This is a genomic window from Paenibacillus sp. FSL K6-1217, assembly GCF_045040735.1.
Lineage (GTDB): Bacteria > Bacillota > Bacilli > Paenibacillales > Paenibacillaceae > Paenibacillus_AQ.
Map to the genome: position 1 here is coordinate 2878301 of NZ_CP150271.1, position 230686 is coordinate 3108986.

177 protein-coding genes, 2 pseudogenes and 1 riboswitch (2 of these 180 cut by a window edge) are annotated in these 230686 nt (G+C 52.7%); of the genes and pseudogenes, 57 read left to right on the forward strand and 122 right to left on the reverse strand.

Going from position 1 to position 230686, the window contains the following annotated elements; translation table 11 throughout:
* The 4 genes from treC to MHH28_RS12835 form a co-directional block, all read right to left on the reverse strand.
* Positions 1-1089, reverse strand: the 5' portion of a protein-coding gene (treC, locus tag MHH28_RS12820; RefSeq protein WP_405115440.1) for an alpha,alpha-phosphotrehalase. 645 nt of this gene lie to the left of the window's left edge; only the first 1089 of its 1734 coding nucleotides appear in the window; its start codon is at positions 1087-1089; its stop codon lies off the left edge, out of view.
* A gap of 512 nt (positions 1090-1601) precedes the next feature.
* Positions 1602-1727 (reverse strand): hypothetical protein, encoded by a 126-nt coding sequence (locus MHH28_RS12825; RefSeq protein WP_405115442.1) that lies wholly within the window; start codon positions 1725-1727, stop codon positions 1602-1604.
* A gap of 118 nt (positions 1728-1845) precedes the next feature.
* Positions 1846-2949 (reverse strand): Gfo/Idh/MocA family protein, encoded by a 1104-nt coding sequence (locus tag MHH28_RS12830; RefSeq protein WP_405115445.1) that lies wholly within the window; start codon positions 2947-2949, stop codon positions 1846-1848.
* Between the two features lie 24 nt (positions 2950-2973).
* Positions 2974-3633, reverse strand: a complete 660-nt coding sequence (locus tag MHH28_RS12835) for a ThuA domain-containing protein (protein WP_405115447.1) — start codon at positions 3631-3633, stop codon at positions 2974-2976.
* A 224-nt stretch (positions 3634-3857) separates the two neighbouring features.
* On the opposite strand from MHH28_RS12835, the gene MHH28_RS12840 reads away from it, so the two are divergent.
* The 9 genes and pseudogenes from MHH28_RS12840 (at position 3858) to MHH28_RS12880 (ending at position 14545) form a co-directional block, all read left to right on the forward strand.
* Complete coding sequence (locus tag MHH28_RS12840; RefSeq protein ID WP_405115449.1) at positions 3858-4685, forward strand: helix-turn-helix domain-containing protein; 828 nt, start codon at positions 3858-3860, stop codon at positions 4683-4685.
* A 219-nt stretch (positions 4686-4904) separates the two neighbouring features.
* Positions 4905-5099 (forward strand): hypothetical protein, encoded by a 195-nt coding sequence (locus MHH28_RS12845; protein WP_405115451.1) that lies wholly within the window; start codon positions 4905-4907, stop codon positions 5097-5099.
* A gap of 503 nt (positions 5100-5602) precedes the next feature.
* Positions 5603-6448: a hypothetical protein gene (locus MHH28_RS12850; protein ID WP_405115453.1), complete on the forward strand. Its 846-nt coding sequence runs from the start codon at positions 5603-5605 to the stop codon at positions 6446-6448.
* A 385-nt stretch (positions 6449-6833) separates the two neighbouring features.
* Positions 6834-7865: an ROK family protein gene (locus MHH28_RS12855; RefSeq protein WP_405115455.1), complete on the forward strand. Its 1032-nt coding sequence runs from the start codon at positions 6834-6836 to the stop codon at positions 7863-7865.
* Positions 7866-7966: 101 nt separating this feature from the next.
* Positions 7967-9166, forward strand: coding sequence for an MFS transporter (locus tag MHH28_RS12860; RefSeq protein WP_405117050.1), 1200 nt, complete (start codon positions 7967-7969; stop codon positions 9164-9166).
* A 452-nt stretch (positions 9167-9618) separates the two neighbouring features.
* Complete coding sequence (locus MHH28_RS12865) at positions 9619-11334, forward strand: collagen-like protein (protein ID WP_405115457.1); 1716 nt, start codon at positions 9619-9621, stop codon at positions 11332-11334.
* A 104-nt stretch (positions 11335-11438) separates the two neighbouring features.
* Positions 11439-11597 (forward strand): annotated as a pseudogene (locus MHH28_RS12870) (collagen-like protein); the annotation flags it as partial.
* A 152-nt stretch (positions 11598-11749) separates the two neighbouring features.
* On the forward strand, positions 11750-12949 hold the full coding sequence (locus MHH28_RS12875) for an MFS transporter (protein WP_405117052.1): 1200 nt from the start codon (positions 11750-11752) through the stop codon (positions 12947-12949).
* A gap of 288 nt (positions 12950-13237) precedes the next feature.
* Positions 13238-14545, forward strand: coding sequence for a hypothetical protein (locus MHH28_RS12880; protein WP_405115459.1), 1308 nt, complete (start codon positions 13238-13240; stop codon positions 14543-14545).
* Positions 14546-14802: 257 nt separating this feature from the next.
* Here the strand turns inward: MHH28_RS12880 and MHH28_RS12885 are convergent, their stop codons facing one another.
* On the reverse strand, positions 14803-15483 hold the full coding sequence (locus tag MHH28_RS12885) for a GDSL-type esterase/lipase family protein (RefSeq protein ID WP_405115461.1): 681 nt from the start codon (positions 15481-15483) through the stop codon (positions 14803-14805).
* Between the two features lie 247 nt (positions 15484-15730).
* Between MHH28_RS12885 and MHH28_RS12890 the strand changes: the two genes are divergently transcribed.
* From MHH28_RS12890 to MHH28_RS12905, 4 genes are all read left to right on the forward strand, one after another.
* Positions 15731-16414 (forward strand): pectate lyase, encoded by a 684-nt coding sequence (locus MHH28_RS12890; RefSeq protein ID WP_405115463.1) that lies wholly within the window; start codon positions 15731-15733, stop codon positions 16412-16414.
* A 240-nt stretch (positions 16415-16654) separates the two neighbouring features.
* Positions 16655-17425 carry an amino acid ABC transporter substrate-binding protein gene (locus tag MHH28_RS12895; RefSeq protein ID WP_405115465.1) on the forward strand — a complete coding sequence of 257 codons (771 nt, stop codon included), beginning with the start codon at positions 16655-16657 and terminating at the stop codon, positions 17423-17425.
* Between the two features lie 29 nt (positions 17426-17454).
* On the forward strand, positions 17455-18114 hold the full coding sequence (locus tag MHH28_RS12900; RefSeq protein ID WP_405117054.1) for an amino acid ABC transporter permease: 660 nt from the start codon (positions 17455-17457) through the stop codon (positions 18112-18114).
* A gap of 15 nt (positions 18115-18129) precedes the next feature.
* A complete protein-coding gene (locus MHH28_RS12905; protein WP_405115467.1) occupies positions 18130-18873 on the forward strand; it encodes an amino acid ABC transporter ATP-binding protein in 744 nt (247 codons plus the stop codon).
* Positions 18874-19370: 497 nt separating this feature from the next.
* Here MHH28_RS12905 and MHH28_RS12910 read toward each other — a convergent pair whose 3' ends face one another.
* The 4 genes from MHH28_RS12910 to MHH28_RS12925 all read right to left on the reverse strand — a co-directional run bounded on the left by MHH28_RS12910 (position 19371) and on the right by MHH28_RS12925 (position 24776).
* On the reverse strand, positions 19371-20510 hold the full coding sequence (locus tag MHH28_RS12910) for an AI-2E family transporter (protein ID WP_405115469.1): 1140 nt from the start codon (positions 20508-20510) through the stop codon (positions 19371-19373).
* 144 nt (positions 20511-20654) lie between these two features.
* Positions 20655-21719, reverse strand: a complete 1065-nt coding sequence (locus MHH28_RS12915; RefSeq protein ID WP_405115471.1) for a suppressor of fused domain protein — start codon at positions 21717-21719, stop codon at positions 20655-20657.
* 247 nt (positions 21720-21966) lie between these two features.
* Positions 21967-23151: an NADP-dependent malic enzyme gene (locus MHH28_RS12920; protein WP_405115473.1), complete on the reverse strand. Its 1185-nt coding sequence runs from the start codon at positions 23149-23151 to the stop codon at positions 21967-21969.
* Between the two features lie 269 nt (positions 23152-23420).
* A complete protein-coding gene (locus MHH28_RS12925; protein WP_405115475.1) occupies positions 23421-24776 on the reverse strand; it encodes a 2-hydroxycarboxylate transporter family protein in 1356 nt (451 codons plus the stop codon).
* A gap of 183 nt (positions 24777-24959) precedes the next feature.
* Here MHH28_RS12925 and MHH28_RS12930 point away from each other — a divergent pair, with 183 nt between their 5' ends.
* A complete protein-coding gene (locus tag MHH28_RS12930; protein ID WP_405115477.1) occupies positions 24960-25853 on the forward strand; it encodes an NAD-dependent epimerase/dehydratase family protein in 894 nt (297 codons plus the stop codon).
* A 75-nt stretch (positions 25854-25928) separates the two neighbouring features.
* Here MHH28_RS12930 and MHH28_RS12935 read toward each other — a convergent pair whose 3' ends face one another.
* The 4 genes from MHH28_RS12935 to MHH28_RS12950 all read right to left on the reverse strand — a co-directional run bounded on the left by MHH28_RS12935 (position 25929) and on the right by MHH28_RS12950 (position 30713).
* Positions 25929-26636, reverse strand: coding sequence for a response regulator (locus MHH28_RS12935; RefSeq protein ID WP_405115479.1), 708 nt, complete (start codon positions 26634-26636; stop codon positions 25929-25931).
* 57 nt (positions 26637-26693) lie between these two features.
* On the reverse strand, positions 26694-28304 hold the full coding sequence (gene dcuS, locus MHH28_RS12940; RefSeq protein ID WP_405115481.1) for a DcuS/MalK family sensor histidine kinase: 1611 nt from the start codon (positions 28302-28304) through the stop codon (positions 26694-26696).
* An 85-nt stretch (positions 28305-28389) separates the two neighbouring features.
* Positions 28390-29979 (reverse strand): diguanylate cyclase, encoded by a 1590-nt coding sequence (locus MHH28_RS12945; protein ID WP_405115483.1) that lies wholly within the window; start codon positions 29977-29979, stop codon positions 28390-28392.
* A 176-nt stretch (positions 29980-30155) separates the two neighbouring features.
* Positions 30156-30713, reverse strand: a complete 558-nt coding sequence (locus MHH28_RS12950) for a 5' nucleotidase, NT5C type (protein WP_405115485.1) — start codon at positions 30711-30713, stop codon at positions 30156-30158.
* A 193-nt stretch (positions 30714-30906) separates the two neighbouring features.
* Here MHH28_RS12950 and MHH28_RS12955 point away from each other — a divergent pair, with 193 nt between their 5' ends.
* The gene (locus MHH28_RS12955) at positions 30907-31980 is read left to right on the forward strand and encodes an NAD-dependent epimerase/dehydratase family protein (RefSeq protein WP_405115487.1); all 1074 of its coding nucleotides are present in this window, start codon (positions 30907-30909) and stop codon (positions 31978-31980) included.
* Complete coding sequence (locus MHH28_RS12960; RefSeq protein WP_405115489.1) at positions 31977-32894, forward strand: FkbM family methyltransferase; 918 nt, start codon at positions 31977-31979, stop codon at positions 32892-32894. The genes MHH28_RS12955 and MHH28_RS12960 overlap by 4 nt, the downstream gene beginning before the upstream one ends.
* Positions 32895-33000: 106 nt before the next feature.
* Here MHH28_RS12960 and MHH28_RS12965 read toward each other — a convergent pair whose 3' ends face one another.
* Positions 33001-33150: a lmo0937 family membrane protein gene (locus MHH28_RS12965; protein WP_405115491.1), complete on the reverse strand. Its 150-nt coding sequence runs from the start codon at positions 33148-33150 to the stop codon at positions 33001-33003.
* A gap of 176 nt (positions 33151-33326) precedes the next feature.
* Here MHH28_RS12965 and MHH28_RS12970 point away from each other — a divergent pair, with 176 nt between their 5' ends.
* The gene (locus tag MHH28_RS12970; protein ID WP_405115493.1) at positions 33327-34352 is read left to right on the forward strand and encodes an alpha/beta fold hydrolase; all 1026 of its coding nucleotides are present in this window, start codon (positions 33327-33329) and stop codon (positions 34350-34352) included.
* Position 34353: 1 nt separating this feature from the next.
* Here MHH28_RS12970 and MHH28_RS12975 read toward each other — a convergent pair whose 3' ends face one another.
* From MHH28_RS12975 to MHH28_RS12990, 4 genes are all read right to left on the reverse strand, one after another.
* On the reverse strand, positions 34354-35010 hold the full coding sequence (locus MHH28_RS12975; protein WP_405115495.1) for a class I SAM-dependent methyltransferase: 657 nt from the start codon (positions 35008-35010) through the stop codon (positions 34354-34356).
* A gap of 144 nt (positions 35011-35154) precedes the next feature.
* Positions 35155-35811: a class I SAM-dependent methyltransferase gene (locus tag MHH28_RS12980; protein WP_405115497.1), complete on the reverse strand. Its 657-nt coding sequence runs from the start codon at positions 35809-35811 to the stop codon at positions 35155-35157.
* A 141-nt stretch (positions 35812-35952) separates the two neighbouring features.
* A complete protein-coding gene (locus MHH28_RS12985; protein WP_405115499.1) occupies positions 35953-37242 on the reverse strand; it encodes an MFS transporter in 1290 nt (429 codons plus the stop codon).
* A gap of 44 nt (positions 37243-37286) precedes the next feature.
* Complete coding sequence (locus tag MHH28_RS12990) at positions 37287-37742, reverse strand: CBO0543 family protein (RefSeq protein ID WP_405115501.1); 456 nt, start codon at positions 37740-37742, stop codon at positions 37287-37289.
* A gap of 164 nt (positions 37743-37906) precedes the next feature.
* On the opposite strand from MHH28_RS12990, the gene MHH28_RS12995 reads away from it, so the two are divergent.
* Positions 37907-38428: a DUF3231 family protein gene (locus MHH28_RS12995; protein WP_405115503.1), complete on the forward strand. Its 522-nt coding sequence runs from the start codon at positions 37907-37909 to the stop codon at positions 38426-38428.
* Between the two features lie 134 nt (positions 38429-38562).
* Positions 38563-39174 (forward strand): LysE family transporter, encoded by a 612-nt coding sequence (locus MHH28_RS13000; protein ID WP_405115505.1) that lies wholly within the window; start codon positions 38563-38565, stop codon positions 39172-39174.
* On the opposite strand, the gene MHH28_RS13005 is transcribed toward MHH28_RS13000, so the two are convergent.
* The 3 genes from MHH28_RS13005 to MHH28_RS13015 form a co-directional block, all read right to left on the reverse strand.
* A complete protein-coding gene (locus MHH28_RS13005; RefSeq protein WP_405115507.1) occupies positions 39171-40502 on the reverse strand; it encodes an amino acid permease in 1332 nt (443 codons plus the stop codon). The genes MHH28_RS13000 and MHH28_RS13005 overlap by 4 nt on opposite strands.
* Before the next feature lie 858 nt (positions 40503-41360).
* Positions 41361-42527 (reverse strand): DUF4573 domain-containing protein, encoded by a 1167-nt coding sequence (locus MHH28_RS13010; protein ID WP_405117056.1) that lies wholly within the window; start codon positions 42525-42527, stop codon positions 41361-41363.
* A gap of 1122 nt (positions 42528-43649) precedes the next feature.
* Positions 43650-44615, reverse strand: coding sequence for a DUF4573 domain-containing protein (locus tag MHH28_RS13015; RefSeq protein ID WP_405117058.1), 966 nt, complete (start codon positions 44613-44615; stop codon positions 43650-43652).
* Positions 44616-45087: 472 nt separating this feature from the next.
* On the opposite strand from MHH28_RS13015, the gene MHH28_RS13020 reads away from it, so the two are divergent.
* On the forward strand, positions 45088-47244 hold the full coding sequence (locus tag MHH28_RS13020; RefSeq protein ID WP_405115509.1) for a collagen-like protein: 2157 nt from the start codon (positions 45088-45090) through the stop codon (positions 47242-47244).
* Between the two features lie 180 nt (positions 47245-47424).
* Here MHH28_RS13020 and MHH28_RS13025 read toward each other — a convergent pair whose 3' ends face one another.
* On the reverse strand, positions 47425-48897 hold the full coding sequence (locus MHH28_RS13025; protein WP_405115511.1) for a glycosyltransferase: 1473 nt from the start codon (positions 48895-48897) through the stop codon (positions 47425-47427).
* A gap of 124 nt (positions 48898-49021) precedes the next feature.
* Positions 49022-49930, reverse strand: a complete 909-nt coding sequence (locus MHH28_RS13030) for a hypothetical protein (RefSeq protein ID WP_405115513.1) — start codon at positions 49928-49930, stop codon at positions 49022-49024.
* 290 nt (positions 49931-50220) lie between these two features.
* Here MHH28_RS13030 and MHH28_RS13035 point away from each other — a divergent pair, with 290 nt between their 5' ends.
* The 3 genes from MHH28_RS13035 to dmpG are packed head-to-tail and all read left to right on the forward strand — an operon-like array spanning position 50221 to position 53884.
* Positions 50221-51984, forward strand: a complete 1764-nt coding sequence (locus tag MHH28_RS13035; protein WP_405117060.1) for a thiamine pyrophosphate-binding protein — start codon at positions 50221-50223, stop codon at positions 51982-51984.
* Between the two features lie 5 nt (positions 51985-51989).
* Positions 51990-52880, forward strand: coding sequence for an acetaldehyde dehydrogenase (acetylating) (locus MHH28_RS13040; protein WP_405115515.1), 891 nt, complete (start codon positions 51990-51992; stop codon positions 52878-52880).
* A gap of 2 nt (positions 52881-52882) precedes the next feature.
* Positions 52883-53884, forward strand: coding sequence for a 4-hydroxy-2-oxovalerate aldolase (gene dmpG / locus MHH28_RS13045; protein ID WP_405115517.1), 1002 nt, complete (start codon positions 52883-52885; stop codon positions 53882-53884).
* 190 nt (positions 53885-54074) lie between these two features.
* Here the strand turns inward: dmpG and MHH28_RS13050 are convergent, their stop codons facing one another.
* The 15 genes and pseudogenes from MHH28_RS13050 to MHH28_RS13120 form a co-directional block, all read right to left on the reverse strand.
* Positions 54075-55574 carry a collagen-like triple helix repeat-containing protein gene (locus tag MHH28_RS13050; RefSeq protein WP_405115519.1) on the reverse strand — a complete coding sequence of 500 codons (1500 nt, stop codon included), beginning with the start codon at positions 55572-55574 and terminating at the stop codon, positions 54075-54077.
* Positions 55575-55710: 136 nt separating this feature from the next.
* Entirely contained in the window at positions 55711-56601 is an 891-nt protein-coding gene (gene rfbA, locus MHH28_RS13055; RefSeq protein ID WP_405115521.1) for a glucose-1-phosphate thymidylyltransferase RfbA, read from the reverse strand.
* Between the two features lie 152 nt (positions 56602-56753).
* The gene (locus tag MHH28_RS13060; RefSeq protein WP_405115523.1) at positions 56754-59075 is read right to left on the reverse strand and encodes a hypothetical protein; all 2322 of its coding nucleotides are present in this window, start codon (positions 59073-59075) and stop codon (positions 56754-56756) included.
* A 106-nt stretch (positions 59076-59181) separates the two neighbouring features.
* Complete coding sequence (locus MHH28_RS13065; protein WP_405115525.1) at positions 59182-61512, reverse strand: hypothetical protein; 2331 nt, start codon at positions 61510-61512, stop codon at positions 59182-59184.
* Between the two features lie 31 nt (positions 61513-61543).
* Positions 61544-62755, reverse strand: coding sequence for a hypothetical protein (locus MHH28_RS13070; RefSeq protein ID WP_405115527.1), 1212 nt, complete (start codon positions 62753-62755; stop codon positions 61544-61546).
* Between the two features lie 65 nt (positions 62756-62820).
* Entirely contained in the window at positions 62821-64041 is a 1221-nt protein-coding gene (locus tag MHH28_RS13075; protein ID WP_405115529.1) for a collagen-like protein, read from the reverse strand.
* Positions 64042-64357: 316 nt separating this feature from the next.
* Entirely contained in the window at positions 64358-65452 is a 1095-nt protein-coding gene (locus tag MHH28_RS13080) for a hypothetical protein (RefSeq protein ID WP_405115531.1), read from the reverse strand.
* 28 nt (positions 65453-65480) lie between these two features.
* On the reverse strand, positions 65481-66575 hold the full coding sequence (locus tag MHH28_RS13085; protein ID WP_405115533.1) for a hypothetical protein: 1095 nt from the start codon (positions 66573-66575) through the stop codon (positions 65481-65483).
* A gap of 182 nt (positions 66576-66757) precedes the next feature.
* Positions 66758-73582, reverse strand: coding sequence for a hypothetical protein (locus MHH28_RS13090; protein ID WP_405117062.1), 6825 nt, complete (start codon positions 73580-73582; stop codon positions 66758-66760).
* A gap of 776 nt (positions 73583-74358) precedes the next feature.
* Positions 74359-74946 (reverse strand): annotated as a pseudogene (locus MHH28_RS13095) (hypothetical protein); the annotation flags it as partial.
* A 15-nt stretch (positions 74947-74961) separates the two neighbouring features.
* On the reverse strand, positions 74962-76725 hold the full coding sequence (locus tag MHH28_RS13100; RefSeq protein ID WP_405115535.1) for a glycosyltransferase: 1764 nt from the start codon (positions 76723-76725) through the stop codon (positions 74962-74964).
* Between the two features lie 184 nt (positions 76726-76909).
* Positions 76910-77959, reverse strand: coding sequence for a sugar phosphate nucleotidyltransferase (locus MHH28_RS13105; RefSeq protein ID WP_405115537.1), 1050 nt, complete (start codon positions 77957-77959; stop codon positions 76910-76912).
* A gap of 18 nt (positions 77960-77977) precedes the next feature.
* Positions 77978-78751, reverse strand: a complete 774-nt coding sequence (locus tag MHH28_RS13110) for a hypothetical protein (protein ID WP_405115539.1) — start codon at positions 78749-78751, stop codon at positions 77978-77980.
* Positions 78752-78817: 66 nt separating this feature from the next.
* A complete protein-coding gene (locus MHH28_RS13115) occupies positions 78818-80044 on the reverse strand; it encodes a glycosyltransferase family 2 protein (RefSeq protein ID WP_405115541.1) in 1227 nt (408 codons plus the stop codon).
* Positions 80041-81144: a glycosyltransferase gene (locus MHH28_RS13120; RefSeq protein ID WP_405115543.1), complete on the reverse strand. Its 1104-nt coding sequence runs from the start codon at positions 81142-81144 to the stop codon at positions 80041-80043. Before MHH28_RS13120 ends, MHH28_RS13115 begins: the two co-directional genes overlap by 4 nt.
* Positions 81145-81345: 201 nt before the next feature.
* On the opposite strand from MHH28_RS13120, the gene MHH28_RS13125 reads away from it, so the two are divergent.
* The 3 genes from MHH28_RS13125 (at position 81346) to MHH28_RS13135 (ending at position 85563) form a co-directional block, all read left to right on the forward strand.
* On the forward strand, positions 81346-82542 hold the full coding sequence (locus tag MHH28_RS13125) for a glycosyltransferase (protein WP_405115545.1): 1197 nt from the start codon (positions 81346-81348) through the stop codon (positions 82540-82542).
* 185 nt (positions 82543-82727) lie between these two features.
* Positions 82728-84932: a glycosyltransferase gene (locus MHH28_RS13130; protein ID WP_405117065.1), complete on the forward strand. Its 2205-nt coding sequence runs from the start codon at positions 82728-82730 to the stop codon at positions 84930-84932.
* A 64-nt stretch (positions 84933-84996) separates the two neighbouring features.
* Positions 84997-85563, forward strand: a complete 567-nt coding sequence (locus MHH28_RS13135; protein ID WP_405115547.1) for an acyltransferase — start codon at positions 84997-84999, stop codon at positions 85561-85563.
* A gap of 677 nt (positions 85564-86240) precedes the next feature.
* Here the strand turns inward: MHH28_RS13135 and MHH28_RS13140 are convergent.
* Together MHH28_RS13140 and MHH28_RS13145 are read right to left on the reverse strand one after the other, a co-directional pair.
* Positions 86241-86981 carry a hypothetical protein gene (locus MHH28_RS13140; protein WP_405115549.1) on the reverse strand — a complete coding sequence of 247 codons (741 nt, stop codon included), beginning with the start codon at positions 86979-86981 and terminating at the stop codon, positions 86241-86243.
* Positions 86971-87237 carry a hypothetical protein gene (locus MHH28_RS13145; protein WP_405115551.1) on the reverse strand — a complete coding sequence of 89 codons (267 nt, stop codon included), beginning with the start codon at positions 87235-87237 and terminating at the stop codon, positions 86971-86973. Before MHH28_RS13145 ends, MHH28_RS13140 begins: the two co-directional genes overlap by 11 nt.
* 213 nt (positions 87238-87450) lie before the next feature.
* On the opposite strand from MHH28_RS13145, the gene MHH28_RS13150 reads away from it, so the two are divergent.
* The gene (locus MHH28_RS13150) at positions 87451-87813 is read left to right on the forward strand and encodes a hypothetical protein (RefSeq protein WP_405115553.1); all 363 of its coding nucleotides are present in this window, start codon (positions 87451-87453) and stop codon (positions 87811-87813) included.
* A gap of 135 nt (positions 87814-87948) precedes the next feature.
* On the opposite strand, the gene MHH28_RS13155 is transcribed toward MHH28_RS13150, so the two are convergent.
* The 5 genes from MHH28_RS13155 to rfbH all read right to left on the reverse strand — a co-directional run bounded on the left by MHH28_RS13155 (position 87949) and on the right by rfbH (position 92814).
* Entirely contained in the window at positions 87949-88347 is a 399-nt protein-coding gene (locus MHH28_RS13155; RefSeq protein ID WP_405115555.1) for a MerR family transcriptional regulator, read from the reverse strand.
* Between the two features lie 172 nt (positions 88348-88519).
* Positions 88520-89620: a glycosyltransferase gene (locus MHH28_RS13160; RefSeq protein ID WP_405115556.1), complete on the reverse strand. Its 1101-nt coding sequence runs from the start codon at positions 89618-89620 to the stop codon at positions 88520-88522.
* A 10-nt stretch (positions 89621-89630) separates the two neighbouring features.
* Positions 89631-90731, reverse strand: a complete 1101-nt coding sequence (gene rfbG, locus MHH28_RS13165; protein ID WP_405115558.1) for a CDP-glucose 4,6-dehydratase — start codon at positions 90729-90731, stop codon at positions 89631-89633.
* Entirely contained in the window at positions 90713-91489 is a 777-nt protein-coding gene (gene rfbF / locus MHH28_RS13170; RefSeq protein WP_405115561.1) for a glucose-1-phosphate cytidylyltransferase, read from the reverse strand. Before rfbF ends, rfbG begins: the two co-directional genes overlap by 19 nt.
* Complete coding sequence (gene rfbH / locus MHH28_RS13175; protein WP_405115563.1) at positions 91486-92814, reverse strand: lipopolysaccharide biosynthesis protein RfbH; 1329 nt, start codon at positions 92812-92814, stop codon at positions 91486-91488. The genes rfbF and rfbH overlap by 4 nt, the downstream gene beginning before the upstream one ends.
* A 237-nt stretch (positions 92815-93051) precedes the next feature.
* Between rfbH and MHH28_RS13180 the strand changes: the two genes are divergently transcribed.
* The 4 genes from MHH28_RS13180 (at position 93052) to MHH28_RS13195 (ending at position 101909) form a co-directional block, all read left to right on the forward strand.
* A complete protein-coding gene (locus MHH28_RS13180; protein ID WP_405115565.1) occupies positions 93052-95001 on the forward strand; it encodes a beta strand repeat-containing protein in 1950 nt (649 codons plus the stop codon).
* Between the two features lie 115 nt (positions 95002-95116).
* Positions 95117-97066: a collagen-like protein gene (locus MHH28_RS13185; protein ID WP_405115567.1), complete on the forward strand. Its 1950-nt coding sequence runs from the start codon at positions 95117-95119 to the stop codon at positions 97064-97066.
* 544 nt (positions 97067-97610) lie between these two features.
* Positions 97611-100733 carry an ATP-binding protein gene (locus MHH28_RS13190; RefSeq protein ID WP_405115569.1) on the forward strand — a complete coding sequence of 1041 codons (3123 nt, stop codon included), beginning with the start codon at positions 97611-97613 and terminating at the stop codon, positions 100731-100733.
* Positions 100734-100775: 42 nt separating this feature from the next.
* Complete coding sequence (locus MHH28_RS13195) at positions 100776-101909, forward strand: response regulator (RefSeq protein ID WP_405115571.1); 1134 nt, start codon at positions 100776-100778, stop codon at positions 101907-101909.
* Positions 101910-102173: 264 nt separating this feature from the next.
* Here MHH28_RS13195 and MHH28_RS13200 read toward each other — a convergent pair whose 3' ends face one another.
* Positions 102174-103346 (reverse strand): hypothetical protein, encoded by a 1173-nt coding sequence (locus tag MHH28_RS13200; protein ID WP_405115574.1) that lies wholly within the window; start codon positions 103344-103346, stop codon positions 102174-102176.
* A gap of 185 nt (positions 103347-103531) precedes the next feature.
* On the opposite strand from MHH28_RS13200, the gene MHH28_RS13205 reads away from it, so the two are divergent.
* The 6 genes from MHH28_RS13205 to MHH28_RS13230 all read left to right on the forward strand — a co-directional run bounded on the left by MHH28_RS13205 (position 103532) and on the right by MHH28_RS13230 (position 110444).
* On the forward strand, positions 103532-104059 hold the full coding sequence (locus tag MHH28_RS13205) for a cupin domain-containing protein (protein ID WP_405115576.1): 528 nt from the start codon (positions 103532-103534) through the stop codon (positions 104057-104059).
* Between the two features lie 170 nt (positions 104060-104229).
* Positions 104230-104985, forward strand: a complete 756-nt coding sequence (locus MHH28_RS13210) for a LytR/AlgR family response regulator transcription factor (RefSeq protein ID WP_405115578.1) — start codon at positions 104230-104232, stop codon at positions 104983-104985.
* Positions 104972-106273 carry an ATP-binding protein gene (locus MHH28_RS13215; protein WP_405115580.1) on the forward strand — a complete coding sequence of 434 codons (1302 nt, stop codon included), beginning with the start codon at positions 104972-104974 and terminating at the stop codon, positions 106271-106273. Before MHH28_RS13210 ends, MHH28_RS13215 begins: the two co-directional genes overlap by 14 nt.
* Positions 106274-106634: 361 nt before the next feature.
* Positions 106635-108674: a serine hydrolase domain-containing protein gene (locus tag MHH28_RS13220; RefSeq protein ID WP_405115582.1), complete on the forward strand. Its 2040-nt coding sequence runs from the start codon at positions 106635-106637 to the stop codon at positions 108672-108674.
* A 148-nt stretch (positions 108675-108822) separates the two neighbouring features.
* Positions 108823-108937, forward strand: a riboswitch (SAM riboswitch).
* Between the two features lie 69 nt (positions 108938-109006).
* Positions 109007-109600, forward strand: a complete 594-nt coding sequence (locus MHH28_RS13225; protein WP_405115585.1) for a DedA family protein — start codon at positions 109007-109009, stop codon at positions 109598-109600.
* A gap of 31 nt (positions 109601-109631) precedes the next feature.
* Positions 109632-110444, forward strand: a complete 813-nt coding sequence (locus tag MHH28_RS13230; RefSeq protein WP_405115587.1) for an undecaprenyl-diphosphate phosphatase — start codon at positions 109632-109634, stop codon at positions 110442-110444.
* Positions 110445-110541: 97 nt separating this feature from the next.
* Here MHH28_RS13230 and hflC read toward each other — a convergent pair whose 3' ends face one another.
* From hflC to MHH28_RS13265, 7 genes are all read right to left on the reverse strand, one after another.
* Positions 110542-111408 carry a protease modulator HflC gene (gene hflC / locus MHH28_RS13235; RefSeq protein WP_405115589.1) on the reverse strand — a complete coding sequence of 289 codons (867 nt, stop codon included), beginning with the start codon at positions 111406-111408 and terminating at the stop codon, positions 110542-110544.
* Positions 111405-112448, reverse strand: coding sequence for an FtsH protease activity modulator HflK (gene hflK / locus MHH28_RS13240; protein WP_405117068.1), 1044 nt, complete (start codon positions 112446-112448; stop codon positions 111405-111407). Before hflK ends, hflC begins: the two co-directional genes overlap by 4 nt.
* 384 nt (positions 112449-112832) lie before the next feature.
* On the reverse strand, positions 112833-113582 hold the full coding sequence (locus tag MHH28_RS13245; RefSeq protein WP_405115592.1) for an amino acid ABC transporter ATP-binding protein: 750 nt from the start codon (positions 113580-113582) through the stop codon (positions 112833-112835).
* A complete protein-coding gene (locus MHH28_RS13250) occupies positions 113582-114337 on the reverse strand; it encodes an amino acid ABC transporter permease (protein WP_405115594.1) in 756 nt (251 codons plus the stop codon). The genes MHH28_RS13245 and MHH28_RS13250 overlap by 1 nt, the downstream gene beginning before the upstream one ends.
* A gap of 42 nt (positions 114338-114379) precedes the next feature.
* Positions 114380-115711: a CapA family protein gene (locus MHH28_RS13255; RefSeq protein WP_405115596.1), complete on the reverse strand. Its 1332-nt coding sequence runs from the start codon at positions 115709-115711 to the stop codon at positions 114380-114382.
* An 18-nt stretch (positions 115712-115729) separates the two neighbouring features.
* The gene (locus MHH28_RS13260) at positions 115730-116578 is read right to left on the reverse strand and encodes a transporter substrate-binding domain-containing protein (RefSeq protein ID WP_405115597.1); all 849 of its coding nucleotides are present in this window, start codon (positions 116576-116578) and stop codon (positions 115730-115732) included.
* Positions 116579-116839: 261 nt separating this feature from the next.
* Positions 116840-117295: a MerR family transcriptional regulator gene (locus MHH28_RS13265; protein ID WP_405115599.1), complete on the reverse strand. Its 456-nt coding sequence runs from the start codon at positions 117293-117295 to the stop codon at positions 116840-116842.
* A gap of 186 nt (positions 117296-117481) precedes the next feature.
* Here MHH28_RS13265 and MHH28_RS13270 point away from each other — a divergent pair, with 186 nt between their 5' ends.
* Positions 117482-118333 (forward strand): aldo/keto reductase, encoded by an 852-nt coding sequence (locus tag MHH28_RS13270; protein WP_405115601.1) that lies wholly within the window; start codon positions 117482-117484, stop codon positions 118331-118333.
* 75 nt (positions 118334-118408) lie between these two features.
* Here MHH28_RS13270 and MHH28_RS13275 read toward each other — a convergent pair whose 3' ends face one another.
* From MHH28_RS13275 to MHH28_RS13320, 10 genes are all read right to left on the reverse strand, one after another.
* Positions 118409-121222 carry a polysaccharide lyase family 8 super-sandwich domain-containing protein gene (locus MHH28_RS13275; protein WP_405115603.1) on the reverse strand — a complete coding sequence of 938 codons (2814 nt, stop codon included), beginning with the start codon at positions 121220-121222 and terminating at the stop codon, positions 118409-118411.
* 413 nt (positions 121223-121635) lie between these two features.
* Entirely contained in the window at positions 121636-122676 is a 1041-nt protein-coding gene (locus MHH28_RS13280) for a leucine-rich repeat domain-containing protein (RefSeq protein ID WP_405115605.1), read from the reverse strand.
* Between the two features lie 92 nt (positions 122677-122768).
* Positions 122769-125090, reverse strand: coding sequence for a polysaccharide lyase 8 family protein (locus MHH28_RS13285; RefSeq protein WP_405115607.1), 2322 nt, complete (start codon positions 125088-125090; stop codon positions 122769-122771).
* 33 nt (positions 125091-125123) lie between these two features.
* Entirely contained in the window at positions 125124-127283 is a 2160-nt protein-coding gene (locus tag MHH28_RS13290; protein WP_405115609.1) for a GH92 family glycosyl hydrolase, read from the reverse strand.
* 38 nt (positions 127284-127321) lie between these two features.
* Positions 127322-128425, reverse strand: a complete 1104-nt coding sequence (locus tag MHH28_RS13295; RefSeq protein WP_405115611.1) for a glycoside hydrolase family 88 protein — start codon at positions 128423-128425, stop codon at positions 127322-127324.
* An 86-nt stretch (positions 128426-128511) separates the two neighbouring features.
* The gene (locus MHH28_RS13300; RefSeq protein ID WP_405115613.1) at positions 128512-130092 is read right to left on the reverse strand and encodes an ABC transporter substrate-binding protein; all 1581 of its coding nucleotides are present in this window, start codon (positions 130090-130092) and stop codon (positions 128512-128514) included.
* Positions 130093-130166: 74 nt separating this feature from the next.
* A complete protein-coding gene (locus MHH28_RS13305; RefSeq protein WP_405115615.1) occupies positions 130167-131078 on the reverse strand; it encodes a carbohydrate ABC transporter permease in 912 nt (303 codons plus the stop codon).
* A 16-nt stretch (positions 131079-131094) separates the two neighbouring features.
* Positions 131095-132030 (reverse strand): ABC transporter permease, encoded by a 936-nt coding sequence (locus MHH28_RS13310; RefSeq protein ID WP_405115617.1) that lies wholly within the window; start codon positions 132028-132030, stop codon positions 131095-131097.
* A gap of 83 nt (positions 132031-132113) precedes the next feature.
* Entirely contained in the window at positions 132114-133856 is a 1743-nt protein-coding gene (locus tag MHH28_RS13315; protein ID WP_405115619.1) for a sensor histidine kinase, read from the reverse strand.
* A gap of 31 nt (positions 133857-133887) precedes the next feature.
* Positions 133888-135252: a response regulator gene (locus MHH28_RS13320; protein WP_405115621.1), complete on the reverse strand. Its 1365-nt coding sequence runs from the start codon at positions 135250-135252 to the stop codon at positions 133888-133890.
* Positions 135253-135682: 430 nt separating this feature from the next.
* Between MHH28_RS13320 and MHH28_RS13325 the strand changes: the two genes are divergently transcribed.
* Together MHH28_RS13325 and MHH28_RS13330 are read left to right on the forward strand one after the other, a co-directional pair.
* Positions 135683-139381 (forward strand): glycoside hydrolase family 9 protein, encoded by a 3699-nt coding sequence (locus tag MHH28_RS13325; RefSeq protein ID WP_405115623.1) that lies wholly within the window; start codon positions 135683-135685, stop codon positions 139379-139381.
* Between the two features lie 368 nt (positions 139382-139749).
* On the forward strand, positions 139750-140676 hold the full coding sequence (locus MHH28_RS13330; RefSeq protein ID WP_405115625.1) for an ankyrin repeat domain-containing protein: 927 nt from the start codon (positions 139750-139752) through the stop codon (positions 140674-140676).
* A gap of 374 nt (positions 140677-141050) precedes the next feature.
* Here MHH28_RS13330 and MHH28_RS13335 read toward each other — a convergent pair whose 3' ends face one another.
* From MHH28_RS13335 to MHH28_RS13360, 6 genes are all read right to left on the reverse strand, one after another.
* Positions 141051-143171, reverse strand: a complete 2121-nt coding sequence (locus tag MHH28_RS13335) for a serine hydrolase (RefSeq protein ID WP_405115627.1) — start codon at positions 143169-143171, stop codon at positions 141051-141053.
* A gap of 70 nt (positions 143172-143241) precedes the next feature.
* The gene (locus tag MHH28_RS13340) at positions 143242-144624 is read right to left on the reverse strand and encodes a sigma-54 interaction domain-containing protein (protein ID WP_405115629.1); all 1383 of its coding nucleotides are present in this window, start codon (positions 144622-144624) and stop codon (positions 143242-143244) included.
* Between the two features lie 110 nt (positions 144625-144734).
* The gene (locus tag MHH28_RS13345; protein WP_405115631.1) at positions 144735-145688 is read right to left on the reverse strand and encodes a DUF561 domain-containing protein; all 954 of its coding nucleotides are present in this window, start codon (positions 145686-145688) and stop codon (positions 144735-144737) included.
* A gap of 54 nt (positions 145689-145742) precedes the next feature.
* Positions 145743-146981, reverse strand: coding sequence for an OFA family MFS transporter (locus MHH28_RS13350; RefSeq protein ID WP_405115633.1), 1239 nt, complete (start codon positions 146979-146981; stop codon positions 145743-145745).
* A gap of 48 nt (positions 146982-147029) precedes the next feature.
* On the reverse strand, positions 147030-148619 hold the full coding sequence (locus MHH28_RS13355) for an acyl CoA:acetate/3-ketoacid CoA transferase (protein WP_405115635.1): 1590 nt from the start codon (positions 148617-148619) through the stop codon (positions 147030-147032).
* A 175-nt stretch (positions 148620-148794) separates the two neighbouring features.
* Positions 148795-148962 (reverse strand): hypothetical protein, encoded by a 168-nt coding sequence (locus tag MHH28_RS13360; protein WP_405115637.1) that lies wholly within the window; start codon positions 148960-148962, stop codon positions 148795-148797.
* A 328-nt stretch (positions 148963-149290) separates the two neighbouring features.
* Here MHH28_RS13360 and MHH28_RS13365 point away from each other — a divergent pair, with 328 nt between their 5' ends.
* Positions 149291-150919: a xylulokinase gene (locus MHH28_RS13365; RefSeq protein ID WP_405115639.1), complete on the forward strand. Its 1629-nt coding sequence runs from the start codon at positions 149291-149293 to the stop codon at positions 150917-150919.
* A complete protein-coding gene (locus MHH28_RS13370; protein WP_405115640.1) occupies positions 150916-151485 on the forward strand; it encodes a hypothetical protein in 570 nt (189 codons plus the stop codon). The genes MHH28_RS13365 and MHH28_RS13370 overlap by 4 nt, the downstream gene beginning before the upstream one ends.
* 401 nt (positions 151486-151886) lie before the next feature.
* On the opposite strand, the gene MHH28_RS13375 is transcribed toward MHH28_RS13370, so the two are convergent.
* The 30 genes from MHH28_RS13375 to MHH28_RS13520 form a co-directional block, all read right to left on the reverse strand.
* Positions 151887-152693, reverse strand: coding sequence for a Nif3-like dinuclear metal center hexameric protein (locus tag MHH28_RS13375; RefSeq protein ID WP_405115642.1), 807 nt, complete (start codon positions 152691-152693; stop codon positions 151887-151889).
* 18 nt (positions 152694-152711) lie between these two features.
* The gene (locus tag MHH28_RS13380; protein ID WP_405115645.1) at positions 152712-153605 is read right to left on the reverse strand and encodes a carbohydrate ABC transporter permease; all 894 of its coding nucleotides are present in this window, start codon (positions 153603-153605) and stop codon (positions 152712-152714) included.
* A gap of 12 nt (positions 153606-153617) precedes the next feature.
* Entirely contained in the window at positions 153618-154541 is a 924-nt protein-coding gene (locus tag MHH28_RS13385) for an ABC transporter permease (RefSeq protein ID WP_405115647.1), read from the reverse strand.
* A gap of 71 nt (positions 154542-154612) precedes the next feature.
* Complete coding sequence (locus tag MHH28_RS13390) at positions 154613-156154, reverse strand: ABC transporter substrate-binding protein (RefSeq protein ID WP_405115649.1); 1542 nt, start codon at positions 156152-156154, stop codon at positions 154613-154615.
* Between the two features lie 229 nt (positions 156155-156383).
* Complete coding sequence (locus MHH28_RS13395; RefSeq protein ID WP_405115651.1) at positions 156384-157979, reverse strand: helix-turn-helix domain-containing protein; 1596 nt, start codon at positions 157977-157979, stop codon at positions 156384-156386.
* On the reverse strand, positions 157960-159693 hold the full coding sequence (locus MHH28_RS13400; protein ID WP_405115653.1) for a sensor histidine kinase: 1734 nt from the start codon (positions 159691-159693) through the stop codon (positions 157960-157962). The genes MHH28_RS13395 and MHH28_RS13400 overlap by 20 nt, the downstream gene beginning before the upstream one ends.
* A 328-nt stretch (positions 159694-160021) precedes the next feature.
* The gene (locus MHH28_RS13405; RefSeq protein ID WP_405115655.1) at positions 160022-160822 is read right to left on the reverse strand and encodes an alpha/beta hydrolase; all 801 of its coding nucleotides are present in this window, start codon (positions 160820-160822) and stop codon (positions 160022-160024) included.
* A gap of 26 nt (positions 160823-160848) precedes the next feature.
* Positions 160849-162315: a sucrose phosphorylase gene (gtfA, locus tag MHH28_RS13410; protein WP_405115657.1), complete on the reverse strand. Its 1467-nt coding sequence runs from the start codon at positions 162313-162315 to the stop codon at positions 160849-160851.
* Between the two features lie 11 nt (positions 162316-162326).
* The gene (locus MHH28_RS13415; RefSeq protein ID WP_405115659.1) at positions 162327-163283 is read right to left on the reverse strand and encodes a carbohydrate kinase family protein; all 957 of its coding nucleotides are present in this window, start codon (positions 163281-163283) and stop codon (positions 162327-162329) included.
* A gap of 97 nt (positions 163284-163380) precedes the next feature.
* On the reverse strand, positions 163381-164313 hold the full coding sequence (locus MHH28_RS13420; protein ID WP_405115661.1) for an alpha/beta hydrolase: 933 nt from the start codon (positions 164311-164313) through the stop codon (positions 163381-163383).
* Positions 164314-164359: 46 nt separating this feature from the next.
* Positions 164360-165334, reverse strand: coding sequence for a LacI family DNA-binding transcriptional regulator (locus MHH28_RS13425; protein ID WP_405115663.1), 975 nt, complete (start codon positions 165332-165334; stop codon positions 164360-164362).
* 409 nt (positions 165335-165743) lie between these two features.
* Complete coding sequence (locus tag MHH28_RS13430; RefSeq protein ID WP_405115665.1) at positions 165744-166733, reverse strand: LacI family DNA-binding transcriptional regulator; 990 nt, start codon at positions 166731-166733, stop codon at positions 165744-165746.
* Positions 166734-166806: 73 nt separating this feature from the next.
* Positions 166807-167634 carry a carbohydrate ABC transporter permease gene (locus MHH28_RS13435; protein ID WP_405115667.1) on the reverse strand — a complete coding sequence of 276 codons (828 nt, stop codon included), beginning with the start codon at positions 167632-167634 and terminating at the stop codon, positions 166807-166809.
* Positions 167634-168515 (reverse strand): carbohydrate ABC transporter permease, encoded by an 882-nt coding sequence (locus MHH28_RS13440; RefSeq protein WP_405115669.1) that lies wholly within the window; start codon positions 168513-168515, stop codon positions 167634-167636. Before MHH28_RS13440 ends, MHH28_RS13435 begins: the two co-directional genes overlap by 1 nt.
* A 189-nt stretch (positions 168516-168704) precedes the next feature.
* The gene (locus MHH28_RS13445) at positions 168705-170069 is read right to left on the reverse strand and encodes an ABC transporter substrate-binding protein (RefSeq protein ID WP_405115671.1); all 1365 of its coding nucleotides are present in this window, start codon (positions 170067-170069) and stop codon (positions 168705-168707) included.
* A 330-nt stretch (positions 170070-170399) separates the two neighbouring features.
* Positions 170400-170975: a hypothetical protein gene (locus tag MHH28_RS13450; protein ID WP_405115673.1), complete on the reverse strand. Its 576-nt coding sequence runs from the start codon at positions 170973-170975 to the stop codon at positions 170400-170402.
* A 185-nt stretch (positions 170976-171160) separates the two neighbouring features.
* Positions 171161-171862 (reverse strand): hypothetical protein, encoded by a 702-nt coding sequence (locus tag MHH28_RS13455; RefSeq protein ID WP_405115675.1) that lies wholly within the window; start codon positions 171860-171862, stop codon positions 171161-171163.
* Positions 171863-172184: 322 nt separating this feature from the next.
* Complete coding sequence (locus MHH28_RS13460; RefSeq protein WP_405115677.1) at positions 172185-173813, reverse strand: response regulator; 1629 nt, start codon at positions 173811-173813, stop codon at positions 172185-172187.
* Complete coding sequence (locus tag MHH28_RS13465) at positions 173767-175479, reverse strand: sensor histidine kinase (protein ID WP_405115679.1); 1713 nt, start codon at positions 175477-175479, stop codon at positions 173767-173769. The genes MHH28_RS13460 and MHH28_RS13465 overlap by 47 nt, the downstream gene beginning before the upstream one ends.
* Before the next feature lie 55 nt (positions 175480-175534).
* Positions 175535-177241, reverse strand: a complete 1707-nt coding sequence (locus MHH28_RS13470) for an extracellular solute-binding protein (RefSeq protein ID WP_405115681.1) — start codon at positions 177239-177241, stop codon at positions 175535-175537.
* A 94-nt stretch (positions 177242-177335) separates the two neighbouring features.
* Entirely contained in the window at positions 177336-178214 is an 879-nt protein-coding gene (locus MHH28_RS13475; RefSeq protein ID WP_036724075.1) for a carbohydrate ABC transporter permease, read from the reverse strand.
* Positions 178215-178232: 18 nt separating this feature from the next.
* Positions 178233-179192: an ABC transporter permease gene (locus MHH28_RS13480; protein WP_405117070.1), complete on the reverse strand. Its 960-nt coding sequence runs from the start codon at positions 179190-179192 to the stop codon at positions 178233-178235.
* A 927-nt stretch (positions 179193-180119) separates the two neighbouring features.
* Positions 180120-184451 (reverse strand): endo-1,4-beta-xylanase, encoded by a 4332-nt coding sequence (locus MHH28_RS13485; protein ID WP_405115683.1) that lies wholly within the window; start codon positions 184449-184451, stop codon positions 180120-180122.
* Positions 184452-184803: 352 nt separating this feature from the next.
* Entirely contained in the window at positions 184804-187185 is a 2382-nt protein-coding gene (locus MHH28_RS13490) for a glycosyl hydrolase family 95 catalytic domain-containing protein (RefSeq protein WP_405115685.1), read from the reverse strand.
* A gap of 92 nt (positions 187186-187277) precedes the next feature.
* On the reverse strand, positions 187278-188273 hold the full coding sequence (locus tag MHH28_RS13495; protein ID WP_405115687.1) for an ROK family protein: 996 nt from the start codon (positions 188271-188273) through the stop codon (positions 187278-187280).
* Positions 188274-188316: 43 nt separating this feature from the next.
* Positions 188317-189501 (reverse strand): ROK family transcriptional regulator, encoded by a 1185-nt coding sequence (locus MHH28_RS13500; protein ID WP_405115689.1) that lies wholly within the window; start codon positions 189499-189501, stop codon positions 188317-188319.
* Positions 189502-189682: 181 nt separating this feature from the next.
* Positions 189683-190294, reverse strand: a complete 612-nt coding sequence (locus tag MHH28_RS13505) for a GNAT family N-acetyltransferase (RefSeq protein ID WP_405115691.1) — start codon at positions 190292-190294, stop codon at positions 189683-189685.
* A gap of 64 nt (positions 190295-190358) precedes the next feature.
* Entirely contained in the window at positions 190359-190934 is a 576-nt protein-coding gene (locus tag MHH28_RS13510) for a TetR/AcrR family transcriptional regulator (protein WP_405115693.1), read from the reverse strand.
* A gap of 445 nt (positions 190935-191379) precedes the next feature.
* Complete coding sequence (locus tag MHH28_RS13515; RefSeq protein ID WP_405115695.1) at positions 191380-193326, reverse strand: alpha-L-arabinofuranosidase C-terminal domain-containing protein; 1947 nt, start codon at positions 193324-193326, stop codon at positions 191380-191382.
* Between the two features lie 36 nt (positions 193327-193362).
* Positions 193363-194376 (reverse strand): glycoside hydrolase family 5 protein, encoded by a 1014-nt coding sequence (locus MHH28_RS13520; RefSeq protein WP_405115697.1) that lies wholly within the window; start codon positions 194374-194376, stop codon positions 193363-193365.
* A 187-nt stretch (positions 194377-194563) separates the two neighbouring features.
* Here MHH28_RS13520 and MHH28_RS13525 point away from each other — a divergent pair, with 187 nt between their 5' ends.
* Positions 194564-195361 carry a helix-turn-helix transcriptional regulator gene (locus MHH28_RS13525; protein WP_405115699.1) on the forward strand — a complete coding sequence of 266 codons (798 nt, stop codon included), beginning with the start codon at positions 194564-194566 and terminating at the stop codon, positions 195359-195361.
* A gap of 40 nt (positions 195362-195401) precedes the next feature.
* Here the strand turns inward: MHH28_RS13525 and MHH28_RS13530 are convergent, their stop codons facing one another.
* Positions 195402-195776 (reverse strand): VOC family protein, encoded by a 375-nt coding sequence (locus MHH28_RS13530; RefSeq protein ID WP_405115700.1) that lies wholly within the window; start codon positions 195774-195776, stop codon positions 195402-195404.
* Positions 195777-195918: 142 nt separating this feature from the next.
* On the reverse strand, positions 195919-196368 hold the full coding sequence (locus MHH28_RS13535) for a macro domain-containing protein (RefSeq protein ID WP_405115702.1): 450 nt from the start codon (positions 196366-196368) through the stop codon (positions 195919-195921).
* A gap of 354 nt (positions 196369-196722) precedes the next feature.
* Here MHH28_RS13535 and MHH28_RS13540 point away from each other — a divergent pair, with 354 nt between their 5' ends.
* Positions 196723-197085: a pentapeptide repeat-containing protein gene (locus MHH28_RS13540; protein ID WP_405115704.1), complete on the forward strand. Its 363-nt coding sequence runs from the start codon at positions 196723-196725 to the stop codon at positions 197083-197085.
* Between the two features lie 21 nt (positions 197086-197106).
* On the opposite strand, the gene MHH28_RS13545 is transcribed toward MHH28_RS13540, so the two are convergent.
* The 8 genes from MHH28_RS13545 to MHH28_RS13580 all read right to left on the reverse strand — a co-directional run bounded on the left by MHH28_RS13545 (position 197107) and on the right by MHH28_RS13580 (position 209115).
* Positions 197107-198798, reverse strand: a complete 1692-nt coding sequence (locus tag MHH28_RS13545; RefSeq protein WP_405115706.1) for an ABC transporter ATP-binding protein — start codon at positions 198796-198798, stop codon at positions 197107-197109.
* Positions 198799-198868: 70 nt separating this feature from the next.
* Complete coding sequence (locus MHH28_RS13550) at positions 198869-200680, reverse strand: ABC transporter ATP-binding protein (protein ID WP_405115708.1); 1812 nt, start codon at positions 200678-200680, stop codon at positions 198869-198871.
* A gap of 171 nt (positions 200681-200851) precedes the next feature.
* Complete coding sequence (locus MHH28_RS13555) at positions 200852-203236, reverse strand: glycoside hydrolase family 2 TIM barrel-domain containing protein (protein WP_405115710.1); 2385 nt, start codon at positions 203234-203236, stop codon at positions 200852-200854.
* Between the two features lie 70 nt (positions 203237-203306).
* Entirely contained in the window at positions 203307-204893 is a 1587-nt protein-coding gene (locus MHH28_RS13560) for a DUF3502 domain-containing protein (protein ID WP_405115712.1), read from the reverse strand.
* A 93-nt stretch (positions 204894-204986) separates the two neighbouring features.
* Positions 204987-205898, reverse strand: coding sequence for a carbohydrate ABC transporter permease (locus MHH28_RS13565; RefSeq protein WP_405115714.1), 912 nt, complete (start codon positions 205896-205898; stop codon positions 204987-204989).
* 12 nt (positions 205899-205910) lie between these two features.
* Positions 205911-206879: an ABC transporter permease gene (locus MHH28_RS13570; protein WP_405115716.1), complete on the reverse strand. Its 969-nt coding sequence runs from the start codon at positions 206877-206879 to the stop codon at positions 205911-205913.
* A 267-nt stretch (positions 206880-207146) separates the two neighbouring features.
* Complete coding sequence (locus MHH28_RS13575; RefSeq protein ID WP_405115718.1) at positions 207147-208196, reverse strand: LacI family DNA-binding transcriptional regulator; 1050 nt, start codon at positions 208194-208196, stop codon at positions 207147-207149.
* 235 nt (positions 208197-208431) lie between these two features.
* Entirely contained in the window at positions 208432-209115 is a 684-nt protein-coding gene (locus MHH28_RS13580; protein WP_405115720.1) for a CPBP family intramembrane glutamic endopeptidase, read from the reverse strand.
* A gap of 203 nt (positions 209116-209318) precedes the next feature.
* Between MHH28_RS13580 and MHH28_RS13585 the strand changes: the two genes are divergently transcribed.
* Together MHH28_RS13585 and MHH28_RS13590 are read left to right on the forward strand one after the other, a co-directional pair.
* Positions 209319-210053: a response regulator transcription factor gene (locus MHH28_RS13585; protein WP_405115722.1), complete on the forward strand. Its 735-nt coding sequence runs from the start codon at positions 209319-209321 to the stop codon at positions 210051-210053.
* A complete protein-coding gene (locus MHH28_RS13590; protein WP_405115724.1) occupies positions 210050-211789 on the forward strand; it encodes a sensor histidine kinase in 1740 nt (579 codons plus the stop codon). The genes MHH28_RS13585 and MHH28_RS13590 overlap by 4 nt, the downstream gene beginning before the upstream one ends.
* Before the next feature lie 49 nt (positions 211790-211838).
* Here MHH28_RS13590 and MHH28_RS13595 read toward each other — a convergent pair whose 3' ends face one another.
* Positions 211839-212216, reverse strand: coding sequence for a hypothetical protein (locus MHH28_RS13595; protein ID WP_405115726.1), 378 nt, complete (start codon positions 212214-212216; stop codon positions 211839-211841).
* A 99-nt stretch (positions 212217-212315) separates the two neighbouring features.
* On the opposite strand from MHH28_RS13595, the gene MHH28_RS13600 reads away from it, so the two are divergent.
* The 6 genes from MHH28_RS13600 to MHH28_RS13625 all read left to right on the forward strand — a co-directional run bounded on the left by MHH28_RS13600 (position 212316) and on the right by MHH28_RS13625 (position 216514).
* Entirely contained in the window at positions 212316-212642 is a 327-nt protein-coding gene (locus MHH28_RS13600) for a DUF6809 family protein (RefSeq protein WP_405115728.1), read from the forward strand.
* 219 nt (positions 212643-212861) lie between these two features.
* The gene (locus MHH28_RS13605) at positions 212862-213722 is read left to right on the forward strand and encodes an alpha/beta fold hydrolase (protein WP_405115730.1); all 861 of its coding nucleotides are present in this window, start codon (positions 212862-212864) and stop codon (positions 213720-213722) included.
* Positions 213723-213785: 63 nt separating this feature from the next.
* The gene (locus MHH28_RS13610; protein ID WP_405115731.1) at positions 213786-214457 is read left to right on the forward strand and encodes an SOS response-associated peptidase; all 672 of its coding nucleotides are present in this window, start codon (positions 213786-213788) and stop codon (positions 214455-214457) included.
* A 590-nt stretch (positions 214458-215047) separates the two neighbouring features.
* Complete coding sequence (locus MHH28_RS13615; RefSeq protein WP_405115733.1) at positions 215048-215407, forward strand: hypothetical protein; 360 nt, start codon at positions 215048-215050, stop codon at positions 215405-215407.
* Positions 215408-215717: 310 nt separating this feature from the next.
* Positions 215718-216095 carry a matrixin family metalloprotease gene (locus MHH28_RS13620; RefSeq protein ID WP_405115735.1) on the forward strand — a complete coding sequence of 126 codons (378 nt, stop codon included), beginning with the start codon at positions 215718-215720 and terminating at the stop codon, positions 216093-216095.
* A gap of 20 nt (positions 216096-216115) precedes the next feature.
* On the forward strand, positions 216116-216514 hold the full coding sequence (locus tag MHH28_RS13625; protein ID WP_405115737.1) for a hypothetical protein: 399 nt from the start codon (positions 216116-216118) through the stop codon (positions 216512-216514).
* A 279-nt stretch (positions 216515-216793) separates the two neighbouring features.
* Here MHH28_RS13625 and MHH28_RS13630 read toward each other — a convergent pair whose 3' ends face one another.
* Entirely contained in the window at positions 216794-217051 is a 258-nt protein-coding gene (locus MHH28_RS13630) for a hypothetical protein (protein ID WP_405115739.1), read from the reverse strand.
* Positions 217052-217692: 641 nt separating this feature from the next.
* On the reverse strand, positions 217693-217968 hold the full coding sequence (locus MHH28_RS13635; RefSeq protein ID WP_405115741.1) for a hypothetical protein: 276 nt from the start codon (positions 217966-217968) through the stop codon (positions 217693-217695).
* A gap of 118 nt (positions 217969-218086) precedes the next feature.
* Between MHH28_RS13635 and MHH28_RS13640 the strand changes: the two genes are divergently transcribed.
* Positions 218087-218434, forward strand: coding sequence for a hypothetical protein (locus tag MHH28_RS13640; RefSeq protein ID WP_405115743.1), 348 nt, complete (start codon positions 218087-218089; stop codon positions 218432-218434).
* 162 nt (positions 218435-218596) lie between these two features.
* Here MHH28_RS13640 and MHH28_RS13645 read toward each other — a convergent pair whose 3' ends face one another.
* The 4 genes from MHH28_RS13645 to MHH28_RS13660 form a co-directional block, all read right to left on the reverse strand.
* The gene (locus tag MHH28_RS13645) at positions 218597-219136 is read right to left on the reverse strand and encodes a hypothetical protein (RefSeq protein WP_405115745.1); all 540 of its coding nucleotides are present in this window, start codon (positions 219134-219136) and stop codon (positions 218597-218599) included.
* 35 nt (positions 219137-219171) lie between these two features.
* Positions 219172-219708, reverse strand: coding sequence for a hypothetical protein (locus tag MHH28_RS13650; RefSeq protein ID WP_405115747.1), 537 nt, complete (start codon positions 219706-219708; stop codon positions 219172-219174).
* 49 nt (positions 219709-219757) lie between these two features.
* Positions 219758-220021 carry a hypothetical protein gene (locus MHH28_RS13655; protein WP_405115749.1) on the reverse strand — a complete coding sequence of 88 codons (264 nt, stop codon included), beginning with the start codon at positions 220019-220021 and terminating at the stop codon, positions 219758-219760.
* Positions 220022-220098: 77 nt separating this feature from the next.
* Entirely contained in the window at positions 220099-220281 is a 183-nt protein-coding gene (locus tag MHH28_RS13660; RefSeq protein WP_405115751.1) for a hypothetical protein, read from the reverse strand.
* A gap of 216 nt (positions 220282-220497) precedes the next feature.
* Between MHH28_RS13660 and MHH28_RS13665 the strand changes: the two genes are divergently transcribed.
* The 3 genes from MHH28_RS13665 to MHH28_RS13675 all read left to right on the forward strand — a co-directional run bounded on the left by MHH28_RS13665 (position 220498) and on the right by MHH28_RS13675 (position 221870).
* Positions 220498-220791: a phosphatidylinositol kinase gene (locus MHH28_RS13665; protein WP_405115753.1), complete on the forward strand. Its 294-nt coding sequence runs from the start codon at positions 220498-220500 to the stop codon at positions 220789-220791.
* 96 nt (positions 220792-220887) lie between these two features.
* On the forward strand, positions 220888-221133 hold the full coding sequence (locus MHH28_RS13670; protein WP_405115755.1) for a YuzF family protein: 246 nt from the start codon (positions 220888-220890) through the stop codon (positions 221131-221133).
* A 74-nt stretch (positions 221134-221207) separates the two neighbouring features.
* Complete coding sequence (locus tag MHH28_RS13675) at positions 221208-221870, forward strand: aldo/keto reductase (protein ID WP_405115757.1); 663 nt, start codon at positions 221208-221210, stop codon at positions 221868-221870.
* 98 nt (positions 221871-221968) lie between these two features.
* Here MHH28_RS13675 and MHH28_RS13680 read toward each other — a convergent pair whose 3' ends face one another.
* From MHH28_RS13680 to MHH28_RS13700, 5 genes are read right to left on the reverse strand one after another with little or no spacing between them, the layout of a single operon-like run.
* Positions 221969-223693, reverse strand: a complete 1725-nt coding sequence (locus tag MHH28_RS13680; RefSeq protein WP_405115758.1) for an ABC transporter ATP-binding protein — start codon at positions 223691-223693, stop codon at positions 221969-221971.
* Positions 223690-224547 carry an ABC transporter ATP-binding protein gene (locus tag MHH28_RS13685; protein ID WP_405115759.1) on the reverse strand — a complete coding sequence of 286 codons (858 nt, stop codon included), beginning with the start codon at positions 224545-224547 and terminating at the stop codon, positions 223690-223692. The genes MHH28_RS13680 and MHH28_RS13685 overlap by 4 nt, the downstream gene beginning before the upstream one ends.
* 9 nt (positions 224548-224556) lie before the next feature.
* On the reverse strand, positions 224557-225570 hold the full coding sequence (locus tag MHH28_RS13690; protein WP_340752396.1) for an iron ABC transporter permease: 1014 nt from the start codon (positions 225568-225570) through the stop codon (positions 224557-224559).
* The gene (locus tag MHH28_RS13695; RefSeq protein WP_405115762.1) at positions 225567-226592 is read right to left on the reverse strand and encodes a FecCD family ABC transporter permease; all 1026 of its coding nucleotides are present in this window, start codon (positions 226590-226592) and stop codon (positions 225567-225569) included. Before MHH28_RS13695 ends, MHH28_RS13690 begins: the two co-directional genes overlap by 4 nt.
* A 17-nt stretch (positions 226593-226609) precedes the next feature.
* Positions 226610-228583, reverse strand: coding sequence for an AraC family transcriptional regulator (locus MHH28_RS13700; RefSeq protein ID WP_405115764.1), 1974 nt, complete (start codon positions 228581-228583; stop codon positions 226610-226612).
* Positions 228584-228906: 323 nt separating this feature from the next.
* Here MHH28_RS13700 and MHH28_RS13705 point away from each other — a divergent pair, with 323 nt between their 5' ends.
* A complete protein-coding gene (locus MHH28_RS13705; protein WP_405117072.1) occupies positions 228907-230376 on the forward strand; it encodes an RICIN domain-containing protein in 1470 nt (489 codons plus the stop codon).
* Positions 230377-230428: 52 nt separating this feature from the next.
* Here the strand turns inward: MHH28_RS13705 and MHH28_RS13710 are convergent, their stop codons facing one another.
* On the reverse strand, positions 230429-230686 hold the final stretch of the coding sequence (locus MHH28_RS13710) for a YbfB/YjiJ family MFS transporter (RefSeq protein ID WP_405115766.1). The gene runs 975 nt beyond the window's last position; only the last 258 of its 1233 coding nucleotides appear in the window; its start codon lies off the right edge, out of view; its stop codon occupies positions 230429-230431.

Consider the following 230686-nt stretch of genomic DNA (forward strand, 5'->3'; position numbering starts at 1 on the left):
CAGCTTGGCGCTCTCCTCGCGGTACGCGGTATCGTCTGTGAACCGGGAGAGAGCACGCGGCTGATCATGATTGTTGAAAAATAAGGCGTTCCAGCCCCCGCCCTCCTGCATCCCGGTCTGCCACTCACTGAACAGCCGTTTCAACGCCTCGAAATCGTAGGGCATCAGCTCCCACTTCCGTCCGTTCGGATAATCCACCTTCAGATGATGGAAGTTGAAGGTCATCGAGAATTCCCGCCGCCCGGGATTGGAATAACGGATGCACTGCTCAAGTGTTGTAGAGGACATCTCACCCACCGTAATCAGCTCATGCGGGCCAAATACCTCGTCGTACATCTCCCGGATGTATTCGTGGACCCGGGGACCGTCTGTGTAATACTTCCGCCCGTCTCCCGGCGGCACACTCCCGTCATCGTCCGGGAAGCGCTGGTCCTTGGAGATCAGATTGATGACATCCATCCGGAAGCCGTCCACACCCTTGCGGGCCCAGAACAGCATCATCTCATTCACCGCTTTGCGGACCTGCTCGTTCTCCCAGTTCAGATCCGCCTGTGTTTTGTCGAAAAGAGTAAGATAATATTGGCCTGACGCCTCATCGAACTGCCAGGCCGGGCCGCCGAACTTCGACTGCCAATTATTCGGTACGCCCCCGCCTGGCGCCGGGTCCTTCCAGATATAATAATCACGGTACGGATTATCCCGGCTTGAGATCGCCTGCTTGAACCACTCATGCTCTGTCGAGGTATGGTTGACTACGATATCCGTCATCAGCTTCATTCCGCGCCGGTGCAGCTCCGCTACCAGCTCATCGAAGTCCCCCATCGTGCCGAATTCCGGGTTAATCCGCTCATAATCGGCCACATCGTAACCGTTATCATGTCCGGGCGAGACATAGACCGGCTGGAGCCAGACAATATCAATCCCCAGCTCCTGCAAATAATCCAGCTTCTCCGTCAGACCTCTTATATCGCCTGTTCCGCTACCTGTCGTATCCTTGAAGCTCTTCGGGTACACCTGGTACACCGTGGATCGCCGCCACCATTCCGAATCCCGGGTTTGGCTCACTTGATTCAAAAGAAGCACCTCCATGTAGAATTTCTATGTTGTCTCCAGGTTATCTCCAGCAATAATCGCTTTATTGTCATTCATTACACTTGTATATACAAGTTCAAACACCTTAGATAGTGTAAACCTGTATATACAGGTTGTCAATATGACTGGCTCTTGGAGTGAGATGCAGAATGTGGGAATATGATGCAATTGGAATATGATGCAGATGAAAAGAATAAACAGACTGCCCTAAGGGAAATGCAACGCAGTATGGCTGCCGCTGCTCCAATTTGGTTACCGATTATCATGATCTAACGCGTGATTGAGAATGTGGTTCAGCGAGTGGCTAAGCTGCTGAACATGTAAGGGATTAACGTCTGATTTGGTAGCTACAGTAGTGGGTGGAATTTGTACATTTAAATTCCGTTGAATAGGCTTCAGAAGGTATTTAATTGGATAAACAGCATCTGCTATGATCCATTTCCCTACCTCTGGACATTTCCGGCAGAATTAAATGTACTTTTTCCACTCGTTACCCTAATTTTGTGATTCTACGTTGAAGCAAGTGCCGTTTTTCCACTTGCTTCAAGCGCCAGTAGCGGACCGGAGCGGAGCTGGAGCGTGGCGAAGGACGCAGGAAGATTGGAGGTCAACGGCCGCTCGTTTAGGGCAAACAAAAACAGCGCCCCTCCCTCCGAATACCGGAGACAGAAACGCTGCCTGTTGTTCATCCTTTATATCTCTTTAAACCTCTTCATATCTCTGCTCATCTCTATAACTCTCTATAACTTCCGGTTACTCCAAATACCCCTTAACCAGACCCAGCGGCAGCAGCTTCGGCTGCTCACAGGTGGTGGTCAGCTCGGCATAGCGCTTCGAATCGGAGCTGGTGTGGAAGGCGTGCATCATCTCAAGCACATGATTCGCCAGCGCGCCGCTGGCGCGCGGGGTCTCTCCTGTCTCGATACAGCGGGCCATATCGGCCACGCCAATGCCCCGGCTGTTACCCTCATAGCTGTGGACCACAGGAATCTCTTTGAATTCTGCGCTATGCGCCGGACGCAGCAGGATCGGGCCGCCGAAGGTGTTCGGATCCGGCACAATCAGAGTACCGAGCGAGCCGTAGATCTCGATACGCGGCAACGTGCTGTGCCAGACATCGAAGCTGGTAATCATCGTTGCAACCGCACCGCTGGCGAACTGGATCGTTCCGGCCACATGTGTAGGCACCTCGACGTCCACCACCTTGCCGAACTTCTTCTCGCTGGTGATCGTCCGGGTGGGGAACGAGGTTTTGGTCATGCCGCATACCGTGGTGGCGGGACCCAGCAAAGACACCAATGCCGTCAGATAATACGGGCCCATATCAAACATTGGGCCGCCTCCGGCCTGATAATAGAATTCCGGGTCCGGGTGCCAGCTCTCATGCCCATGGCAGAGCATGAAGGCAGTGGCCGCTACCGGCTCACCGATATAGCCGTCCGCGATCAGCTTGGCGCAGGTCTGTAGTCCCGCTCCCAGGAAGGTGTCCGGCGCGCAGCCGATGAACAGCCCTTTGTCCTTGGCCAGCTCCACCAGCTCAGTTCCATGCTCAAGCGATAGTGACAACGGCTTTTCCACATAGACATGCTTACCTGACAGCAGCGCCTGCTTACACACCTCGAAATGATAATTAGGCGTTGTCAGGTTCACAACTATCTCAATCTCGTTTGAAGCCAGCAGTTCGGCTGTCGTCCACACATTCGGCACACCGTATTGCTCTGCCGCCTGCTGGGCGCGCTCCAGATTAAGATCCGAACAGGCATAGACCTCTGTATTCACGAAGGTTCCGGTCAAATTCTCAAAATAAATGCCGCTGATATTTCCGCAGCCAACAATCCCGATTTTTACTTTACGCACGCTGTTTCCCACCTTGTCCTTCGTTTATTTGGCTGCCCACAAGAAGCCCCGGCGCATCAGTTCCTTAGCCTCCGGAATATCGAATACATCCGCATGATGACCAAGCGCATTATAGAATACCTTGCCCTGGCCCCATTTCTTCGTATAGACCACCGGCATCGTAATCACGCCATTGGCCGAATGCTCCCCTTCGCTCATGACAAAAGTGGTGGTAGCCAGTACATTCACCGCCGGATCAACATGCAGATAATACTGCTCAGACTTCACCATGAAGTCCTGCATGCCTTCCACAATCGGGCTGGAGCCGGATTTCACGATATTCACTTCATAATCCACCCCATCGTTGAAGGGATGTGCCACCCACTGTGATCCGGTCAAAAATTGCCATTCCGTATTAGTACGGAAGGAGTCGCACATCCCGCCGTGACAGCCTGCGATGCCTACGCCGGAAGCCACAGCCGCGAGAACCGACGCACACTGCTCCCCCTTGATTTCGCCCATGGTCCACACCGGCACAATCAGATTCAGTGCCTTCAGTGCCTCGGCATCGTTGAAGCTGTCCAGTGTATCCGAGACTTCCACCTCGAATCCTTCATTTGTAAGAATATCTGCAAAAATCGCAGCAACCTCATTCGGTTCATGTCCGTCCCAGCCGCCTTTTACAATCAATGCCTTCTTTGCCATATCAAGTTCTCCTTTGTATCCGATGTTCGGAATTTGGGTGATGGAATATTTAAGATCAGATCTTCCTGAGGAAATTGTAAACGATTGCGGCCGTTCCTGCTCGTCATTTTGCTTGAAGGAATGGTCATTTTTTGCTAAATTTAAGACTGCATGATAGATTAAGCATCCAATGACTGAAACCGCTTCCTGTCGAACTGCCGGGAAGGACGAGAACAGGAGTAACCATGAGAGCTTTTCACGAGAACAGAACTTACGGGTCGGCGTTCCCCTTCACCGCCTTTGTGAGTCACAATATAGATTTCCTGGCCCACTGGCATAATGATCTGGAGATTGTCTATTGTCTGGAGGGCTCCATCCGCATGGGGATTAACTCCGAGACACGGGTGCTGACCGCAGGGGATCTGGCTGTATGCAGCAGCGGAGATATCCATTATTATGACAGCAAGAACAGCCAGTCCAAGCTGCTGCTGGTCATTTTCAACCCTTCACTGATCGGATTTCCAGCAGGCTGGCCGCTCAATATGCGGCTTACCTCCCCTTTTCTGGACAAGAGCCAGTCTGCCCCGTCAGAAGGCAACCCCCGCCTGCCCGCGATTATGCAGGAGCTGCTGCAGGAGCATCTGGAGAAGCCTCCGCATCATGAACAGCTAATGACCGGCCTTTTGCACGAGCTGTGTGCGCTGATTCTGCGGCAGATGCCGCTGGATATCGTCAATCCGCATAAGGATAAGCGGCGCATTACGAATATGAAGATCATGCAGGAGGTGCTGGAATATCTCGACACCCATTACATGCACCCCATCACCCTCGCCGATGCCGCCCGTCAGGCCAATATGAGCCTGTTCTACTTCTCACGCTTCTTCAAAAGCATCTCGGGCATGAGCTACATAGCCTACCTGAACAGCATCCGCGTCAACCAGGCCGAACGCCTGCTGCTGGGCACCGACAAAAGCATTCTGGATATCGCTCTGGAATGCGGCTTCACCAATATCCGCACCTTCAACCGGGTGTTCAAGCAGGTCAAGCTGCGGACACCGGGCGAATTGCGTTAGGCACACCTGCCTGTTCTGGTGCCAATTGTGAACCTGCCCTTCCGGCAGAAAGAAACAGTCATGCAAAGGAGAGAATCCATGCAGGACTGTTTTTGTTTATTTGCAAGCTGATCGATCTGCTAATTTCTTTTTATTGTGATAAGTATAGGTTCTTACCGTCTCAGCGGGGGAACTCCAGGAATAGGATGAAATAATTCTATTTAAAAGGAGGCTAACCTATTGTCCAATCCCAACATCCCCAATATTAGCCCCATGGTTACGTTAACAAGAGATGATACCGTTAACTTACTGTTGTCCTCCATTGCCTTGCAGGAGCTGGCACTTGCTCATATCCTTAACGCCGAAGGCGAGAAACTCCAGTATGCCCTGGGAACTCTGACTGGAATCAGCGGTCCCCCTTCTACGCCTCTGTGATTCATATGCCTGGTTATGGCAGCTGCAACCACTAAGTCCACACCAAAGCGTAAGGCCAGAATATTCCTATATTAGCCATTCATTATGCTGCTGACTCAGCATGTATTTTGAAACGAAATTCAATATACGGACAGGAAGTGAGAAGGATATGGCCTTTTTATCAACAGGACCCATCGAGAATAACCCGGTTAACGGAATAAGGCCTACTCAGCAGGTCACCGTTAAAATGGATAACCGCAGCGCTGTCTCGGCTTCCTCAATATCCATTCAGGGTTATTATCTAAACGCGGGAACAAGGGTCTTGTACGTTAACGAAGTACTCCCTATTGCAGTAAATCAAGTGATTACGAGGAATTATTACGCAGATTTTAATGGTTTTGAATTTACGTTTGTTACCTCTAATTCTCCCGCTGATGTGAATGATCCTGTTCAAGTATCGGTATGGGGCAAGAGTAGTACAGGTCAACTGGTGACCGCACACCGGCTGGTGTCTGAAGAACTGCTTGGAGAACACAACGGCGGGGGAGCAGGGGCTACTGGACCGACCGGAGCCGCAGGAGCGACAGGACCTGCTGGAGAACAAGGGCCCCCTGGAGGGATCGGACCGACCGGCGCAGGAGTCACGGGCCCCCTGGAGTTACCGGACCGACTGGTTCAGGGGGAGGGCAACCGGGGCAACCGGAACTACAGGAACCACGGGGCCTCGCGGTGTAACAGGACCGACCGGTCCAGGTGTTGGGGCAACGGGCGGTACTGGTTCTACAGGAGTTACCGGCGCTACTAGTGCTACCGGCGATACCGGTGCTACTGGGGCTACCGGTGCTACTGGCGCTACCGCTGCTACCGGCGCTACTGGCGCTACCGCTGCTACTGGCGCTACCGGCGCTACTGGAGCTACTGGTGCTACTGGCGCTACCGCTGCTACTGGCGCTACCGGCGCTACTGGCGCTACCGGCGCTACTGGCGCTACTGGCGCTACTGGCGCTACCGCTGCTACTGGCGCTACCGGCGCTACTGGCGCTACTGGCGCTACTGGTGTTACTGGACTCACAGGCGTTACCGGACTTACAGGTGTTACCGGAGTTACCGGAGCTACCGGCATAATATCCACTGAGTTTTTATTCGCGAACCTGTCTACAGATGCTGTTATTACTGCCGCAGGTCCCGTACCCTTTGATGTGGTCGCAACAGGTCAAGGAAGCAATATTACACTTTCTACTTCAGGAGGGACTATAGGGCAAATCACTCTTGTCGGCAACCACGTCTATGTAGCAGCGTATTCTGTGGCAACAAGCACCAACAACACATCTTTTCAATTCTATAGAGATCTAACAACTGCCATACTTTAACAGCCAACAATTCCAATGCTAATCACAGTTCCACAACAATTATTAATCTTTTAGGTGCAGGAAATGCCGTTTTGACTGTGCAGTGCTTAACCGCGAATGCAACAATGCGGGGAAATTCTACTGAAGTAACAGTATTTATGTTAGCTTAACCAACAATGATTTTATGCTCGTATTTGGCAGCGGCTTATGCTCCCTGCCAGGTACGGGCTTTTATCCGTTATGGAACGAAAGAGCAGTGAACCTATAGTTTATGACCTTCTTGGGCTGAGCCGGCTCTGCTTTCCTTTCAATTATATCTTGCCCTTTCGTCGTAAACTAACTACAATGCACTTATTACAACTCTTTTAATAACATCAATAGAATTATCCGGGAGGATAGATCTGCTATGGTACAGCCGTCTCATAACACACAGCTGGTCAAGAAAATAAATGTAGAGCTGGTGAAGCATGCACTGCGCACCTCGGGCACCGGCACCAAAGCCTCCCTTGCCGGACAGACCCGGCTGAGCGTGGCTACCTGCGGCACCATCCTGAATGAACTTGTCCGCACCGGCGAGATTCTGGAGCTGGGTTGGGAAGAATCCAGCGGAGGCAGACCGGCCAGATTGTATCAGTTCAATGCAGATTACTCTTATATTATCTGTATGATTGTGCGTTCGGAGGGCGGCCAGCAATCCATTACCTATGCGCTAGCCAATCTGAACGGTGAAATCATCGAGGAAGCTGTTAGGGAATTTCACGAGATTACCCCGTCTACCCTCGCAGACTGGCTGGATGAGATTATCACACTCCACCTGAATGTACAGGCGATCGGCATCGGCATTCCTGGGGTAGTACAGCATGACCGGATAGGCATCTGTGATGTCCCCGCGCTCGCAGACCAGCCGCTCGGACTTTTCCTGCAGGAACGCTATGAAGAGGTAGAGATCGTCATTGAGAATGATATGAATCTGACGGTGTACGGCTTGTACCAGAAGCTGCTCCTGGACGAAGAGAGTCATTTTGCGGTGCTGACCTTCCCCAAGAATCATTTTCCGGGGGCCGGCTTCATGGTGAACGGACGTTTGCTGAACGGGAGCAGCTTTTTTAGCGGGGAGGTGTCCTACCTGCCTTACGGCATGACCCGGGAAGAGCAGCTCCGGCTGCTCCAGGGTACGGGTGCCCCCACCATGTTGGTCATACATGCACTGGTATCCATCATCAGCATCATCAACCCGGCCATGATCGTAATCACCGGTGACAATATAGCGCCAGAGATGCTGGAGGATCTGCGCAGCGGGTGCAGGGAGATCATTCCGCAGGGGCATATGCCTGAGCTGATCATTCAGCAGGATACCCGGCAGGAATTCATGAGCGGACTGATTACCACAACCACGGACAGCCTGAATTACCGGTTCCATCTGGTTAAACGGAAGTAAGACCCATCTATCTTTGATCATCCAGGAGGCTATCTATTGTGAACGTCCCATCCGGTAATTCCGCCAGCTCAACAGGCAGCAAACGCAACACCGTCTATATTATGCAGCTCGTAACCATCTTTCTGGGCTTTGTCGTTTTTGGCATCTCGGAAAATATCAAAGGACCCGCCATCCCGCGGATTCAGCTCTCTTTCAATCTGGATGAAGGCCAGCTTGGCACCCTGCTCTCTCTGAATGCGCTTGGCTATCTGATCTCCTGCTCCTTCACCGCTGTACTTGTCCGCAAATGGGGCATCAAGGCCGTCACTATTATTTCGTTCGCATCTATGGTCCTCTCAGGGGTGCTGATCTACCTGTCGCACAGCTATCCGCTGTTTGCTTCGTCCTACTTCCTGATGTATATCGGGAACGGGATGCTGGAGATCGGTCTGGCGATTCTGGGGGCACGCATATTCGTCAAAAACACGGGTATGATGATGAACTTATCCCACTTCTTCTATGGATTAAGCTCAACCGTTGCGCCGCTGCTCGCTACCGGGGTGATGTCGCTGAGTGTGTTCGGGCATCTGCTCGACTGGCGCGGGATGTATCTGGTTATGCTGTCGCTCTGCCTGCTGCCGATCCTGTCGGCACTGCGCAGCACATTTCCCGGGGATGATCTGCCACAGGAGGACCGTACGTCCTTCCGTACGCTGATGCGTGACCCCGCACTCTGGATGATGGTCCTGATCCTGTCCTTCGGCGTTGTCTCGGAGCTTGCCGTGGGCGGCTGGCTGGTTAACTTTCTGGAAAAAGCCTACGCCTGGGACACCGTCCGCGCCTCCGGCTTACTCTCGGTCTTCTTCCTGTTATTCTCTCTCGGGCGGCTCGTGCTCGGCGCACTGACGGACCGGATCGGCTTCGTCCTCTCACTGATCATCTTCTCCTGCTTCTCGGCGGTCTGCACCTTCGCCGCCTTGGCGGGCGGGGAACGTCTCGCCTTCCTGTTCGCCTTGTCCGGGGCGGGAATCGCGATTATCTACCCTACCGTTATGGCCTTCATCGCCCGCCGTTACCCGAACGGGAGTGACACTGCCATCACCTTCGTGGTTACCTTAATGGGACTCGGGAGCGTCATTGGCAACTATATTATCGGCTGGGTGATTGAGACGGTCAAAAGAATATACGGTTCTACCACCGAGCTTGGCCTGCTGCGCGGTCTCCAGGCAGGGTACGGGTTCATCGGCTTATGCGCTGCCGTCTGCTCCCTGTCCGGCATCGTGCTGTATGTATATTTGAAGCGGCGGCGGGAATTGATCTGAGGGGCAAGCATGAATGCCAGGAAGAATGAATATTACTATATTAATTAATCATGTAAGTATGTGCTGCCTGGAACCAAAGAGCCGAATTAACAAGCAAAAGGGGCACTCCAAACCAATTATTCCAATGCTGATCACAGCTCCGATGCGATCTCTTTCTACATGAAGTAACAGTAGTAATGTTAAACTAATCCATCGTCCTCTCCAGGACATTGGATATACACTTTCTAATCAAGCACATCCAATGGATATAAATTGCTCGTACTCCGCAGGAAGATCTTTCTTCCCTGCCAGTGCGAGCTTTTTGTTGTTCCGTTCCATCAACCCTTCATTTATTCTAATCTCAAGCTATTGTACTGGACATGAACAACTCTACAAATAGGCTCTTGTACGTTCACCTCAAGAAACGCTGTGAATATCTTGTTACTGTCCCCTATTATTAAGGAGGTAGCCCAATGTCCAACCCCAATATTCCAAACATCACCCCTACGGTTACATTATCACGGGATGATGTAGTCAATTTGCTATTCTCTTCCATTGCCATGGAAGAGCTTGGACTAGCCCATATCATTAACGCTGAAGGTGAGAAGATCCAGTACGCCTTGGGTACACTGCCAGGGCTCACCGGCCCTCCTGCCACACTGGCACAGGTGATGGAGGTAAATAGCAGCGCCCAATCCATGCTGGACACCATCTTCCGTCAAGAAATGATGCTGGATTCTAAGCTAAAGACTGCCGCCAATGTTCCCACGCTGGTCGGACCTACCGGACTTCCCGGGCCGACCGGGGCTCCAGGAGCGGTCACCAGTGTGAATGGTCAGACGGGTGATGTCGTGCTGGATGCCGAAGACGGTGTCTTCCCCATCAACAATGATGAACCTTCCGGGAGTACGCTGAGTAGCTTCAACCAGCCCGGCGTCTACAGCTCGGCTAACCCGAACGGTCCGCCGCCCCCGGACGGCCCACCAGCCCCAGGAGACCCACCTCTGCCTCACCCCGCTGTCTGGACGATTTATGTCTCTCGCGTCGGCGACTACGTGCAGCAGCTCTATATTTCCAATCCAGCGCTCTATTACCGCAGTAGCCAGGATGGCGGTAACACGTACACTGACTGGATTCCAATTGGTGAACAAGGACCCACGGGGATGACCGGGGCCGGAGCCACTGGACTCACCGGTGCTACTGGTTTGACGGGCTTCACTGGGCTCACTGGTGCTACTGGATTGACAGGTGTCACCGGGCTTACCGGGGTGACTGGAGCCACCGGGATTACCGGAGTGACCGGAGTCACGGGACTTACCGGAGTGACCGGAATCACGGGGCTCACCGGAGTGACCGGAGCCACAGGTCTTACCGGGGAAACAGGAGCCACAGGGATGACAGGTATCGGTCTCACGGGAGAAACGGGGTTTACCGGAGTGACCGGAGCCACGGGACTTACCGGGGAGACCGGAGCCACAGGTCTCACTGGGGAGACCGGAGCCACGGGGCTCACTGGGGAGACCGGAGCCACGGGGCTCACTGGGGAGACCGGAGCCACGGGGCTCACTGGGGAGACCGGAGCCACGGGACTCACTGGGGAGACCGGAGCCACGGGACTCACTGGGGAGACTGGCGCTACGGGACTTACCGGGGAGACTGGAGCCACGGGACTTACCGGTCTCACTGGTCTCACCGGCGTCACTGGCCTCACTGGTCTCACCGGCGTCACTGGCGTCACAGGGGTTACGGGCCCTAGTATCGTTGCCAATAATGCCGCGTTTCAATTTAATGCGGGAAATATAGTAACAACATATACGCCTGTTACATTTACAGAAACATTTAATAACGGTAGTGGAATCACACTTGTTGGACCTGCAAATCAGTATATTACTTTGCAGCCCAACAGCTTCTACTTGGTCACCATTTCCGCCAGAATCAGTGTAAATGCTGTTGCAACAACGGCTGATGTTGAACTGCTAACTTACCTGAACACAGATTTGCAACCTTTAACTGTAATTGTAGAGAAAGAATACACGAACGGAACAGGCTTGACCTTACAAGGAAGTACTCTCATTCAGACGGGGGCCGGAACACAGAACCTCAACTTTACTGTTAGTGCTGTACTTTCAGGAGGTTCCGCTGCTTTTCTTCCGGCACGAACAAGGTTGAGCATAATTCAAATCCTGTAAACCTATATCTCCCCTTAAGGGCACCTTCGAGCCGAACCCCATCTGTCCGCATATGGGAACGGTCTTGAAGGTGTTCTTTTAACAGAACTTAAGGAGGTTACCTCTTGTCCAATCCCAATATTCCAAACATCACACCTTCGATTACATTATCAAGGGAGGACGCCGTCAACCTGCTGTTCTCTTCCATTGCTATGGAAATGCTTGGACTAGCCCATATTCTTAACGCAGAAGGAGAAGCAATCCAATTCACTCTGGGCAAGCTGCATGAAACCGGAACTACGGGATCAATCAACCCTTGCCCTTTCGCCGGAAACTAACTACAATACACGTATTCTAACAAGCAGCACTCAGGAGGCACTTTATTTTGAAAGCTCAGTCCAGTAATGCTACAAGCAAACGCAACACCGTCTATATCATGCAGCTCGTTACCATCTTCCTCGGCTTCGTGGTCTTTGGCATCTCCGAGAATATCAAAGGGCCGGCGATTCCGCGGATTCAGCTGGCCTTCAGCCTTAATGAGGGACAGCTCGGCACCCTGCTCTCGCTGAATGCGCTTGGGTATCTGATTGCCTGCTCCTTCACGGCTATTCTTGTCCGCAGAGGGGGCATCAAGGCAGTCACTATTATTTCATTCGCCTCGATGGTGATCTCTGGTGTGCTGATCTTCCTCTCGCACAGCTATCCGCTGTTTGCTTCCTCTTACTTCCTGATGTACATCGGGAACGGGATGCTGGAGATTGGACTGGCGATTCTGGGAGCACGCATCTTCGTCAAAAACACGGGGATGATGATGAACCTATCCCATTTCTTCTATGGACTAAGCTCGACCGTAGCACCGCTATTGGCTACCGGGGTGATGTCGCTAAGTGTATTCGGGCATACGCTGGACTGGCGGGGGATGTATCTAGTCATGCTGTCGCTCTGTCTGCTGCCGATCCTCTCGGCGCTGCGCAGCACGTTTCCAGGGGATGATCTGCCAAATGAGGACCGCACCTCCTTCCGTACCCTGATGCGTGATCCCGCACTTTGGATGATGGTGATGATTCTGTCGTTCGGCGTTGTCTCGGAGCTGGCCGTAGGCGGCTGGCTGGTTAATTTTCTGGAAAAAGCCTATGCCTGGGATACTGTCCGCGCTTCTGGCTTATTGTCGGCCTTCTTCCTGCTCTTCTCGCTGGGCAGGCTCCTGATCGGCCCGCTGACAGACAAGATCGGCTTCGTTCTCTCGCTGATTATCTTCTCCTGCTTCTCGGGGTTCTGCACCTTCGTCGCTCTGGCTGGCGGAGAGCGTCTCGCCTTTTTGTTCGCCATATCCGGGGCCGGGATCGCTATTATCTATCCTACCGTGATGGCTTTTATTGCCCGCCGCTACCCGAATGGAAGCGACACCGCCATTACCTTTGTGGTCACCTTAATGGGCCTCGGGAGCGTCATCGGCAACTACATTATCGGCTGGGTTATTGAGACCGTCAAAGGGATGTACGGGAGCACTACCGAACTTGGCCTGCTGCGCGGTCTCCAGGCGGGGTACGGATTCATCGGGCTGTGCGCAGCCGTCTGCTCCGTGTCGGGCATTGTGCTGTATGTATATTTGAAGCGGAGACGGGAATTGATCTGAGGGTCTGGACTAAGTCTCATCCGCTGGCATAGACGGAAGTCCCCGGTCATGGGTGTTATTGATCTCTTTATATCTTGATAGCTTAGCGGGTTAGAAGATTACACAATAAGAGACAGCTCAGGAGGCTTCCTCACTCCTTGAGCTGTCTCTTTTCTGTTGTTCACCGCTATAGCGGATTCAATCCTAAGTCCACACCAAACCGGCAAGTCTGAATATTACTATATTAATCATTAAATATGCCGCAGACTTGAACACAACCCAAATTCATGGACAGGAAGGGATGAAGGAATGGCTCATTTATCCACAGGCCCGATCGAAAATAACCCGGTTAACGGAGTAAGGCCCACTCAGCAGGTTACCGTTAAAGTCGATAACCGCAGTGTTAGCACGGCTTCCTCTGTTTCGATTCAGGGCTATCATTTGAGTGCCGGCACAAGAGTCTTGTATGTAAGCGAAGTACACTCTCTTTCAGCGAATCAAGTCTTTACGAAGAATTATTACGCTGATTTTGATGCTTTTGAATTTACCTTTGATACGCCAGCTACGTCTGAAGTCAGTGATCCGCTTCAAATTTCAGTGTGGGGCAAGAGCAGCACAGGCCAACTGGTAACAGCACACCGGTTAGTGTCTGAAGAACTGCTCGGAGAACATAACGGCGGAGGGACAGGGCCTACGGGAGAAAGAGGACCGACCGGACCGACCGGACCGATAGGACCGACCGGAGCCGGCGGAGGAGCAACCGGTCCTACAGGTGCACCGGGCAATCCAGGACCGACCGGGCCGGCCGGGGCCGGCGGAGGAGTAACTGGTCCTACAGGTGCGCCGGGTGATCCAGGGCCGACGGGTCCATCCGGAACGATCGGACCCACGGGGCCGACTGGTGCAGGAGTGACGGGCCCAACCGGACCGACCGGGCCAGGGGCGGGGGCAACGGGCGAGACCGGTGTTACAGGAGTTACAGGAGTTACAGGAACCACAGGTGCTACCGGACTCACAGGTGTTACCGGCCTTACAGGTGCTACCGGCCTCACAGGTGCTACCGGCCTCACAGGTGCTACCGGCCTCACAGGTGCTACCGGCCTCACAGGTGCTACCGGCCTCACAGGTGCTACCGGCCTCACAGGTGTTACCGGGCCCGCCATAATTAATAATAATGCCTTGTTTTCTCCGACTGGTACAGTGGAACCCACTCCAACTCCGGTACCATTTACGGTAGATTTTATTAATGGAACTGGGATCGTGCTCGGTGGACCTAACAATACAGAAATTACGCTTTTACCCAACAGTTTATATTTTATTGCTTATACAGTCAGAATTACTTATGCACCCGGTACTTTAGATATTAGCAGTTCAGAAGCTCTGCTTTACCTCAATAACACACCGGTGCACTTATCCGCACTCAACAAATTTGCACATCCGGCTGGTGCTACAGCAGCCGCTACGGCTATCTCTTTAAACAGCAGTGGATTGTTGCCAACCGGAAATGCAGCGCCTCAAACCTTACGATTAGATTGCAGTTTGACTACAGACGGTACATTTACTACTCGTATAATCAATGCAAGCTGGTCCAACTTAAGCATTATTCAAATTATGTAATACGCTAACAGGGTGCTAACCTGGCACACTACAGAGCAATTTGATTAATCCTTCAGTATGCTGCTGATTAGAATGAAATCCAAATTCACGGACAGTAAGTGATGAAGTACTGGCTCAGTTTAAGCAGACCAGTTAGAAAATTACCAGGTTAACAGAGCAAGGCCCACTCAGCAGATTACCGTTGAGATTGTTAGTATTAGTCCAATGTTTAAGCATTGGACTAATACTATGTTAAGTGTTGGAGGAAGTCCTGCTTTTTACAAATATTTCTGCAGATGTTGCAGCACCACCGCGTACCCGTTAGCATACATATGAACGCCATCCATCGTGTACTCTTCCTTCAAATTTCCTTCTTCGTCCGTCAGCCCTTCATTGACATTAATGAACATATAACCATGCTTCAAGGCCAGTTCTTCAACGGCTTGATTCGCTTCCAGCAGCGCCGCATTCGTTCTCGTCCGGAAGTAGCTCTCCTTCATCTCCTGATCCACACCGGGGAAGTCAGCCTTGGCGTTCACAGGATAATAAGCCATGACATACACCTTGCATTCAGGCAGCCTTGCGCCAATCCGGGTGAGGATCTCATCATAGTTCGCAAGCAGCTTCTGAGGCTCATACTCCCCATCCGCTGAACTAATGTCGTTCGTGCCGATATTAATGAACAGCCGCGAAGGCGCAAGCGCAAGCACACATTCTTCCAAAGACTCCAATAATTCACGTGTCACATAACCTGCAATCCCGCGATTATAGATGACCGTCTGCTTCTCCAGCGTCTGTTGTAATTCGTTCACCGGAAAATACTCCATCAGCGAGGAGCCCGCCAGTACGGTCTGCCCCTTTCGGGCATATGTATTCAGAATGGAATACTTCTTCACCTTCTCATCTTTCTCTCTCTGCCACTGCATTTCCATCATCTCGTCAAGTTCTTCCTGAGTCAATCTAATCTCCTCCGCTCTGTTAGTCTACGCTCCTACTCAACTATTGTTATCCTTTATAACTTAGTTTGCAACCCGCTTCGAATTGCGCCTTTGAATATGGTAATACATCTCAATAAAAGGAAAATTGTTCTATGCACACGTGTTCTGAAATATCTTAGATATCGGGTGCGGTCAGAGGTGCACATCTGCTCGTATTCCCCACCAGGTACCGGCTCGCCGGGCCTATATTCTACTGTTGAAGGGCGGAATGTTTTTGAAAAAGGTTGCAGGCTTGCTTCTGTCGGTTGTCATGTTGTCTTCGTTCTATGTTTCCAGTCCTTCCCAGGTATCTGCCGCAACCCCAATTGTGGTCAATGCTACGATTGTAGTTCCAGCAGGCCAGACCTTTAACGGCAGCGGCCAGACTTATGTGGCCAATCCCAGCACCCTTGGAGACGGCAGCCAGGCAGAGAATCAGAAGCCCATCTTCCGGCTGGAAAAGAATGCTACACTTAAAAATGTAATTATCGGCGCTCCCGGCGCAGACGGGGTGCACTGTTACGGGAATGCGACCATTTCCAATGTGACCTGGCAGGATGTCGGCGAGGATGCCTTGACGCTGAAGGCTTCCGGTACCGTCAATATCACAGGCGGCGGTGCGTACAAAGCTTACGATAAAGTGTTCCAGGCGAACGCTGCGGGCACCATCAACATTAAAAACTTCAGAGCCGATGACATCGGCAAGCTGGCCCGCCAGAACGGCGGCACCTCCTATGCTGTGAACTTCACCCTGGACAGCTCCGACATCTCCAATGTCAAAGACTCCATCTTCCGCACAGACAGCAGCAGCAGCGCCGCCCGGATCACCAATACCCGCTACCGCAATGTGCCCACCCTCTTCAAGGGTTATGCCTCAGGCAAGACCAGCCAATCGGGCAATACGCAATATTGAGGTTAGCTTAGGTTAATTAGACTTGGCGTAACTATATAAAAGTTTCCAGTAACCGCCCCCCTTTCGGCTTCGCCGGGATGGAGGCGGTTTCAGTATATGATTTGATATATTTTGGACACATGTAGGCTTCTCAACTCTATCGACAGTAGCTCAACCGATATGCTATCATGATAAACTGATAACGTATTAACGAACTAAAGCAAAGGATGCTGCACGCAATCTACTAGGGGGATTAGAGAGATGAAGAGACAAAGAATATGGGTTCTACTCGTAATATTGGCGGTTGCCGTAATTGCAGGCTGCTCCAGCTCAGGAGGCAAGGATGGGAAGCTGGTGATCGGCATCGACGACAAATTCGCCCCGATGGGCTTCAGAGATGATAACAATGAGATCGTCGGCTTTGATATTGACTATGCCAAGGCGGCTGCCGCGAAGATGGGCCGTGAAGTTACCTTCCAGCCGATCGACTGGTCCGCCAAGGAGTCCGAGCTGAACAGCGGACGGATTGATATGATCTGGAACGGCTACACCATCACGGATGAACGCAAGGACAAGGTGTTGTTCACGAAGCCTTATCTGGAGAACAGCCAGGTGGTCGTTGTGCTGGCGGATTCAGCACTTGCGAAGCTTCAGGATCTGGCCGGTAAAGAAATCGGACTCCAGAGCCTCTCCTCTGCCGCAGATGCCCTGGATGCGAATCCGATCAAGGCCGAGCTTGGCGGCGTGTCTGAATTCACCGATAATGTGCTGGCGCTGACCGACCTGAAGTCGGGCCGTCTGGATGGCGTTGTGATTGATGAGGTTGTAGCCCGATATTACATAGCCAAGGAGCCGGATACGTACAAGCTGATGGAGGAATCGCTGGCCCCTGAGCAATATGGTATTGGCATCAAGAAGGGAAATGAAGCTCTGCTCGATGAGCTGCAGAAGGCGCTGGATGAACTGGGCAGTGATGGAACCGCCGCCGAAATCTCGACCAAGTGGTTCGGAGAGAATAAGGTATTGAACTAGATGCTATCGTTTAGGAGCCGGGTGTAGACATCGATATCGATTATATTATTAGAATTTCCGGACCGATGCTGGAAGGCGCCCGGACTACGGTGCTGCTGTTCCTGATCGTCATTGTATTGTCCATCCCGCTCGGGATGGTCGTCACGCTGATGGCCAAAAGCACGCTGAAGCCGCTGGCCTGGATCGCGCACGCTTATATTTACGTCATGCGCGGAACGCCGCTCTTGCTGCAATTGTTCTTCTTCTGCTTCGGCCTGCCGCAGATTCCCGTGATCGGGGAATATCTGGTCATGGACCGTTTCGTAGCGGCCAGCCTCGGATTTATTCTGAATTACGGCGCTTATTTCGCCGAGATTTTCCGGGGCGGGCTGCTCTCGATTGATAAAGGACAGCATGAGGCTGCCCAGGTTCTCGGGCTCAGCAAATGGCAGACCCTGCGCAAGGTAATTCTTGCCCAGATGTTCCGGGTGGCTCTGCCGGCGGTTGCTAATGAGTCCATCACGCTGGTCAAGGATACCGCTCTGCTGTATGCCGTGGCGGTGCCGGAGCTGCTGAATTTCGCCAAGACGGCGGTGAACCGTGATTTCACCGTCACGCCTTTTGTCGTAGCGGGCGTTATTTATCTGCTGATGACACTGGTGCTTACGTTATTCTTCAAGCTGCTGGAGAGACGATTCAAATTTGAGTAGAAGGGCTGTTAGGCTATGAGTAGCATGATTGAAGTACGGCAATTACAGAAATCCTTCGGCAGCACTGATGTGCTGAACAAGATTAGCTTTGACGTTACCCCCGGCGAGGTCGTTGCCGTGATCGGACCTTCCGGCTCGGGCAAAAGCACTATGCTGCGCAGTCTGGTTCATCTGGAGGAGGTCACCGGCGGCAGCATCTCGATCTGCGGGAAAGCGCTTGTTGAGGATGGCCGTTACACCAGTACGGCAGCGATTAGAGAGATCACCTCAAACATGGGAATGGTATTCCAGCATTTTAATCTTTTTCCGCATCTCAGTGTGCGGGATAACCTGGAGATTGCCCCGCGCACGCTGAAGCGGGAGAGTGTGCAGCAGATCACGGCCAAGAGCCGGGAGCTGCTCGCCAAGGTAGGCCTGGCTGACAAAGCGGACGTCTACCCCTCCACGCTATCAGGCGGGCAGAAGCAGCGTGTGGCTATTGCCTGGGCAATGATGCTGAGCCCGGACATTCTCCTGTTCGACGAGCCGACCTCGGCGCTGGATCCTGAATTAACCGGCGAGGTGCTGCGTGTCATCCGCCAGCTGGCCGAGGAGAACATGACGATGATGATCGTCACCCATGAGATGAGCTTCGCCCGCGATGTCGCCGACCGCGTATTCTTCATGGACAACGGGGAGATTGCCGAATCGGGCACACCGGAAGAGATCTTCGGGAGCCCGAAGCTGGAGCGGACGCGGGCGTTTTTGATGCGGGAGTAGGAGCGGGGCAACGTTCGGCACTGGTCCGGGATGGCCGTGGATTACCAATGTCCACGGAGATCCATCTGGGGGAACGGAGCGGATTGGAACAACGGTTGGGTCCGTTCGCAGAGCGAGCATCCACTCTTCTGCTTATTGTGAGAGCATCTTAATTGAAGATGGGCTATCCCAAGCCCGATGACGGCGTTTGGGACAGCCCTTTTTTAAGTTCGGATTAGTGACCGGTTGTATCAAATGTATAGCTCAGAACACAGCGGGTGAAGCAAGTGGATTTAGTACATCTAATTTGGCGTTACAGAGACACTTTCAACCATTAGTTGGATAAACAACACTTATTGGAGCCGACTTTAGGCGAATCAATATATTTTGGCAGATTAAGTGTACTTTTTCCAACTAATTCCCCGCATCAGTCCATTCTGCGAGAAACAAGTGCCTTTTTTCCACCTCTTCTCCCAATCTGCCCTAACTCGCTTCTTAACTCAGCACCAACTCTGCTCTTACTCCTCTGCATCCGCAGACGGCGCCGTGCCCCCGGGCACTGGTTCCGCAGGCAATGCCTGCTCCTCGTCCCAGCGGCTACGGATGAACAGCTGATACAGCTTGACGATGATGATTTTGAGCATCATATAGACCGGAATAATGACCAGGATGCCGATGATTCCGCCGAAATCGCCGCCGGCCAGGACTAGAATGATCGTTGTCAGCGGGTGGATATCCATGCTTTTGCCGAAGATATAGGGGGCCACCAGGTTATCCTGAATCTGCTGCGCGACAAGTACCACTACAATGGACCAGATGGCCGTAGATGGTGACTCAATTAAGCCGAAGATGAAGATCGGCACGGTGGACAGAATCGCTCCGATAAACGGGATAAAGTTCATCAGCACAGCCACCAGTGTCAGCAGCAGCGCATACGGAAGGCCGATGATCAGGAACCCGATATACATCAGGACGCCCAGCGCCAGATTGACCAGCACTCTGCCGACGATGAAGCTGCCCATCACTCCGTCGATTTCAGCAATAACTCCCGCACCCTCCTCATGATACCGCTTAGGGAAGAAGCTCACAAGCTTGTCGCCAAACTTCCCGCCCTCCTTGAGCATATAGAACAGCAGGATCGGAAAGGTAAAAAGCACAATAGCGAAATTGGAGACAAAGGCGAATAGCCCGGACACATAGACTGTCGCCAGCGAGAAGCCTTTGTTCAGATAGTCCATCAATTGGCTGGACAGATTCGTATTCTCGGGGATCAGATTGGACAATAGCTCACTGTTCTCCAGCTTACTAAGCTGATCTCCCACCGCTCTCAGCACACCCGGCATATTATTAACCACATTCACCAGCTGATTCCGCAGCGAAGGCCAGACGCCTACCGTGAATCCCAGCAGCAGAACAGCGATGACCAGATAGACCAGCAGGATGGCCAAGGAACGATTCAGCTTTCGTGAGGACAGATAATCAATCAAGGGACGAAGCAGATAATAGAAGAAGACGGCCAGCATCAACGGCACAATCACGACATTGAACAACGAGATAATCGGATTAAAAATGAAATTCACCAGCGAGCCGACATAGATAATGCCCAGCACCAGCAGCACTGCAACGCAAATACGGATAAATAAATTCAATTTGACCATGGTTGACTCCCGTTCCCATATTTTGAGCGCTTTTCTTTGTTCCTTAAATATAGTCGGTCATTCTTAAATCAGACTAAACTAAGTCTAAAGAAAAGCTAAAGATTCGGGATGGAGTAACACAGGATAGCAATGATAGCAATTAGGTTAGCCGATAACCTCTACCACATTGCCCTCTTGGTCTTTGATATAGGTCTTTCTCACCTGCACCTTCAGGTCTTTGGCGGTGGACAGCCGGAACTCGCCTTCCTTGGGCTGGAGCTTCGCTTCCAGCTCCAGGATAGCCGCTTCACTCAGGCTGATTCGGACGTTCTCCCCATCCTGTACACAACCAGTCTCTTGAGCCGGTTCCAGCAAGACCTGCAGCTTCGGGCAGGTTAACCTCAGCGGCTTCCCCTTCAGCAATCGTCCGCGCAGCAGGCTGGCTACCGACGCGGCCTGCCGTGCCCCCATGGTCAGGACAGCCGGTGCGCTGCCCAGCAGTCGGTTCTTTGCAGGCTCGAAGCCCAATTCATCTACATACAGGATACCCGTCTGGGACCCGTCACGCTCGATGCCTTGACGGACAGCTTCCTTAATGGCAGGAAGCAGAAGCAGCGAGTCCCGGGTAAGATCGGTGATATAGGCGGGGAGCCTCTCCTGGCTGGCATGCAGGAATGAGGTCGTATTCCAGGTCATCATGGCTTCCAGTTCATCCGCTGTAATTCCCACCATTTGCAGAAATTCAACCCGTCCATTGGGCGTATCCACGGCTGGAAGCTCCGGATCATCAATAAAAGCCAGCGCAGTCAGCCGGGTGTCCGCGCCCAGACAGATGGGGCCGTTCGCATCCAGATAATGACCGGAGGCAAAGATATTCCCGCTGGAGAATACATAGCGGGCCATATTCTGGAGCAGATTGATCGCCCAAGCCGGAGGCTCCTGTTCTTCTGCACTGCGGGCCAGCCGGAAGGTCAGCTCGAAGCCGTAGCCGCTGTATTCGAGGTTCTCCGACTCTTTATCGTACAGCTCAGAGAACCCGAACGTTACGAAATGCCAATGCGGATAAGGCTGCTGCGCTTCATAGGCGCTGATTCCGCTAAGCGGGTCTTTCCCTCCCAGCCTATAAGGCAGGATTGCAGCATAATGCTTCGGCTCCTGCTGTCCGTACAATCTCCTCATCTGATCTTCAATAGCATCCCAGCCGGTTGCTTCCACTTCTTCCTCGCTCATGTTTGTACCCTCCAGTGTCAGATTTATGTATAGCCGGAATAGCCGCATCCGGCCCTGAATCTCCCATTGATTACCCGTAATTCCGCCGGCATAACCATGACATGCTCAGCCGGGGATGACCTGCCTTCCGGTCCGGTGTGAAAGTGCGGGGCCTTCCCATTAGAGCCACATCCCGATCCCCTGCCTGCACAAAAACGGCAAGCTCTTAGGGGAGCTTGCCGTTTCAATATCTTCATTCGAATTCGTATCAGTTAATGCCGACCAACAGGTCTTTGCGGGCTACGCCGCTCCTCGCTGCCGCTTCGGCTACAGCTATGCGGATTCTCTCTACCACCCGCGGATCGAAAGCATCGGGAATGATATAGTTCTCGTGCAGCTCGGAGGGATCAATCACTGAGGAGATGGCCTCCGCTGCCGCCAGCTTCATATCGTCATTGATGTCTGTAGCCTCACAATCCAGCGCGCCTCTGAAGATTCCCGGGAAGCACAGCACATTGTTAATCTGGTTCGGGAAGTCGGAGCGGCCGGTCGCCATGACTCTCACATGCGGCGCGGCAATCACGGGATCAATCTCCGGGGTCGGGTTCGCCATGGCGAACACAATCGGGTCTTTGGCCATGTTCAGCACATCCTCCAGCTTCAGCACATCCGGTGCGGAGACGCCGATGAAGACATCCGCGCCCTTAATGACATCGGACAGTCCGCCTGTTTCCAGATAAGGATTCGTGATCTGGGCGTAATCGCTCCAGTGGCTGCGCTCATAATCCGCCAGCCGGTTAATCGCGCCCTCCCGGTCCACGCCGATCAGGTTCACCGCTCCGGCATGCAGCAGCATTTTGGAGACGGAGATGCCGGCTGCGCCGATGCCGTTGACTACGATCTTAACATCCTTGATCTCCTTGCCGCACACCTTAAGTGCGTTCAGCAATCCGGCAGTCACGACAATGGCTGTACCATGCTGGTCATCATGGAAGACCGGAATGTCCAGCTCGGCTCTTAGTCTGGCTTCAATCTCGAAGCAGCGCGGAGAGGAGATATCCTCCAGGTTAATGCCGCCGAACGTCGGGGCAAGTGCTTTTACAATCGCGATAATCTCTTCGGTATCCTTGGTGTCCAGGCAGATCGGCACCGCGTCCACATCTGCGAACTGCTTGAACAGCGCCGCTTTGCCTTCCATGACCGGCATGGCCGCCTTCGGCCCGATATCGCCCAGCCCCAGCACAGCCGTGCCATCGGATACGACAGCTACAGTATTCTTCTTCGTGGTGAGCTCATAGGCCTGGGACTGATCATCGGCAATCGCCTGACAGACCTTCGCCACACCCGGCGTATAGACTTTGGACAGGTCGTCTTTGCACAGGATGGGATGCTTCAGGGTAGTTTCAAGCTTGCCGCCTTTATGCAGCAGCATAATTTCTTCTAATAGTTCCATGGGTAACTCCTCCATTCAACTGGTTAACCGCTTGTTCCATCCATCTCGGATCTTGCTATATTCATCGGAGCTTCCGGCAATCGGAACCCTTCCAGGCCCGTATGCAGCCCCGTCAACACTACATTTCATGTACTCCCTTAGTCATTCTCCGCGATAATTATCGGATTGGCAAGATAAAAGCTGACACCTGGAAATTGTCCACGAATTGGACACGATTGGATACGATTTCATGTGATTCAGGCTCATCATCTAGTGATTGAACACCCTGATCAGCCGCCCCATACAGAGATGAGTAGCGTGGCCACAACTACTGTAATCGCACCGCCGATACGGGTGGAGATCTGTGCGAAGGGCATCAGCTCCATGCGTCCCGATGCGGACAGAATGGCTACATCGCCGGTTCCGCCCAGGCCGCCGCGGCAGCCGGTGACAATGGCCGCTTCTACCGGATACATATTGACCCATTTGCCGGTAAAGTAGCCGGTGATCGTCATCGCTACGATAACGGTAGCGCAGACAATAATATAAGGAAGCGAAATCAGGGCAGCGACATCCTTGAGCGGAATGTACAGCATCCCCAGGCCGACCATGAGCGGCCAGGTTAAAGTACCCGAGACCAGCTTGTAGAGCTGATAAGCGCCTTGCTCGATTTTGGACGGCAGCAGCTTCGAAATCTTCAGCAGCGCGGCTGCGAAGATCATCAGGATCGGACCCGGAATGCCGACAAACGGCGACAGCAGGTGTCCGGTGATGAAGAGCCCGCAGGCGAACAGCAGGCCTGCGCCCATCAGCAGGAAGTCCGGCTTCACGCTGTCATACGTGCTGCCCGCCAGCTTCTGGCCGTCCTTCGATTTCACCAGGACACCGTTTCCGGTGATGGACGGATTGTTGTCAGCCATCCGCTTGAGCAGGCCCGCTACGATAATCGCAAACACGTTGCCGATCACCGCCGCCGGAATCATCTGGGCCACATAAGAGCCGGATTCACCGCCGAGGATCTGCGAGAACGCGATGGACAACGGGAGAATGCCTTCCCCGACGCCGCCGCCGATAATAGGCACGATAATGTAGAACAGCGTCCGGTGTGCGCTATAGCCGAGCAGCATTCCTACGCCCAGTCCCGCACCAACCGCCGCCAGAGTTCCGGCCATCATCGGGATGAAGATGCGGATGAATCCGTTAATGAGCGTGGTCCGGTTCATCCCTGTAATACTTCCGGCTACCAGAATCGAGATGTACAGGTAGAGGAAGTTCGAGGTCTTCATCAGGGTGTTAACAGATTCGAGCACCGAGGGATCGAGCACATTCCAGAACACCAGGAACGATGGGATCATTAATGAGAGGATGGCCGGGCCGCCGATGTTCCTAAGAACCGGAAGCTTGAAGCCCAGATCACTGAGCAGCACCCCCAGGACAATAATTACTGCAAAGCCGCCGATCATATCGTTTGGCAGTTCACCCAGTACAGATGCCGCAAAAATAATAAGTGCAAATACCACGTACAGAGGAAGCGGAATGACGCCAACCTTCAATTGCATGAGCCGCTGGGCCCAGCCTTGTTCTCCTTGTTTCAGTACATGCTGCTGATCCGGTACTGACAGTGGGGGCTGAATTGCTTTTTGCATGTTTACCTTACCTCCTTAACTCTTTTACAAATTCATCATAGCGGCTTTGTAAGCGCTTTTGTTTTTATGAAAGTATTAAAGAGGTTTTGTAAATTATTAAAGTAAGCGCTATCCAAAAAGAATGAATCGGCCTGATTCAACATAAATTTAGTCAAGAAACTTTTTAAGAGACGGGAGAAAAGGATGAGCAGAAGGGCTATTGTAACCGGTGCTACAGGGTTTGTTGGATCGAATTTAGTCCGGAGGTTAATTGAAGATGGTTGGCAGGTCAGTATTATTACACGTGATAATTCTAACTTTGATAAATTAGACGGACTTGAAGGGCAGATTTCTGCGTTTACTTACGATGGTGCGGTTGAAAGAATGCTGGAGATTTTTTCAATTGTGAAACCGGATATTGTCTTTCATACTGCTGCATTAGTTTTAACAGATCATCAGCCTGATCAGATTGATGCGCTTATCCGAAGTAATATTCTCTTTGGAACACATTTATTAGAGGCAATGGATAAAAATCAGGTTAACAAGATGATTAATACGGGGACCTCATGGCAACATTTTGAGGATGCTGAATATGATCCGGTATGTCTCTACGCAGCCACCAAACAAGCTTTCGAAGCCATTCTGGCCTATTACTCTAATGTAAAAGGGATTAAAATTATAACCCTGAAACTGCTTGATAATTATGGTGCAGGTGATACTAGACCCAAGTTGTTAGCACTTCTGAATAAGCTAAGACAATCTACTAACCAAACCTTAGGAATGACCAAAGGAGAGCAAATCATAAATTTGGTACATATCCGAGATGTAATTAATGCCTACCTGGTAAGTGCAGAGCGTTTGTTAAATAATTGGGTACAAGAATATGAATCATACAGTGTCTCAACGGAGGAGATGCTCTCGGTTAAACAATTGGTTGAATTAATCGAGGAGATTTTGGAATTGAAGCTTCCCATTGAATGGGGTGCAAGGCCCTATAGAGAACGTGAAGTCATGATTCCTTGGAGCAGTGAACTCAAATTACCCGGCTGGGAACCTGAAATCAGCTTAAGAGCAGGATTACAAGAGTATTTATCTTGAACGCTGCGGTATAGCGTAACCCAAAAAGCTCCGCCGCAGTTTACGGCAGGAGCTTCAGCTAGTTATTCAGCTAGTTTAGATGTAATTGGTAATCAGCGCTTTGCCGTTCGGGGCGATCCGGTACTTCTGTACTGGTCTGCCAATGCTGCCATAGACGAGGTCCATCTCCAGCACGCCCATCTCCGTCAGCCCGACCAAGTACTTCCCGGCGGAGACGCGCGAGATACCGGATACCGCCGAGATGTCCTCGGCGGAGAACAGTTCGCTGCCGCAGGCTTCGACGGCACGCCAGATGGTCTGGAGCGTCTGCCGGGTGAAGCCCTTCGCCAGCTCCTGCGAAGACGTCCGTTCCTGCTTGAATCTCGCCAGCCTGTCCAGCTCCGACTGGTTCAGCCGCTCCTGGCTGCGGAACAGCCGGTTCTGTTCCCTGTATCCATTCAACGCTGCCCGGAGCCTGGAGAACTCAAACGGCTTGATCAGGTAGTCCACCGCCCCGTTCTGCAATGCTTCCTGGATGCTCTCCTTGTCGCTAGCCGCCGAGATCACGATGACATCGATCTTCACGCCTCTGCGCCGGATCTCGGACAGCAGCTCCAGCCCGTTGCTCTCCTTCATGTAAATATCCAGCAGGATCAGGTCATACGCCTGCTGCTCCAGCAGCTCCAGCACTTCTCCCGCCGAGCTGGCCCATCCACCGGCACGGAAGCCCTCCACCTGCTCCAAATAGAACTTGTTCATCTCCGATACCATGGGATCATCTTCAACAATAAGTACTTTGATCATTATGGGCTCTCCACCCTCTTCCTGAATTATCCCCACTCTTCATCATTCTCGTATGCTTCACGCGTTATTATCACTCTTCGCCAGATAAGGAATCTGCACCGTACATTCGGTCCCTTCCCCTATCCGGCTGTCATACGTAATCGTCCCGCCCAGCTTGACCACACTCCGGTGCACCAGATACAGCCCGACGCCCCGGTCCTTGCCTTTGGTCGAATAACCCTGTTCAAACAGGTGAGACCCGTCCTCTGCAGAGATGCCCGGCCCGTTATCACTGACCTGGAGTGTAAGCAGGTTGTCCTGATGCCGGAACCCCATCTCGATCTGCTTGTTGTCCACGCCTTGCAGCGCCTCCAGCGCATTGTCCAGCAGGTTGCCTGCTATCGTGACCAGCTCCCGCGCCACCTCGTGATCCGCTGCTTCAGGCAGCTTACCGTCATCCCGGATCACCAGCCGCACATCGGCCTCTCTGATTCTGCTGAGCTTGCCGAGCAGGAACCCGACCATCACCGGGTCTTTGACCAGCCGGACCACCGAGTCCGCCTCCGTCTGGATGCTCTGTACAATATCCGTGAGGTATTCCTCCAGCCGCCCGTAGCTGCGCATGTTGGTCAGCCCCATGATGACATGCAGCTTGTTCATGAACTCATGGGTCTGGGCACGCAGCGCCTCGGCATACAGGGAGATGCCGGAGAGCCGCTCCATCAGTATACTGATCTCGGTCTTGTCACGGAACGTGGCAATGGCGCCTTCGATAATTCCGTTCACCCGGACTGGAACCACATTCACCAGCAGTGTGATGCCGCTCTGCTCCACTTCTTTGTCCTGCAAGGCTTCTCCGGTATCCAGCACCGTCTCCATCCGCAGCAGCGGCCAGAATTGCCCCACCTGCCTGCCGACCGGTTCCTGGCTCAAGCCGACGCTGCCCATCAGCCTGCGGGCTTCGGCATTCACCAGGGTAATCCGCGATTCCTTGTCAACGGCCAGAATCCCCTCCTTGGCCGATTGGAGCATGGCGCTGCGCTCCTCCAATAGTTTCGCGATCTCTCCCGGCTCCATACCGAACATCATCCGCTTGATTTTGCGGGCCAGCAGGACGGCACCGAATATCCCCATCAGCCCGCCGAACAGGATGCCCGAGAAGATAATCCAGCGGTTCTGCTGAACGGCTGAACGGACGCTGCCCAGGGATATGCCTACAGCTACTGCTCCCGCCTGCTTGCCATCAGGAGCGAATATAGGTGAGAACGCTCTCACAGAATAACCGAGCGAGCCTTCAGCCACGGAGATAGTCTCCTTGCCGTGCAGCGCGTCCGTCTCATCTCCACCCATGAAATGCTTGCCGATCAGCGCCGGATCAGGATGGGAACGGCGGATGCCTCCCATATCCATCACCACCACGAATTGAACATCATTGATGGCGCTGATATCGGCTGCATAACGCTGGATGCTGCCAGAATCCGCCTTTGCAAGCAGCCCGTCCACCACCCCCGGTGTGCGGGAGACCGTACGGGCAATGGTGATGGCCTTATTCTCCAGGGAAGCCCGGGCTTCTTCGGAGAATCTCATGCCGAACATTACATACACAATCAGCAGCACCAGCACGACGATCAGGCAGATCATCAGGGTGATGGTGGTCTGAAGGCGCAATCTTTTTTTGCCAATTCTCACAATGCTCCACCTTCAGGAAATTATTCTCGATTATATCGCAAAAGCTGCCAAAGCGCGATAGCTCCTGTTCAGCCTTCCATCTGTGCTATTGCGCAATCACCGACTGGTTCCGCCCTCTGCTCTTCGCCAGATACAGGGCCTGATCCGCCTTCACAAGCAGTCCCGCGAGGTCAGTGGCATGCGAAGGATAGTGGGCAATTCCCTGCGAAATCGTAAGCTGCGCCGCAATCGGAGCCTGGCTCCGTTCAACCGCAAGCCGGATTCGCTCAGCAGCGCTGAAGGCTTCAGCAGGCGTGGTCCGGGCCAGCAGAATCACGAATTCTTCCCCGCCATAGCGGTAACAGATATCATCCGGCCGAAGCGAGGTTACAATGACCCGGACGACATGCTTCAGCACTTCATCGCCCACATTATGGCCGTAGGTGTCATTGACGAGCTTGAACTTGTCGATATCCAGCATTACAAGTGAAAAGGAGCCGCTGGAGCTCATCCGCTGGGTAATCGTATGTTCCAGGGATCTGCGGTTCATCAGACCGGTCAGCGCATCCGTAACGGCTTCATGGGTCAACTGCTCGGTCTGCTGCTGGATATTGGCCAGGGCAAGCGACACACCGTCAGTCAGCAGATACGCCTCCCGGCTCCAATACCGCTTCGCTTCCTGCAGCTCGATCTGTTCCTTGCCCATCCTACTGACCACATCTGCCAGATAGACAAAAGGACGCGCAAACTTGCGTGCCAGTAGAATAACCCCCAGCAGCAGGACAATGAACGGCAAGGAGGAATACCCGATCAGGATTCGAAAATGCCCCATCAGCTCCTTATGAATCTGGCTAATCGGGGAGACTACCACAATGCCCCAGCCATTGGCGGGCACACTGGAGTAACCGGCCAGCATCTCAATGCCCCGGGTGTTAGTGACTGGCTGTTCTCCGCTCTGCTTACTCATCAGCCGCTGCACCACCTCATTCCTGCTGACATCTGTGCCGATCCGTTCTTTATCCGGGTGATACACCAGGTGTCCCTTCGAATCCACAATATAATAATAAACCCCCGAATCATCCTCCTGCCCATTGTCAAAAATCTCCGACAGCACATTATTCTCCTGAAGATAGATGGTACCGCTGAGAATTCCGGCATAGGTACCCGCAGCATCGAAGATCGGCTGGCTCAAAAATACGATTAACCGCTTGGTGTTGGCAGTCAGATAAGGGGAAGAGATATACGGCTTACGGAGTGCTAAGGCTTCCTTGCTATACGTTGAGGTGATGTGCTTGCCCGTGTTTCCCAAGCTGGCAGGTGAGACATTGCGAATGAATCCGCTGGCATCCACCAGGGTGATGGAATTGAAAAAATTGCCGCTGCTGCGCATCAGATCCAGGGAATCATTCACTTGCTGCGGGGGCATAGCTTCTATGTCAGACAGCCTTGCGGCGTTGTATTCCAGCGTCCCGTGCATAGACTGAAACAAGGAATCCATGGTCCTCGACATACGGTCAGCGTTAATATAATTCAGATGAAGCGTGGTCTCCATTAATGACCGCTTCTTGGACTCATAAGAGCCAAGCAGAAGAATACTTGAGGTGAGCAGAACCACCAGCGTCACCAGGCCTGTGAGCAGCGTGGTGAGACTGAGCTTTTGACTGTGACGGAGCTTGTGCTTCAACCTAATATACAAACCTGTAATCCTCCTTGGAGCAAGAAACGCAATAATAGAACCATCATACAGCAAATATGGATAATGTTCGACAACGGATTTATGGCAGAACAGCGGCGGAGCGTCTCCGGGGCACAGCAGAATAACCCCGTGATACGGGGCTTATCTTCAGGCAGTTATTCAAGTTCAGGTTCACCCTACGCCTGCAAAATCTCATCCACCCGCGACATTGCACCCTCCCAGGAGGTCATCAGCGGAAAAGAGTATTGCTCCCGTGCCCTCAGGTTCCACGGATGCGGGATACAGAGCACCTTCTTCCCTGCCTGCACGGCAGGCAGCAGGTTGTGCGGGCCGTCATCTATCAGCAGATCGTAGTCGATCAGATGCTTCCGCTTGCAGGTGAAGAAATTGTCGGCCGGGATATACGGCATATGCTTTTGCAGCCAGTTCCATTTCTCCAGCACCGTCTTCGGGACGGCTGCCGTCACAATAATAACATCATAGGCGTTATGCAACTTCTCCATCTCTTCCACCACATATTCGTCGAACAGCTCCAGCTCCTCGTACAGGCCGGGTCTGCCGAAGAACAGGTCCATGGTGCTGTCCGGATGGCGCAGATGGTCCGTGTTCCAATCCATCATCTCTTCATAGCGAAGCGGATGTGTAGGAAACTGGATGTTGTTGTGGTATATCGCACGTTTGACGAGATGGCAGATGGTATCATCCATATCGACGGCGATGATCGGTTTACGCATTAATTCTCCTCCAAGTACATTTTCATTCATTTTCATTTATTATAGGCAACCTGAGAAGGGGTGTCCAGCCAGACTCACGGGCAATACGGGCTTGTTCCACCTGCTTGGTGCACCAACCGAAAAGTCCAACATTTTCATATTCCGCCAAACCGTTCATATACTATTGTTGTAGGAAAGGAGGTAATACAGCTTAATGAACCCTTCTATTATTGAGGAAGACCTCGAATCCATTCTTGGCAATCACTTACCTTGGCAAGAACTCTCCGGCCGCACAGTACTTATTACTGGAGCCAGCGGCCTGATTCCCTCTTATATGGTGGATACCTGCATGGCCTTGAACAGCAAGCGGCTCCTGAAAGCCCCGGTGCATGTTCTTGCCCTGGTAAGGAATGAATCGGCTGCCAGGAGCAGGTTTGCCCGGTATCAAGATAATCCCAATCTGGAGATTCTGGTTCAGGATGTCTGTGAGCCGGTAAGTTGGCCAGGGCAAGTGGATTTTATTATCCATGCAGCCAGCCAGGCAAGTCCCAAATACTACAGCGTCGACCCGGTAGGCACCTTATCCGCCAATGTGACTGGAACCCTCAATCTGCTTACGCTTGCCAGGGAGAAGCAGGTTCAATCTATGCTTTTCTTAAGTTCAGGTGAAATATACGGAGCGGTACCAGAAGCCTTTATACCCACGAAGGAGGAGGACTGGGGTAACGTCAACCCCATGAGCGTCCGGTCCTGTTATGCGGAGAGCAAGCGAATGGCTGAAACCATGTGCGCCTGCTGGCATCATCAGTATGGCGTTCCCGTGAAGGTAGTGCGTCCTTATCATACTTACGGTCCGGGAATGAAACTGGATGACGGGCGGGTTTTTGCTGACTTCGTCGGCAATATTCTGAACCGCCAAGACATTGTCATGACTAGCGAGGGTACGGCAATACGTGCTTTCTGTTACCTGGCAGATGCCACAGCCGGGTTTTTCACCGTCCTTTTGAAGGGCGTGAGCGCCGAAGCCTATAATATTGGAAACCCCGGCGGAGCAGTCAGCATCTCCGAGCTTGCCTCAACCCTGGTAAATCTATTTCCCGAGTATGGACTTAAGGTAGCAAGAACGACACATTCAGGCCACTATGTTCCCAGTACGATCGACAAGAATATCCCGGATATCACCAAGGCCATGAAGCTTGGCTGGTGTCCTTCGACAGGAATAACAGCTGGTTTTTCAAGAACAATCAGAAGTTTTTCCGCCGATCATAGAAAGGAAGGTACGATATGACAACACCGCTATTCTCAGAAAAACAAGCATTGCTTGAAGGAAGACTCACCAAGCCCGAATTTATTGCAACCATACATGAGAGGTACCACCAGCTCTTATTTGCCTATAGCCATTACATAAAGGAGACCGATATTGCCAGAATTGAAATCACAGATGACAGTGTCATTATGGTCACCAGACAGCATGGCTTTAAGCTACTGTGCAATCCTCATGATCAGAGAACTGTTCCCATCGAAATCCTTAATTTCGGCGCGTACGAGCAGGAAGAACTGGAATGTATCTTTAATCTTCTGTCATCAACCTCCGTCATTCTGGATATAGGGGCCAATTGCGGATATTACTCCCTGCATCTGGCACGCCATTACCCGTCAAGCAAGGTGTACGCCTTCGAGCCTGTCCCTGCCACTTTCGAGAATCTGCAGAGAAATCTGGATTTGAACCATGTTGCCAATGTGACAGCGTATAATGTAGGACTCTCCAATAAGGCTGCTACGCTGCCTATCTATTTCTATAAACAAGGCTCAGGCAACAGTTCATTGCAAAATTTATCGGGCGGTGAAGAGGTCGTACAAGTGGATTGCAAATTCCGTACTTTGGATTCATATATCGAAGAAATACCGGAGCAGATTGATTTCATTAAATGCGATGTGGAAGGCGCCGAGCTGCTCGTGCTGGAGGGAGGACTCGACATGATCAGGAAAAACAAGCCGATCCTGCTGTTTGAGCTACTGCGTAAGTGGGCTGCTAAATTTAACTATCACCCCAATGATGTGCTGCAAATTCTGGAGAAGCTTGATTACGGTTGCTTCGCAGTCGAGTCTGGAAAAATCGCTCCTATCGAAAACATAGAGGATCATACAAATCAAACCAACTTTGTATTCCTGCACAAGGATAAGCATGGTGAATTATTCTAACAAAACCATACAGAATATATTAAAAAAGCACGCCTCATCCTATCTAAGGAAGCGCGTGCTTTTTTGTGCTTTTGTATACCGATTGCATCATAGTGTATTTAAACTGTCATGATCTGCGGGATCGTCCCTTGATCAGGTTAACTACAAACAATACCGCAGCAACAAACAGCAGCAGATGAATCAGATTGCCCATCAGATCAAAAATAACTCCTAACAGCCATACTACAATCACGAGTCCGATTAATCCCCACAGCATAAGCTTACCGCCTTTCTCTTCCGGGTTATTTGTCTCTATCTTACCCGCGTGAAGGAGGGTTCAAACGGAAGCCCGGAAGAATGGAAAACACTTCTGGATTGCTTAATGAAGAGGCAAGCTGTTATACTATTTTTTAATAATACAGTTGTATTAAAAAAGGAGAATAAACAAACATCATGAAAAACTCTTCCAATCACCGGGCCTCCGCCGGCCCCAAATTGCGGGGCAGGCTGCTGAAGCTGCTGCTTATTCTTATATCCTTGTCCGTGCTTATCGCAGGGTCTGGATTCCTGTACGAAGCTACCTCCTCCACATTAGCCGCTAAAGACTATCCCGCACCGGGTAAACTGGTGGATGCCGGGGGCTACAAGCTGCATATCCGGCAGCAGGGTTCCGGTGCCGCCACGATTATCATGGAAGCAGGCAGCGGAGAAACCAGCCTGTCATGGAGAGATATCCCTGACCAGTTAGCGGAAGCAGCTACAGTTGTCACTTACGACCGGGCCGGATATGCCTGGAGTGAACAAGCGGATACCGAACGTACCGGCGCCAACATTGTCCGCGAACTGCATACGGCACTTCAGAATGCCGGCCTTCCCGGACCGTACCTGATGGTCGGACACTCCCTCGGCGGCATGTATGCCCGTCTCTTCACTCAGACCTACCCGGAGGAAGTCACAGGGCTGGTGCTGATTGATGCCAGACCCGAGAATGACGACCGGGAGACGAAGCCGATTCTGGAGGCCGAGCATTATGCCGGCAACCCCTCCGCTTCCATGCTGACGCTGCTCAAACGCTCCGGTGTGCTGCGGCTGTTCCAGGACCAGCTGCTGGAGGGCCTGGTGGCGAAACAGGACCGCGCACAGTTCATCAATGTTATATCCACACCAGCCTATTTTGCCGCCAAGGACCAGGAAGCAGAGCTCGCCAGTACTACCGAAGATGCAATCCGTGGTCAGCACTTCGGCACGCTTCCCGTGAAGATCATTGCCAGGGGTTTGCCTCAGGACTACACTGCGTTTGGGATGTCCGAAGAAGCGGGCCGCCGGCTTGAAGATATCTGGCAGGCGGGCCAGCGCGGCATGCTCAGCCTGTCCTCCGACAGTGAACTGATCGTCGCCGGGAAGAGCGGCCATATGGTGATTCACGATCAGCCGGAGCTGGTCGTCAAGGCTATTCTGAGTGTACTGGAAGAGAAGTAACTTATGGGTACATCGGCTTGATTACATTCCAGTTGGCATGCATATATAAGGTTACCGGGGAACAGCCCTTGGGCATCAGTATGCCAAGTCCGTAGCTGTGCTCGAATTGTAGCGCATAGAACTGCATCTGAAGATTTTCCCACAGCAGGTGTACGCCGAAGTCGTCTTGTAGAGCCGCAATATCATGGAACAGAATAACGCCGTTAGCCGCCAGCTTGGGCAGCCATGACTCATAATCATGCTTGACCGCCTCATAGGTGTGAAGACCGTCAATATGCAGCAGGTCGATGCTCTGGTCCGGAAATTGCTGCTGCGCCTCGTCGAAGGTCATGCGCAGCAAGTGGGAGATTCCGGGATAAAAGGTACCCGCCGCCGATTGCACTGACTGATACAAGGATTCGTCATACAGCCCCGTATGCTTATCGCCCAGCCACGTATCGACGGCATAACATTCCGTGGCAAGTCCATAATCCTTAACCGCCTGACAGAAGGCGAAGTGGGAAGCACCGTAATACGTTCCTAATTCTACGATCCTGCCAGGCTGCATATAACGGACTAAGTCATAAGCGAATCTGCGGTGCCCTTCCCAGGCGGTATTCAGATGCGTCCCCCGTTCATCCGTCTCAAACACTGGCCAGCTGCTATCCCATACGTTCATGTATCCACCTCCTGATGAAACTTCTTTATATATGCCAGTATATTCGGACCCAGTGGATTTGGTTGCAAAAAAGCGGTACAAACCCATGCTCACTTGTAAATGAGCTTGCAGTTTGTACCGCTTATCTTCCGCTATTTCACCGTATTATGGATACAGCGGCTTGATTGTCCCCCATTGTGCCAGCATAGATGCGGTTGCGGTTGAGTAACCTTTAGGAGCTACAATGCCTAGTCCGAAGCAATGGTCAAATTGAACCGCCGGGTAGAGCTGCCGCAATTCGGCCCACAAACGGTAAACGCCGAAGTCGTCTTTTATCACCGTAACATCATGCAGCAGAACTATGCCGTTAACCGCCAGCTTGGGCAGCCATGATTCAAAATCATGTTTGACCGCCTCATAGGTGTGCAGACCATCAATGTGCAGCAGGTCGATGCTTTGGTCCGGAAATTCATTCAGAGCCTCATCGAAGGTCATGCGCAGCAGATGGGAGATTCCCGGGTAAAAGGTCTCCGAGCAGGACTTGACAGATTCAAAAAAGGATTCTTCGTATGTTCCAGAGTGCTTGTCGCCTTCCCATGTATCGACAGCATAACATTCCGTATCCAGTCCATGGTCTTTGACAGCCTGACAGAAGGCGAAATGGGAAGTCCCGTAATACGTTCCCAACTCGACCATCTTCCCGGGCTTCAAATACCTCATCAAATCGTATCCGAACCTGCGGTGGCCTTCCCAGGCGGTATAGATATGCGTTCCCCGCACATCTGTTTCAAAAACAGGCCTGCTGCTATCCCAACCATTCATTGGTTTCCCTCCTAATCAAATCACTATCGGCTAACCCTGAAGTAAATACTCCATATAAGTTAGTCTATTCGGAGGGAGAAGGATTAGAATCCTTACGGTCCGCAAAATCCGGTAAAACCGGTGTCAGTTATCACCACACAATTACCGCGCACGCTGGCGCAGCAGATTCTTTTTCTTCGCCTTGAACGAGCTGCGCTCCGGCTGGTCTCCGCCTTCGGAATCCTCCTTGCTTGGCGTTACTGCGAAGAAGGACAACAGACCGCCGACCGCTCCGGCTCCGGCCATGGTGCCGAACAGGACCCAGTGCCCCCGGTTCATCAGCAGGGAGACCAACGGCGGCCCCAGCGCCACCCCGATGAAGCGCATACTGCTGTATAAGGAAGTGATCGTGCCCCGGTTGTCCTGCTCAATGCCTTCCGTAATCAACGCATCCATACAAGGAAGCACCACACCTATTCCGATCCCGCTTAAGCTGAGGAAGCCGACCATGAAATAGATATTCGCGTTAAAGCCGGTAATCACCATGGCAGCCGTCAGCACAGCCATGCCTCCGAAGCCGAGCCATTTCATGAGCAGCTTGTTTTTGCCGATGATTTTGCCGCTTCCGTAGGAAGCCAGACACAGCAACGCAAGCGGAATAGCCAGTACAAACCCTTTATAGGCTCCATGCAGATTATATTGGGATTCCAGAATCTCCGATAAATAGAACAGCACCCCGAAGGTAGCGAACATACAGATTCCGCCAATGGCAAAGATGGCGTAAAGCCAGCGGCCTTTTTCATGCAGAACTTCTTTAATACCGGTCAGGAATTGCTTGAGGCTGGTAATCCCGGCTTCCGGCTCTTTCTGTGGCTTCTTGACGAGAATAAGCATCAGTATAAAGGAAATCAGGCACAAGGCTGGAATAGCGATAAAAGGGGCGTACCACAGCAATGTGCCCAGATATGCCCCCAGAATCGGACTGAGTACTTTGCCGAAGGTGTTGGAGGTCTCAATAATCCCAAGCCCCCTGCTAACCTGTGACTCATCCTTGAACAGATCGCCTACGAACGGGATAACAATCGGAAAGGCGCCTGCCGCTCCAACCCCCTGGACGAACCGTCCGGCAAGAATGATCCAATAGGCAGTGTCGCCCGTGAAGAACCAGGCTGCGGCAACACATCCGGCTCCGCCCAGGGCGGCCAGGATCAGGCTGGGCAGAATGACCTTTTTCCGTCCGAAGCGGTCGGATAAATACCCGGCAACCGGAATCATCAGAATGGCGATCAGGCCATAGACCGTGATAATCATACTGACTTTGAATGCACTGACCCCCAGCTGCTTGGAAATCTGCGGCAGAATCGGCAGCAGCATGGAGTTGCCCAGTGTCATAATCAGCGGGATGGAAGCAAGAGCAATTAATGCCCCTTTGGACCCTTGTGACCCTTTCATAGACGGACCACCTTCCTTTATATTCACACCCTGTTTATTGTGGTTCAATTGCCCTGATTTATACCCCGTGACCAGAAACAGCGGTACCAGCCATAGCACAGTGAACAGGCGAGCACATAAGACACATAGGTCCACCCTATGTTCCAGCCTCTGTCATAAGTCACTTTCCCGGCAAGCACCAGAGATAATTCAAACATGGTTTTGCCAGTTGAGAACAAGGGGATAAGCAACCATGGATTGACAGAGGATCTTCTAACTGTGTAGAGGAGCAGGCAAGAAATAACCGGAAACACCCCAAGATTATAGGGGATAAATGCAAGAATTCCTGCCCCGGCAGGCGTTATACTCCACCACCTCATGTGGTGCCCGATCTCATCGAATATAAAGGCAATGACACTGGCGAAGGGTCCGATATGAAGAAAAACGAATTTGTCTTTTCTGATGAAGAAACTCCCGACCAGCCACGGAAGCACCCATCCTATGATTACATTGACAACCATTTGATTTGCCCCCTCCATTTCAGCTCCACATCTTGTCTATTATGAGAAAGGGAGCCGCCGTTTATCCTTCACACAATTTTCTGGGCCAGCAATGAAATATCTGTGTTGATGTGGGTATGCTATTCCATGTTCTACATCCAACCCAAGTAAAGGAGCACACACACATGACAGGAATTCTAGGCGGTAACCCCAAGGAAGAACCGATGCATTATGGAGAGATCTATGCAGTATGGCAGGCGTCAATGGTTGCCAAGGGAGCGATATCCTGCTACAGAGCCTATATGTATCACGCCGGCGATAGTGATCTCAAGAAAATTCTGGCCGCAATGATTGATCAGGCGGAGCTGGAGGTCAGTGAGTGCGACGAGCTGCTGTCCGAGCAGGGCCTGGCTTCCGCCCCGGTCATGCCGAACCGGCCTGAAGCCCGGCTGGAGGATATTCCGGTTGGCGCACGGTTTGCTGACCCTGAGATTGCAGCCATGGTGGCGGCGGATCTTGCCGTTGGACTGGTAGCCTGCAGTCAGGCCATGGCCCAATCCATCCGCGAGGATATCGGAGCGTTATTCGCCAAATATCATCTCACCAAAGCGGCCATCGGTGTGAAGAACCTGCATCTGCTTAAGAAAAAAGGCTGGCTGATTCCCCCGCCGCTGCTGGTTAAAAGACCCGAAGCCGTCAACGTGTAAAACCTGCCGCTTTCCTTACAGCAAGAGGCCCGCGATCTTTCGCGGGCCTTCTTCAGGTTGTCCTATATTCGCCTCCAGCTGAATATGCTATCTATATAAAGGAGGAGGACAACATTAACATTTTCATTGGTTATATGATTCTGGGGTTATCCTTGTCAGCGCCAATCGGCCCCATTAATGCTGCCCAATTGGACAAGGGATTGCGCGGAGGCTTCATGCCCGCCTGGGCCGTTGGCCTCGGGGCGATCAGCGCCGATCTTATCTACATGCTGCTTGTATATTTTGGTATGATTCATCTGCTGGATGCTCCGTTTATCCGAGCCTTCCTGTGGCTATTCGGCTTCTTCGTCCTTGTCTATACCGGTGTAGAGAGCATCATGCATTCCGGGGAGATCACGGCCGCAGAGACGAGGGGGAGCGGCGTTCCCCTGTCCAGATCCTTCATGTCCGGGTTCCTCATGTCACTGTTCAATCCCCTCTCCATCCTCTTCTGGCTGGGGATCTACGGCTCCATCCTGGCGAAGGCCGTTAACGAATATCCGGTGCAGCAGCTCTTGGTCTACAGCGGCGCCATTGTCCTCGGTATTCTGCTCTGGGATGTGACCATGGCGGCAGCCTCAAGCATTTTCCGCAAATTCCTGACTACGCGGGTACTAAAGGCTATCTCCGTCTTGTCCGGCCTGTCGTTGGTCGGCTTCGGTCTCTACTTCGGAATAGAGGCTGCACGGCTGCTGTTCTTCCATTAGATAAGGTGCTTGCTGCGGTAATGCTGAACCATCCAGTCACTTAGCGCAATCAAGGCCACAATCAGCAGGCTGATATAGAAGCCCGGACGGCTGAGCTTATGGAACAGGGTGCCGGTGACCGCAGCTACAGTGAGTACAAGCCCGCTCCAGCGCTTCACGCCTCCAAGGAGACTGGGCTTCAGCAGCTTGCCCGAGGAGAGCAGGATGAAGACCCAGTTATAGAGAATCATCAGCCCGGCGGCGGTCGTGATGTATTCATAGACTTTTCCCGGCAGCCACAGCGCCATTATAATGGCCCCCAGCAGACCGGCCGCAATCAGGCACAGGGCGAAGAAGGGGTACTTGTCCTTCCATTTCTTCGCGAATACCTTGGGGGCATCGCCCTCCTGTGCCAGCGTAATCATCATCGAGGTGATCGCATACAGCGAGGCCGTCATCGTAGAGAACCCGGCAATGATCAGCACACCGTTGAACAGATGCGGCACGAAGGCCAGATGATCGCTGCGCAGGGCCAGAACAAACGGACTCTCTTTCGGGTTAAAAGCGCCCAGCGGCACCATGATCACCGCAAGTCCGATAGACAGGATATATACTGCCGCCAGCCCCAGCAGCATCACCTTCCCCGCCTTCGGTGCCTCCTCGGGCTTCTGAAGCCGGTAAGACATAATCCCCAGCACTTCGATCCCGCCATAGGCGTAGAAAGCGAAGATAAAAGCAGACCATAACCCTATGCCCCCAGAGGGGAACAACGCCTTATAGCTCAGCGGCACCTTCGGCTGAAATTTGGCGCCGCCAATCCAGCCTGCCAGAAGTGCGGCGGCAATCGCCAGAAACATAAGAATAGCCGCCACCTTGATGACGGCCAGTACGTTCTCCACCCGGTCGAAGCCCTTATTGCCAAAGAACACAATCAACAGGCTCACCGCAGCATACCCTGCGGCAAAAGCCCACATCGGTACGGCCGGGAACCAGAACCGTGAGAAAATAGACAACGCCGTGAGCTGGCTGCCCATAATCGTCAGCTCCGAGAACCAGTACAGCCATCCGCTTCCGAAGCCCGCCCAGCCTCCGAAGGCCTTCTTGGCATAGGAGCGGAAAGAGCCTTGCTCCGGATGCTCCGCCGTCATCCGGGCCAAGGCATCGAATACTACATAAGTGCCCGCAGCCGCAAGCAAATAAGCGAGCAGCACCGCAGGACCGCCAATCGAAATGGCCAGCCCCGATCCAAGGAAATAACCCGTGCCGATCGTCCCCGCAATGCCCAGCAGACTAAGCTGCCACCACTTTAACTTCTTCTCTTCTTCAGTTGACCCGGATGCTTGCTTCATGAATTCCGTCCTCTTTGTATTCTAGAATGGGAGATTGACGCTCCAATTCTAGCATTCCCTTTGCGTCCGGATTCATGAATTATATTTTCAAACTGATTTTTTAATTTACTTTAAGTGTGCTAATTTGCTTCCCAACGTTAATTTCCGACATATATTAGAGCATCAAAATATCAGGGGAGGTTTTCTTTTGTCCACGCCCAATATACCCAACATCACTCCGTCGAATTCCTTGACGCGGGACGATGCTATTAATCTGTTATTCTCTTCCATTGCTATGGAAGAAATTGGTATGGCTCACATTATAAATACAGAAGGAGAGAAGATTCAGTTCGTGCTCGGCACACTGCCAGGATTAAGCGGTCCACCGGCCACCCTGGCACAGGTAATACAGGTGAATAGCAGCGCTCAAGGATTGTTGAATACCCTCATTCAGCAGCAAATGATACTGGATACCAAGCTTGAAGCGATATCAGAAGTCCCCAGTATGGTAGGTGCGACCGGTCCGGCCGGAACAACGGGCGAGACAAGTGCGGTCACCAGCGTTAACGGACTGACCGGAGCAATTGTGCTGGACCCGGCGGATGTAGGGGCTGTATCCAACTCTGAAGAACCCTCCAACTCCTTTTTAGGAACATTCAACAAGGCCGGAGTCTACAGTTCCAACAATCCCAATGGAGCGCCGCCGCCGGACAGTCCGCCCGTCACACACCCGGCGGTCTGGACCTTATATGTATCTGAGGTTGGAACTTACATTCAGCAGATCTATATCTCTAATCCTGCGCTGTATTACCGCAGCAGTCCGGATGCCGGATATACCTGGACCGTCTGGCAAGAGATTGGCGAACGCGGTGCAACAGGTTATACGGGTATTACAGGCGAAGGAGCAACCGATGCTCCACGAGGGGATACCGGGCTCACAGGAGCAACCAGTGTTACCGGACCCACGGGGCTCACCGGTCTCACGGGGCTCACCGGGGTAATAGGCGTAACAGGACTTACAGGCTTCACGGGCGTGACAGGCGTTACGGGCGCCACCGGGGTTACGGGTGCCACGGGCGTCACCGGCGTCACAGGTGCTACGGGCTTGACTGGGCTCACCGGCGTCACTGGTGTTACGGGCTTGACCGGACTCACCGGCGTGTCCGGACTCACGGGACTCACCGGACTCACCGGGGTTACAGGCAATGCTGGTGTTACGGGCGTGACCGGCGTGACCGGACTCACGGGGCTCACCGGCGTCCCTGGCGTCACAGGCGTCACAGGCTTGACCGGCTTGACAGGCCTCACGGGCCTCACCGGCGTCACGGGTGTTACAGGCGTTACCGGACTCACCGGCTTGACCGGCCTTACAGGCCTCACGGGTGTTACGGGGCTCACCGGTGTGACCGGCGTCACCGGACTCACCGGACTTACGGGGCTCACGGGGCTCACCGGACTCACCGGACTCACAGGTGTCACGGGCATGACTGGTGACATTGGTCTCACAGGCCTCACGGGCTTTACGGGGCTCACCGGTGTGACCGGCGTCACCGGACTCACCGGACTTACGGGGCTCACGGGGCTCACCGGACTCACGGGGCTCACCGGACTCACCGGACTCACCGGGCTCACCGGACTCACGGGTGTGACCGGCGTGACCGGACTCACGGGCTTTACGGGCGTAACCGGCGTCATCACAGGTTCTACCGGCTTGACGGGCGTGACCGGCGTCACGGGCCTCACCGGCTTAACCGGCTTGACCGGCGTCACGGGTGTCACGGGCGTCACGGGCGTCACCGGATTGACCGGACTCACCGGGCTCACCGGGCTCACCGGATTGACCGGCGTCACCGGGTTGACGGGCCTTACCGGTATGACCGGGGCTACGGGGCTCACCGGACTCACCGGTGTCACGGGCGTAACAGGTGTTACGGGCGCCACTGGCTTAACCGGGGCTACAGGATTATCCAATGACTTCGCCAACGCAACGATCATTGCTGTGAATCCTGTTGTTCCTGGAAACTCACCCGTCCCCTTCGACAGCATTATTCCCCTTGGAGGAAGCAACCATATAATCCTTGATCCTGCAACAGGAATATTCACTTTAACCGGCGGCCATATTTATCTGGCCATCTATTCCGTAGGTTCCGAGCAGAATAAGTCCTTCCAGTTCGCTACAGGTGTGGCCCCTGCTGCTCCAACTATATTGATACCAGGAACTCTTACACTGGCAACAAGCGGATCTGATGCTAACCATACTACGTCCGTAATTATTAATCTTCTGACAGAACCGGATACTACCCTGGCAGTACAGAATGCTCAAGGTACAAATGCAACAATCTATACCGACAGATGTCAAGTTACGATTGTGACTCTAGGATAATCTGCAGAATTATCAATCATGGAGGAGGGCTTTATTGTGTCTACACCTGATATTCCGAATATAACTCCATCTATCACCTTGACACGGGATGATGCCGTAACCCTGTTGTTCTCATCAATTGCCATGGAAGAACTCGCTATGGCTCACATTCTGAATGCAGAGGGAGAGAAGATTCAGTTTGCGCTGGGCACGCTTCCAGGGATGACCGGTCCGCCTGCCACTGTGGCACAGATGCTGCAGGTCAACAAGAATGTACATTCCATGATGAATTCTCTCTGGAAGCAGGAAATGATTCTGGATTCCAAATTGAATACCGCCGCTAATCTTACCATTGTCATTGGTCCTTCCGGGCCCGCTGGACCCTCAGGTGCTGCCGGTGGCGCCTTAAGTGTCAACGGCGAGACGGGAACGGTTGTACTGAGCCCTGAGGACATAGAGGCTCTGCCCTTTACCGAAGAGCCATCTGCCAGCCCGCTGGACTCATTCACCGATGCTGGTGTCTACAGCTCCAATGATCCCGCTGGAGCTGCGCCCCCGGACGGTCCGCCGGTCACACATCCCTCCGTATGGACCTTATACGTCTCCAGGGTTGGAGCTTATATTCAGCAACTCTACATCTCGAACCCTGTACTCTATTACCGCAGCAGCCAGAATGCAGGAGCAGATTGGACCGTGTGGCAAGAAGTCGGTCAACGCGGCGTCACCGGGCCTACCGGTTCAACGGGCGAAGCTCTTACAGGACCTACCGGCCTGACCGGATTGACCGGAATTACAGGAGCAAGCGGTCATACCGGATCGACCGGAGTCACAGGACTCACTGGAGTGACCGGGCCAGCGGGCCTCACCGGGCCTACCGGACTCACGGGACAGACAGGAAATACAGGCGTGACCGGGATTATAGTGCCGGGCGTTAGCGGACCTACTGGCGTAACGGGACTCACGGGCATCCCTGGAACAACAGGCGATACTGGCGTTACTGGCTCTACCGGGTCTACCGGTCTTACCGGGGTTACGGGGGTTACCGGACTCACCGGACTCACCGGGGTTACAGGCGATACTGGAGCAACCGGCGTAACTGGAATTACGGGTGTTACCGGCGTTACCGGCGTTACGGGGGCTACCGGCCTTACGGGCCACACAGGTCCTACAGGCCTGACTGGGGTTACAGGCTTGACCGGGGTTATGGGCCTTACAGGTCTTACAGGAACCACTGGCCTCACTGGTCTTACAGGTCTCACCGGCGTTACCGGAGTCACAGGCTTTACAGGCCTTACAGGCTTCACTGGCCTTACGGGCCTTACGGGCCCGACCGGCGTTACGGGGGTGACCGGACTCACAGGCGTTACAGGAGCCACCGGCCTTACGGGGGCTACCGGCCTTACAGGGGTTACCGGAGTTACCGGGGTTACCGGGCTTACGGGCGTTACGGGCGTTACCGGACTCACCGGACTCACCGGACTCACAGGCGTCACGGGCCTCACCGGCGTTACCGGAGTCACGGGCAGCACTGGCGCCACTGGCGTCACGGGCAGCACCGGGGTTACCGGGGTCACGGGCGCTACAGGCCTCACTGGTCTAACAGGTGCTACAAGCGTTACAGGCCTGACCGGACTCACCGGCTCTACCGGATTCACTGGCTCTACCGGACTCACGGGCCTCACCGGACTCACAGGCGTCACGGGCCTCACCGGCGTTACCGGCCTCACCGGACTTACCGGAGTGACGGGCCTCACTGGCGTTACGGGGGTCACCGGAGTTACCGGGAATACGGGTCCAGCAAGTGACTTTCTCTATGCTACAATAACCGCCAATACAGCTCCAAGCGTACCCGACCAAGCAGCGGTGCCATTTGACACGTTTGTTGGAGCAAGCAACAATGTATTCCTTAACGCAGGAACCTTTACTTTAACTGCAGAGCATGTCTATCTGGTCATTTACACGGTAGGGGCCGGAAATAATAACTCTTTCCGTTTTGCAAGAGGGGTAGCCCCTGCTGCTCCAAGTGTTCTGGTCCCGGGGACGCTTACGTCCGCCTCCAATAATACCAATGTCAACCACACAACAAGTGCCATTATTGATCTTCGCGGAGAACCAGATACGACCTTGGAAGTCCAGAATGTTGGAGGGGCAGCTAAAGTGGTTGACTCGGACCGGTGCGGGGTGACGATTAATACTTTGTTATAAGCATGAAAGGGGTCATTACATTACAAAGGAGGGTTTTATTTGTCTACACCGAATATTCCCAATATATCTCCAACGATCACTGTCACACGGGATGATGTCGTAAACCTGTTGTTCTCTTCTATCGCGATGGAAGAACTCGGTTTGGCCCACATCATGAATGCGGAGGGGGAGAAGATTCAATATGCCCTGGGCACACTCCCGGGAATTAGCAGTCCGCCCGCTTCGCTGGCAGAGGTTCTGGAGATCAATACCAGTACACAAGCCATGCTGAATACCATCTTCAAACAGGAAATGATGCTTGATTCTAATTTGACCACCGCGTCTGGCATTCCCACAATAACGGGACCCACGGGACCCACAGGAACCACAGGAGCAGCAGGGGCTGTCACCAGCGTCAACGGCCTGGCCGGAGCGGTTGTGCTGGACCCCGGAGACATTGGGGCTCTGCCTTATACCGAAGAACCGTCTGCCAGTCCGTTGAACTCATTCACCGAAGCAGGTGTCTACAGCTCCAATAATCCCAATGGAGCTGCGCCCCCGGACGGCCCTCCAGTAGAGCATCCAACCGTCTGGACCTTATATGTCTCCCAGGTTGGAGCCTATATTCAGCAGCTCTACATCTCGAACCCTGTTCTCTATTACCGCAGCAGCCAGAATGGGGGAGCAGCTTGGACGGTCTGGCAAGAAGTGGGGCAGCGCGGCGTGAGTGGCCCTACCGGTTCAACAGGTGAAAGCTTTACAGGGCCTACAGGAGCAAGTGGGGTGACCGGAGCTACGGGCGTCACCGGGCCTACGGGGATCACCGGAGCTACGGGCCTCACGGGGGCAACCGGTATTACCGGACCTACGGGTGTCACCGGGCCCACTGGCTTCACGGGACCGGCTGGACTGACCGCACCTACGGGTGCCACGGGACTTACCGGTGCTACCGGGCTTACCGGAATGACCGGACCTACGGGGAGCACGGGGCTAACAGGCAGCACCGGCCTAACCGGGGTAACCGGACTTACGGGTGTGACCGGACTTACGGGTCTCACAGGACTCACGGGTGTCACCGGGGTCACTGGGGTCACGGGCGTCACCGGCTTGACAGGAGCGACAGGCGTTACGGGCGTCACCGGGGTCACCGGCGTCACCGGCGTCACCGGCTTGACCGGACTCACCGGGCTCACCGGAGCAACAGGCCTGACTGGAGAGACTGGTGTGACGGGGATGACCGGACTCACCGGGGTGACGGGGATGACCGGACTCACCGGGCTCACCGGGGTTACCGGGGTGACGGGGATGACCGGGCTCACCGGAATGACCGGACTCACCGGACTCACCGGAATGACCGGCGTGACCGGACTCACCGGGGAGACTGGACTTGCCGGGGCTACCGGAATGACCGGCGTGACTGGACTCACCGGGGAGACTGGACTCACTGGGGCTACCGGACTCACCGGCGTGACTGGCGTGACTGGCGTGACCGGGGCTACCGGACTCACCGGGGCTACCGGACTCACCGGCGTTACCGGGGTGACCGGAGTCACTGGGGTGACTGGACTCACTGGGATGACCGGACTCACCGGGGTCACCGGAGTCACTGGGGTGACCGGACTCACCGGGGTCACCGGACTCACTGGGGTCACCGGACTTACCGGGGTCACCGGACTTACCGGGGTCACCGGACTCACTGGGGTGACTGGGCTCACCGGGGTCACCGGACTCACCGGTCTCACTGGGGTCACCGGGCTCACCGGGGTCACCGGACTCACCGGCGTTACAGGTATTCCAGGTCAACCCCTTTACTCTGTGTCTGCCACTATATCAGTTACAGATCCGACTGTTCCCTCTCAAGGACCCTTGCCGTTTGATACTCTTACCGGAACAACCAGCGCAGCAGTAACTCTAGCAGCAGGGACTTTTACTTTAATGGCCGGGCACGCTTATCTGATCATATATTCTGTAGGAGGTACTACTAATAACTCGTATCAGATTGCAACGGGTACTGCTCCTAACGCTCCAACCAATTTCCTTCTAGGAACCTTCTCCAGATCCACCAACTCCTCAAATGTTAACCATACCGCAAATGCCATTATTGATCTTCGCGCACCCGGATCCGTAGATACTACCATGCAGGTGCAGAATATGACTGCCACTGCTGTACCTGTTACTTCCAACCGATGTGAAGTGACGATTATTACTTTAATCTAACGAATCAGCCTATGGAGCAACCAGCTCATTGGTATGTGGCCGCTGAAAAAAGCAGCTCTCACGAAAAAGGTACATCCCCTCCCACACTGGGAGGAGGTTGTACCTTTTTTGACGATTAAGAAAAGGGTGACGCTCGACGAGAAAAGTACTTCCATCATCGTTGACGCCCCCCCAGACTCTTTACTTCCGCAGCGCTGAGATCTGCCGCAGTTTCAGCAGTCCGTCCTCGTAATAATCTTCATCAGCATAGCATTCTGTATAATACTGTTCATAATTAGATACATCGCTTGAATAATTCCATCGTGTAATAATATCGTATAATGGAATAATTACCTCATACAATCTTTTCTTCTTCTCCGCACGAACCGTCTCACTTCTCAGAGTCCGGCCTTCATAATGCTGAAACACCTCCAGTGCACGCTTAATCGCCAATTCACCTACGTTATAACCCTCTGGAGCAATCCCAGCATAAAAATATAACTTTTGATTTATTATACAAAATTTAGGATATATAGCGAGGATATCGTAGAACCAATATAAATGATTTAGCTCCGTGTAGACATACTTAGCTTTATCCTCAATCTGATTCCAAATTGATCTTTTCATCGTATTCATGGTCATATGAATCGCATTATTACTTGTATGCGTCAGGAATAGATCACTGCCCTCCAGGGTAAATACTTGCCCATCCGTATTAAACTGATTCGTATGAAACAGCCCACAATCAAGGTGGTTGAGCACAATCCCTATGAAATCAATCAGCGCCCCCTCAAGCCAGTAATCATCGTCTCCATTCAATTTGATAAAGCTCCCTTTCGCCAGTGAGGTGACATGCACCATATTGAGATCAAGCCCTATATTCTGTTCATTCCGGCTATAACGAAAACTGGAGTATAACTTCGTAAATGACTCACCGACCTCCGGTGTAGTATCCGGCGAGTGATTGTCCGTCACTACCACTTCCACCAGGTCCTCATCACCAATTTGACTATAAATGGAATTAAGAATATTATTCAGATGATTTGCACGATTAAAGGTGGGAATTACGATCGACAGCAGGGGCTGCTCCCGGCGGCGTTCAAGTGCAGCTTTGATCTCCTCTTCCCCATGTACGATAACCCATTCGAGTGTTTCAGGAACGAACACTTTGGTGATGACAGCGGGATTGCCGGAGACCGTACAGAAGCTTGGAACATCCTCTACAACTACACTATTAGGTTCTACAATACTGAATTTCCCAATTTTGACGGGTCCGGCAATTACGCTATGCGCGTGAAGGACACTTCCATCCCCCACCTCCAGCGTTTCCGGGCTATTCATATCTTCTGATAACCTTGCCCAACTTGGGATACCCGGTCTAACCGTCCGCTCTGATATACTGACATAGGGTCCAATCTGCACATTCCGGCCTATGTGGACTTTATGGTTACAATAAACATGTAGACCCGCTTCAATCCTGCAACCGTCTTTAATTGTCAGATTAGGAGCATTGCCTGAATCCGCTCCATCGATCCTCCAGTGATAACCCGCCTGTACTTCTACATGGTTTCCTATAGCAACACAGGTGGGATTGGACACATAACCATTCTCCGCCAATACCGATTGTGCTCCAAAACTCAAATAACTCCCCTGTTCAGCATTCGGTACATTCATAATAATAGCCCCTTTCAATTTCAAACTACGCATCTGCTCCCCCAAAAATTCCGAGCATCTCTTTTGATTAATATTCACACACGCCTTTTTTATACATGAAAAAACATAAGATTACAGCTTCTACTCACACTCTAGGAAACCATAAATCCCAGTAGGGTTGGTATTCAGGCCACAGTAACGTTGACTCTGGGTCTAATCCGCGGTAGTGGCGCATATATCCGGCCAGATATGAAAAGGAGTTCCCATGCGGGCCCAGAAAGTGAGGAGCATCCAGGCAAACCAGCCAATCCACCATCGCCTGCTCTTCCAGAGAGAGGGCTTGAAATTCCCCCCAAAGAACTGGAGATAACCTCAGAATTTCTTTTTTATTCAGCAGAACTGTGTCAGGGAATCTCTCCGTCAGTTCTTTGGAAGCCCTTCTAAGAACCTCTTCCTCCACACCGGTCGCTATATATACTGCCGACATTGCAGGGAACTGAGCCAAGTGGTCGGCTGCCCGGTGCACATACTGCTGTGCGTAATCCTCAAGACTTATGTTCATGGCCTCTTGGCCATACAATATATCTCCTTCTATGCGTAATTGAAAAGCAGCCCATTTGGGATAACAGGACATCGAAGCGATGATCATTTGGGCTAATCTCAACGGTCTGGCGGCAAAAGGAATTGAAGTAGCTATCCAGATCCCGGTGTTACGGGCCTCCTCTGGAGTCAAGGTGCTGATAGGGAAACGGGAGCATTTAACCACCGGTTCAGACAATGATTCTGCATCTCTCAGCCGCAGGAGTGACACGCTTCGGGAGGACAGGACGGCCTGGAATTGATCTACCTCTATGAAAGCATCAATAGACAAAGGTGAAAAAAACGGCTCGTCGGTCAGATTAATAAAGTTGCGAGTCTGACCATCAGCCAGGATAATACAGGCGGGTTCGCCCTGTTCAGTGCACAGGAATGCTTCCGATAATGCCCTGTAAAGAGCCATCAGCTGATTGCAGAGCCCCTCCATCCCATGCACATGGTTCTGGAAATATTTCATCTACTCACCTCTATTGCTGAATTATAGATCGCATAATAAACAAAATATCGTTGCTACGGCAATATATGCAGGAGCCGGGCCGAACATACGAAGAAACGGAGCATTGAATCAACTGCCCTATTTATGACAACAAGGGAGATTCCACTCCATATTCACCGGCAAGTCCGGCAGTAATTAAGGATCAAGTGGATTTAATGGACCTATTCCTGCAAGATACGCATATAAATAATCTTATGAGAAAAAGCCCTGAATTAAAGCTTCTTTCCAGGAAGGAGGAATCACCAGTGAGAATGCGAGTAGCGGATTATATCACACATTCCTTATATGATGAAGGCGGGGAGACCGTATTTCTGGTCACCGGGGGAATGATCATGCATCTTACCGACGCCCTCTACCAGCATGGAAAACAGGAATATGTCTGCTGTCATCACGAACAGGCTGCCGCCATGGCCGCTGAGGCCTACGGAAGGATGACAGGCAAGCTTGGCGTCGCTTATGTAACGGCAGGACCCGGAGCACTAAATACCATTACAGGTGTAACCGGAGCCTATGTAGATTCTGCACCAATGGTTGTTGTTGGAGGGAATTCCAAGGTAGCACTGGCCCAGGTGAAGGGTCCTCGACAATTTTCTCTTCAGGGCTTCGATTCCCTTGCAATATTTCGTCAGATTACCAAATATGCCGTCAGACTAGAGGATATCTCCCAGGTTAGATATGAAGTAGAGAAATGCATCTTTATGGCGAAAAGCGGCCGTGTAGGTCCTGTATATTTAGAAGTACCGGTGGATCTTCAGGGAGCCGTTTTTGACCCCAGCCTATACCACGGCTTCACCAAACCCTCCGGTGTAGTCCCGGAGATTACTGACTCAGAACTGGAACAGGTGCTTACTGCGCTGAAGCGCAGCCGGCGGCCCTGTCTGCTGGCCGGAGCCGGAGTCCGGCATGGAGATGCGGTAGCAGCCATGCATGAATTTGCTGAAAAGACTGGGATTCCTATACTGACCTCCCGTCTCGGAATGGACCTGGTCGACCATGAGCACCCCCTCTTCGTCGGTCGTCCCGGCACATACGGTGACCGGCCTGCTAACTTTACCGTGCAGAATTGTGATCTTCTGCTTACGGTGGGCTGCCGGCTTGGAATGGGGCTGGTCGGTTATGAATTCGCCGATTTTGCCAAGAAAGCGTTCAAGATCCATGTGGATATCGACTCTAAGGAATTGGATAAACCTTCGGTTATACCCGATATCCCCATTCACGGAGAGGCCCGTGCTTTTTTTAGCCGGCTCACGGCATTATGGAAGGGAGAATCCCCATATACAGATTGGGCCAGACAGACGCAATATTGGAAGCAACATTACCCCGTTGACTTGCCTGAATATGATGATGACAGCAGCGGCATCAATTCCTACCGGTTCATGACCCGCTTCTCGGAGCGCGCTCCGCAGGATGCCTTGTTTGTAGTGGACACCGGCTCCTGCTTCCATGTCCATGCCCAAGCCTTCAAGGTGAAAGCCGGACAACGGCATATCATAACAGGAGGACTGTCTACTATGGGGTATACGCCGGGAGCAGTAGGTGCATCCGTAGCCGCCGGCCGCCGGGAGGTCTATTGTGTTACGGGCGATGGATCGTTTCAGATGAACCTGCAGGAATTACAGACCATCCGCCATCACCAGCTTCCCGTCAAATTCCTTCTGTTCAACAATGGAGGATATCTGCTGATCCGGCATACCCAAACTAACTTCATGAACGGCCGTTATTTGGGAGAAGGACCAGATTCAGGAATAAGCTTCGTTCCGTTCGAGCGGATTGCCGAGACATTTGATTTCGGATATCTGAGAATCTCGCAGCTTGAAGGCCTGGAGGAGCAGCTCGGGGAATTGTTCAGCCGCCCGGGACCGATGATCTGCGAGATCATGACCCCAACCGACCAACTCCTCATTCCGCGGGTAGCCTCCCGCCAATTGGAGGATGGGACGATGATATCTACAGCCTATGATGATATGTTCCCTTTTCTCCCGAGGGATGAGTACCAATCTAATTGCTTGGAGTGACTGACATGCACACGAATAAGCTGAACGTTGCTATTCTGGGAAGCGGCAATATCGGGACCGATCTGCTTCTCAAAGTTCTCCGCTCCGAGTACCTGACCTGCACCCTCTTCACAGGGAGAAACCCGGATTCCAGGGGACTCCAGCTCGCCAGGGAGCTTGGCGTACAGGTATCCGCTCAGAGCATCAATGCCATTCTGGATAATCCCGAATGCTGTGACATTGTTATTGATGCCACCTCCGCCGCTGCCCATATCCGCCATTATCCCTTGCTCAAGGCAATGGGCAAGTTCGTAATAGATATGACGCCCTCCCAACTGGGAACAACGTGTATCCCGGCTGTGAATCTGCAGGAATGCCTGGATAGTAACGATGTAAATATGATCACCTGCGGCGGGCAGGCCTCCGTACCCCTAGCCTATGCCATTGCCAGGTCCCAACAGGAGGTATCGTATATAGAAGTCGTATCAAGTATCGCCTCCCTGAGCGCCGGGCCCGCCACAAGAATCAACCTGGATGAATATATCGAGGCTACAGAGGATGCTATACGCAGCTATACCGGGTGCAGGCGGGCCAAGGCGATTCTTAATCTGAACCCTGCTATTCCCAGTATTGATATGCAGACCACGCTCTTCGCCGTAGTCCCTGAACCCGATATGATGAGTCTTACCAGAGCGGTTGAGGATATGGTCACCCGAATTCAACACTATGTTCCCGGCTATCAGCTACTCGTTCCTCCGGTTATTGAGAACGGCAGAATCGCCATGATGGTCAAGGTTCAAGGGCTTGGCGACTTCCTTCCCACCTATGCCGGAAATCTGGATATTATCAATTGCGCGGCGATTGCCATGGCAGAAGAATATGCCAAACGATCGCTTATTGTGAGCAAAGGAGAATGACCATGTACCCACTTATCATTAGCGATCCTACGCTCCGGGACGGCTCACATGCCGTGAAGCATCAGTTAACGCGGGAGAATCTGGAGCTCTATTCCCGGATGGCGGAGAAGGCAGGACTGGCCGTGCTGGAAGTGGGACACGGCAACGGCCTCGGCGCCTCCTCCCTTCAGCTTGGCGAAAGTCTGCTGTCAGATGCAGAGATGCTGTCGATATGCAGAAGCAATCTCCGGCATACGTTATTATCTATCCATGTCATTCCCGGCTTTGCTACGATCAACCGGGACCTGCGGGCCGCACTGGAGCTGGGAGTCGATATCGTACGGGTTGCCTCCCATTGTACTGAAGCCGACCTCACAAAACGTCATATAGAATATGTTCGCGGACAGGGCCAAACTGCTTACGGTGTTCTTATGATGTCTCACATGGCTTCAGCGGAGATACTGGGCACTGAAGCGCTGAAGATGCAGAGCTATGGTGCACAGGCAATCGTTCTGATGGATTCCGCAGGCGCTTATCTGCCTTGGGACGTAACCCGGAAGATTCAACATTTGTGCAGCATACTCGATATTCCCGTCGGCTTCCATGCCCATAACAATCTCGGCCTCGCCATCGGCAATTCACTGGCTGCCGCCGAGGCAGGGGCAACCATTCTTGACGGTACAGCAAGGGGCTTCGGAGCCGGAGCCGGTAATGCCCAGCTAGAGGCGCTGGTAGCGGCGCTGCATCAATCCGGCCGGGATACCGGGATTGAACTCTATGCCTTGCTTGAGCTGGCCGATCAAGCGGAGCTTGCCTTCGCTGCCGCTCCCAAGCTCGGCAGTATGAGTATAGTCAGCGGCATGGCCGGAGTATTCTCCGGCTTCGTGAAGCCAGTAGAACGGATCGCCAGGGAATACCACGTTGATTCCAAGGCGCTTATGGTGGAGCTTGGACGCCGTAAGGTCGTGGCCGGTCAGGAGGATCTCATTCTTGAAGCGGCACTAACCTTATCGCAGCGGCACTGACTTTTACAGAGTTTCAACAAAATAAGCAGGCAGCGATAATCCTCCGCTGCCTGCTTCTGTCTGTCTTACTCTTTCCCCTCGCGTCTGTTCCGTCTCCCCGCCTCCTGAGAATTCCCAGATATAAAAAAAGAGCCATCCCGTAAAGGATGGTCCTTAAGCTTGCTAAAAAGTGAAGCAGGCCTCTTCAGGATCAGGTTAATCTGTGAACAGACCATATAACCCCTGAATCTGTAGCACCTAAAGCTACATTTATTGCCAAACCGTCTGACTGATAGATAAGACTGATTACATCCCCTGCCGTAAGCTCCACTTCACTTGTCAAGGTGACCGTACCGCTTCTAAGGGGTGCTCTGAGGGTCGTTCCTCCAACATTTACATCCAGCACCGGCAATAATCCGATTACCAGATTTGTAACTGGTGTAGGCGTAGTTCTTTGTACCACCAAATACGGATTCACATCTGGTCCCAAAGCAGCGGTGATCGCTGCGTCAAATGCAAAGTTGACTGTGGCTTCAATGGAATATCTACCCGTATCCGGAACGGTGTATTGACCCAAGGTTGCATCGAATGCCGCATTTCCGTAATAAGGCGTCGCTTCTGTCCAGTTGATAAGCGTGGCAGTGACACCCACCGCTTGGGTAGGTAGCAATACCGAGAATCCTTCAGTTGCTAGGTTCGGACCCGTCATTCCCGTAGCTCCCGTGGCTCCCGTCTCTCCTGTGGCTCCTGTAGCTCCTGTAGCTCCTGTAGCTCCTGTGGCTCCAGTGGCTCCAGTTCCTCCTGTGGCCCCTGTCTCTCCGGCTCCCGTAGCTCCCGTTACACCCGTAAAGCCAGTGGCTCCTGTAGCTCCCGTGGCCCCTGTCTCTCCGGCTCCCGTAGCTCCCGTCACACCCGTAAAGCCAGTGGCTCCTGTAGCTCCTGTGGCCCCTGTCTCTCCAGCTCCTGTAGCTCCCGTTACACCCGTAAGGCCAGTGGCTCCTGTAGCTCCCGTGGCTCCTGTCTCTCCAGCTCCCGTAGCTCCCGTTACACCCGTAAGGCCAGTGGCTCCTGTAGCTCCCGTTCCACCCGTATCTCCCACTCCGGGACCTGTTGGCCCTGGCGCTCCTGTCGCTCCTGTGGCGCCTTGCTCTCCGACTCCGGGGCCTGTTGGCCCTTGTGCCCCTGTCGCCCCTGTCGCTCCTGCGGCTCCTGTGGCTCCTGTGGCACCTGTGGCACCCAGTTCCCCTGCTCCGGCACCGGTGGGTCCTGTAGGTCCTATCGGCCCTCCCGGTCCCGGCAGTCCTGCCGGACCTGTGGCTCCTGTCGCTCCACCTCCGGCACCGCTATACCGTCCTAATAATTCTTCCGAGACTAACCGGTGTGCTGTCACCAACTGACCTGACCCGTTCTTGCCCCACACCGAAATTTGTACCGCTTCATTCACAACACTTGTATTCTGCGCTGTGAAGAATATGAATTCAAAAGCATTCAAGTCAGCGTAATAATTCTTCGTAAGCACTTGATTCGCAGCCACTTGAATTACTTCACTGACGTACATTACTCTAGTTCCGCCATTCAGCTGATAACCCTGGATAGTTAAAGAGTAAGGCGTGACATCACTACGGTTATCAATCTTAACTGTAACCTGCTGAGTAGGTCTCACTCCGTTAACGGGATTGTTCTCAATGGGTCCTGTTGATAGAAATGCCATTACGTATTCACATCCTGACAGATTTGGATTTCATTCAAGTATGCGCCGGGAATCACAGCATACTCAATGATTAATATAGTAGTATTCAATCGTACAGGTTTGGTGTGGACTTAGTGGTTACCAACTATAACGGGCTTCATTCCCAACCGCCCGCACCAATAGATTCTTTGGCTATGCTGATCAAGTACTGCCCGTAGGCCAGCTTGCGCAGCGGCTCGGCCAGCTCCAATAGCTGCTCCCTTGTTATAAATTTTTTGTTGAAAGCGATCTCTTCGATGCAAGCCACGTACAGACCTTGCCGCTTCTGGATGGTCTCCACCAGATTGGCCGCCTCCAGCAGCGAATCCGGCGTCCCGGTATCCAGCCAGGCCATGCCCCGGCCGAATCGTTCCACATTCAATTGGCCTCTGCTTAAATATTCCAGGTTAATATCCGTAATCTCGATCTCTCCGCGCCGCGAGGGCTTAATCTGCCTTGCGATCTCGACCACCTGCGGGTCATAGAAGTACAAACCCGGCACCGCATAATGAGACCGGGGATATAAGGGCTTCTCCTCCAGGGCAACCGCCTTGCCCGTACTGTCGAATTCCACCACGCCATAAGCCGAAGGATTTTGCACGCGGCAGCCGAAGATCGTAGCGCCATCCCGCTGCCGGGCAGCTCTCTCCAGAATGGTGCTGAAGCTCTGTCCGTAGAAGATGTTGTCGCCCAGAATCATACATACATGATCCGTACCGATGAATGCTTCCCCGATCAGGAATGCCTCTGCAAGTCCCCGCGGCTGCTCTTGCACCGCGTATTGTAATGATAATCCGAGCTGCCCACCGCTGCCCAGAAGATCCTGAAACGTCCGGATATCCCTTCCGGTGGAGATAATAAGAATCTCCCGGATACCCGCCAGCATCAGGACAGACAACGGATAATAGATCATTGGCTTGTCGTACACCGGCAGAATCTGCTTGGATATTGATTTCGTCAGCGGGTGCAACCTCGTTCCCGACCCGCCTGCAAGAATAATCCCCTTCATATCATCCACGCTCCCAACTCTTTGCGGGTTCTTTCTGTTAAACATTTGAATTGTACCTGAAATTATAAAATTAACTTCACTGTTCGCGCCCTGTTCTTCTGCATTATAATGAGTCAGAAAAGGCGATCTCACCGCCAGGGAAGCTATCAGAACTACTCCAATCTTCCACGGCTCTGCGACTCATATCTTCCACTGGATACGGAGTTGAAGAGTGGAGAGACCCCAATTAAATCGAAGCTCCGGACAGAGAAGTCCTTCATACTTACTGTTGTAAGATTCCCTAAATTGACCAAATATTTACTATCCCCTGTAAAACTAATAAGCGGAGAAGGAGCATATCCTAATGTAAGGCGCCGTTCACTGTGATCAGCGGTCGAGATCAGTAAGAGATTGATATCGTCCACTACAACGGCCACCCACTGCTCATTCGGAGAAAGGAAAATATCAGAATAAATACCATTGTCTTCAATCTGCCAGCTAGTTACCAGATCTCGTTGACCGTTAATAAGGCTGACTCTACGGGAATTTGGAATAAATAAGGCGCTATCCAGTACATAGGCTTCTTTGTTCTTCAAAATTCGGATACCTTCAGTGGGATTAGGAGCGTTAGGAGCGCTTCCTGTATTGCCAAAGTCTCCAATCTGTGAGTAAAGATAATAATCCGATCCTATTCCAGGAGTGACCCATAATTCCTTGCTGTCTGGCGACACTCCTAGAACATTCGCTCTAGTCAGCACTCCTCCATTAGCCATAATGTATTCGAAAATATTCAAGGTAAGCGTATTCGTCTCAATCTCATAACCATGAACGCTTCCAAACTGATCATAGAAGAAGACATATCGGCTGTCAGGTGAGGCTGCAGCATAAAGAAGATTCTGATCCAATGTCAGCGTGTTAAATGTAAGGTTGTTCTCCAGATCATAGACCCGGATCTGCGTACCGTCCCAGTAGTTACCGTCCCAGATAATGATATATCTATCATCAGGCATGAGCAGCATACCTGAGAGGTTCATGGCGGGAATCAAATTAATGCTCCAATCGACTGTTTCTTCCTTCTTGTTGAAACGGTATAGCGTATCGTCTAATCCGAAATAAATATAACGGCCGTCCTGTGAGGCGGCATAGGCCGCAAAGGAAATGCCTCTAGGAAGATCGGTGTTGTCCATCGGGACGGATTTCATTACACCTTCTTCAGCGTCAAAAATATTAACATCCCCGGATGAAGTCAAAAAATAGACCTTGGAAGCCCCCGCAATAGCTTCCTGCTCAACCTGTTCTGCGTATAGATAGCAGTTCTCTACTCTTAAATCGAAGCCATCCGGCACAGGCTGATCTAGCTTCACCTGTAAGGAATACGATCCGGTCCCGTCTGCTCCATAATGCGTCAGACTGAAGGGGCAGTTCACACTCGGCCGCTCACCGTCCGGTAAGCTCTCAGAGCCCGGCTCAATGGAATAGAAGGAGAAATCCCGGATTGTGCTATCATTGAAAAGTACATTGACTGTGAGGGCTATCCGCTCGCTGGTCGAATACGGCAGGAAGCTCACCAGAACACTCCCCTGCAACAACACATCTGCTCCATTCTCAATGACGACTTGAGGCAAGGTCAGAACCGTCTGGAAATCATAGGTCAGGCCGATAGGGTCTGCTGAGTAAAGATACTGGGGAGGAGGCACAGGTACTCCGGTAATCCCTGGCGGACCAGTTAAACCTGCTGGACCTGTAGGGCCTTTGTCTCCTGTCCCTGTCGCCCCCTGTTCACCTGGCAAACCTGTAAGGCCTCGGGGTCCGGTTATCCCCTTCCGGCCTCCGCCGGTCGCTCCTGTTACAGCAGCGCCGGTTGCTCCGGCGGGACCCGCCCCCGTCTGGCCGGTCACTCCGGTTGCTCCCGCCGGCCCGGCGATGCCGCCGGCCCTACCGGTGGCATCTGCACCGGTCGCTCCGGTGTCTCCGGTGGGGCCGGTCATCCCGTACCCCGTCGGGCCTATCGATCCATGGGCCCCGCCGCCCCCCTGAAAGCCCGGGTAGCCCGTAAGTCCCGTCTGACCGGTTGGACCGGTTGGGCCGGTAATGCCTGTAGCCGCTCTGATACCAGCTACCGAGGCAATACCGGCAACAGCTCTTCCTATCAAGGGATTGGCCTTGATGTTGCTGTAGCTGACCACCCTGGCCTGGAGACTGTAAGCATACGTTCCCGGATTCCCCGGATGGTTGATCGTAACCTGCAGCGTTCTGGCCGCTTCCGCTGTACCATTATTGGACAACGTGACCATTTGGGTCTGAACGGGATGGCCGGAGAGGGTTGTCTCCAGTTCAACCCGCAGCAGGGATGGCCCGCTGGTAAGGCCTTGAAATACAATAGGAATATGAAAGCTGATTTGTGCCTGGATCTGGGCTGCAGTAATTTCAACTGTCTCTGCCAGATGGATGGCCGGTCCCGGTATTCCCAGCGGAAGAGAGTTAAGGCTAGACATAACTTCACCACTCCTTTCATAAGCACAGAGCAACCCCTCAGACCTCTTAGTCTAAGGAGTTGTTCTGGGGTGTTATCTGGATGCACAGGGGTATCACGGTCTCACTTTACTTGCTTTGTGTTTTGTATACCCCGTTAGTCAAGGTATAAGGCAATGGCTGGTTGACGGATCCAGCTGGAAGATCGAAGGTCAGTACGGCCAGATCATCCACGCTTACCGAGTAAACATGCTGAGTTCCGATAACCATAATATAACGGCTGTCCCTGGTGAAATTGATTCCTCCCTGGAAGGTGTAATCCGTCATTGGAATCGTTCTTGAAGTGAACTCACTGGTCGAGAAGAGCACCAGCTCCGTTGTTCCCTGGATGCAGATCCAGTTCTCATCCGGTGACAGGACGATGGCGAACTGAGTATCGGTACCGGGGTAGGTATCTAAATAGATCAACTTTTGGAAACGGGAGATTCCTGTCACAAGATCTGGGGTCATTCCGCTGCCCATAACATAAGAATCACCATTCTTCAAATGAAGCAAGCCTGAGGTCACGGCAGCGTTGCCAGTGTAATCTCGACTGTCAAAAGAACTTAACATGACATAACTATAATAATATTGAAGGCTATTAGGAGTCAGCCAAACCTCTTGACTATCCGGTGTAACTCCCAGAGGGTTGGAGAAGGAAGGATTCTGTGTCGGTGCATTCTGAATTGTCATGAGGGGCCCGATAACTGTATTTGTTGCGATTTCATAGGCATAGAGCGGGTGTGCATTATAGAATGGTACTGAAGACGCTTGTGGGTAGACATAGAAGAAGGCATAGCTGCCATCCGGTGCAACTGCTGAGAATAGAACGTTAGTTGGAAAAACCAGTGTATTGACAGTGGTCCCTTGTACAAGATCATGGACTTGAACCTTCGTGCTTATATCATCTGAAATAAAGAGATATCTCTGATCCGGGGTCAACAGCAGATCTGAAGGCTTCATGCCGTCATCCAATGTTATTCCCCAATCGACTACATCCTGCAGCGTGTTGTAACGGTATAGCATATCCGATACTGCGTAGTAGATATAACGTCCATCCGCTGACGCAACATACACCGAATTGGATGGTGTAACGGTATTGTCGTACATAGGGACAGATTGCACCAGACCAAGGACAGCATCGAAAATTTGAACTGCGCCTGAAGCAAGATAATATACCGTTCTGTCTCTGACGTAAGGCCGGCCTCCATCGACCACTTCCGCCAGTAAATAACTGTTCTCCACTCGTACATCAACACGATTATCCGGCACAGGCTGATCTATCTTCACTTGTAAGGAGTACACTCCGGCCCCTCCGGCATCATATTGAGTCAGACTGAAGGGGCACTCCACACTCGCCCGCTCGCCTCCTGGGAAGCTGTCAGAGCTTTGCTGTATAGAGTAGAAAGAGAAACTCTGGATTACTGTGTCGTTGAAGAGTACATTGGCAACGATAGCCACCCGCATGGCGGTCAAATACGGCAGGAAGCTCACCTGAATATTTCCTTGCAACAACACATTCGATCCTTCATCAATCGTTGATTGAGGCAGGGCGAGAACCGTCTGGAAGTCATAGGTCAGGCCGATAGGGTCTGCTGAATAAAGATACTGCGGAGGAGGCAAGTGTTCTCCGGTGATACCTTGCGGACCCGTAAGACCGGCCGGACCCGTAGGACCTTTGCCTCCTGTCCCTGTCGCCCCCTGTTCCCCTGTCAATCCTGTAACGCCTCTGGGTCCGGTTATCCCCTTCCGGCCTCCGCCGGTCGCTCCTGTTACAGCAGCGCCGGTTGCTCCGGCGGGACCCGCCCCCGTCTGGCCGGTCACTCCGGTTGCTCCCGCCGGCCCGGCGGTGCCGCCGGTCGATCCGGTGGCATCTGCACCGGTCGCTCCGGTGTCTCCGGTGGGGCCGGTCATCCCGTACCCCGTCGGGCCCATCGGTCCATGGGCCCCGCCGTTACCCTGAAAGCCCGGATAACCCGTGACTCCTGTCTGACCGGTCGCTCCGGTCGGGCCGGTAATGCCTTCGGCCGCTCTGATCGCGTTTACCGAAGCAATACCCGCGACAGCTCTTCCTATGAAGGGATTGCCTTTGATATTACTATAACTGACCACCCGTGCCTGGATACTGTAAGCATACGTTCCCGGATTCCCCGGATGGTTGACTGTAACCTGCAGCGTTCTGGCCGCTTCCTCTGTGCCGTTATGTGTCAATGTCACCAATTGGGTCTGAATGAGACTTCCCGAGAGGGTAATAGCCAGTTCAATGCCCAGTTGGGAGGGTCCGGTTGTCAGGCTCTGGAAGACAAGCGGGATATGGAAAGTTACCAGCGTCTGGGGTTGAGGTGTTTCGATTTGAAGCGTCTCTGTCAGATAGACTGCCGGTCCTGGCGTTCCGAGCAGAAGAGACGTAAGATTCGACATTGTTTCACCACTCCTTTGAAATTCCCGCGCATCAGGTATTCTCGGACAGTACAGTTGAGGTTAAAGTACCATGAGCGGTTACTGCCCACTGATCATTAATGTCTGCCGTAGCCCGGATAACAAGACTCATCTGTGTTGGAGGACCATCGTACATCACAACAAAAGGTATATTTTGGGATAATGCAACTTTTTGTATCCCGCTATAATTATTATACTGATAGTAGATATTCCCATCACTGTCTGTGAGAATAAGCGTTATCTGCAGACCTTTGGTAGGGAACTGAGCGCCGGGACCTGACCACCGGAGCTCCACAATGCCGGAAACCTGGCAACGTGCCGTCCCGATGGAGCTTGCCGGAAGAGATACTACTGTAACGGGAGTGTTAAATTGGGACGGAATTAAAGAAATTGAATTAATAGTATAGAGTAATGTTGGAATGTAGGAACCATCGGCTGGCGCTCCTGTAGGACCCCTGGCTCCGGCGGGTCCCCTGTCTCCCGGCTCATTGCCTGATCCCGCTGGTCCAGTATCACCTGTCGCTCCAGTACGGCCGGTGAGGCCAGTATTTCCTATAGCTCCAATCCCCGTAACTCCAACAGCACCGGCTCCTGTTCTTCCCGCAGGACCGGTTACACTGGCCCCCGTCATACCTGTTGCTCCTTTGGGTCCGGGAGAACCTCCAATGTACGCGGTCGCTCCGGTCGCTCCGGTTGGACCTGTAACTCCAGTAGCTCCCGGAAGGGACGGCCCCGGATCTCCCTGGGAGCCATCTGGTCCTGGAGAGCCTGTGGGTCCAGTTAGACCCGTAAGACCGGTTGGGCCTTTAGGACCGATTGGGCCGGACAATAGGACCGGGCCCGGGCCATTCTGCAGCAGCGGCGAACCGACCCTGACCGCAGAAGCGATATTCTGACCGTAAAGTCCCTTGAGCCTCAATTCATAGCGGTGAACTCCTGCAGGCACCTGATCAGCGAATCTTATGATTGCTTCTGTCTGGATCAGCCCGGCTGCCAAGGTCTGCGATTCAACCGATACAGCGCCCGCTGCAATACGTGCATTGCCTCTCCACAGCTCATAATCCAGATAGAGGTGATACTTTCCCGGACTGGGGATATCCAGCAACAGGGGAACAACCAACCGCATTTCCGCATCAGCAATCTGCTGCTCCACATCTGTTCGGATGCCTGTAAGAATCAGCATATTGCCGCTTCCCAGAAGAAGCGACGAATAGATTTCCGTCACGTATACTCAACTCCTTATCCCTAAGATGCTTTGCTTTGCTATGAATCGTTCCGATCGCGCCCGAATCAGTTGCCCTCCACGTACACTTTGGCTGTTGCATTGAATGACGTATAAGCGATAGATGTGTTAGTAGAGATCTGGAAGACCTGCGCTGTCAGAGTATACACATTCTGACCAGTCGGCGGATTATTATCAATCTCAAAGAACGCCAGCCCTGTACTGGAAGGAATAGAAATGTCTACACCGCTATAGCTGTATCTCAATACCCAGAAACGGGGAGAGCTTACTGGCTGGCCATTCCGGTGAACTTGGTAATAAATCACATTCTGGAACTCATTGTTCGGGGGATTTCCATACGCAATCTGAAGTGTTCCCTCGATAACTACACAGTGGTCTGCCGCATCAATCTGTACCGGAGGAAGCTGGCCTACAACACTTCCTTCAATGGGGCTATGGACCAGCAGGGTATCACTTACAACCACTGGCAACGACCGGCTGGGTCCAGGGGCACCTGTTGCTCCTGTGGGACCCGTTGGGCCGGCAATGGTTGATCCCGGTCCGGTCTGGCCGGTTACTCCCTTGGCTCCGGTCGCTCCCGTTGGACCGGCGGGGCCGGGGCCGGTTGGACCGGTTGCTCCGATTCCTGTTGCTCCGGCCGGGCCGGGAATACCGAGGCCCGTTACCCCCGTATTTCCGGTCACGCCGGTTTCGCTTCCTAAGCTAACCACTATACCTGTTGCTCCAATGGCCCCTCTTATCCCTTTCGTTCCGGCTTCGGCCGTGCTGCCGGTGTCTCCCATCGGGCCTTGGGTACCCGTAGTGCCTTTTACCCCCCTGTTGCCAAAGTGGCCCGTTTCTCCCGTCGGACCCGTGGGACCTACATCTTCTGCGGCCACCGAGGATCCCTGGACGGAAACGGAAGGAATACCGAGCAGTGGATTCGCCTGGATGTTCTGATAAGACAGAACACTCAGTTCTATCTCAAAGCGCTGTTCTCCCTGGCCAAATCTGCCCGTGATGCTTGCATTCACATCTGCAGACAGAGAATCGCCGGCAGCAATGGCGCTGCCTATATAGGGATCAGTCAGGGTATGAAGAACCTGGCCGTCCTTCAGAACAGTCAACCCGATGATTAAGTGATAACTGCCGGACACTGCCGGCTTGAACGACAGAGGTACGCTGAAATCAATTTGGGACAAGGGATGGCTAACTTCAAGCAATACAGGACTATTCAGCCTGATTGCCGCTCCCGGATTTCCCAGTTCAACCGGAATCAATGATGACATGTGGACACAACCCTTCTTTCTCGTTCAATTTACTTGCCTCCCGCCAGCCAATATACGGCGCTGCCCAACTACACCTCCAATCCTATTCTATGCTGCTGCCGGTTTGTCCAAGTCCACCACTATGAAGAAGAATGCTGTAAATCCACCTGGTCCGGCAGCATAGAATATTCTATGCTGGCGAATTCACTTCGTATGGGACGATGACAGCAATAGCCGCAAAGAGGCAGGTTGCCGGATGCTTTACCGTCTCTCAACAGAGAGAGGCACCGGGTAGGCTTCCGGTGCCTCTCTCTTCTTGCATAATTGCATATATGAATTAATTGATTCTGATGAGTTGAATATTAGCCGTGAAATTCGCACTTTCTCCGATGTCTTCGGCGGATTCATTGTATAAGGATACACCTTGCGCCACCGTTGTCTCTATAATGCCACCGCCCGACACGCTTGCAATACCATCATTGTCAATAGATGAGGTTGCCCCCCCACCTGGTACAGGGGCTAACTGGCCCCCTCCAGTATCAGTGTTATATAATTGGAAAGTCATTGGGCCCCCAGGATTAGGATTCTGCCCGCTAGCATAGTACTGTACATATATGGTCGCATTTGGAGGTAATAAGAAGTAATTCAAGTTATTCACAATACCTCCGCTTGTCGGCCCTGGAACATCCCAGTCGACAGAATCTCCTGCACCGCTAAGTAATTCTGTTGTTGTTGCAGAAGCGTAGTCTGCGAAGAAAGCTAGGCCGGTCATACCCGTCATACCCGTCTGCCCGGTCATACCCGTCAGTCCGGTAGCTCCCGTCAATCCCGTTAGACCCGTTAGTCCGGTAGCTCCCGTCAATCCCGTTAGACCTGTCAGTCCGGTAGCTCCTGTCAATCCGGTCAATCCCGTTAGACCTGTCAGCCCCGTCTCACCGGTAGCGCCAGTCTCTCCGGTCAGCCCCGTCTCTCCGGTCAATCCCGTCTCTCCGGTCAACCCGGTGGCTCCGCTTAGCCCTGTGACTCCGGTTAGACCCATTGGACCTTGTACCCCCGCAATACCTTGTTCACCTTGGGGGCCTGGAGGTCCTCCCGGATTCCCCGTTGCTCCTGTAGCCCCGGTAGGACCAGCCATGATGGAAGCACTGAGTACAGTCTCCAATTTGTTGGTGAGGATGAATTCCTTTTTGACAATGTCACGCATCATATTCCTTACACTGTCATTCATGGCCAGCACATCACCAATGGTTGCATCCGGAGCTGTAATCCCAGGCAAGGTTCCCAAGATATATTGCAGCTTCTCTCCTTCAGCATTGATAATATGACTGAGTCCTAGTTCTTCCATCGCAATGGAAGACAGCAGCAGATTTACAGCATCATCCCTGGTAATGTTTATCGTTGGGGTGATATTAGGCAAATTCGCCTGAGACATGGGATCATCTCCTCTGGATTAAGTTGGGTTACAGCAATTTGATAATTGAGATCGTGGCTTGCATATCGGTTACAGCAGCGCCGATATTGAACAATGTCAGGGTATTAGGATTCTCATTTATATCTGACAGGAAGACGCTGCCGCCCGCCACCATATTTACCGCTCCCTGAGCAGCAGAGGAAGCCTGGCTTGCAGGAATAGCGGTTCCGTTAAGAAGCAGCGTCAGTTCCAACCCCGCTCCGGCTGACGAAGTTGCGGTTGCCGAGAATCGGACAAAATATAGGGCAGGCTCAATAACTCCACCACCCAGATCGTTATTCTGTAGAGTAAATGCTCCACCAAGCCTGGCGATTTGCGTACCCGATTGTATACCGGTATTCGTAAAAACCACCTGGGCATTACCTGCTACATCATCTCCATCAAGATAAGCCAGCAACCGGTCTGGAGCGGGTACCCCTCCGGCGCCAGTAAAGCCGGTGACCCCGGTCACTCCAGTCAATCCGGTTAGACCCGTTAGACCTGTCGCTCCGGTTAGACCTGTCGCTCCCGTTAGACCGCTCACTCCGGTTAGACCTGTCAGACCTGTCAATCCGCTCTCCCCAGTAAGCCCGGGCATACCTGTAGCTCCAGTCACCCCTGTTGCGCCAGTAAGTCCCGTTACCCCGGTCACCCCGGTAAGCCCCGTTACGCCCATAGCCCCGGTTAATCCGGTATCCCCCGTCATCCCGGTCTCCCCGGTATCTCCTCTTTCGCCAGCCAGACCTTGCGGACCAGGCGGACCTTGATCCGGACCGGTTGGACCGGAAGATCCCGTGGCCCCGTAATCAACCGGCACTGAGAGCAGGCTCTCCAATTGACTGGTCTGCAGCCATGCGCTTTTGAGGGTCTCCCCCAACATATTCCTTATACTTGAAGTAACGTCCAGAAGATTGGAAATGTTAATGACCGGAGCCGTTACTCCGGGGAGAGTTCCCAGCGCGTACTGCAGCTTCTCCCCTTCTGCATTGATCACGTGACTAAGTCCTAGTTCTTCCATAGCGATTGCAGATAACATCATATTAACAGCGTCGCTTCTGGTGAGAGAAATGGTTGGTGTAATATTCGGCAGATTGGCTTGAGACAAATCAATCCTCTCCTTTCTTGCTTAGAATAGTCCATCATATGCCGGCTCCAATAATTGGTTCGTTCATTTGACCAGGCTATGTAAGGAAAAATATTCACCCTAATCTGCTCTACTCACATAAAAAAGAAGACCGGCACCGAATTCGGCTGGTCTTCACAAATATTGAGGCATTCCCGTCAGCTTCAACCCAGCATGATTATTGTAACTTTGGCCGGGAATACTGCGTAAGGCAATTTTTCGATTCGGTTGGTCAATTTAGTTCCCCGGAACATCAGTGCCAGTTGAATGGTTGTGGGACCATCAGCTACCAAGATATAGGTTCCATTTAATGTAGAAACAACACTGTTAATCGGAGCCGCGATCTGACTTGTATACTCTATCGCACCATTAATAAGAAGCTCAAGACCCGCTGGCCGTTCAGGAGTAGACTGGACAGTGGCTTGATACAGGATCAGGTAGTTCCCGCTACTGACCAAAAATACATCCGTGTCAGCGCTAACTGGTCCTACAGCATCACCGTTACTTGAAGTATAGATCATTTGGAAATCGGGAATCGGAAAGTCATCACTGCTAGCCTCGATTGCAGAATACTTATAAACAAATTGCGCATAATTCTGTGACAAATAACCGGTTGGACCCACAATACCCACACCCGTGGCCCCAGTCATTCCTGTAAAACCAGTGGCTCCCGTGACTCCGGTGAATCCTGTGGCTCCCGTTGCGCCGGTATCTCCCGTAGCTCCGGTAAACCCTGTGGCTCCCGTTGCGCCTGTATCTCCCGTAGCTCCGATGAATCCTGTGGCTCCCGTTGCGCCTGTATCTCCCGTAGCTCCGGTGAATCCTGTGGCTCCCGTTGCACCTGTATATCCTGTCGAACCGTCTTCTCCGTTTGAACCTCCAGCTCCAGCAAGACCACGGGGGCCACGGGGGCCACGAGTGCCTGTAGGTCCCGTAAATCCAGTAGCTCCTGTGCCCCCTGTAGCTCCGGTGGGTCCTGTAGCTCCAGTGGTCCCTGTGACTCCGGTGGCACCGGTCGCTCCGGTTTCTGTAATATTTAATCCCGTGATTCCAGTTGGACCAGTCATACCCTTTTCGCCAGTTAACCCAGTCATTCCCGTTAGCCCCGTGGCTCCGGCTTCGCCTGTGAGCCCGGTAGCTCCCGTTGCTCCGGTGAATCCTGTCGCCCCGGTCTCGCCTGTCAGACCCGTCGCTCCAGTATCACCTGTCAGTCCAGTCGCTCCGGTCTCGCCCGTAAGGCCAGTTGCTCCGGTCTCGCCCGTCTGACCCGTGGCTCCCGTTTCTCCGGTGAGTCCGGTCGCTCCCGTCTCGCCAGTGAGCCCTGTCGCCCCGGTCTCGCCCGTCAGACCAGTTGCTCCGGTATCACCTGTCAGTCCGGTCGCTCCGGTTTCTCCCGTGAACCCCGTCGCTCCACTATCACCCGTCAGACCCGTGGCACCCGTTTCTCCGGTGAATCCGGTCGCTCCCGTCAGACCCGTTGCTCCTGTCTCACCCGTTTCTCCGGTGAGTCCGGTCGCTCCGGTTTCACCCGTGAACCCCGTCACTCCAGTATCACCCGTCAGACCCGTGGCACCCGTTTCTCCGGTCAGCCCTGTCGCTCCCGTTTCTCCCGTGAGCCCTGTGGCTCCGGTCTCACCTGTCAGTCCAGTCGCTCCGGTCTCGCCCGTAAGGCCAGTTGCTCCAGTATCACCCGTCGCTCCGGTTTCTCCGGTAAGTCCCGTCGACCCGGTCTCACCTGTCAGTCCTGTAGCTCCGGTCTCGCCTGTCAGTCCTGTCGCTCCCGTTTCGCCAGTGAGCCCTGCCGCCCCGGTCTCGCCCGTCAGACCCGTGACACCCGTTTCTCCGGTGAGTCCGGTCGCTCCGGTTTCACCCGTCGACCCAGTCTCGCCCGTAAGGCCAGTCGCTCCCGTCTCGCCAGTTAACCCCGTCGCTCCGGTTTCTCCCGTAAGTCCTGTCGCTCCCGTTTCTCCCGTGAGTCCGGTCGCTCCGGTTTCACCCGTGAACCCCGTCGCTCCAGTCTCACCCGTCAGACCCGTGGCACCCGTTTCTCCGGTGAGTCCCGTGGCACCTGTTTCTCCCGTGAGTCCGGTCGCTCCCGTCTCGCCAGTGAGCCCTGTCGCTCCAGTCTCACCCGTCAGACCCGTGGCACCCGTTTCTCCGGTGAGTCCGGTCGCTCCAGTCTCACCCGTCAGTCCCGTCGCCCCGGTCTCGCCCGTAAGGCCAGTTGCTCCGGTCTCACCTGTGAGCCCTGTCGCTCCGGTTTCACCCGTGTACCCCGTCGCTCCAGTCTCGCCTGTCAGTCCGGTCGCTCCCGTTTCTCCCGTAAGTCCCGTCGCCCCGGTCTCGCCAGTGAATCCAGTGAATCCCGTCGCTCCAGTCTCACCCGTAAGCCCCGTTGCTCCCGTCTCGCCTGTCAGTCCGGTCGCTCCCGTTTCTCCCGTGAGCCCTGTGGCTCCGGTCTCACCTGTAAGTCCCGTCGCCCCGGTCTCGCCAGTGAATCCCGCCGCTCCAGTCTCACCCGTAAGCCCCGTTGCTCCCGTCTCGCCTGTAAGTCCCGTCGCTCCCGTTTCTCCCGTAAGTCCCGTTGCCCCGGTCTCGCCCGTAAGGCCAGTTGCCCCGGTCTCGCCTGTCAGTCCGGTCGCTCCCGTTTCTCCCGTAAGTCCCGTCGCTCCGGTCTCACCCGTGAACCCCGTCGCTCCAGTTTCTCCTGTAAGTCCCGTTGCCCCGGTCTCGCCCGTAAGGCCAGTCGCTCCAGTTTCTCCTGTAAGTCCCGTTGCCCCGGTCTCGCCCGTAAGGCCAGTCGCTCCAGTTTCTCCCGTAAGTCCCGTCGCCCCGGTCTCACCCGTTAACCCCGTCGCTCCAGTCTCACCCGTAAGCCCTGTTGCTCCCGTCTCGCCAGTCAGTCCGGTCGCTCCAGTCTCACCCGTCAGTCCCGTGGCACCCGTTTCTCCCGTCAGTCCCGTGGCTCCGGTCTCGCCAGTGAGTCCTGTCGCTCCCGTCTCACCTGTGAACCCCGTCGCTCCCGTCTCGCCTGTCAGTCCCGTCGCCCCGGTTTCTCCGGTCAGCCCTGTCGCTCCCGTCTCGCCAGTGAGCCCTGTCGCTCCGGTCTCACCCGTCGGTCCCGTAGCACCCGTTTCTCCCGTGAGTCCGGTCGCTCCCGTCTCACCCGTCAGTCCCGTCGCCCCGGTTTCTCCGGTCGGTCCGGTCGCTCCCGTTTCGCCAGTGAGCCCTGTCGCCCCAGTCTCGCCCGTAAGGCCAGGTGCTCCCGTTTCGCCAGTGAGCCCTGTCGCCCCAGTCTCGCCCGTAAGGCCAGGTGCTCCCGTCTCGCCAGTGAGCCCTGTCGCCCCGGTCTCACCCGTCAGTCCCGTAGCACCCGTTTCTCCCGTGAGTCCGGTCGCTCCCGTCTCGCCAGTGAGCCCTGTCGCTCCAGTCTCACCCGTAAGACCAGTTGCTCCGGTCTCACCCGTCTGCCCCGTCGCTCCGGTATCACCTGTCAGTCCTGTCGCTCCAGTCTCACCCGTCAGTCCCGTCGCTCCGGTCTCGCCTGTCAGTCCCGTCGCTCCGGTCTCGCCTGTCAGTCCCGTCGCCCCGGTCTCGCCAGTGAATCCCGTCGCTCCAGTCTCGCCTGTCAGTCCCGTCGCTCCGGTCTCGCCTGTCAGTCCCGTCGCCCCGGTCTCGCCAGTGAATCCCGTCGCTCCAGTCTCACCCGTCAGTCCCGTAGCACCCGTTTCTCCCGTGAGTCCCGTGGCACCTGTTTCTCCCGTGAGCCCTGTCGCTCCAGTCTCACCCGTAAGACCAGTTGCTCCGGTCTCACCCGTCTGCCCCGTCGCTCCGGTATCACCTGTCAGTCCTGTCGCTCCAGTCTCACCCGTCAGTCCCGTCGCTCCGGTCTCGCCCGTAAGGCCAGTTGCTCCGGTTTCACCCGTGAACCCCGTCGCTCCTGTCCCGCCTGTCAGTCCCGTCGCTCCAGTTTCTCCCGTAAGTCCCGTCGCCCCGGTCTCGCCAGTGAATCCCGTCGCTCCAGTCTCACCCGTCAGTCCCGTAGCACCCGTTTCTCCCGTGAGTCCCGTGGCACCTGTTTCTCCCGTGAGCCCTGTCGCTCCAGTCTCACCCGTAAGACCAGTTGCTCCGGTCTCACCCGTCTGCCCCGTCGCTCCGGTATCACCTGTCAGTCCTGTCGCTCCAGTCTCACCCGTAAGTCCCGTCGCCCCGGTCTCGCCAGTGAGCCCTGTCGCACCGGTCTCACCCGTCAGTCCCGTAGCACCCGTTTCTCCCGTGAGTCCGGTCGCTCCAGTCTCACCCGTAAGACCAGTTGCTCCGGTCTCACCCGTCTGCCCCGTCGCTCCGGTATCACCTGTCAGTCCTGTCGCTCCAGTCTCACCCGTCAGTCCCGTCGCTCCGGTCTCGCCCGTAAGGCCAGTTGCTCCGGTTTCACCCGTGAACCCCGTCGCTCCTGTCCCGCCTGTCAGTCCCGTCGCTCCAGTTTCTCCCGTAAGTCCCGTCGCCCCGGTCTCGCCAGTGAGCCCTGTCGCACCGGTCTCACCCGTCAGTCCCGTAGCACCCGTTTCTCCCGTAAGTCCCGTCGCCCCGGTCTCGCCAGTGAGCCCTGTCGCACCGGTCTCACCCGTCAGTCCCGTAGCACCCGTTTCTCCCGTGAGTCCCGTGGCACCTGTTTCTCCCGTGAGCCCTGTCGCTCCAGTCTCACCCGTAAGACCAGTTGCTCCGGTCTCACCCGTCTGCCCCGTCGCTCCGGTATCACCTGTCAGTCCTGTCGCTCCAGTCTCACCCGTCAGTCCCGTCGCTCCGGTCTCGCCTGTCAGTCCCGTCGCTCCGGTCTCGCCTGTCAGTCCCGTGGCCCCAGTCTCACCTGTGAACCCCGTCGCTCCCGTCTCGCCAGTGAGCCCTGTCGCACCGGTCTCACCCGTCAGTCCCGTAGCACCCGTTTCTCCCGTGAGTCCTGTGGCACCTGTTTCTCCCGTGAGCCCTGTCGCTCCAGTCTCACCCGTCAGTCCCGTCGCTCCGGTCTCACCCGTCTGCCCCGTCGCTCCGGTCTCGCCCGTAAGGCCAGTTGCTCCGGTTTCACCCGTGAACCCCGTCGCTCCCGTCCCGCCTGTCAGTCCCGTCGCTCCCGTTTCTCCCGTAAGTCCCGTCGCCCCGGTCTCGCCAGTGTATCCCGTCGCTCCAGTCTCACCCGTCAGTCCCGTAGCACCCGTTTCTCCCGTGAGCCCCGTGGCACCTGTTTCTCCCGTGAGTCCGGTCGCTCCCGTCCCGCCTGTCAGTCCCGTCGCTCCCGTTTCTCCCGTGAGCCCCGTGGCACCTGTTTCTCCCGTGAGTCCGGTCGCTCCCGTCTCGCCCGTAAGGCCAGTTGCTCCAGTCTCACCCGTCAGACCCGTGGCACCCGTTTCTCCAGTGAATCCGGTTGCTCCAGTCTCACCCGTCAGTCCCGTCGCTCCGGTCTCACCCGTCTGCCCCGTCGCTCCGGTCTCGCCCGTAAGGCCAGTTGCTCCGGTTTCACCCGTGAACCCCGTCGCTCCCGTCCCGCCTGTCAGTCCCGTTGCTCCCGTCTCGCCTGTAAGTCCTGTCGCTCCGGTTTCTCCCGTGAGCCCTGTGGCTCCGGTCTCACCTGTAAGCCCTGTCGCTCCCGTCTCACCTGTGAACCCCGTCGCTCCCGTCTCGCCTGTCAGTCCCGTCGCCCCGGTTTCTCCGGTCAGCCCTGTCGCTCCCGTCTCGCCAGTGAGCCCTGTCGCACCGGTCTCACCCGTGAGCCCCGTAGCACCTGTTTCTCCCGTGGGTCCGGTTGCTCCGGTTTCGCCTGTCAGTCCCGTCGCCCCGGTTTCTCCGGTCAGCCCTGTCGCTCCCGTCTCGCCAGTGAGCCCTGTCGCACCGGTCTCACCCGTGAGCCCCGTAGCACCTGTTTCTCCCGTGGGTCCGGTTGCTCCGGTTTCGCCTGTCAGTCCCGTCGCCCCGGTTTCTCCGGTCAGCCCTGTCGCTCCAGTCTCACCCGTCAGTCCCGTCGCCCCGGTCTCGCCCGTAAGGCCAGTTGCTCCCGTCAGACCCGTGGCACCCGTTTCTCCAGTGAATCCGGTTGCTCCGGTATCACCCGTCAGTCCCGTCGCTCCCGTTTCTCCCGTGAGCCCTGTGGCTCCGGTCTCACCTGTAAGCCCTGTCGCTCCCGTCTCACCTGTGAGCCCTGTGGCCCCGGTCTCACCCGTGCCCCCCGTCGCTCCCGTCTCACCCGTAAGCCCCGTCGCTCCCGTCTCGCCAGTAAGCCCTGTCGCTCCAGTCTCGCCTGTAAGTCCCGTCGCTCCCGTTTCTCCCGTGAGCCCTGTGGCCCCGGTCTCACCCGTGCCCCCTGTCGCTCCAGTCTCGCCCGTAAGCCCCGTCGCTCCCGTCTCACCTGTGAACCCCGTCGCTCCCGTCTCACCCGTAAGCCCCGTTGCTCCCGTCTCGCCTGTCAGCCCTGTGGCCCCGGTCTCACCCGTGCCCCCCGTCGCTCCAGTCTCACCCGTAAGCCCCGTTGCTCCCGTCTCGCCAGTGAGCCCTGTCGCTCCCGTATCGCCCGTAAGCCCCGTCGCTCCCGTTTCTCCCGTCAGTCCTGTAGCTCCCGTTTCTCCGGTGAGTCCTGTCGCTCCCGTCTCACCCGTCAGACCCGTTGCTCCCGTTTCTCCGGTCAGCCCTGTCGCTCCCGTTTCTCCCGTGAGCCCTGTGGCTCCGGTCTCGCCCGTCAGTCCCGTAGCACCAGTATCACCTGTCAGTCCCGTCGCTCCAGTCTCACCCGTAAGCCCCGTTGCTCCCGTCTCGCCAGTCAGCCCTGTCGCCCCGGTATCACCCGTGAACCCCGTCGCTCCCGTCTCGCCCGTCAGTCCCGTCGCCCCGGTATTACCCGTGAACCCCGTCACTCCAGTTTCCCCTGTGAGTCCGGTTACCCCGGTCACGCCCGTGAGCCCCGTTGCCCCAGTTCTACCCGTAAGCCCTGTTAATCCGGTCATACCGGTCACACCCGGTGCTCCTGTTCTACCTTGCAATCCGGTTGTCCCTCTGGTTCCTGCATTTCCTGAATTCCCTCTAGATCCGGTTGTTCCTGTAGGTCCTGGAGGCCCGGTTATGCCTGTAGGGCCTGTAGGGCCTGTAGCTCCCATGCCCATAAGTATCAACTCCTCGCTTTTCTTAATTCAAGGACAATTACACAGTTGTTTCATCATCTGACCTTAATTCCTCATATAATGAAGAAACGGGTACAGCATCCTCTTGTAAGAGGAAGGTATCCGTTTCACGAACTAATCAAAGAGCAGATTACTCCACCCTATAATTAAGTCAGAGCAAACACATTGACCGCAGAATTCTGGAATGCATAAGCAACGTTCTGTATATTTGTAGATGTCGTAGTCGAATTCTGCATAAGTACAACCTGTACTTGTATGGGTCCTTGTGAAGCGTTGAGGATACGCACTGCCGACACTGGAACTACAGGCTTATTGGAAGTACTGATAGCCCCCGAATAAAAAATAGATCCTTGATCCAACTGGAGCCCAGTACCATCGTTAATATCAATCATCAATGCAAGACCTGGCGCAGTCCCTGAGGGAAACCTCACCGAAGCTTGATAGGAGAAATAATAAAAATGCCCGCCTGGAAGTTCAAAAGTATTTCCTCCCACCACTGTAACTCCTGATGCATTGTATACTTGAAAGCTTCCAATAGGTGTGTTCTCTCCTGCTGATGGGGTAGAATTCTGGCTTGTAAAGCAACCAAAAATAGTGGAAATGGAACCCGTTGCTCCTGTATTTCCCGTATTCCCAGTCAGCCCGGTTGCTCCTGTAACTCCTGTCATTCCAGTTGCTCCCGTAACCCCCGTGTGACCTGTTACTCCGGTTGATCCTGCCCCTGTCATTCCCGTCATCCCTGTATTTCCTGTTACTCCCGTTGCTCCTGCCCCTGTCATTCCCGTCATGCCTGTATTTCCTGTTACTCCCGTTACTCCTGCCCCTGTCATTCCCGTCATCCCTGTATTTCCTGTTACTCCCGTTGCTCCTGCCCCTGTCATTCCCGTCATGCCTGTATTTCCTGTTACTCCCGTTACTCCTGCCCCTGTCATTCCCGTCATCCCTGTATTTCCTGTTACTCCCGTTACTCCTGCCCCTGTCATTCCCGTCATCCCTGTATTTCCTGTTACTCCCGTTACTCCTGCCCCTGTCATTCCCGTCATCCCTGTATTTCCTGTTACTCCGGTAAATCCTGTAACTCCGTCGGAACCATTCGCTCCACCGGCTCCATTAGTACCTTGCGGTCCTCGCAATCCCGTTGTTCCGGTTGGTCCTGTTGGTCCCGTTACTCCTGTTGGTCCTATACTCATATCCTTCTTCCCCTTTCACAGAACAGAATGATTATTGTCTTGGTACTGTCCGAAGTTCTTATTATCAAGAAGAGTAATTGATATTGACTGATTCAGAATTCCGGGAATAGCAACAAACTCACCGCTGACAGGATTACAGCCGAGGATAGCCTCCCGGTGAGCCAGACGATTACGCCGGACCCGCCAGAGTTTTCGGTCTATTTCTCCTGCCTGCCAGCATAGATTAAGAGTGAACATAGTTTCATGCATATCATTAGAATTCTTCATAATGGCCAGTGTCTCCAGGTCATCGCTGCTGATGTCTTCATAAGGATTCAACCACAGCACATAAGGAGTAGTGAGATCCTCCTTCATCCTCTTCCAGAGCTGAAACGGATCTTCATCGTCGGAGAGATGAAGGACATGCCCCTCTAATTCATCCGCAAACGTTGCAGCATCCCCCCCCACACCCGCAGCGATAATAATCCAATCATCTGCCAGCGGCTTCCATTTCTCCGCCCAAATGTGAAGGGCGGAGCGGGGACCGTCTTCCTTGCGCAACAGCACTGCAAGGGTCCAGGTGTTCTGCGGAGCGGGAGTCTGGGGAGGGGGGTTCTGCCGAAGTGAAGGCCCGAAGACCACCGGGAAGCCCGAGGGAAGCGCTGCTTCTGCTATAACCTTCCCTTTTAACTGTGCCAGCTTCTCGGCAGCCATTATGAATCCAGGAGAATAGTGCAGCGCTCTGCGATACCAGATTTCAGCGTCAACGGGCATTCCGCACATTTCGTAGCAGTTGCCCATATAATAGCAAGGATAGAAGGTTCCCGCTCCAGAGAGAACCATATTGTGCAGAGCATTCTCTCCAAGGTCCAGACAATGCTCGAAAGCGGAGATTGCAGCCTCCACCTGCCCGATGTTCATCAGGATACAGCCTTTGTACAGATGCAGGTCAACATAATCCGGGTAGAGGCTGATGGCTTTGTCAATGCCGGGCCAGCCTTCCCTGAAGCTGCCCATTGTCACCAGACAGCTGTATTTGAGCTTGTAAAAGAGTGAAGGCGGCAGCCTATTCTGTCTCAGTGAAGCGGCAATCGCCAGATTCACCTGCTGGAAGGCAGACGCGTACTCCCCGGTCCGTTGATATTCACTTGCGATATGATACAGACTCCACGGATCGGGATTCGGATGACCTGAGACAGATTGCTGCAGCAGCTTCAGATTACGTTCATGTTTGGACTTAAGAGATGTAACGGATTCCAGATAGCCATAATGGAATAACCGGACTGGAAGCCGAATTGGGGGACTTGAAGCTTCGCCGGCATGTTGTCCGGGCAAGCTCAGTTGTTCATGAATGTCTCCTGTGAACTGAATCCCCTCCCCATTGCGGAACAGACGGCACTGTTCCAGCCGGTAAGCTTCATCCGGCCGAGGCCGGAAAGGGCTGCTGAAATGGACCGTTTCAAGAGAAACCAGCTTACTGTCACGGAGGCCGTCCACCTGTCTGAGCATAACGGCCTCGGCTTCGGCAATCTCTTCATCCGCATCCATCCACAACACCCATTCCCCTGTTGCATGACGGAGACTATAATTTCGGGCTTCCGCGAAGCTATCCTTCCAGGGATACTGGAGGATCTTCGCGCCAAGACCGTGAGCAACATCCATCGTTCTGTCACGGGAGCCTGTATCTACGACAATGATCTCATCCACACCCTGCCGCACGCTTGACAGACAACGCCCGATCCATGATTCTTCATCTTTGACAATCATACACAAGGAGATTAATGGGACGTTCGCCTTCATTGCCTTCTGGCATATTGGAGCTGCCTCCTCTCTTAATGGATTTACCGGACTGCGCAGACGCACTGGGCAGAGTGATGTGAGTGCGAATTAACATCACTTCTCTACCTTATGAAGGTATCCGACAGCATAGAACATTGTCGGATAAAGTCGGACAGCCCATGTCTATTCGTAAGCCTATATGACATCAATCGCAAGGAATGCCCTCTTTCCTGGTCTGCGTATCCGGCGCAGGAAGCAGTTGCTTCAGATGGTCCGCTGCATCCTTCCGTGCGACAAGAATACCTCCCGGACCTGCAGCCACAATCACATCGTCCAGTCCGACAAGCATCACGGGAATGTCCAGTTCATTGACAATCTGACAATTCGATGAATCTGCGCTGATCTGGCCCCATCCCAGAACAGAGGACGCTATCTCTTCGGATAATGTATTCCAGGTGCCTAGATCCTTCCAGCTATTCAGATAAGGCACACAGATAAGCCGCCTATTTCCTTCCAGCACCTCAATGTCGAAGCTGCTCTTGGGAAGGCGGTGATAGTGGTGCTGTAATTCCGCATAATCCGCCGGGAAGCCGGCCGACTCCAGCCGGCTGAGCAGATCGCGGAGGCGGAAAGCGAAGATGCCGCAATTCCACATCGCCTGCTGCGCCAGCAGCGCCTCTGCCGCTGGTCTGTCTGGTTTCTCTACGAAGCGATCCACGTTTACATACCCTTGCTGCTCCAGATTCCTGTCAGTTGAGACTGATGAAGGGGATGGGACAATATACCCATATTTCTCTGACGGACCAGCGGGTCTCGCCCCAAGCAGCGCGATCTCCGCATCCGAATGATGAAGTGCCTGCTCCAGTTCTGCCAGCTTGAAGAAGAAATCATCGCTGACATAAGCATCTACTGGCAGTACAATCACCGTCTCCTCTGGGGCAATCTTCTCCACCGAATATAAATAGGCTGCGGCGAGACTGACTGCCGGGAAGGTATCTCTGCGCCGGGGTTCAATGATGATCGGCAGAACGGCGCCAAGCTGCTTCCTGATCAGATTCTCTTGACCGCTTGACGTTGCAATATAGGCTTCATCCCCAAGACCCGCAGCAGACAACTGCCGCCAGATCCGTTGAAGCATGGATTCGCGGCCGCCGCCTGGAGCGGGCAGAACCTGCAGGAACTGCTTGCTGCGGATACTGCTGGAGAGCGGCCACAGGCGAATACCGGAACCGCCGGATAGAAGTACCAGCTTCATGGTTATACCTCCGTTCCGCTATTCGAAATGGTCGGCTGTAAGATTAAATGCGCCGAATTGCTCTTCGGTATCGCAGAAGGTTAACAGCCCGTATTTTTTACGATTATCCAGATATTGAGGGATGCCCGCTTTTCTCAATCCGTCGCTTACGATGACATATTCATGGCGGCCGCTGCCGTCTTCATAGCGGACATGATCCAGAATTTCATAACGCATCAGATAGGTGCAGTGGATAACATCCACTTGCAGCAATCCCTTGACTATCTGATACAAATACAGGGGATAATGCTCAGAGTGCTTCAAATAACCGTCCTCATCTACCACATTATGGTAGTTGGAATAGTAGCTCAAGGGTGACTCTGCCAATGTAAGCAAAGGGCCCACCACAGGCAGATTCGTGGAAAGCAGGCTCTCCAGCGTATCTGAGATGATGAAATTATCACAATCCGGTACAAAATAGTGTGAGTTTCTCGATTTGGCCCATTCTATGGACTCCTGCCGCAGCCTCGCCATTACCCTAAGACGAAGGTAATTCCAGTCATGCGGAGTATAGTCCTGGACGGGCTCTTCCACATCACTGGCATCGAAATGAACCTCATGGTATCGTTCACCGACCCGTTCTACCCACTCTTCAAGAATTTCCTTGGTCCGGTCATTGTTGTTGTTCGTGCGAATGTACAGATTGATCCGCGATGCCGGGTAGGTCTGCTTCTCAATCAGTTCCAGATAGAGCGGTAGCACATGTCCCTTGTCCTTGGCCAGTATAGCGATGGTTACCAGATCCTGCTCCATAATTCCCCTCCTTGATCACTATGAGTTTATTTCCCTATATATCCACTGATGCTGCCCTCTGCCGCCTTACACTTCCGCATACTCGGACTTGCGGCTAATAGTAACCCGGCTGATGTGACCGAAGAATGCATTCTGTCGCGGCTCCTCAATATCCTCCGGGTAGATCCTTTCGCCCGCTTGCAGGATCATATAACGCGGACCATCCGCACTGCTGATAGAGACTACATTGTACCGGTGGAATAATGAACGCTTCAGTCCCGCGAACCTCCGGCGTTCCTCCCCATCCAGGTAATCCCCTTCCTTCAGCCAGAGAATATAAGGCTCCTTGGCCATATGGCTGATCCATTCCCTGCACATCTGCACATCCACCTTCCCCTTCACGGTATATACCTCCTTGGTGTAGCGTGCAGCGGTCTGCGCAATGCGTTCATTGTTCGTGGGGTCCAGTATAATCACTTGTTCTGCCAGCCCGGCAAAAGATTCCAGCGTCTGCTCCAGCGCCTCTTCATCCCCGGACGCAATGATCCCCACGCTGAGGCGGATGGGGGGAGCATACAGCAGGGAGTGAATATCCGCCCCCCATTTTTGAAAAGCCTTCGTCTTGTTCTCCTTCATTAAGGTAGATAAGTCGAAGGAAGCACTCTGTCCCATACTGGCGTGACCGATATGGTGAATGAACGAATCCTCGGCAACAAGCAGCTTGTAGCCGTGCTGGACCGCACGCAGACACAAATCGTCATCCTCATAATTCCCCAGGCCGTAACGTTCATCGAAGAAGCCTATCTCATCCATTACACTGCGTTTGACCAGCAGACAGAAGCCGATCAGGCGGGCAACCTCCTGAACCTGGCCCCGCTTCGACTCACAGTACTCTGCCGCAAAGGGCTCCATATCCCTCAATTCACTGTAGGTCACCGGAATACGCTGATGCCCGCTGATGTAGTTCGTCACAGGACCTGTCATACCGACAGTGCTGTCACTGTTCAGAGCACGGAGCATGGGCGCCAGCCAGCCGGGCGGAACCACCGTGTCATTGTTCAGGAAGAGGAACGCTTCTCCTTCCGCTACCTCGGCTCCTTGGTTGCAGCCCTTGGCGAAACCCAGATTCTCCTTATTCTCAATCAGCTTCACTTCAGGATAATACGTCTTCAGGAAATGCACTGTTTCGTCGCTTGAATGATTGTCTACGACGATAATCTCATGCTCTTCCGGAGTATTTCTCTTGATGCTCTCCAGACATTGAACAGTTAACAGAAGCTGATTAAGGGTGAGAATAATGATGCTCGTCTTCATACGGTCAACTCCTTTCGTTCTTCAAAGACAGGGGTGTCTATCTCAATATGACTGCTTCCCAACAGGTTCCGATAATAATTCCGGTTATATTGGACACTGAAGTGGGCAGGGTACTGGGCATAGGCAATCTCATTGCAGAAGTCGGCATACTGATGTTGACCAAGCTTGTCATAGCAGATACAGAGCTGCAGATTCGGCAGCCATGTACCGGCAGAGTATTCTTCCGTTCCCGGCTCTCCCCTCTTAGGCAAGGTTGTTGCCAGTTTGAACCAGTAGAGCGCCTGCTCGTATTGCAGCAAATCCATGAAATAATAACCTATCTTACAGCAGGTCTCCGCCCGCGGGAGATCATAATCGAATGAGCGGCACAAGGCTGGTAGCTGCTCCTGCTTTTGCCCTAGCGCCTCATAACTGTCCGCCATTCTCATACATGCCTGAATATTATCCTCTACCCAGCCCTCTCCGTCTGCCAGGAAGCGTCTATAGTTCTCCAGTGCCTCATGATAGTAGGCATGATCGTATAGCTCGTTGGCATAATACAGCCGGTCTCTTGGAGAGAACGGCTTGTCATCGGCTATCATTTTGCGGTAAATATCCAGATTGCGTTCGGTGTATTCCTTATCTTTCTTGTGCGTAATACTTATATCGCTATCGAGTGTCGGCGGGGTCACCTCAATATATTCGTGCACATCGCCAATCCACTGGAACTGGCAGTCACGCCGGAGCAGGCGGTTTCGCCTCAAGCTATAGAGAGGCTTCCCGTCGTCATCTGTGGATAGGACATAATTCATGGCAACCGAATGATATTCGGAAGACAAAGAGGCCTTCAAGGCCTTGAACCGTTCCCGGTCCGTCTCCTCTATAACATCATCCGCGTCAAGCCACATCACATACTCGCAGGATGCATGACTGAATGAGTAGTTGCGTGCGGCTGCGAAATCCTGTATCCACTCAAAATCATAGAGCCTGGCCCCATAACCAGCCGCAATCTCTTTCGTACGGTCCGTGGAGCCGGTGTCCACGATGACGATCTCATCCACAAGATCCGCTACCGATGACAGGCATCGACCCAGACTCTTCTCCTCATTGCATACAATCATACACAAGCTGATCGTCGGCAAGTCTTCTCCTCCCTCTTGCACAATCTGAATTTCCGGACTTACCGGATTTCTCGTATATGTATATGCCGGCCCTGCCGGATCATTCGGCCGGATTTCTCCGAATGATTTCCATTCCTGCTCATAAGCTAGTACAGAATCTTCACACTGTATATGTATTCCAGTTGATACTAGGAGGAAGACATGGATACCATTCCCCCCTCGCTCTATAATCGTTTCTATCGTTACGGAACCGGCTGCAGGATCGCCTTGGGCGGTGTGTTGTCTTTGCCGGAGCAGACAGCAATCGGAGCCGGCGTGCTGGTGCGGGAAGGCTACCGGTGGGAGATTCCCTCTCCCGACAAGAATGGCTCGCCCCGGATTGTAATCGGAGACCGCTGTGAATGCAGCCGTTTCCTTACAATCCATGCAACCGGCAAGGTGGAACTGAAGGCGGACGTAATGACAGGTCCGCATGTATTTATTACTGACGTCATGCAAGCTTGGGAGAGGGATGATCGCGGCCCTGCCAGAGTTACCATCGGGGAGAGCTCCTGGATCGGCGCACATTCCTCGATTCTGGGCCATGTGAAGATTGGCAAAGGCTGTGTGGTCGGTGCAGGCAGCGTGGTCCTGCAGGATGTGCCGGATTATTGCGTAGTCGCCGGCAATCCGGCCGAATTCCGCCGGATTTACGAGCCTGCTTCCGGAGAGTGGATCAGGGTACACAGCGAAGCAGAAGCGCGGGAGGTACTCGCACGCAGAAGGGTGGAGCCGCTGCTATCCATTTGCTTGCCGGTACACAACCAGACTGAAGCGCTGAGAAGCTGCCTGGAGTCGATCTATGCCCAGACTGATGATGCAGGGTTAATCGAGGTGTGCATCTACGATGATGCTTCAACAGAGGAGACTGGGGAAATAGCCAGCTACTACGAGAATCTGTACCGCAGCCTCCGCTATTTCCGCAATCCGGCTCCCGTGGTCCACAGTCTCCTTAACGTTCAGGCCGCGGACATGGCACGCGGTAAGTTTATAATGCTGCACGACCCAGGGAGACCTTTGCTCCATGACTCTCTAGTTCCGTTTCTGAATGTGCTGCATACACATCCAGACTGCTCCATCATACTGACACAGCGCTCACCTCTACGCCGCACCTCCCAGCCGGAACGGTATGAAGGGCTATCCGAATATGTCAGACATACGGCAGCGCGCTCTGTCTCTCCTCTCCCGCTTGTTCTGAACAGACTGGGCTGGGAAGAAGCGGCCTATTCTGTGCAAGCCCAGGATGATCTGGACCCATGGGTGTCTAGGCAATATGCAATGTTGCAATCCAATCCGCATTTCTGCCTGTGCCGTTATACATTGACCGAGGCCGTGGAACACATCAGAACAGGAGAATGATTCCTGCTGTCTTCCAAAAAATATTGATGTTTGGCCATTGCCTGAATATACATAGACTATGCCCAGGCAGCTGGTATAACTGTAAGCTTCGGGTCCATTAAGTCCGGTAAATCACCAGAATGCCGGATTCTGAGGATAAAGGAGAGGATTTCAGCGACATGGATGACCGTAAAATTTGTTTCATTATGTGTGTAAATGATGATGAACTGGCCGAACGCAGTCAGCAAAATCTAAAACAGTTAATTAAACCGGATGGATTCACCGTAGACCTTCAAATCTTGAAGAATGCCACTAGTATGGCAGCGGGGTACGATGAGGCGATGCTCCATTCTGATGCCAAGTATAAGGTATATCTGCATCAGGATGTCCATATCCTTAATCCGAAATTTATTGCGGACATCGTCCGTCTGTTCTCTGCTCATCCATCTCTTGGTATGCTCGGTGTCGCGGGGGCCAAGGTACTGCCGTCCTCCGGTACCTGGTGGGATGCAGCCCGGAAGTACGGGAGGGTCATCGAGAGCCACACCGGGCAGCTTCAGCCGCTTGAATTCACGCAGCCGGCGGGGGACTATGAAAGTGTGGAGGCGCTCGACGGTCTGCTGATGGTTACCCAGTACGACCTGCCCTGGCGTAAGGACTTGTTCTCCGGCTGGCACTTCTATGATGCTTCGCACAGTCAGGAATTCATCAGCAGCGGCTATGAAGTAGGGGTTGTCAGGCAGCACCTGCCCTGGTGTCTGCATGACTGTGGCCCCGTAGTTACATCCAACGGCTATGAAGAGGCCCGTCGTATCTACCTCGACCAATACGGCTATGGCGCAATCCACGGCCTGCATCGGTTCTACCGGTTAGGCAGCGGATGCAATATTCATTCCTCCTGTGATCTATTTGGCACGGAAGGGGTCTCACTGGGCAATGATGTTAAGCTGCAGGCAGATTGCTGGATCATGCTCCCGTACAATAACCTCGGAGTGGAGCCGCGTATCCAGATCGGTGCGGGAAGCGATATTGGGCGCCGGTGCAGTCTGTCGGCGGTTAACCGTATCGTTATCGGCTCCCAGGTCGCCATTTCACCGGGCGTGCATATCTCCGATCACAATCTGGCTTACCAGGATACCCATTCCCCCATCCGGAAACAAGGAGTGGATTCCTGGAGCCACGCTGTGACTATCGGCTCCGGAAGCTGGATCGGCGCCAACTCTGTAATTGCCGGACAGGTATCTATCGGCAAGGGTTGCGTGATTGGTGCAGGCTCGGTTGTCATATCCGGTACGGTAATCCCCGACTATTGTGTAGCAGTGGGAGCACCTGCCAGAGTGATCAAGCAATACGATTCCAATGCCCGGAAGTGGCTGAAGATCGGCAATGTCTTATCCAGGGAACAAGAGGAGTCACCTGCAACAGAAGAGGTCTTGCCGGTACCAGAAGAAGGTATACCTGCAGACGAGAGCCTGACTGTAGCAGAAGCGGCCTTGAATGCAGAAGACCACAGCCCACCCTTGCTGCTCAGCATCTGCATCCCTACTTTTAATCGGGAAGCAGAGCTCGATCATTGCCTCAACAGTATCTACAGCCAGAACACCAGACTGGAGGATTTCGAAGTGATCATTTCGGATAATGCCTCCCCAGACCATACCGGAGAGCTTGTCCGGAAATACCAGTCACGTTATTCCAACATTCGCTACTTTCGGAACGAACATAATGAAGGAGGAGACTCCAACTTTTTGAAATGTGCTGGCTATGCCCGTGGTGAATTCATTAAGCTTCACGGTGACGATGACTACTGGCTGCCCGGCTCTCTGGATGAAGTATTCCGTCTTATTGAATACAACAAGGACTGCAGCTTACTCTTCCTGGATATCCTTGGAAACAGCGGGCAGGTTGACCGGGCTGCAGGTATAAGTAATTATGTGCAGCATGTGTCCATCTACAGCACATTTATTTCCGGGATCATTATGCGCAGGAAGGAGTATGAACAGATTCCCACTAAGGAGCTGTTCATCAACTCCAATCTTATCCAGGTCTATTTGGAGTTCTCCATTCTAGAGATTACTCCGGATTATTGTGTCTATCGCCGCAAGCTGCTGACAAGCAGCGACAAGATTACAGGAGGATACAGCTTCGCCCAGACATTCATTACATCGTATCTCAACGTTCTAAATTACTTCCGGGACAGGGGGTTGAGTGAAGCCGCTCTGGCAGCCGAGAAGAAGCATATCGCCTACACTTTTTTGCTCTGGTGGTACAACTACATGCTGGAGAGAAACTTGCAGCAGCTGCAGCCCGGTGATTTTGAAGAGGTATTGACTGCGGCTTACCGGAACGAATTATACTTTGACGATCTCCATGGACATATCAAGGCGATCCAGGCCAGACACCACTATATCTAACGTTCACAACCCTGGGCAGGCCTAAGCAGGCTTGTCCAGTCAATCTGAAAGGAGTGATCAGAGTATGGAAGGGATCAGCTCTGAATTTCAACAACGCTTCAGCAGGTTCGGACACGGCAGTCTGATTATGCTTAAGACCGACATCAACTGTCCGGAGAAGGTGTCTATTGGCCAAAATGTACTGATTCAGGAGAATAGCTGGTTCACCGTTATTCACCCAGGTCAGAGCGAGCCACCCGCAATTTCGATCGGAGACGGCTGCAAGTGCAGCCGCAATCTGATTATTACCGCTGCGAACAGCGTCGTGCTCGAAGAGAATGTCATCCTTGGTCCTGATGTCTATATCGCTGACACCGACCACCAATACCGTCAGATCGGCATTCCCATCCGCGACCAGTGGATCACCTCCAGTAGCCAGCGGGTACGAATCGGTGCCGGAAGCGAGATTGGCGCCCATTGTGTCATCGTCGGCAACGTTACGATTGGTACAAGCTGCAGGATCACACCCAACAGCGTAGTGACCCGGGACCTGCCGGATTATTGTATTGCGGCGGGCAATCCTGCCAGAGTTGTGAATGACTACGACCCTGAAGCCGGGGTGTGGCAGCTGCCCGGAGAGGGCAGAAGCTAGAAGCGCATGGGTAACTCGAAGTGCATTTAAAGCCGGCCTACTCAGATAACCGCCCCCTGTGGCTCAGGCTCCTGTGGTTAAGCAAGCGGAGAAATGTATCTTAATTAGTTAATTCCAGACGGATGGACGGAAGCAAGTACCTCATCAGATTTAAAATAGTGAAGCAGAAGCAATTCCCCTTCAAATTGCAACTTTTCCAAGCGGGGGTTGTTCTTTAGGGGCGTTTGCCTAGCGTAACGGACTGAGGTGCTCTTATCCGGGAAGAAAGTCGTCACTTGGGCGATTAACGGACCCCAGGGACCTTATCCCCTGCAATTCAGCCCCAAAACGACTCGTAGAAGGACGATAAGGTCGCCTGAGTCCGTTACGCTGCATAAGGTGGCGTTCTCGTGGGAATAAGGTCTTTTCGGTCCGTTAGATTTTTTGGGAGGGTAGGGTTTCATTACAGGAACCCCTGAGTTTCACAAGCTTATCCATCCTTTTAAATCTGACACTGTACTAGTGGAAAAACAGCAGCTATTTCAGGTTAATTATCCAATATACCCTAATGGCGATGATAGAAGTGCTGTTTTTCCAACTGCTGTTGTATAAACGTCCATTCGTCCGTCAGCAAGTGTGCAAAATCCAATTAGTTCCTACTGCCTATCCCATTCCAGGCGTGACCAAGTTCACTATTACTAGAAAGAGATTTTTAGATTGGACGAGGTTCTTATCCCGGAATAGTCAACGGGCTGCTGTGCCTTCGTGGTTGGCGTTCTCTTCGACGGCTGCGGGTCCACTGTCCTCTTCGGCTGCTGTCGCTCCACTGCCTTCTTCGGCAGTTGCGGCTTCACTGTCTTCTTCGGCTGCTGCCGCTCCACTGCCACCTTCGGCTGCTGCCGCTCCACTGCCACCTTCGGCTGCTGCCGCTCCACTGCCGCCTTCGGCAACTGCGGCTCCACTGTCTTCTTCGGCAACTGCGGCTCCACTGCCTTCTTCTGAAGCGCAGGCTTCGTCTGTGGCCGTTGCTGCCGCTTGCGTTCGACAGCCGGGCGTGCTCCTGCGGTCCGCCCTCGCTTCTTGTGGAACGTCCGCTTGCGCGTGGCCTGCGCAGAGCGCCGCTGAATGAACCGGACGGACTTGCCGGAAGAATAGACAACCTTGCGCCCTGATGCGTATGCAGCCGCAGGAGGGGCAGACTGCTTGATGACCACGGGAGCCTGCTCTCTGCGCACCGGCTCTTGCATTCCAGCCGCAGGAGGGGCAGGCTGAACCCGGTCCAGCAGCCGCTCTGTCTCGCGCATGAACAACTCCAGCTCCGCATCCGCATTGACGGAGAGCTGTAGACAAACCTGCTTAAGCTGCTCCATCTGTCCCATTGTTTTATGAATCGCCTGCACCAGCAGTTCATCCTCCGGCTTCTGACGTTCAGCCTTCATACCCATTCACCTCTCGTGCCAGCCGTCCGCTGGTATCCAGTGTCCGGCAGATCATGGCCTGATGCTGAGCCAGAGCCATGATGACTCTGGCCACCGCCTGCTGAAGGGCGCGGGTATGCCGAGTCTCCAAGATTCCTTCATAGGCAGTGATATACTCCAGCTTGCGGATTTCAGCCGCGAGCAGAGCCGAGACCGCCTCCTCTTCCAGAGCCGCAGCCAGAATAATCGCTTTGATCAACCGTTCCCGCTTTAGCATCGCTTCATCACCTCCGCTGCCTGGCTTGATTTCTTTACCGTTATATATATATGTGCTTTTGACTTGTCCCTATCACCTGTAGTCCAAGGTATATCGGATTTGCCGGACTTCAGAGAATAACTGGAATAGGACAATCTGTGTCGAAAGTATATATAGAGATAACCGGACCGTTCCAAGCGCAAGGCAACCTTTCATATTCTGGAGGAGATCTGCATGTCAATGCCCCACGTTCCCAATATTACCCCCGATATCTCACTCACAAGGGAAGAGAGCATCTCTCTCCTGTTAACCTCGATTGCCATGAACGAGATGTCCCTGTCCCACATCATCAATGCCGAAGCGGAAGCAATGCAGGCCTTCGTGCAATCCAACCCCGGGAATATGAATTTCCGCAACATGATCCAATTAAATAATACAACCGCCAGATTATTGGAAGAAATAACCAGGGGCCAATGGCTGAGTCTGAGCAAAATGGACCGTATACTGCGTCTGCTGGGCGATTCTATCGGTCTTTCCGAACAATTGATAGAAGAACTCGCCGAAACCGAGATTGATCTGGAAGAGGATGAAGAATAACGGGCCACCGTTGTTCTTCAGCAATCATAGCACTGCTGAGAGATCCGCAGCTATGGACAACAACGGCCTGCTCCGACTTCGGACAAGCCCAAGTCATATCAGGCGCTTCCGCCCTCACCATTCTCCCGGCTTGTTTTACTGCAACTTCCAGTGGTTCAGATGATCGGCAATCCGGATCAGTTCATTAGCCAGGGACGAGAGCGAAGCGACAAGCTGCTGCTGTCTGTCCGGCTCCGGTTGCTCCGTCGTGCGGATGTCCATTTTCTCTGAAGCAGGTGCCTCCGGTTCTCCCTTATTGTACATAGGGAACCCTTCCTCTATCAGCAGACGCACAATGGTGCTTAGATGATAGCGTTCCATGCGCAGTTCACTGATCCGTTTTAACAGTTTCAGAGTTTCATAAGGGTAGAGGACCTGATCTCCCTGACGGCTTCCCGGCACAAAATACGAGAAATATTCCAGCCATCTCTTCACTGTAGTCGGGGGCAATTTCGATAAATTAATGATTTCCAGTTGGGTATAATGACGGACCATAACATCGCTCCTCTATTTAAATGGACTTATTTACTTTAATGGTATTCATGTGCTTCGAAATAAATGTGTAAAAATACCTATTTGTATCATTCCATAACAAAAAATAAGCAGGCCCCGTTCTAAAAGAACGGGGCCTGCTTATTGTATTGGCTCTGAATTCTGCTCCTGCTTCTTATGAAGCATTGAATAATTCACTGAATGAATCACCCAGCAGCTCTTTATAATACTTCCGGTTATGCAGCATGCTGGGATGAGTCGGATAATACATTAACGCTGATTCATTATGATAATTAGCCTTGATGTATTCACCTAAGCGGTCATAGCATACGCATAATTGCAAATGCGGCACCCAAGTGGTGGAAGTCATATCCTGCAGCCCCAGGGACTGTGATCTTCGCGGCAGTGTAATCGCCTGTTCGAACCAGTAAATCGCCCGATGGTACTCCCCGGCCTCCAGGAATTCCCCGCCTAGGCGACAGCAGAATTCCGAACGGGGGATATCATAATTCAGGGTACGATAGAGCGCGCTCATCTTCCCTTCCTTATTCTTCAGATGCCCGTGGCATTCCGCCATCTTCAGGCAGGCCTGATAATTATCTTCGATCCAGCCCTGCCCGGTCTGCAGGAACTTCTCGTAATATTCCAGCGCTTCCTCATGGATCGCATGATCCCGGAGCTCATTGGCGAAGTAATAGAGATCTCGCGGTGAGAACTCCTCTCCCTTGGCCTGGCGTCCGCGGTAGATGCGCAGATTGCGGTCGGTATGCACCTTATCCTTCTTGTGGGTAACGCACACCTCGCTGTCAAAGGTATTGCCGGCAACCGCCAGATACTCATGTACCGGTCCGATCCACTGGAAGCCGCATTCGCGCCGGACCAGCCGGTTACGTCTCAGGCTTGAGGTCACTTTGCCTTCACTGTCGAAGGCCAGATTGTAGGGCATGGTCACAGACTGGTACTGCGGCGACAGCGTCTCCTTCAGCTTCTTGAAGCGCACTCGGTCGATCTCCTCAAGGGTATCGTCTGCATCCAGCCAGAGTATATATTCCATTGTCGCCTTGCTGAAGGCTTCATTGCGGGCAGCGGCGAAGTCGTCAATCCATTCAAAGTCATAAATAACCGCGCCATACTCTGCAGCGATCTCTTTGGTCCGGTCTGTGGAGCCAGTATCCACAATAATGATCTCGTCGGCAATACCCTTAACGCAGTCCAGGCAACGCCCCAGACCATTCTCTTCATTACGCACAATCATACATAGACTGATAGTTATCATTGGTGCCCTCCTATTGATCCTCCGATCTATATTCGCAAATCTGACGCTCGCATATCATCCGCATATCCCGTCCCGCTCCCAGCTCCCTTTGCCATTCCACCGTCTTCTGCAGCGCCTGCTCCACACTCCAGCGGGAGCGCCAGCCCAGCAGACGGCGGGCCTTGGTGCTGTCAAGCTGCAGCTCCCCCGCCTCGTGCAGTCCGGCGGAGGCGGCAATATCTATACCGGCTCCTTCTCCCCAGAGCGCCGCCAGCCGGGCCGCAACCCTCTGCACACTGTGGACGCTCTGTTCCTCAGGGCCAAAGTTCCAGGCGGCAGCATACGCCGGTCCCTCGTGCACTAGCTTCTCGGCCAGCAGCAGGTAACCGCTAAGCGGCTCCAGTACATGCTGCCAGGGCCGCGTCGCCGCCGGGCTGCGCAGCAAGGGCCGCTGCCCTGCAGCGAACGCCCGCAGGCAATCCGGGACCAGACGGTCCTGCGAATCATCGCCGCCCCCGATGACATTGCCCGCCCGGGCGGTAGCAACTGCCACACCATGCCCGGCATAATGCGCCGGATGAAAGAAGCTGCTGCGGTAAGCCTGCGTCACCAGCTCGGAGCATGCCTTGCTGGAAGAATAAGGATCGTAACCTCCGAGCGGATCGGTCTCGCGGTAACCCCAGATCCACTCCCGGTTCTCATAGCATTTATCCGTAGTCACGTTAACGACGGCTTTGACAGAGATCCCGGAATCTACGGCACTTGCGACCGCCTCCAGGAGGTTCACCGTTCCCATCACATTCACCTCGAAGGTGTCTGCAGGAATCTGGTAAGAAGTGCGGACCAGCGGCTGGGCGGCCAGATGGAAGACGACCTCCGGTGCGGCTTCCCGCAGCGCCGCATCCAGCCGCTGCCGGTTCCGCACATCCCCCCAGACCGTATGGACCTCCCGCTCTCCTCCGGTCAGCTTGAAGAGCTTCGGCTCATCCCGGTCCCAGGCATAGCCGCTTACCCGTGCACCCAACATCGTCAGCCACAGGGTCAGCCAGCTTCCTTTGAAGCCGGTATGCCCGGTCACGAAGACACGCCGCCCGTTCCAAAATCCCTCAGCGGTCAGCGGCTGCTCATCCACGGGAGCCCCCCTTCCTGCCACAGCTCCTGCAGATACCGCTTGTCGCGGAGCGTATCCATCGGCTGCCAGAAGCCATGGTGCTTGTAAGCCCTGAGTTCATCCCGCACCGCCAGCTCCCGGAGCGGCTCCTGCTCCCAGACGGTGCTGTCGCCTTGAATAAGGGAGAAAATCTCCGGCTGCAGAACGAAGAAGCCGCCGTTCACCCAGCCTTCGTCCCCCTTGGGCTTCTCTATGAAGCCGGTTACCCTGCTGTCCTCCGTAATATCCAGCGCACCGAAACGGCCTGTCGGCTGAACTGCCGTAACGGTCGCTAATTTCCCGTGGGACCGGTGGAACTCCAGTAATTGATGTACATCGACATCGGCAATTCCGTCCCCATAGGTCAGCATAAAGGGGGCATCCCCGATATATTTGTGGACTTGCCGGATTCTTCCCCCAGTCATCGCCTCTTTGCCTGTCTCCGCGAGCGTTACCCTCCAGTTCCGCTTCTGACGGTTATGGCGGGTGATCTGGTTACCGTTGCCGTAATCAAACGAAATATCGGAGTTCTGCAAGTAGAAATCGGCGAAATACTGCTTGATGGTGTTCCCCAAATATCCCAGGCATATGACAAAATCATCGAAGCCGTAAGACGCATAATGTTCCATGATATGCACCAGCAGCGGCTTGTCACCGATCTCAATCATCGGCTTGGGCTTCACATCCGTCTCTTCGCTGATGCGGGTCCCATATCCCCCAGCCAGAATCACTACCTTCATTTTCTTCCCCCCTTGCCGTCCGGCAGGCCTAACAGCACCTTGGCCGTGTAGTCCAACATCTCCGTAGTGAGCCCCGGATAGATGCCCACCCAGAACGTATCGTTCATAATTCTGTCCGTCTGGGTCAGTGGACCCGCTACGCGGTGGGCCACACCAGAGTATGCAGGCTGCTTCAGCAGGTTCCCGGCGAATAAGAGCCGGGTTCCAATCCGCGCCGCCTCCAGCCTACGCACAATTTCATTGCGCGAGAGGGGCGCATCTTCCCTCACCGTGAGCGGGAAGCCGAACCAACTGGGCTCACTACGCGGCGTCGCCTCAGGAAGAATTATCCACTCTTCGGCAGGCTTCAGTGCTTCCTTCAGATATTCAAAGTTGTGTCTGCGTGCAGCATGGAACCCCTCCAGCTTCTCAAGCTGGGCGACCCCGATCGCAGCCTGCATATCGGTAGCCTTCAGATTGTAGCCGATGTGGCTATACGTATATTTGTGGTCGTATCCCGGCGGAAGCCCTCCCTTCGTCCAGTCGAACCGCTTGCCGCAGGTATTGTCGGTTCCCGGCTGGCACCAGCAGTCCCTGCCCCAGTCGCGGAGGGATTCGACAATCTTCTTCAACCGGGCACTCGAAGTCAGCACTGCGCCGCCCTCGCCCATCGTCATATGATGCGCCGGGAAGAAGCTGACAGTCGCCAAATCACCGAAGGAACCCGCCGGCTGGCCTTCATACATTGATCCTACAGCATCACAAGTATCCTCGATCAGCCACAGGCCATGCCGGTCCGCGAATGCCTTGACACTGGCCAGGTCGAAGGGATTGCCCAAGGTATGCGCCAGCATGATCGCTTTGGTACGGGGACCAAGTGCTGCGTCCAGTTGCGCTGTATCTATATTGTAGGTGGGAAGCTCTACATCCACGAATACCGGTATCAGTCCATGCTGTATCAGCGGATTGACCGTGGTCGGAAACCCGGCGGCAACAGTAATGACCTCATCTCCCGGGAGTAACCGGCGTTCGCCCAACAGCGGCGAGGTAAGCGCCGCAACCGCAAGAAGATTGGCACTGGAGCCGGAGTTGACCAGCAGGGTATGCTTTCTGCCCATGATCTGGGCGAAGTGCCGCTCGAATTCACCCGTATACCTGCCTGCCGTTAGATGGAAATCGAGTGAAGCATCGACCAGATTCATTAATTCATCTCCGTCGAACACCTTGCCGCTGACCGGCACGTAATCGCGCCCCGGCACAAAAGACCGGCCAGGCCAGCGGCTGCTGTAAAATTGGCTGGTCAGCCTCAGAATCTGTTCGCGCAAGGCTGAAGTTTCTGTGGACAAAAGATCTCCTCCTTTACAAGGATGATTATTGCGTTTCGTGGATTTAGCGGACTTGGTAAATCATTTATATGCTGGGCTGGAGTGAATTACGAATGAAATTTAATGGAATCAAAATTCTTTGAATTTCTTGTATCAGGGATTCTATGAATAGGTCTTGCGGATTAAGCTCATGTCAGACACCAATGTGAATCCGGAGGAATACGTTATATGACCCCACCAAATAAGGAGGTTTTTATTTTGTCTACACCTAATATTCCTAATATTTCCCCAACGATTGGATTGACACGGGATGATGTGGTGAACCTCTTGTTCTCCTCCATCGCGATGGAAGAGTTGGGGTTAGCGCATATTATTAATGCGGAAGGAGAAAAAATCCAATTCGCCCTGGGCACGCTGCCAGGCATAACCGGTCCAGGCGCAACCCTGCAACAGATTCTGGATGTGAACAGCAGTTCGCAAGGGATGCTGGATACGATCTTCCGGCAGGAAATGATGCTCGATTCCAAGCTGAAGACGGCCGCCAACGTTCCAACCTTGCTGGGACCAACCGGAGCTTCCGGACCTACAGGCGAAGCCGGTGCTGTCACCAGCGTCAACGGCCAGGTTGGAGATGTTGTACTTGACCCTGCAGATATAGACGCAGTGTCTGAGAACGTGGAGCCTTCCAACTCAAATCTGGGCTCATTCACAGAGGCCGGTGTCTACAGCTCCAATGATCCTGACGGTCCGCCTCCTCCAGACAGTCCGCCTGTTCTTCACCCGGCGGTTTGGACCTTGTATGTGTCCCAGGTTGGAGCTTATGTACAACAGATCTATATCTCGAATCCGGCTCTCTACTACCGCAGTAGCCAGAGCAGCGGAGCCGCCTGGACACCATGGATTGAAATCGGAGCGCGCGGGGCTACCGGCTATACAGGGGCTACCGGTGAAGGGATAACCGGAATGACGGGCCTCACTGGACTAACAGGAGTTACCGGACTTACAGGTCTCAGTGGAGCGACTGGAATGACCGGCGCTACAGGGGTTACCGGTGTTACCGGCCTTATCGGCGTTACCGGCGAGACAGGGGTCACAGGGGAGACCGGAGCTACAGGAGTGACTGGTGAGACTGGTGCCACAGGCGTAACAGGGGAGACTGGTGCCACAGGGCTCACGGGTGAGACCGGTGCCACAGGGCTCACGGGTGAGACCGGTGCCACAGGGCTCACGGGCGAGACCGGAGCAACGGGACTGACAGGGGAGACCGGAGCCACGGGGCTCACGGGCGAGACCGGAGCCACAGGACTGACGGGCGAGACCGGAGCCACGGGGCTCACGGGCGAGACCGGGGCCACAGGACTGACGGGCGAGACCGGAGCCACAGGACTGACGGGCGAGACAGGTGCCACGGGGTTCACGGGTGAGACCGGAGCCACGGGGATGACCGGCGAGACCGGGGCCACGGGACTGACAGGGGAGACTGGTGCTACGGGGATGACGGGTGAGACAGGTGCCACGGGGATGACGGGCGAGACAGGTGCCACGGGGATGACGGGTGAGACAGGTGCCACGGGGATGACGGGCGAGACAGGTGCCACGGGGCTCACGGGCGTTACCGGCCTTACCGGCCTTACCGGTGTTACCGGCCTTACCGGTGCTACCGGCGTTACCGGCCTTACCGGTCTTACCGGTGTTACCGGCGTTACCGGTGTTACCGGCGTTACCGGCCTTACCGGTGCTACCGGCGTTACCGGAGCTACAGGCGCGAACTTAAATGCAATGTTCCAGCCTAATGCTGCAAACGTAACTGCCACCCCTACTCCGATAGTATTCAGTGAGTTATTCAATAACAGCAACGGGACCATTACACTTGGCGCCGGCGACAATATCATTAATCTGCAGCCCAACAGTACCTACTATATGTCCTTCTCATTAAGAATAACGATCACTCCTGGGAATGTCGCGGTAACCTCCGCAGAAATAACTTCTACTCTGAACGGGACCGCCCTCCATATCACCAATATTGGAAGCAAGGCTGCTGCCACATCAGCAGCTGCAACAGCCATGACGCTCGAATCAAGCGGATTGCTTCAAACCACTGCCGGGACACAATCGCTTCAGTTAAGCGCAAGTATTAATTTTGCCGGAACAACTACAGGGACATTTAACTCTGTCTGGTCTAATCTAAGCCTCCTCTTGGTAGAGTAAGCATCCCGGAACAGGCGCTTCTCCTCTTAATACCCTTCAATTCTTTGCGGTTAAGAGGGGAGCGCCGGTTAATAGGCGGAATGGAAATTTAATGTACAGCAAAGGAGGGTTTTCATTGTCAACACCCAATATCCCCAATATCACACCGTCGATTTCATTGACACGGGATGATGTCGTTAATCTGATATTCTCTTCTATCGCGATGGAAGAACTCGGTCTGGCCCATATTATCAACGCCGAGGGCGAGAAAATTCAATACGCCCTGGGTACCCTGCCTGGACTGAGCGGGCCGCCTGCGACTCTGGCAGAGGTACTGCAGGTTAACCGCAACGTACAATCTATGCTGGATACCATCTTCAAGCAGGAAATGATACTCGACTCGAAGCTAAAGACAGCCGCAAATCTGCCGGTGATCATTGGACCCATCGGGCCTACCGGGAATACGGGGGCTCCCGGCGGGGCGGTTACCGTTAATGGCCAGTCAGGGGTGGTAGTCATTGACGCTGCAGATATTGGGGCCTTGCCCTACGATGAAGCGCCGTCTGATACCCCCCTTGACTCGTTCACCCAGCCTGGTGTATATAGCTCTGATGATCCCAACGGTCCGCCCCCTCCGGACAGTCCGCCCGTACTCCATCCGGCAGTCTGGACCCTGTATGTCTCTCGGGTGGGTAATTACGTGCAGCAGCTCTACATCTCGAACCCGGCCCTGTATTACCACAGCAGCCAGGATGGAGGGGGCACTTGGACGCCCTGGGAGGAGATCGGGCAGAGCGGAGCAACAGGGTTAACCGGCTTCACGGGGACAGGTTCCACTGGAGCTACCGGAGTCACTGGGGGATCAGGCGTCACCGGAATCACCGGGGTAACCGGGGCTACCGGAGTCACCGGGGCTACCGGGGCTACCGGAGTCACCGGCATTACCGGGGTTACCGGCGTTACCGGGGTCACTGGCTTGACCGGCGTCACCGGCCTCACCGGGGCTACCAGTATTACCGGAGACACGGGGGTTACCGGTGTTACCGGCGCCACCGGCGTGTTCGGCGATACGGGATTCACTGGCGTTAATGGGGCTACAGGCGATACGGGAACCACGGGAATTACCGGAGACACAGGGGTTACCGGAGACACAGGGGCTACCGGAGACACAGGGGCTACCGGAGACACAGGGGCTACCGGAGACACAGGGGCTACAGGGGTTAATGGAGCTACGGGAGTCACCGGAGTCACCGGCGATACCGGGGCGACTGGCGTTACCGGCGTTACCGGCCTCACCGGCATGACTGGCGTTACCGGGGCCACCGGCATGACCGGCGTTACCGGCGTTACCGGGGCCACCGGCATGACCGGTGTTACCGGCGGTACCGGCGTCACCGGCATTACCGGGGCTACTGGAGCTACCGGCGCTACAGGGGCCACAGGGTCTACAGGTATAGGCGATACAGGCGATACCGGTTTTACCGGTGCTACTGGTGCTACAGGCTTTACCGGAGTCACCGGTGTTACCGGCTTTACTGGGGTTACTGGGGTTACTGGGGTTACCGGCTTTACTGGGGTTACCGGCGTTACAGGCGTTACAGGCGTTACCGGCGTTACCGGCGTAATGTTGAATTTAATTGGAAGGGTTGCAATGTTCACAACCCTTACTACGAACGTATCAACGACACTTGCGGCTGCAAGACTTGCACTGTCGGAGGTTTTTAATAACAGCAGCGGAAGCATAACACTGTCGCCTGATGGCCTGACTATAACTTTAGTGGCGAATCGTGTATATCATCTTTCGTTTTCTTTCCGGATAACAGCACCTGCAAATGTTGATGTAACTTCTATGGAAATATTGACCAACATTGGAAACGACATTCAGCATATCACTTATTTCGGTACTGAAACCGCCGGCTCCGCAACTGGGGATTGGGAATATACCGTTCAATCCGCAGGGCTGCTCTATCCAACGACTTCAACGGATCTTTATTTAAGAGGATACGGCATATTAAACGGTGCAGGAACGCAAACATATAATGCAGCCTTATCCAACGTAAGTATTTACGAATTAGAATCACCGTGATTTGAACTACCAGCAACCCTTCCCGGCAGCTCAGGCACTTCTGCTGGGAGGGGTTGTTGTGATTCTTGTCCCCTTCTGACCACTGGCATCCGATGAATCAATGAGTAAAATAACCCATTTGCTGGACAGAAGCTGCACCCTCCTACTCACCCCCCGACGCTTCCTGCCCCTCTCCTCTGCAACAGATTTCCTCCGGGAATCGTTTTTTCTGGAATTTAAATTCCAGTTTTGTTCAGTTCTTGTCTATGAGGGATCACTATAATGGGCTTGACTTGACAAGATACCGTTACGGAGGGATGTATATATGGGAAGACTCAGAGCCATTAATGAAAGAAAATGCACGAAAGAGGACTGCAATAGAAGGCACTATGCGAAAGGTTTATGCAAGCAGCACTACTGGCCTGCCTGGAAAGAAGGACAAAAGCACCAGACTGAATCCGTCCCCCGTGATCAGAGTATTTCGCATTAGTCTCTCTTCAATGTTCAATAATTTATTTAATTTATTTTGAAGGTTCTTCCTTTTCTCTGTCGAACTCTTTATTCTATGATGAATAAAAATTCCAGATATTACTTAAAACATCTGACCCTTGTGGTTATATATATCTCCCTGCTGCTGGGCATGCAGAAGGCCTGGCAGCAGCTATTCGCATTACCGGCGCAGTCCGTTGCAGCCGAGGGCGTGCTTGACTTGCGCGGTTCTGCCTTCAAGCAGGCGCACTCGCTTGTGCTGGACGGGCAATGGGACTTTTATCCGAACCGCCTGGTAAGCGCAAGCGATATACGCTCTGGTACTGCGGGGGCGTCCGTCCCTGTGCAGGTACCCGGCAACTGGAAGAACGTGATGGCAGGATCATCATTAGGTTATGGTACCTATGCCCTGCGCATTCTGGTCGATCAGCCGCTGGATGAGCCTTACAGCTTCTGGGTCCAGCAGATCCAGGCCTCTTCACGGATCGAGGTAGATGGCCGTCTCCTTGGAACGATGGGACAGCCCGCAGCAAGCAAGGAGCTTTACCATCCCAAGGCGGTTCCTTATACCGTCAATTACCTTCCGCCTCAAGGGAAGCAGGATATGCTTGTCCTGATTCAGACAGCCAATTATGAGCATGGAGAGAAGGCGGGGATCTCTTATTCCATCCGATTCGGCGCCCAGTCCTCCATCCAGAAGGAGCGCTGGTACTCTACCTCTTTTCAATTAGCCACTATCATCATCCTTCTTCTGCATGCGCTATACGTCTGCATCCTGTATCTGTTTGACAAGGAACACCCGGTTCTGCTGTTGTTTGCTGTTATGCTGATTATTATAAGCGTCACCGTCGCAGCGGATAATGATGTCCTGCTGTTCATGGTGTTGCCGCTGAACTATACATGGGGAATCAAGATCAAGCTGCTGTCTTATGTATGGATGGTCTTTTTCTTACTGCTGCTAACTTACAAATTCTACAGCGCCCAGGCGGTCGGCCGGGCCTTCAAGGTATACAGCGGTCTGCTGCTGCTCTATACGCTGTGCCTGTGCATCCTTCCGGTTCATATCATTTTATCCCATGCCACAATCTATTTCCTCCTCTTCTATATGATCCCCCCCTGCTGGATGTTTGTGCTGTTTGGAGTGATGGTCTATCAGCAAAAGAAAGACGTCGGCTTCCTTACCTTCATCGGCTCATCGGTTGTATCCGGTGTGATCTGGGGAACCACGCTGAATAGTTACCGGAAGAATCTGCCGTTCTACTCCATAGATATTCTGGCGGCTATCGTCGGCTTCTCTGCGTATGCCTTGAAGCAGTATATCCGGCGTTCCAATGAGAACAGACTGCTCTATGAACAATTGTTGCAGGCGGACAAGCAGAAGGACCGCTTCCTGATGAATACCTCGCATGAGCTGCGGACGCCGCTGCACGGAATGATGAGCATTGCCCAGTCGGAATACGATAAGAAGCGGGCGGCCTCCCCGGAAGAAGATACCCGGGACCTGGAGCTGCTGGTACGCATCGGGCGGCAAATGTCGCAGCTGCTGGATGATCTGCTGGATCTGACACTGCTGCGGGAGAACCGGCTGATGCTTCATCCTGTACCGCTATCGCTCTACACCACAGCGGCTGGAGTGGCCGATATGCTCCGTTACTTAACGGACGGCAAGAACCTGACGCTCCATGTAAGCGTATCCGCCTCGCTGCCGCATGTATGGGCCGATGAGAAGCGGCTGTTCCAGATTCTCTTCAATCTGATCCATAATGCGGTAAAATGGACGGACCACGGCAGTATACGGATCACCGCCGAAGAAGCGGAGGGCCGGTTGCTGATCAGCGTAGCCGACACCGGCACGGGTATAGAGGAGGAAGCCCTCTCTCGCATCTTCCTCCCTTATGAACAGGCAGGCGGGCAGGACAGGGGCGGCCTGGGCTTGGGCCTTAACATCGCCCGGCAGCTTGTGGAGCTGCAAGGGGGCAGGTTGACGGCGGAGTCCCGTCCGGGGGAAGGCTCCGTCTTCCGCTTCAGTCTGCCGCTGGCAGACGGGGCCTTCTTCACGGACGACCGGTTCAGCGGGATGGAAGCGGAGGAAGCACCGGACGCCTCCTATTCGGGAAGGAGTATCCATCCGCACAGCGGGGACAATGAGCTGTTCCTGGCGGGGGTGCCTCCGTCTCCATCCGGCTGGGATACAGATGAAGCCGCCCTGAAGATCCTGGTCGTTGATGATGACCCCGTGAATCTCCGGGTGCTCTCAAGCATTCTGCATGAAGATATCTATCAGTTGACCTCCGTGTTAAGCGGACAGGAAGCCCTGCGACTGCTGGAGGAGGAATCATATGATCTGCTGATTACCGATGTGATGATGCCGGAGATGTCCGGGTATGAGCTGACCCGCCGGGTAAGGGAGCGGTATCCGATGTCTGAATTACCGGTACTGCTGCTGACGGCACGTGCTATGCGCGAGGAGATCTACTACGGATTCCAGCAGGGGGCTAATGATTATGTGACCAAGCCGGTCGACAGCCTGGAGCTCAAATACCGGGTTACCGGGCTGGCTCGGCTGAAGCAGACGATGAATCACAGCCTGCGGCTGGAGATCGCTTACCTGCAAGCCCAGATCCGCCCTCATTTCCTGTTCAATGCCCTGAACTCTATCGCTACGCTAAGTACCATTGATCTCTGTGAAATGCAGCGGCTGATTGATGCCTTCTCCACCTACCTGCGTTCAAGCTTCGATCTGATGAATACCGGCACATGGGTTTATCTGAGACAGGAGCTCTCGTTAGTAGAAGCCTATCTGTATATCGAGAAGGTGCGGTTCGGAGAACGGCTGGAGGTCAAGTGGGAGGGGAATTACAACGGAATGCTGAGAGTTCCCCCGCTGATCCTTCAGCCGCTGGTAGAGAATGCTGTACGCCACGGGCTGCTTAGTCTTATTGAAGGGGGCGTACTGGTGATCCGCATGGAAGAGAAGGAGGATCATGTCCGGATAGAAGTACAAGACAACGGCAAAGGCATGGAGCAGAAGCAGATCGACCGCATGCTGATGAAGAACAAAGACCCGCGCTCCGGTATCGGGATCTGGAATACGAACCGGAGGCTCATCGAACGCTATGGGCAAGGCTTGTCCATTCAGAGCCGTCCCGGCTTTGGAACTACCGTCTCCTTTATCATTCCCATCCGGCCTGTGGAGTGAATCCTGCTCCATCTGCTATATTCTGTTCAAGGAGGTGCTACAATGCTTCGGGTAGTGCTGATCGATGATGAACGACTCGCCCTGATTCAGCTGGAATCGACACTCAGGGCACTGGGATCGACCTCTGTAACGGCAACCTATACCAATCCGCTGCTCGCTCTGGACGAGGCGGACGGCTGGGATGCAGATATTATCTTTCTGGATATTGATATGCCGGGCATTAACGGGATGGAGGCTGCTAAAAGGCTCGAGGAGCGCTGCCCCGGATCTGCCGTTGTATTCGTAACCGCCCATAACAGCTTCGCACTGGAAGCCTTCGAGGCCAGTGCCCAGGATTACCTGCTCAAGCCGGTGTCCAGGGAACGGCTCAGCCGAACCCTTCAGAGAATCAGGAACCGGAAGGCCTATCATCAACAAATGAACAAGCCGGACTCGCTGCTGATCCGCTGCTTCAATTCGATTCAGTTCGAGCGGGACGGCCTGCCCATCCGGGATTTCCGCTGGCGGACATCCAAATCCCAGGAGCTGTTCGCCTTCCTGCTGTATTATCATGACCGGATTGTCGTCAAGGACAAGCTGGTCGAGCTGCTCTGGCCCGAAATCTCGTTCAAGCGTGCCTCTACCCACCTGTATACGGCCATTTACCAAATTAGGCAATCGCTGAAACGGGCGGACATCGGCCTTGTGATCAGCAACGCAAGCGTGGGTGAAGGGTATATGCTGGAGAGCGGCGATGCGAAGATCGATGCGGTCCTCTGGGAGGAGGGTATCGTCTCCCTCGACCCGGTAGATGACCATAACGTCGCGGAGCATGAAGAGCTGCTGAAGCTCTATACCGGCGATTTCCTGGGCGATTATGATTACCTGTGGGCTGAGGGCGAGCGCCAGCGGCTGCGGAACCTCTCCCTCCAGCATGCCACAGAGCTGGGAGACTATTATACCGCCAAGGATAATATCACCAAGGCCGTCAGCACTTATCAGCGGATTGTAGAGCTGCACCCTTACCACGAGCCGGGTTACCTGGCACTCATGGAATTCTACAACCGGCTGGGCGAGCTAAGCTTCGTACAGGAGCAGTATGAGAAGCTCCGCAGTCTGCTCTGGCGGGATCTGAAGCTGCCCCCGTCCGCCAAGGTCGAGCGCTGGTATACGAACTGGAAGCGGCTATATACCTGATGCTTATTCACATACAAAACGGTATGCCTCTCCCCCCTATTGCGGGCTCCTGGCATACCGTCTCTTGTTGCTCCCGTATCTCCATCCTAACGGCAGGACCTGCACATGGCGCTGTCCCTTCCTTTCAGTGACAAGCTACGGGGATTGTGAATTCGCTGACACACCGGTGTACACAGTTCCTTGTGCAGCAGCTACCCATGTCAAACGAAGCTTCACACCTTTGTAGTACCCATTCCTGTGAACTTAAAACTTTCTGCCGCAGTATCAGTTACTCATGTAGGCTACATCGTAATCAGGGAAATCCTCCATCCATTTGGTAATGGTCGCAGGCAGCATGTTAGTACCCGGTACGTTCGTGTAGAACCGGACATACGGGTCTGTGCTCTCTTCCAGTTCATCGCCTTCATCCGAATCAAGCGCAGCCGCCCAGAAATGACCCTGCTTATCATACATGATGATGGCTTCACTCAGGGTATACAGCCCCCGCACGCCGCCCTGTACCACTCTCGCACCCAGGCCATCCGAGTCCTTCGGCTCATCCAGTTGCTGCATACTGTACAAGAACAGATCGTAATCCTCTCCTACCACCTTACGGAAGGCCTTGTCTTCCGCCGCCGTCTTGAACACGCCCGTGTCCTTCAGCGTATAGACCTTCTTCTGCGGGTCTCTGGTGTACTCTCCGGTGTAGGTTACGTCTGCTCCGGCAGAATACACCGGCGAAGGACTGGTTACGTACAGCCTGCCGTTAAGCAGATAGAAAAAAACCACCGAGCCGTCCTCTTCCTTGTATACAGCCATCCGTTTGCGGACCACAGCCGATACTTCATATAATTGGCCGGAATGGCCGCCATCGAAGGCATCCAGGGAGAAGACCAGCTTGTCGCTCTTGACGTTGCTGAATTCAATATAAGACCCATAAAAAGGGGAGCTGCTCGCCATGTACCATTCCCCGCTCCAATCGGCAGCCTTAGGAACCTTCAGACTGGCTGCCGCTGTGCTCGTGAGCGCCTCTACCGGGAGCTGGCGGGACCCGTCCGGGTTGCTCCACACGCCGGCGAATCCGGTGCCGGGAATCCACCAGCCCTGGAAATGACCGGTCTCCTTGCCCTTGGCGTCATACTCATACATATGGGCGATTTTGCCGCTGACATTGCCGGTGAGTCTGATCGTTTGTTTGTATTTGTCATAATAATAACTGCCTGTCAGCTTGCCGCCGCTCTCCACCTTAATGGACATATGGATCGGCAGATTGCCATTGATGGACCCCGTCAGCGGCACCAGGCCGTTCGTCGCCGGGCTCTGGACGGCTGATACGGCTGATACGGCAGCTCCCCCGGCTGGCTGTGCCGAAGCAGCCTCTGCCGCAGGCGGCACCAGGATGGCAGGCAGCAGCAGCACAGCTGCCAGCAAGGTACTGATTGTACGGGTAATTTTCAATATAACCCCTCCCTTTCACTACTATCTATAACAGCTACGTTACACTGTATGCCATAAATTACCCTTTTACAAGCAGGTAAAGCGCACGTAGCAGCACCATTCACAGAAAAATTTCCCGGCCTGCGAAGCCGTGGTGTGCAGTTCAGGCATCAGGGTAATTCTATATACAAAGGAGATGATCCGCTATGCCAGAATATCACGCTACAGGCCGGGAGCAGGACCAGTCTATCGTTAAGCTAAAGTTCATGCAGGACGGCCTGCTTCCGAACAATCCGCAGCTTCCGGCAGTGCTGTATAAGGGGGTTCTCCGGGACCACCCGGAGGACACGGAACAGATCTTCAACAACAACGGGTGGCAGAACAGCTGGGTGAACGGGGTCTTCCCCTACCACCACTATCACAGCAACGCGCATGAGGTGCTCGGTGTAATGTCCGGCAGCGCCAGCCTCCAGCTTGGCGGCGATGCCGGATACACCGCCGAAGTCAAGGCCGGTGACGTCCTGGTGCTGCCTGCCGGGACAGCGCACAAGCGGCTCTCGGCTACGGAGGACTTCCGGATAGCCGGTGCTTATCCCGCCGGAGCGGACTACAACACCCGCCGGGCCACCCCGGAGGACCTCGCTGCGGCGGTGCCCGAGATCCGCGGAGTTCCGCTGCCGGAGCGTGATCCCGTCTACGGCACAGACGGACCGCTGCTCCGGCTGTGGAAATAGTATCATGCAGCCGGATGGGTACTCCCCCCTTCCGGCGCCATTTTGCATTCCAGGGATCAGATTGTGCATTTGGCCCCTTCCGGGTCTTATCCTCATCAAGAATGCGATATACTATGCTGTAATACTATTTCACTTCAACCCAACCTACGCCGTAATAGAGGAGGGCATTCATGTACAGAGTAGCCGTATGCGATGATGAGGAGCAGCAGAGGGAGCTTGTGAAGAAGACGCTGATTGCCTTATCCATCAGAACAAATATAGAATTCGAGATAGAGTTATACCCTTCGGGGGAGCAGCTGGCCGCTCACTATGAACAGGACGGGGTGCCCTTCCATATTCTGATTCTGGATGTGGAGATGGGCGGAATGAACGGGATTATGACGGCGCGGAGAATCCGGGAGCTGAAGCATTTTGACGAACAGATTATCTTCCTGACCAGCTACCCCGAGTATATGGTGGAGAGCTTCGATGTCATGACGTTCCAGTATCTCATCAAGCCGGTAGCCCCTGACCTCCTGGAAGAGAAGATCACCAAGCTGCTCCAGTACTTCCAGGCCCAAGAGAAGAAGTTCATGGTCATCAAGTCCGGGTATGAGGAGGTTGTCTTAAGATATGATGATATTATTGCGATTGAGGCGGCCAAGAGCTTAACGGTAAAAAGCAAGCTGCATGTGATCACCGCCACACAGGTCTATGACAGCAAAGGCCTGATCGCCGATTATGCCGCAGCGTTAAAAGACAGCAACTTCCTGCACATCCACCGTTCGATTATTATCAACCTGCTGCATGTGAAGAAGTTCGCCGGCGGCTCCGTGCTCATGTCGGGCGGGATGGAGTTCCCGATCGGCCGGTCCAAGATCAAAGAGGTCAAAGATTTCTATACCAAATTCATGATTATGAAGGGCCATTCGTATGATTCCATATAACCTGCCTGTTATCCTCGGTGTGCTGCTGGTGATGGGCTTTCAGACCAATTTTTTCTTCGGCTCCGTATTCGGCAAGTCTGCCAGGAAGCCCAACCAGACCTTGTACTTCATCATTTATGGCTTGCTGTGTTTTCTCTATCTGGTCTTTGAGATGTCTTCCGTATCCTCATCGGCTGTCGCCTTACTGATGATATTTGCTATGGCCGGTTCCTATCAGGTGGAGATTAAGACCAAAGTGATATTTTCCATCCTGTATGCGGTTCTAATGACGCTGGTCAGCTTTATCTCGCTGTATATTTTCTCGGCGATTGATTCGGTGGACTATACCCGCCTGGATTCGGGTAACGGGTTTGAGCGGCCGGGCTTCATGAAGGGGATCATCCTTAGCTGTATTATTATGTTCGCGGTGATTCAGGTCATACGGCTTATCTCCAAACGCAGAAGCTTCGCGCTGCCTTACCGTTACTATATTTTTTTCCTGATCGTCCCTTTCATCAGTATCTATCAGATCAATGTGCTTACGGTCAGCAGCAACAAGGATATCTATTATTTCATTGCGATTCTCGGCTTTCTGCTCCTGAATGTGATGGTGGTCTATATTTTCGATACGATTATTGATAAATTTCAATTCATGCATGAGAAAACACAATTGCAGCACCAGATGAATTATCAGGATGCGAATTACGAGAAGACGGTACACAGCTTCAAGTCCATTAAGAGGATTATTCACGACAACCACCAGCAGTTCCTCTATATTGAAGAGTGTATCCGGAGGGAAGATCCGGCGGCGGCTCTTGCGCATATCAAGCTTACGCTGAATAAAGTGGAGGATGCCTACCAGCGGGTCAACACCGGCCACCTTGTCATTGATGCGCTGGTCACCAATACTCTGAATATCGGACAGGCCAACGGCATCCGCATTGACACCCGGCTTCGCCTCCATTCACAGGCGGTTCATATTGACCGTTATGACTTATGTGTGGTGCTTGGCAATATGCTGGACAACGCCATCGAAGCTTCCAAGAAGGTCAAGGTGGCCGAGGACCGGTACATGCTGATCCAGATTCATTCGAGTGAATCCGCCCTGTTCATCCGCATCCTCAACCGTATCGCCCAAGAGACCGCGTCGCTGCACAGCCAGAAGCCGGACCCGGAATATCACGGCATCGGCTTGACCAATATCTCCAGAATATGTGATAAATACGGCGGGAATATGACGATAGAATCCGGGCATAAGGAATTTAATAATATGGTGGTCCTCCCCTTCTCACACGAAGCTTCTATATAAAATGCATTGAACTTTAAGTTTCGCCGTCACTGCGGTGAACATTTGGACTTCCGGCCGCTGTTGTCTTTGAATTTCCTGATTGTAACCGCTCCTAGCGGTAGAAATCCAAACTAAGCATATGCTTACGATGCGAGCTTTCCTGCGGAAAGCTTTCAGGCGGTCGCTACCGCTCCTACAGTTCCAAATTTCAGCTCCGCTCCTTTCACTTTTTTGTTATCTCCTTCAGTGCTTTTTAAGCATAAGCTTCTACGTTAAGGGATCGTTATTAACGTTTCAGGGTTATTCGGGCCGCGCTCCTCTCTTCTGCCTGTATGATAACTTCAGGAAGAGTAACTACAGAGAAACAAGAGGAGGAATTCAGATGAATAAGTTAACTTCAGTCGTAATTGCTGCCATGTTAGTAATCCCCGCAGCCCCGGCTGCCGCTCAGGAGAAGGAGAGCCCGGTGCAGGCAACAGCCCGCACCATAGCCTCGAAGATCTTATCCGATTACGGGGTGAGCGGCATGCAGTATGCCATCAGGGACAAGGGGGCCATTACCGTATCCGGCGGCTTCGGGGTGTCCGATCAGGCGGCCAAGGCCCCTGTCACGAAGGATACGATGTTCGGCATCGGCTCCGTCAGCAAAATGCATGTGTCGGCGGCAACGATGATGCTGGCTGAGGATAAGCTCATTGACATCGACAAGCCGCTGGTTACGTATCTGCCGCAGTTCAAGATGGCCGATGAGCGGTACAAGCAGATTACCCCGCGCATGCTCATGAATCATTCCTCGGGCCTGTACGGCAGCCACTACGGGAACAGTATTCTGATGGATGATGCCGACACTCAGAATCATGATGACCTGCTGACAAGCCTTCAGTCCGAGCGGCTGAAATCCGACCCCGGGGCCTATTCCGTCTACTGCAATGACGGCTTTCAGCTGCTGGAGCTGATGATTGAGCAGGTGACCGGCATTAGCTATACAGAGTTTCTGGATCAGCACATGAGCAGCCCGCTGAAGCTAAGCTCTACCAAGACGCCGCTGGATACCTTTAACCGGCAGCAGCTTGCCAAGACCTACTTCCCTGGACTAAAGCAGGCATTGCCCAGCGAGAACGCCAATATCCTCGGAGCGGGCGGCCTCTATTCCACAGCCGAAGATCTGACTACATTCGCCGAGATGCTGAACGGCAAGCACCCGGATGTTCTGTCGAAAGCCTCCGCTACAGCGATGCAGCAGCCCGAATATAAGAACGGGCTCTGGGTGCCTGAGGAGAGAAACAGCTTCAATTACGGTCTGGGCTGGGATGCCATAGATCTGGCACCATTCGGTGATTACGGAATTAAGGCCTTATCCAAAGGCGGAGATACCATCATGTATCACGCTGACCTGATTACCCTGCCGGAATCCGATATATCCATCGCGGTGCTCTCGTCGGGTGGAAGCTCAATCTATAACACCATTTTCGCCACCAATGTGCTGCTGGCTTACCTGAAGGATACCGGGAAGATTAAGAAGATTCTGCCGGATGCTACCTTCACCCCTCCGGTCAAAGCGGCTATGCCTGCTGAGCTGGGAGCCTATTCGGGATTATACGGGACCGTCGGAGCAACCACCACGATAACCATTAAGGACGGAGCACTGGAGCTGCCTGCGCTTGAAGGGGGACTCATTCCTGCACAGAAGTATATCTATACCGGCAAGGGACAGTTCACGAGCCCGGACGGCAGTGCAGCCGTGAGCTTCGATAAGCAGAAGAACGGCAAGACCTATCTGAAGCTGAACACCCACGTGACTATCCCCGGTATCGGTCAAATGCTGATGGTCACATACGAGTACCAGAAGCTGGACGCCAATCCGCTGAATGCTTCTGCGAAGCAGGCCTGGGCACAGAGAGACGGGAAGCATTACTACGCTGTGGATGAGAAAATCAATTCCTTCTTCTACCTCTCCCCGTCCATCTTGACGAAGACGATTAAGGTTGAACAAGGCTATGCCACCGGGACGCGGATTGTGGACGAGAACACCGCCGTCAATGCGGCTGAAATTCCGGTGATGAACGGCCGAGATGCCTTCGATCTGACCTTCTCGAAGAAGAACGGTGCCGAATATTTAACCATTGACGGCAATGATTATATTAGCGGGGATGCAGTGAAGCCTGTGTATAGAGGCCCGGCTTCGATCACTACCGTGCCTGCGGGCGGCCAAGCGGTCTGGTTCAAGGTTGACAAGACAACCGCCGGCCGGACCATGACGGTAACAGCCCCCGCAAGCGGCGGATTCGTGGTCTATGATGCCGACGGGATGATCGTAAGCCACTCCAAAGTGAGCACAGCCTCATCGGTCAAGTTGCCGCAGGGCGGAATGGCCGTCTTCGGCGGCCAGGCGGGCGATGTGTTCCAGATCAAGCTGAAATAATCAATCTCATTCGATGGAGAAACACCAGAGCACCATGCTGCATTACCTCACCAGCCCGTTTAATTTCGTGATCTATTCCTTTCTCCAATTCTCCTAAACTTGCTTAATGGTGTGCAGGTATGTTTTAATATTATCGAATTGAATAATACTCTTATCCAGAGTTCGGTGGAGGGCTTAGCCCGATGATACCGCTGTAACCGGCATGCGAACCGCATACCAGGTACAGCACTAGAGGCGTCCGGGATGCCTTGCAAAGATGAGAGGGTGCTGACAGTTGATGAGACTGCCCCCTTTAATTAGGGGGCTTTTTGTTTGAGAAGGGAGAGAAATACATGACGGAGTGGATTACGGAATTTATACTTTTCTTTAAGGATTTGTCGTATGCGGGAATTATGATCGCCTTGTCGTTTGAATTCGTGCCTGCGGAGATCGTGCTTCCGCTTGCCGGATACTGGGTGTATCTGGGGGACATGAAGCTGATTCTTACCATCCTTGCTGGTACGGTAGGCGGTACACTTGGTCCGCTGACGCTATATGCCCTGGGCCGGTTTGGCGGCAGGCCGATGATTGATAAGTTCGGCAAGTACCTGTTCATCCGCCCGCATCATCTGGAAGCCTCCGACCGTTTTTTTGAGAAATACGGCAGCGGTGTGGCTTTTTACGGACGCTTCATTCCCGGTGTACGAACGCTGATCTCCATCCCTTGCGGGATCGCCAAGATGAATGTGTTTGCCTTCAGTCTCTACACCTTCCTGGCCATGCTTCCGATCACCTCGATCTATGTCTATCTGGGCTTCAAGCTGGGCTCGCAGTGGGAGCATGTGGACGAGCTCGTCAAGCCTTACCTTATTCCGGCGGCTACCCTGTTCCTCTTGGGCTTTGGGCTGTATGTCCTGTCCAAGCGGTATAGAAGACGTCAGGCTTAACGATTATGCGTTTTAACTTTAGGAGGAACTTATGGAATCTGTGTTCGATTGGCTGAAATACCTATTGCTGGGCCTCGTCCAGGGGGTGACGGAACCGATTCCCGTCTCCTCCAGCGGGCATTTAATTATTGCCCAGCGCCTGCTTGGCATGAAGCAGAATGGACTCTCTTTTGAAATCTTAACGAATACGGCATCCTTGATCGCCATCTGTTTTATTTTCCGCAAAGATATCCGCGACCTGATTGCAGGCTTCATAGGGTACCTGCGCACACGCGATGCCAAGTACCGGGCAGAGTTCATGTTCTGTCTCTACATCATCATCGGGACGATTCCCGCTGCCGTTGCTGCTGTGCTGTTCAAGGATACGATTGAACGAATCTTCACCTCCGTACATACCGTTTCGATCAGTTTACTCGTTACAGGGGTTGCCCTCTGGCTGATCCGCAACCTGCGCGGCCAGAAAAGAGACGGCAACCTCAAAGTGAAGGATGCCATCATCGTCGGGCTGGCTCAGGCCGTAGCACTGATTCCCGGCATCAGCCGTTCCGGCTCCACGGTGATCGCTTCCATTGCGGTCGGGATGAAGCAGGAGACTGCACTCAAGTTCTCCTTCATGCTCTACATTCCCATCAGTATCGGCGGGCTGATCCTGGGCGCGTCCGATATTGCGAACGATCCCAACCGCTCGGCACTGGCGATGCCCTACCTGATCGCCTTCCTCACCACGCTGGTAGCTACCTATTACGCCATGCGCTGGTTCATCGGCATTATGGCGAAGGGCAACCTGATTTACTTTTCATACTATTGCTTCGTGGTAGGTACGCTGCTGCTGATCTTCTTGTAAAAGGGAGCGGTTGTGGATGAAATCTAACTACTTCCTCAGCAGCCAAAAAATAGAGCACCACTTCCATCATAGGAGTGCTGCTCTATTTTTTATAACATTATTGTCCCATCAGTATCTTCGCATACGGCGAATCAATCGGGATCATGATAACTGGCTCATTCTTCAGCGTAGTCACATAACTCTGTAGCGTACGGTAGAAGCTGTAGAATTCAGGAGATTTGCCATAGGCCAGGTTGTAGATTTTGGCAGCTTGCCCTTCGCCTTCAGCGATAATCTTCTTGGAGTCGGCTTCGGCCTGGGCCATCAGCTCTCGGGAGGTACGGTCAGCCTTGGAGGTGATTTTCTTTGATTCCTCATCCCCTTCGGACAGATAACGTGCGGCAATGGATTGGCGGTCCGAGATCATCCGGTTGTATACACTTTGCTTGTTCTCTTCCGGCAGATCGGTACGCTTGATCCGTACATCAATGATCTCAATCCCGTAATTATCACGGGTCAGAGCGGCGACGACGTCCTTGGTGATCTCATCGTTAATATTGCCCCGTCCGGTGTCTTCACTGATAATATTCTCATAATTGATCTCCGACAGCTTGCGGCGGACCGAGTTATATACCGCTTCATCAATCCGCTGCACCCCGCCGCTGACCGTCTGAACGGTTCTCAGGAACTGCGAAGCATTGGTAATTCTCCACACCGTATAGTTATCAACCACAATCGGCTTCTGGTCCTTGGTCAGAATGTTGGTCGGTGAGCTGTCGTAGGTCATCTGATATTTGGGTAGCTCCGAGACATTCTCGATAAAAGGGATTTTGAACTTAAGCCCCGGCTCCTCGACCGTACGCATGGCTTCACCGAAACGGAGGACGACCTTGTACTCCCCCTCCTTCACGATGTACATGGAGCCGGCCAGCAGAATAATTAGGACGATAGATGATATCAATAAAATGATCGGGTTTCTCTTCACTTGGCATCTCCTCCTTGCGGTGTCGGTGAGGCAGGCGGATTCGTCGTGGCTGGAGCTGAGGTGTTCTCCTTGGAACTGCGCATCAGCTCATTCAGCGGCAGATAGTTCACTGTATCACTGTTCGAGTTGGTAATGAAGATCTTGGCGTTAGGCAGAATCGTCTCCAGGGTCTCCAGAACCAGCCGACTCTCGGTGACACTCTTATTATTCGCATATTCGGCAAAAATCGCATTGAACCGCGCCACATCCCCCTGCGCATTCAGGATACGCGACTTCTTCTCGCCTTCGGCCCGCTCCAGCAGCGCCTGCGCTTCACCGCGGGCCTTCGGAATGATATCATTCTCATACTTCTTGGCGTTGTTGATCTTCGTATTCTTCTCTTCACGGGCGTTCGTCACCTCGCGGAAGGCTTCCTCGACCTGGCCGCTCGGCGGCTCAATATCCTGGAACTTGATATCAATGATCTGTATGCCGGTGTTGTATTTCTTGTGCAGATCAACGAGCAGCACCCGGACTTTATCCTGAATCACGGTCTTCCCGTCGGTAATCGCAAAATCCAGCTTCTCGGAGCCAATGACCGCGCGGATCGAAGAGCTTGCCGAGTTACGCAGGAATTGCTCCGGCTCGTCAATGTTATACAGATAGTCACGAATATTGCTGATCTTCCACTGGACTACAGCATCGGCAGAGACGATATTCTCATCCCCTGTAATCATCATGGCTTCTTCATCCACGGGCACAGATCCTCCAGCTTCCTGGCGGTACCCGATATGTATCCGCTGGGTCAGCTCCGCCGGGACTGTAATGACATCCTGGATGGGATACGGCCATTTGAAATGCAGCCCCGCCGAGGACTCGCCTGTATACTTGCCGAAGGTCAGGATAGCTGCACGTTCCTGCTCCTGCACCGTATAGAATGAGGTGGCCCCGATATACAGCAGTACAGCCGCAGCGGCTACCCCCACTCCTATCCTCTTGTACATGCCAGGCTTCAACTTCGGCAGCTTGAGCCCTGGGATATTATCGCCATTCTGGTTCATGAAATTCAAGATGCATCGCTCCTTTTGGCGTATTTTAGTCGTATTAAAGGTATATATACGTGAATCAAACAAAAAAGTCGCAACTTTTGCGACTTTGTTAAAGGTTACTGAATTTTGCTTCGATTCTCTCTGTTTCGGGTGGTTATATCACAGTATATTAGTTTCGCTTAAACCAAACCCTTTTCATTGCAACTCCATTGACGAACGCGCCTCCATTCGGCGCCCGTGCAATCAGAATTGTGTTCGATTTTTCATGTTTATTTGGCCCGCACTCCCTCGCTTGGCGCAAATGTTGTCGGTTTTTCGATTACATTCCACACCTACACCAAAAACCCCCGGAAAAGCGCAAACCTGCGCCTTCTCCGGGGGTTTTACTATATGCTCTTAAATACTCGATTTGTTGCGGAAGTAGTTCTGCAAGAACTCCTTGGCACGCTCGGATTTCGGATGATTGAATACCTCGTCCGGCGTCCCCTCCTCCACGATTTTACCTTTGTCCAAGAACAGCACCTTATTGGCTACTTCGTATACAAAGCTCATCTCATGTGAGACGAGAATCATCGTCTGGCCGGTGGCTGCGGTCTTCTTAATCGTCTGCAGCACCTCGCCCACCAGCTCGGGATCAAGCGCCGATGTCGGCTCGTCCAGCAGCAGCAGCTTCGGATTCATCGCAAGGGCGCGGGCAATGCCCACCCGCTGCTGCTGGCCGCCGGACAGATGCTTCGGATAATAATGAGCACGCTCAGCGAGACCTACCTGCTCCAGTTGCTCCTGAGCAATCTGCGCGGCCTCGCGGTCATTCATCCGCTTCACAATCTTCAGGCCTTCCTTGACATTATCCAGCGCCGTCCGGTGCTGGAACAGATTGAATTGCTGGAAGACCATCGCCGTCTGCTTCCGCAGCTCCAGCCGCTGCTTGTTCGTGATCGTGCTGAAATCGACCTTGAAGCCTTCGAGATCCAGCATCCCCCGGTCCGCCTGCTCCAGGCAATTGAGCGAACGCAGGAAAGTGGACTTGCCCGCACCGGATGAACCGATAATCGCTACGACATCCCCTTTTTCAATATCAACCGAGAGATCGTCCAGAATCAGATTGCCGTGAAAAGACTTCGATAAATGGCTTACCTTAATCATCAGATCTCTCTCCTTCCCCAAGAGAACCAGCCGCGGTTCATGGCCCCGGCAGCGGAGTCCGGAATGGAGAATCTTTTCTCCAGGAATCTCAGAATCTGCTCAATCAGAATCGTCATGACCCAATAGATGATCGCCAATGCGAGATACACCTCGAAGAACCGGAAGTTGCTGCCGGAGATAATTTTCCCCTTAGCCGTCATTTCGATTACACCCGCTACGAAGGCTAGGGAGGTTCCCTTGAGCAATCCGATCAATGCATTGCCCAGCGGCGGAATCGCCACCACCAGCGCCTGCGGAACGATGACTCTTCTGAGCACCTGAAGATACGTCATCCCCAGGGATTCAGCAGCCTCGATCTGGCCCTTATTCACCGACTGCAGCGCAGCGCGGATCGTCTCCGAGTTGTACGCCGCTTCATTGAACGCGAAGGTGACCAGCACGAAGATCATCGCCGGAATGGCATTGATATTATAATCCGTCCCATACTGCTGATTAATGAATTTGAGTAACAACGGAATTCCGTTATAAGTCAGGTATAGCTGCACAATGATCGGCGTTCCACGGATGAACGAGATGAAGAGTGTGACCAGCTGGCTTAGCACGGGAATTCGGCGCATACGGATAATGGCGAACAACAGCGCAAACACAAGGCCGACGATCATCGAGATGACCGTAATCTGCAGACTCACAGGAAGGACCTCTAACAGGCGAGGAATCGCTGAGAACACCGCGTTGATATCAAAAATCTCTCCCATACCGATTGACTTCCTTCCACGTTCAATTTACAAGGCGACGCTCTAACACGGTCTGACCGTCAACCGTCTGCCCTCATATATAATTTCAGTATGATACCGTTCGTTGCTTACCTTATTGAGCCGCTCAACCAGGGAAGCCGCCGCTTCGTCCGAAGCCAATACCGGAAGCCCGCGCTTCGTCACCGTCTCATGGGTAAGCCTGAGATCAATCGGAATCAGCTCATAGCTGAACCGCTTGTCCTCCACACTCAGATCGAACATGACCAGGAAGTTCTCCGAGAACTTGCGGTCGCTGTAGAAGCCCTGCCAGTTCCCTTCGCTGTCCTTGGTTCTGTTCTTGTGCAGGGTAGAAGGAGCTTCATTCTCGGCATATCCGTAGGCGGTGAACATCTCTGGAGATACAATTGACTCCCCTGCCTCGAACTCCATGAACAGACTGCCTATGTTATAAAAAATAGGTTGGCCCTTGTACAGCTCCACCCCTCTGGTGAAGTGGGCGCCATGTCCGAAGACACAGCTCGCCCCGGCATCCACCGCCCCCCGTGCGAAGGTCTCGATGAACTCTGCGGGATAATCGGAGTACCAGTTCTCATTCTCCCCTTCATGCGTATGCAGGCTGACAAAAACATAATCACTGCGCTCCGCCGCATCCTGAATGCTGCGGTAGATTTCCTGCTGATCCTGCTCATGCGCTGCCGTCTTGACGCGGGACTGTTCACCCTTCTCGAAGGTTAAATAGCCTTCAAAAAACGAGCCGAATTCATAATAATTCTCCGATCTGCTCTTAAAGGTCTCAATCCTCTTGCCTTCCTCCATGCTGGAGGCGATGCCGATGCGCTCACTGATCTCTTTCAAGGTGCTGAAATCCTGATCATTCACGACATACGTGCGCGACCAGCGCAGCGGATTGACCCCCGGACGGGCCGGAACGCCATTCCCCGGATTCGAGGCAGCGAACACTTCGCTTCTCGTTACATCTATGGTGATGATGGCAATCCGCCCGTCTGGCGTATCTACGAACACCGGCTTACGCGCTTCATGCAGGCTCATGCCCACTCCAAGCGGGGTCAGACCGCGGGCTTCCGCCTCTTCGATCGTATCCACAAGACCCTGGGTCCCGTAGTCCCCCGTATGATTATTCGCAAAGCTTACATAACGGATATTGAGCTTCCCGAACTCGTCCAGCGCCTTGGGGCGCACACTGGTCTGGTAGCCGCGGCCTGCCGCCGGAGCGGTATTCAGGCGCGGAGTCACGAACTCTGCATTGGTAAAAGCTTCATCGGCCCCTTGCAAGAGAGCCAAAAGCTCCGGGTCCATCGTCTTATATAAATTGCTGCTGGAGAATAATGCATCTCCCGAGACTAGAAATTTCATGCGATCACCTTCCTCCGGTTACTCCATTAGCTCTTTTTTAGGCAAATAGTCGCCGCCAAGCTGCTCTTGGCTAATCTTAAGCAGGGTGCCGTCTGCATACATTTCCTTGATTCTCTTGTTGACGGTATCCAGCAGGGAGCTGTCCGCAGACTTGGAGAGCAGGATATACGATCCTGGATCGCTATTCTCAGTAGAGAACGGAACGACCTTCAGGTTGGTGAAACCATGCTCCTTGATCGCCTTCTCGGCAGAGACACGGGAGATGATGCGCACATCGTACTTACCAGCTTCAATGCCTTCGAACTGCTTCACGAAATTCTCGTCGGTATAGATAATCTCTGCTTTGGCATCCGGGTTCGCTTCATTATGATTCTCCAGCAGCGTGGCACCGGAATTGCCGACTTCTGTTACGGCTTTATAGCCCTTGAGGTCTTCTACAGCCTTAAGGGTATTATCGTCCTTGCGGACTACGAATACATTCGCATTCTCAATAATCGGGAGAGAGAAATTGTATTTGCCGCGTCTCTCGGGGTTGGAGCTGAAATTGTTCGCCCCGAGCTGGAAGCGTCCATTATCCAGGCCGGTCAGAATTCCTTCGAATTCAATCGCCTGCACCTCCAGCTTATATTCGGGAAGGTCCTTGAAGATCGCCTTCATTACTTCCACATCGTAACCTGTCAGCTGGCCGTCCTTTTCATAGCTAAAAGGGTTGCTTACCCCGCTCGTTGCAGCAATGATGGTCTTCGTACCGGTTCCAGCGCCGTTTGTCTCAGCGGAGCCTGACTCATTCTTATTTCCGTTACCGCACCCTGCAATGACTAACCCCAACATTAAGATCAGAATGCCTGGCACAAATTTTTTCTTCATTATAACTTCCCCCTCATCTAGTAAAAGCTCTCTCTTGTTGTGCTATGATGTCCAACTTATCATAGCCATTTAGTCTGGAATTATTATGTCACGGGGTATACACGGTGTCAAGGTGAAGAGGCAGAGGATTGACGAATGGTGGCGAAAAAAGTCGATTGGTGGCTAGGGTGTACACCCTCTTATATGTATCCCCCAGGTAGCATGGGAGTATTCCCCAGATGCTTCTCACCAAGAAGATAAGTAGTCTGTGTCCGCTAAAAATTAAGAAGACCGCACCACTCTCTTCCGCCGCGCCGGAACCTTGATGCCCTCCTCCAGGTACTTTCCCCAGTTGCCGGGATTGGTCAGATCGGGGATGCGCTGCTCCAGAATCGCCTGATATTGAAGGGCCTTTTCTTCCAGATGGGCCACACGCTGCTTGGCCTCTTCCAGCTGAAGGAGCGCCGCTTCCCTGCATTCCATCATCATGGCAAAACGCTGGACAATGGTCGAATCCCCTTCGAGACAGAGATCGACATAGGTTTTGATGCGTTCGATCGGCAAGCCTGTCTGCTTAAGGCATCTGATCCCGTACAGCCAGTTGATCGATTCATCGTCGAACAGCCGGATGTTGTTCTTATCGCGCTGAAGACTTGGCACCAGACCCTTATCCGTATAATAGCGTACCGCATGCTCGGTGAGGCCTGTCATTTCGGCAGCTTCTTTGACCGTATACATAATATTCCTCCCTGAAAAAAATACTAAGTCCCGCTTGACTTCGTGTTACACGAAGGCGATAGGCTTATTGTATAGCAAATCGGCAGCAAGCGGAATCCCCGCTGCGGCGCCTGCTGCCCGGGCTTACCATCCGGGGCTGCATAGCCGGTTGCCATTACACTATAGAGACCTAAGGAGGACAAGACCATGCAGACTGTAACCTTGAATAATGGAGTGACCATGCCGATCCTCGGCTTCGGTGTCTATCAGATTCCAGATGCTGAACAATGTGAGAACGTTGTGTACGAAGCACTGATGGCAGGCTATCGCCTGATTGATACTGCTGCCGGTTATCTGAATGAAGAGGCGGTGGGCCGCGCCATCAAGCGCAGTGGTGTACCCCGCGAAGAGCTGTTCATCACCACCAAGCTCTGGATTCAGGACGCCGGATATGAGAGTACCAAACTGGCTTTTGCCAAATCGTTGAAGAAGCTGGGGCTCGACTACCTGGACCTGTATCTCATCCACCAGCCGTTCGGCGATTATTACGGGGCGTGGCGGGCGATGGAAGAGCTGTATCGTGAAGGCCTAATCAGAGCGATCGGGGTCAGCAACTTCCTCCCTGACCGCCTGATGGACCTGATCGTCCATAACGAGGTCGTGCCTGCTGTCAATCAGGTGGAGACGCATCCGTTCCACCAGCAGACGGATAACGCTGCTTTTATGAAGGAACAGGGCGTGCAGATTGAGTCCTGGGGACCGTTCGCCGAAGGGCGCAATAATATGTTCAGTAACGAAGTGTTGTCCACGATTGCCGCGGCGCACAACAAAACGGTTGCGCAAGTCGTGCTGCGCTGGCTGGTTCAGCGCGAGGTCGTGACCATTCCGAAGTCCGTGCGCAAGGAGCGGATTGCCGAGAACTTTGATATTTTTGATTTTGCGCTAAGTGCAGAGGATATGACTCAGATTGCCGCGCTGGATACGGGCGAGAGCCTGTTCTTTTCCCACCAGGACCCGGAAATCGCCAAGCGGCTGGGGAATTGGCGGGTTGAACTGTAAGCCGGATACGGACTTGCAATGGAATGCAGCAGGAGGCCCATACACAACGGTATGGGCCTCTTGTTATTTGTCCTATTAAGGATTCCGCACCCACCTCACCGCATCGGCGGCGACATACCCGCTCGTTCCATTATTACGGATGGTTACACTCCCGGAGGTGCCTGCCGTGAAGGAATAGGTGCCGATTAGATTCCATACCCCGCCGTTCGCCGTCTGATCTATATTCAGCGTTGCCATCCCCCCGGAATGAACGACTTCCAGCGGAATTGCAGTGGAGCGGTTGATATGCTGCGGCCACATCATATAGACGCTATAGGTGGCGGTGACGGGCAAGTCGGGGGTAAACGTTACACTTTTGCTGCCTTTGCCGCTGTTGTCATCATGCAGATAATTGATTCCGTACCGGTCTGTCTGCACCGCCGCGGTCTTCCAGCCTCCGGTCTTCAGCACCCCGGTGCTGTCGTTATTGTCCACGATAACCTCTTCTCCAGGGAGAGTCGGCGGCGTCCCGCTGTCCAGGTCGAAGGAGGCCTTGAACGTCTTGCCCTTGGCTGCGCTGACATTCACCGATAACCGGATCGTTGGACTTAGCTGAGTTACCGTGATCCCCGAATCTGCGGTATACCCGCTTGCCGGACGGTTCAGCTCCACTTCGATCATGCCGGTAGCCGCTTGTGTCGGATCGCTGACAGACAGCTCCAGGGTATCCTCTGTTTCTCTGGTCATGACTGCCGCTCTCTTGTTGACGGTAATCAGACCGGCAGAGCTTGTTCCATCCCCCCAGAAGTTCGCGCCCATGATGCCCAGCTGCTTCTCTTCCACCGCCTGCACACTGGAGGTATTCGCCAGCACTTCAATACCGGGAGCAGCAGCATAAGCAGCCACTTGGGCAGCAGACTTGCCCGGGAGCAGCACATACTGATATTCTCCACTCACCGGGTTAACTCCGTGATCCAGCCACAAGGTCATATAATTGCGGGTTACTGGCGTGGAAGGTGTCACCGGACGGGGATTGATCTGCTTCCAGTTGCCGGTTCTGGCTTCTCTTTTCATGGCAAGCGAGACCGTCTGCGGAAAATAATACCCGGTATCCGCACCCGCCGCGCTGCCCGACAGATGAGCCCATTCTACCTGGCCGATAGTCCCTGATCCGCCCAAGGCGGAGGACTCCACGGTACCATTCACAGTAAGTGTATTGCTGCCTGCCGTGTTCAGCTTGCGGTTCTCCACAATCGTCTCCACGGCGATATTGTCCGAGCTGCTGATGCCTGCACCAAGAGCCGCGATCTCATCATCGAACATGAACCATGATTTCCTCGCGCCAAGCGTATGGTCCGCATACTTCAACTCCATGCCGGATACTCCGTAGAGATTCTGGATATCGGTGCCTCCAGTCCACTGCTTGGTGCTGGTGTGGCTGCTTGATGAGGTCTGTGATAGCACTGTTGTTCCCGGCAGGCGGTAACTATCTACAGTCGGCCAGTAGTCATTGCTGTAATGTCCAAGGTCACTGTTATATAAGCTGGTCATACCGGCTGAGGTGTACCAGGCTTTGGCGTTCTCGCTGTTAATCGCTTCATAGCTGCCGATCCGGCTGGAATACATCGCCAGTCCGAAGCTGTAGCCCGGCCGGTGCTGGACAGCCCGGTCCATCCCCACGAACTGCCTGTATCCGATAAGCTCAGGCGCAGGCTGAACCGCCGGGTCACTGTGGATGCTTTTGGCCAGAGCAATGACTGGAACGGGGGCATCTTCATAAAAAGACTTGAAGGTATCCGATACCATCCAGCCCTTCAGCATCCGCTTAAAATCCGCCGCTTGCGCGGGCGGCGCAATCCGGGACAAATGCAGAATGCCCTGCATCACCCGATGGCCCGCATCGTGATCCTGGCTATAGTTCCTGGAAATTTCTCTGCCCCGGACCATGTCCATGATGGCACCCTTATACATCAGCGGCTGATACGCGTTATACACCCATTCCCACACATTGGACTGCTTGGGATCGGTCACCTGCCAGGAAGAGCCGTGAAGCGTCACCATCAGATCACTGACGGCCAGCAGCAGATCAATACCGTAACCCCCGGTGTAGGGGATGTTGTTATGCTGAATGAACGAACCATCCCGGTAGAAGCCGTCTCCGCTGAGCGTATAATTGAAGACAGAGGACAGTCCGTCACGGGCGGCGGCGAGTTTGGTCCCGTCTTTGACCAGGATGCCCCGCACCCCTACCACCATCGCCTTCCAGGTGCGGTTGGCTCCTGTCAAAGTAACAGCGGGCGAGAAGCGTTCAACGGCTGTCATATAATTCGTAACTTGAGCCGCAGTCAAGGAGTCGTACATCAGAACGGCCGTATCATTCAGCTGCATCGGAATACCGATTTGCCAATCCCACCAGTTGCTCGTTCCGCTGGCAACCGGCGTGACCCCCTCATGGTATCTGGTAGCATACATATAATCGAGGGCAGCCACGATATCATTGCCAAGCAGGCTGTCTTCATAGAGAGCGGTACCGGAAGTAGCGTAGGCGAGCGCCATCGTCTTCAGCCGTTCATAGGTCACCCGGATATGAATGGAATTCCCGGTTCCGGGATTATCGCTCCACAGATAGGTACGGCCAGGCGAGGTATTCATCGTCTGCCAATAACCATTCGCTTCGTTCGTCAGCTTGGTAAGCGCAGCAGCAATATCGGGATCTGCGGTATCCAGGTTGGGGCCTCCTGTAAGCAGCACCTTCCGGTTCTCCCGCATCCCGTCGAATTCATCGGCAGCGCGGACACGCTCCGTTACTCCCCCTAACCCGCTGATCGACAGCAGCAGCACTAACGCCACCAAACCGCTTTTCAAGAGTAGCCTTCCCGTTAACGTACCTCTCATTAGCAGCCTTCTCATCCATCATCCTCCTTCTCATCGCATTCAGCATTTTCACGTGCACATCGTCTGGCTTTCCATCACGCATAAATCCGTTTAATGTGAAGCGCTTTCATTTAATAGTATAGATAGGGTCCGGTAGTAAAATAAACTACGCATATTCGAGAAAAGGTATGATATTTCGAGCGTTGCAGGATAGATGCGCCTCATGTACGCCTGCCGTCCACTTTCTGCGGATTCAGGTGCACTACTGCTCCTCTTTCACGCCTGCCGCCCACTTTCCAGCCCAATCAGAGGGATATCTCCCTCTCATTTCCTCATTGAGCCCGCTTCCGGGAGATTCAGAGAGACTTATCCCTCCCTCTGAATCTTCCAAAAAAGCCGCAAACCCTTGCGGCATGCAGCTTCCGGCTTACCCTACAGCTTACCAGCTTCTAGTACATTTCATAACTAAGCTCGGGGTTCAGCTTACCCTCATGGTCAAACGCCGCATAGATGCAGAGCTGACCAGCCGGGGTATCCCCGGCATCGTAGCCAATACGGAAGGAGTGGTCTTCGGCGAACGTCAAGTCGGCCAGCACCAGCTCATTCACATCTTCATCAGGATGAGCGTCTGCAATTAGTTGCAATACCCGGTCAAGCAGCAGCTCCAGCTCGGCCCATACCTTTTGAATCCGGGGAGTCAAGCCGCTTATTGCCGCCTTAGTGGGTACATCCGCTATAACGGCAAGCACGCTCCCCTTGATGTGTAGCTCCGCCTTATAACAGGTGAAGGTATTGTCATATTGAAAAGTCCCTACTTCCTCTACCCTATGATCAGGCTGCGTGATGAGGTTATTGGCATAATCCAGTTGTACAAGCTGCGAATGAAGGCTCGTATCAAGTGCCGTAAGTTTGTTCTCAGAGCAATAGAGTTCGGTCAACTTCATATTGTGACTGAGGTCCAGACTCGTAATATGATTATTGAAGCATCGCAGACTCGTAAGAGACGGATTGCCACTGGTGTCCAGACCCGTTAAGTGATTATGATTGCAGCGGATCTCCACAAGCTCTGTACAGCTTGATATATCCAGCTCAATGATATAGTTGCTGCCGCAATCCAGCCGCTCCAGTGCCGTATTGCCCTTAAGATTCAATTGATGCAGAGAGTTATAACTGCAACTCAGTACCTTGAGCCGGGGATTACCGCTTAACTCCAATCGGGACAACATATTCTCATGAGATTCCAGCTTCTCCAGCATGGTGTTCCGGCTGAGGTCTAGCGTACGGAGACTGTTCCTGCTGCAATCCAGCTTCTCAAGCGCGGTGAAGTGCTCTATCCCTTGAAGACTTGAGAACTTGCGGCCTGCAAGCTCCAGTGTGGTCACTGTGTCAACATCACCCTTGAAAATCTGCTCACGGCCACCGCAGAAGCTCTCCTGTACGTACTGCCTGAACCGCTCATCTGTGAAATCACCCGTAATCTGAATCGGCATGGTTCTCCCCCTCTAAGATCAATGGGATTATTCTACCATATCCGGCAGGGTCATTCACTTCAAAGAGAGAGAGAACGCCCACACCGGAACGATCAGCTCCCGAACTCCACATGGAACGAGGCTCCCCCAGCACCGTCAGGGTCGAACCGCAGTCTCACCTTCCCGGCTTCACAAGGCTGGACAGATATCCGTTCTGACTTGCTGATCACACGGGGAACAGGGGGATGCCCACCAGCTTCTGCTTCTGCTTTTACTTCTGTTCCATCTGATGTACTGTTGCCGATGCTGATCTCAATCTCAATAGGACAGCGCTGGACCTGTGTCGGATCCGCTATAGCCAGACTCCAGCCTGCCGGATTCTTGTGCAGAACAATAGAGGCCTGACTGCTGCAAGCAATCCTTCCGCTTCTGTACCAGCCCGGTTGCCAGAAATGCACAGCTAACAGCCCGGTTTCCGTATCTTCCACTGCGTGCACCCGGTCATTCAATTCCAGAATGCTCAGACCTGAATGCTCAGCGAACCCCGCCGTTTCTGCTTGACTCCTGCCCGGCAGCAGCACATAGGCATAGGTATCCCCCTCCGGCGCTGCTCCATGATCGAACCAGAGTGTCTGATAGAATCTCTCTATTTCCGCAGAGGAACCAGCCGCGTTGATTGCCTGCCAGCTCCCTGGCCGGGCCTCGCGCAGGGCATGGACACAGCAGCGTACAGGTAAAACAATCCCCACATCCGCATCCTCGGTACTCCCCGTCATGTGAATCCATTTAGGCTGAATCGTATCTGCGAGTCCCGGAGTCCGGCAAATCGCTATTCCGTCTGCTATAATCCCATGGTCTCCTGCCGGGTTTAATTTGCGGTTGTCTATGATTGTTTCCACTGTAGCGGAATTCCGGCTCTGAATACCTGAACCTAAGGCCACGATGCGGTTACCGGACAAAAACCAGCTTTTCCGCGCGGTCAGTCCAGCGGCTTGGTTAACCCTATTTTCGTTAACCGCATCCTCCAGCTCCATAGCAATAGCCCCGTGCTTATCATGCAGCACCGCCCCGCCAACAAAACTCCGGCTGCTTAAGCGTCCTTGGCCCGCTCCGTCTTCTTGCCGCGCGTTCGTTACTGTTGTTCCAGGCAGGCGGTATGGATCAACGGTCGGCCAGTAAGCATCCGCATATTGCCCCAGGTCGCTATTGTACAGAAGACCCATGCCATACGAAGTATACCAGCCCTTCAGATTCTCTCTGTTGATAGATTCATAGCTATAGATCCGGCTGGAGAACATACTGATCGAGTAGGCAAAACCCGGACCTTGCAGCACCGCCCGGTCCATACGGGCAAACAGCTTGCAGCATGTCTCTTCCCGGGCTGGCGGCACAAGAGCATTTTCCAGCAGCGTCCTCGCCTGGGCTGCGGTATCCGGCGGCGCTTCGGAGATATACGGTTTATAGCTGTCGGCAACCATCCACCCTTTCACTCTGGAGAGCAGCCGTACCTGATCTGCCGCATCCAGAATGCGCGAGAAGCGTAAGCAGGAAGTAATCACGGCATGTCCGCTCTCATGATTCTGCGAATCCTCCCGCGAGACCTCCCTGCCGCTGGCCATATCCAGCATAGATCCCCTGAACATCAGCGGTACGAAGGAACGGTCAATCCACTGGGCTGTCAGTTCCCGGGCTTCACCCGGCAATTCCCACGGGGTAGCATGCAGCCACACCATCAGGCGGACCACATCCTGGAGCAGAGAGACTCCATATCCGCCAGTATAGGCATATCTGTCATGCTGGATGAAGGAGCCGTCCTCGTAGAATCCATCGCCTTCGCTTACATAGCTGAACAACGGAAGCAGTGCATTGCGCGCGGCGGACAGCTTCTGCCCGTCTCCCCGGATAACAGCCGCCAAAGCTGCCGCCGTAGATTTCCACACCAGATTCGCCCCGGTGCACGGCGGAGCCTTGGCTGTGAACCACCGCGCATGGAACGCCGGATCACCCACATATTTGTCTACAGGGAGGAGCAGACGCTCTACAAGCCCGGTATCCAGCAGCTCCCCCATGAGCAGCAGCGTCTCCAGCAGCGCAACCGGCACGCCAATCTCCCAATACCACCAGTTGCCGTAAGGCTGACAGGTATCGTTGTACCTCTGCGCATATAGCCATTGCAATCCATAGCTAACCTGTTCCCGTAATGTGGCATCGCTGTGATAGCAACACTGGGGAGACCTCAGCGCAATAGCCATCTCTCTCAACCGGCTGGTGATCCTAAATACATCTTCAGCGTTCTCCTGAAGTGGAATGTCCGCCCACAGCAGCTCCTGATGATATAGCATCCCGGCCCGGGCATCGCGGACCTGCTTCAGTGATTCAGGACGAAGCTTATCTCCAGCCAGATATTGCAGCCATTTGTTTTTGAAGTCCAGCATGGGATTTCTCTCCTTAAGCCAGCAGTTCAGCTGCTACACTTGTGCAGACTGTTCCCGCTCCGCGAGCGGAGAAGGTGGAATAAGGCTTCCCCACTCTCCGGCAGCCGAACCCAGCTCCAGCACAAGCGTCCCGCCTCCGGCAATCTCTTCATGGCGTACCCAGGCCCGGTCCAGGGTCTGCCCGTTCAGGACCGCAGAGCGGATGTACCGGTTGCCGGACCCTCTGCCTTCACCTTGCGTCTCAATAGTCAGAGGAACCGGGTTCTCATGTGCACCCAGCAGAAGCGTCACCTTATTGAATACCGGAGGAACGAGGAAATATAGATCTTGTCCCATCAATGGGTACAAGCCCATCGCCGAGCAGATGAAGAAGGCGCTCTGGCAGCCCATATCCTCGTTATCCCCGAGTCCGTCACGTTCAGCCCGGAAGTACTTCTCCAGGCATTCGCGGACCCGATCCGCCGCCTTATCCGGTCTGCCCGCATAAATATAGAGATAAGGAATATGCAGCATAGTTTCTTTGGAGTTATAGAATCCCCCGTCAAAAAAATAGTCCAAATGCCGGATGAAGCCCTCCGCTCCCCCATGCCGCTCAACCAGCCCATGAAAATCGTGATGGGTGCTGAACGACCATTGCAGGCTGGTACCTTCGTAGAAATACGGATCATTCCATGAATCCGGCAGGCAGGATTCCGGGTCAAATGACGTTACCCATTCGCCGCCGGGCCGCCGTGGCGCAAAACACTTCAGATCCTCGCGCCATAGATTCCACAGCTTCTCCGAGCTTGTATAATAGTCCTCTGCCGTCTCTTCCTGCTCCAGAATCTCAGCCAGCCGGCCGATACACCAGTCCTGATAGGCATATTCCATATGACGGGACACACAGTTCTTCTTCACATCCGTGGACAGGTAGCCTAAGGAGTGGTAATCCTTCAGATGACGGCCATAGAGCCAGGTATCCGGCGACGGAACCTCATTATTCTTGCGCATCTGCTTCAGGGCCTTCGCATAATCGATGCCCTCCAGCTTCTTCAGTGCCGCTTCGCAGAACAGAATATCTGCGGAGCTTCCGCCTTGAATCATCGCGCTATGCCCCATGATCCAGGCGTCCGGCAGCCAGCCGGTATGGTCTGCGATGTCCAGCAGACAATTAAGAATATCCGCTTCAAGCTGCGGGTCAAGCAGTGTAATCAACGAGTTGGCATTCCGCACGCTGTCCCACAGTGCATAGAGATCGGTGTAATGCCGTACCCCTGATTCCCAGGCGAAGTTCTCATCATCCACACCCAGGTCACTCGGCATACAGAACAGTCGAGTTAACAGGGTATAGAACAGCCGCGTATGCTCCCGGCTTCCCCCTTCTACTGTGACTCTGCTGAGTTTATCCTCCCAGATGTTACTGGCCGCCTGCCGGATATCATCGAATTCGGCAGAGGCTTCCCGGTCCACACTGGCTCTGGCTTTGCCTACACTCACATAGGAAATGCCAGTCTTCGCCGTCAGAACTCCACAGTCGCCGAAGCTAAGGGAAGCCCTGCAGTTCGCTCCATCCACAGAAAACCCTTGGCGTACTCCGCCCGCATCCATCAGCATATAGCTCTGAACCGGATGGTCGAAGCGAACATAGAAGTAGACGGAATAAGGGAATTCATGCCCCCAGCCCCCGCGCAGATCGGAGCGGCCGGCCAGCTCATATTCGGACAGAACTTCAATGTAACCCCCGGTCGAGATTCCGGTAGTCTTGCCGGGTTCATCCCCGCCCACCTGAATCACCGCTCCGGCATCAATCAGCAGGCCCGCCGGTTCATCAGCCGGATACGTATAACGATGGACTCCGGTCCGCATCGTGCTGGTCAATTCAGCCTGGATCGCGGCAGGCAGCAGCTTCACACTGTAATATCCTGCTTCGGCCTGTTCATTCCCCTTCTCATAGGGGTCCAGCTGAAACCGCGGCATCCCGGTATAGGGGGTGAAGCCGACATTGCCGTAACGCCCGCCGCCTCCGGTGCCGCTGACATGCGTATGGCTGAACCGGATAATCGGCCGCGAGCTGTCGTAGCCGTGGGATAGCTGCGGCGGCAAGGTATCCGGTCCGAGCCTTACGATGCTGTTCGGCAGATAGGGTCCGCACAGGCAATTATTCTCCCCGTCCACACCGATAAAAGGATCTACGTACTCCACTCTTCTTATCAACTAAAATGCACCTCCCTTCATGCCGGAAATCCTTCGTCTTACCAAAAGATTTCACGCTCTCCCTTAAGCTTCACCAAGGCTTCCAGGAAGAAATAGTCGCCGTAGATGATCGGCACCTCCACTTCGGCATTAGCCGGGAAGCTGCCGGTTCCCTTGGTAATGAGCGCTTCTTCCGCCGGGTCTTCCGGCGCGTAACGGCGGAACAGCGATTCCGTGATGGCACTTCCGAGCTTCCGGTACCGCTGTGCTTCTTCGCCCTCCAGCAGATGGGCTATCTCCAGCATTCCGCTGGCCGCGCAGGCAGCAGCGGTTGAATCTTTGGCCCATAGCTGATCGGCTGGAGCCCGGAAATCCCAGGGCGGGACGAGATCCTCCGGCAGTTCAGCAGCGAAATAATCTGCGGCTGCTCTGGCGGCGTTCAAGAACCGGATGTCGCCCGTATACCGGTACCCGATTGCAAATCCGTAGATCGCCCAGGCCGATCCGCGCGACCAGGCCGAATCCGGGCTGTACCCTTGTCCGCCCAGCGCCTCGATCCGCTCCCCCGTCTCGGGGTCGAACCGGACGATATGGTGCACCGAGCCGTCCTCCCGGATGAATTCCCGGAGCGCCATTTCCGAATGGGCAACGGCGAGGTGACGGTATCTCGGGTCCTGTAGCTCCCCGCTGGCCCAGTACAGCAGTCCAAGATTCATCATGCAGTCGATGATCGCCAGACCTTCACTGCCTTCATGGAGCCAGGCACGGATGAAGTTCCCCTTAAGATTGAACCGGCTGGCCAGATGACTGGCAGCGATCAGCCCTCTTCTCCGGGACAGCCTGTTGCCGGTGAGCTTGTAATCGGCAACCGCCGACAGACTCCAGAGGAAGCCGTTATCGTGATGGAGCTGTTCATATTCGTGAAGAGGGGCGTCTAGTTGCTCCTCGCAGCTCTCGGCGATGTGCCGGTATTCCTCATCGCCTGTGGCCCGGTAAGCCAGCCACAGAATGCCCGGCCAGAACCCGTTGGTCCAGCAATCCGGGTCACGCGCATCATATAGTCCGCCGTAAGTGGCATTGGGGAAGGTAGCTCCGATTCGGCTCCGTGTGCGGCTTAATTTGTTCTGGGCGTAGTCCCAGGCTTCGTTGATCCAAGTCTCCATGGTCTGTAGTCTCCCTTTCTCTTGTACAGTGAAAAGGCAGGACGCCTTAGACGAACAGGGCCTCCTGCCATGCTCATAACCGTCAGCTATTGCGCTGCCTTCCAGGCATCAATCTGGGACTGAAGCTCGGTCTTGACCTTCTCGATCCCGGCCTTCTTCAACTTCTCATTGCGCTCCTCCAGCATCTTGGCAGGGTCAGGAATCGCCCCGGTGCTTGCCGCCCGGTACTCACCAATGACCGAGGTAAGCTGGGTAATCTCGTTCTTCACCGGCGATTCATCGAAGACGAAGCCCAGCAGCGGCGAACGTTTGGCCTCATCATTGAATTGCTTCCAGCTTGTATACAGATCATCCGGCTGGCCCGGCTTCAAATAATTGATCAGTTGGTTGCCGACCACCCAGAACAGGGCGGAACTGCCATACCCGGAATCGGCAATCGGCTCGATCCGGTTCTCGCTGATCTTCTTGTAATGGGTGCCTTCGATCCCGTTAACGAACAGGTTCACGGCATAAGGATCGGTATGCAGCGCATTCAGGACCATCATCGCCCGCTCCGGGTCCTTGGAGGTGCGGGAGATGGAGAACATGGAACCGGCGGCAAGGTCCGTGGTTACGATAGGCTCTTCAATGACCTTGGACACAAAATCATATTTATTGTCCGAAGCGATTTTCAGCTCAATATCTGCGCCCGGCTTCCACACAGCCTGCTGCATCCAGATCTTGCCCTGCTTGCGCAGGTCCCCGATCTCCGTCGTTGTAGTCGCCGCATCACTGTTGATGTAGCCCTTCTCGTAATAGCTGCGGTTCAGCTCATACTCCGCTTTGGCAATGGATGAAATCTCCGGATCAATCACTGACTTAATCTGGATGTTATCTGTATTTGTGTAGTCGTATAAGAACAGAGGAATCTTGTTCGGCGTCGGTCCGATGGCGCGGAAGTTCGAGCGGGTCTCATACATCATCCCTTCGCCCGATTCCTTGATGAAGTCCAGAATCAGCCCCGGCTCCTTCTCCTTCAGCAGCTTGAACCAGGGTTCGAAGTCCGACATCGTCTTGATATCCTCAACCGGAATTTTGTACTTGTCGATGATATCCTTGCGGTACGTGTAGGCCTTGCCCTGGGTAATCTCTTTGTTGGTCGGAATGCCGTACAATTTGCCTTTGTAGCGCGGAGCCTCCAGGTAGATCGGATTCAGATTCTCGGAGATCCCCTGTCCATACTTGGCCAGCAGATCATCGAGATCCAGGAACGCGCCCTTGGCCACGTTGCCGAAGAAGTTGAGCCAGGATGCGGTAAAGACCAGATCCATCGGCTCCCCGGCGTTCAGCATGAGCTCAGTCTTCTGCTTGTATTCGCTGGAGGCAATCGGCTGAAGATCAACGGTGGCATTGAATTTCTCTTTGAAATATTCGCTCAGCTTGGCTTCCACCAGCGCATCATCCCGCTGCGGCGCTCCGAAGTAGATAATGGAGACCTCGTAAGGCTTCAGTGCCTCCGCACCGCCGGCAGGCTTCGCACTGCTGGTGCTGTTCGTGGCGGCTGCGCCGCTGGAAGCTTCCGGTGTGGCAGAACCCCCGTTATTGCCGCCGGAGCATCCCTGCAGGGCCAGCGCAAGAACCAGAACCGTTGCAGGAACCAGCGATCTGGCTCTTTTTAACTTTGTCATATGAACCCTCCTGTATGATCATGCTTTTATATAGAACGGCAGGCAGCCAGTGCTGATGCCGGTTCCACCACGCTTTAGCCTTTGACCGCACCTACGGTCAGGCCTTTGACAAAATACTTCTGAAAGAACGGATACGCCACCAGAATCGGTCCCATCCCGATCACCGCCATCGCCATCTGCAGGGATTCATTCGGAAGATTCTTCATCATATTGGGATTCTGGGCGGCCAGCTCCACATTATTGCGCAGGTACTGCACATCGTTGAGGACGCGCATCATCAGATATTGCAGCGGATACTTATCCTCGCTGGTGATATAGAGCAGCGCATTGAACCAGTCGTTCCAATAGCCGATGGTACTGAACAAGGCCATGGTCGCCAGGACCGGCAACGAGAGTGGCAATACGATCCGCAGGAAGATCCTTAGCTCCCCCGCACCGTCAATTCTGGCCGATTCGATCACTGCCGGATGAATGGTCGTCTGGAAGAAGGTACGCATAATTATGACATTGAACGGCACAATCAGCATGGGCAGAATCAGTGCCATATAAGAATCCTTGATATGCAGAGCTTGCGTGTAGATCAGGTATCTGCTGACCATCCCGCCATTGAACAGCATCGTGAAGAACAGGAAGAAGGTGAACACATTACGGAACGGATAATCCGCCCGTGAGATGGGATACGCATACATCGCCATGAGCAGCACACTTAGCGCTGTGCCGATCACCGTGATGGTGAAGCTCACGCGATATCCCGACACAATCGTCATCCAATCCTTGAAGATCGATTCATAGGCAATGAACGACCATTTATTCGGAAGGAAGCTGTACCCCTCAGTCAGAATGGACTGCCCGTCTGTGAAGGAGACGATAATGACAAGCAGAACAGGCAAAAAACAAAGGAGTGAGAGGATCACAAAGGCCAGATTTAAAAGTACATTCGACAATGCGGAATTTCCGCCGATAGAGCTGCTGGTATCATTCGCCATGATGATTCTCCTTTGATTAGAATAGTGCCTGTTCCCGGTCAATCCGTCTGACCATACTGTTGGTGGCAATGACCATAATGAATCCCACCACAGACTGGACCAGCGCCGTTGCCGAGGACATCCCGATATCATTGAGCTGCATCAAGGCGCGGTAGACATACGTATCCACGGTATCCGTAACCGGATATAGCGCTCCTGAATTCATAGGCACCTGGAAGAACAGTCCGAAGTCGGAGCTGAAGATGCTGCCCATAGACAGAATCGTCATAATAATGATGACCGGCCGGATAAAAGGGAGCGTGATATGCGTAATCTGCTTCCACTTGGAAGCCCCGTCAATCAGCGCCGCCTCGTAGTATTCCGGATCTATTCCGGCAATCGCCGCGATATAGATCACTGCGCCGAAGCCTGCATGCTTCCACGCGTTAACAAATACCAGGATGTAAGGCCAATATTCCTTCTCCGAGTACCAGAAGACCGGGTCTTGCCCGAAGGCCTTAAGCACTGTGGCATTAATGAAGCCGTGATCCGGCTGCAGGAAAGCGTATACGAGATAACTCACCACGACCATCGACAGGAAATGCGGCAGGATGATGAAGCTCTGATACACCTTCGCCAGCAGCCGCCGCCGGATCTCATTGATGGCTACCGCAATCGAAACCGACAGCACCAGGTTCATAATCATAAAAGTCAGGCTGTACAGCAGCGTATTGCGCACAATCCGCCACATGTCCCCCGAAGAGAACAGGAAGCTGAAATTATCCAGTCCCACCCAGGGACTGCCCCAGATCCCGTCCATATAATTCACATTCTTGAAAGCGATAAATATGCCGAACATCGGCAGATAGCTGTGTGCCAGCAGGACAAGCACCGCAGGCAGCAGCATCAGTGTCAGTGCCTTGTACTTCCACAGGGCATGGATGAATCTTGAGAATCCAGAGGCTCTAGTCATGTGTCCATTACTCCTTTCATGGACTCATTATAGAACCATCCGGCCCCGGCTTCGATGATGCATTCCCGTAAAAACGTGATCTTTTATACGTCCGTTCCGGCGGATTCTGCTCCCGCCCGGCGCAAAGGCAAAGTAATCACCGCCCGTGTCCACCCCGCCCCGGTTCGCTCATAGGTTAACCCGTAGTCCTCCCCGTAATGGAGCCGGATACGCTGATGCACATTCCTGATTCCGTATCCTTTGGTGCTCTGCTCATCTTCCAGGATGGCCGCAAGCTCCTCCAGATCTACCGGCAGATGCCCGTTGTCCTCTACGATGAAGCGCAGCGTGCCGTCTGCCTGCACCGCTGAGACCCGGATCTCGCCTTCCCCGTCCATGCCGCGCACGCCATGAATAATGGCATTCTCGATCAGCGGCTGAATGATCACCTTGGGCGTCTCGTAATCTCTTACGGCATCGTCTATCTGCCACCAGACCTCGAAGGTACCCGGATAACGCTTGGTCTGCAGCCGGGTATACGCCTGGGCATGCTCCAGCTCTTCTCCGGCTGTAATCATCTTCCGGCCCCGGCTAAGGCCGATCCGCAGCAGCATCGACAAGTCGCGGACCATTTCGCCTACCTCGGTATTTCCGCTGTCCAGCGCATACCAATAGATCGAGTCCAGGGTGTTGTACAGATAATGCGGGGTAATCTGGGACTGGAGCATCAGCAGCTCATATTCCTTCTGCTTGAGCTGCATTCCGTAATTCTCTTCAATAGAATGGTCCAGCCTGCGGGTCATTCTGACGAAGGAGCCCTGCAGAATGCCGAATTCATCGTGCCGGAGCGGCTCTTCGGACCATGGCAGCGTTTTGCCCGGCTCATAGATTTTCATCACCGAGACCAGCTTCACCACCGGCTTGACCACAAGTCTCACCAGATAGAGGACAAACGTGAGCACAAATGCCAAAAAAATAAACGAGACCACGACAAGCAGCCTTTGAAACCAGATCTGCTTGCCCGCAATGGACGCTAACGGGATTTTGTACAATAACCGGGTGTGGAATCTGGAGCTGTCCGAATACGCATAGAGCCACTCCTCCCCGCCTTCTTGTGCGAAGGTATAGCCGTAAGAGGCATCTGCTTCGATATACCTGCCGGTCTCGGCTGGCATAATGCCGCCTGAGCCGGTGGACATCAGCAGCTCCCCGCTGGTATTGAACAGGAATGCTCCGGCCGCAGCGGGCAGCTCCACCGAGACCATGTCCCGGGTCAGCATCACCTCTACCTTGTTGACCACCAGCAGGCCGATCGCCTCATCATAATTGCGGGGATTCAGGATGCTGCGCATGAAGGAGATCGTGGTCTCGCCGCTCCCGGACGGAGCGACGCGCAGCGTCCCTGCACCGCTGACATCCATCCGGCTGACGTTAAGCTCAGGCAATCCGCCGCTGGCCCCGTCCAGGTATTTGAAGCCTTTGGTCTTGTGGGACAGGTCGAACGGCGTTGCCCTGCGCTCAATATTCTTCATATATATGGCATATTCCGTGCCTCCGGTGGACCAGCTATCCAGAATATTGTCGGCCTGCCGGATCTCATTCAGCGTATCAATTCCGGTCCAGAAGCTGTAACCTTCCGGGTTGCTGAAGAATTGGCTGTCCAGCAGGGTAATCGTCCGGTCATTGATGGCGGACAGGGTCTTATCCATCGTGACATGATTCTGCTTGACCAGCTGCAGGGTCGTCCGGCCGACCTCCTCCTTGATGGTGTTCAGCGCCACATAAGCAGAGACCCAGCCCACCACGATAAAAGGAAGCACGATGCACAGCAGGAACGCCAGAATCACCTTATGCTTCAGTCTGAGTCTCAGCCTCTGGTTAAGCTTCTGCTTCAGCCCGTTCCCCTCCTCTGGCCTGCTTGCGGAATTCCGCCGGTGTCAGGCCCAGCACCCGCTTGAACATCCGGCTGAAATGCTCCGGTGATTCATACCCGACCGCGTAGGCAACCTCATACCGCTTCTTGTCCGTGGCGGTCATCAGCCGCTTGGCCTCCTCCATCCGCAGGGCCGTCACATAATCCCACAGATTCATGCGCATCTCGCGTTTGAAAATATACCCCAGGTGGGCCGCGCTAAAGTGGACCTCCTCGGAAATATCCTGGATTTTGAGCGCCGGGTTACGGTAATTGCTCTGAATATAGCCGGTAATCCTGGAGATGACGCCCGGCGTTCCTGCCTCAGACTCCTGCGTCGGCAGCGCCGGATCGGGCTGCTGCCCCCGGTTCAGATGCTCCTGCATGGCGAAATCGCCATAATAGAACACCTTATGCCCGGGATGAACGCTATTCCAGCCCGCAGCCGTATCTGCCTCCTCCAGCAGCCCGGGCAGTGCGGTGATTCCTTCGCCCAGGGTACTAAGACCGATAAGCGCCTCCGTATTCAAATGCCGCTTCAGGTTCATCGCAATCATCTGCCCGATCATCTGGATCTGGGAGTGTACGCTGACCCGGGGATCCTCCCTGTCTTCAGCGGATAACTGGATGAGGCTGATCATCGAATGGCCGAAGCCGTTAAAGGTAACGCCATCCCACTCCGCCAGCGTTTCGTTCATTATATTGAGCGCAGCATATTTCAATAATTTGCGGTCCTGGAGCGTCACCTGCTGGCTGCTGAAGCCGGCCCGGCTGTAATCGATACGGATCGAGATCACCCCGTAATAGGGCCCGTGCAGCAGGCCCCCCAGTTCACCGGTGATCTCCTCCAGATCCTGCTGCGTCAGATTCCGCTCAGTCACCAGCTCCATCAGCCATTCTTCGCGCCGCAATTGCCCGTGGACAGAATTATGCTCCGGCTGCGGGCTGGTGTCCGGCAGCTCCTTCCGGGTTAACGCTTTGCGGACCACACGGAGCAGCTCTGTCCGCTCTACCGGCTTGACCAGATAATCCTTGGCCCCGAGCCGTAGCGATTTTTTGGCAAAATCAAATTTCTCATGGGCCGAGATCACAATCACCGGAACGTTCCACTGCTCCATATAGATATTCTCCATTAATTCGATGCCGCTCATCCGGCCCATCTGGATGTCGGTCAGCACCAGATCGAAGTGGTCCATCCGCAAATAATCAATCGCTTCAAATCCGTTAACGGCCGTCTCCACCTCTGTGATATCCATCTCCGAAGTCAGCAGGAAATTCCGTATCCCCGCGCTCACCCTCGGCTCATCATCCACAACGAGAATTTTATACATGCTGTTCCCCCTCCGATGCTTCATTGTTGCCTATGCATTGTACCGCCTGATTTCACCTTACACTCGCTGGAAATCACCGTAGATGATCTATTTCATGTATTGTGTGATCTATCTCAGGAACCCTTGCAGCCTTGAGCTTCGCAACTTGTCCCTTCAAGGACAGCAGACGGGTACAGCCCTAGTATAGATCACATATTTCCGGCTATTCATCATCGATTAGTGATGGTAACTCTTTTATGCTTCTTTTGCAAGCGTTTTCATATAAAAAAGAGAGGAGCGCCGGGTTAACGATATTCTATCATGAGGAGGTTTTACGATGTTCACCAGAAGCCCATTCTTCGCGTGGCTAAGTGGAAACGGCTTTGCCGTCCTTTCAAGAGGCGGTATGGTTTCAACGGGAATTAGAAGGCTAAGTTATCGTGTGAAGCCTATGTTTAGAAAAGGTTGTGCTGTAAGCCTCAGCCTGTTGTTAATTCTATGTACGGTTGCTCTGGCTCCCCGGCCTGCCGCTGCTGCGGTTCCCCCCTTGCCCGGCCCTGCACACCCGCTCCTGTACGATAATTTCGCCGGTGGCGGACTCTTCAAGCAGAACTGGACGAACTGGTTCAACCAGAGCGGCGGCAGCGGGACCTTCGCCAAGACCACCCAAGGCACACACACCATCGGCAAATTCACCCAGACCCCAGCCTCTTCCTCTTCCTGGGCCAAATTTCAGCCGATGAACGAGACCTTCGACCTCTCCGGCTACCGTTATATGAAGCTGTCTCTGAACAATGGAGGGTATGCCCAGTCTCTTATCCGCGTAGTCATCAGCGATGGCGCCACCAACTACAATCTGACCGGAGGGTATGTGCCCGCCACGGCTGCCTGGACCGATCTGCAATTCGATCTGGACGCCCTCTCGCCGAAGCTTCAGAAGAAGAAGGTCAAGCTGGAGCTCTGGCTGAGACAAGGCGGGGGAGCTTACGGAGAAATGCTGGTCGATGATATTGTGTTCACTACAGCCTCCGGCGGGAGCGCTCCGCAATTAAGTCCGGCAGGAATGACCGCCAATACGGATGGCAGCTACAATCAGAATACGGACTTCACCTTTGAAGCCGTCTATACCGATGCCGATAACGAAGCTCCCTTCGCCGTTCAGGTCATTATCGATGATACTGCCTATGCTCTGCGCGAATCGGACCCGGCCGATGTAACCTATACGGACGGCAAAAAATACAGCTTCTTGACGAAGCTCCCGGCAGGCGCACACCCCTACTATTTCCGCACCACCGATACGACTTCCGATGAAGTCGCCACCAGTGTTCAGACGCTGAACGTTGTCCAGGCCTCCTCAGTGATTGATATCGCCGTGAGCCAGGCCGGGTACAGCGCAGATGATGTGAAGAACGCCAAATTCATCTCGGACACCACGGTCACAGATGCCACTTATGAAATCCTCGATGGAGCTAACGTTGTGTATTCCGGCACCATGACCTATGAAGGCCTGCACTGGAACAAGCATGTCTACTCTATCGGCTTCACCCCGCTTACGGATACCGGGAACAACTATAGAGTACGGAGTAACCAGGTGTATTCTTATCCTTTTGAGATCGCTCCGAACCTGTGGGATCAGTACAAGGATGAGATGACGGCCTTCTACCGCCTTCTGCGCGCATCCGTAGCGACCAGCGATGCTTATCCTGCGGGGTACAGCAGTGTTGCTCCTTCCGCCAAGCTCTACCATGGTGCAGGCCATCTGGATGATGCCCAATCTGCGGACGGCCTGACCCATTATGATCTGACCGGAAGCTGGTATGACGCCGGAGATTACGGGAAATACGGCGGCAACCAATGGGTCGGCGCGGAGATCGCTCTGGCTTATATCCGTTATGCTGACCATGACAGCGTGAAGTACGACAACGACAACAATGGGGTCCCGGATCTGGTCGATGAGGCGGTCTTCGGCAGTGAGTACCTCATCAAGTTCGCGGACCAGCTCGGCGGGGCGATGTACAATCTCAGGAACAATGCCTCATTCGTCCATCCTGAGAAATCCACCGATAATGTCTCCGGCACAGCCGATGACCGCAAGCTGACGGACCTGAGTGTCGGCGGCTCGGCCAAGTCCGCAGGCACACTTGCCGCCACTGCACGGGCGATCCGCACAGCAATTGACGAAGGGGATATCGCGTCCGCTCAGATAGCGGCGCTGACTAATTTCGCCAATCAATGTGAGAGCGCGGCGGTCACCTTTTACGAATATGTGGTTGCCCATCCCGACGGTCCGATCGGCTCTTATTCCACCCGGGGCGGCATCCCCAATTCCAAGCTGCTGGCGGATGTGGAGCTCTATCTGCTGACCGGCGAACCCAAGTACAAGAATGCAGCCGCAGCCACAATTAACACCTTGACCTTGGGCGACATCTCCTCCACGAACTACTGGGATATGAGCCCGATGTCGATGGCTGAATTCTATCCGGTTGCCGATGCTGCCACGCAGTCCCATATTCATAGCCTGCTGAAGGGGCAAGCGGATTACTTCCTCTCCATGGCCGATGATACCCCGTATGGGGTGCTGAACCAGTTCAAGAATTTCGGGGTGAACGAGCCGCATGCCTCTTATCTGGGCGATCTGCTGCGGTACTATGAATTATTCGGTGATCCGGCAGCACTGCAAGGGGTACTGAAAGGGATGTACTGGGTGTTCGGAGAGAATCCGTGGAATATCAGCTGGGTCTCCGGCATCGGCACCCGTCATGTGATGTTCCCGCATACCCGCTATAATGAGGAATCCAATACGCCGGGAGATACCGGGATTATCCTTCCGGGAGCCATGGTCAGCGGACCCAATATGAAGGACCCCAAGAATAAGAGCAGTGTAAGTCCGTGGTATGAGGACCGTTCTCTCTACTTGGATGATACGAATCAATGGCGGTACAACGAGTTCAGTATTAGCATTCAAGCCGGGCTGCTCTACACCGTTATGGGCTTGAGCGCTACTCCTGGAAGAGGTGCGGATGTTGCAGAGGTGCCGCCTGCCTTGCCGGTCCTCTCACCTGTGATTGGGGAATGGGTGCGGGGCAATGTTACGGTGTTCGCGCGTGCGGGCGAGGATCTGAGTCAGGTTGAATATGCGGCAACCGGCTTGCCCTATCAGCCGATGACGGTCTCCGGTAACGTGTATTCCACGGTGAGCGGGGCCGTCTACGCTGCGGTCATTGATGAGAGCCAATCCTTGCCTTATACGAACCGGAGAGTGGATGTCCGCGCCAAAGCTCCTTTCGGCGGTTACACCTACAGCTCCACACATTACACCGTGGCCCCACCGTTGCCGGACCCTTTCACTCCGCTGATCTATGATGATTTCGGAGGCGGCGGCTTCTGGGGCGGTTCTGCGGCCAATACTACCTGGGTCAACTGGTATAACCAGAATGGCGGCACAGGGACATTCACCAAAGTAACCGCAGACGGGCGTACCGCTGGACAGTTCGCCCAGACACCGGCGAATGTGAACTCTGCGGCGAAGTTCCAGCCGTGGAATGATGTGGTCGATCTCAGCGGCTATCAATATCTGAATATTACGCTGAAGAATCCTGCCTCTCCTGACCTAAGAACACGGATTGAGCTGAGTGACGGCAAACGAACCTACAATCTGACCGGAGGCTGGGCCCAGGTTCCCTCTGACTGGAGCGACCTGCAATTCGATCTGAATGCCCTAACCCCGGCTATTGATAAAAAGGCAGTGAAGATGTCCATCTGGCTGAAACAGAATACCGTCACTCCAGGCCAAATGCTGGTTGACGAGATTAAGGCGACCAATAAAGTCAGCGGAAGTGCGCCCACCCTGACCGCAGGCGGCGTAAATCACACTACCGGCACCACGCAGACGGAGTATACCTTCTCTGTCACTTATACGGATGCTGACAATCAGGCTCCGTTCGCCATGGAGCTGATTCTGGACGGTGTCGTCCGCACCATGCAGCCCGCCAATCCAAGTGACAATAATTATGTGGACGGCCGAATCTATCAATATACCTCCAAGCTGCCCCCGGGCCAGCATTCCTACTCCTTCCACACCACCGACACCTTCACCGATGCGGTAAGCACCGGAGTGGTGAGTGGTCCTGGGGTAAGTGAAGGGCCGTAAGATAAGTGAGGGACAATGTAGAGGACAATAAGACTAGTGCAGGACAATAAGAAGAGCCATAAGAGCAGTGTACAAGATTAGTGTAGAGCTATAAGGTTAGTGAAGAGCCATACGATTTGTGTAGGGCAACCCGATTTGTGTAGGGCAACCCGATTTGTGTAGAGCCATATGCATGCTCCGCTCCTCCGAGGAAGGGAGGCTGCGAAGCTGCGAGTTTGAAGGCGAAATTTAGAAAGGGTATACTACTGTCATGTACAGCGGTGCAGTCTGACAGCACAGTTACCAGGGTGCATCGCTGTAACATCGCGGCTGTCACAGCTACAACCCGCAAATTGTTGGCAAGATGACGGGGGCTGGGGTGATAGCGGATGAACGGAGGGAGATCTACGATGGGTGATGAAGATATCATGTGGCTGACTGTTGACGATCCGCTGGCGAAGTCTGTGGTACAGGCAATTCGTAACGGCGATGTGCCGGGATTGACACAATTGCTGGCTAGTAACCCGGGGCTGGCTACAGCCCGGATTGTTGGAACTGAAGAGGGGCGTGCAAGTAACGAAGGCAATGGGGAGACTGGCGATGCTGAAACTAGCAGCGTGAACAGTGCCCATGCTAATAGCGAAGACCCTGGGGCAAACGGCTTGAACTCTGGCGGCGGCACTAATCGCGGGCTGTCACGCACGCTGCTGCATATAGCCACCGATTGGCCGGGGCATTATCCCAACAATGCAGCGGTGGTCACCGCGCTGATTGAAGCCGGGGCCGAGGTGAATGCGCAGTTCAGCGGGCCGCACAGCGAGACGCCGCTGCATTGGGCAGCAAGCTGTGACGATGTCGAGGTGCTGGACCTGCTGCTCGATGCCGGTGCCGACATCGAAGCGTCGGGCGCAGTCATCGCTGGCGGGACCCCGCTGGACGACGCCGTAGCATTCGCTCAGTGGCAGGCGGCGCAGCGGCTGGTGGAGCGCGGTGCGCCGCCTGCGCTATGGCACGCGGCGGCGCTCGGTCTGCTTGATGCGATGGAGGCACACTTCACCGGACATCCGCTCCCGCGCCGCTACCCTTGGGGCGCAAGCTCCGCTTCAGCAGCACCAGACGAGGTTAACGTCGCGTTCTGGTGCGCCTGCCACGGCGGACAGCGTGCTGCCGCCGAATTCCTGCTCGCCCAAGGAGCCGAGCTGAGCTGGCCTTCCCCATGGGACGGCCTCACTCCCCTTGACGTGGCGAAGCGTAGCCATGCCACTGAACTGGCAGCATGGCTTGAGAGCCTGGGTGCCCAGTCCGCCCATCTGTAAGTGGTGCGGGTGCATCAATGCTCCACATTCCGCCGGATGGATTACATTCGGCGGGTTCAAGGGCACTTATGCACCTCATTCCCGCCCCACGCTCACTTTTGGCTAATCCAGGTGTACTTATGCACCTCATTCCCGCCCTGTGCCCACTTTTGGCTAATTCAGGTGTACTTATGCACCTCATTCCCGCCCCATGCCCACTTTAGCCAAATTCAGGTGCACTTCTGCACCTCATTCCCGCCCCACGCCCACTTCCCGCAATGTCGGGAGCGGCGAAACGAAAGCCACAACGAAACAGGACCGGCCCAAGGCCGGTCCTGTCATTGTTTATCCCGGAAGCTGCCCATCGGGACAGCCTTCCTCCAACCACCTTTAGCTTACTTCCCACCGTCCCCAGCCTGCGCCGACAGCTTGGCGACGATCTGGTTAAGCGGGTTGGTGAAAAGCGCATACAGGATGGCTGCATTCTCCTTCTTGCTCAGTGCGGATCTGGACTTGTAGTCCACCGCGCCCTTGGCGTCCGGCTTGAAGTCCGGTCCGTACAGGCCCAAGGCCACGGACATCTTCACTGCCGGAACGGCCCATTTGTCCGTAGTGCCGGACAGCTTCACCTTCTGGAACAGTTTATCCGGATACTGGGCACTGAGCAATCTCCAGACCATAACCGCCGCCTCCTGGCGGGAGATCACCCGGTCCGGCTGGAATTCTCCGCTTGCCGTTCCTTTAATCATTCCAATCTCCACAGCCTGCTGGATATAAGCAGCATCGGGATGGCCCTGCAGATCCGGGAACGCCATCTTCCCGGTAGTGCTGCCCTTAAGTCCGCTGCTCTGCAGCATCAGCCGTACATACTCGGCGCGCGTAATGCCCGCCTCGGGCTGGAAGCTCAGCGCGGCATCATTCGGCAGATAGCCGAGGGACTGGAGCATCTGAACCGGAGCTGCATAAGGATGGCTCGCGGGAACATCAGCATAACCAACGCCCTCCGGGCCCTTCTGGCTATAGCTGAACGGATTGAGGTAAGGCTCCTTCAGGTACGCACTTTGTCCGTCCGCTTTCATGGCGAAGCCGGTAAATTTGCCGGTCAGCTCATCCTTGAACAGATTATCGTCTACCTGAATCAGCTTGCGGGACCCGAGCAAAGCATCATTAATCATTAGCGCACCATTCTGCACAGAGACTGTGGACACCAGACTCTTGAGACGCAGATCCGCATAATAGCCGGTGAATGCCTTCAGCGCTTCAGCACTCATCGGCTTGAAGGTGTCCAGCTTAACAGGTGCAGCATATTGCGGGAAGAAGGTCTGAAGGAAGGCCGGATAGAACAGCTCCCGCAGGGTACTCGTCTGATTATAGGCAATGAACACCCCGGTCTTCTGCTCGGGAATAAGGAACATATACGAACTGAAGCCGATTAAATCACCAGCCTTGGTGATAATCTTGGAGCTGCTGCCGGACCCGGGGAGCTGGAACGGCGCTTCAAAGCCGTAGGTGGTATTCGGCAGCAAGGGATGGATCGCGGAACGGTATTCCTCCATAGATTGTACGGTGTCCGCCTTAAGAATGTGGTTATTGCCAGCTTCTCCCCCGTTCAGAAAAGCCGTCATGAACCTCCCCACATCATCGCCAGTGGACAGCATGCCGCCATGAGGCATAACGGTTGGCGTAACTGTGTACAGATCAACCTCTTTGCCTGCGGGGTCATAGGCAGTAGCCAGATTGTCCTTCAGCTTGCCTTCCAGCAGGAAGCCGCTTGAATCCATCTTCAGCGGAGCGAAGACATGCTTCTCCATATATTCCTCGTAAGGCATGCCGCTGGCCTTCTCCACTACCAGACCGAGCAGCAGCGAAGCGAAATTGTCATACATGTAGGAAGTGCCCGGCTCACGCACCACCGGCGGCATATGCTTCACCACATAATCCTCAATCGATACCTTGGTGGTGAAATCCTGGTTGATATCCTCCGGCAGCGGGTCCTGGATACGGAAACCGGTCGTGTGGGTCAACAGATTCTCAATAGTAACCGGAACACCGAAGGGATTATCGAAGGCCATCTTGCCGGTATACGTTTGAAAATCCGCCTTCAGATCAAGCTTCCCCTGCTCCACGAGCTGCATAGCGGCAGTGGCGGTGAAGGTTTTGGAGACGGAGGCCATACGGAAGACGGTCTTGTCAGGATCTACCTTGCTTTTGGCAGCCTTGTCAGCATATCCAAAGCCTTCTTCAACGATAGTCTTTCCGTCCTTCACCACCACCACAACCGCACCGGCAAGCTGTGCTTTCACTTCATCCGAGCTGAAGAATTGCTTGAGGAAGGCCCCGGCATTCTCGGCGGTCAGCGGCTTGCCCGTTGTAGCGGCGGCGGCCGGAGCGGCCGACGAAGCAGGGGGAACGGCGGCGGCATGGACAGCCGGGGCCGTCAGTGACAGCACGAGGGTGGCAGCAAGCACGGTCCTCGTCCAAAAGGCAGAGCGGTGGCGCAACATTGACAATTTCATTCACTTCACTCCATTTCCATAGGTTAATAGGCATAGTAGATAATACGCCTTAACCTGGAAATAGGTTCACTTAATTCCGGAGTACCTCTTCCATCTTCTTCAGCTTTCTGTAAATCACCGACCGGTCCACACTTAACTGTCTGGCAGCTTCTGTACCGTTTCCGTGACAGTCTTTCAGCACTTTTTTGATATAATGCCCTTCGGCTACGGCAGTGAAATCCTTCAGGGTGGAGAGCTGCTGCTTATTCTTCTCAATAAAATGATCAAGGGAGAACCAGTCGTAGGCAGGCTCCTCTTCCTGCGGACTCAGGGCTACATGCTCGGTAACGACCAGTCTCTCGATGTAATTCCTTAATTCTCGCACATTCCCGTGCCAGGGCTGGTTCAGCATCTTATCGAACTCTTCGGCGCTCAGCACATATTTCTTCCCGTACATCTCATTGAAGCTGGCGATGAAGCTGGAGATCAGCCCCACCAGGTCGAGCTTCCGGTTACGCAGCGGCGGAATATGAATCGGGATGACATTGATCCGGTAATACAGATCCTCGCGGAACAGCCCCTTCTTGACCAGACTCCACAGGTCCCGATTGGTAGCTGCGATCACGCGGCAATGGACCGGAATATTCGCAATACCGCCAACGCGTCTCACTTCATTATTCTCCAGCACCCGCAGCAGCTTGGCCTGCATCTCCATCGGCAGGTCTGCGATTTCATCGAGGAACAGCACCCCGCCATTCGCAATTTCGATCATGCCGGCCTTAACCTCCGTCTGCCCCTCAAGAACGCCCTTCTCGTACCCGAACAATTCGTATTCAAAAAGTGCCGGAGCAATCGCAGCGCAATTAATCGGAATGAACGGCCCCTTCCACTTCTCGCTCTTCAGATGAATATACTTGGCGATCACCTCTTTGCCCGTCCCGGATTCGCCATAGATCAGCACCTTGCTGTCGTACGAAGCAATCTGGTCGCACACCTTGAGAATCTGCTTCATCGCCAGACTCTCGGCCACGATTCCCTTCTTCTTCTCTGCCGCCACACCGCCTAACTGCTTATGGATCTGCTGGGCGACAGGCACATTTGCTTCATAATAATTCTGCTCCTGGCTGAATTCGTTGGAGGTGGTAACGACCAGCTGGACCTCCCCGTCCTTATCCAGAATCGGAATCGCCGACGAGAAGACATGGAAGCCTCTGGAGGTATTGACGGTCCTTGAGACCTTCTGCTTCGTCGCAATCGCCTCCATCGTAATGGAATGAGTGTAGTAGCCAGCTTTCACCAGATCCTGGACGTTCGCCTTGAGCAGCTCCTCCAGATGAATCCCGATGGTCAGGGCGGTGAATTCATTGGAAATCAGGATATTCCCGCTCGGATCGGTCACAAATAACGTGGAAGGATACTCTTCCACAAATTCGTCGATGGAGGGTTTATCTGTATTTTTGTTTTTTTTGCTCATATTCATCAGTCCCAACCCATGATATTAACGCTTACATTCCAGTTAGGCAAAAAGCCAAACAGCATCATTATTAAATGATACCATTTGGCTAATGGTTAGCAAAATCTTAATCAGGCATGAACCACGGATTGAAAAGATACTCTGCCCATCTTCTCCATCACTTCCTGCGCCTCTGCGAACATCGTGGTGATCATCTCTTCCACGGTGGTAATCTTGTTGACCATCCCGCAGATCTGCCCGGCCATTACGGAGCCGGTATCGGTATCTCCTTCAAATACAGCTCGGCGCAGCGAGCCCAGGCTTAAGCTCTCCAGCTCTTCGCGCGAAGCCTTCTCATTCTCCATTCGGAGGAATTCGGCAATCATACTGTTCTTGATGCTTCTTACCGGTCCTCCAAGGCTGCGGCCGGTTACGGTGGTGCTGGTATCATCGGCGTTAATGACCGCCAGCTTGAAGTTCTCATGTGTCGGGCATTCCACGGTCGCCAGGAACCGGGTTCCAACCTGAACACCCTGGGCTCCGAGTGCAAAAGCAGCGGCAATCCCGCGTCCGTCGGCAATCCCGCCTGCCCCGATCACCGGAATCGATACCGCGCTGGCGACTTGCGGCAGCAGGGCCATCGTCGTAGTTTCACCCACATGTCCGCCTGCTTCGGTGCCCTCGGCCACAATCGCGTCCACACCGAGCGCTTCCATCTTCTTGGCGATTTTGACAGAAGGCACGACCGGAATAACGATAATGCCATGTTCCTTCAGAATCGGCATATATGGAGCAGGTGTACCTGCACCTGTAGTTACGATCTTCACGCCTTCTTCGATGATAACCTGGATCAGTTCAGGAATGTTGTTCATCATCAGCATCAGGTTGACGGCAAACGGCTTGTCAGTGCTTGCTTTGGCCTTGCGGATCTCGTCACGGAGACGGTCGGCGGTGAAGCCGCCGGAACCGATGATGCCCAGCCCGCCTGCGTTGGATACAGCGCCTACCAGCGGAGACACGGCAATCTGAGCCATACCGCCCTGGAAAATCGGATATTTAATTCCTAACAGTTGTGTAATCGACATTATAATTACCTCCATATATTAATTAATGTTGTTTATTTGAACTTCCAGACTTCCTTAAGCCGCCTTAGCCACTTCCGGCTCGGGCTTCTGCTTGTTCTCCATCGCTTTGTAGACGAAGGTTAAGGCGAAGCCGACCAGGGAGATGACCAGCGCGATGTAAAAGGCATTCGTGAAGTTGCCGTCATTGGCTGCTGCCACACTGCCGGCTATTCTCGGTCCGAAGAACGCGGCTCCCGAGTATCCGATGAAGGTGACACCGTAGTTCACACCGTAATATTTCATTCCGAATTTCTCACCGACAATGGATGGGAATATTCCCATCGTTCCGCCGAAGCATAAGCCGATCCCGGCAATGGCGACGGCAAATCCGGCTACGGAAGACGTTAGAGCAATCGTAAGCATCATCGCCGAAATGACCAGATAGATCATCAGCAGGCAGTTCACGCGGCCGATTCTATCGGACACCGCACCCCAGAACACACGGCCGAGACAGTTACTCAGCGAGTACAAGCTTACGTAGAGCGCTGCGGCTGCGGCGGTTAAGCCGAACATCTTTTGACCGATCACAGAAGCATTCGCGGTGACCATCATACCAGACAGGGCACCGATCAGGAACAGGCAGGCAATCACATAGAATAGCGGCTTCTTGATCATTTCATGCCAGGGTACATTCACTCCAGCCTTGGCTGCTCCGGTCACCGGAGGCGTCCAGCCTTCAGGTGTATAACCGGCCGGGGCGGGTTTGACGAGCAGGCCAAGACCCAGAATAATCACCAGGAACACAACACCGAGCGTAATTAAGGCAGATTGTACACCATTACTCGTGATCAAGGCATTGGCGATAGGAGCGATAGCGATGGTGCCGCCGCCGTATCCGGCTGTAACGATCCCCGCTGCCATCCCTCTTTTATCCGGAAACAGCTTCACGCTATTCCCAATTGTCGACGAATACACGATGCCCTGGCCAATCCCGGTAATGACACCATAAGTGATATACAGCATCCAAGGTGCAGTAGCCAGCCCTGAGAGAATGAACCCAATCCCGAACATCGCACCGCCGATGAAGACGGCCTTCTTGGCTCCCCCTTTATCCACCAGCTTACCGCCCAGGATCATCGGAATCGGGGAGATCGCTGCATTAATGGTAAAAGCAATCATAATATCCGGCATACTCACGCTGAAGACCTTCGTTAATGGCAGTGCGAAAATACTAAAAGCATAAATCGCGCCTACACAGATGTTAATAATGGTTGAGGCAATGAGTATCCTCCAGCGGTTCAAATGTACGTTCATGATCTCATCTCTTTTCTGATATGGTTTATGAGTACAGCTTGCTAATGCTTACACTTCCTGCAGCACCCGGTTCTTGTTCTTATCCGCGATCATCGACTTCAGCTTGCCCCAGTTCTCCTGGAACATGGCGGGGTCCATCACCTTCAGGTCCGGTGAGATGACTGGCATGAATTCCATCTGATCCAGAACTTCCGTCTGCAGGTCGATGCCTGGCGCAATTTCGGTTAACGTCATTTTGCCGTTCAGCAGTTCAAAGACGGCCCGTTCCGTAACATACACAACCGGCTGCTCTACCTTAGCGGCATAGGAGCCACTGAAGGTGATCTGCTGTACTTTCTTGATGAATTTCTTGGCTCTGCCCTCTTGAAGGATGTGCAGCTTGCCGTTCTCCACCTTGATCTGCAGTCCGCCCGCTGTAAAAGTACCCGCGAACACCAGCTTCTTGGCCGCCTGCGAGATATTGATGAAGCCGCCGCAGCCTGCGACCCGTGTGCCGAATTTGCTGACATTGACGTTCCCTGATTCATCCGTCTGGGCCAGGCCAAGGACCGACAGGTCAATGCCGCCGCCGTCATAGAAATCGAACTGGGCATCATGATCGACAATCGCCTCGGAGTTGTACGCATGGCCGAAGTCCTTGAGACCTGCGGGAACCCCGCCAATCGAGCCTGCCTCTGTCGTCAGAATCAGTTGGTCGTCCACTCCCTCTTCGGCGGCAATGTTCGCTACATTCACCGGAATGCCGACTCCGAGATTCAGAATGGTATTCGGCTGAAGCTCTACGGCTGTGCGGCGGGAGATGATTTTACGCTCATCCAGCGGCAGGATTTCAATCGAATCGACCGGCACCTTGACATGACCGGAGAAGGCCGGATTATAATGCGTATTCTCGGTCTGGTAATGATTCTCCGGGGTGGACACGACGATGTAATCTACCAGAATACCCGGAACCTTCACATCCTTCGGGTTAAGCGTGCCGTTCTTGGCAACCGTCTCGACCTGAGCGATGACAATGCCGCCGGAGTTGCGGACCGCCTGAGCGATCGGTAGCACCTCCATGTGCAGGCCTTCTTTTTCCAGTGTCAGATTGCCGTTCTCGTCCGCCACGGTTCCGCGGATCAAGCCGACATGTATCGGGAAGGTCTTGTAGAACAGCCACTCTTCGCCTTCCAGCTCAATTACCTTCACAATGTCTTCCTTCGTGGACGGGGACATCTTACCGCCCTCGACACGCGGGTCAACGAAGGTCTCCATCCCCACCTTGGTGATCACACCCGGACGCTTGGCGGCAATCTCGCGGTAGAGCTGAGTAATGACACCCTGCGGCAGATTGTAGGCTTCGCATTTATCCTCTTCGATCAGCTTGGCCATCCCGGGGGAGGCAATGGCGATCCCGCCAATCCAGCGTTTGATGAGACCCTCATGGCCCAGGTGGCTCATGCCCTTATCGCGGCGGTTGCCGACAGCGCTGGCATGCATCACGGTCAGATTCTTCGGTTGTCCGGTCTGCACGAAGCGGTCTTCAATGGCGATCCCCATCTCTTCCGCCCAGCAGGATAATCCGAAGCCGCTGGCTGCTACGGTATCCCCGTCCTTGATGAGTTCCGCTGCTTTGGCGGCTGAAATTACTTTAGTCATTTCATCTGCTCCTCTTTATGTGAATTTTTTCACTACGATTGTTAAAAAAATAAGGGCCTTCTGGGTGTCTCATTCTTGCTGCGCTGTTTGTCTCGTTATTGCTGCTGTGTTGTGTCTCGTTATTGCTGTTGTGTGAGTTTCAATTGATTGTGAAATATTTCGCAATGTCATCGTATTACATAAAAAAGAAACGGTCAATAGGTCGGAAATGGCTTAAAATCAAGGTTTTTTGGTGTGGTAAATTTGCGACTGGCTCCGCTGAACTGCCTGGGCTTGATGCCGTAATGTTCGTTAAAAATTCATAAGCTTGCCCGCTTCTCCCCTGCTTCACACCAAATCCCATGAACCGGAGGCCAGTCATCAGTCGCAAAATATCCACACTATTTCCTTAAGCCCCGCTTGGGAGTTAATCAGCCAACCCGCAGGCCGCTATCACCAAGCTGCAAAATGTGCAAACCCGTGAAGAACAATGCGTAAAGCTAGGAATCGGGCAGAAAAAAATTTTAATATATTTCTCAGCACCCGGAATTCGCAGATTTGCAACAGTAAAACGAAGGCAAACGGGCCTATTCGAGGCGGCATTCTCTGGGCAGGACTGGAAGAGTTGTATGATTTCAGCCTCCTATGCTATATTCGGTTCAACTACATATTAAGAGAGAGGGTGCGCTGTCATGGGGAATGCTGCGATGAAGGAAGCGGTTGAACGGGGAGAGACCTCGCTGGGCATCGAGCTGGGGTCCACCCGGATCAAAGCGGTGCTGATCAACCGGCATTTCGAAGTTATCGCCTCCGGCACCTATGAATGGGAGAATCAATTGATCGGGGGATACTGGACTTACGATCTTAAGAAAATGATTCAGGGCGTGCAGGCCGCCTACCGGCAGGTGAAGCTGGAGGTTCAGGAGCGTTATGCTGTAACGCTGCAAACCATAGGCTCCATCGGCTGCTCGGCCATGATGCAGGGGTATATTGCACTGGACCAGGACGGCGAACTCCTGGTTCCCTTCCGTACCTGGCGCAATGCCACAACGGCTGAAGCCGCCGCAGAGCTGACTAACGCCTTTCAGTTCAAAATTCCTGAACGCTGGAGCATCGCCCACTTGTATCAGGCGATTCTGAACAATGAGGCGCATGTGGGCAGCATCCGGTATATGACTACCTTGTCCGGCTATGTTCACTGGCTGCTGACCGGGAATAAGGCGCTGGGCATTGGCGATGCCTCCGGGATGTTCCCTGTGGATGAAACGGCGAAGCAGTACAATGAGGATATGGTGCAGCAATTTGACAGTTTGCTTGCCGATAGAGGTTACCCTTGGACCCTTCAAGAGATTCTGCCCCAGGTGTACACTGCCGGGGAACACGCAGGTAATCTCCATGAGGCGGGTGCCCGGCTGTTGGACCCGTCAGGGAGCTTACAGGCAGGCATCCCCTTGTGTCCTCCCGAAGGCGATGCCGGGACCGGCATGGTAGCTACGGACAGTGTCAGGAAACGCACCGGGAATCTTTCTGTGGGGACCTCAATTTTTGCCATGTTCGTACTGGAAAAGAATGTTTCCGCCATCTACCCCGAGATCGACATCGTGGCTACGCCGGAAGGCAGCCCTGTCGCAATGGTTCTGGCGAACAACTGCTCCAGCGACCTGAACGCCTGGGTCGGCTTGTTCCGTGAATTCTATGAGACCATGGGGCGGACGCCAGACATGGACCAGTTATTCAGTGTCCTGCTGAACCAGGCCCTGGAAGCGGATGCGGATGGCGGCGGCTTGCTGAGCTACGGCTACTATTCCGGCGAGAACATCACCGGTATTACCGAAGGGCGTCCGCTGTTCGTCCGTTCTCCGCAGAGCCGCTTCAATCTGGCTAATTTCATGCGGGTCCATCTGTATAGCGCCTTTGCTGCGCTGCGGCTAGGGATGGATATCCTCACACAGCAGGAGCGGGTAGCGATTCAACGGATTACGGCGCATGGCGGATTGTTCCGCACCCCGCAGGTCGGCCAACGGATCTGTGCCGCTGCACTGAACGTTCCCGTATCGGTCATGTCTACAGCCGGGGAAGGCGGCGCCTGGGGGATCGCGATTCTGGCCTCTTATATGCTGCATAAGGAGCCTAATGAGAGCCTGGCGGATTACCTGAGCGCCAAGGTATTCCGTAATGCTGAAGGACAAGTGGTATCACCTGACCCTGGAGATGTGGACGGCTTTGCCCTCTATATGGAGCGTTACACCGGAGGGCTGCCCATTGAGCAGGCGGCGGTAGATCATTTGCTGGACAACCGGAAGAGAGGAGAATCTCTATGATGAAGAATAAACCGCTGTTTGCTGGATTGCTGTCACTCCTGCTGCTGGTAGCCTCCGCCCCTTCGGCTTATGCTGAAGCGCCGGATGCCAAAGCACTGCTCAAGCAGAAGTTCCCGGAAGAAACGGTAAGGTTGCTGAAGACCGCAGACCTGAATAACGATCAGAAGAAGGAGAGCTTCCTGCTCACCGGGTCGGGCAATTTGTATCTGGTGAACTCCAAGGGTGTAGTTGTGCTGATTGATAAGCAGATTGTGGAGTACGAAGAGGATGAAGCGGATATGCAGATCTTTGCCGTCTCTCCTACGGAGAAGCAACTGGCGGTTACCGTAGATTATCTGCCCTCGAACACCCAAGTCTCGGTCTACCGCCTGGACTATGGCACTCTGACCAAGAAGCTTCAGTTCATGGGCGATCAGGGAGCCGAGATCGATAAGAAGGGGCGCCTGCACCAATACTGGAAGGACTTCAAAGACGAGGGCGGCGGCTGGGACCTGGCAGAGGGGATCTTCACCTGGGACGCCAAGGCGGGCAAGTACAGAGCTACGGGCAATTACGTCTTGCAGTAGTATAAAAAGCAGCCATCCTCCCGGTAGCGGGGGATGGCTGCTTTTGGTTTATGCCGGGCTTGCGGCATATCCGGGCTGGGGGGGGCCAAGGCCCAGCATCATTTGCCTTTGACCCTGCGGAACCTGCCCAGCGGACTGAGGGGCCCTTATTCAGCGCAAAATCCGCTTTTTGCGCAAGTAACGGACTTCAGGGCCCTTATTGGTGGGAATTCCACCGATTGAAGTCAATCAATGGATGTATAAGTGCATCTCAGTCCGGCGGACAGCGTAAAGTAGGCTTTTATTGCGAAATAACGGCCCTCCAGTCCGTCCGCCAGTTACCGACCCCAGAGGGTGGGATGATGGAGGTATGTTGGCGGAACAACGGCCCATTCACTCAGACTCTTCATCCGACCGGTGCCTTACAAATACACAAACGGCTCCTTCGCATCCACGAACGTCACCGGAAGTCCGTCCACCAGCGGGGCCAGCCACTCCGCCATATACTTCATGCCCCACTCCTCGGAGCGTTCGTGACCGATCACGATCATCGCCTTGTTCATGCCCAGCATGGCAGCGTCATTGATGTAAGCACATAAGGTCCACTCCGTAATGTCGCCGCAGACCATCACATCCAGGTTCTTCTCCTGCATCAGCTCCATCGGCATCTGCTCCCGGCCAAGGCCCAGACTGCCGCCGCCGACAAGGATGCCGATACGGGAGCAGGCCGCTTCCGGGTTGCCGACAATCTGAATCACCTTCATGCCGAGCCGCTGCTTCAGGAAGCCCGCCAGCTCGCCCACGGTAGTCTCCTCGATGAGATATCCCCAGGCGTCCTTGTCGTCCAGCTTCTTATCCGTCCAATCCAGCTCCTTCAGCAGTCCGTCATAGATTCTGTCCGTATCTGCCAGATGCATATGGTCGTGGAAGCGCCAGATCGTAATGCCATGCTCCTCAAGCAGCCGCTTCTTCGCCAGATACACCGGGTCCTGCTGCAGCCAGTCCAGCGTATCATTGCCGGTATAGTAGGTAGGCTCATGGGTGATAATCAGGTTGGCCCCAGCCGCAATAGCTGCCTTAATCACCTCCACTGTCGCCATGAATGTAGTTACAATGCCTGTGACCTCCATGTCTTCACTGCCGCTCGCCAGCACATCACAGGTCTGCTCCAGCCTGCGTCCCCCGCAGCAATCGAGCAGAATCCGGTCAATCACCTCTTGCACTTTCATACGCCCATCTCCTTTTCGTTAACCTTTGACAGCACCGATCACCACGCCACGGGTCAAATATTTCTGCATGAACGGCAGGACGAACAGCACCGGCACGATGCCCAGCACCGCCATCGCCATCCGCACCGCTGTACTTGGCAGCGATACCGTGTCGGCTCCGAGTACACTCCCGGCCTGGCCGGAATTGAGGAACTGGATGTTGCTCATGAGCTGCATCAGCAGATTTTGAATCCCGTACAATTGCGGCTTCGATACAAAATATAACGCATTAATCCAGTCATTCCAATAGGCCAGGCCCATGAACATCCCGACCGTTGCCATGACCGGCATGGACAGCGGCAGCATGATACGGAAGAAGGTGCGCAGCTCCGAAGCTCCGTCGATCTGGGCCGCTTCGATGATCTCCAGCGGGACATTATTCTTGAAGTAGTTACGGACCAGCAGGACGTTGAACCCGTTCGCCAGCAGATTGGGCAGGATCAGCGCGAGCAGCGTATTTTTGATATGGAAATACTGGGTCCACATGATGTACGAAGGCACAATCCCCCCGCTGAACAGCATGGTGAAAAACACGACAAAAGCCAGCGTATTATGATATTTGAAATCAGACCGCGACATCGGATAGGCCAGCATGCTTGTTATAAGCAGTCCAATGGCCGTTCCCAGGATCGTCACCAGAAAGGAGACCCCATAGGCTCTGATAAAAATATACGCGGAGGACTTAATATATCGGTACGCTTCAAGACTGGTGTGCTCAGGGAAAAAGCTGTACCCGTTGCGGATCAGGGCTGTCTCCTCCGTGAACGAAGCAATCACAATCAGCAGGAAGGGTACAAAAGCAACAACCGTCAGCAGGATCATCACGACCGCAGAAAACACAGTAAACGTCCGTTCTCCCCTTGTTTGGATCATATGAATTTCCTCCTAGAACAATGCGTTTTCTGGATTGACCTTCTTGACGATGGCATTGACCGTAAGCACAAGGGCAAAGCCGACCAGCGACTGATACAGACCGGCGGCGGCCGACATGCCGATATCATTCAGCTGCATCAACGCGCGGTAGACATACGTGTCAATCGTCTGGGTAGTGCTGTAGAGCGCACCGGAGTTCATGGGCACCTGATAGAACAGACCGAAGTCGGAGTTGAAAATCCGGCCCATCGACATCAGCACCAGCACTATAATGGTCGGCTTCAGCAGCGGCAGTGTAATCATGCGGATCTGCTTCAGCTTCCCGGCACCGTCGATTTTGGCCGACTCATAGATGCTCTTGTCAATTCCGGCAATCGAGGCAAAATAAACGATCGAGCCATACCCTGCCGTCTTCCAGAGCTGAATCAGGACCAGCAGGTACGGCCAGTATTTCGCCTCCGAATACCAGTTGATCTCCGGGATGCCTAGCGGCCGCAGAATGGAATGATTCACGAACCCGCTGTCGGCATTCAGAAAGGCGAAGACGAGCAGCGAAAGCACGATCATCGAGATCAGATTCGGCAGAATCAGCCCGGTCATGAACAGCTTCGAGTACAACTTATTCAGCAGCTCCGACATCAGAATGGCAATGATAATGGAGACTACGGTTCCAAGCGCGATAAAGGCCAGATTGTACAGCAGCGTGTTACGGGTCATAATCCAGGCGTCACTGGTCTGGAAGAGAAAGGTGAAGTTCTTGAAGCCGATCCAGTCGCTGCCGAAGATGCCCTTCGCATAATTGACATCCTTGAAGGCGATGAACACCCCGAACATGGGGAAATAGCTGTTAATCAGAAAATATAGCAGGCCTGGGCCCGCGAGAATCAATAAGGGAAGTGTTTTTTTGAGTGGCTTGGATTTCGGTTGGGCAGTCATGCCGGATTCACCTCCATGGCCGGGGGCAGAGCCTCTGTTACCGCTCCACCCTCAGCACATTCATAGATTGGTTATTGCTGCTGCGTGGCAAGCCATTCATCCAGCTGCTTCTGCTTGCTGTCAATTATCGCTTGAGCCCCTGCATCCTTCAGCGCACTGATGAATTTCGGGAGGATGGTCTCCAGGTCCACCGATCCGCTGACCAGCGCCGGCAGGAACTGGCTGACCACATTGTTCACGGCGCTAATCTGCGTCTTCACTTGACCCTGGTCGAAAATGAAGCCGAAATACGGCGATCTGGCGGTATCCTTATTCTCCTTCAGCTTCAGCTCGACATCTGACCAGTCAATTCCCTCCAGCTGATACTGTAGCGATTCGGACCCTACGATCCCTGAGCTAAGCATGGCAGTATAAGGCACCGTATTGGCGTCCATGCCTTCCGGGAATTTCACATGATGCTCATCTACCTTGAGGTAATCCTCCCCTTCGATTCCGAAGAGAATGGTGTTGATCAGTTCTTTGTCGGTGTAGAGCAGGTTCAGGAACTTCACGGCGGCCTCCGTCTCTTTCGAGGTGCTGGAGACCATCCAGGTTACGGAGTTCACGGCGCTTGTATCGAAGTAAAATGGGGCGATGCGCTTCGTCTCAATATTTTTGCCGACCTGAGCACTTAGCTGCTTGCCAACCTCCATGCCGCTGTAGCCGCCCAGGAAAGAGAAGCCGCGCCCGGAGGACACCATCTCCATGGCTGTAATCGTCGTAGTTGCGGTATCCTTCTGCAGATATCCGGCCTCGAACCAGTCTCTCATCATCTGAATCCCGTTCTTAAAGACATCCGATTCGTAGAAGTTAACAACCTTGCCGTTGTCACCGATCACGACACCGACTCCGGTCGTATCGGTCAGGTAATCCACCTTGCTCGCACCCTTCATCCAGTTCACAAGTCCTGTATCTGTCGGATTCACGTTGATCGGGCCAAAGGGAACCACATCCGGCAGCTTCTGCTTCACCGCGCCGAACACTGCTGGCAGATCCTCTACCGATTGGATGGATTCTGCTGCTACGCCCGCCTCTGCGAGCATATCCGCGTTGTAGATAATATTGGTCGGCAGCGCCATCCCTTTATTCACCGGAATGCCGTAGATATGCCCGTCCATCGTGGTGGTCTTGAGAATATCCGGCCCGAAATCCTTATCCAGAATGGCTGTCAGCTCTTTACCGTGTTCAGGAAGCAACTCTTCGAGCGGGGCCACCTGGCTCTTGGATACATAGTTGGAGAATTGTCCGAGGGTGGTGAAGACATCCATCTTCTCCCCGCTCTGGAGCGCGAGATTGACCTTCTGGGCGTAATCTGCCGGACCGAAGAGTCGGAAGTCCACCTTCACCCCGATCTTCGCGGTTGTAATGGCATTGATGGCCTCGGTTACCTTGCTGAGATCATCGGGAATCCGGTTGAAGGAGGGCAGCGCGAATACAATCTCAGCCACCTTGGCCTTAGCTTCCGTATCCCCGGAATTCTTGGACGATGTATTGGAATTGCCGCCGCAGGCGGAGAGCAGCGAACCGCAGATTACCATGGACAACAGCAGTGAACCTAACCCCTTTTTCTTCATTATCATCATGCCTCCTGTTCTGTATTTACACTCTCATTGTACTGGCCCTGGAGGGGGGCGGGCTTTCAATAATACGGACTGTTTTTATAAAAAACCGCACATGGCGGGCGGCGGGACAGTTGGCTATGCATAGCTAAGTTATACCCTTGGCACGATTCCTGCCAACGAAGCAAGAAGCTCCGCCTCCGGTAGGAGAAGCGGAGCTTCGTAATGGTCATCCTTGTCATGACTATAAGGCAGATTTGTGCTTGGAGCGGTAGGCTGCCGGGGTTTCACCTGTCCATTTTTTGAATACGGTGGAGAAATAGGAGAGGGTATCGAAGCCGGTATCCATGGCAATCTCCCCGATGCTTGCCGGGCTCTCAATCAGCATTTGCTTCGCCGCTCTGATGCGGCAGTCGTTCAGATACTCCTTGACCGTCTGCCCGGTCTCATTCTTGAAGACCTTCGCCAGATAATCGGCAGTCAGGTATACACTTGCAGCGACATCCTCCCGGCTGAGATCCTGGGTATAGTGCTCCTGAATGAACCGCTTGGCTCGCTCGACCACCCCTTCGGACTGCAGCACCTCTTTGATAGAATCCACCGTTTTGTCCGTCAGCGCTTGTGCCCACTTCATGAAATCAAACACGCTGCTGTCGGATTTCTGGAGCAAGCCCTGGGTCACCTCATCGGCGAAGAGCCGGTGCGCCTGGATATGCTGCCGGGAGAGCAACGAGTATACGATTTGTAGGAAGTCCTCCCGGATCGAATGCAGCGTCGTTGAATCCAGCTTATTCAATCTGGTCAGCAGCTCCAGCTCCTTCTTCAGCCGGTTCACAATCTGAGCCTTCTCCTTCTGGACGAACAGCAGGGTGAACAGCTCCGTATCCAGAGTGTAGCGCTCGGATAGATCCACATGGAAGGGCTCATTCGGCAGGTGCACCCTTCCCCTGAAAATAATATTAGACTCATCCGCCTGCTCCAGCTCCGCCTTAAGCTGCGAGAGGCCGGAGATGGCAGTTGGCTCACTGAAGTAACAGGTAGCCGTGCATTTCAGATATTGCCTGCTTAGCCGGATGATCTCTCCGGCATTCGCCACAAGCCCCTTCATATCCGCCGTACTCTCGGCAATGATCGCATTGTAGAATACCTTATCAATCTGATAGGCAATCATCCGGCCGCTGCCCGCCTGGCTGCTGAGAATTTCACAAGTCAGATTGGAGAGCGCGTAATGGAAAATACTCTCGTCCCATTCCCGTTCAATCTGGGAGCGGGGAACACTTACCAGCAGCAGCCTGTATTCTGCCTGTACTGGGATGGCCAGCCCGCGCTTCTGCACTTCACTCTGAATAAGCTGGATTCGGGGAGATATCGTCGCTGTCAGGACATCACTCCAGAAGCTGCGTTCCATCAGATCCTGATTCTTGAGCCATGCCTGACCCAGTTTGCTGTATTCGCCCATCATGATCTTGTTCTTCAGCCTATCCATCGACTTGCGTAGCGCCGCCTCCAGCTCCTGCTTGTCCAGCGGCTTGACCAGATAAGAGTCGGCATCATACGAGATCGCCTTGGAAGCGAAGCTGAAGCTCTCATGACAGGTCAGGAAGATGAACCCGCCTTCATATTGGCGGTCTCTCGCCCACTGGATCATCTCAATCCCTGAGCCGCGCGGCATTTCGATATCACAGATGATCAGATCCGGCTCGCCGCGCTCGAATAACTGCTTCGCATCCTGTATATTATGGGCGGCCTGCACTTCCGTAATCCCGAATTCCTCCCAATTGACAATCCTGCGCAGGGCTTCCACGGTTGGGATATCATCATCAATCAGCATACAACGCATATTTATCCCCCTCTGATATGGGCTGGTCCATCCGGTTCACAGGTATCCACAGCTCTACTCTTGCGCCTGTAGACTCCACATTGGACAGCTGAAGCAGATCCTCGCGTTTGTAGAGCAGCTTGAGGGTTTTGCGGATATTGGCGATACCCACTCTGCCCCCGTCCTCCCCCGCCGCTTCGTGCTCCGGTCGGTCCAACCATTCGGAAGCGAAGCCTGCCCCGTTATCCTCAATTACAATACTGACAAACGGACTCCCGTCCCGGTTCTCCATCCGCACTCTGATGAAGATGGACAGCAGCTCCTGAACGAACATGGCATGCTTGAACGTATTCTCCACAAAGGTCTGAATCATGAACTGCGGAATCGGCACCTGCCGCGCTTCCTCCTGCATCTCGATCATGAAAAAAATCTGCTCAGGATAACGGATCTCCTGCATCCGGATATAATTCTCAGTATGCCGGATCTCCTCCTCCATCGTCACTTCCATCAACCCCCCTCGGAACATATACCGGAGATGCTCGGAGAGGCAGTAGATCAGCCGGCGGATCTCCTCATTTTTATGCTGATAGGTTAGGCTGGTAATCGTTGAGATCGCATTCAGGAAAAAATGAGGCCTGATCTGCATCTGCAGATACTTGATCTCGGCGCGGCTGATTTCGATCTGCTCTTCATAGGACTGGATCTTCAGATCCTTGATTTCACTGACCATGGACTCCAGTGCATGGAACAGCTTCAGGAATTCCAAGGAGTAGGGGGTATTCTGCGGAATCTGGTATTCCAGCTGCCCCTGTTCAACCGCTTTCGCCGCCTTCACCAGCTCCAGAATCGGTCTGAGCACATCCCTCGTCAGGAATCTCAGCACCAGCGGCACCACGATGACCGAGAGAACCGCCAGCAGGGCTATCCCCCACTGAATCAGCTTCAGGCCTGAGAACAGACTGCCCTTGGCAACCATTTGAGTCATCTGCCCGAACTCGCCGATCGGTTCAGATACAATCAGGGAATCCCGCTTATACTGCCTGCTTAAGCTCTCAAGCGTCGACTCGCCCTCCTGCAGAGAGATGTTACTCGCTGCCAGTATATTGCCCTGCGAATCACTTAGCACATACCGGTTCTGATCATTGCCTCCCCTGTCGACCATGGCCAGCAGCGTGTCCGCTTTCACCAGCGTTCCGAAGCTGACCCCTGAATAAGTAATATATTTGAACAAGTAGGACTCTCCGCGGATCTGGAAGACCTTCCATTCCCCGCTTGGTGCTGCCGGAGCCGTACTGAATGTATGCATATTGATAAAATCCACCAGAGCCAGCTTATCCTCCGATGGAATCCGGCGATTGAACTGCTCCAGCACCAGCTCATCTGAGAGCCTGATGAACATGCCGTCGCTCGAATTATCGCCTGCTATTTTGGCCTGTAGGCTATTCTTGAGCTGCTGGACCTTGAAATACCGGCTGTTCTCATCCATCCCCGCCAAATTCACAGCGGCATCCACGTTATGGTCGAACACCTCAATCAGGTCCTTGGAGAAATTGTTGAAGTTGTTATGAATGTTTGCCTGATAGAGGGCCAGCGTATTACGCGAGCCGGTCAGTGCATTGCTCCGCACCACCTCCAGGGAGTAGATGTTACTCAGCACAAGGATGGACAGCAGGATCGCAAGAATCACGGTCATCTGCAACGCAAACTTGAACACGATACTGTTGGTTCGGATCATCCCCGCCTCTTCCTTTCCCCGGAATTCAGCACGCCCCTGAGCCGATACCTTCTCGGTAGGACCCAAGGGCGTATAAGTATGCAATTTGCAGTTATATAAGCTAAAAAAATCAACTTAAAGCTCTGTCGTCACTACGGTGAATGTTTGGCCCTCCGGCCGCTGTTGTGTACAGATTTCTTAATTACACCGCTTTTCGCGGTAGAAATCCGGTGACAGCTGATGCTTCCGAAGCGAGCTTTCCTACGGAAAGCTTTCAGGCGGTCGCTACCGCTCCTACAGTTCCAAAATCCCCCTTCGATCCTTCTCGCTTTTTGTTGTTTTCTTGTATTCAGCTCACTGGAGCAGCCGCCCAGTCCAGCGCAGCTTCGATATGCTTATCCCAGTACACCCAGTTATGGTCGCCAGGGCCTTCTTCATAGTAATGGGCGGCCTGTTCAGCTTCCAGGAACTGATGGAATCGGCGGTTCACATCCAGCAGCATATCCTCGGTTCCGCACGCCATGTACAGCTCCGGCAGGGCAAGTCCCTGCACCTTCACATCACGCACCAGCTGCTCGGGGTCCTTGTCGCTGCGGAGCAGCCGGCTCAGATCACCGAAGACACTGGTATAGTAGGAATAACTGGCAATTCCGTCTTTATAGTCTGGGGCAATATTAGCAACTCTATACGGAATTAAGGCCGAGGATAAGGCGATGATCCGGCCGAAGCGCTCCGCGTATTTCAGGCCATTGCGGATCGCGCCGTATCCGCCCATCGATAAGCCGCCAATCCAGGTATCCTCTCTGGCCACTGATAGCGGGAACAGCTTGCGGGTGAAGTCTACCAGCTCCCTGCCGATATACTCACCGTAATATTCTTCCCTAAGCTCATCATTGACATAGAAGCGGTTCTCCCCGGCCGGCATGAATACTGCCACCTGCTGCCTGTCCGCCAGCTCCCTGATCCTGGAGAAGTTCAGCCAGTCGTTCTGGCTGCCCGAGAAGCCGTGCAGCAGATAGAGCGATCTCAAGGGCTGGCCCGACCAGGCCGGCAATCCCCAGCCCTCCGGCACATCCACCGGCAATATGGCCTGGATCGTGACCTCCCGCTTCAGACTTGCCGAGAACAGGCTGATTTGCATTGTAGCCATCATCATTCCCCCTTAACGAATTAGAATCAGACCCAGTATACCGCTTCTTGTCCCTGCTGATCTATATATTCGATAACAGTCTTATAATCCCGCAGGTTAATATGCAGCCGGCAATATTCGCTTCCCTGCTCCCACAGCAGCCGGATCTCATCTGACGCCGCCTCCAGTACCCGGAACTCTCCCCCGAAGGCACTGTACGTATTGCGGAAGCGGATCAGCTTCATCAGCCGCTGCACAACCTCGCGCTGTGATTCGGCTTCAATCTCCTCCAGCGTATAATTATGGCGGTTGATCTCCCGCCCTTCGCCTGTCAGGGCTACCTGCTCCAGATCATTACGGCCAGCCAGCAGGCCTACATAATAGACCTGCGGAATACCCGGCGCGAAGAATTGAATCGCTCTGGCTGCCAGATACGCATCGTCATCCTCATTCAGTGAACTGTAGTACGTGCAGCGGATCTGATGGACATCGAAGCCGTCCGGGGCCTTATGCTCCTCCGACAGAATCAGGCTCAGGTTCGCTCCGCGCTCCACGCAGAGATCCACCAGCTCCCGCGCCTCCTTGGTATCAATCAGATCATCCAGATCCGGCTTCACCGGAACTCCGTCATGACAATCCAGCATGGTGAACTGCTGATGCGGGCGGGTCCGCAGATAGTCGTACAGCGCCGTATTGGATCTTCCGGTAAGCGCCTCAAGCACACGGTACGGCAGAATGAAATCATAGATCCAGCAGCCGTATTCTGACAGCTTGGTCTGGATACTGTGATGCGCATGCACCTCCGGCAGCAGCTCTATGTCCAGCGAATCCGCCATCTCCTTGATCCAATCCAGGAATTCATAAATCTCCGGCTCCACATAGAAACAACTGGTGCCCAGCTTCTTGATCACATACCCGACCGCATCCAGCCGGACGATCTTGACATTCTGCTCTTTGAAGTTCAGGAAGAACTGCCGCAGCAGGTCGCGGGTGAGCGGAGAGTGGACATCCAGATCAATCTGCTCGGAAGGATCGGTTTTGCCAAATGTCGTCCAGACCTTCTCTTCCTCCCCCCGCGAGGTCGTGAAGGTGGAATACGGCAGCGGCCGCCGCAGGAACATCTTCCCGATATCCGCAGGCACAGGCTCACCATTCTCCCAGATCTTGTCCAGCGTGAGGAACAGATCCGCATATTCAGAAGCCCGGCCATGCTCCAGGAAGTCCTGGAAATACGGTGATTGCCGGGAGATATGGTTGACCATCAGATCCACCAGCACATCGAATTCTTCCCCGATGCTGCGGATGTCCTCCCAGCTGCCGAATTCCGGCTCGATCTCCAGATAAGTCAACGGCGCAAAGCCGCGGTCCCCCGAAGAAGGAAAGGGCGGAAGGATGTGAATCCCCCCGGCAAACAGCCCGGCGAAGGGACCGCGCAGCACCTGATGAAGCTGCTTCAGGTCTCCGCCCAGCGAATCGGGATAGGTAATTAACTGCACTTGATTCTTCAGTGTCATTTCAGAGCCTCCTACAGGTTGAATTCTTGCTTAATGGTCTCCAGCGCAGGCAGATCCACTACCGCACCCGTGAATTTCAGTTTGTACGCGCTGACGGCAAACCCAAGCTCCAGCGCCTCTTCGAGCGTATACCCTTTAATAACAGCCGTATAGAAGCCGGACCAGAAAGCATCTCCTGCTCCAGTCGTATCTTCAATCTGCGTAGCCTTGGTGGCAAAAGACATCGTCTCGCTTCCGTTGGAGACTAGTGCCCCATCCTTGCCCAGCGTCAGAATGACCAGCTTCGCACCAAGCGCAAGGAATCTTGAGAGCTGCTCCTCCGGCGTGCCGGGCCCGAACAGACGCTCGGCGTCATCCCCGGAAGGCTTGATGATATCCACCTGCGGGATGATGCTTTTGACATAGGCCACCCCGTCCTCCCCCTTCTGCCAGATCGAGGGATGATAGTTCGGATCGAAGCCGATCAGCAGCTTATGCTTCCTGGCCGTCCGGATCACCCGCTCCACCGTCTCACGGGAGGGTGTTCTTGAGATCGGCCAGCAGGAGAAGTGGACAATTCTGGAATGAAGCAAAGCTTGCTCCAGTGCCTCAGTGTACTCCAGCCGGTAATCCGCCGCGCGGTAAAAGATCGGAACCGGCGTAGCCTGGCTCTTCGTAATCACTACCATGCTGGTAGAATCATCCACCTGCTGGATTCCGCTTGTCGCCATTCCGGAGCTGCGCAGCCGGTTCATCAGAAAGTTGCCCAGGCTATCCCTTCCTACCGCCGAAGCCACATGCGACCGGATGCCCAGCTTCCCCGCATTAATGGCAATATTCGAAGGCGATCCGCCAAAATATCTGGTATACCCGTCGCATACCGTGTCCTCGCCGTACTCATTGGAGATCATATCCACGAGCAGTTCGCCCACTGTTAACAGATCATTCTCCTGATCTTCAAATCGTATTGTCTCCCCGAGTCTAAACACCCGTATTCCCCCTTGGCCCTCCAATATCCTTGCGTCCTGTCCATTCTATGGTTTCTGTGTACGCAATACTTTCAAAAACCCGTCCTCTTTTTACAATTTAAGAGTTCAAAGCTTTTGCCAGCGCATGGATATAGCCTTCTCTGGCTCTGCGGCTGACCTCGGCTGCAGGTACGACATGCTCGAAGCCATGATAGCCTCCCGGATAGAGGTGAAACTCCACTTCTACACCGGCCTGGGCCAGCCGGGCCACATAGTCTATCGTCTCATCACGGAACGGGTCGAGCTGTCCAACGCAGATATAGGCGGGCGGAAGTCCCGCCAGTTGATCCGCACGGCCGGGTGCCGCATAAGGGGAGGTGTCTGCACCTCCGGCAGGTCCGCCCAGGTACATCTCCCATGCCACCAGATTGTTGGCCCGGTTCCACACCGCAGGGTGAGTTACCTCATAACTGGAAGGTGTAATGTTGCGGTCGTCCAGCATCGGATACAGCGGAAGCTGGAAGCAGAGGGCAGGACCTCCCTTATCTCTAGCCATCAGGGCCAAGGCAGCCGCCAGACCGCCGCCCGCACTCGCGCCGCCTACGGCAATCCGGGAACCGTCAATCTGGAGATCATTCCCCGGACCTGCGAGCCACACCAATGCCGCGAAGCTGTCTTCCACCGCTGCCGGGTAGGGATGCTCCGGGGCAAGGCGGTAATCAGGCGACACGACAACACAGTTGGCCGCGAGGACGAAGCTCTCGCATAACGCATCATCGCCGCTCGGCTGGCCCAGAATATAGCCGCCCCCATGGGTCCAGAGCAGGGCTGGCAGCTTATGCTTACTCCGCTTCGCCGGTTCATAGATTCTGATCCGCACCGGCCCGGAACCGGCAATCAGGACCCGCTCCGTAATGCGGACGCAGTCTGACGGTTCAGTAGGCAACGGGACCATATTCCGGGCTGCGGCCAGATCCCCGGGCAGATGCAGCGGCGGCAAGCCTGCAATCCCTTCCCGTAATTCAGGGGCTACGCGGTGAATGAAATTCATCTATATTTCCTCCATATCGTTCGCATGTGAATGAATCCTGTATGCTTCAAGTGGTTCCCTTCTCCGCTAACCGGACGGGAAGAATCGTCTCCAGCGGGACCGGCTCACCGGCAATCTGCTGCAGCAGATATTGAACGGCCAGCTCACCCATTTTCTTGATCGGCTGTACGATGGTAGTCAGCTCCTCCGCATCTAAGGCGGCAATTCCGTCATATCCTATGACCTTGACTTGACCGGGCACCTCTCTGCCCAGCCTTCTGCACTGCTTGAGCACCTGCAATGCCAGCATATCGCTGCTCGCAAATACGCCATCCAGCTCAGGACGCTCCTGAAAAAGACTACTGACCAGCTTTTCGTAATCCTTATACTTGAATCCGTTGAGATCGGTTTGCCGTACGGTATACGCAACATCTTGCCCTTTGACCTGCTCCAGGAAGGCGTCATGCCTTTGCTTGGCCAGCAGGCTGAGGCGCAGATTCCCGCTGAGATAGGCGATGCTCCGGCATTTTTTGCGCAGCAGCAGCCGGGTAGCCAGCACACCCCCCTGATAGTTATCCGAGGCAATGAACGGGATCGACTTAGAGATCTGCCGGTCAAGCGACACCAGCGGCAGGTTAATCGACTTGTAATCGTTCACGCTCATCGTGTGGCTGCCCATAATAATGCCGTCGACCCGGCTGGCTCTCAGCAGATCAATGTACTCTTTTTCTTTTTTCTTGTGATGCAGGGAATTGCACAGCATCAGCTTATAGCCTTGTTCATAGGCATAGGCCTCAATATGCTTGGTTACCTCCCCGAAGAACGGATGGGAGATATCCGGCAGGATCAGACCGATAATATTGGACTTCTTGCGCAGCAAGGAGCGTGCCACCTCACTCGGATGGTAATTCAGCTCCTCCATGGCCTCGTTCACCTTTTGCTTCAGACTCTCACTGAGGTACCCCCGGTTATTAAGCACACGGGAGACGGTAGTGACGGAGACGCCTGCCTTCTCGGCAACGTCCTTGATGGTTACAGCCATCCGTACCCTCCTGACCCGGGTCAGCCTGCTTCCTCTGTTCGGGAGAACAGGGCAAGACTCTATATTAACCGGTTAATATAATAGGACAGCTTCAGCTTTACAACTATACGAATAGCTTAATTGCAATCTGTACAACTAAATCGCCGGATATGCCGCCGAATCTCTGTTTAGCTGTATTTCGTGCAATTAAAATACCTCTACACCTGGATTTTCGCCCATTCCAGCAAATTTAGTTGTATGGAATACAGTTAGGAGAGGAATACCTTCCTTTTCACTGTTTTTAGTTGCACCGAATACACTTATCTCTGATTATTCGCTACGCATGATGAGGCCATCGGGTCAAAGGTATGCGAAAAACCTGACGCTCTACTAAGGAAGATCCTGGCAGCAAAGCTGCCAGCCCCTGGTATTAAGTCGTGCCGCGTTCCACCGCCGTTACCGGGAACGTGTTCACCATCGCCACCGCCAGGCCTTCGATCTGCTGGACCGCCAATTCCATAAGGGCTTCGCTCATCTCCTGGATCGGCTGCCGTATGGTGCTTAATCGCGGTGAGACCAGTGATGCGAGCTGCACATCATCGTAGCCCACAATGCGCATCGTTGAAGGAATATCCTTGTCCAGCAGGTTGCAGGCATGAATGACCTCGGCGGCGATCACATCACTGCTGGCGAACACCCCGTCGATCTCAGGATGCTCCTCGAAATATGCAGCAATGGCGGTGTCGCCCCCGGTGTAGCTGCCTTCTTCCACATCCAGCTGTAAGAACAGCGGCGCAAGCCCGGCAAGCTTCATCTCCTCTTCATACCCCTGCCTTCTCAGCCCGGCCAGCATGAAATGATGCTGCGGACCGTCAATCCCCCGGTAGATATAGACCGGATGATGACAGCCCTTGCCGGTTAATAACCGGGCAGCCAGTCTGCCGCCTTCCAGATTATCCGAGGTGACCACGGGGATATCCTCTGAGATTACACGGTCGAACGAGACGATGGGCAGGCCCAGGTGAAGATAATGCTGCACATCCAGCACGGCACTGCCCATGATGATCGCATCGACCTGATTTTTTTTGAGCATATCGATATACTCTACTTCCTTGGAGACGTTGCGGTTGGAATTACAGAGCAGCAGCTTGTAGCCCTTAAGGTCGGCATAATATTCGAGATAATTGGTCAGCTCGGCAAAAAAAGGATGGGAAATCGTCGGTATGATCAGCCCGATCATATTGGATTTTTTGCGGAACAGGGCCCGGGCCATTTCATTCGGCTGATAATTCATTTCCTTCATCACCCGGTAGACCTTCTCCTTGGTCTTGTCACTGATATACCCTCTATTGTTAAGGACTCTGGACACTGTATTGACAGAAAGTCCCGCTTGCTTGGCGACGTCTTTCAGATTCGGCATAGGAACCACCTTGTTTTTTAGTTCCAATTATAGATGAATTCTGCGTGCATTACAGCTACATCGTTCTCCCCGCTTATTTCAGTGCACCTTCCGTGATCCCCTTGATGATCTGCTTTTGCAGGAACAGGTAGATGATCAGCACGGGTATAATCGTCATAATCAGCCCGGCCATCAGCGGCGCATAGTCCACAGAATAGGAGGAGAAGAAGGTATACGTGGATAGCGGCAGGGTCTTCTGATCCGGCGACAGCAGCACCAGACTGGGCAGGAGATAGTCGTTCCAGATCCACAGCACATCGAGTACCAGCAGGGTTACGAACACCGGCCTGAGCAAGGGCAGCACAATGCTGAAAAAGTTCCGCAGCGTACCGCTCCCTTCGATAAATGCCGATTCTTCCAGCTCATAAGGAATTCCTTTGATAAAGCCGTGGAACGTGAATACGCCAAACGGCACCCCGAAGCCGAGATACATGAACAGCAGCGTCAGCTTGGTATTCAGCAGCCCCATATTCCCGTACAGCATCACCATTGGAATCATCAGCACCTGGAAGGGAAGGGCCATCGAGGCCAGCATCAGGAAGAAGAGTATGGAGTTCACCTTCCACTTGTAGCGTACGAACAGGTACCCGGTCATCGCCGAGAAAATAATAATGATACCTACGGATACTCCCGTAATGATCAAGGAGTTCATGAACCCCTGCATAAAGTCCATATTGTCAAAAGCACTTGCATAGTTCTTGAAGTTAATCGTTGTCGGCAGGGACAAGGGACTCTCGAAGAATTGCTGGGTGGTCTTGAACGAGTTCATGATGATCAGCAGGAATGGCGTTAAAAAGGCAAGCAGCAGCAGGTATAAGAACCCTGTCCGCAGTCCCGGGAGGATGCGCCGGTCAGCATTCATTATGATTCCACCTCCAGCTTCTTCAGCAGATAGGATTGCGTCAGGGCGATGATCGCCACGACTGCGAACAGGACGACTGCCTCTGCCTGGCCGACGCCATATTGATTGGACAGGAAGGCTTTTTGCACGATGTGGTAGGTGGCAAGCTCCGTTGAATTGAACGGTCCGCCCTTGGTTAAGGCCAGGTTGATATCATACGTAAGGAAGGAACGGGACAGGGAGATGAAAATGCAGATGACAATCGCCGGCACCGTCAGCGGCAGAATGATTCTGCGGATTACCGAAGTCCGCCCCGCCCCGTCGATGCTGGCGGCCTCCAGCACATCATTCGGAACACCTGTAAAGCCTGCAATATAAATGATCATCAGATACCCGACCAGCTGCCAGGCGGTTGCAATAATCAGCGCCCAGAATGCGGTCCCTGTATTCGTCAGCCACGAGGTCTGAAACAGCTCCCAGCCGTATTTATTCCCAAGGTAAGGCAGCACCTGTGAGAAAAGCGTCTGCCACAGGTATCCGAGTACGATTCCGCCAACCAGATTGGGCGTGAAGAAGCCGGTGCGCAGCCACTGCTCCCCCCTCCCGCCTCTTGTCAGGGCAAGCGCGATGAAGAAGGCGAACACATTGGCAATCACCACGGTGAAGAAAACATATTTCAGGGTGAACCACAGCTGTTGAAGGAAGACCTTATCCCTGAACACTTCCAGATAGTTGGCGAAGCCGATCAGACTGCTGTCGCCTGTCCGCACATCCCAGTTCGTAAAGGTCAAATATAAGCCGACAATGAACGGTATAATCACAACGGCGGCAAAAGCGAAGATCGAGGGACCTCCAAAGACCAAGAATGTCCCCGCATTCTTCAGTGATAGCTTTTTGTTCATAGTGCTGCCCCCTTTCCTCTTAACAGGCTGAACTGGAGAATATCCCAGTTCAGCCTGTTCTTGTATAGATAGAACTCGAAGCAATCCTGAAAGGGAAAAGTGACGGAGGGCCAAACATTCTCTGGAGTCACAGCAATCCCAATCAGAAAAATACAAGTTCAATCTATATAGCACAAACGAAGACATTCTCTATTTCCCCGCATACGATTTCCAGTAATCCTGAACCTCCTGCGCCAGCCCCTGGCGGTCGATATTGCCTACCAGATACTTCTGCATCGCAGCTCCGGTCTTGGCCCAGTAATCCTGCGGCAGGTAATTGATGACACCGATGTTGATAATCTTCCCTTGCTTCACGTATTCGCTGACGGCGTTAGACATAACGTTCGTGCTCTTCGCCTTAAGATCCTTGTACGGCATGGACAGCCCCATATCGGTAATAATGGCCTTTTGTCCGTCCTCACTGCTGACCATCCATTCGATGAACGCTTTGGCGGCTTCCTGCTGCTCCGGCGTAGACTTCGAATCATCGATGGCGAACAGCTTAGGCTCGCTGTAGGCGACTTGCGCGTTGCCGAAATCCTCCGGGTTATTGCTCACAGGCAGCGGCAGAATACCGAAGTCGGCATCGCGGCCTTCCAGTGTTCCGATAACCGCCCAGCTCCAGTCTCCCATGAAGTAGAAGGCGGCAGCTCCCTTGGCGAAATCCGCGCTGTCACGGTTATAATCGGCAACGAGCGGGTCGCTCTTACGTGCGTTGTATTTTTTCAACAGATCGAAGGTATCCATCAGTCCGGTGAACTGCGGATTCTCCGTCAGTTGAACCTGCCCGTTCTTCAGCTCCTCCACGAACTTCCGGTTGTCCTCCACCTTCTGCGACTGCAGGGAATAGGTCAATCCCAGATAGTGGGCGCCGAGCGACCAGTCTGCCCCGTGAAGCATGACCGGTGCTTTGCCAGCCGCTTCAATCTTCTTGAAGACCGCTTCCAGATCATCACGGGTCTTCACCGATGCTGGATCAAAGGCACCGCCGATACCCTCTTCTACTGCACGCTTGTTGTACAGCAGACCGTAGCCTTGGGCAGTCCAGGGAATACCCAGGAATTGTCCGTCCAGCAACGCGCCGTCGATAGCTCCCGGATTGGTCAGCGCTTCATACTTCGCCTTCTCCGGCTCTAAATCAAGAAAATCATCCTTATATTGAAGTATGGTGCCTGCATCCAGATTCACGATTGTCGCCGGATTGCCGGAGGCCAGCAGGGATTGGAACTTCTCAAGCTGCGCGCCGCCGATCGGCGTAGGAATCAGTTCAATCGTCACCTGCGGATTCTGCTCATGATACTTCTTGAACAGCTCCTCGAATACGGTATTGACTTCTGCAGAGGTATTGAAGAAGGTGAGCTTAACGTCTTTGGAGGCTTGCTGTGCCGCTCCCCCTCCATCTCCCTTGTCTTCCTTGACGGCACTGTTCGTTGAATTCCCCTTGGCACAACCGGCCAATACCCCCATGACCACCGTTAGAGAGATGACGAAGCTTGCAGCTCTTCTCAATTTCAACTGAATTCCCCCCATACAAATAATTGTTTTGAATGCGCATACATTTCGGATGCAACTTTATGATAACCGGTTAACATATTTATGTCAATCGGTTATCATATTTAAATTTGATCTATTGAAAAGGATCACAAATATGGAGTGGCTGTGGTTTTTAAAAGAATCAATCACCCTGCGGGGTGATTGATGTCAGGACCTCTCCGGTCCAGACAACCCGTATGGTCGTCACCCTCTTACCCACAATAGACAGATATCATAATATCCTGTATAACAAAAAAGGCTTCAGCTCGAATGAGCCGAAACCTTTGATATCAGGGGATAAAGCATAATTATTTAGGGAGAAGCTGTGCGGAGAAATTGTAATACCAAAGATATCTCCTCGGCGTTCGCTAGACTGTTGGTCAATCTATAATGAATACTCATGCTCCCTCCCTTATCATTACTCTCCCACGATTCTGTCACAAGCTTAACCTCCGGCTTGACAGGAAAAGTCTTGTCATCGACGGCATGGATAGAATCAACCACCTTCTCTTTTTCTTCCTCAGAAGGGCTATAGTGTCCCAGGAAGGCCTCCACAATTCTCTCGGCTTGTTGGTATCCAATCTCGGATCTCGGCAATCGTGTTACCAATTCATAACCTTCAATTAATTGATTATTGTCGAGTCGTATTCGTTGTCCGTACTTTTGATCCTCTGCCGTGAGTTCTTCATTTAGAGTAAGCGTGTTATTCTTATCCTCGTAATCTACCAAGTCCAGAGCGGCAATCCCTTCATCCTTTGTCATGGCAAACACAGTACGCTGCTCCTCCACATGGCGAAACAGAGAATCGTAGGGATTGTCTTTTTGACAAGCACTCATAAGAAGCATGAACAAACCTATGAAGACCACCCTTAGGTATTTTCTATTCATCTTTAGTCACCTTCTCCAACAAAAGCATGTTTTTATTTCAGTATATTATTCAATACATAATATTATTATCTCTTAAATTAAATTGTGTACTTCAAAGTGATGATTTGTACCATTAATATTCACATCGTAAGCGATCCCACATATCCAAGCAAGTCCTCCACCTGCTTTGAAAATCCTATTGCTACTTAAAGGGTTGCTACCTGTGTACTTAGCCCCATAATAGGCGAGCTAACATTTGTAGTTATTTCATGTCTTACAGGGAATCCTCCCCCTTCAGGAGCAGTAGTATATCCTGGATAAGTCAATAAGTCTCCTTGTGTAACCCAAGTTGCTTTAAAATTATTCATATTATAACCACTGTTAGCATAAGCAGTAACATCCAGTTTCAATGGACGAATATTCTCAATCGTTCCATATAATGAATCATAATTAGCAGTTAACCAAATTTTTGATGTCAATCCATATCCGACAGTCCCAGGTGTGCCTGAATCTTTATTAATATCCACCAAATTTAGTGATTTACCATTTACAGAGAGAGGTAGTACTGTGCTAATAGATACTTCCTCATCACCATAATTGTTCCAAACAAGCACAGCCTCTCCCTGCCGCTCACTCTCCCCCCTAAATGTTTCTATATTTTGAGTTGCCGGGACAAATTGAATAACGCTTTTATCAGTTACAGTTGTTCCTTGCTCTTGTAGCCAAAGAATCAATTGTTCAGATACTTCATCCCTATTAAAAGTTTCAGTTGCTGCAGAAGATATTTTAGTAATCGCCGATTTGAAATCGTTTACATCATTGGGTTTTCCATTTGCTAATGTTCCTTGAGGCATGAGTGCAATTAACCAAATTAGAATAAACGCACTCATAATCACTTTCTTTTTCATTGTCAACTCTCCTTATTATACTTGTAAATGTAATTAGAGAATTTCAAGATATCGTCGGTAGGCATGCCACAAAAGCCTATTTTGGATATCCTGCAATGAATAGCCCCACTGCACCTCCATATTATTTTATTCTCTATAATCCTATATTACCCATTCCGTATTCCAAAATATCACTTTTAAGTTTTAATATTTACATTTTTAGAAGAAATTCGACTCCAAGTCAATTTATCTTCGTTTTACTCTCTTCCTACTAATTTAGCTAATAAGTGATTGCTAGAGCGTGAGCCCCTTCTGCTCACGGCTCTATAGAATAGTATGCTCCTCACAACTTCCCCCGGTAATCCTGGGGCGTCATGCCGAACTGCTCCTTGAACACTTTGATGAAATATTGGCTGTTGGCGTAGCCGAGCTGCTCGGAGATCTCATAGATCTTCAGCTCGGAGTTGCGGAGGCTTGCTACGGCCTGCTCCATCTTCATATTCAAGATATACTCGCTGATGCTGATCCCGCTGACCTGCTTGAACAGCCTGGACACATACGCCGGATGAAGCGAGACCGCGTCCGCTACGAATTGCTGGCTGGCCTGCGCCAGATTAGCCGCGATACAGCTCTGCATCTCCTTGACAATGCCCATCCGGTTATTCTGTGTATCCCGTTCGAGCTTGCCTTGCAGGGTATCCACCAACGCTTCCCCCCAGCTAATCAGCTGCGATACGGATCGGAAGAGCGTCTTCTCCAGAAGCTCGCGTCCCACCAGATCCGATAACAACGAATGATTCTTGTGGGCAATATAGTGAAAAGAGCCCAGGATCATGCTGCGGATCTCCTCAATGTACTCTTCATTATAGGCAGGCAGATTGTTGCTGAATTCTCGCATCTGCAGCAGCCGTTCCTTGTACCCTTGCCACTGGCCGGTCTCCAGCAGATGCATTAGGGTCGGGGAAGCATATAAGTCCTTGAGCGGCTGGACCGGCGAGCTCTTCTGCTTGTCCGTCAAGGAGATGAAATAGCCCTGGTCATTGCCCACTTGCTGTCTTAACGCCGACTGGGAATCCTCATACATGGCGCGGATATCCAGCGGGAATTCCCCCGGGTAGGACAGAATAACCGAGATTCCGCCATTCAGATATTCATTCACACTGCTGTGCAGCTGATGGGTATTATGGGTTAGCTGCTTGAGAATCTTGTCCGGGTCAACCGCCCCCGCTTCACTGCTCTTCACAATAAACACCAGGTTCTCGTAAGCATCCCGGCCATGCCACAGCTCGAAGCCCGGGCCCAGCAGCTCGCAGGCAATGTTCGTCACCGCGTATTCAAAGAGCAATTGGCTATCCAGCCCGAAGTTCGTGAAATGCTCCTCCAGACGGATCAGAATCAGGAAGACCCGGTCGTTCAGCTGAAAATCAATCTGATATCCGCTGAGCTTGTCCTTCAGCTGTTCCTGCGGATAGGATTTGCCCTGAATCAGCTCGGCCAGCAGCTTATCCTTCAGCGCCGGGAGATGCTCCCGGAAGGCCAGCATCGCCTGCTCATAGGATGCCGTCCGGTCGAGCTCCTTCTTGATGGTCTTAATCGTGCTCTCCAGAGCAGCACGCAGCTTCTGGTGATCCAGCGGCTTAACAAGATACTCTACCACCCCATACTGAAGGGCTTCCCTGGCATATTCGAACTCGGCATAGCCGGTTAGCAGAATACACTTGGTTCTCCGGTGGGTCCCCCGCACCTGCTTCACCAGCTCCAGCCCGCTCATCCCGGGCATGGCAATATCCGTAATGACTAGATCAATCGGGTATTGCCCGATCATCTGTATGGCCTGGGCGCCGGAGTAGGCTTTATATACTTTTTCAATCCCGAAGTCCTGCCATGGAAAAGCAAGCTCCAGATCATCTACGACATATTGTTCATCATCTACCAGCAGAATTTGCAGAATGAGCTTCTCCCTCCTTTTCAATACGAATCCGGTAACAGGTGCCTTCGGACAGCACGGAGTCTACGGATAACCCGGAGTCCTTGCCAAAATACAAGCGCAGCCGCTGATTCACATTCCTTAGCCCGGTTCCGAGCTGTTCATTACTGATGATATGATCCTCGATATGGCGGCGGACCGCGCCTAGTCGCTCCTCCGTCATGCCGATTCCGTTATCCTTCACGGTAATCAGAAGATACGAAGCCTCTTCTTCTGCGGCAACCGAGATGATGCCGGGCCTCAGGCCCGGTTCAATGCCATGCTTAATGCAGTTCTCCACCAGCGGCTGCAGAATCATCCTTGGCAGCCGGTATCTGCGCGCCTCTGCCGTGACACCGAACTCGAAGGTGATTTCTTTTTTGCGCAGATGGACCATATGCAAGTAATGCTCGACGAAATCCAATTCATCCTGAAGCGTCGAATCGAGCTGTTCAATCTTGTGAATATACCGGCAGTAAGAGGCTAAATGAAGCGTCATTGCGGTAACGGCCTCATAATCCTCAATGCTGGCTTTGCTCTGAATGAAGTTCAGGCAGTTATAGAGAAAATGCGGATTGATCTGCGCCTGATATTGCTTCAGCTTCGCTTCCTTGACTTCAATCTCCCCTACCAAGACCTGCTCAATCAGTGTCTGGGTATTCTCCGCCATCCGGTTAAAGGAATTGCCGAGCACCTTGAACTCATTGACCTGCAGATCGACGGCACGGCTGGAAAAGTCGCCCCGGTCGAACCGGTCAATCGCCTTGCGCAGCATAATCACGGGCTTCTGGACCTGACGGCGAAGCAGCAGGGTGTAGAACATAATACCCACCAGCACCACCAGTACCGCATAGAGGAACAGCCGGTTATTGCGGTTAATCGGTTCGATATACTGGCGCTTGGGATAGGCGTCTATGAAATACAAATCCAGCATGTCCGACTTCATATAGTTAATCAGATACTCTGCACGATTCTCTGTAGCGGAGATGGTTCCCCTGTTCCCGTTAATCCCAGGACTGATCGACTGTAACAGCTCCTGCGGAAATGCTGCCCCCGGCTGAATAAAGGCCCGCTCAGAGGCATCGTATAGCAGCGGCATACCGGATACATACTGATCCATCATTTTCACCAGATTATCCAGAGAAATCCTGACTTCAATTAACAGCGAGCTGATATGACTGCGCATGATGTTGGAGTAATATCCCTTGCCTTCCTTATCCATGTGCAGCACCCAGCGGTTCCGCGCCTGCTCCGGGGGGCTGAAGGTGCTGAAGGAGAAGGAGGAATCCGAGGATACCGTCTCTTTCTCATCCTCATAGTACAGAATCACTGTATTCTTCCAGGAGGTGGAGGCCGTGTTCAGGGCCAGCTTATCGATGATAGTCAGCTTCATCTCATATTTGGAATATTGATCCCCGAACTTCAGAATATAAGGATATCCACGCACAGACTGGTCCTGTGACAAAGTAATGGTATTTGTCAGCACCTGTTCAAATTGCGTGGATAGCTGGGAGGTCATGAATTCAACCTCGTACATTTTATTTTTTCTCAGCTCATTCTGAATGTCCTTCACATTCAGCCGGTAGATGAGCCAAAACGCACCTACGATGATCAGCAGCATCAGCATCAGGACAAACGACAGCCACTGAAAGATAGACAGACGATATTTCACATTGTCTCCTCCGAATGAAAGGACGGCCTAGGGGCCGCCCTTATTCTTTATATCTTTATTTCTGCAGAGATTGATACCATTCATTGACCTCTGTGGTCACTTTGTCGCCGCCTGTAGTTTTCCATTTCTCTACAAAGGTATCGAATTCGTCTACCGGCGCTTTGTCATAAATAATTTTGTTCAGAATTTCCTTCTCCAGCTTCTCCAGCATATCTCCACGGGAGAGCTGAGTTTCAGTAGGCGTACCTGTGAACATCTCAGGCATTACACTGTCCTTCTGATCGACGATGATTTTGGCTGCTAAGATCTGCTCAGGAATACGCTCGGACAGATTCTTCTCATACTGGTTAGCAGGCTCAGCGCCGCCGGCCAGCTTGGCCAGTGTATTCATCATCAGGTTAGGAATAATGGCTCCATCGTAAGTCAGGGTATAACGGATCGCATCCACCCAGCCGCCTGGAATCTTATCCGTATCCTGCTCTTTCAGGACAGTTCCGTCTTCAGCGATATCATAGTCATAGCCTTTGGCGAAGCCGTTCACGAAGGTGGTGCTGTCCGGGTTGGCCCAGTTATCAAACAGATAGTTCTGGTAGACGAAGAATGCGTCTTTATGCTCCATATCCTTGTTGATCAATACAGCACCGGAGGCGATCTTCGTGCCGTGTCTGCCTACCTTGCCATCCGGGCCTGCCGGAAGCGGATAAGCCTTATGCACTGCACCTGGAACGTTCTTCTGCAGATCCGGCAGCGGCCAGCCTGTCATCCAGTAAGGGCCGACAATGATACCGGCTTTGCCTGCTGTAAAAGCTTCTGTTGCTTTATTCTCATCATACAGACCGGATTCGGAGGAGATATAGCCTTCTTTCATCCATTTCTGCATCGTTGCCAGGCCTTCCTTCATCTCCGGCTGGACAGAGCCGTAAGCGAGCTGGTTGTCCGCCGTCTTGTTCCACTGGTTAGGCATGGCGCCGAACATCCCGAAGACCCATCCGGCTTCCGACATCCATGTGTTCAGATTGTTTTTGAAGCCTACAGCCAGTCCCGTTGTATCCTTCTTGCCGTTGCCGTCAGGGTCCTGGTTCGTGAACGCATCGAGCACGGTTTCCAGCTCAGCCAGATTCGTCGGGGCCTTAAGGTTCAGCTTCTTCAGCCAATCCTCACGGATATACATGACCGGATCATTGTTATAAGCGTTTTCCAGAATCGGAATACCCATACGCTTGCCGTCTCTCATGTAGGGATTCCATACTGTCGGCTCTTCGGCCATCGCTTTTTTGTAGATATCGGAAGCATATTTGTCGAACAATTCGCCGGCATCGGTGAACTGGCCGCTGTCGATCAGATCGGAAATCAGGGAAGGGCTTCCACGGAAGGAGATGATATCCGGCATTTTCTCACCTGAGGTCAGCATCAGGCGCAGCTTGGTTTCATAGGCATTGTTCTGGTCACTTACGGTCCAGAGATACTTGATGTCAATACCCAGCGTATCCTTGGCCCATTTGGTGTGCACGTTATTCTCGATGTTCTCGCCATTCTTGAATTTCAGGCTGCTGGCGATGGGAAATACGGTTGAGATGGTTACCGGTTCTGTATATTTGCCATTCTCAAAGGGAGCCGAATACATAGCGTCTTCGCTTGCCGCCGGCTTGTTGTCCCCTTCTGCCTTCTTGTTGTCAGCATTGCCGCCGCATCCGGCCAGCAAGCTGCCCAGCATGACTGTGGATAACACTGCCGCCGCAGAGAATTTCATTTTCTTTATCATTAATCTTGCACCCCTTTAGATAAAATTTAACCACATTAATTATATGAGTCAATCTTTTTCAGCGCGTGCATCACCCCCTTCATAGGAAGGGCAGCTATTCTTTCACCGCCCCGAGGACAATTCCTTTCACAAAGAACCGCTGCAGGAATGGATAGACGATAAGGATCGGCGCCATCCCGATGAAGATCTGTGCGGCTTTGACCGTCCGCTGCGAGATATTCTCCAGATCCTCCGGCCGCACAGTCACCTTACTGAAGTCCTGCTGAACAATGACCGACTGCAGGAAGGTCGCCAGCGGATAGTTGCGGTGATCCGTCATATACAGCAGACCGTCGAACCAGGAGTTCCAATGCCCGACAATCGTGAACAGCGACAGTGTGGCAATGGCCGGCATCGATACCGGGAGATACACGCTGAACAGGGTTCTGAAATGCCCGGCGCCGTCGATGAAGGCGGCCTCCTCCATTTCTTTGGGGACGGCCCGGAAGAAGTTAAGCAGCAGAATGATGTTCCATACCGAGACGGCCCCCGGCAGAATCAGCACCCATAAGGAGTTCATCAGGTGCAGCTTCTGAATCAGAATGTACATCGGTACCAGACCGCCGCTGAACAGCATGGTGAAGACCAGCAGCCAGATATACATGTTCCGGCGTCTGAACCGGGCGTTCTCTTTGGACAGCGCATAGGCAGCCAGAATGACTACCCCCATGCTGAACAGCGTTCCCAGCACCGTGCGCTGCAGCGTCACCCAGATGGACCGGGTGAAATTCTCATTGGCTACGGTCTTGGTATAGGCGTCCACTGTGAAATCTACCGGCCACAGACCAACCAAGTTGGCATTAGCTGCCGATTTCCCGCTGAACGATACAGCAAGCACATGAATCAGCGGGACAACACACATGATCGAGACCGCAATCATCAGGATATAGTTGAACACGGTGAAGATGCGGTAAGGTTTTGTTTTATGATACATGCCAGATTGGCCTCCATTCTAGAAAATACGGTAGTTAGCAAATTTATACGAAAGGCGGTAAGCCGTTACGATCAGGACAAAGCTGACAACGGATTTGAACAATCCGACCGCAGTAGAGAAGCTGAACTTACCGTCAACAATTCCTAGTCTGTAGACAAATGTATCAATGATATCTCCTTTGTCGAACACAAGCGCATTATACAGGTTGAAGATCTGGTCGAAGCCTCCGTTAAGCACGTTCCCCAGCGCCAGCGTTCCTACCACGATGGTAATCGGCAGCATGGCCGGCATCGTAATAGACCATGTCTGCTGCCAGCGTCCTGCTCCGTCTACCTCAGCCGCTTCATAGAGTGCCGGGTTAATTCCCGCCAGGGAGGCCAGGAAGACAATGGTGTTGAAGCCGAACTCTTTCCAGACATCACTCACTACAACGACAAACCGGAACCAGTTCCCGTCACCCAGGAAAAATATCGGCTGGATGCCGAATACACTGACCAGCACCTGATTGATTAAGCCCCCGTCTCTGGCCAGCAGGTCGGACAGGATACCGCCCAGGATCACCCAGGACAGGAAGTGGGGCATATAGACAATGGTTTGTACCATTTTCTTGAACGCCATCTTGCGGATCTCATTGAGCAGCAGCGCGAACAGGAATGGAACGATCAGATTGGCGATCATTTTCAGACCGGCAATAATCAGGGTGTTCCAGATGATCTGAACGTTCTCGGGAATGCTGAACAGATATTCAAAATGCTCCAGCCCTACCCACTTGGACCCGCTGAAGCCTAAGCCCGGCTTGTAATTCTTGAAGGCAATCGCCAGGCCCGTCATCGGGATATAGGCGAAGATTACGGTCAGGATCAGAGCCGGCAGGACCATCAGGTCCAGGCTAAGGTTCTTAGTCCATTTCGATTTTTTCCGGGGCTTCCCCGCATTGACATCCAGTTTCTCGCCTTTTACGCTGGCAGGCGTAACCAAGTTTTTCATGCTTCTGCTCCCCTTTGCTGGTCAACGTGTATCCGTTTACTTTGTTTATAGATTAATCATACCTAGCGGAGACGGGCAGATACATGATAAATCCAGAGCATTGATAACAAAATGATAACCACAACAGTTTTGGACGTAGCATTACGATGGCGCTTGGGTGGACGCTCCGCGAACGGACCGTTGTTTAAGCGGGGTAATGGTACTGCAAAAGGACAAATTTGTTCCGGCCAGTGAAGCAATTACGGTAGCACTTGGATGGACGCTCCGCGAACGGACCGTTGTTACAATCGCTGTGGTCTCCAGATTTTTTTCATTCCCCTTAGCGGTGAAAATCCGGAGACCAAGGCGACCGCTGCCGCTTTTCCACAATCGTTTCGTTCTCTCCGCTGTTTAAGCGGGGGCAATATTTACTGCAAAAGAACAAACCTTTACGAAGCTATCCACTAGCCATGACATGGCGGATTGTAGCTTAGATTAGGTTCAAACAACTTCAAACAGCCATGAGAAACTTCGGCAATTCTGAGGTACCCCGGCAACATTGAGTAGCTTCTAGCTACGCCGCCCAAACGATGGTTGCACAGCCTACTACAGAATTAGTTGGAAAAACGTATCTTAATTTAGCCGTTTTGGAGCTTTTAAGAAAATTAGGTGGATTTATGATATTTATTTTTGCGGATTTCTTCTTTTTGTTCTGGCCCCGGTGTAACAAGTGCCTTTTTTCCAACTGTTGTCCCGCTAGGTCTATTCCGCGCGCGAACAAGTGCCCAGAATCCTACTATTTCCTGGCGTAGAAGCCGGACTTCGTGGGCAATGCAGACAAAACAGTCCCCTAAAGTAGACATCACAAAAAGCAGCGGCCCCCCTCCTTATCGGGGGAACCGCTGCTCGAATCAATGCTATAGACTCGCGGATATTAATCTACTGATTGAGGCCGATTATCCGGTATACCACTACAGCAGCCTGCTCCTTGGTCATCTGGGCCTTAGGCATGAAGTAGCCGTTTTGTGCGCCTTGGATGACTCCGTCAGCCTGTAGCTTCTCAATAGCGATGGTTGCCTCCTGTGTCAACAGGTTCAGATCTTTGAATTCTGGAACTGCTGCTGGATCGGCCTTCAAATTGATCTGCTCTAGCTGGACAAGCCGGTTCAGCATGACCGCCATTTCCTGACGGCTGAGTGTATCGTTAGGACTGTACAGGCCGTCTGCTCTGCCTTTTACAATGCCTAAAGTTCTAGCAATGTTGATCGCCTCGGCATAGGGGGAATCCGTGCTGACATCCTTGAAGCCTGGAGCGGCGGCCGCAGCCTGAAGGTCAAAGGCATCGACCAGCAGCCGGGCAAATTCCGCCCGGTTCATTAATACCCCCTTCTCATAGAAAGCCTCTGCCCCGAGAGGAAGGATTCCGCTTGCAGCCAGAGCTTCAACGCTCCCGGCAGCCCACTTGCTGTGCTTCTGATCCGGCAGCTTAATGGTCGCAGCCGCATATTGTCCAAGCGCCTTGGTCTTGAAGGAGACATAACCTGTAGCAGGATCATATTGACGGTTCTTCACCACCGCAAGCTGTCCATTCTCCAGCACCTGGTACACCGCAAGCTGATGCGCCCGCCCGCCTGTCTTAAGTTCATAAGGCAACAGCAGGGTAAGCGCAGTTGCCTCAATCTCCGTGGTCTTCGCTCCTTGGATAGTGAGCGAGAAGTCCAGCACAGCCGCTCCATCCAAGCGGGTCTTCACCGCTGCCGGCCATCCGTCCTGCTTCACCCGCTTCACCTGAAGCTGAAGCACATCTCCGGGCTGTGCATCCTGCAATTTCAGCAGCTGCGTATTCAGGCTCAGAACCGCACCGAAGCCGCTCTCTATTCGAATCTCCTGAATCTTCGGCTGTGCCGCCAAGCTCTGGAGCGGAAGCTTAAGCCGCAGCTCTTCGGCACCAGAAGCAGGCTTGACGGCAATCTTCAGGATGCCGCTGTCCAGTGACTGAAGCACAGCCTGACTTACTTCATCCGGCGAGAAATTCACATTCAGGATTCCAGCCTGATCCGGGGAAAGCTGAACGGTAAGCTTGCCATCCGTGAAGGTTACTGCCGCAGCAGGCCCCTTGGATGGTGGTACATAAGCTGACGATGGAGAAGAAGAACTGCCATCTGTTGGGGGCTGCGGTGCCACCTCAGGCGCCACAAATGTCAAAATCCCGAAATTGGAGGTATCCCGCCACGTGTTCTCCCCCCGGTCATTCCATTTGCTCGTACTGCGTGTGCCGCCGCCTTGATCATCATTGATCTGGAGATCAAGCCCGATGGCGCTGCCCGCCGCCCCCTTGATCATGCCGAACTTAATCTGGGCTTCCACGCGATACCCGGTGTCTGTATGGACCACCGCGCTGGTCAATCTGCCCTCCGAGGCTCCTCCTCCGAAGGAAGCCGCATTATGGATATTGATCCGGTATTGCCCGTCATCCCCCTCATAATAAGGAGTTCTGCTGAAATTCTCATCGATGAAGATCTCCACGGAGTCCTGATCCCATGGATTCAGGGCATCCGCCTTCAGCAGTGCATCCTTCACATCTACGATCAGATAGAGGCTGTCCTCCGTCCACATCGATCTGGCTTCTGCGGTGGTGCTGTAAGGAGCAGCAGACATTTTTACCTGAAAAGGCTTCGTCTTCTCCCACTGCGCATCTATCTGGCCGTCAATCTTCACCTGACCCTTCAGCGATTCCGCTGAATTAGGCATGGCAGAGAGCCGGAGGACCCCGTAATGGCTGGTGTCCGTATCCTGGGACCGGCTTCTGTCATTCCAGTAGGCAGGAACAGCACCCGGAACACCGGCATCGCTCACACGGATATCCAGACCCAGCTCCTGGCCTGCGCTACCCTTGACAGTTAAGAGCGGAATTTGGACTTCAAGGAGATAACCGCCCTCGCGTTCTGTGCTGGTGAGGCTGACTCCCTCTGTGCCGGAGCCTGAACGCCGCAGGCTGATCTTGCGGTCATCCGGCTCATAGGCCGGGGTCTTCCCATTGTTCTCATCCAGGAAAATCTCAACCTTGTCTTCCCCATCCACACTCGGATCGGTAACGTCTACCTTCACATACAGGTTATCGGTATCCCACAGCATATGAACCTTGGCAGCTACTGTACTGCCCTGTTCCAGCGGAATCCCTGCTGTTTTGCTCCACAGGGCTTTCCCGGCTTCGCCTGCCTGAGGTGTACCTTCGAGAGCCACGGCTACATTGTGAATGGCCGGCAGCTTGGAGGGGTCAACCGCCCCCCAGTAAGCGGGCTTCGCCTTCAGCTGCTCATCGAATAACATGGCATGGTTATTGTAGCTTTTCTCATCCTGCACGCCCCAGATAGAGACCGAGGAGATCGTGTCCTTGTACTTCTTGTAGAGCTCAAACAGATCATTATAGCGTTTGCCCTGCCGCGCAGCGATATCCGCCGGAAGCGGAGAAGAAGGACTGATGCCCGAATCTACGTCCAGCTCAGTGATTTGAATGTCCAGATCAAGCTGGGAGAATTGCTGAATCGTCTTTTCAATCTCCGGGATCGATGGAGAGAACAGCCCGTGATGAGACTGGAGGCCCACGCCGTCAATCAGGTTCTTCGCCTTCAGCTTCTTCAGCAGCTGGTAGATATGCTCACGCTTTTCGGGAACCTCAGTGTAATAGTCATTGTAATAGAGCTTCGCTTCCGGGTCGGCCGCACGCGCGAATTCAAACGCCTTCTCGATATAGTCCGGACCGATCAGGGTATACCAAGGCGTTATTCTCATGCCATCCGGGCCGCCGCCATTGTCGGCAATCGCTTCGTTCACCACATCCCAGGCATAGATTTTGCCCTTATAGCGCTGCATAACGGTCTCAATATAATTCTGCAGACGCTCAAGCAGCAGCTCCCGGCTGGCCGGCTGCCCGTCAGGACCCGTGAACATCCACTCCGCAGCATCGGTGTGCCACAACAGCGCATGTCCCCGCAGCCCCATTCCGTTCGCCTGGGCAAAGTTCACATATCGATCCGCCCCATCGAACACATAGGTGCCCTCGGAAGGGGCAAGGAATTTGGGCTTCATTTCATAGGTGGCTGTGATACTATTGAAATGCTTCTTCAGCAGCTCCCCGTAGACCCCTTCCATCTGCCAGGAATACGCAGCGGCTCCAATGGCGAAGTCGTTCGCATAGATGTCTTTTAGCGCGGGAATATCTTGTTCAATGCTCATCTCAGGTGCAAGCTCAATCACCACATCATCGACATAAAAAGATAAGGTATCCACAGTCTCCTCTGTAATGTAGGGAGTCTCCACAAACAGGTTCATGTCCGACGGCTGGTCGCTGTACTGGAACTTCCCCTTAAGCAGATGCCACTGGTCCCACTGATCGGCCTTGATGCTGACCTTATCAATCGCATTCCAGCTCTCGGAGCCGGCTTTCTTATAGACCGTCATCTGCAGGCTTGTGTCGGCCTCCGGCTTCTCCTTCAGGCGGACATACAGCGAGAACTGGTAGCTCTTGCCCGGACGCAGATGCTCCTTCACACTCAGACTTGGCCCGTAGAAGCTGCGCTCTCTCCCTTCGACAAGCATACTGTGCGTCCCGGTGTTGGCGGTATCCTGACTCACCGACAGCGATTCCGGGCCAATCCGGTTCTTCCAGCCCTGAAGCGTTCCGTCTTCAAAATCCGTACGCAGCCCTTCCTCCCCCTCCGGGATTTCAGCCGCTGCGGCGGTGATCTTAACATCATCCACGTAGAATGCCGTTCCTGCTGCGGCTTCTGCATAGATTTCGGTGAACCCTACCTTATCGCCTGTAATAAAAGTTCCTTCCAGATAAGTCCACTCCTCCGCCCACTGCGCTCCGCTATATTCGGCTACAGGTTTCCACTCCTCGGATTCGCCGGTTTTGGCATGCACCGTGAATTTGACCTTCGACGGCGATTTCACCCAGGCTCCCACGGTGTAAGCTGTATTCGGAGCCATGTGATCCGTCAGCACCTGATTGGGGCCTTCCCAATCCTTGGTTCGTCCATCCACATACAAGCTGTAAGAGCCGCTGTGATAGACCTCGTTCGTGACTGTAAGCTGCTCGTCACCTTTCTTGGTCCAGCCCTGCACAGTTCCGTCTTCATAGTCCGAAGCGAGAACAACTGCCGGACCTCTTTCAGCCGCAGCATAGACCGGTGTCCGCATGGGCAGCACCGAAGCAGCCAGGACGACCAGCGCCAGCCCTAAACTCATCATTCGTTTACGTTGAAGCATCTGTACCCTCCTAGAATTCATCATTATAAAGCGCTTCCAGTTTGAATTATAGCCCTCTGGAAAACGTTTACAAATAACAATTTGGTAGGATAGATAACAAATTGATAATAAGAGCGGAGAAAATCCCGCCATAGTCACCCCCGGCTCCCTCCCCCTTGCGCCAGCACGCTGCTCCAATTGTATTCGGTTTTTCGATTACATTTGGCCAGCGCGCCTCATTTATCGTTTGATCTGTGCCCCGTTGGAATCCGGCCGAGTCCCCACCCAACACAAAAAGCAGCACACCCCATCCACCTGAAGTGTGCTGCAAATTGTACTGTTTAGAATTACTCTATCTTACTTGCTCTGTTATTTACTCCGCCTTCTCTGCAAACCGGACAACGACACGTTCCCCAGCCTGCATCTCAACACGCACCAGTCCGTCTGATCCAGGCTCCATACGCTGCCGCATTTCCCCGATCTCCACCTCTAATGGGCGGTCTGCCAGGATAGTGCAGACTCCCCCATAATGAGCGGTAACCTCCGCTTGCCCAAGCTTCCCGGCGGTCCAGGTCAGGTTCACTTCATAGCCGCCGCGGGCCCGCAGTCCCTTCACCCTTCCCTCGCTCCAGCTTGAAGGCAAGGCGGGCAGGAACTCCAGATATCCCTGATGCGATTGCAGCAGCATCTCGGCAATTCCGGCCGTAGCGGCAAAATTCCCGTCAATCTGGAACGGCGGATGCGCGTCGAACAGATTCGGATAGACACCGCCGCGTTCATTGTTAACAGCCTCCGGCTGAACCAGCGTCAGCAGGTTAGTGATCAGCTGCTTGGCGCGGTCCCCCTGCCTGAATCTGGCCCATAGTCCGATTTTCCAGCCCAAGCTCCACCCGGTTCCGCCGTCCCCGCGAATCTCAAGCGAGGTTCTGGCTGCTTCGTACAGTTCGGGAACCAGCTTCTCCGTAATCGATCTTCCGGGGTAGACCCCGACCAGGTGGGAGACATGGCGGTGATGCACATCCTCATCCTCCATATCCGCCGACCACTCCTGAAGCCGGCCTCCCACACCAATCTGCAAGGGCAACAGCCGCGCGCGGGCGGCCTCCAACTCAGCCGCGAATTCGCCGTCCAACCCCAGTAATCCAGCGGCAAGGCTGCAATTCGTGAACAGCTCCGCGATCAGTGACAGATCCATGGTTGCCGCTTCGCTGACGGCATACTTCTTGTCGCCGTCTACGATTTTGTGCTCAGGAGAAGTGGATGGTGAGGTAATCAGGTACCCGTCCGGATTCTCGATCAGCCAGTCCAAGCAGAACATGGCCGATTCCTTCATCACCGGATACGCGGTCTCCCGCAGGTAGGACAGATCGCCGCTGAAGGCATAATGCTCCCACAGATGCTGGGTGAGCCATACCCCGCCCATCGCCCAGGATGCCCAGACCGGATCTCCGTCGCCGTAACCGCCAACGGGCGCTGTCTGCGCCCAGAGATCTGCATTATGATGGGCTACCCAGCCTCGTGCGCCATAGTTAATCCGGGCCGTCTCGCTGCCGCCAGCCGCCAGCCGCCGGGTATAGTCAATCAGCGGCAGGTGCAGCTCGGAGAGATTGCAGACCTCCGCCGGCCAATAATTCATTTCCGCATTGATATTCAGCGTGTAATTGCTGCTCCACGGCGCACGGGTGTCCTGGTTCCAGATACCCTGAAGGTTCGCAGGCTGCGTACCGGGACGGGAGCTGGCAATCAGCAGATACCGGCCATAATGGAACAGAAGCTCAACCAGACCCGGATCATTGCTGCCATAGGCGGCAATTCTCTGGTCTGTCGGCATGCCCTCAGGGGCCAGGCTCTCTCCCAGATGCAGCTCGACCCGGTCAAACAGCTTACGGTGGTCGTCTACATGACGGGCCAGCAGCCCGGCGTAAGGCTCACCGATGATGCGCTGCACCGCTTGCGCGGTCTGCTGCCGCACATCGAAATCCGCCTTCACTGTGCCGGACTGCGCATCGAAGGAGGTGGCCGCACTGAAATACAGCACAGCCTCCGTAGCCCCGGTAACCTGGATGCCGTCAGCATGAGCCTCCAGACAGCCTCCAGTCTGGACCGCAGCCAGACGCCCGTGGAACTTCAGACTCCGGAGGGACTCCCCGCCGTAACGGACTGGCTGATCGACCTCATAATAATTCGGCGCCACATATTCGGGAGCATGTCCGGTAATCGTGTAATGCTCCCCGTCTGCTTCGGAACGGTAACGGAGCGGACTGTCCAGCTTCGCCCGGAAGCTGAGCCGGTGCTCCTCGCTGGCCGTTAAGCGGACAATGATCGCCTGATCCGGGTGAGAGGCAAAGACCTCCCGGGTATACCGGACACCGCCGATCACATAAGAGACGGTGCCAATTCCCGTAGACAGATCCAGATTCCGGCTGTACTCCCCGTCTATGGTCTGCCCGTGCTCCATCGTTAGCAGCAGATCCCCGAACGGCAGGTAGGACTGGGCGTAGGGGCCCATCATTTTTTTGCATAGCTCATCCGCTTCCTCATTCCTGCCTTCCGCAATCAGCGCCCTTACTTTGGGCAGAACCTCGCGGGCTCCCGGATTGTTCCAGTCTGTCTTGTACCCGGACCACAGCGTGTCCTCATTCAGCGCCAGGCGTTCCTTCTCAATGCCACCAAAAATCATGGCCCCCAGCCGTCCGTTCCCGACTGGAAGCGCCTCCACCCAATAAGTGGCGGGCGTGTTAAATGATATATTCATTGCGTGTTACCTCCATGCTGCTGTATTTTTTAAGGAAGGAACATCTGTATCCCCTCAGGTCAACCAGAATCATAATCCCAATGTTCCGGTGGTCATCCCCTGATAGAAGGCTGTCCGTTCCCTGCCATTAGCCTGCTTCTTGCCGCCGCCGCAGCGCCTATCGCTCCCGCCTGATTGCCGAGCACCGCCTGCCGGATGGCTAAGGATTGCTCAGGAGTATACCGGCTGACCCGCGCCGCAACCTCCTGCACATAGCCCGGGTTCTTCTCCACGACACCGCCGCCCAGAATGACCAGCTCCAGATCCAGCGTAATCGCTATATTTTTGACCGCTACCGCCATCTGTTCATAAGCGTGATCCAGCAGCTCAAGCGCTGTCTGATCCTGCTGCTGCGCCGCAGCAAATACATGCTCCGCCCGGACCGTATCGCCCTGCGCCAGCTCCCTGATCAACGAACTGCGGCTGTTCCCGTGCAGCCTCGCAGCCGCCTTCGCCCCGATTCCCGTGCCGGATACCTCCATCTCAAAAGGGCCGAACTCACTGTACTCCGGATCAGCAGCAGCGTTAACCGCTCCCGGCTCCACGATGAGATAGCCGATCTCACCCGCAGCGAAGCTGGCTCCCCGGTAGAGCTGGCCGTTCAGGAACAAGGCGCTGCCTACCCCCGTACCGACTGTGATCATAATGAAATGCTCAGACCCGGCAGCCGATCCCGCCGCATACTCGCCCATTGCCGCCATATTCACATCGTTGTCCAGCACGACCAGTCCGGGATAAAAAGCTGCAATTACCGGACGGATATCCGTGGCTGCAGGCCAATTGAGCGCCGGTGCGCTGGTCAATGTTCCGGTGCGCTCATTCATGACCCCCGGGAACCCGATACCCACTCCCTTCAGAGAAGCGAGCGCAGAGCCGTTACGCTTGCAGAACTGCTCCAGTTCAGCGAATAACCAGCGGAAGAACACCTCCGGCTCCCGGCTGAGCTGCGTCTCCACCTTATGCTGTTCAAGCACCGTTCCTTCTTCATCTGTCAGACATAGCAGCGTCTTGGTTCCGCCCACATCAATTCCGGCAGTTAACATAGTCATCTAAGATTCCCCCGTCATTCTGTAAAATATAAGCCTGTGCCCGTTATGCCCGCAGCTCACGAAAAGCCGACTGGACCGCCACCTGCACCGCTCCAAGAACCACATCCTTATCCCCGTGGCTGGAAGCAGCCAGCCGGGGCTTCCGGTGAAGGTGCAGTCCGCCCATTCTGGCTTCCAGCCTCTCCAGCAGTACATCTCCATGGCTGCCCAGCCTACCTCCAAGTACAACAGCATCTGGAGCCAGCACTGTGCAAATATTGCTCAGCGCCTCTGCCAGCAGACTGCAATACGCGTCGATGACCGCCAGGGCGAGTGGCTCGCCTCTGCGCACTTCATTCCATATCTGCTCCACCGATCCTCCAGGTATGGACAGCAGATGCGCTGTATCACCCGCGTCTGTGTGTTCTTTTGCCATCCGATGGGCCAGCTGCCTCAATCCGTCTGTAGACAGTACATCCTCCAGCCTGCCTGCGCTCAGCATCAGATTGGCTAGCTCGCCTGCACCTCCGCCAAGCCCCCGGTAGATCTCCCCGTGGATAATGAGGCCGCCCCCGGTCCCTTCACCGATGGAGAAGTACAGCAGAGCGCCGCTTGCCGCCATCCCGGAAGAGGCGTACTCCGCCAGAGCCGCAAGGTTGACATCATTCTCCGTCACGACCGGCACGGGGAACAGCTGCGCCAGCTTAGCCCTTGCGAGCGCCCCTTCACACCCGGTAAGCGGGGCAACCAGGTCAGACACGCTGCCGTCTGCCGGGTCCACCACGCCCGGAATCCCGAAGGCCGCGCTCCCCAGTTTCTCCCAGGATATCCCGGATTCGGCGAGCAGTCCCTCTATGCTCTGAACCAGGAAGTCTTGACACGCCGTCTCTGTCAGCCCTCCCTCCGGCAACGGCAGCTGCTGATAATGGCAGACCTCTCCGCTCATATCAGCGAGCGCGATCCGCAGGCTGCTCCCCCCCACCTCAGCGCCCAGGGTATAGAAGCATTTCGGGTTGAATTCCACCAGAGTCGCTTTGCGGCCTTGAGTGTTCTCCGCTCTGCCTGACTCTCTGACCAGTCCGCGTTCTATAAGATGAGCAATGGCCGAGGAGACCGTTGGTTTGCTTAAGCCAGTGTAGCGGCTAACATCCGCTCTGGATTGCGGTCCGCCGCCGATGATCCGGTCCAGAATCAGAAATTCATTCAGATTGCGCATGACTTTGGGAGTTCCGGCCGTTTGAATTTTCACGATCCATACTCCGTTCTATATATAGTTAATTAAGTTTACTAACTTAATATACAGCCTTCCGGGCGATTTATCCAGCCCTGGGCTTGCGTAACTTGTTCTTATCCTCATCTCCCCATCTCCCCATCTCCCAATAAAACACAAAAATCCCCGATCCTCCTGCGGATCGGGAACGAATGCCAGGCTAATTCAGCATTTTCTCCATATGCAGCACTTTGTGGAAGCCGGCCTGAGCAGAGAACAAGCGGGTATTCTGCACCTTGAAGGTTCGGAAGCCCACCCGCTCATACAGCTTCTTCGCCAGCGGATTGGTATCGACAACCTCCAGCAGCACCTTACTGCGGTCCGCCTCCCTGGACCACGCGAAGACGGCCTCCAGCAGCCGGGTCCCGATGCCGAGCCCTCTCGCTTCTGCGGACACTACAAGCGGATCGATATGCACTGTATTTGAGGGAATATTCCCATTGAACAGGCGGTAGAAGCCATAGGCTGCGTAACGCCAAGCACCGCCGAGAACACCGAAGGTCTGTCTGAGCGAGCGGTAACTCAGTGTCATGAAGAAGCCATCCCCTGTCTCCATACCGGCAAAGCCTACAACCCTTCCCTCATACAATGCATACAGGGCGTTGTCATAACGCAGGCAGCGGCTCAGTACCTCCACAATATCCTGCTCTTCACGGGAGAAGATCCATATTCCACTGAATTTCAAGGTAAAAGCCTGATAATACAGCCTGGCAACCTCACGTTTCTGCTCTTCATTCAGGCGTTTCACAATCTCTACTTGCAGCGTTGACATACCGCATCCTCCTTATGGTTCTACTTAAGCTCTGCCCGTCCTGGTGAATGAGCCCTCTTCGCGGTTACCTGCCATCCCCTTGCCCTGTACCGCCGAAGCCTTGGAGGACTGTATGAACCAGCAGCTTCGGAGCATCATTCTTCGCCAGATTCCCCTTCTGGATCTCCTGCCAGGCGACGAACAACAGATTATACATGACCGTTATGATCCAGTGGGCGGACATTCCGGTATTCAGCAGACCGCGTGCCTGCCAGCCCTCCACCGCTTCCCGCAGCGGCTGCTTGATCCGTGCTTCCTCGGCTACAATATGCGGATTCTCGTCCACGGAGGCGGCGCCGCTGAGAAAAGACACCTTGCCGCCCAAAGGAATCAGCACCTCGAACACTTCCGTCAGGAATGGGAGCATATCGTACTCCTCTGCGGTAACTCCCCCGAGCGCTTCTTCCACCAGCCCGATCGCATTCAGCGCCAGCGCATCCAGCAGCAACTCCCGGGTGGAGAAATAGCGGTGCAGCGTCGCAATGCCGATCCCTGCGTGATCCGCTATCTCTTGCAGCGTAGCCGTCTGCTTGAGCGCCAGCAGCTCCGTCGACGCATCCAGAATGGCCTTCCGTTTGTTATCTTTGACACTGGTTTTCATGAATAACTGCCTGCCTCTGCTGTAGGATGAGTGATAGTTTTTTTGATATAATGATACTTTAGTTATTATAATGATATATTTTTCTATCATTTAAGTTTATTTTATACCGCGAGGTTGGTGGTGTCAAACTTCCAATGCGCGTTGGCTGAAGGTTAACTGTAATTCGTACAACTAAAATGAACAATTCAGGCTCTATCGGCGGTTTAATTGCATTTGGTACATCTATTTATAAGTAAATCATCTAAAAGTCTGCTTTCGCCTTATTTTAATTGTACAGAATGCAGTTAACTCAGCTTATCCGGGTTTTAGACTACTTTTAGCTGTACGGAATACAATTAAACTGACTCCTGGTAAAAGAAAGGGAGACGGCAACCTCCCGTCTCCCCCATATTCCTTATATTTGATCTTTCGAGCATTACTTTCGCCCCTATTACCTTACATCACCTTACTCCGCCCCGCACTCCATCCGCAGCACATGGAACGACTTCGGCTCCAGTGTATAAACCATCCGGATTGCCGTCTCAAGCGGCACACTGGCTGGAGCGATATTGCTCGGAGCCTCAATCGAGTTCACTTCCGTCTCCTGGCCCTGCATGACATAGGCCACCCCGCGTCCGTTCAAGCTCAGCGCCGTCTCCAGTTCCACCTGAACTGTACGGTCCAGAGTGTTCACCAGCTTCACATAGAGAACCTGCTGCTCTTCATCATAAGAGACGGTGTAAGGAATCTCCTCCTTGTCATGTACAGTCTGCAGCACCTTCGTTCCCATCAGCGTACTGTACAGTTTCTGCACATAGTAGCTCGGCGTGCCGTAACTGTTCTCGCCGTCGAACCAGATCATATCCGGCGACCACTGGGCGTAGCCGAGTCTGGCGAACAATGGAGCGTATGAGGCCAGCACGACGATGTCGGCATTGCGCTCAAGCCCCGTCAGGAAGGCAGCCTCAGCCAGCGCGGCGCCCCAGCTATTGAAATGCGGCATATTCATCCCGTTGCCATAATGGCCCGCATACTCCCCGGCGAACACTTTAATATCCCGCGGATACTGATCATAGAAATGCACATTCTCACACAGCCATTCCGGCTTCACATAATAATGCTCATCGACAGCGTAGACGAAGTTCGGATTGCCCTCAGCACGCTTGCGGTAATATTCCCACGCCCGGGTGTAGTTATCTGAGCTGACATCCGGCCCGGCGGAGCCGATTAGCTGCACAGACGGATACTCTGCATGAATCGCCTGCTCGAACAGGTCATATCTGGTGAAAAAGTCCGCATGTTCCGTCTCCCACTGTTCATTGCCGATGCCGATCATCTCCAGGCCGAACGGCTCCGGGTGACCCATATCACTCCGCAGACGGCCCCAAGGTGAATCCACTGGACCGTTGGCGAATTCCAGCAGGTCCAGCGCATCCTGAATATACTCCTGGAAATCCTCATCATGTACGCCCACATGCTCGGTAGACTGGAATTGGCAGGCCAGCCCGACATTCAGCACCGGAATCGGCCGCGCGCCCAGATATTCACACAGCAGAAAATACTCATAGAACCCAATCCCCAAGCTCTGATTATAATGGCTATACTCGCTCGTGTACTGATTCTCCTCATTATTGCCGTGCAGCGCCCAGCGGCTGCTGTTATTCTTGCGCTGCTCGGCGGCTCCCACACTCCGCTTCCATTGGTAACGGTTCTCCAGGTTATAGCCCTCAACAATGCATCCTCCCGGGAACCGCAGGAAGCCGGGTTTCAACTCCTCCAGCAGCCCGACCAGATCCCGCCGGAACAGACCCAGCACCGCATCGGAGGGAATCATGGAGACGAAATCGAAGCAGACCGTACCCGGAGCATCCAACCGGATGACGAAATCCCCATACGATACAGCTTCATTGCTGCTAAGCTGCGCTGTATAGCGTGTCCACTCTTCCCCAACTGCTGTCGCGATGACAGCCTGCGCCATAACTGTACCACTTGTCTCAACCGAAACTTCAATGCCCCCTGCATACCCCTCCGCTCTGACATAGAAGGATACCTCATACGTAAGCCCCGGCTTCAGAGACACGCCATCATAGGCCTTATTCGTAAAAGCATGCTGCGTCTCCCCGGCGGTAAACGCCAGGTAATGGGGATTCACCTCATTCTGCGGATGCACCGTCTCAATCTTCAGTGTGGCTCCGCTTGCCTCTGCGGGATAAGCTTTCCAGCCATAAAGGCCGTCATGGCTCTCGCTGTAGCTCCCCCTGTCGCCCTGTGCCTTCATGAACTCAAAGGAACGGTTCTCAATCATCTCGGCATGCAGCCCGCCGTCCAGACCATAGTTGATATCCTCGAAGAACAGCCCGATCATCCCTTTGGATATCGCTGCCCCGGGTTTATCTGTGATTTGTAGTTTCATTTATAAGACCTCGCTTCGTAAAAAGTAATAACCCGCCTACAAATAAGCAATAATCTCAGACGTTATGCTGCTGTCGTAGCGGTCGGAGATGCCGAAGTCCATCTTTTTATACGTCCATGCGGCCCGCCCGATCTTGTACTGCTCGAACACTCCATGCACATCCCGGTACCAGTTCACCACGCCCTGCGACGGGGCTTGCTCAATGACTCCATACTCGCCGCAGTACAGATACACATTCCGCTCCGCTGCAACATCGATAGCATTCTGAATCAGGCTGGTCATGTACGCCGGCCCCATCTCGCGGATACCTTCTGCATGAAGCCCGGAACCGAAAGCCCCAATAGCCGCCGAAGTGCTGCGGTAGTTCTCCAGGTCACCAGGATACTCCATGCTGCTCTTAGGCATCTGCTCCACCCAGGCCGCACGCTGGTGTGTGAACAGGAACGGCTCATAGAAATGGAACGTGTACACGATATTCTCGTCATACGGCTGATCTAGCAGCACGAGCGTATGCACGCTGTTCCACTGGATGCCGCCGATAACGATTTTGGTCTCCGGCGCGTGCTTTCGGATCTCGGCAATTGTCCGGTGGGCCAGCGCATTCCAGCGGCTGCTGTCCTTCTCCACAATCTCATTCAACAATTCAAAAGCCACAGTGTCCTTGTAACTGGCATACCGGCTGGCAATCGCCTTCCACAGATTCAGGAACCGCTTCTGGAGCGCGGGATCATCGAACAGGGCATTCTCGGCCACACTGTTGAAGGAGAACCCGGGCGTTTTATGCAGATCAATAATGAGATTCAGCCCATGGGCAGCACACCAGCGGATGCAATTGTCGATATGCTTGAACCCGGCGTAAGTCTCAGCATTCCCCGTATCCTCTATCACTTCATAATCCACAGGAAGCCGGACATGGTCCAGACCCCAGGAGGCAATCGTCTCGATATCCTTCTCCGTAATGAAGCTCTCATAATGGGAATGCTGATACGGACACTGGGACAGCCAGCCTCCAAGATTCACCCCTCTGGTATAACCCGTCCATTCTTTCATCACAATCATCCTCTCTGGCCTCAGCCTTCATTGTAAGCTCTTACTGCTACCTGTCTTAAGCATAGATAAACGCTGGACCCTGGACAATTACACATCGTGCGTAAGTACTAACTTATTGTGCAATCTTCATTTACAAATGACACCCTTAGCTTCTACAATAGACCTATCTGCTGCGCAGGAGGTTCATATGAACATACACAATATCGGCTACAACCATAGCCATGACGCGGACTTCATCATTAACCGGCCCCAAGGGTCGGGAGACTATATGCTGCTGCTGCTGAAGACCCCGGCCATCTTCACTTTGGAGGGAGAGAGCCGGGTAACGGGGCCGGACTCCTTCATTCTGTATAGCGAGCACACCCCCCAGCTCTACCGGGCGCACGGACCGCAGTTCACTAATGACTGGTTCCATTTCCGGCTGGACAAGCCGGGGGATGAAGCGCTGCTGGACCGGCTGGCGATCCCCAGAGATGAAGTGGTCCCGATTGGCGACCTGAACGAGCTGTCGATCATCATTAACCATTTGTGCTATGAGGTGTATTCCGCGAACCCGCATAAGGACGAGACCATCGAATGTTATCTGCGCCTATTTTTCATTAAGCTCAGCAACCGGATTCATTCGGCCCAGAAGGAAGTCGGCAACACGCATTACAACAAGATGTCCATTATCCGCACCAAAATCTACAACCAGCCCTTCCTCAACTGGACAATAGATGGATTGTCCCATGAGCTGACCATGAGCCGCTCCTGCTTCCAGCACCTGTATAAAGACTTCTTCGGCGTAAGCCCGATGGCCGACGTCATTGCCAGCCGGATCGAACATGCGAAGTATCTGCTCACCACCACAGACATCTCCGTCAAAAAAATCGCCGAAATGAGCGGCTACGCCAGCGAGATCCACTTCATGCGCCAGTTCAAGCAGCAGACAGGGCTGACGCCCAGCCAGTACAGAGAACACAAAATAAAGCCAGACCGCTTGTAAGCAGTCTGGCTCTCCATTTTTATTGACAATTCAAATCAGATCAAAGCCATTCCAGAAACTCAAGACGATTCCCAAAAGGATCGTTAACATAGAAGCGCCTGACGCCTTCATCCGCCCTTGCTTCGTCATCCGTGACTTGAATATTGTTCTGCAGCAGATATTCACGCAACTCCTCCAAGTGCTGTACGTGAATTGCCGGATGAGCTTTGGCAGCGGGAACAAAATCTTGTTGAACTCCAATATGTACTTGATGCGTGCCGCATTGGAACCAAACCCCGCCACGCTTTTGCAGCAGTTCAGGTTTGGGAACCTCTGTCCAGCCTAATAAGCCATTGAAGAATCTCCGCGCCTCAGCTTCACAGCCTTCCGGTGCGGCCAATTGGACATGATCCAGACCATAATAATTGTATGTCATATAAGTTCCTCCTCCATAGTTTCATCTGTTGAAACTCGATTTCATAATATAATTCTATATTATAGCAATTCTCAATGAAAATCCATAAAAAAACAGCCCTCCCTAAGACGGACTGCTTCAAAGCTCGTATAGTAGTTATAGTTTAGATTTTATACAACGTCACTGCATAATCTTCAAAAACCTTCCCGATCATCCGCTCCACCACATTCCACTCCCCGTTCGCCAGCCCGCAGCCAATGTTGTATGGGAGGGCGACAGACAGCCCCTTGGCCTGCGCTTCGGTCTTCAGTGCAGTTAATGCTTGCTCCAGCGCATCATAATCGGTATACCGGGTTTTGCTCCTTCTATAGTTAAGCTGGCCGAACAGATTCGCCGTATACTTCGCTCCCGTCTGCACCAGCTGGCAATGCCCAAGCAGCCCGTCAGGCGTGTGCTGGTCACAGTATTTTTTATACTCAGGATATAAGCTCGGATAACGGTCCCGCAGGATCTTCGCAACCCCCGACCCCATCACCCCCTGACAGTTCACCTGATGTCCTAAAATATCTTCACTGGCTTCTAATAGATCGCCGTTCACTACTTGAATAGTCATGGTTTTCTCCTTGTTGTTGTGACTTTGGTGTATGGCAAATAGATTCAACTTCAGGATGTCCGTTCCGGGAGAGCCGTGACTCCAGTGAATGTTTGGCCTTCCGGCCGCTGTTGTCCCCAGATTTCTTAATTTGAACTATATTAGTAGTAGAAATCCGGAGACAAAGGCGGACACTACCGCTCCTCCAGCTCCAAAATTCTCCTGCGTCACTCTTCCCTATCCGAATAGTTTCAAGTTCAATCTATCTCATTCTTGTATTTAGAATTATATCATTTTCTTCTATTCGAATCCTCCTGGGCTGGGCTAGGTATGATATTCTATTTACAAACAAACACAACTGGTGGAGGTAAGAAATTGGATCAGGATATTACTGAAATGCAGTTTATTGAAATGCTCCAACAGGGACTGAAGGTTTTCCACAGGATATGCCTGGAGGATGCTTCGCTTAAAGGGTGGGATTTATCCTCCCTTACATTTACGGAGTGTCTATTCTCCATTGACTTTTCAGGCTCCAACTTGGAGTCAACACAATTTATTGATTGCAACCTGAAGACATGTTTTTTCACTAATTGTATCCTCACCCATGCGGTATTCATCGGCAACTCTTTAGATGCAACGGACTTCTCAGGAGCACAGTTGGATGGGATCACTTTTAAGGATTATACCTATCATTCTATCGTACTCACAGACTCTCATCTTGCAGAGATGATTATATGAGAGAGAAGAATCCCTGCCCCCCTACACATACCACTTCCGCTGCGCCTCATACATCGTCCGGTACTCGCCCGCCGTGCTCATTAGCTGCTCATGCGTGCCATCCTGTACGATCCGTCCGTCCTTCATCACGATAATTCGATCCGCGAGCTTCACAGATCCTAATCGGTGGGAGACGAGGATAGCGGTTTTGTCCCGGCACAGGGCGGCGAAGTCGTTGTACAGACGGGTCTCCTCCAGGGGATCGATGGCCGCCGTAGGCTCATCCAAGATCATACAATCGCTGTCCCGGAACAGTCCGCGCGCAATCGCTACACGCTGCCACTGACCGCCGGATAGATCCGTGCCGCCGAACTCGCGTCCCAGCATCGTATCCAGCCCTTCCTTAACCCCTTCACCGGATAAAAGCACCCCGGCCTCCTCACACACCGCTACTACTGCGGCATCATCTGCTGGTTTGGAATATTGACTGATCCGCACATTTTCCCGGATGGTCTCATTATACTTGCGATAGTGTTGAAAAACAGCCGACGTTCGCTCATAGCCAGTTTGCGAAGCCCTGACCTTACCGTACCACACTCCCCCTGCCGTAGGCGGGTATATCCCCATAATGATGCGGCACAGTGTGGTCTTCCCACTTCCATTCTCGCCTACAATCGCCAGCGTCTGCTTATTCGGAATGATCAGGTTGATCTCCTCCACCGCATTTCGGGTCGCCAGCGGATAACGGAAGCGGACAGCTTTTAGCTCAATATCACTGTCTGCGGGTCTTGGCATATCATTAGTTCTCTGAACAGGCTCGTCGATGAAATCCAGAAAATTCTCAGTAGAGCCGATATTCTCTGTAGCCCAGGCAATTCTCTCGGTGATCAGCTTGTTCATGAACCGGTATAGACTGCCAATCGAAGCCAGCACCGCCGCAAAAGCCCCAATAGAAATCTCCTGCTGCATCACAGACACAAACAGCATATACACGATCAGGCCGTAGCCCATAACCGTCACTATATTCAGAATGAGCTGAACGAGATGCTTGCGTACCTGCGCCTGAAGTACAGTAGCGTTCAACCGTTGCAGTGAAGAGGTATACAGATTCTCGAAAAACGCAGTTGCCCCCAGCAACCGGGTCTCTGAGAGATACGCCTTGTCCGTCAAGCACTGTTCGTAGTAGTCATTCTCCCGCCGGATCGGGGCAGATGCCGCCTCCAGATTCTTGAATGCTGACATCAGCACCAATTGAGAGAGCATCACCGGAACGAATACGACGACAATACTTAGCGCAAGCACTGGCTTGAGCGTGAACAGATACCACCCGATGAACACGAAATAAGTCGTATAGTAGAACAGAATGTCCAGTAAGGTCGTCCCGATCCAGATCAGCTTGCCGCTCCCGTTCACAGCCTTGTGGATATAATCCAGCCGCTTCGTGTCCTCGAATTCAGAGACCTGTAACGAATCTACTCTCTTAAAAATCAACAGGTTCAGGTGTTTACCTACGCTTAGTCCGTAAATCTCCTCATAACAGTTCCCTAGTCCATCCATGACATGATAGAACAGATACACAAGCGCCAGAATGCCCAAGGAAAAGAGAATCATTTTGAAGTCTATTCGATCTGTAGCATAAGCAGCAGCCGCATCCAGAAACCTCTGCATAAATAACACCTGAAGCACCCAGGAGACCGCCTGCAGCAAGGCAATGCCGATGTACGTATAAGACATCCCGGGATTCACCTGGAATAAAAGCCGCAGACATCTGACCCCGTTGCTCAGGAATCCCTTCCCCTGTATTCTATCCATGCTGCACCATACTCTCTGCTTCATACCACGACTTCTGGCTGGCGAACATCTTCCCGTATATCCCATCCGGGATTTCCAGCAATTGCTCATGGGAGCCCTGCTCCGCAATCCGCCCGCTACGCACCACCAGGATCTCATCCGAGATTCTCGCAGCGCCCAGCCTATGGGTGATGTATATGGTGAACCGGTCTGCGCGGATGCTGCTGAACATTTCATATAGCCGGCTCTCTTCGATGGGGTCCAGGGCAGCCGTAGGCTCGTCCATAATATGGATAGCTGAGCTGGAGTACAACAGTCTGGCTATCGCCAACCGTTGCCACTGTCCGCCGGAGAGGTCCAGGCTGTTCTCTTGGATTTTGCCGGCATATGTATCGAGACCCGCTTCCAGACCCTGGACCATCCCATCCAGATTCATCTTGCTTATGCTCTGACGGATTCGCTCTTCATCCAGCTTCAGGATATTCCCCAGCCGGACATTCTCCTGGATCGTCAGCGAGTACCTGGCGTAATTCTGGAAAACCACTGCGATGATGCTTTTCAGCTCCGGGTAGCTGTACTCCCGCAGGTTCCTATTATTAATGAAGATTTCGCCCTCATAATTATCGTACATCCCGGTAAGCAGTTTGATCAGGGTGGACTTACCGGCCCCGTTCTCCCCGACAATGGCATAGCTCTTCCCGCTAACCATCATGAACGAGCATTGATTCAATATGTATCTCTCCGTACCCGGGTAGCGGAAGCTCACCTGCCTGAATTCCAGCGATTGAAAGACGAATCCGCCCAACTCCACAGGCAGAGCAGCGGCATCCTTCTTCTCACTGAGTCCGGCAAAAGCTGAGAAATCCTTCAGATACTCCTTCATCCGCGCATGCTCCTGCATCGTCTCGGCTAACTGCCAGGACATCCTCTGCACGAGGCTGAAGATCGCGGCCACCAGCGAAATGTAGAGGCCAATCGTTAGCTCGCCCAAGTGCAGCGCAGGCAGCAGCAAGGCCACTATAATGATGCCGATCAGCAGGGCGATGATCGAGCCGCTTTTCAGATGAATGAAGCTTCGTATCTGTATCTTCTTCTCCACCGCGTACGTCTGATCATACAGCTTGCCGTACCGATCCCTGAGCGCCGGACTATACCCGAATAAAGTGCGCTCCTCCGCATCATCCCGGCTGGTCAAAATATTGGCTATATCCGCACTCCTCCTCCGTATCCGCTGCGCATCCATCCCCAGCACATAATTCGCCTTGCCCGTCTTCATGGCAATATAGAACAAAGGCACCGCAACCAGCACAATCACAATCCCCGTAATGAACGTGGACGACATCACAATCACAAGCAGCGAAGCGGTCCCGATCAGCAGATTCAGTCCACTCATCATATTGTTGAATCCGCCCATGAAATGACCCACCGGATCTCCGCACACCCTATGGATTAACTCCGAGGTCTCCTTATTCTCAATATGCTGGTACGCAAGCCGCGCCTGCTTCAGCACCATCTCCCGCTTCAGCCGCACATTCAGCCGATTGCGCCCCGTCAGCTCTATGAGCTGCATCAGGCTGGGAAGCAGATGAGTGACGATCACATAACCCATAATCAGCGCAAGCGGCCTATAGATGAACGAATACTCCGCCCGGCCATTCACAATATCGGTCGCCGTATTAATGAAATAAGCCATCACCAGCGTCTGATAAGCAGGCATCAGGGCATCCACCAACATATACGCTACCGCCGCCACCGTCTGCACCGGAATCACCCGAAGCGGAATCCCGATCAGATCGAATACTGTATATTTTCTTGAAGTAAGCATGTGGTCTCCTTGTTGGAATGAATTATAAGCACGCCCCAATTCATAGTATCATTTCCACCAGAGAGGAATAACCTGTCAGATTATAGGGGTTGGGTGAAAATAAAAATGACTGTGCCGGAATGGGCAGCAGTCATTTTATATAGTAGTGTTGTTAGACTTATACGGTCAAACTCATAAAGAACTTATTTCAAGCTCTGCCGGCGATAGTCCTGGAGTGACCGCAGTGACCTTAATCGTTCCGGAGACGGCTCCGGCCCGGATATAGGCCAGCAGCTTGCCGTGATGGGTACTTCTTGTATGGGAACGGTAAGGCTCCAGATCCTGCACATTTCCATTCTCTAATCCCAGCAATTCACCTGCTCCCTCTACGGTCACCGTGACAGGAACATCCGCGCCATAGACCTCAATGCCCGCCGAATCCACAATGTCGAGCTCCACATGAACGATATCCCGAAGGTTGGCCCGCAGCTGCAGGGTATCGGCTGTCAGCCTTAGCTGCTCCGGTGCCGCCGCCGTGTGCAGCTCCCGTTTGACCGTTCGGCCCTGTTCGTCTGTCCCCGTTAAAAGCAGCGTTCCCGGTTCAAAATTCACTTCCCAGCTCAGCAGCAGCTCCCCGCTCTCATCAGGACGTCCTCCCCCCAGCAGCTTACCATTAAGGTACAGCTCCGCAGCCGCCAGATTGGTATACCCGTCAACGATCAACCGCTCGCCCGGCTCCCAGTTCCAGCTTGGCCCGCCGCCTGACCGGCCACCGGTGTCTGACATTCCCGGTTCACCTGCCCTGCGGACCGCGAGATAAGCCATCGGTGTATCGCTCCACAGGCTCTGGCGATAGTAATAACTTGGTTTCGGGAAGCCGGCAAGGTCCATGAACCCTGCCTGTGAGGCCCGTATCGGCCAGCCATGCGCTTCTCCCAGATAGTCGATTCCAGTCCATATAAACTGTGCGCAGATATCGGTGTTATCGCGGACCGCCAGCCACTCCTGCAGTCCCGGAGAATTCTCGCTGCCGTAGAGCACACGATCCGGGTAAGAGCTCCGATCCTGTTGGTATAAAGATTCCCTGTAATTATAGCCGACCACATCGAGCGTATCGGAATAACCGATTAGATTGGCTAGTTCAGGATAAGCCAGCGCTGCCGTTACTGGCCGTGTCTTGTCACAGGCCTTCACAGCCTGCACCAGCTTACCAGCTATGACCGCAAGACGTTCAGCATTCGGCTTGTTCGGATCATATACACGTTCTGCAGCAGGCTTGTTGGCATCATTGTTGCCGGTCATTGTCTGAAAGGAAGGGTGACAGTAAGGATCATTAGGATAGTCTACCTCATTGCCAATACTCCACAGAATAATAGAAGGATGGTTTCGGTCGCGCTGCACCATCTCCTGAATATCCGTAATGCCCCATTCCGGGAAATCCTCATAATATCCGAAGTGCTTGGGAGGATATACATTATGTCCGGTAGACCACTTGTTCTTGACACCCTCCCATTCATCAAAGGCTTCGTCCATCACCATAAATCCCATTTGATCGCATAAATCCAGGAGAACTGGAGCTGGCGGGTTATGGCTCATACGGATGGCATTGCAGCCCATTTCCTTAAGGTAGCGCAGCCGCCGGACCCAGACATCCCCAGGAACGGCAGCGCCGAGGCAACCGGCGTCATGATGCACACAGACTCCCTTGATCTTAAGAGCCTCTCCATTCAGCTTGAACCCCTCTGCCGGATCGAAATGAATACTCCGGAGGCCGACGGGAGTACGGACCTCATCAACCGTTGCACCCTTCCAGATAATTTCTGTAAGAAGTGTGTACATGTTGGGGGCTTCCGGCGACCAGAGCTTCGGTTCCTTCACTTGAATGACCTGTTGACTGCATTCCGCAGCGCCCGCCGCCGGCAGTAGCTCAAATGAGGTTCCTGAATCCATGCCCTCCTCATCCAAAAGAGTATGACGTACACAGATCTCAGCCGGTTCTCCTGTTTCGTTCATAATTTGGGTCTCTACCTGCAGCTCCGCCCATTCCCGGCCAATGTCAGCTGCCGAGGCAAAAACACCGTACTCTGCAACATGAATGTCATGCGTAAAGGTCAGATATACATCGCGGTAGATCCCTGAACCGGTATACCAGCGGGAGTCTGCTGTCTCGGCATGGTTCACCTTTACCGCAATGGTATTCCCGGCTCCGCCATACGCCAGCAGATCCGTGACTTCATAAGTGAACGTGCTATAACCATAAGGACGTTTGCCTAAATAATAGCTGTTTACCCAGACCTGTGAATGGTTGTAGACGCCCTCAAAGGTAAGGTACGCACGTTTCCCCTCCAGCCGGTCCGGCAACACAATATGCTTGCGGTACCAGCCGGTTCCGCCGGGCAGATAACCGCTGCCGCTGGAATAATCTCTGGAGAAATCAGCCTCGACTGCCCAGTCATGCGGAAGTGTGACTTCACGCCAATCTTTATCGTCATATCCCTTGTACCATGCCTCAGATATATCCCCGCGATGGAAACACCACTCCGCATTAAGCCATACCTTACTTCTGGACTCGTTCATTCGCTTCTCCTTTATCCGGTCTTAAGATTTTCCTTTAACTTAAATTTTTCAGTTCAATTTATATAGCCGTTTATTTCGCAGCTTCCATTTTTTGCTTGAATGCATCCAGCTGCTTCTGCAATTCAGCCTTGACTTTATCATATCCGGCAGTCTTAATTTTGGCTCTGAACTCCTCCACTGCTTTGGCAGGATCACTTACCTTCCCGAAGTTGATAGCCGGCCCAAGCTCCCCGGCCACCTGCGAGATCGCAGTCAGTTCACTTTCTACAGGAGTTTTGTCGAAGACAAACTGACCGTAAGGATACGGAATTTTGATTTTGTCGTATTCGTCATAGAGGGTGCCGATTTCACTCCACACCGTTTCGCTTGGGATTTCGAATTTATCCATCCGGCCACCCCAGAAATCGGCATAGAAGCTGTCAGAAGCTTCGTTGTAGTTGGCTGGCAGCGTTCTTTTTCCATCCTTGATCTCATATTGCACGCCTTCGATACCATAGTTGATCAGATGATAGATTTCCTCGTTGTTGCGGATCAAATCATACGCCATCAGCGCCCGCTCCGGATTCTTGCTGTGGGCACCCAGGGAGGTACCGCCGTGTGTAATCGACAGCTCCATCAGATTCTTCCCGCCGGTCCGGTTGAACGGGAACATCTGCAGCTCGGAGCCTGGCTCTGCTTTGTCCATCTCTACACGCAGCGTGGAGAAGGTTTGGGTGTGATGCTGGTCCAGACCGGATAACCCGGCTTTGAGAGCTATACGGTTGTCATTTTTGTTATTGAGCGCATCCTCGCGCCAGAATCCTTTATCGGCCCATTCTTTCATCAGCTTGGCATAATTCAGGAAGAGATCGCTGAAGATGGGCTCAGCTACGGTATATTTCTCATCGTTCGATTGCGCTGTAAATACTGGCATGTAGCCTGTAGAGATCGGGAGGTCCAGGTTATCCGTGTAGGACTGAATATAGCCGCCCCACGTCACCGCACCGGAAGCCATATCCCATGGAATAACATCCGGCTTGTTGTCTTTGATATATTGCAGATACTGGCCGATTTCTTCCCAATTCTTGATCGGTTCGCTCAGCCCGGCTTCCTTCGCCCAGTCGCCGCGGTAGAAGAATCCATGATTGACCCATTGCGTGTAATCGTTCTCAGGAATCAGCACAATTTTGCCGTTGTAACGGCTCTCGTTCCAATCCTCCTCCGGGACGGATTTCCAGGTTTCCGGTGCATACCTCGGCAGCAGCTCATCCAGATTCATGAAGGCTCCCCGCTGCGCATTGGCCCAGGTATCCAGCCAATCCGTGCCGATGGTGATCAGATCAACCGCCTCCCCAGAGGCCAGCAGCAGGTTATATTTGGTCTGCCAATCGGCCCACTCGACCCATTTCCATTCCAGCTCGGCATTGATTTTCTCCTTCATAATTTCATTGACCTTGGCCAGCACCTTTTCGAATTGCCCATTCTTCGGCTTATCGCCCAGGACCACATAACTGACCTTTACGAACTTGGAGGTGTCCGGCGCCGAGCTGTCTTGCTTTCCATTGTCATTCGTCGTCTTAGCCCCATTGTTAGCCGCATTATTCCCGCCACCGCAGGCGGCCAGTGTAAACAGTAAGAGGAGTGTCAACAACATGCCTGATGCTTTTTTGATCCCCATTCTTGTACAACCTCCCTGTATTTAATGTACTCTATGTGAGAAGGCTTGATGGCCTTGGCACATCGTTGCAGTGGAATTGAATGGTCTGGAAGATCAGCCCTTTACGGCCCCTACGGTGATACCCTTAATGAAGTAGCGCTGTACGAACGGGTAGAACAAAATGACAGGGCCTGTGGCCACTACGGCTGTCGCCATCTTCATGGACTCGAGCGGCACATCGCGAAGCTGCACATTCGAGGAGGCAGCGGAATTGCGGACAAAATCGGCGCTGGTGATCACGTTATACAGAAAAAGCTGCAAGGTGCGATATTTCATATCCGGCGACAGAAACAGCATGGAGTTATACCATTCGTTCCAGTACCCCAAGGCGATGAATAGCCCGATCGTGGCAAGGGCGGGCGTGGTCATGGGCAAAATCAGCCGGAGGAAAATTGTAAAATCACCCGCTCCGTCGATCTTCGCCGATTCGGTAATGGCATGAGGAATAGAGCGGACGAAGCTTTTCATCATAATGATCAGGAACGGACTTAGCAGACCAGGAAGCAGAACCGCCAGATAGTTATCTTTTAAATGAAGATACTGGGTGATGAGCAGGTAGAACGGCACCAGACCTCCAGAGAACAGTGTAGTGAAGTAAATGAAAAAAGAGATTTTGTTGCGGTACATGAAGTCCGGCCGCTGCAGCGCATATCCCGTCATAGCCACCAGCAGCAGGCCAACCGCCGTACCTACGATAGTCATGACAATCGTTACTATATAGGAGCCGATGATCAGATCGGGATTCTCGAACACAATTTTATAAGCGAACAGACTGAATTCTTTGGGCCAGAAGTTGAAGCCGGAGAGCTTAATGGCCGATTCGGAGGTGAAGGAGGTCCCCAACACCAGCAAGAACGGCAACAGGCAGCAGAGGGCGAAGAAGCCGATAAACAGATATCCAATCCACCGAACGACAAGTCCGCTGGCGTCGGTTTTTTTGTGTGCGCTTACAAAAGTCTCATCCATGGGCAAGTCCTCCTAAAAAAGTGAATTGTCAGGCGATACCTTTCTGACCAGCCAGTTCGCAGATAATACAACGATGAATCCGAACAAGGATTGATACAGGCTGACCGCACTGCCCATCGAGAAGTTGAAGTTGGTCATCAGCGAGCGGAACACATAGGTCTCGATAATATCCGTAGAGGCGTATAACGCTGTGTTGTTAGCCCCCACCAGATTGAAGAATAATCCAAAGTTCCCCTTAAGGATTCCGCCAAGCGAGAACAGTAGCAGAATGATGAAGGTCGGTTTGAGCCAAGGCAGTACGATATACCGGATACGCTGAAAAGCATTGGCTCCGTCGATCTCCGAAGCCTCCACAATCTCACTGTCCAGCCCCATAATGGCGGCGAAATACACAATGGAGCCATAACCGGTGCTCTGCCATAAGTACGTAATGACTATGATAAAAGGCCACGCCCCCGGACTCGAGTAAGCCTTCACCGGATCCAGTCCCAAGGAGTGCAGGACCGAATTCAAAATGCCATAATCATAACTCAGAATGTTGTAGGCGATGAGGCCGATCAGAACGGCGGATACGAAATACGGCAGGAACATCATGGTTTGGGATACTTTCTTGAACCATTTGGACCGCATCTCGTTCAGCAGCACAGCGACCGTAATCTGAAGCATATTGCCGAGGAGGATAAACGCGATGTTATAAGCGATGGTATTGAACGTCAGGCGCCACAGGTCACCCGTCATGACAAGGAACCGGAAATTCTCCAGCCCGGCAAAGGCGCTTCCGAAGATGCCGTCAGAATAGTTGTACTTGATAAACGCCAGATACAGCCCAGGCATAGGCAGATAGGAAAAGATGAGAAAAAACGCTATCGCCGGAAAGCACATCAGCAGCAATGTCTTGTTGTTCTTAAAACGTTTCCAGCGGCCGCGCTTGGATTTGGTATACCTCTTCTCTGTCAATTGGGCAGGTGAAGCAGTGGACATAAGACCCCTCCTTAATTGATTAGATAGCAGCTACCGGCTGTTAAAATAATGAAACCCATTTCACAAGAAAATAAAAAAATAAAACCCGTTATTCATCCTGTCTCTCTTCTTCTCGCAAATTTCCCAGGGAGTTTCCTTGTTCATTCAGCAAGTAATCGGATTATAGGTGAAATGGGTTTCATTAAAAAATAAAATGTAAGGGCTTTCTTCAACAGAATAAGCCCTCGTTATTTCAAAGTCAACTATTAATTTATGTTCACGGATCAATTATTTCCGGGGAGGCGCCGTCGTCTGGCGTACCCTTAGCTCGGGAATAACCGAATGTAAACGGGACACCTGTTTGCCGGCAATTAGCTTATGCAGCATGTCTGCCGCCAGACGGCCGATCTCGCTGGCCATCAGCGAAACCGTAGTCAGCTCAGGAATGCTGAAGGACGCAAATGGAATATCATCATAACCGACGATGGACAATTCCGCCGGCACGGCAATTCCCGCCCGGTCAGCCGCTTTCAATGCTCCGATGGCCACCAGGTCGTTCATACACATGATCGCTGTCGGCCGATCCGGCAGATTCAGCACCTGCTCGGCAAAGTTGAAGCCCTTGTTGACAGAGAATCCCCCATGGACCATCCATTCCTTGCGGACCTCCAGACCGTTGTTTCGCATGGCCGTCCGGAATCCCTGAAGCCGCTGCTGCGTATTGGACATATGCAAGAAACCGCCAATGACGGCGATATCCCGGTGTCCAAGATCGATTAAATGCTGTGCAGCCAGCTCCGCTCCCAGCCTCTGGTCGACCGCCACCCGGTGAATCTTCGTGTTGGGCAGGTTCCCGTTAATCATCAGCACCGGAACACGTTTGGCCGCTTCCTCTACCTCCCGCACCAGCGCCGCATCCGGCTTGGACAAATCCAGCCTGCCGCCAATCATCACAATGCCATCGACCTGCTTCTCCATCAATATCCCCAGATACTGTGATTCCCGCGCATACTGGAGGTCAGTCTCCTCATCTGAAGAGACGGTATCGCACAAAAAACAGGTGTAGCCCAGTTTTCTCGTCTCCCGGTCAAAGCTGGCCAGCACCTCCGGAAAAAACGGGTTGGTGATATCCGGCAGGATGAACCCGATCATCCCGGTTTCTTTGCGGATCAGGCTTCGCGCAAGCGCGTTGGGCTGGAACTGGTGCTTGTCGATCAGCGCAGTAATCCGCTCCCTCGTTTCTTTTTTGACGGGGGCGGTATTATTAAGCACTCTGGATACGGTGGCAACCGAGACGTTGGCTTCCCTGGCGATATCATATACGGTAACGGGTTTCATTCTGTTCCCTCTCTTCGCCCATCGGCAATAACTGGTTTTGGCTTCATCTTATCGTCTAGCTCTGTATTAGTAAACCATTTATTCCTATTCCGCTCCGGGGCTGGGAAAAGCGTATGCAATGTTACTCGCCACTTTCAATCCAGGCTCCAATGTAATGTAATCGGTTTCATTAATAAAAAACTGCCGGGAACCTCCCGACAGCCTAAGTACTTTCATATTCACTCCCCTCCTCCATCTACAGCGTAGAATAATAAAGAAGATTGAGACTGTTATACACGATATGCACCACGACTCCCGGCCAGATAGAGCCTGTCTTGCGGAACAGGTATGCTACCAGAACGCCGACCATGAATGCGTCTAGCAGGATAACGGTGAATCCATGCACCACGCCGAAGATGGCAGCGCTGCCTACGATTCCGGCCCATGGGCCATAACGGTTCAGTGCATTGGCAATGACGCCGCGGAATACAAATTCCTCGCTGAGCGGCGTGAGGATGGCACCGGTGATAAGCAGCATAAACATGGAGAGCGGACCGCCTTGCGCTGCCGTCTGGAAATCCGCCTGGGTGTTGATCTCGGTAATAAAGTGATAATAGATTCCTTCGATCACAAAACATCCCCCGAACGCAGCAATCCCGATGACGACCGCCACCAGCAGCCATTTCCGCTCCGTCCTCCGAAACCCGAAAGCGCGTAAATTGCGAATCCGCAGAGCGTAGGCGGCAAACAAAGCCAGGAAGCCAATCAGACCATTGCCCGCGCCTCCGATATTAATCCGCAAAATGGCTTGCTCATCAGGAATTTGAAGCATCCAGACCCCAAGGATTACGACGCCGATCATATAGAGGGACAGTGCAGTTAGGATCTCCGGCCAGCCGGGTCGGGTGTGAGGTTGTTCAGACAGAGATGGACTGCTCATTGCCATTCCCCCGATCGTGACCTTTTTTACTCATGCTATTTTCCTCCTATTCTTCTCATCGAAGCTCAAATTTACTGCTCAGACCTATCCTACCAACCCCACCGGAACAGAACTTAAACGAACCGCTGAATTTTCGCTGAATTTTGTGCCCGCTGTTTAGGTTCTGTTAAGATAACTATGCTATTTTGAACAAGGGTGACAAAATGCCAATTCTATCCGATATTAAAATCGCTATCATCGACGACGAACCTTCAATCATCACCATGCTGCAAATGGTGCTTCGCCGCGAAGGTTTTCAACAACTGTATGGGGCTTCCACTTGTGCTGAAGCTATCAGCCTGGTGCAACGCGTGGTCCCCGATATTGTCCTGCTTGACATTATGCTTCCCGATGGCAGCGGTCTGGAGCTCTGTTCCAAGATCCGCGAATACGGAAATCCTTATATCCTGTTCCTGACAGCCAAGGCGACTGATCTCGATATTCTAAAAGGCTTCGCCATGGGCGGGGATGATTATATCACCAAGCCCTTCAACCCTCTGGAGGTAGCCGCAAGAATTCAAGCGCGTATACGCCGGTTGGAGCCGGAAGCTCTGGCGTCTGCTGCTGCGAAGGTTCCCGATGAGGGAATTTACCGGTTCGGCCGCTTCACCGTAAGCGAAGCGGAGGGCGAGCTGACCGTAGAGGGACAACCCGTTCCTTGCCCTGCACAGGTCTTCCAGCTATTACTGCACTTCTGCCGGCATCCCGGAATCGTTTTCTCCAAAACCCAGCTCTACGACAAGGTCTGGGGGATCAACGGACAGGGCGATGATTCCACCGTGATGGTGCATATCCGCCGCATCCGGGAGCGGATCGAACTCGATCCCGGCGACCCGAAGCTGCTGCTTACGGTACGCGGCCTCGGCTACAAGCTAGTGAAGGAGCCGGAGGAACGATGAAGATCCAGCAACGTATGGCTTTCCACTTCACGTATCAGTTGATTTTCTATGCGCTGGCGATTGTGACCATTGCCTTGGCTGCCTGCATTATGTTCTTCCAAAACATGACCAGCAATGAGATGCGCCGGAACTTTCCGGTTGGCGTCCTGGAGCAGATCTCCCAAGAAGCCCAGTACAAAGACGGGAAGCTTCATATCTTCTCTCAGTGGAACAAGCTTATTAGGGAGAAAGGGATGTGGCTGCAGGTGGTTAATGCAGAAGGAGAGGTCGTCTACAGCATTAACACAACGCCCTACCCTACGCTGCCTGCCTCCTACTCCACCGCTCAATTGCTCGATATTCAAGAGACACGGAGACTGGGGTCTTATGCTGTGCAGACGCAACTGAATTTCTCGTTCCAGGACCCGCTACTATATGTGCTCGGCTATCCAACTCCTGATCTTGACCAGCTTACGGCCTGGTTCAACGCTTACGAACAGCAGGGCATGGTCAGGAGTGAGGCGGTTCCCCTCTTGGAACAGCAGCTTCGGGAGACCGGAAGTTATCTGCAAGTGGTCGATTCTAAGAGTAACACTGTACAAGGCATTGGCGATCACACGTATGCACCAAAAGCATACCGGCCGCTTGACATTCTTGCCATCCAGCAGTCTCCGGACAACTATGACGCGGGTATTGTGGCCCACCGGGACGAGCCGAGCGGGATGACCTGGATCGTCTATACGCCCCATGCAGCGGGACTCCCTCTGAAGCATCCTGTATTGGAAAAAGTAACGCCGAGACTCATCTGGATTGCAGTGCTAATTCTGATCCTCGCGCTGTCGATCTCCATCTGGCATGGCTACCGCTACGGGCGGCCCCTGATTCTGTTCGCAGGCTGGTTTGAACGTATGGGCCAAGGGCAATATGACGAGGTGCTGACTGCCAAGGACAAGCGCAAGGTATTCCGCCGCAATGGCACCATGCGAACCCGCAACAGACTCTATCAGGAAGTCATTCAGGCCTTCTATCAAATGACACATCAATTGGCTCAAATCGAGAGGGACCGCAAAAGGCTGGAGAAGGAGCAAGCGGAGTGGATGTCAGGGATCTCCCATGATCTGCGCACCCCTCTGGCCACGATTCAGGGTTACGGGTATATGCTGGAGAAGCTGCCTGAGCAATGGAGCCAAGAGGAAATGCGGATCATGGGCGCGACCATCCGGGAAAAAGGGGATTATATGCTGGAGCTAATCTCCGACTTCTCTCTGATTCATCAGCTCAAGCAGAGCGATTCCATCATGGTCCGGCGGGAGCTCGATCTGGCAGAATTGGTGCGCTGCGCCGTATTGAAGTACGTCAATGACGCCACCATGTCTGAGTATCGGTTCCAATACACCGGGGAAGAGGATTCCCTGCTCATACAGGCAGATGTCACCTGGTTACAGCGCCTGATGGACAATCTGCTGTCCAATGCCGTCAAGCATAATCCGCCCGGCACAACCATTACCGTCACTCTTACCCGAGTCCACGACCAAGCTTGCATACGGGTAATCGATAATGGCAAAGGGATGGACGAGGAAACACTGCATCATTTGTTCAACCGCTACTACCGCGGAACCAATACCGAGGAATCCACAGACGGCTCCGGGCTCGGCATGAGCATCGCCAAGACCATCGTCGAAGCACACGGCGGCACAATCCAGGTCCGATCGACAACCGGGCAAGGCACGGAATTTGAGATTTTTTTGCCGTGCTGAGGGAAACAAAAAGGGTTCCAGTTCTGATGAACTGGAGCCCTTTTTTCTGTTAAGGCTGAATACTAACCTTTGTCGCGTACCACTTCCCGGATTTCAATTTCAGCGTTAGCTGAACAGGTTCTCTGAATCCAAAATCATCATCATATTTCTGAGTCACATATACTTTTGCACCTGCGAAGTAGTGCAGCGGCAATACAAAACCGATATGATGAGAGCTTGAATGATACTCAAAAGCATCAGATGTCATCCCGCGTTCAACAGGATTTATTTTGCTGTATACTGAAGGACTCATGTAATTCATATCAGCGTCCTTCCTCATAGCTTCTTCTAATATGATCTTGGTATCATGCGATATCCATGCCCCAAACGCGATGTAGGTAATAATAAATAGAAGAATGAATGAAAGCAGTACGTTTCTCTTTTTCATGGGTACCTCCTTTTAAAAATATTGATGTTGAAAGATTCAGAAAACAATTCTATCGCTCTGTAGAGTATACTACGTGGATTTAACAGCTTACATCTTTTATTGTTGAACACAAAGTATTCTATCGATGAAGGAGATGAGCAAGTGGTCAGTATTCTTGAGAGCCTGTATCACGGCAACTTGCACCCAGATGAAAATATCATACCCGATGACCCGCAGTTCTCTATTTTAAGAAAAAGAACATCTGAGATCATAGAGGTTTGGAAGGGACGGCTTTCAACAGAGCAATTCGACGAATTAGAAGCACTGTTAGACTTGTATGGTCAAACTCATGGCATGGAGTTGGCAGCTAGTTTCAAGTATGGATTTCGCTTGGGGGCGGGGATTATGGTAGAGGTTTTAACCGGGGAGGAGGGGCTTGCTTCCTAACCTTTGAAGTAAGTGAGTATACAGCAACCGAATAAGTAGTCCCAACACTTACCTCCTCTATCCTTAATAGCCAAGCGCTATAATCGGATGGGGAGGTTTTCTGATGCCGATAAGCGGTCCTATCTAAACCCTCCCTAATTTAAATCCCCTTATTGGAAGATTAAAAAACACTTCTACGGGTAACTTTGGATATAAGGCTATTCAATAAGGAGGAAGCAGATGCTATTTGAAAATTTTCAACTAAAAACAGTGGATACTGGTGATGTGAAGATTCGCTTACGGCACGGCGGAGAAGGACCTCCGCTACTTCTTTTGCATGGTCATCCTCAAACGCATATGATGTGGCACCGTATCGCCCCGCTTCTGGCCAAAAAATTCACGGTAGTTATGCCGGATTTAAGAGGATACGGTGATAGTTCCAAACCTCAAACCACAAATGATCATTTTCCTTATTCCAAACGAGCTATGGCCAGAGATCAAATTGAAATGATGAAAGAGTTGGGATTTACACAATTTTCAGTTGTAGGTCATGACAGAGGGGGAAGATGCGCCTATCGTCTGGCTCTTGATTTTCCTGAAGTCGTCACCAAGCTGGCTGTCCTTGATATTATCCCAACAGGAGAAGCCCTTAGACGCACAGATAAAGAATTTGCTCTCGGATTCTGGCATTGGTTCTTTCTGGCCCAACCATTCGATCTTCCTGAAAAATTGATTGGACTAAATTCGGATGATTTTTATTTTCAGGGAGACAGGAGTATTTTTCACCCCGAAGCCTTAGCCGACTATTTACGTTGTATTCATCAGCCAGGAACGATACATGCAATGTGTGAGGACTATCGGGCCGGCGCTTCTATCGACTTTGAATTAGACGAGGCAGATCGTGGAATCAATAAAATGATATGTCCCGTTCTAGTATTATGGAGTGATCAGGGCGAACTCCCTAAATGGTATGATGTATTGTCGGTTTGGCGGGATTGGGCTGAAACCGTAGAGGGCCGGGGAATAAATTGCGGACATTATTTAGCAGAAGAGGCGCCTGAGGAGACATTTGAAGAGTTGTATAATTTTTTGATAGATTAACTTCTCATACCATATTTATAGTTTATAAAGTTATAAAGACATCCTTATAGGGAGGTTGATTATATGTGTGGACGCTTTACGATCACAGTCACACTTGAAGAATTGATCTCACATTATTTAATAGATGACAACAAAATTGCTGTTCTGAAACCAAACTATAATGTGGCACCTATGCATAATCTCCCTGCTGTAATCGCCGGTGACCAAGGCAATCTCCTGGGTGAACTGCGCTGGGGGTTGGTACCTTTCTGGGCCAAAGACGATAAGATCGGCAGTAAGATGATTAATGCCCGCGCGGAGACCGTTGCTGAGAAGCCCGCCTTTAAACGGCTGCTTAAATCCAAACGCTGCATTATACCCGCAGACGGGTTTTATGAATGGAAAAAGGATGGCTCCGGCAAACAGCCGTATCGAATCCTTATGAGTGATGGCGGCATTTTCTCTTTTGCCGGATTGTATGACACTTGGGAAGATCCCGAAGGAAAGAAATTGAGTACCTGCACAATTATCACCACTACCCCAAACAGTTTAATGGCTGATATACATGACCGTATGCCGGTGATCCTCCGGTCGGAGGATGAGTATGAATGGCTGGGGAGAGATAATGATGATATTAGCTCCCCCTCAAAGTTGCTGAAGCCTTATGATGCTTCAAAGATGAGAGCTTATAAAGTCCCTTCGGCTGTAGGTAATGTGCAGAATAACTCTAAAGAATTGTTGGAGGATATCGGCTAAAAACAACCCCCTCAAGCTTCCCGGGGCCTTACTTTTGGCATCTTAGTAATCGGTCCAGTAATTTGTATTCCCTGTCGCTGTCCAGTGCTGAGGCTTCGGCAGGCTTTCTTCAGCTTGATTTTTAAACTGGACGTCCCTCTCCCATGCTTTGATCACAATTTCGCTCTCAACCGGCAGTTTCTTGTTCCATTGAATGTAGTGTGCCCGACAAGCTTCAGCATTCCCGCTTTGATTGCCGCAATTCTCCGGCCCCTCAGCCGCTCCAATTCTGCCAGTGCAGGAAAGTATCCTTGGAATTGAACGATAATCCGCAGCAACTTACGTGAGGAATCATCAAGCATACCTACACTTCTGCACAGGCTGCCACGACAGGCTATTGGACGCAAGGAACAACCAAGGTGCAACGATGGTGAGGCTGATAGCCCTAATCCGTCCGTCACGGATGCCGTTTATTCAATGGAAATAACAAAGCACTTCACTTGAATAACAACCAATATCATTATTTTTTTATTTTGATTATATAAAAATAAATGTAAATTTTATGTTAAATTATACATATAGAAATTTAATCCAGAAAGGGGCACGTTCTTATGAAGAAGTTCTTTTGTCTGGTTTTTGCATTCATTCTTTTAATAATTGTGACAATAGGTTGCAACCCGTCATCTAAACAAGCTACTAGTAGCGATTGGAGTTACCTTTTTGTTGTCTGGAATGGAGATATGTACACCTTCAATGATGAAACAGTTGATGCTGTGGATGAACAACTAGGTGAGGTAGAAGAATATTCAGATGATGAAGCTAAAAGTTTCTCTTCTAATATATTTTCTAATAAATATAGTGTTGGAACTAAAATCTTTAAAATAAAAGATGTTTCAACTGATGAAGCTATCGCTATTGAGTCTAACGGCAAATACTATAAAGGAAAGAATATCGGCAAATATGGGTCCTGATCACCAATAGGAGATTTGAACTATTTAAAATGGTTCTTATCTCCTTTTTTTGTTTTAAATTTACAATAATTAATTGACAGGTCATGTCAGAAGTTTTATCATGATGAGGAATACAAATATTCCATAAGAAGGAAAATATTATAATGAAATCTGGATTGATGAAATTAACATCTGTTGCTATGTTACTTTTTTCATCGTTTTCAGTTTCTTCTAATTCAGTAAACGCTTACACGACAATTGGTGGTAAGTACGGCGTCAGCACTATTCATAATATATATATATAGGGACTTCTGCAACTTATAATTTTGCCATGGCCAATGGTGTTCAAGCATGGAATAATGCAGGAGTTGATGTTACTCTAGATTACAATGGATCTCTGGGCGGAAAAGATCAGATATATTTTTATAATGACACTTATGGAGCTAACATAGGATGGAATGCTCGTTGTGCAAATAAACCAGTTCACAGTTCAGGTATTTATAAAAGTTCAGATATAGATTTTAATATGAGTACAATGGACAATATGACCAACGAACAAAGACAAGGGGTTTCTGCTCATGAGATAGAACATGCTCTTGGACTAGATCATGTATCTGCAACAAATCAGGTAATGTGTACTTGGAGTGGCGGTAGAACAGCAATTGTCCCAGGATCTGATGACAAAAATGGTGTTAATACCCTATATTAATATGAGAAAGGACGAAAACCATGAAAAACAAAAAAAATATTAATAAATTATTAATAACTGTCTTAACCTTTATTTTGATTGGAGGATTGAGCTTTACTTTTTACAAATCTGATGCATCCGATTCAAATAATAATGTGAAGATGCATTTTGATTTAACAGAGAGTTTCGATTCTATTGAGGGTCTAGAAAAAAGCTCATCTTTAATTGCAAATATTAAAGTCAATTCAACTAAAAGCTTTGATTATGGTAACATAGTATTTACATTATCTGATGTTACAGTTAAAAAATCATATAAAGGTAGTATTCCAAGTAATTCATCTATTAGTATTCTAGAAACTGGCGGAGCTAGTGAAGATGGTTACAATTACAATGTTGAAGGTAGAAGCACGTGGAGAGCTTCAGAAGGTTACATCGCTTAATGATTTGAATTTAGAATAGTGATAAAAAATAACCCGTCCGGCAATTAGCCTGGCGGGTTATTTTATGTATGCTCTGAATTCAAATCAATCTCTTCTAAAACAATTGCCTGCTATTTTAACTATACCTGAATGATACCCTTCTACTATTCCTCCATAATCTTTTATTCATCCTTCTGGATAGTCATTGTATTGGTGCCAGACAGATACTCGCGTTTGTGACATGGCTGTAATCATGAAGTCTGTATCGCTCTTCAGGACTTTATACGTAGTAATCGCCCATTACCTCTCATCACTATAATATATTTTGTCTAACAGTTCTTGTCTGCTGCCTTTATAGTCATACTTCATTGTAATTTTCACAAGTTCTAAAAACGAATTATGAGAACCTGCAACCTCCCAGCGTTTATAACTTTCTCCATTGTAAATCAATTCGTTTGCTTGAACTTCAGGACCACGTGATGTATTAGCTAATGTGAGATTAAGTTCTGCTGTATTTCCGTCGTGATTAATTTCAAAAACTTTGGTTTGTCCACTCACTCTTTTGAGGTGTGTCTCAATAATCAGAAATGATTCGGGGTGTATTGATGGATAAAAAGCTTAAACAAAACATTAAGACTGCGGCCGTAAACCGAGAAATGATTGTTGTATGGCTCTTGGACGGGGAAAAGGTGAAAGGTATTGCAGAGGTATCTATCTATATTAGTTAGTTCTTTTCCCAAAAAGTGCTATAGCAATTTTTAGTAGTACATAGGAAATGAGGAAGCAAACTAAACAAACTCCAACTAATGAAATAATGTTTAGCTCATAACTCTCAGCCTGTGCAGATATACTAAAAATATCTTGATACCCAGAAGAAAAATTATTTAGTCTAAGGCTAAGAAATGGAAACAAGGCTCCAAACTTATATTCGTACGCTGTATTCGAGTGTTCAATAGAAATAGGTTTCATTAAAGAGAGTAACAGAATTATTAAAGTAGTAATCCAGTAGGTTTTCTTCTTCAACACAGTCATGAAACCACCTCAAATAATTAATAATAATGAAATGAAGAATTATGATCTATCTTCAAGAAATCCGCTAAATTAATTCTTATTACTTAACATTACCTAATTCTTCGTTATAATAACATACCCCGGCTTTGCAACCACTTTGACCTTCATAAGCATTAAATATCCAAAGATTATTGTGATTCCTCTATTTTCTTCAATCTGTTTTTTTGAATCATATTAGAATTAAAAACTACTAAATAATAAGATGTTTTATTTAATTCCTTAGTATCAAATTTAGAGGGAACTTTTATATTTATCTTTTCTCCCCATTCCATGGTTACAGTAATGTTTTGTTTATCTATTTCTGCAATTCGAACAATAGCAGCAGTACTTTTCATACTACGAATAAAAATAATGAATACTAAGATGATAAGTATCGATAACAGGAATTTTATGTTTTTCGACATTACACTCTCCTTCTAATTGTTGTCCACACTATATACTAATGTTTATTTAATCCTATAGTAAATATTACCACATTCTGATAGAATGATTTTGGTTAATTACATATATTTAGGGGGATCTATGAACAGTAAGAAATGGTGGCTACTACTTGTTGCGGTCTTGTTAATTGGTGGCAGTATTGGCGGAAAAATTCTGTATGACGCGAAAAAGGAACGTGATCGTCAAGACCTGCTCCATATTGGAGATCGATTAGAGAAGTCGTTGTCTGACTACGAAATTACTGTTAATCAAATAAACGAGGATAAGGAATTAGCAGAGGAATACACCAACCTAATGGAATCTATCGTTGATGAGGATTTTGCAGCAAGCGAGTTAGACGAAATGACAGCTAAAGCCTGCAAGATGGAGAGCGAATTAATGGAAATCTACCCTACCGTCTATACAGAGCCTAGTTCTGTTTGTGATTGAAAGGAGTGAAAAATAAGCCGATAAAAAGCCCATAGCGATGGCTAAGGGCTTAAGTCCGTTATATGAAAAGCAATTTCTAGATCCGCATACCTTTAGCATATGTTATGCAGTCCTACTTTTCTTAAGACAATTCTTAACTCTGTTATATTGGCATTATATAGTTCAATGTAAATAAAGAGCTGCGTTAATATCAGAAACTAGAATCAAATCTGCCTCCCCTTTGTCATTGAACTTGACTGAAACAAGATATTTTTTGTATTTAGCATTTTCTTGATCTGGCTTCAATTCGTTCACATACTCTTTCTTTTCAGAATCATACACGTAATTAAGAGTGTCGGGTGCCTCTACTGCTTTATCTTCACCGTAAATTTTTTTAAAATCGTTCTTGTTCATATTAATTTCTGCGCCATCTACAGTCTTGAATTTCCCCTTTGACTCTTCATTAAGACTGATGAAAACCACTGAATTATCTCTATATGTAATCGAGATACCGTTATTGTACCTTATCCTACTTCCAATTCCTTCATCTTCCGGTTCACCGACAACCTTCTCAGCACCCGTCCTGCTCATACCATAAGTAACGATGGCCTTTTCATCGTCCACCTTTACAATTGATATATCATCTGGTGTAATTCCGCTTTTTGAAGATCCACAAGCTGTCAAAAAAATCACAAATAATAATGTAAAAGTAACCTTACGCATTCTTTATCCCCCTAAGTATTTTCCCTAATTTTTTATTACTTCCTATCAAAGGTTGCTTTATGATCCGACAAAAGTATACCTTCCAATTCTCCCCCATTATAACCAAAAGATATTTCATAAATTTTTTCTCTTTCTTCTGAGCCAGCTACCATCTCGGAGAGATATCTTTTATTTATCGAGTCATATGCATATGCAAAGACCATTCCATTTTCTCCTATGTAATTATCCTCACCGTATATTTTTTTCAGTTCATCTGTATTCATATTTATCTCAGCGCCTTGTACAGTCCTATAGACACCTTTAGAAGCTTCACCTAAATAAATAAACACTACAGAATTATCTCGGTAGAGTACCCTTACACCATTCTTATAATTATAAGAGTTTGCCTCACTGTCTTTTTCCCCTTCTCCAAGCACCTTTTCTGCTGTTGAACGACTCATACCATAGCTTACAATTTGTTTTTCATCATTTACTTTCTCTATTGCAAGATCATCCGTGGTTAGACCGCCCCCCTTCGAACTGCAGGCAGTCAAAAAAATCAAAAACAATAATACTAAAAAACTTCTACGCATCTTCATCCTCCTTTGTATTCCTTAAAGTTTACCATGAGCAGAGATTACCCTATGTATAATAACGAATCTTTAATGTACTACTTTTTCCACTTGGCGTTGAGAAAAGAATCTCATCAATTCTTTTTTTATAATCATACATAGCTTCACAGCATAGGGGCATTCTGTGGTTACTATCAGGCGATGGATACCCTCCTACACTTCTATGAACATCACCAGAAACAATATCTACATACTCATATCCTTCGTTACGTGCTTTGTCTATTATCCGTTTAACTTCCCGGCGAAAATCGTTTCTTGTTGGGGGTTGGCTCATAATCATCCCTCTTCCAGATATATATGATCAGTATAGTTACTTTGGGATATTATGTATATGAGAACAAGGAAATTTATTTATGAGCAAAGGTATGGAGAGTATCTCACAATGACGTCGGCGGTAATCCGCCCCGAATTGGACATGTTCGTGATCGTCTTGTAGATTCCGGTAACGTTCAGCGTATGCTTTGCCCCTCCAATATAAATGTCCATTGTATCCCCTGCTTTAATGCCCAGCGTTCTGGCCGTCCACATTCTCATAGCCAATCTCATCTTAGTTACCATCCGCCGCCAGCCTTCTTAACAACGGATAAATCATTCCCTCCGCTATGGAAAATTTCTGCAAGATCTGCTCAACCAGCTCATATCTGTATCGGTCCTTCTGTGAGAATTTTGTGTGCTATGGGCATATGCCGTGATGGATATGGGTTGTAGTCCATAGACTGTTGACGAGATAGTATTTGAGGAGGTTTACCCATGGAAACGAATTATCAACAAGTTGCCTGGAATTGTATGAATAAGTATGTCGGTATTACTACAAGCGATGGTCAATCTCACGACGGGTTTGTTGCTCATATCGATCAGAACTATATTACACTTGCCATTCCCACCAATGAAATGATGGGCCAGATGAACGGAATGCCTGCTAACGCAACAACCTACAGACAATTCGGATACTATCCGGGTTTCTACCCGCGCCGCCGCTTTTATCCAAGACCGATCCCCTTTGGTGCCATTACAGCTTTGTACTTGCTTCCATTTTTTATTTAATAATGATTAGGGAATTCGTTATTGCATGGGCATCCGCCCAGTTCTTTATGTTGGCATTAGCATAGGATGATGTATAACCATTCGGGAGGTAACAAAGTGCTGAATAATCAAATGTATCCAATGCAGCAACAAATGCCGCAAGCAATCATGGTCTATCCTATTGATCCCTATGTAGTCGAAACCTTAATGTCTGTAAAAGGTAAACAGGTGGTGCTCGAAACCACTCGCGGTGGGATAAGCGGCTGCTTAGTGGAAGTTAAGCCAGACCACGTTGTATTGGATACCAGGGGCCGGAAGTTTTTCGTACGAATCTGCGAGATTGTCTGGATCATGCCAGAATAGATTTCTGTGAAGGAGCTACGATAGTAGAGATCCCCTCAGTGTTACCCTAGCTGGGCGAGGAAGGCAGCCGCCTTATGATCAGACATGCGCTCGAGTCAGGGATTAACTTCTTTGATACTGCTAATTTGTATTCGCACGGAACCAGCGAGGTAAGCGTCACCATGAGAACTTGGCAGTTCGCCAAGGCCCTGCATCTCCAGAAACAGAACGGTTGGACACGCTTCATCTCCATGCAACACAACTACAACTTAATCGCCCGTGAAGAAGAAAACGAAATGATCCCGCTCTGTGCCGACGAAGGGATTCAGACCATGGTCTTCAGTCCGCTGTCCCGTGGGGTCCTGGCCCGGCCTTGGGGCGCACAAACAGCCCGCTCCGAGACCGAATCCGGTGCTGCCCAATACTTCCAGGCAACTGCGGCAGCCGACCAAAAAATCGTCGAGGCCATCGGCCAAGTAGCAGAGGAACGCGGAGTCAGTCGCGCCGAAATCTCGCTTGCCTGGCTGTATCGCAATCCCGTCGTTGCCGCCCCAATCGTAGGAGCCCTCAAAACCAGTCACATTGACGATGCCATCAAAGCCCTCTCGATCAAGCTATCCGACGACGAAGCTGCAAGGCTCGAAGCTGCTTACACCCCTCGTATCGACGTAAATGTGAGAAATTCCGACCCGAAATCGATTGCCCGCATGGCCGCAACCGTTGGACATGAGGTTGCGATTCCGGGTGGGGGGAAGTGAATTGAACGGAGCAAGAGGCCCATGCGGGGTTGCATGGGCCTCTTGCTCCGTTCTCTTTAATTAGGGGTCCTGACCCTTGAAGACCGATCCGATTACATTCAAGAAGCTTGCGTCGCATACAATCGTGCATAAATGCCGCCGCTACGCAGCAGTTCCTCATGCGTACCCGTCTCGGCAATCTCTGTGCCCTCCAGCACGACGATCTGGTCGGCATGACGGACCGTCGATAGGCGATGGGCAATCACCAGTGTTGTGCGATCCTTCGATATTTCGTCCAGCGCCTGCTGGATCTCTTGCTCGGTCTTGGTATCCAGCGCCGATGTCGCTTCATCCAGAATGAGGATCGGTGCATTGCGCAGAATCGCCCGTGCGATCGAAATCCGCTGTTTCTGCCCTCCTGACAGTCGTACACCGCGTTCACCAATCACCGTATCGTAGCCTTGCTCCATCTGTGCTATGAAATCATGCGCTTTCGCCGCCTTCGCTGCGGCCATCACGTCTTTCCCGGTCGCATCCGCCCATCCATAAGCGATATTGTCATACACCGTGCCGTCAAACAGGAAGGTATCCTGCAGCACCATTGAGATATTGTCACGCAGGCTGGAGAGGGTTACATCCCGAATGTCGATGCCATCCACTTGAATTGAACCGGTCTGCGGGTCGTAGAACCGGTTAACGAGACTGGCCAATGTCGTCTTTCCTACACCGGTAGTACCTACAAGCGCCACCGTCTTTCCAGGCTCAATAGTCAGGTTCAGCCCTTCTAGTACAGGAGCACCATCCGGATATACGAATGTGACATTCTGAAAGGATATCTGTCCTTGTATACGCGGCAAATGGACTGCATTTCGCTTCTCCTGTATGTCTTCCTCCTCTTCCAGCACATCATATACCCGTTTAAGACCAGCGGCGGCTCGCCCGGACATTTCCACTAAGCCGGAAAAGGACTTTACCGGTTGATAGAACATACCCAGGTAGGCGATGAATCCAATGATATCAGCAATACTTACCTCACCTGTTGCCATCAATCTGCCGCCTAGTATCACGACAAGCACAGTACCCAGCGCGGTCACAAATGCCAGCAACGGCACAGAGGTCTCATAGAACAGACTGGCGCGCAAATAGGTCTTCGTATGTTTCATAGCCAGACGGGAAACGTTGCCCCGCTCCTCCTCCTGCCGATTGAAAATTTGGATTTCCTTCATGCCCGACAAGTTCTCCTGCACCTTGCCAGCAATCTCTCCCCGCGCCTTGGAATTCTCTCCCCATAGCGGTGACAAGCGTTTGCTTTGCCATACCGTGATCGCAAGCAGCAACGGAATTGTGATCAGACTGATCAGTGCCAGCTTCACATTGATCGTCAAGAGCAGGATGCCTACTCCGATAAAAGTCAGCCCGTTGATGATAAAGTCAGGAATGGCATGGGCAATGTAAATTTCCGCTTCCATCGCATCATTCACCACGCGCCCGGTCAAGTCACCCGTCCGGCTTCGATGGAAATAGCGCAAGCTCATTTCCTGATATTTGCTATATAATCTTGTTCTTAAATCTGCCACATAGTGAAGTGCCGCATAATGGTTCATATAGCCGGCCAGTGATGTTCCGATGGCTTGCAGACAGGTGGCTCCAAGCAGCAACAGACCAATCTTCAGCGCTTCCGCGGCAAACCGGCTGCTGCCTTCGGTCGCCAATTGTGTCAACGAGCGGAGCGCCCAAGGCAAATAAAACCCGGCAATCGTGGCCATCACGATACCGGCAAATCCAATGCCTAACTGCAGCCAGTATTTCCGTGCGCCCATCAGGACACGCCATGCGGTTCTCATGTGGCAATCGACTCCTTCTGTTCCTCAGCTTGCAGGAATCCTTGATCTGCTTCTTGGTCTCTACGCTTATCACGCAATAGCTCGTACGTCACATACACCGGCCGCCCTGTTCGCGGTTCCAGCATAATCTCGGCATCAATGGCAAATACCTCACGCAGCGTCTGTACCGTCATTACACGCTCTGGCGAGCCATGCTCCACCACCTGGCCCTCACGAATCGCCACCATATAGTCGGAGAAGCGCGCTGCCAGATTCAGGTCATGCAGCACCATCACAATCGTCACCTGCTGACTGCGATTCAGTTCATAGAGCAGTTCCAGCACTTCGAGCTGATGCGCCAGGTCCAGATAGGTGGTGGGTTCATCCAGCAGGATCAGATCGGTCTGCTGGGTGAGCGCCATCGCAATCCATACGCGCTGACGCTGACCGCCAGAGAGCGTATCCACCTCACGATGCTCAAACGCTGTAAGCTGTGTAACCGATAGCGCCCAGGTGACTACTTGCTTATCCTCTTTGGAGAGCTTGCCGAAACCCCGTTGATGAGGAAAACGCCCATAGGCGACTAATTGGCCGACTGTCAAGCCGCTCGGTGCGGTTGGCGTCTGCGGCAGAATCGCCATCTGCTTGGCGACTTCCCTGGTGGACAGTGTGCGGATATCGGCACCATTCAGATAGACCGTACCATTATTCGTCTTGAGCAGCCGGCCGACTGCCTTGAGTACGGTTGATTTGCCGCATCCATTGGGACCAATAATCGAGGTGATCTGTCCACGCGGAATCTGCAAATCCAGTTCTTTGACGATAAGCGTGTCATTATAGGCAATATCAATTTGCTCTGCTGTAATACTTTCCATGACGTCCTCCTAATTGGCCTTCGCTAGTAAATAAAGAAAGTACGGAACACTGATGACCGTAATGACGATTCCCGTCGGCACATCTCCCCCCAGGTTAACCGTGCGCGTAATCGTGTCAGCCAGCACCACGACTAATCCGCCGGTCAGGCTGGCAGCCGGAATGAGTAATTTGTGATCAGGCCCGACCAGTTTCCTTGCCATATGCGGAGCGATCAAGCCAACGAAGAAGAAGCTCCCGCCAACAGCTACACTGCCAGAGGATAAAGCAACAGCAGCGATCGACAACCCCAAAAACTGCCGCTTCACGGAAAGTCCCAGCCCTTCTGCCGTCTGATAGCCCAGATGGAGGGTGTTCAGCATCCGGGACTTGTAGAAAATATAACCGATTAAAATCAAGACCCATGGTGCCAGTACGGCAATATAGCGCCAATCAGCGCCCCACAAGCTCCCCGCCAGCCAATTCAGCATGAAGTCCATCTGCGAATCATCCAGCTTGAGTGTCAGGAAGGTGGTCAGCGCCCCATACCCGCTTCCGAGTGCAACCCCGGTTAAGATCAGACCGATTGGCGAGAGGTTTCGCCCACGGTGATACGATAATAAGAAGATCAATCCCGCCGCCAGCAGGCCGCCAACAAAGGCCAGCAGCGGCAGGGCAATGAAGGAACTTTTTCCTGCCGATGCGATGAATACTACGAAGAACAGGACAAACAAACCCGATCCTGAACTAATCCCCAGTGTCCCCGGACTAGCCATGTCATTGCGCAGCAAGCTCTGCATCACGACCCCAGCCGCGCCCATTCCCAGACCTACCAAGATCGACAGTACGATTCGTGGCATTCGAAAATCGAACAGGATCAGATTTTGCTTGCCGGTACCGTTTCCAAGGAGGACATTCAGCACTTCTAGCGGTGAAAGATTCATCTTGCCGGAATTCATGCTAATGACAGCAAACATAAGGATAAGCACCATAAGCACTACATTGACGAGGATACCCCGTTGCACCGTATAACGCTGCTTGATCATTCGAATTCCCTCCTTTGCCTGCGGGCCAGGAAGAGAAAGTACGGCACACCAATGATAGAAAAAATAATGCCAATCGGTGTTTCGAACGGCCTATTGATTAAACGGCCAGCCAGATCGGCCGATACGGTCAGCAACGCACCATATAGCGCAGCAGCCGGAATAATGTACCTGTAGTCGACACCGACCATGTATCGTACAATATGCGGGGTAATCAGACCCACAAAACCGATTGGGCCAACCACGACAACAGCCAATCCAGTCAGCACGAGCACGGTAATTGTCGACAGCCCCTTGACCAGTCCGCTGCGAATACCGAGTCCACTTGCCACATCATCCCCCAGACTAAGCAGTGTAACAGAAGGAGCCAGCGCCAACGCCAGCAGTACACCACCAACAAATAGAGGGGAGATAATCAGTAATTCCTCCCACTTGGCCCCGGCTGTACTGCCTGCGGTCCAGAATGCCAAGGCCCGGCCCAGGTTGTAATTGATCGCCAAATACTGACTGAGTGCGCCAAACAGCATGGAGATGGACAGCCCTGCCAGCACCAGCCGCTGAGGTGTCATCCCGCGCTTGCCCAGTGACGCGATGAAGTATGTGATCCCGGTCGCGAGCGCTGCTCCCAGACAAGCAAACAGCATCATCTGCCCATACGAATACCCCGGTAGAAAGGCCAGGCATAGCGCAATCGCGAATGCTGAACCAGAGCTGATCCCCATCAGCCCGGAGTCGGCCAGCGGATTGCGGGTTGTCCCCTGCATGATCGCACCACAAACCGCAAGGCTACATCCGACGATCAGATCGGCTACGGTACGCGGAAGACGTAGGGTTTGAATAATTTGATGTTCAGTGAGCGTTGGATCAAACCGGAAAATAGCCTCCCATGCAGTCGCTAACCTCATGTCAGCGGCACCAAAGCTAATCGACGCCGCTGACATGAGAACCGTTAATCCAAGCCCTACCACCATGTACATGGTGAAGTTCACCAACCCACGGCGATTTTGTTCAGGCTTGTTTTTCATCGTATTTCCAGATCCCCTTATTTAGCTAATGCCAGCAATTGATTGACAATATGATCAATCAACGCACTGGAAGTCATTATATCCGTGGACCAAGATAGCGATGAACCCACCGTTACGATCCGGTTATGTTGCACAGCGGGTAGTGATTTCCAAACCGCATGATCAGCAGGAACCTCCGTATCTCCTAAGGCGATCAAATAATCCCCCATGTAAGCGGGCAAGACCTCCATTGAGATCTGTCCCCAATATTTATCTGCGTCAATAATATCAGATTGAACCTTTGACGGTGCCTTCATTTGAAGCTGATTATACACAAGCTCGCCAACCGCATGTTTGGCTCCAGCGATGGAGTTCGTTTTATCACCGAATTCTCCCATCGTAATCGTCACGTCTGCAAGGCCGGCATTCTTAAGGGATAGCTTCGCTTCTTCGATTTTGTTAGCATAAGCACTCAAAACAGCCTCAGCCTCTTTCGGCTTATTCAGAACATTGCCAATAAAATGGATACGCTCTTCTGTAGTCATATCACCATAAGGGACATAAATGGTCGGGGCAATTTTGGATAAATCCTCATAATTCTCTTCGCCCCATGCTAATATGATCAGATCAGGCTCAAGAGCCATGACATCTTCCGGCTCCATCTTTATGTTAATTGAATCTTTAATCTCGTTAGAATACACCGCCTCTGTCTCACCCTTTGTCGCTCTCGCCACACCTAGAGGAGTTACACCCAAAGCTACCACATCACCAACCAGATAATCGACTACAACACGCTGAGGGTTGCCAGGCACCTCAACATCGCCCTTTACTGTAGATATCGTTCTGGTCTGCGAGACTGCTTCTGAAGCCTTCGTCTCCTGTACTTCCGGTTGTGTGGTCTGCCCGGTCTCCGCAGACGGATTCACCGTTCCCCTATTATTCGCTGGCGTCCCCGACGTACATGCCGTCAGCAACAGCATCAGGCTCATCGCCGCCACAAAGATCATTTCTTTACTTCGTACTTGTCCAAACATGCTTGATTCCCCATCTCTATAAGACTTGACTAGACTCGCCAGTTCCCTCTCATTGTAATGAAGATGAGAATCATTATCAATACCATCAACCTGCATGGATGGTGCGTTTATTTTCCGGTAATCACTCGGCGTCATCTTGTAATACTTCTTAAACATCCGAAACAGGTTCTTCTCATCAGCAAATCCAGATCCTGTTGCTATCTCTTTAATGGTTGCCTCTGTATACTTCAAGTCATGGCAGGCAGCTTCAATCCTTCTCTGAATGAGGTACTCCTGTAAGCTCATCCCTTCCTTCTTTTTGAACAACCGCGTTAATTGCCCGCCACTGATCCCAAACATAGCGGCAATATCCTGGAACATAATCGGCTCCCGGTAATGTTTATCAAGATATATTTTGGCAGAACTGGCTGGAAAGGGCTGGAGATAGCGAATCTCGCCACCCTCAAAATCTCTATACACCCTATGAATCAATTGATATAGAAAACCCTTAGCCTGAAGGTGATCCATCGCCTTGCCGCGGTTCCAGTCATTCAACATTTGTTGAAACCAATCGAGCAGCAAGATAGGATTACTTGGTGTATAACCAAACTGTTGAACAAATGGATTTACTTGCTCCAGTAATTGCTGCAGGTGCTTCTTGAACAAAAGAGGGGATTCTGCTTTATAAAAGACCATAAAGGTCTTCACACTCTCCCTTTTAGGCGAAATACTGAGCAGGCTACCCTTCCCGCCATGAACTAGACCGAAGCGTTCCATTCCAAATGTGGTTTCATTCAGTTGAATTTGCGCTTCCCCTCCACAGGCATAGATAAACATGCTGCTAGGCATTTTATACTGCTCCAAAGGATATTCGGACGCTATATTCTGAAAGCGTACATCTATTAATGTAATGATCGAACGTGCCCAAATGCGGGCCATCTTATCGATCATCTCCGGTGTAAATATCTGCCTTGCTTCTGCTTCTGCTTCTTCTTGCATCAATCCGCGCTCCCTCATCTCACTTGTCCCAATTGATATACCGATCATAAAATGATTTTGATTATCATTATCATAATCTCAAGGTAAGTATATCATCATTAAGTGACATTGGGGGAGCAGGCAACGGACGTTATGCTTTGGATTCCAAAGCATCTCAGGTAGCTCTGGCGAATTGTTACAAAAGAAATATCCATTTTGTCTACAAATATCCAAATGTTTAAATTGATCGTAATTTGTATTACTGGTAATGTTTGGAGAGAAAGGAGGACATTCTGTTTGATTTTTGTAAGCGCTTAACTAAATAATGAATGAAATGAAGGAGGATTACTCGAATGCAAGTGAATGAATGGAAAAGAGCTAAAACACCCTTTATTCTGTTTCTGTCCCTTCTGTTGATTGTCCTGTCCTATGGAGGATCTGGCTCCAAGAGCTATGCCGCTCCGCTCAGTCTCCTTAACGGGATTCAGTTCAAGGATACTTCAGGCAATCCGGTTAATGCGCATGGCGGTGGAATGATCAAGTCTGGCAGCTATTATTATTGGGTTGGGGAGAACCGGGATGGAACGAACTATGTATCACTTTACCGTTCAACAGACCTGAAGAACTGGGAATTCCGCGCGAATATACTATCCAAGAGCAGCGCCTCAGAGCTTGCAACCGCCAATATCGAACGCCCCAAGCTTCTTTATAATGCGGCAACCGGAAAATATGTGCTATGGGCGCATAAAGAAAACGGGGTAGATTACGGAGAAGCAAAAGTCGCTGTTGCCTCAGCCTCCAATATCGAAGGTCCGTATACGTATCAAGGCAGCTTCAGGCCTCTTGACTACGATTCCCGTGATATGACGGTATACAACGATAACGGCACCGCTTATCTGATATCAGCCACAAGGGTGAATGCTGATCTTAACATTTATCGTCTGACTCCGGATTTTCTGGGCGTGGAATCACTGGTCCAGACCCTGTGGGCAGGCTCATACCGTGAAGCTCCTGCTATGTTCAAGAGGGGCTCTACCTACTTCCTGATCACTTCCGGCGCAACAGGCTGGACTCCTAACCAGCAGAAATACGCAACCGCTTCCAGCATAAGCGGAACCTGGAGCGCCCTCTCCAATTTCGGAGATTCACGTGCTTCCGAGTCACAAGCCGCCTATATCATTCCTGTTGAGGGTAGCTCATCCACGTCCTATCTATATATGGGTGACCGCTGGGCCGGAGCCTGGGAGCGTCCCGCCAATGAATCCAAATACGTATGGCTGCCGTTGACATTCCCTTCATCGACCACCCTCTCCATCTCATGGTACCCGCAGCTTAACATCGACAGTGCAGCAGGAACGGTCGCAGGAACTCCATTCACGGTAGACAGCAGCCTCACGTATGAGCTGATTAACCGCAAAAGCGAAAAGGCTTTGAACATTAGAGCGAGTGCAACAGTAAATGGTGCAGATGCCGAACAATGGACCGATACTAACTTACCGAGTGAACGTTGGACGATGATCGACGCTGGCGACGGGTACTATAAGCTTAAGAATACCAACAGCGGATTGATTCTTGGCCCTGAGAATGGCACTACGACCGATGGAACAGTCATCGAACAGTGGTCAGACGGGGGTTGGACCAGCCAGCACTGGCAGCTGATAGATGCGGGCGGCGGCTTCTTCAAGCTGAAGAACCGCGCTACCGGCAAATTGATAGACGTCTCCTCCGGCGCACTCACCGACGGTGCCAATGTGATTCAATGGAGTGACAACAACGGCTTGAATCAACAATGGCAAATCGTCGTGGCCAATTAATAAATGGTGCTGCTCCCTTCTCCAAATGGAAAAGCCTTCTGTGGACTCGCTGTTACTGCTTTATCTTTTTGCTCTGCCCCAGAAAATTCTGTTTACGCCCAGAGATCAGGCTGGCGACTAACCCAAAGCCGTAGACTACCGCTCCGAATCCATAAGCCACTCCGTAGCCACCGAGATGATCAATCATCCACCCTGTCATTCCCGGACCCAGCATTTGACCTCCCGCATAGAATATTGAGATAAATCCGATGGCAGTTGGAACGTACCGGGGATTGACTTGTTTCGCAGCCTTCAGCTGAATTAATGTAAC

What these genes read in the sequence shown, in the direction of transcription:
- MHH28_RS12835 (WP_405115447.1), bottom strand. Translation starts at nt 3,633, where the DNA reads ATGGCAAAGAAGGCATTGATTGTAAAAGGCGGCTGGGACGGACATGAA.
- MHH28_RS12840 (WP_405115449.1), top strand. Translation starts at nt 3,858, where the DNA reads ATGAGAGCTTTTCACGAGAACAGAACTTACGGGTCGGCGTTCCCCTTC.
- MHH28_RS12855 (WP_405115455.1), top strand. Translation starts at nt 6,834, where the DNA reads ATGGTACAGCCGTCTCATAACACACAGCTGGTCAAGAAAATAAATGTA.
- MHH28_RS12860 (WP_405117050.1), top strand. Translation starts at nt 7,967, where the DNA reads ATGCAGCTCGTAACCATCTTTCTGGGCTTTGTCGTTTTTGGCATCTCG.
- MHH28_RS12865 (WP_405115457.1), top strand. Translation starts at nt 9,619, where the DNA reads ATGTCCAACCCCAATATTCCAAACATCACCCCTACGGTTACATTATCA.
- MHH28_RS12875 (WP_405117052.1), top strand. Translation starts at nt 11,750, where the DNA reads ATGCAGCTCGTTACCATCTTCCTCGGCTTCGTGGTCTTTGGCATCTCC.
- MHH28_RS12880 (WP_405115459.1), top strand. Translation starts at nt 13,238, where the DNA reads ATGGCTCATTTATCCACAGGCCCGATCGAAAATAACCCGGTTAACGGA.
- MHH28_RS12890 (WP_405115463.1), top strand. Translation starts at nt 15,731, where the DNA reads ATGTTTTTGAAAAAGGTTGCAGGCTTGCTTCTGTCGGTTGTCATGTTG.
- MHH28_RS12895 (WP_405115465.1), top strand. Translation starts at nt 16,655, where the DNA reads ATGAAGAGACAAAGAATATGGGTTCTACTCGTAATATTGGCGGTTGCC.
- MHH28_RS12905 (WP_405115467.1), top strand. Translation starts at nt 18,130, where the DNA reads ATGAGTAGCATGATTGAAGTACGGCAATTACAGAAATCCTTCGGCAGC.
- MHH28_RS12910 (WP_405115469.1), bottom strand. Translation starts at nt 20,510, where the DNA reads ATGGTCAAATTGAATTTATTTATCCGTATTTGCGTTGCAGTGCTGCTG.
- MHH28_RS12915 (WP_405115471.1), bottom strand. Translation starts at nt 21,719, where the DNA reads ATGAGCGAGGAAGAAGTGGAAGCAACCGGCTGGGATGCTATTGAAGAT.
- MHH28_RS12920 (WP_405115473.1), bottom strand. Translation starts at nt 23,151, where the DNA reads ATGGAACTATTAGAAGAAATTATGCTGCTGCATAAAGGCGGCAAGCTT.
- MHH28_RS12925 (WP_405115475.1), bottom strand. Translation starts at nt 24,776, where the DNA reads ATGCAAAAAGCAATTCAGCCCCCACTGTCAGTACCGGATCAGCAGCAT.
- MHH28_RS12930 (WP_405115477.1), top strand. Translation starts at nt 24,960, where the DNA reads ATGAGCAGAAGGGCTATTGTAACCGGTGCTACAGGGTTTGTTGGATCG.
- MHH28_RS12935 (WP_405115479.1), bottom strand. Translation starts at nt 26,636, where the DNA reads ATGATCAAAGTACTTATTGTTGAAGATGATCCCATGGTATCGGAGATG.
- MHH28_RS12950 (WP_405115485.1), bottom strand. Translation starts at nt 30,713, where the DNA reads ATGCGTAAACCGATCATCGCCGTCGATATGGATGATACCATCTGCCAT.
- MHH28_RS12955 (WP_405115487.1), top strand. Translation starts at nt 30,907, where the DNA reads ATGAACCCTTCTATTATTGAGGAAGACCTCGAATCCATTCTTGGCAAT.
- MHH28_RS12960 (WP_405115489.1), top strand. Translation starts at nt 31,977, where the DNA reads ATGACAACACCGCTATTCTCAGAAAAACAAGCATTGCTTGAAGGAAGA.
- MHH28_RS12965 (WP_405115491.1), bottom strand. Translation starts at nt 33,150, where the DNA reads ATGCTGTGGGGATTAATCGGACTCGTGATTGTAGTATGGCTGTTAGGA.
- MHH28_RS12970 (WP_405115493.1), top strand. Translation starts at nt 33,327, where the DNA reads ATGAAAAACTCTTCCAATCACCGGGCCTCCGCCGGCCCCAAATTGCGG.
- MHH28_RS12975 (WP_405115495.1), bottom strand. Translation starts at nt 35,010, where the DNA reads ATGAACGTATGGGATAGCAGCTGGCCAGTGTTTGAGACGGATGAACGG.
- MHH28_RS12980 (WP_405115497.1), bottom strand. Translation starts at nt 35,811, where the DNA reads ATGAATGGTTGGGATAGCAGCAGGCCTGTTTTTGAAACAGATGTGCGG.
- MHH28_RS12985 (WP_405115499.1), bottom strand. Translation starts at nt 37,242, where the DNA reads ATGAAAGGGTCACAAGGGTCCAAAGGGGCATTAATTGCTCTTGCTTCC.
- MHH28_RS12990 (WP_405115501.1), bottom strand. Translation starts at nt 37,742, where the DNA reads ATGGTTGTCAATGTAATCATAGGATGGGTGCTTCCGTGGCTGGTCGGG.
- MHH28_RS12995 (WP_405115503.1), top strand. Translation starts at nt 37,907, where the DNA reads ATGACAGGAATTCTAGGCGGTAACCCCAAGGAAGAACCGATGCATTAT.
- MHH28_RS13000 (WP_405115505.1), top strand. Translation starts at nt 38,563, where the DNA reads ATGATTCTGGGGTTATCCTTGTCAGCGCCAATCGGCCCCATTAATGCT.
- MHH28_RS13005 (WP_405115507.1), bottom strand. Translation starts at nt 40,502, where the DNA reads ATGAAGCAAGCATCCGGGTCAACTGAAGAAGAGAAGAAGTTAAAGTGG.
- MHH28_RS13010 (WP_405117056.1), bottom strand. Translation starts at nt 42,527, where the DNA reads ATGCTGTCGAAGGGGACGGGTGAGTTTCCAGGAACAACAGGATTCACA.
- MHH28_RS13025 (WP_405115511.1), bottom strand. Translation starts at nt 48,897, where the DNA reads ATGAATGTACCGAATGCTGAACAGGGGAGTTATTTGAGTTTTGGAGCA.
- MHH28_RS13030 (WP_405115513.1), bottom strand. Translation starts at nt 49,930, where the DNA reads ATGAAATATTTCCAGAACCATGTGCATGGGATGGAGGGGCTCTGCAAT.
- MHH28_RS13035 (WP_405117060.1), top strand. Translation starts at nt 50,221, where the DNA reads ATGCGAGTAGCGGATTATATCACACATTCCTTATATGATGAAGGCGGG.
- MHH28_RS13040 (WP_405115515.1), top strand. Translation starts at nt 51,990, where the DNA reads ATGCACACGAATAAGCTGAACGTTGCTATTCTGGGAAGCGGCAATATC.
- dmpG (WP_405115517.1), top strand. Translation starts at nt 52,883, where the DNA reads ATGTACCCACTTATCATTAGCGATCCTACGCTCCGGGACGGCTCACAT.
- MHH28_RS13050 (WP_405115519.1), bottom strand. Translation starts at nt 55,574, where the DNA reads ATGGCATTTCTATCAACAGGACCCATTGAGAACAATCCCGTTAACGGA.
- rfbA (WP_405115521.1), bottom strand. Translation starts at nt 56,601, where the DNA reads ATGAAGGGGATTATTCTTGCAGGCGGGTCGGGAACGAGGTTGCACCCG.
- MHH28_RS13060 (WP_405115523.1), bottom strand. Translation starts at nt 59,075, where the DNA reads ATGTCTAGCCTTAACTCTCTTCCGCTGGGAATACCGGGACCGGCCATC.
- MHH28_RS13065 (WP_405115525.1), bottom strand. Translation starts at nt 61,512, where the DNA reads ATGTCGAATCTTACGTCTCTTCTGCTCGGAACGCCAGGACCGGCAGTC.
- MHH28_RS13075 (WP_405115529.1), bottom strand. Translation starts at nt 64,041, where the DNA reads ATGTCATCATTGATTCCGGTTGAACTGGGAAATCCGGGAGCGGCAATC.
- MHH28_RS13080 (WP_405115531.1), bottom strand. Translation starts at nt 65,452, where the DNA reads ATGTCTCAGGCGAATTTGCCTAATATCACCCCAACGATAAACATTACC.
- MHH28_RS13090 (WP_405117062.1), bottom strand. Translation starts at nt 73,582, where the DNA reads ATGACCGGATTAACAGGGCTTACGGGTAGAACTGGGGCAACGGGGCTC.
- MHH28_RS13100 (WP_405115535.1), bottom strand. Translation starts at nt 76,725, where the DNA reads ATGAAGGCGAACGTCCCATTAATCTCCTTGTGTATGATTGTCAAAGAT.
- MHH28_RS13105 (WP_405115537.1), bottom strand. Translation starts at nt 77,959, where the DNA reads ATGAAGCTGGTACTTCTATCCGGCGGTTCCGGTATTCGCCTGTGGCCG.
- MHH28_RS13110 (WP_405115539.1), bottom strand. Translation starts at nt 78,751, where the DNA reads ATGGAGCAGGATCTGGTAACCATCGCTATACTGGCCAAGGACAAGGGA.
- MHH28_RS13115 (WP_405115541.1), bottom strand. Translation starts at nt 80,044, where the DNA reads ATGAAGACGAGCATCATTATTCTCACCCTTAATCAGCTTCTGTTAACT.
- MHH28_RS13120 (WP_405115543.1), bottom strand. Translation starts at nt 81,144, where the DNA reads ATGATTGTATGCAATGAGGAGAAGAGTCTGGGTCGATGCCTGTCATCG.
- MHH28_RS13125 (WP_405115545.1), top strand. Translation starts at nt 81,346, where the DNA reads ATGGATACCATTCCCCCCTCGCTCTATAATCGTTTCTATCGTTACGGA.
- MHH28_RS13130 (WP_405117065.1), top strand. Translation starts at nt 82,728, where the DNA reads ATGTGTGTAAATGATGATGAACTGGCCGAACGCAGTCAGCAAAATCTA.
- MHH28_RS13135 (WP_405115547.1), top strand. Translation starts at nt 84,997, where the DNA reads ATGGAAGGGATCAGCTCTGAATTTCAACAACGCTTCAGCAGGTTCGGA.
- MHH28_RS13140 (WP_405115549.1), bottom strand. Translation starts at nt 86,981, where the DNA reads ATGAAGGCTGAACGTCAGAAGCCGGAGGATGAACTGCTGGTGCAGGCG.
- MHH28_RS13145 (WP_405115551.1), bottom strand. Translation starts at nt 87,237, where the DNA reads ATGCTAAAGCGGGAACGGTTGATCAAAGCGATTATTCTGGCTGCGGCT.
- MHH28_RS13150 (WP_405115553.1), top strand. Translation starts at nt 87,451, where the DNA reads ATGTCAATGCCCCACGTTCCCAATATTACCCCCGATATCTCACTCACA.
- MHH28_RS13155 (WP_405115555.1), bottom strand. Translation starts at nt 88,347, where the DNA reads ATGGTCCGTCATTATACCCAACTGGAAATCATTAATTTATCGAAATTG.
- MHH28_RS13160 (WP_405115556.1), bottom strand. Translation starts at nt 89,620, where the DNA reads ATGATAACTATCAGTCTATGTATGATTGTGCGTAATGAAGAGAATGGT.
- rfbF (WP_405115561.1), bottom strand. Translation starts at nt 91,489, where the DNA reads ATGAAGGTAGTGATTCTGGCTGGGGGATATGGGACCCGCATCAGCGAA.
- MHH28_RS13190 (WP_405115569.1), top strand. Translation starts at nt 97,611, where the DNA reads ATGATGAATAAAAATTCCAGATATTACTTAAAACATCTGACCCTTGTG.
- MHH28_RS13195 (WP_405115571.1), top strand. Translation starts at nt 100,776, where the DNA reads ATGCTTCGGGTAGTGCTGATCGATGATGAACGACTCGCCCTGATTCAG.
- MHH28_RS13205 (WP_405115576.1), top strand. Translation starts at nt 103,532, where the DNA reads ATGCCAGAATATCACGCTACAGGCCGGGAGCAGGACCAGTCTATCGTT.
- MHH28_RS13210 (WP_405115578.1), top strand. Translation starts at nt 104,230, where the DNA reads ATGTACAGAGTAGCCGTATGCGATGATGAGGAGCAGCAGAGGGAGCTT.
- MHH28_RS13215 (WP_405115580.1), top strand. Translation starts at nt 104,972, where the DNA reads ATGATTCCATATAACCTGCCTGTTATCCTCGGTGTGCTGCTGGTGATG.
- MHH28_RS13220 (WP_405115582.1), top strand. Translation starts at nt 106,635, where the DNA reads ATGAATAAGTTAACTTCAGTCGTAATTGCTGCCATGTTAGTAATCCCC.
- MHH28_RS13225 (WP_405115585.1), top strand. Translation starts at nt 109,007, where the DNA reads ATGACGGAGTGGATTACGGAATTTATACTTTTCTTTAAGGATTTGTCG.
- MHH28_RS13230 (WP_405115587.1), top strand. Translation starts at nt 109,632, where the DNA reads ATGGAATCTGTGTTCGATTGGCTGAAATACCTATTGCTGGGCCTCGTC.
- hflK (WP_405117068.1), bottom strand. Translation starts at nt 112,448, where the DNA reads ATGAACCAGAATGGCGATAATATCCCAGGGCTCAAGCTGCCGAAGTTG.
- MHH28_RS13245 (WP_405115592.1), bottom strand. Translation starts at nt 113,582, where the DNA reads ATGATTAAGGTAAGCCATTTATCGAAGTCTTTTCACGGCAATCTGATT.
- MHH28_RS13250 (WP_405115594.1), bottom strand. Translation starts at nt 114,337, where the DNA reads ATGGGAGAGATTTTTGATATCAACGCGGTGTTCTCAGCGATTCCTCGC.
- MHH28_RS13255 (WP_405115596.1), bottom strand. Translation starts at nt 115,711, where the DNA reads ATGAAATTTCTAGTCTCGGGAGATGCATTATTCTCCAGCAGCAATTTA.
- MHH28_RS13260 (WP_405115597.1), bottom strand. Translation starts at nt 116,578, where the DNA reads ATGAAGAAAAAATTTGTGCCAGGCATTCTGATCTTAATGTTGGGGTTA.
- MHH28_RS13265 (WP_405115599.1), bottom strand. Translation starts at nt 117,295, where the DNA reads ATGTATACGGTCAAAGAAGCTGCCGAAATGACAGGCCTCACCGAGCAT.
- MHH28_RS13270 (WP_405115601.1), top strand. Translation starts at nt 117,482, where the DNA reads ATGCAGACTGTAACCTTGAATAATGGAGTGACCATGCCGATCCTCGGC.
- MHH28_RS13275 (WP_405115603.1), bottom strand. Translation starts at nt 121,222, where the DNA reads ATGAGAAGGCTGCTAATGAGAGGTACGTTAACGGGAAGGCTACTCTTG.
- MHH28_RS13280 (WP_405115605.1), bottom strand. Translation starts at nt 122,676, where the DNA reads ATGCCGATTCAGATTACGGGTGATTTCACAGATGAGCGGTTCAGGCAG.
- MHH28_RS13285 (WP_405115607.1), bottom strand. Translation starts at nt 125,090, where the DNA reads ATGCTGGACTTCAAAAACAAATGGCTGCAATATCTGGCTGGAGATAAG.
- MHH28_RS13295 (WP_405115611.1), bottom strand. Translation starts at nt 128,425, where the DNA reads ATGGAGACTTGGATCAACGAAGCCTGGGACTACGCCCAGAACAAATTA.
- MHH28_RS13300 (WP_405115613.1), bottom strand. Translation starts at nt 130,092, where the DNA reads ATGACAAAGTTAAAAAGAGCCAGATCGCTGGTTCCTGCAACGGTTCTG.
- MHH28_RS13305 (WP_405115615.1), bottom strand. Translation starts at nt 131,078, where the DNA reads ATGGCGAATGATACCAGCAGCTCTATCGGCGGAAATTCCGCATTGTCG.
- MHH28_RS13310 (WP_405115617.1), bottom strand. Translation starts at nt 132,030, where the DNA reads ATGACTAGAGCCTCTGGATTCTCAAGATTCATCCATGCCCTGTGGAAG.
- MHH28_RS13320 (WP_405115621.1), bottom strand. Translation starts at nt 135,252, where the DNA reads ATGTATAAAATTCTCGTTGTGGATGATGAGCCGAGGGTGAGCGCGGGG.
- MHH28_RS13325 (WP_405115623.1), top strand. Translation starts at nt 135,683, where the DNA reads ATGTTTAGAAAAGGTTGTGCTGTAAGCCTCAGCCTGTTGTTAATTCTA.
- MHH28_RS13330 (WP_405115625.1), top strand. Translation starts at nt 139,750, where the DNA reads ATGAACGGAGGGAGATCTACGATGGGTGATGAAGATATCATGTGGCTG.
- MHH28_RS13335 (WP_405115627.1), bottom strand. Translation starts at nt 143,171, where the DNA reads ATGAAATTGTCAATGTTGCGCCACCGCTCTGCCTTTTGGACGAGGACC.
- MHH28_RS13340 (WP_405115629.1), bottom strand. Translation starts at nt 144,624, where the DNA reads ATGAGCAAAAAAAACAAAAATACAGATAAACCCTCCATCGACGAATTT.
- MHH28_RS13345 (WP_405115631.1), bottom strand. Translation starts at nt 145,688, where the DNA reads ATGTCGATTACACAACTGTTAGGAATTAAATATCCGATTTTCCAGGGC.
- MHH28_RS13350 (WP_405115633.1), bottom strand. Translation starts at nt 146,981, where the DNA reads ATGAACGTACATTTGAACCGCTGGAGGATACTCATTGCCTCAACCATT.
- MHH28_RS13355 (WP_405115635.1), bottom strand. Translation starts at nt 148,619, where the DNA reads ATGACTAAAGTAATTTCAGCCGCCAAAGCAGCGGAACTCATCAAGGAC.
- MHH28_RS13360 (WP_405115637.1), bottom strand. Translation starts at nt 148,962, where the DNA reads ATGGGATTTGGTGTGAAGCAGGGGAGAAGCGGGCAAGCTTATGAATTT.
- MHH28_RS13365 (WP_405115639.1), top strand. Translation starts at nt 149,291, where the DNA reads ATGGGGAATGCTGCGATGAAGGAAGCGGTTGAACGGGGAGAGACCTCG.
- MHH28_RS13370 (WP_405115640.1), top strand. Translation starts at nt 150,916, where the DNA reads ATGATGAAGAATAAACCGCTGTTTGCTGGATTGCTGTCACTCCTGCTG.
- MHH28_RS13375 (WP_405115642.1), bottom strand. Translation starts at nt 152,693, where the DNA reads ATGAAAGTGCAAGAGGTGATTGACCGGATTCTGCTCGATTGCTGCGGG.
- MHH28_RS13380 (WP_405115645.1), bottom strand. Translation starts at nt 153,605, where the DNA reads ATGATCCAAACAAGGGGAGAACGGACGTTTACTGTGTTTTCTGCGGTC.
- MHH28_RS13385 (WP_405115647.1), bottom strand. Translation starts at nt 154,541, where the DNA reads ATGACTGCCCAACCGAAATCCAAGCCACTCAAAAAAACACTTCCCTTA.
- MHH28_RS13390 (WP_405115649.1), bottom strand. Translation starts at nt 156,154, where the DNA reads ATGAAGAAAAAGGGGTTAGGTTCACTGCTGTTGTCCATGGTAATCTGC.
- MHH28_RS13395 (WP_405115651.1), bottom strand. Translation starts at nt 157,979, where the DNA reads ATGCGTTGTATGCTGATTGATGATGATATCCCAACCGTGGAAGCCCTG.
- MHH28_RS13400 (WP_405115653.1), bottom strand. Translation starts at nt 159,693, where the DNA reads ATGATCCGAACCAACAGTATCGTGTTCAAGTTTGCGTTGCAGATGACC.
- MHH28_RS13405 (WP_405115655.1), bottom strand. Translation starts at nt 160,822, where the DNA reads ATGGCTACAATGCAAATCAGCCTGTTCTCGGCAAGTCTGAAGCGGGAG.
- gtfA (WP_405115657.1), bottom strand. Translation starts at nt 162,315, where the DNA reads ATGACACTGAAGAATCAAGTGCAGTTAATTACCTATCCCGATTCGCTG.
- MHH28_RS13420 (WP_405115661.1), bottom strand. Translation starts at nt 164,313, where the DNA reads ATGAATTTCATTCACCGCGTAGCCCCTGAATTACGGGAAGGGATTGCA.
- MHH28_RS13425 (WP_405115663.1), bottom strand. Translation starts at nt 165,334, where the DNA reads ATGGCTGTAACCATCAAGGACGTTGCCGAGAAGGCAGGCGTCTCCGTC.
- MHH28_RS13430 (WP_405115665.1), bottom strand. Translation starts at nt 166,733, where the DNA reads ATGCCGAATCTGAAAGACGTCGCCAAGCAAGCGGGACTTTCTGTCAAT.
- MHH28_RS13435 (WP_405115667.1), bottom strand. Translation starts at nt 167,634, where the DNA reads ATGAATGCTGACCGGCGCATCCTCCCGGGACTGCGGACAGGGTTCTTA.
- MHH28_RS13440 (WP_405115669.1), bottom strand. Translation starts at nt 168,515, where the DNA reads ATGAACAAAAAGCTATCACTGAAGAATGCGGGGACATTCTTGGTCTTT.
- MHH28_RS13450 (WP_405115673.1), bottom strand. Translation starts at nt 170,975, where the DNA reads ATGAATAGAAAATACCTAAGGGTGGTCTTCATAGGTTTGTTCATGCTT.
- MHH28_RS13455 (WP_405115675.1), bottom strand. Translation starts at nt 171,862, where the DNA reads ATGAAAAAGAAAGTGATTATGAGTGCGTTTATTCTAATTTGGTTAATT.
- MHH28_RS13470 (WP_405115681.1), bottom strand. Translation starts at nt 177,241, where the DNA reads ATGATAAAGAAAATGAAATTCTCTGCGGCGGCAGTGTTATCCACAGTC.
- MHH28_RS13475 (WP_036724075.1), bottom strand. Translation starts at nt 178,214, where the DNA reads ATGTATCATAAAACAAAACCTTACCGCATCTTCACCGTGTTCAACTAT.
- MHH28_RS13485 (WP_405115683.1), bottom strand. Translation starts at nt 184,451, where the DNA reads ATGCTTCAACGTAAACGAATGATGAGTTTAGGGCTGGCGCTGGTCGTC.
- MHH28_RS13490 (WP_405115685.1), bottom strand. Translation starts at nt 187,185, where the DNA reads ATGAATATATCATTTAACACGCCCGCCACTTATTGGGTGGAGGCGCTT.
- MHH28_RS13495 (WP_405115687.1), bottom strand. Translation starts at nt 188,273, where the DNA reads ATGACTATGTTAACTGCCGGAATTGATGTGGGCGGAACCAAGACGCTG.
- MHH28_RS13505 (WP_405115691.1), bottom strand. Translation starts at nt 190,294, where the DNA reads ATGTCAACGCTGCAAGTAGAGATTGTGAAACGCCTGAATGAAGAGCAG.
- MHH28_RS13510 (WP_405115693.1), bottom strand. Translation starts at nt 190,934, where the DNA reads ATGAAAACCAGTGTCAAAGATAACAAACGGAAGGCCATTCTGGATGCG.
- MHH28_RS13515 (WP_405115695.1), bottom strand. Translation starts at nt 193,326, where the DNA reads ATGAAACTACAAATCACAGATAAACCCGGGGCAGCGATATCCAAAGGG.
- MHH28_RS13520 (WP_405115697.1), bottom strand. Translation starts at nt 194,376, where the DNA reads ATGAAAGAATGGACGGGTTATACCAGAGGGGTGAATCTTGGAGGCTGG.
- MHH28_RS13525 (WP_405115699.1), top strand. Translation starts at nt 194,564, where the DNA reads ATGAACATACACAATATCGGCTACAACCATAGCCATGACGCGGACTTC.
- MHH28_RS13530 (WP_405115700.1), bottom strand. Translation starts at nt 195,776, where the DNA reads ATGACATACAATTATTATGGTCTGGATCATGTCCAATTGGCCGCACCG.
- MHH28_RS13535 (WP_405115702.1), bottom strand. Translation starts at nt 196,368, where the DNA reads ATGACTATTCAAGTAGTGAACGGCGATCTATTAGAAGCCAGTGAAGAT.
- MHH28_RS13545 (WP_405115706.1), bottom strand. Translation starts at nt 198,798, where the DNA reads ATGTCTTATACGTACATCGGCATTGCCTTGCTGCAGGCGGTCTCCTGG.
- MHH28_RS13550 (WP_405115708.1), bottom strand. Translation starts at nt 200,680, where the DNA reads ATGCTTACTTCAAGAAAATATACAGTATTCGATCTGATCGGGATTCCG.
- MHH28_RS13555 (WP_405115710.1), bottom strand. Translation starts at nt 203,236, where the DNA reads ATGAACGAGTCCAGAAGTAAGGTATGGCTTAATGCGGAGTGGTGTTTC.
- MHH28_RS13560 (WP_405115712.1), bottom strand. Translation starts at nt 204,893, where the DNA reads ATGGGGATCAAAAAAGCATCAGGCATGTTGTTGACACTCCTCTTACTG.
- MHH28_RS13565 (WP_405115714.1), bottom strand. Translation starts at nt 205,898, where the DNA reads ATGGATGAGACTTTTGTAAGCGCACACAAAAAAACCGACGCCAGCGGA.
- MHH28_RS13570 (WP_405115716.1), bottom strand. Translation starts at nt 206,879, where the DNA reads ATGTCCACTGCTTCACCTGCCCAATTGACAGAGAAGAGGTATACCAAA.
- MHH28_RS13575 (WP_405115718.1), bottom strand. Translation starts at nt 208,196, where the DNA reads ATGAAACCCGTTACCGTATATGATATCGCCAGGGAAGCCAACGTCTCG.
- MHH28_RS13580 (WP_405115720.1), bottom strand. Translation starts at nt 209,115, where the DNA reads ATGAGCAGTCCATCTCTGTCTGAACAACCTCACACCCGACCCGGCTGG.
- MHH28_RS13585 (WP_405115722.1), top strand. Translation starts at nt 209,319, where the DNA reads ATGCCAATTCTATCCGATATTAAAATCGCTATCATCGACGACGAACCT.
- MHH28_RS13590 (WP_405115724.1), top strand. Translation starts at nt 210,050, where the DNA reads ATGAAGATCCAGCAACGTATGGCTTTCCACTTCACGTATCAGTTGATT.
- MHH28_RS13595 (WP_405115726.1), bottom strand. Translation starts at nt 212,216, where the DNA reads ATGAAAAAGAGAAACGTACTGCTTTCATTCATTCTTCTATTTATTATT.
- MHH28_RS13605 (WP_405115730.1), top strand. Translation starts at nt 212,862, where the DNA reads ATGCTATTTGAAAATTTTCAACTAAAAACAGTGGATACTGGTGATGTG.
- MHH28_RS13610 (WP_405115731.1), top strand. Translation starts at nt 213,786, where the DNA reads ATGTGTGGACGCTTTACGATCACAGTCACACTTGAAGAATTGATCTCA.
- MHH28_RS13615 (WP_405115733.1), top strand. Translation starts at nt 215,048, where the DNA reads ATGAAGAAGTTCTTTTGTCTGGTTTTTGCATTCATTCTTTTAATAATT.
- MHH28_RS13620 (WP_405115735.1), top strand. Translation starts at nt 215,718, where the DNA reads ATGGCCAATGGTGTTCAAGCATGGAATAATGCAGGAGTTGATGTTACT.
- MHH28_RS13625 (WP_405115737.1), top strand. Translation starts at nt 216,116, where the DNA reads ATGAAAAACAAAAAAAATATTAATAAATTATTAATAACTGTCTTAACC.
- MHH28_RS13635 (WP_405115741.1), bottom strand. Translation starts at nt 217,968, where the DNA reads ATGTCGAAAAACATAAAATTCCTGTTATCGATACTTATCATCTTAGTA.
- MHH28_RS13640 (WP_405115743.1), top strand. Translation starts at nt 218,087, where the DNA reads ATGAACAGTAAGAAATGGTGGCTACTACTTGTTGCGGTCTTGTTAATT.
- MHH28_RS13645 (WP_405115745.1), bottom strand. Translation starts at nt 219,136, where the DNA reads ATGCGTAAGGTTACTTTTACATTATTATTTGTGATTTTTTTGACAGCT.
- MHH28_RS13650 (WP_405115747.1), bottom strand. Translation starts at nt 219,708, where the DNA reads ATGCGTAGAAGTTTTTTAGTATTATTGTTTTTGATTTTTTTGACTGCC.
- MHH28_RS13655 (WP_405115749.1), bottom strand. Translation starts at nt 220,021, where the DNA reads ATGAGCCAACCCCCAACAAGAAACGATTTTCGCCGGGAAGTTAAACGG.
- MHH28_RS13660 (WP_405115751.1), bottom strand. Translation starts at nt 220,281, where the DNA reads ATGAGAATGTGGACGGCCAGAACGCTGGGCATTAAAGCAGGGGATACA.
- MHH28_RS13665 (WP_405115753.1), top strand. Translation starts at nt 220,498, where the DNA reads ATGGAAACGAATTATCAACAAGTTGCCTGGAATTGTATGAATAAGTAT.
- MHH28_RS13675 (WP_405115757.1), top strand. Translation starts at nt 221,208, where the DNA reads ATGATCAGACATGCGCTCGAGTCAGGGATTAACTTCTTTGATACTGCT.
- MHH28_RS13680 (WP_405115758.1), bottom strand. Translation starts at nt 223,693, where the DNA reads ATGAGAACCGCATGGCGTGTCCTGATGGGCGCACGGAAATACTGGCTG.
- MHH28_RS13685 (WP_405115759.1), bottom strand. Translation starts at nt 224,547, where the DNA reads ATGGAAAGTATTACAGCAGAGCAAATTGATATTGCCTATAATGACACG.
- MHH28_RS13690 (WP_340752396.1), bottom strand. Translation starts at nt 225,570, where the DNA reads ATGATCAAGCAGCGTTATACGGTGCAACGGGGTATCCTCGTCAATGTA.
- MHH28_RS13695 (WP_405115762.1), bottom strand. Translation starts at nt 226,592, where the DNA reads ATGAAAAACAAGCCTGAACAAAATCGCCGTGGGTTGGTGAACTTCACC.
- MHH28_RS13700 (WP_405115764.1), bottom strand. Translation starts at nt 228,583, where the DNA reads ATGCAAGAAGAAGCAGAAGCAGAAGCAAGGCAGATATTTACACCGGAG.